The sequence below is a fragment of the Novosphingobium kaempferiae genome, assembly GCF_021227995.1.
Lineage (GTDB): Bacteria > Pseudomonadota > Alphaproteobacteria > Sphingomonadales > Sphingomonadaceae > Novosphingobium > Novosphingobium kaempferiae.
Genome location: NZ_CP089301.1, coordinates 2,110,288 through 2,340,973, shown reverse-complemented (window position 1 = coordinate 2,340,973; position 230,686 = coordinate 2,110,288). Strand labels below are relative to the sequence as shown.

Sequence of the window (230,686 nt, the reverse complement as noted above, 5' to 3'; positions counted from 1 at the left end):
GCACCGGAACCGCCGCAGCCACCTTACGCCGGAGCGCCGACAGGCCGGTGAGGCATGAGATATATGGTAACGATTACATAAATTCATGAGATGATGTCTGCCGTATTCCCTTTTGCGTGGCGTGGCCGCGCGGGAAGGTCAGGAATGCTAGGATTTGTAGGACCACGGAGCGCCGCCAGATGATAGCGGTTCGCATCTTGGTAACCCGGGAATTGCGCCCATGCGGATCATACTCAAGTCGAAAGTGCCGTGCGCAGCGGTATGATGCGGCATTGGGGGGCATCCCGTTCCTGCGTTTTCACCCCTTCGCAGGCCTGGGCTCTCGTGCTCGCCTCGGCCTCTTTGGGCAATTTTGTATACTAGATTGCGAAAAATGAAAACGTTATCTTTCAAATCAAAACATAAAAACATTATAAATCAACGATATGTGAAAAACCGAGAAATCCCCCATTCACGACCCGCTTGCATTCATCCGCGAATCGGTCATTGTAATGAAAACGTCAATCATTCAGAACGGGTCACAGGGAGTTCCAATGTTGCTCAAGCGTCTTTCGCTCACTGCCAGCGCGCTTTCCATCGCGGCGGCATTTGCCCAGCCTGCCTTCGCGCAGGACACGGCTCCGGCCGCCGAAGCGCCCGCCGAGGGCCTCGGTGAGATCGTCGTCACCGCGACCAAGCGTGAAACCAGCGCGCAGAGCACCCCGATCGCGATGACCGTCGCGAGCGGCGAGGAACTTTCCAAGGCGGGCGTCGCCGACGTCAACGCGCTGTCGAACATCGCGCCGACCGTCAACATCGCCCAGAATAACGCCAACACCATGATAACCATTCGCGGCGTCTCCAGCCGCGACTACTCGGAAACGGGTGATCCGGCGGTCGCGGTCTCGGTCGACAACTTCTACCTGCAGCGCGCCTTCGCGCTCAACGCGGCGATGTTCGACGTGGAGCGGATCGAGGTTCTGCGCGGCCCGCAGGGCACGCTCTATGGCCGCAACGCCACCGCGGGCGCGGTCAACATCGCCTCGGTCAAGCCCACCGACGACTGGAAGCTCGATGCCGCCGCCGAAATCGGCAACTACGGCACGCTCAACCTCGATGTCGGCGCGACCGTTCCGGTCAGCGACACGCTGAGCTTCCGCTTCGCTGGCACCCGCAAGACTCACGAAGGCTATCGCGACAACCCGGGCCTCAAGGACGGTGACGACGGCAATGTCACCGGTGGCCGCGTCCATGCGCTTTGGACCCCGAGCAGCCGTCTCTCGATCCTCGTCACCGGCGAGATGACCCGCGTCGACGGCGTCGGCTCGACCATCAAGGCGGTCCCCTACAGCGACGTCAATTCGGACGGCACGCTGGAGATCGGCTCCTCCAAGCGCTACGAGCTGAACAACCAGGGCTACACCCGCATCCGCACCAAGGCGGTGCGCACCGCGATCTCCTACGACATGGACTTCGCGACGCTCAGTTTCTTCGGCGGCTACCAGAAGTCGACGCTCAACCGCGACAACGATCAGGACGGCGGCACGGTCTACAATTACGGCTTCCAGCAGAACGAAGACGTCAAGGACCAGAACTACGAACTGCGCCTCAGCTCGAACAACAAGACCGGCTTCACCTGGCAGATCGGCGGCTACTTCTTCAAGGAAACCGACGCGCTGCTGACCTACTTCCAGGTCCACGGTCTGACGCCCGATCCGTTCAACTTCTACACCTTCGACTATGACGTGGGCAGCAAGTCCAAGGCCGCCTTCGCGCAGGTCGCCTACGACGTGACCGACCAGCTCAAGGTCGAAGCGGGCGTGCGCTACACCAAGGACAACAAGTACCAGATCGGCTACAACGACATTGCCGGCGCCTACTCGGACCTCGACAACCACTATTCGGGCGATCAGGTCACCTGGCACTTCGGCGCGAACTATCAGGTCACGCCGGACAACCTGATCTATGCCAAGGTCGACAAGGGCTACAAGGCGGGCGGTTACACCACCAACTCCTCGTTCGGTCCCGAGCAGATCATCGCCTATGAAGTCGGCACCAAGAACCGCTTCCTGAACAACACGCTTCAGGTCAATCTGAGCGGGTTCTACTACGACTACTCGGACCTGCAGACCCAGCAGGAAGACCCCGCGACGGCGCTCGTCTACACCCTCAACGCGGGCAAGGCGCGCGTCTGGGGTGCGGAGCTGGAAACGCTGTGGCAGGTCACGCCCGATACCCGCATCGACGCCAACGTGGCGTGGCTCGATGCGAAGTATTCGGACTTCTGCACCGTCACCGCGGCCACCTGCCCGGCGGCCAACGACCTCTCGGGCAACCGTCTGACGCAGGCGCCGGAGTGGACGCTTTCGGGCGGCATCCAGCATGACTTCCACCTGCTGGGTGGCACGCTGACCCCGCGCGTCCAGACCCGCTACCAGTCGAAGAGCTACTTCACGTTCTTCAACACCGCCGCCGAGCAGCAGCCGGGCTACTGGAAGAGCGACGCCCAGATCACCTACACGCCGGACGACGGCCCGTTCTCGATCACCGCATATGTCCGCAACATTGAGGACAAGACGATCCTGACGGCCAACAGCAACGCCGGCTACGCCAGCGCCTACCTCGTCCAGTTCGCCGCGCCGCGCACTTACGGCGCGCGTCTCACCTACTCGTTCTGACGAGAAACGGGATGGTCCTTCTCTCCTCCGGACCATCCCGCTCCCCCTCCCGCCCCTCGCGAGCGCAAGCGCGAGGGGCGGAGGCCACCCTTTCCCGCCCCGTTCCCTTCGACGCGACATCCGCGAGCAGGACAGCCATGCCCCACGATCTCGTCGAACTTGCCGAAGCCATCGCCACCGGCGCCCTGAGCGCGGTCGATGCGGTGACCGACGCACTGGAGCGCGCCGAGGACTGGGGCCACCTCAACGCTTTCGTCGCCCTCGAAGCCGAAGCCGCGCTGGACCAGGCCCGCGCCTGCGACACGCAGCGGCGGCAGGGATCGCTGCGCGGCCCGCTCCATGGCGTGCCGCTGGCGCACAAGGACATGTTCTTCCGTGCGGGCGTACCGACCGAAGCGGGATCGAAGATCTGGCGCAGCCACGTTCCCGCCGAGACTTCCCCGCTGATGCAGCGGCTGGCGGCGGCTGGCGCGATCACCATCGGCCGCCTCCACATGGCCGAGTTCGCGATGGGGCCGACCGGGCACAACGCCCACCTCGGTCGCTGCCGCAATCCGTGGAACCCGGACGCGATCTCGGGCGGTTCCTCGTCGGGTTCCGGCGCGGCCGTGGGCGCGCGGATCGTCACCGGGGCGCTGGGTTCCGATACCGGCGGTTCGGTGCGGCTTCCGGCGGCCTTCTGCGGCGTGGCCGGGCTCAAGCCGACCAACGGTCTGCTGTCCGATGCCGCGATGATGCCGCTGTCGAAGACGCTCGACACGGCGGGGCCGCTCTCCACCTCCAGTCGCTCGCTGGCGCGGTTGATGGACGTGCTGACCGGTTCGGCGCATGAAGCCACGCTGATCGCCGACTGCCGGGGCCTGACCATCGGCGTGCCGACCACCTACTTCACCGAGGATCTCCACCCCGAAGTCGCCGCCGCCTTCGCCGAGGCACGGCAGGTGTTCGCCGATCTCGGCGCGAAGGTGGTGGACGTCGCCATCCCGGACCACTCCGGCTACCCGGAGATCGCCGCCGAAATCTGGGCGCCCGAGGCCGCTGCCTTCCACGCAAGGCACCTTGCGGAACGGCCCGACGACTTCGGCGAACAGGTCCGCAACCGCCTGCTGGCCGGCGCGGCGGTAACGCCCGAGGCCTACCTTGCCGCGCTCGGTCGCCGCAAGTCGGCGCAGTCGGACATGCTCTCCGGCCCCCTCGCAAAGGTGGACCTGCTGCTCACGCCCGCCGCCCGTTTTCCGGTGCCGCTGGCCGATGATGTCGGTGCGACCGGCGGCGCGGCGATGCAGGCGATGGTGGCGGAACTGTCCGCACTGACGCGCACGATCTCGATGCTGGGCTTCCCGGCGCTCGTCACGCCGATGGGCTTCGACTCCCGCGGGCTGCCGCTCGCGCTGCAACTCGTCGGTCGCCCGAATGCCGAACAAAATCTGCTACGCGGAGGTTTCGCCTATGAACAGGCGACTTCGTGGCTGGCACGCGTACCTTCCTCTCCTCCTATCCCCTAACCTCTCTTTCGCAGGAGCAATGCCATGGATATCGGTCTGTTCATTCCTATCGGCAACAATGGTTGGCTGATCTCTGAGAACGCTCCGCAGTACAAACCCAGCTTCGAGATGAACAAGAAGCTGGTGCAGACCGCCGAGGGCTACGGCTTCGATTTCGCGCTTTCCATGATCAAGCTACGCGGTTTCGGCGGCAAGACCGAGTTCTGGGACTACAACCTCGAAAGCTTCACGCTGATGAGCGCGCTCGCCGCCGTCACCAGCAAGATCAAGCTGTTCGCCTCGACCGCGATCCTCACCCTGCCGCCCGCGATGGTCGCGCGCATGGCCGTGACGATCGACAGCGTCGCTCCGGGCCGCTTCGGCGTCAACATCGTCACCGGCTGGGCCAAGGGCGAGTACGAGCAGATGGGCGTGTGGCCGGGCGATGCCTACTTCGGCTACCGCTACGACTACGCCGGCGAATACGTGAAGGTCATGAAGGAACTGTGGGCCGACGGGAAGTCCGACCACAAGGGCGCGCACTTCCAGATGGAAGACTGCCACATGCTCCCCAAGCCCGAAGGCAAGATCGAGATCGTCGGCGCGGGCCAGTCGGCCAAGGGTATGGAGTTCGTCTCCAACTACGGCGACTACAACTTCATCACTGCGGGCGGCATCAACCAGCCGACGCAGCACCGCGCGCAAGTGGAAACGCTGGTCGAGGCGGGCAAGAAGACCGGCCGCGACGTGGGCGCCTACATCCTGTGCATGGTCATCGCCGACGAGACCGACGAGGCCGCCAAGGCCAAGTGGGAAAGCTATCGCGCCGGTGCGGACGTCGATGCACTGGCATGGATGAGCGACCAGGGCAGCGCCGACAAGACCGCCGGTGCGGACTCGACCGCGCGCCACATCAACCTGCCGGAAGGCGCGGTGAACCTCAACATCGGCACTTTCGTCGGCTCCTACGAGACGGTCGCGAAGCTGCTCGACGAGGCAGCCGCGATCCCCGGCACCAAGGGCATCATGCTGACCTTCGACGACTTCGAGAAGGGCCTCGTCGCGTTCGGCGAGAAGGTGCAGCCGCTGATGGCCTGCCGCGCCGAGCGCCTCGTCGCCGCCTGACACAGTTACCCTGACGGCCCGGTATCTCTCTCCATCGGGTCGTCCATGACGACCTTGCCGGCCACGCGTCTCGAGCCGCGTGGCCGGTCTTTTCTTTGGTCTGCGCAGCCCCCACACTTCGTCATTGCGAGCGTAGCGAAGCAATCCAGCGTTACGCGCTACTGCTGGATTGCTTCGCTACGCTCGCGATGACGAACGGAGGAAGTTCTACCCCAGCCGAGTCACGCCGGACGTCGCCACCGCGCGGCAGTCGACCTGGCGGACGGCGGTGGCGGGATCGGTGTCGGCGCGCATGTCGTGGATGGCGGCGTTATGGACGCTCTCCAGCACGACTGCCGGGCGCGCATCGGGCTTGTCCGTCTCGAACGTCATGCCCGAGAGCGCGAGGTTGCGGACATGGCGGGCCCAGAAGCCGAAGGCGGGCAATGTCTTGAGGAAGCTGACCTCAAGGCTCGATTCCCGTCGTTCCGGCGGGACCAGCGCGGCATCCGCCGCCGTGCCGCCCCCGGCGCTGGCGACATGGATGTTGCTGAAGGCGATATCCTCCACCCAGCCGTCGACGATCCCGGCGACGCCGCAGGGATAGCGCGGGTCCGCGTCGGAGACCATCACGTCGCTGAACGCGACCCGGCGACAGGCGCCGACGGTGGTGCCCTTCGGCGCGCGCAGCCGCGCCGCCTGTCGCACGAAGAGCGGATGATTGAGCGGCTGGTGGAGCACGATGTTGCTTACCGCCACGTTCTCCAGCACCCCGCCGTCCACCACGCCGACAAGGATGCCCCGGCTGTGCTCGCAGCGGCAGTTGGTGATGAGAATGTTGCGGAAGCCGCCGTTGCTCTCGGTCCCCAGCTTGATGCGGCCGATGATGCGATCCGCCCGGAATTCGGTCCTGCGGGTGCCGTCGAGCAGGGTGCCCATGTCGAAGCCGCTGGTGCGGCAGCCGGTGATCGTCACGTTCTCGCACAGCTGCTTGCGGCCCAGCGCATAGCTGGACTTCACCACGATGGCGTCGTCGAACGGGGCGTTGACCACGCAGTTGGAGACGATCACGTCGCGGCAGCAGTCGATGTCGATGCCGTCGCGGTTGGTGTCGATGGTCAGCCCCTCGACCATGGCATTGCTCACGCCGAGCAGGTGGACGCTGAAGTGGCCGCCCTGCAGTACCGTGAAGTTCGAAAGGCGCACGTTGCGGCAGTTCTTGATGCCGACCGAGCGGATGCCCTGTCCTTCCAGCGCCGCTTCCCTGGGATCGGAAAGCCGCGCCTGTCGGGCCGTCATGCCGCGCTCCTCGGGCGAGCGGTAGCCCTCCAGCCCGTGCCAGCGCGCGCCGGTGTCCGCGCGCAGCAGGCCCTTGCCGTGGATCGTGCCCTGTCCGCCGATGGCGATGTTCTCGGCCCCGTCGGCATAGATCAGGCTGCAATGGAACTGGGTGATGCCGAAGTCCTGGAACTGCTCGGCGAAGTCGCTCTCGGGCAGGTCGTAGCTGCCCTTGTGCGTGGCGGGATCGGCCGCCTCCACCACGCAGCCGCGTGACAGGATCAGCGTCACGTTGCTCAGCAGGCGGATCGAGAACGCAAGGTAGCGGCCCGGCGGCAGCAGCACCGTTCCTCCGCCCGCGCGAGAGGCATCGACGATGGCGGCGTTGATCGCCGGACTGTCCACGCTCGCGCCGTCTCCGCGCGCGCCATAGTCGCGCACGTTGTAGACGCCGTCCGCCGGGCGGGTGCGGGTCGCGGCCCGGACCGGGCCTGCAAGCGCCAGCAGGCTGGTGGCGACGGTTGCGGCGAATTCGCGGCGTTTCCACGACATGTCTCAGGTTCCCCTCGCCGGTTGCCCGGCATATTTGCGTATCTTGTAAAATTGGTAACACGAATGGTGTTTGTGTCAAACCCCGGATAATCGCAGAATTTCAGCGCAATTCAGACGATCCTGCGACCGAAAGCGCGATTTCGGCGGCAAAAATATGATATGATCTATTTACATGTGTTGACGCAAGTTCACATCTGACTTAGCAAATCATAATACAAATCGAGTCACGAACCGATTGGAGAGAGGGATGGCTATGTCTGGACGGGTTCCGTTGTGTGCGGGCGTGGGGATTGCCGCGCTGGCGTTCGGTCTGGCACCGGTGCAGGCATCGGCGCAGGCTGAGTCCGCTCCGCCTCCCGTGCGGCCTCAGGCGCAGAACGAGGCCGAGATCATCGTCAGCGGCATTCGCCAGAGCGTGCTGAACGCCATCGAGCGCAAGCGCGATTCCAACCAGATCATGGACTCGATCGTCGCCGACGACATCGGCAAGCTGCCCGACCTCACCGCCGTCGATGCGCTCCAGCGCGTGCCCGGCGTCTCGATCACCCGTGACCGCGGCGAGGGCAACGGCGCGCGCATCCGCGGCCTCGGTCTCGTCCTCAGCACCATCGACGGGCGCGAGGCGTTCACGGCGGACGGCGGGCGCGGCTACAACCTGCAGGACATGCCCGCCGAACTGCTCGGCGCGATCGACGTCTACAAGACCCCGCAAGCCAACCAGATCGAAGGCGGCGTCACCGGCATCATCGACATGCGCACGCGCCTGCCGTTCGACTTCAAGAGCACCACGTTCAGCGGCAACTTCCGTCTGCGCTACGCGGACCTTGCCGATGCGTTCTCACCCATCGTCTCGGGCCTGTTCAGCACCCGCTGGGACACCGGCATCGGCGAGATGGGCTTCCTGATCGCGGGCGTGGACCAGCGCCGCACCTTCCGCAGCGACGTGCCTGCATGGAACGCGGCAGTCAGCCGCTCCGACCTGGTGCCCGGCAAGGATGTCTACCTGACCTCGGGCGATTACGAGACGTCGATCTACGGCAAGCGCCACCGTCCCGGCATCAACACCGCGTTCCAGTGGCGTCCGGCACCGAACTTCGACTTCTACGCGCAGGCGGGCTTCCAGAGCTTCAGCTCCAAGCAGCAGCAGTACGGCCTCAACGTGCCGCTCAACGCGGCGGTCCCGGCGCGCAACCAGAACACCGTCGTGCCCGGATCGGTCAGCCTGTTCCCCGGCACCAACGACGTGCAGAAGGTCAGCTTCAACAACCTGACAGGCGTCTTCGCCTTCGGCGTGGAGCGCGACACCAAGGACAGCAACCAGCAGTACGCGGTCGGCTTCAAGTGGGAACTGGGCAACCACCACATCGCGCTCGACGCCAGCTACATGAAGTCGTCGAACGACCTGTACTACACCGAGCTGGACCTCGACTTCACCCCCGCCGTGACCACCTTCGACTATGGCCAGGCCTACCCTTCGGTGACGTTCTCCGGCACCGATCTGCTCAATCCGGCCAATTACAGGTACGGCAAGCTGTCGCTGAACGTGAACCACTACAAGGGCGACAGCCCGGCCCTGCGGATCGACGACGACATCCACATCGACAACAGCTTCCTGACCAACATCAAGGTCGGCGGCCGCATCAACAAGCGCACGCTGGAGTTCTTCGACCCGGTGCGCTTCAACAAGTCGACGCAGAACACCTCGCTCGCCGCCAACCCGGATCTGTATCAGCAGATGCCGTTCGACGATTTCATATCGTCCGGCGCGGTGACGACGCACGCCTATCTCGTCGCTAACCCGGCGCTATTGGGCTACAAGGACTTCGACGATCTGCGCGGTATCCTCGGCGTCACGTCCCCGGTCACGACCACACCGCAGTCGGAATTCAAGATCGGCGAGACGGTGAAGGCGGGCTATGTGCAGCTTCTCTTCGCCAACGAGAACGGCCTGGCGTTCGACGGCAACGTCGGCGTGCGCTACGTCAACACCAAGCTCGATACCGACAGCTTCATCCGCGATTCCGCCACGGGGCAGATTTCGCCCTACAACCAGGGCAACAGCTATACCGACTGGCTGCCCTCGGTGAACGTGCGCCTGAAGCCGATGCCGGACCTGTTCATTCGCCTCGCCTACTCGCGCACGCTGACCCGACCGACGACGCAGCAGCTTGCGCCTTCCTACACGCTGGTCCCGGCGACCGGGCGCGGATCGGGCGGCAACCCGAACCTCAAGCCGCTGCGCTCGCGCGCGTTCGACATCTCGATCGAGAAGTACTTCGGGGACAAGGGCTCGGTGTTCTTCGCGGCCTTCGACCGCCACGTCACCAACTTCATCTTCTCCTCGACGATCCCCGGCGTCGTGATCGACGGCGTGACCTATGAGATCACCACGCCCGTCAACGGTCGCTACGGCAAGATCCGCGGCTTCGAAACCGGCGGCCAGACCTTCTTCGACTTCCTGCCGGGCATCTTCTCGGGCCTCGGCGTGCAGGCGAACTACACCTACATTCACAGCGAGACCGATCAGGTCGTGCCGGGTTCCAAGACCGCGCTCACCGGCGTTCCCAAGCACTCGCTGGCAGGGGCGCTGCTCTACGAGAAGGGCGGGCTGGGGATGCGCCTCAGCTACACCTGGCGCTCCACCGTGTTCACCAGCGTCTACAACAACCCCGCCAACGCGATCGGCGTCGGCCGCAGCTTTGCCGAGGGTTACGACTGGCTCGACGGCTCGATCAGCTACGATTTCAACAAGAACTGGACCGCCTCGCTGGAGTTCAGCAACATCACCGGGACCAACATCCGCAGCAATCGCGGCGGCGAGACCCGGCCGGGGGATTATAACCGGGATGACCGGCAGATCCTGCTGGGGGTCCGGTTCAAGTACTGAACCGCCGGCATTAGCCGGAGTTTACAAGTGACAAGTTGCCCCTTTGCAAAGGCTGCGCTGGTGGTTAAACTATGTTCATGCAAACGGACTCCACGGATGTCGAGAGCCCGCGGTTCGATCAGTTGACAGGTGTGAACGGCGGCGGGCAGGGGCGCGGGACATCGCTTTCGGACCTCGTGTACGAGCGGCTTTTCCAGTGCATCTCCAGCGGCCAGTACGCCCGCGAAACCAAGCTTCCGAGCGAGAACGAGCTTGCAAGGTCGTTCGACGTGTCCCGTCCCGTGGTGCGGGATGCGTTGAAGCGGCTGCGCGAGGCGGGGATCATCTATTCGCGGCAGGGCGCGGGCAGCTTCGTGCTCGGACAGGCGGGCGAGAAGGACATCCTCGACACCGACGGCAAGGGCATCGGCGTGTTCCGGCCCGCGGAGACCATCGCCGACATCCAGCGCTGCTTCGAATTCCGCGAGGCGATCGAGACGCAGACCGCGCAGTTCGCGGCACAACGGCGCAACGGCGCCGTGCTCGACGAACTGGAAGCCATCGTCCGGCGGCTGGAGCGCGCCACCGCGAACCACACGCACCGCGACGACATCGACTTCGAATTCCACCTCGCCATCGCGCGGGCGTCGAACAACCAGTACTTCTCGACCGTGCTGGCGGCCTTGCGCGATCAGGTGGCGGTCGGGATGCGCCTGCATGGCATGGCGCTGCTCAGCCCCGAGGGCAAGCTGGAGGAGACGACGGACGAGCACCGCGCGATCCTCAACGCGATCCGTGCGGGCGATGCCGGGGAGGCGGGGCGGCTGATGGGCGCGCATATCCGCAATTCGCGCGATCGCCTGTTCGGCGGCAGCACCATGGATCTGCGGCTCAGGGACGACTGAGCCTGCTTTCCCACAGCGCGGCGCGATAGATCTGGGCGATGTCCTGCGCAGTGATCTCGCGCGGGTTGTTGTCCAGCAGGCGGCGGATCGTGCTGGCCTCTGCCGCCATCGGCGCGATGTCGGGCATGGCGATCCCGTCCGATCCGGCCGCCATGTCGATGCCGAGGTCGCGGCAGAAGCCGTAGGCCGCGTCGAACACGGCCTGCTCGCCCGCATAGTCCAGCCCGAGCAGGTCGATGACGTCGCGCGTGCGCACCGGCGTCGCGGGCGCGTTGAAGGCGAGGACATGCGGGAAGATCAGCGCATTCGCGCGCCCGTGGGCGACCTTGTGCCGGGTGCTCAGCGGATAGGCGACCGCGTGCCCCGCCGTGGTGTTGACCGGGCCGAGGCAGTACCCCCCATAGAGCGAGGCGAGCGCCATCCCGGCGCGCGCCTCCAGGTCGTCGCCCGCCTCAACTGCGCGGCGCAGGTAGCGGCCGACGAGGCGGATGCCCTCGCGCGCATAGATGTCGATTGCCGGGTGTGCGCGGCCGCTGGTATAGGATTCGACGCAGTGCGCCAGCGCATCGATGCCGGTCTCGGCGGTCAGGCGGGGTGGCAGCGTAGCAGTCATCGCGGGGTCGAGCACGGCGGTGTCGGCGAGCATCTGCGGGCTCTCCACCGCGAGCTTGGCCCCGGTTTCGGGCACCGTCACGAGCGCGCGGGTGCCCGCCTCGCTGCCCGTCCCGGCAGTCGTCGGCACCTGAATGAGCGCCACGGCACGCGATGTCGCCCTTGCGGCTTCGGCGAAGGGGAGGTCCGTCCCCGTGAGTACGGCGACCAGCTTGGCGAGGTCCATCGCGCTGCCGCCGCCGAAGCCGACGATGAGGTCGGGTCTGAAGGCATCGGCGGCCAGCCGCGCATTCCCGAGCACCAGCGCGTCGGGCTCGCCACCCGGGATGGCGAAGACTTCGATCCGGCCCGGCAGGCCCAGCAGGTCGATGCGTTCACGGTTGAACGGGTCGGCGATGACGAGCGTGCGCGCCAGCCCCCGCCGTTCCGCGAACCGCCCCGCCTCCAGCGCGACATCGCGGCCGAAGTGAACCGCGCCCGGCCGTTCGAGGACGATGGGGCGCAACATGCGCGGGCCGCTCACTGCCAGGGCTCGACCGGCAGCGAGCCGGGATAGGGCTGGCCGGGCAGCACGCCATCGGTGAAGGTCACATCGCTCAGCAGTTCGCCTTCGAGCGACCACGTCCGCGCGCGGCCGTCCGCGACCTGTTCCTTCCACCCGGACTGGCTGCGCATCCGCCCGTTCGGCCACCAGCGCGTCCAGACGAAGCGGCCGTCCAGCTGGTAGTCCCGCTGCGAGATCAGGCGGCCTTCGACGTCGTATTCCTTCTCCGCGCCGACACGGCGGCCGAGGCGATAGGTCACTTGCCATTGCGGCTTGCCGTCCGGGTAGAACCACGTCTGCGGCCCATCGAAGACCGCCGCGCCGTTGCTGCCGCGCCCTTCCTGCCAGCGTCCGCGCAGCTTGCCGTCGGGATAGCGCTCCTCGCGCGTCCTGACGGCGGTCACGGCGGCGACGTCGTTGGCCTCCAGCGCCGCATTCGCGGGCAGCGCAGCTTCGGGCGCGTCCAGCCAGGCCTCGTTGAATGCCAGCGCGACGGCGGGATGGTTCACCGAGGTGACGACGTGGATCACCCCGTCCGGCCCTTGCGCGGCGGCGACGTAGCCCACCGTCGATCCGCCCATCGCGGCGGAGCGCTCCGCCCGTTCGTGGCGGTTGAGGCCGGGGACGGCCTTGAACTTCCACGTCGCGCCATCGTCGTCCGAGACTGCGGCGTAGGAGCCGAGCTTGTCCAGCGGCTTCACGATCGGCTTGGCGCGCACGTAGTCGCCGATCATCAGCAGCCGCCCGCTCTGGAGCCGCAGGACCATCGGCCGCTGCCCGGAGCCCAGCGCGGGGAAGGGCAGCTTGCTCTTCGTGTAGGTCTTGCCCCCGTCGGTCGAGGTGGAAAGCGGCATGAAACCGTCGATGTCGGTGTTCTTGCCGCCGAAACCGAGGATGCGCCCGTCCTTGCCCTCGACGAACGTGGTGTGCCGCCCGAAGGTGCGCCCGCCGGTGTCGTGCCAGGTCTTGCCGTCGTCGTCGGTGGCCCAGAGGAGGGACTGGTTGTCGCTGCTCTCGGTGATGCTTTCCTGCGTCCCGGCATCGCTCGACAGCAGCAGGCGGCCCTTGCGGTCGCGGAAGGCAGTGTTGATCGGCTGGCGGTTGTGCGGGCCAACCGGGCCGACGATCTTCGGATAGGCGATCTCGGACCAGCTCGCGCCGTTGTCGCCCGTCGTCATCGAGTGGAACGGGAAGTCGCCCGGCCCGAATTCCTGGCTGCCCGAATAGGGCGAACCCCAGAAGAACCAGGTCTTCGCGCCGTCGCGCATCAGCAGCGGGGCGTGGTCGTTGACGCCGACGATGTCGACGAAGGGGGAAGGCGGATCCCACTGGTCCGCGCCGTGGCGCAGGCGCGTGGCGATGATCTGGGTGCCCGCCTCGTACTCACGGTAGCTGGTGTAGATGGTTATCAGCACGTCGCCGTTGGGGAGCACCGCGATGCCGGGGCTGTGGTGGTGGTTGCGGTAGAAGGCGTCCCAGCCGGTCTTGTCGACGGTCTTGCCGCCGGTGTCGTCGGGCGGAGTCGGCAGGTAGACACGGCGGCGGAAGTAGGGCTTCGACTTGTCGGGGCCGACGGCGGCGCTGGCCGCGTCCTGCCGCACACCGACGCGGTTGAGCGGCGGCGTGACCGGCAGCGGCGCGGTGGCGGGGGCAGGCCCCTCGACCAGACGCAGGCCGATGGTGTGATAGCCGCCCGCCGCTTCCGCGCCCGCCCTGGGCCCGAACGAGGGCGGGACGGCGAGCCGCGCCTCCGGCTTCAGGTAATCGATCTCGATCTCCGGATCGGACTTGGCGCGGCGCGGGTTGAAGCCGATACGCCCGCCGCGCGCGACGCGAAGCTGGCCGGTCGCGGCGCCGGTGGGGTCGGTCTGGGTGGTGAAGGGATAAGCCGCGAAGAGGTCCGCCGTCCATTCCTGCGGCCCGCTCGCCAGCCCCGCGATAGCCCCGTAGTGGGCCGGGTCGCGCAGGGCGAGGCGGGCGGCATATTCCCACTCGGCCTCGGTGGGCAGGCGATAGGCGCGTCCGGTCCGCTTCGACAGCCACTGGGCATAGGCCTGCGCATCGTCCCAGCTGATCCCCGCCGCGTAAGGGCCGAGGGTGTCGGTGATCGGCTGGTCGGGCCGGAACTGCCGCCACTCCGGGATCGTCACTTCATGCGCGGCGATGCGGAAGGGGTGCGATATGGTCACCCGATGGCGCGGCCGCTCGTTGAAGGTATCGCGCGAGGCGCTGTCGTCCGCGCCCATCTCGAAGGTTCCGGCGGGGATTTCGACCATGGCGGGCCCCTGCGCGCTTGCCGGAGCCGCCATCGCGAGCGCCGTCAGCGCGCAGGTCCAGCCAAGCCGTTGTGCGGCCTTCATGCATTCATCTCCGTTGCCTGTGGTTGCAGTTCGCTGGCGGCGAGCGCCTGTTTCAGCGCCGCCATGTCGTCGGTGCCGAGCGGCATCATCGGCGGACGCACCCGCGCCCAGCCTGGCTCGCCCGAAAGCAGAGCATGTCCGGCCTTCAGCGCCGGGATCTGCGGCCAGCGCTGGAACAGCGCGCGCAAGTCGGCGATGCGCTGTTCCAGAGCCGCCGTTTCCCCGGCACCCTCGCCCGCGCGGACGCGGCGGTAGAGCTGTGCCAGCAGCGGCGCGATCAGGTTAGCGGTCGCGGTGATGCCGCCCGCTCCCCCGGCGCGCAGCAGCGGCCCGACCAGCGGGTCTGCCCCGGCCAGCACCGAGAAGCCGGGAAACCGCTGGACAAGCGCCGTCATGCGGTCGAAGTCGCCGCTCGAATCCTTGATGCCGACGACGGTGCCGGGGAAGCGCCGGCGCAACTGCTCGATCAGGCCCGGCTCGATGGAGACGCCGGTCATCTGCGGGATGTTGTAGAGCAGCACGCGGAGACGGTCGTCGGCCACTTCGTCGAGCACCCGGCTATAATGCGCCAGCAGCCCGTCCTGTGACGGTGCGGCGTAGTAGAACGGCGGCAGCAGCAGCACCGTGCGCACGCCGCAGCTCAGCGCATGGCGGGTCAGCGCCACCGTCTCGGGCACCGAGCACAGGCCGGTGCCGGGCAGCAGGCGTTCGGGCGGCAGGCCTGCCGCGACCACCGCCTCCAGCAGCGCCATGCGCTCGGCGGTCGAAAGGCTGTTCGCCTCGCCCGTGGTGCCGAGCAAAGCCACGCCGTCGCAGCCTGCTTCGATCAGCGCGGCGGCATGGGCCGCCGAGCGCGCGTGATCGACCGCGCCGTCCGGCCCGAACGCGGTGAACGATGCGCAGAAGATGCCTTCGATGCTCATGCCACGATCTCCTGAGCCTGCATCGCGCCCGGCGGGGGAAGCTGCCGGGCGTAGGCGATGGCGGCCATCATGTTGCGGTGGGACGCGCGCCCGGTCCCGGCGATGTCGAAGGCGGTGCCGTGATCGACCGAGGTGCGGTCGATCGGCAGGCCGAGCGAGATGTTCACCGTGTCGTCGAAGGCGATGAGCTTGGTCGGGATGTGTCCTTGGTCGTGGTACTGCGCGACGACGAGGTCGAACTCGCCCTGCGTCGCGCGGTAGAACACGGTGTCGGGCGAGATCGGCCCCGTCGCGTCGATGCCCTGCGCGCGTGCCTTGGCGACGGCGGGGGCGATGAAGCGGTCGTCCTCCGATCCGAACAACCCGTGCTCGCCGCAATGGGGGTTGAGCCCGGCAACCGCGATGCGCGGACTTTCGATACCCAGTCGCCGGAAGTGCCGCCAGCCCGCCTCGATGGTCGCCTGCACCCGCTCCGGTCGCACCCGGCCGATGGCGTCGCACAGCGAGACGTGGGTCGAGACGTGGATGGTCGAGAGCTTTTCCGAGGCGAGCAGCATGAACGAGGATGCCGACCCGGTGAGGTGCGCCAGCAGGCCGGTGTGTCCGTCGAAGGCGTGTCCGGCGAGGTTCATCGCCTCCTTGTTGATCGGCGCGGTGACGATGCAGCCGCCTTCTTCCAGCGCGAGGTCCACGCCGCGCACGATCGCGCGATAGGCGGCGTCGCCCGCGGCGGGATCGAGCCGACCGTGCGCGACGGGTCGTTCGAGCGGCACGTCGATGAGCCGCACCCGACCCTCGCCCCCCTTGTCCCCGAAGCGGATGACGCTTCCCGTGATTCGCGCGGCCTGTTCCAGCACCGTCACATCGCCGATCACGGCGATGCTCGCCAGCGCCTGCGGGCCCAGTTCCGCGAGCGCGCGGCAGGTGATTTCCGGCCCGACGCCCGCCGGATCGCCCGAGGTGATGATGATCTGCCTGTCCATGTCCCGACCCCTCGCGGGGCTCCCAACGATCGCTTCCCGATCGGTCCCGGCGCATGTCCGTACCGAAAGGTATGATAATAGCCATGTTGACAGGTAGATGCTCACCTGTAAAGAAGTCTGGGCAGGCTGATGCGACGAAGATCGCGAAGTCGGTGGGAGAAGCTGATGGTATCGGTCCTTGTGATGGCGGATGACCTGACGGGCGCGCTAGACAGCGCGGCGGCGTTCTGTGGCCCTGATCGCAGGGTCGCGGTGGCGGTGGACCGGCGTGGCATCGCGGATGCGCGTGCGTGCGATCCGCATGTCCTTGCGGTCAACACCGATACGCGGGCTCTGCGCGCCGACGCGGCGGCAGGGATCGTCGCGGACTTGTGGGGCGAACTCGCCGACCTTGCGCCCCGGATCGTGTTCAAGAAGGTCGATTCACGGCTTCAGGGCCATGCCGGGCATGAAGCGGCGGCGCTGGCGATGGTGAGCGGGCGGGCCGAAATGCTGGTCTGCCCTGCGGTGCCGGACATGGGGCGCGTGGTCGCGGGCGCGCAACTCTGCGGAACCGGGATCGAGCGGCCGATAGAGCTGTCAGGGCATTTTCCGCCCGGTTCGGTGGTCGATGCGGCGGGCGAGGCGGCACTCGACCATCTTGCCGCGCGGATCGTCGCGGCTGGGGACCGCACACTGGCCGTCGGTGCGCGCGGACTGGCGCGGGCGGTGGCGCGGGCGCTCCATCGTGACGCGGGCGATGAGCCTCGACCGCTTCCGCCGCTCCTGCCGATGGCGGTCGCGGTGGGGTCGCGTGACCGGATTACCGATGCGCAGGTGACGCGGCTGATCGCGGATGTCCGGGATGCGGCCTATGTCGCCGCGCCGGGCGGCAAGGTTCCGGCCTGTGCGATCGAAGATGTGGCGGCGCTGCTGGTACAACTGGTGGACGACGGCACCGACCTCCCCGAGCAGGTCGCCGCCGCGCGCTTTGCCAGAGGCATCGCGCGGATCGTCGAGCAGTGGCGGCCACGCAGCCTGTTGCTGTCGGGCGGGGCGACGGCGCTCGCGGTGCTCGATGCGCTGGGCATTCGCGCGGTGCTGGTGCAGGGCGAGGCAGCCCCGGCGATACCGCTCTGCTCCGCGCCGCGCTGGCCGGACATGCAGATCCTCACCAAGTCGGGCGGCTTCGGCGAACCTGCCGCGCTCAGTGCGCTGGTCGCGGGCGCGGCGCAGGCCGGAGTACTGGCAGCATGAACGCGGTCAATCCCGCACTCGAAGCGCCTGCTGCCGAGGCGGCGCAACCTTCCGCGGCGGTGCCGCGCTTCCGCCTGCGCAGCGTCGGCCCGGGGCTGGTGCTGGCGATGACGTTCCTTGGCACCGGGGACATCATCAGTTCGAGCGTTTCCGGCGCGAACTACGGTTACGCCCTCATGTGGACGCTGATCGTGGCGCTGGGCGCGCGGTACTTCACGATCTCCGCCATCGCCAAGTACAAGCTGCAGAACCGCTTCGGCGACCAGTCGCTGATGGCGGGATACCGGCGCATCTGGTCGGGCTTTCCGATGTTCTTCGCGGTGACCATGCTGGTCTACGGCATGATCGTGCAGGCCGCGTTCCTGCGCGCCGGGACCATCGGCCTGTACCACCTGTTCGGCGCGCGCGGGGGCGACTGGGGGCACTTCCTGTGGGGTGTGCCGGTCGTGCTGCTGACGACCGCGATGCTGACGCGCGGCAGCGCCTTCCGCCTGCTGGAATGGAGCGCGCGGATCGCCTCGCTGGTCATCGTCGGCTCCTTCGCCTTCGCGCTGTTCCGGGTGGGCAGCATCGACTGGTCGGCGCTCGCGCGCGGGATGCTGTTCGAGGTGCCGCCCGACAACGGGCCGTTCGATGCCCTGTTCATCGCCGTGGGCACGATCGGCACGATCGGCGGTTCGGCCGCGAACCTGCTCTATCCCTACTTCATGGCGGAACGCGGGTGGGACCGCCCGCAGCACCGGCCGATCCAGCAGTTCGACCTGCTTTCGGGGATGCTGCCGCTGCTCGTCATCAACCTGCTGATCTGGATCGTCGCGGCGGAGACGGTGCGCGGATCGGGCCTGACCATCTCAAGCGAGGCGAGCCTTGCGCAGATGATGACCATGGCGGTCGGCCCGGTCGGCCCGACGTTGCTGTGGCTGGCCTTCGCGCTCAAGGCCTTCACCAGCTTTCCCGCGCAGGCGCACGGCTTTGCGCGGATGATGTTCGACGGGCTGCACCTCGCGACCCGGCGGGGGGAGGGGTTTGCGCGGGCGAGCGACGATCCGTGGTTCAACCGGGCGATGATCGCCTTCTTCATCGTCGTGCCGCTGGCGATCACGCTGCCGGGCGCGCCCGACCTCGTCCACATCAGCGTGTTCGGGACCAGCGTCATCACCGCGCTGACCCTGCCGCCGATCCTGCTCGGCGTGCTGCTGCTGACGTCGAGCCGGCGCTTCATGCTGGACGCCCACGTCAATCGCTGGTGGGAGACGGCGATCCTTGCGGTGATTGCGGCCATCGGCATCTGGTCGCTCTACGCGATCCTCGCCAATCTCGGCCCGGCGCTGGTGCGCATCGGGGCTATCCCCGCATAAAGCAAAGGGGCGTCAAGCCGCCGCCTGACGCCCCCTCCTGCATTCTCCCGAAGGAGAACCGTTGAGCCTTGTTGCTTTACGCGCCCTGCGGCGCGGTGCCGGAGAAGCGGCGGCCCGACTTGGGGATCGCCGAGCCCGAGATCGGACGCGGGGTCGAGGGACCGCGCGGCTCCGAGGGACGGTCGATCGTGCCGCCTTCGAGCAGGCGCTTGATGTCGTCGCCCGAGAGCGTCTCGTATTCCAGCATGGCCTGCGCCAGCGTTTCCAGCGCTTCGGCCTGATCCTTGAGGATCTGCGTCGCGCGGGCGTGGGCGTTTTCGACGAGAGCGCGGATTTCGCTGTCGATCAGCTTGTTGGTCTCGCCCGAACCCATGGTGCGCTGGGTGCCGCCCATGCCGAGGTAGCCTTCCTGGCTGTCCTCGTACTGGATGGGGCCGAGCTTGTCCGACATGCCCCACTTCGTCACCATCGAGCGCGCCAGGCTGGTGGCGTACTGGATGTCCGAGGAGGCGCCCGATGACACCTTGTCGTAGCCGAAGATCAGTTCTTCCGCCACGCGGCCGCCCATCGCGACCGAGAGGTTCGCGAGCATCTTGTCGCGGTGGTACGAGTAGCTGTCCCGCTCCGGCAGGCGCATGACCATGCCCAGCGCACGGCCGCGCGGGATGATGGTGGCCTTGTGGATCGGGTCCGAAGCCGCCTCGTTCAGCGAGACGATGGCGTGGCCAGCCTCGTGGTAGGCGGTCATCTTCTTCTCGTCGTCGGTCATGACCATGGAGCGGCGTTCCGCGCCCATCATGACCTTGTCCTTGGCGTCCTCGAACTCCTGCATGGCGACGAGACGCTTGTTGCGGCGCGCGGCGAGCAGGGCGGCCTCGTTCACGAGGTTGGCGAGGTCGGCGCCCGAGAAGCCCGGGGTGCCGCGTGCGATGACGCGCGGGTTGACGTCGGGGGCCAGCGGCACCTTCTTCATGTGGACGGCGAGGATCTTCTCGCGACCGTCGATGTCGGGCACCGGCACCACGACCTGACGGTCGAAGCGGCCGGGACGCAGCAGCGCGGGGTCCAGCACGTCGGGGCGGTTGGTCGCCGCGATGATGATGATGCCTTCGTTCGCTTCGAAGCCGTCCATTTCGACGAGCAGCTGGTTCAGCGTCTGCTCGCGCTCGTCGTTCGAGTTGCCGAGGCCGTGGCCACGGTGGCGGCCGACGGCGTCGATTTCGTCGATGAAGACGATGCACGGCGCGTTCTTCTTGGCCTGTTCGAACATGTCACGCACGCGGCTGGCGCCGACGCCCACGAACATCTCGACGAAGTCGGAGCCCGAGATCGTGAAGAACGGCACGCCCGCCTCACCCGCAATGGCGCGGGCAAGCAGGGTCTTGCCGGTACCGGGCGAGCCGACCAGCAGAGCGCCCTTGGGGATCTGGCCGCCGAGCTTGGAGAAGCGGCTGGGATCGCGCAGGAACTCGACGATTTCCTCCAGCTCCTCGCGCGCTTCGTCGATGCCCGCCACGTCGTCGAAGGTGACACGGCCGGAGCGTTCGGTCAGCAGCTTGGCCTTGGACTTGCCGAAGCCCATCGCCCCCGAACCGCCGCCCTTCTGGACCTGTCGCAGCGCGAAGAAGGCGATGCCGACGATCAGCAGAAACGGCAGGGTCTGCGCGAGGATGTAGAGCAGCAGGCTGCCCTGTTCGGCTTCCTTGCCCGAATACTTGACGTCGTTGCGCTGGAGCAGGTCGGTCAGCGTGGTGTCGCCGGGGACGGGGACGGTCGTGAAGACGTCTCCGTTCTTGAGCTTTCCGTCGATGCGGTCTTCGGAAATCTCCACCGAGGCGACGCTGCCTTCGGCCACCTTGCCGCGGAAGTCCGAGTAGGGGATCGCCGGGCCGGTCGTGGTGCGCGATCCGAACATCGAGACCACCATCAGGAGCGCGAGGAAGATGCCGCCCCATACGAGCAGGCTCTTGACCCAGGGGTTGCCGTTGGGCTGGTCGTCGTTCATTTTGCGGTAAACCGTCCTTTCGCCCGTCAATGTAGGCGCATGGCGCTGAATCACAAGTTAGCGCGGGCAATCACAATGATCGTTTTGACCCGATATCCGGGGTAACGGGCGCGGGGCCGGGATCACGCCGCGTTCGCCAGCCGTGAAAGCGGCAGGCTGAGCGTCATGCAGGCCCCCGATTCGCGGTTTTCCAGCGCGATTTCGCCCTCAAGCTGCTGGCTGAGCACGCGCGAGATTCGCAGGCCGATGGAATCGGCGCTGGCGGGATCGAAGCCGGGGGCGAGGCCGACGCCGTCGTCCTCCACCTGAAGCACCACCGTCTTGCCGGTCCGTGCGAGTCGGACCGTGATCGCCCCCCGTTCGCGGTCGGCAAAGCCGTGCTCGATGGCGTTGGCGATGGCCTCGGTCACGATCAGCGCGACCGGGACCGCGCTGTCGGGGCGCAGGGTGATGTCGCGCGCCGCCTCGACCGAGCAGGTGATGCCGGGCCGCGCGCTCGACGCCATGATCTTGGTGCAGACGTCGCCCAGGAAGCCGTCGAGCGGGACCAGCCGTCCATCGTGGTGGTAGAGCTGGCGCTGGATATTGCCGATGACCTGGAGCCGCGCGGCGGCGTCCGACAAGGCGCGGCGGGCGACGGGTTCGGTCAGCCCGCGCATCTGGAGCGAGAGAACGGCGCCGACCATCTGCAGGTTGTTGCCGACGCGGTGCTGCATTTCCTGGAACAGCAGTTCGGCGCGCTCGGCCAGCTGGCGGCGGTCCTCGGCGAGTTCGCGCACTTCCTCCCGCGCGCGGCGCAGGCGGGCGTTGGCGGACTGCATGAGGTGGACGAGCGCGATGTCGACGACCACGACGCCGGTGTAGAACAGCATCGCCGTGATCGTGCCGCTGTCGACCGCGAAGCTCATGCGTGGGGGAATGAAGACGTACCACGCGAAGAGCCCGCAGATCAGCGCGGCTAGCGTGCCGGGGCGCGGCCCGAACAGGAACGAGCTGAGGATCACCGCCGGGAAGAAGGTCAGGAACGGGTAGCCGGGCGGAAACGCGGCATCGAGCACCCAGCGCAGCCACAGCGCCAGCAGGCACAGCGCGATGGTCGCCGCGTAATGCACGGCGGGCCGGTCCGGCAGCAGGGGGAGGCGTTCGGTGAAGCGGCTCAGGCTGGACAACGCGTAACCTCGATCACCTTTCGCGATCTCTTGCCCCGCTTGGTATCGCAAGGAGGAGACGCGCGAAAGGGAAGGTAGTTCCGTTGTTGCGGGAATTGGTGGGGATGGGTTGGGTGCTGCGGCTTTCCCGCAAACGCTTCGTCATTGCGAGCGCAGCGAAGCAATCCATGCAGTGCGCTGACGCGCTGGATTGCTTCGCTGCGCTCGCAATGACGAAGTGAGGGTGGGTGGCGATTGGTGGTTTGCGGGAGGCGGAGCTTCGAGCGCGAACCCGAATACACCACCCCCGTCACCCTGAAACAAGTTCAGGGTGACGGGGGGATGGAAGGGGAGAGCAGCTTCTGCCGATCAGGCCCGCACCAGTTGATAATCCCCGGCATCGTCGACCTGCGCTTTCCAGCCGGGGTAGACGACGATGGTGGTGAAGGTTTCCTCGATGATCGCGGGGCTGGGCACTTCCATACCGGGCCTGAGGTCGCGGCCGAGGTGGATCGGCACCGGCCCGAAGCCCGCGCCGAGATTGGCGCGGCGGTGGCGGGCGGGGACGGGGGCGATGCCGCTCGGCGTGAAGCCGCCTGCGGCCTCGGGCGAGGGCGTCTCGACATGGGCAGCCAGGCGGACGCCGGAGATTTCGGGCACTTCATGCTCGCGGACGTGGCCGTATTCCGCCATGTGGCGCGCATTGAACAGGGCGATGGCGCGCTCTGCGAAGTCCGCGCCGATGAAGCCGAGGTCGCCGAGCGGGGCGCCGGCCTCGAAGTCGAACGAGAGCGAGAAGTTCTGGCCCGGATAGCGCATGTTGAGGCGGTAGTTCGCGCGGATCGCCTCGCCCGCGAAGCCGGCTTGCGTGAAATGGCGTGCGGCGCGGTCGGACAGGTCGCTCCACAGCGCGCGGATGCGCTCCGCGTCGAGCGCGGCGGCGGAGGCGATGTAGGAGCGTTCCTCGTCGATCGTCGGATTGGCGACGAGGGTGCCGAGCGCGGAGAACGTCGGCGAGGCACGCGGCACCAGCACGCGGGTGATGCCCAGGTCCTCGGCCTGGATCGCGGCGAACGCGGGGCCGTTGCCGCCATAGGCCAGCATGACGAGATCGCGCGGGTCGATGCCCTTGCCCGCAGTGGTGCGGCGCACGCCCTGGCTCATGCTGGCGTTGACCACGCGCCAGCAGTCGAACGCGGCCTGTTCCGCATCCCCGTGGCCCATGGCGTCGGCGATGCGCTGGAATGCTTCGGTCACGCCCTTGCGCGAGAGGGTGAAGCTGCCGCCCGCGAAGCCTTCCTCGGTAGAGAGGATGCCGAGCATGACCAGCGCATCGGTGACGGTCGGCTCGACGCCGCCGCGCCCGTAGCAGATCGGGCCGGGCTCCGATCCCGCCGAGCGCGGGCCGACTTCCAGCGCCCCGGCGTTGACGTGGCAGATAGAGCCGCCGCCCGCGCCCAGCGTCTCCACCTTCACCATCGGCACGCCGATGAGGTAGCGGTGGTGCATGTTCCAGCCCGCCTCGGCCGGGGCCTCGCCGTCGATCACCAGCGACATGTCGTAGCTGGTTCCGCCCATGTCGACGCACAGCAGGTTCGGGCAGCCCTTGGCCGCGCCGCAGTGGGCCGAGCCGATCACGCCGCCCGCCGGTCCCGAAGCGAGCACGCGGATCGGCGCGCCTTCGATGTACTCGCGCGTCATCACGCCGCCCGACGCCTGCATGACCATGAGCTGCTTCGCATAGCCCGCCTCGGCCAGCCGCTGCACCAGCTTCTCCAGATATCCGGTGACGCGCGGGCCGACGTAGGCGTTGACGATGGTGGTGGAGGTGCGGTCGTACTCCGGCGCGCGGGGCAGGACTTCGTGGCTGGCGCAGACGTAGGCGTTCTGGATCTCCTGCCGGACGATCTCCTTCGCGCGCCGCTCATGCTCCGGGTTCACGAAGGAGAACAGGAAGCTGATCGCCACCGCCTCGACATTCTGGAGCCGCAGCCTGCGGCACGCTTCGCGCAGGGCATCCTCGTCGAGCGCCTTGTGGACCGATCCGTCGTGCAGCACCCGCTCGGGCACGGTCAGGCGGCGGCGGCGCGGGGTGATCTGCTTGGGCGGTTCGAGGCGGACGTCCCAGATGTCCTCCTTGTAGCCGCGCCGGTACTCGATCTCGTCGCGGAAGCCCTCGGTGGTGATCAGGCCGGTGAGCGCGCCGTTCATTTCGATGAGGGTGTTGTCCGCGACGGTGGTCCCGTGGACGATCGCCTCGCACCGACCGAGGAACTCGGTAAGGGAAAGGCCCTCCCGCTCCGCGACCCTGCCAAGCCCCTCCATGACGCCGATGGAGCGGTCCTCGGGAGTGGACAGGTTCTTGTTGAGTATCACCTCGGTGCCTTTCAGTACCGCGAAGTCGGTGAAAGTGCCGCCGATGTCGATGCCGATACGATACGTCATTAAGTGCCTTTTCCTCCGGTGCGATCTGTCGCGCACCTTTCCCCGTCGCCATGCCTGCAAGTGGCCGAAAACGGCGCTATTCCGCCGCTTCCAGTGCCGCGCTCATCTCCGCCCGCAGCGCCTCGGTGGCAGCAAGGTCCACCGCCAGCGAATAGTCGTCGAGGCGCCCCGTCAGCACCACGCCGTACTTCGCCCTCGCTGCGGAAATGCTGACATATTCGTCGAGCACATCCTCCTTCACCGCCTCGGGATCGCGCCGCAGGGCAAGGCCGAAACCGCCGCCGCCGCCGTGCTGGTAGGCGATCACCGCGCCTTCGGGCAGCAGGTCCTGCGCGGTATGCTCGATGCGCCGTTCGTTGGCCGAACCGACCTCGAAACGGTTGGTGTAGGGGATCGCGTCATCACCGCCGCACATGCCGCTGAGCGGATGCGCGGCCGAGACCATCCACGCCATCGCCGACGTGGGCTTGAGCACCTGCTTGACGTTGAGCGAGCCCGGCGCGCCGCGCCACTGCCCCGCGCCGCCGCCGTCGGTGGTCATCTCGCGGCTGATGTTGAGGATCGGGAAGCGGCTCTCGGCGTCCTCCGCTTCGGACAGGATCAGGCTGCCGAGCGCGCTGGGGCACGAACCCCAGCCGTCGAGCCCCTCCACCGCGCCGACATCCATCGAGCGGCAGTCGACCCCCTGGTCCATCCACATCATGCCCGCATCGTCGAAGCCGACCACCATGTTGGGCATGCCGATCTTGTAGAGCTGCGGCTGCGCGCGCTCCGGCGCGACGTTCGACAAGGCGATGCACACCGCCTCGGTGATCTCGCAGGCCGGGTGGAAAGAGCCAAGCGCGGCGGGCTTGTTCGGCGGCGGCTGGGCGATGCAGCCCTCGGGCACGACGATGTCCACCGCGTCGAAATAGCCCTCGTTCTTGACGATCGTCGGGTCCATCGCGGCGACGACCTGGCACATCACGTAGCTGCGGGTGTTGGCGAAGGTGTTCCACACGCCGACGAGTTCGGGCCGGTCGTCGGTGCCGGTGAGGTCTACCGTCAGCTGATCCCCGGCGACGGTGCAGGTGACGTGGACTTTCACGTCCTTCGTGCCCGCCGTGTCGTGGTCGATGAAGACAGTGGCGGGATAGGCGCCGTCGGGCCACTTCGCCACTTCCTCGCGCACGCGCCTTTCGGTGTGCTCGATCGACTGGTTGATCGCCGCCTTGATGACTTCCGCGCCCCATTTGCCGACCAGATCGTCGAGCATCCGCACCGCATGCTGGACCCCGCCGATCATCGCCGCGATGTCTCCGGCGAAAGTCGCGAAGCGGTTGTTGCGCACCACCGTGTCGAACACGTCGCGCCGCAGTTCGCCCCGGTGGACGAGCTTGAGGCAGGGGTAGATCACGCCCTCGGTGAACACATCGGTCGCATCGAGCGAGAAGCCGCCGGGATCCTTGCCCCCGGTGTCGCCCTGATGTGCCTGCAGCGTCTGGATGCAGATCAGTTCGCCGTTCGCGTCGTAGACCGGGCCGTAGACGCAGTAATCGGGCAGGTGGCCGCCCCCGTGGTCGGGATCGTTGGCGAGGAAGACGTCGCCCGGCCCCCAGTCGTAGCGCTCCTGGTTCATCAGCCCCCAGCGCGTCTCCATCTGGTTGACGAAGGTAAGGTGCGGCGTGCCCACCGCGCCCATGGCGAGGCGGCCATGCGCATCGACGATGGCGGCATTGCGCTCGTTCGACTGGTTGATGATCGGGCTGGAGGCGGCGCGGCCGAGGTAGGTGGCGCTTTCGAAGCAGACCGTCTCGAAGGCGCCGCGGATGATGTCGGCGGTGACCTGATCGACGTTCGCCGTGGTCGGCAGCGGGGCGCGGCGGGCCGCCAGCTTGCGGTTCAATTCGTAGGACATGCCTGCATTCCCTCTTCCCGGTGATTTTGGGATAAGCCGGGGCCGGGGTAGGCTTCTCGACAGCGCGCGCCGATGGCCGTGCAGAATGCGAAAGCGGGGTAAGCTCCGGGCGGGTTCCCACCTCCCACAACTTGCTCTAACCCCGCCTTCCACCCGAAGGAGCGACTACCCCGCGATGAAGTCCCTGCCGCGCATCCACCCCGTCTATGCCGAAATGGGCACCACCGTGTTCGAGCGGATGTCGGCGCTGGCGCGGGAGACGGGGGCGATCAATCTCGGGCAGGGCTTCCCGGACGGCCCCGCCCCGCAACCGTTGCTCGATGCGGCAGCGCGGGCGCTGTACGAAAAGTCGAACCAGTACCCGCCGAGCACCGGCCTCATGGAACTGCGCGACGCGGTCTGCGTGCACTACGCGCGCACGCAGGGGCTGGCGCTTTCGCCCGCGGAGGTCATCGTCACCTCCGGCGCGACCGAGGCGATCGCCGCCGCCGTCCTCGCACTGGTGTCGCCGGGTGACGAGGTGATCCTGTTCCAGCCCGCCTACGACGCCTATGCGCCGATGGTGCGCCGTGCGGGCGGCGTGCCGGTTTCGGTGCTGCTGGAGCCGCCGCACTTCCGCTACGATCCGGCGACGATCGAGGCGGCGGTGACGCCGCGCACGCGGGCGATCATGCTCAACGATCCGCTCAACCCGGCCGGGACGGTGGCGAGCGCCGAGGAACTCGACGCCATCGCGCGCATCTGCGTGGTGCACGATCTGGTCGCGATCTGCGACGAGGTGTGGGAGCAGGTGCGCTTCGACGGCGTGGCGCATCGCTCGCTCATGGTATGCGACGGCATGGCGGAACGGACGGTCAAGATCGGCTCGGCGGGCAAGATCTTCGGGCTGACCGGGTGGAAGATCGGCTGGATAGCGGCGCGCGGGAATCTGGCGACGGCGCTGGGGCGGGTCCACCAGTTCCTCACCTTCACCAGCGCCGTGCCGCTGCAGTGGGCGGTGGCAGAGGGGCTGGGCATGGCCGATGTGCTGGCCGACCTGCACGCGGGTTGGGCCGCATCGCGGGCAAGGCTCAAGGCCGGGCTGGAGGGAGCGGGGCTCGTCGTGCTGCCCAATGCGGCGACGTGGTTCCTGTGCGTCGACCTCGCCGCTTCGGGCGTCGCCCTGACCGACCGCGATTTCAGCGAACGTGCGCTGCGCGAGGCTGGCGTGGCGACAGTGCCGGTCAGCGCGCTCTACGAAGGCGAGGGCGCGCCGACGCATATCGTGCGGCTCTGCTTCACCAAGCCGGACGCGGTGCTCGACGAGGCTCTGGCGCGGCTCGGCGCATGGGTGCGCGGGCTGTGAGCGGCTTCGACTGGCGACCGATGCGGGAACAGGACATCGACGGCGTCGTCGCGGTGGCAGCGGCCTGCTTCCCCGAGCATTTCGAGGCGCGCGCCTGTTTCGAGGAGCGGCTGGCTCTGTTCCCGCAAGGCTGCTTTACGCTGGCCTCGGGTGCGGAGGTGAAGGGCTATTGTATCGCCTATCCCTGGCCCGACGGCGCGGTGCCGCCGCTGAATTCGGCGCTCGGTGCGGTGCCTGAGGCGCGGGAAGCGTTCTACCTCCACGACCTTGCGCTCCATCCCGACATGCGCGGGGAGGGCCATGCGCGGCCGATCGTGGAGCGCGTGGAGGCGGATCTCGGCGAGATGGGCGCGCGGCGGATCGCGCTGGTTTCGGTCAACGATACCGCCGCGTTCTGGCAGGGCATGGGTTTCGAGCCCGTCGCCCCGGACGAGGCGCTGACACGCAAGCTGGCGAGTTACGGCCCGGACGCGCGCTACATGGTGCGCGAGGTTTGAGAGAATCGTCTTCCCGGAAGACGAGACTCACGCATTCAGCCCGCCGTTCACGCTGATGACCTGTCCGGTGATCCGCCTTGCACCGTCGCTGCAAAGGAACAGCGCCAGCGGTGCGATGTCCTCCGCGACCGGCAGGCCGAGGCCGGCGCGCTTCGCTGCCTTGGCCATGCGTTCGGAGCCCAGGCGCCGCGCGCTTTCGCTGCCTTCGACGAAGCTGGGCGAGATGACGTGGGCGCGGATGCCGTCGCGGGCGGCTTCGACGGCGAAGTTGCGGATGAAGCCGATGGTCCCCGCCCGCGCCGCGCCGATCAGGGTCTGGCGCGGGGCGGCGTAGATCCCGGCGTCGGAGACGAAGGCGATCAGCGTGCCGCCCTGCTGCGCCAGCATCTCGTAGGCGGCATGGGCGAGCCGCTCGACCCAGCCGACCGAGACGGACAGGAACTCGCCGAAGACTTCGGGCGAGGTGCCGGGGAACAGGCCGGTGATGCCCTGCGGGCCGGTTGCCGTGCAGTCGATCACCGCATCGATGCGGCCGAACTGCTCGGCCACTTCAGCCACCAGCGCCTCGGCGGCGTCATCCTCGCGGATGTCCGCCGCGAAGCTGTCGACCATGCCGAAGTCGGACAGGTCGACCACCACGTCCTGCAATTTCTCGGCGTTGCGCCCGTGCAGCGCGACCTTCCAGCCCTGCTCCAGCGCAAGGCGGGCGATCGCGCCGCCGATCGAGCCGGATCCCCCGGCAATCAGGAGGACGCGGCCGTCGGACAATCAGTCGCTCTCGAACGCGGCGCGCATGTCGTCGGGCGCGAGGTCGGAGAACTTGGTGATGCGCGCCTCGAAGCGCAGGCGGACCTTGCCGGTGGCGCCGTGGCGCTGCTTGGCGATGATGAGTTCGGAAAGGCCGGTGACCTCCTCCATCTTCGCGCGCCAGGTTTCCCACTTGTCCTTGACGTCGATGCCATCGGTGTCGCTCGGGAACTTCGGTTCGGTCGCCTTCACGTAGTAGTCTTCGCGGAATACGAACCAGACCATGTCGGCGTCCTGCTCGATCGAGCCCGATTCGCGAAGGTCGGAGAGCATCGGCCGCTTGTCGTCGCGCGATTCCACCGCACGGGACAGCTGCGAGAGCGCGATCACCGGCACGCTCAGTTCCTTCGCCAGCGTCTTCAACCCGCGCGAGATTTCGGAAATCTCATTCACGCGGTTGTCGGTGGCGCGGCCCGATCCGGTCAGGAGCTGCAGGTAGTCGATGATGACGAGGCCGATGTTGTGGCGGCGCTTGAGGCGCCGTGCGCGCGTGCGCAGGCCCGCGATGGTGAGGCCCGGCGTATCGTCGATGAACAGCGGCAGTTCGGCGAGGCGCTGGCTGGCGAACGACAGCGACTGGAAATCCTCGCGGCTGATCTTGCCCATGCGCAGCGCTTCGGAACTGATGTTCGACTGCTCGGCAAGGATACGCGTCGCCAGCTGGTCGGCGCTCATTTCGAGGCTGAAGAAGGCCACCGGCGCGCCCACCGACTTCTCATGCGGCATGCCGTCGCGCACGGTGTCGTCGACGTAACGCTGTGCCGTGTTGAACGCGATGTTGGTGACGAGCGAGGTCTTGCCCATGCCCGGACGGCCGGCAAGGATGATAAGGTCGGAATCGTGGAGGCCACCGATCTTCTGGTTGACCGAGGTCAGGCCGGTGGTCTTGCCCGAGATGTGGCCGCCCGAATTGAACGCCTTCTCGATCGCCTGGATCGCGACGCGCGTGGCCGAGCCGAAGCTCTGCGCCTCGCTCTGCGTCGCGGCGCCTTCGGCGACCTTGTAGAGCGCAGCCTCGGCCTGCTCGATCTGCTCCATCGGCTCGACCGATTCGGAGGTATCCATCGCGCTCTCGACCAGGTTGCGGCCGACCGAGATCAGTTCGCGCAGCAGGGCGAGGTCGTAGATCTGCTCTGCCAGTTCGCGCGGGGCGAGCAGGCCCTGTCCGTCGGCGGTGAGTCGCGCGAGGTAGGCGACGCCGCCCAGCGCCTTGAGCGATTCGTCCGCCTCGAAATAGGGGCGCAGGGTGACCGGCGTGACCACTGCCTTGCGGTCGAGAAGCTGGAGAATCCGCTCGTAGACGCGGGCGTGGACGGGTTCGAAGAAGTGCTGCGGGGTCAGCGGGGTCTGCAGTTCCTCGATCACGCGGTTGTCGATGAGGACCGCGCCCAGGAACGCGGCTTCCGCCTCGACGTTGGCGGGCAGGGTGCGGACTTCCGCGCCATCGGCGCGGGCAAGGGCTACAGGCTGGACCATAAGCGCGGGACCATGCTCCGCCGGGCCGGATCGGGCAAGCGGGGTGGCAGGGGATATTAATCCACAGCTTGTGGAATGCCCGATAACCAGACTGCCACCGCCCCGAACCAAAGCCCACTTGCCCGTCCATGCCGCAACCGCGTAAAGGCCGATCGATCATGGCGGACCCGCGCATCTCTCACATCGAACTCGACGATGCGACCATCCTGTGGCGCAACGCGGATATCGAACAGGAACGCCGGATCGCCATCTTCGACCTGATAGAAGACAATGTCTTCAATCCCTTACGCTCGATGGAGGCGGGGAACGAAGGGCCTTACCGCCTGCGCCTGTCAGTGCGCGACGGGCGGCTTTCGCTGGAAATCACCGCAGAGGACGGCGCGCCGCTGGAGACGCTGGTGCTTGGCCTGGCGCGATTCCGGCGGCCGATCCGCGAGTATTTCGCGATCTGCGAAAGCTATTACCAGGCGATTCGCAAGGCCACCGCGCAGGAGATCGAGACCATCGACATGGCGCGCCGAGCGATCCACAACGAGGCCTCGGAACTGCTACTGGAGCGGCTCGCGGGCAAGGTCGAGACAGACCACGCCACCGCGCGGCGGCTGTTCACGCTGATCTGCGTCCTGCATATCCGCGGCTGAGGGGGCAAACGTGGCGCGCAAGGGGAAGGCTGCCGGTTTCGGCGGCAGGCGGTTGATGTGGCAGGCGCTGGGGGCGCTGCTGCTGGCGGCGATCGTGGCGGGTGCATGGGGCTGGTGGCACTTGCGCCACTGGACGCCCGACCGCGCGGTCTATCCGCTGCAGGGCGTCGAGATCGGCTCGGACGACGGCGAGGTCAGCTGGAAGTCGCTCAAGGCCATCGGCGCGGACTTCGCCTATATCGACGCGAGCGCCAGCGCTTTCGCGCGCGATCCGAACTTCGTCGACAATTTCGAGGCCGCCAAGGCGGCGGGGATGCAGGTGGGCGCGCTCCACCGCTACGATCCCTGCCAGCCCGCCGGGACGCAGGCGGCGAACTTCGTGACGACGGTGCCGCGCGACGCCAAGCTGCTGCCGCCCGCGGTCGAACTGGACATGGCGGCGGACAACTGCCCGGTGAAGGTCAGCGACGCGCGTGTCGAGAGCGAGCTGATGACCTTCCTCAACCAGGTCGAGACTCACGCGGGCAAGCCGGTGATCCTCAAGGTCACGCCCGCGTTCCAGTCCCGCTACGCCATCGCGCACAAGCTCGACCGCAACCTGTGGCTGGTGCAGGACCGCGTGGAGCCGGGCTATGCCGGGCGGCCGTGGACGATGTGGACGGCCAACCACGCGCTTGCCAACGAGGTTGCGCAAGGGGGGCTGCGCTGGGTAGTCGTGCTGCCATGACCGAGACCCGAGATTCCCTGATGGCCGCTGCCCGCAAGGCCGCCGGCGGCGCCTATGCGCCCTATTCCAACTTCCACGTCGGCGCGGCGCTGCTGCTTTCCGACGGCACCGTCGTGACTGGCGCGAACGTCGAGAACGCCAGCTACGGCCTGTCGCTCTGCGCCGAGACGGTCGCCGTCTCGGGCATTCTGGCGAAGGGCGAGCGGCCGAAGCTGGAGGCCGTCGCCGTCACTGGAGGCGCGCCGGGCGCTCCGGGCGAGGGACCGCAGGTGACGCCCTGCGGGCGCTGCCGTCAGGTGCTCAACGAGATCGCGCAGCTCGGCGGCACCGACCCGGTGGTCTGGTGCGACGGCGCCGAGGGCGTGCTGGAAACGCGCTTGTCCGAATTGCTGCCCCACGCATTCGGTCCCGCCAACCTCGGTTGAAACCCGTCGTCCCGGACTTGATCCGGGACCGCTGGCCGGGACGGCCGCCATAGCCGCACTTACTCAGCATCACCTGAATCCCTGCATCGTCATTCCCGCGAAGGCGGGAACCCATCTCCTGACGGCTCCTGTTGCACCGGCATCAGTTGGGTCCCCGCCTTCGCGGGGATGACGGATTGGTTGAGGCGATCATCTGGAGATAGCCGCCCGCTTCCGGGTCAGGCCCGGAACGACGAACGGATCGCACGGCGCATCGCAAGGCCTATTGTCTATCTTTTGAGTTGAGATATTCTCTCAGGCAGTCGGAACCGGCATGGAGTCGACCGGCGGAAGCTCGAACCTAAGGAGATTCCCATGGCAGTGCTTCGCAATTCCCCCTCGCAGGACGTGACCCCGCTGGTCCTGCTCGTCCCCGGAACGCCGCTGGCGCCGGGTCACTGGATGAACCGCTGGGCGCAGTGGAGCGAGCACTGCCGCGTGGTGGAGCTTGGCCTCTGGGACGAGCCGCACCGCAACACCTGGGTCAACAAGCTGAACCTCGCGATCCTGCGCGCCGACCGGCCGGTGGTGATCGTGACCGACGACATCGCCGCGCTGGCGCTGGCGTGGTGGGTGGAGTTCGAGGCGATCGGGGCGGAAAGCCCGGTGCTCGGCGCGCTGATCGTCAGCCCGCCCAACGTCGACCTTCCCGGCGCGGACGCGCGACTGGCGCGCTTCGGCGCCTGCCCGCGCAACCGGCTGCCGTTCCTGTCCTACCTCGTGAGCGATCCCGAAGTCCCGGCGGCGGAGCGCCGCGCGGCGGTGCGGCTCGCGACCGACTGGGGCAGCACCCCCGTCACCGCAGACCTGCGTGGCGATTGGGCGCAGGGCCGCGAACTGTTGCGCCCGCTGCTGGGGCTGGAGCCGTCCGCCGGCGAAGCGCGTCGGGTCGAATCGGGGGCACCCCGTCATTTCGCGGGGCTCTGAACCGCCTCCCGCTTTTTCCGCTCCGCTTCTCCGGTCCGGGTTCCCGTGATGCTGGGCAGGCGCCGCGAGTGATAGCCTCGCAGCGCCTCCTCCCCATGCCGGAGCCGCCGTGACCCCGACCGCCGCAAGTTCCCTCGTCCTCGTCCCTGCCGATCCGGCAGAGGCGCGGATCAACCACTTCAACGGCATCCGCCTGACGATGGCGCTGGCGGTGATCTGGTCGCACAGCTTCGCGCTCTACCTCGGCAGCGAGGAGCGCGAGCCGGTGTCGCTGCTCTTCGCGGGCTTCCACAACGCGGGCAGCCTTGCGGTGCGGGTGTTCTTCATCGTCAGCGGTTTCCTGATCGCGCAGAGCTGGCACGCGAGCCGCAGCCCGGGGGATTACTTCGCGAAACGGGCGCGGCGTATCTATCCGGGCTTCATCGCCGCGACGGCGCTGTGCAGCCTCGTCGTCGTGCCGCTCTATGCGACGGCGGGGTTCGGGCTGGTGACGCCCCATGCCGTGCTCGACTGGGCATGGCGCGCGATCACGCTCGACGGCAGGATCCCCGGCGCCGACGCCTTCGCGGCCAATCCGAACCCCGCCGTCAACGGCGCGCTGTGGAGCATCAAGTTCGAGGCCTGGTGCTACATCGGGCTGGCGGTGCTGGGGCTGCTCGGACTGCTGCGCCGCCCGTGGATGGTGCTGGCGGCGATGCTCGGCGCGATCGCGGGCAAGGGGCTGCTCGACATCGTCGGCAAGCAACCCGGTGGCGGTCTGGTGGAGGCGGTGTTCGGCTGGCCTTACGCGTGGCTCTCGCTCGCTCCGTGCTTCCTCGGTGGCGTTCTGGTGTGGTTCTGTGGCGCCCTGGTGCCGCGCAGTGCGTGGTTACTGACACTGCTGCTGGGCGCTCTGGTGGCGAGCGCGCAGTTCGGCGAGGGGTCGCGGATCGCCTTCGACATCCTGTTCCCCTTCGCGATCACCTATGCGGTGTTCTACGTCGCCTACAGCCGCATCGAACTGCCCGATGCCGCGCGTTTCGGGGACTTTTCCTACGGCGTCTACCTCTACGGCTTCCCGATCCAGCAGATGCTCAAGGCCAGCGTCCACCTGCCCTTCGCGGCCTATGTCGTGACCTGCCTCGCCCTCTCGCTGCTGGCGGGGGTGGCGAGCTGGAACCTCGTCGAGAAGTGGTTCGTCGGCAAGCCGAAGCCCCGCGCCCTGCGCGAACGGGCTCCGGCTCCCGGGATGCAGCCGGCTTAGGCGCTTTCGCGCTCCACCAGCCACTCCAGCAGCGCGCCCATGCAGTCGCGGCCCAGCTGCGTCGAGCGTTCCGGGCTCCAGCCCTGGCGCTTGTCGGCGGCAGGGTTGTGGTCCTTGAAGGGCATTTCCAGCGTCATCGACACCGCGCCGAAGCGCTCCGCCAGCTGGTTGGTGGACATCGTCAGGTTGCCCTTGCCGGGGCGGGTGAGGGGGTAGCCCAGCTTGGTCTGGAAGTCCGGCGTGCGGCGCTCCAGCAGCGTGGCGTAGCGGGTGTAGCCTGCCTGCTGCTCTTCCTTCAGCGAGGGAATGCCCTCGAACCCGGCAAGGAACACCGCCGGGATCGCCTCGTCGCCGTGGACGTCCATGGCGAAGTCGACGCCGGTCGCGTCCATCGCGTTGCGGATCGCCAGCACTTCAGGGGACTTCTCCGCCGTCGGCTCATGCCATTCGCGGTTGAGGTTCACGCCGACGGCGTTGGTGCGCAGGTGGCCACGGCGCGAGCCGTCCGGGTTGGCATTGGGCACGACATGGATGCGGCAGCGCTTGCGCAGTTCGCGGCCCACCGAATCGGCCGGATCGGCGAGCAGTTCGAGCGCGCCTTCCATCCACCACTCTGCCATCGATTCGCCGGGATGCTGGCGGGCATAGAGCCACACCTGCACCGCGCCGCTGCCCATTTCCAGGCAGTCGACCGCCTGGCCGTCCAGCGTCAGCCCGAGCGAGCGGTGAGTGACGCCCTCGGCCAGCGCGATGCTGGAGACGAGGTCGTGGTGGCGCTCCATCGAATAGGGCGCGAAGTAGGCGAACCACGCCAGTTCGCCTTCGGGCTTGTAGCGGATCGTCAGGGTGCCGCCGTCGCGCCCCTCGTCGAAGGCGCTGGCGGCGCGGCCCCAGTATTCGCGGTCCTCGGACACCACGGCGTCGTAGTTCGGCCAGCCCATCGGGTAGGCGGAACCGTTGAGGCCGGTGATGTGCAGCGTCAGTTCGCGCCCGCCCGCGCCAGAGACGCGGAAGTGGAACCACTGGAAGAAGTCCGATTCGTGGTCCTTGCGGATCGCGAGGTGCGCTTCCGCGCCGTTGACGGAGAGGACTTCGATGTTGCCGGAGTCGAACGAGGCGGTGATCTGGATGTCGGTCATTTCACCTGAATAGTTTCGCCCGACTGCCCCGGGAACCCCTTGAACAGCGCTTCGGCAACTTTCGCCGAGCCGAGCGGGGCCTGTGCGAGCGGCGAATCGCCGCGCACGACGAAGGCGGCGCGCCCTTCCCACAGGGCGGTGGCCGTCGGCGGGGCGGCGCGCTCGCGGATGGAGACGAAGACGCGCGTCTCGACCTGCTCCTTGGGCTTGCCCGAGAGGTCGAAGCCGATGCCGAGGCCCACGCCCGAACCGTAGCCGCCGGTGCCTCCGCCGACGCCGACCGATACCGGGCCGCGCTCGCGCTGCGGCTGGTAGGTGTTGCGCTCCAGCGTCAGCAGGGCGACCTGCGCGCTGCCGCTCTGGCCGGGGAGCGGCTCGGTATAGCCGATGCGGGTCAGTTCGCGCGCAACGGCGGCGGCATAAGTGCGGAATTCGAGGCTGTCGGCCTGACCCTGCGCGGGCTCGACGCGGATCGTGCCGCGACCGATGCGCGTTGTGTCGGGGGCATGGAAGCGCGTCACTTCCACCGGGCCGACCGGCGCGACGCAGGCAGACAGGGCGAGCGCTGCGGTGAGGGGAAGAAGGGCGGTCAGCGTGCGCATGGGTCTTGGTTCCTCTCCGGCCGTCGTGATCCTGAGGTCAGTGCACCGCCGAAGGGGCTTCGACAAGCTCAGCCTGAGGGTAAAACCCGCAAATGCCCGGCGAAGTTCCGGAAGCTGCGTCCATCCCGAGTTTGCCGGAGGGGCGATGCCCCATCCGTCAGCCGGCGCGGCCGACTCCGTCGGGGGCGATCGTGTCGGCCTTGGGGAAGTTGTCGAACAGCGCGCCTGCAAGCTTGGTGGCGATCATGCCGTCGGGCCACTTGTCGTCGCCTTCGCGCGTGGCGATGGTGGCGTAGCCTTCCCACAGCACCTTGCCGCTGGCCCGGTCGACGATCTGCGCGTCGAGGCGGGTGGAGACGAGCGCGGAGCGCGGCTTGGAGAGATCCACGTTAATGCCGAGGCCATAGGCCTGCCCGTAAGTGCCCACTTCCATCGCGGCGGTGCCGCTGACGGGATTGCGCTTTTCTTCGGCAGGGGTGAGCACCTGGCGGGAGATGCGCAGCTTGGTGACTTGCGGCTGCGGCGTGTCGGGGTGGAGCGTATCGTAGCCCGCGCCCACCAGCGCATCGATGATGGCAGCCTCGTAAGTGCGGCGGGCGCTGGCAGCGACCCAAGGGCCGTCGCCCGATTCGGATTCCACCGAGACGGGGCCGTGGCCGAGTTCCGCCGCTTCGGCGTCCTTCGAAACGAATCGGGTGACCTCAACGCGGCCTTCGCGCGAATCCCTGCTGCGGGACGGGCTGGAAGTGCTCGGCGAATCGAGCATCGAGCCTCCCCAGCCGGGGCGTCCGTAGCCGCCGCGCCAGCCCGGACCCCAGCTCGGTCCCCATTGGGCCTGCGCCGTGGAGGCGAGCAGAACGGCTGCCGTAGCGGCGGCAAAAGCAGCGCCTTTGAGGATTTTCATGATGGTTCAGTCCGAAATCGGTGGTGTCGCGCCCGAATGTGACGTTATGGGGGCAGCAAGTTGCCCGGCGATGAACGAAACATAAGTGCTGCGCTGCAGGGCCGCAACGCCCCGTCGTGCTTGACTTTGGCGGGCACTGCCCTTAACGGCGCCACTTCGAATTTCCGGCGGTCGGTAACCGCCAAGACGACACGGACGAGATAGACCATGAAGATTCGCAACAGCCTGAAGTCGCTCAAGGACCGTCACCGGGACAACCGCGTGATCCGTCGTCGCGGCCGCACCTACGTCATCAACAAGACCAACCGTCGCTTCAAGGCCCGCCAGGGCTGATCCTGTACGCCCGCTTTCGTAGCGGGCGATGACAGGCGGACGGTTTCGTCGCGTGCATGAGGCCCCCGCCGACCGCGGGGGTCTTGTCATGTCTGCCGTTCGTGAAAATCCTGGCCGTGAAATTGCGACTCCGGTTTCCGCCGTCGTCTTCGATGTCGGCAAGGTGCTGGTCGAGTGGGACATGCGCCTGCTCTTCGCCAGGCTGATCGACGATCCCGCGCGGCTCGACTGGTTCATGGCCAACGTCGTCACGCAGGACTGGCATTTCGAGCACGACGGCGGGCGCGACCTCGCCGAGATGGTCGCCGCCCGCAAGGCCGAGTTTCCCGGCCACGACGACCTGCTCGACGCCTACGCCACGCGCTTTGGCGAGACCATCCCCGGCAACGTCCCCGGCAGCCACGAGATCGTGCGCGAACTGTCGGCGCGCGGCGTGCCGCTGTTCGCGATCACCAACTTCGCCAGCACCTTCTGGCACGAGTTCCGCGCCGGTGAACCGCTGTTCGACCTGTTCGGCGACATCGTCGTTTCGGGCGACGAGAAGCTGCTCAAGCCCGACGCGCGCATCTTCGACCTCGCCGCGCGCCGCTTCGGCCATGCGCCGGAGGCGATGCTGTTCATCGACGACAACGCCGCCAACATCGCCGCCGCGCGCGACCTTGGCTGGCAGGTGCATCACTTCGCCGATGCCGACGCGCTGCGGGCGGACCTGACGGAGCGTGGGCTGCTGGCGTCGTCCCGGACTTGATCCGGGACCGGTGGTGGTCTTTAGGTGCGCGCCGTCCGCCAGTGCCCTGCCGAAGAGTGGGTTGGTCACTGCCAGCGGTCCCGGATCAAGTCCGGGACGACGCCGCATTGATGACCGAAACGCTCCGGTTTCCCGCATTTCAGCGTTCGGTTAATTTTCTTTCGCAGTTGCAGCGAGACTGCTTGGCAAGTCCCGATTCCTGTTGCATCAATCGGTCAACAGGGAGTCACAATGGCGACTGCGGGCAGCAAGAACTTCGACGAGATGCTCAATGCGGACGGCTCCGTTCGTCCCGCTTACGAAGAATTCCGCCAATGGTTCGACGGTCAGGACACCACTTGGCTGCGCCGTCAGGACGCCGAGGCGGAACGCTTCTTCCGCCGCATCGGCATCACCTTCAACGTCTACGGGGATGACGCGGGCGAGGAACGCCTGATCCCCTTCGACATGATCCCGCGGATCATCACCGCGCGCGAATGGCGCAAGCTGACGCGCGGGATCGAGCAGCGGGTGCGGGCGATCAACGCCTTCCTGCAGGATCTCTACCACCGGCAGGAGATCATCCGCTCCGGCCGCCTGCCGATCGAGGCGCTTCGCAACAACGAGGCGTTCCTGACGCAGATGATCGGCTTCACGCCGCCCGGCGGGGTCTACACCCACATCGTCGGCATCGACCTCGTCCGCACCGGCCCCGACGACTTCATGGTGCTGGAAGACAACGCCCGCACCCCTTCCGGCGTCTCCTACATGTTGGAGAACCGCGAGACGATGATGGCGATGTTCCCGGAACTGTTCACCAAGGTTCCGGTGCGCCCCGTCTCCGACTATCCGCGCCGCCTCGCCCGTAGCTTGCGGGCCTGCGCCCCCGCCGCATACAAGGGTGGCAGCAAGCGGCCGGTCGTCGCGGTGCTGACGCCGGGCATCTACAATTCCGCCTATTTCGAGCACGCCTTCCTCGCCGACCAGATGGGCGCGGAACTGGTCGAGGGCAGCGACCTGCGCGTCATGGACGGGCGCGTGTGCATGCGCACGACCACCGGGTACAAGGCGATCGACGTCATCTACCGCCGCGTGGACGACGATTACCTCGACCCGCTGACCTTCAATCCGAACTCGGTGCTGGGCGTTGCGGGCATCTTCGATGTCTACCGTTCGGGCGGCGTCACCATCGCCAATGCGCCGGGCACCGGCATCGCCGACGACAAGGCGATCTACAGCTACATGCCCGAGATCGTCGAGTTCTACACCGGCGAGAAGCCGATCCTCCAGAACGTGCCGACCTGGCGCTGCTCGGAGGCGGATTCGCTGGGCTACGTGCTCGACAACCTTGCCGACCTCGTCGTCAAGGAAGTCCACGGTTCGGGCGGCTACGGCATGCTGATCGGCCCGACTTCCTCCAAGAAGGAGATCGCCGAGTTCGAGGCCAAGCTGCGCGCCAAGCCGGGCAACTACATCGCCCAGCCCACGCTCTCGCTCTCGACCGTGCCGATCTTCACCAAGGAGGGCCTCGCTCCCCGGCACGTCGACCTTCGCCCCTTCGTGCTCGTCTCACCCGACGGCATCGACATCACGCCCGGCGGGCTGACCCGCGTGGCGCTCAAGAAAGGATCGCTGGTGGTCAATTCCTCGCAAGGGGGCGGCACCAAGGACAGCTGGGTGCTGGACGAATGAGCGGGGTGACCAACTGATGCTCGGACGTGCAGCCAACGGCGTCTACTGGATGAGCCGCTACCTCGAGCGGGCGGAGAACACCGCGCGCCTGATCGACGTGGGCTTCCACCTCGCCCTCACGCGCGGCAGCCGCCAGTCGCAGGACGAGGAATGGAAATCGGTCCTCACCACCACCGGCCAGTTGGAGGACTACCAGCGCACGCATTCGGAATTCACCGGGCCGCAGGTGTTCAACTACCTGCTGCGCGAGAAGGACAACCCCGGCTCCGTCCTCGCGATGGTGGAGAATGCGCGCACCAATGCCCGCGTGGTCCGCACCAGCCTGACCAATGCCGTGTGGGAAACCACCAACGAGGGCTGGATGCACTTGCGCGAACTGCTCGCGCGACCGGTGCGGGAAACCAACCTCGGCGAAGTGCTTATGCAGATCCGCCGAACCGGCACGCTGGTGCGCGGCGCGCTGGAAGGCACGATGCTGCGCAACGAGGTGTTCAACTTCTCGCGCATCGGCACCTTCATCGAGCGGGCGGACAACACCGCGCGCATCCTCGACGTGAAGTACTACGTGCTGTTACCCTCGGCGGCGTGGGTTGGCTCCAGCCTCGACAACGTGCAGTGGGACACGCTGCTGCGCTCGGTCGCGGGCAACCGCGCCTATTCGTGGCTCAACGCAGGGTCCATGGACCCCCGCGGGATCGCCCGGTTCCTCATCCTCGACGGCCAGTTCCCGCGCAGCCTGATGTTCTCCTACGACAAGATCCGCAGCAACATGGCGGGGCTCGCCAAGGAATACGGGCACGAGGTTCCGGCGCACGAACTGCTGCGCAATGCGGGAGCGAAGCTGCACCAGACCACGATCGAGGACATCTTCGAGACCGGGCTGCACGAATTCCTGCAGGACTTCATCGGCAAGACCATCGAGATCAGCAGCGCCATCGCCGCCGATTACCGGTTCAGCGAATAGGATCTGGCTGTGTCACTATCACTTCGTCATTGCGAGCGTAGCGAAGCAATCCACGGGCAACGCGGTGCGGCTCCGGATCGCCGCGGACCTGCGGTCCTCGCGATGACGATCCGTGGGGAACAGCCATGCTCCTGACCGTCAAGCATACCACGCGCTACATCTTCGCCGATCAGGTGACGCACGGCCTCCAGCGCCTGCGCCTCAAGCCCAAGTCCACGCACGGGCAGGAAGTGGTCGAGTGGAACATGACGCTGGCCGGAGCGGCGCCGCAGGCGTCCTACGAAGACCAGCACATGAACCACGTCGACCTCGTCTCCATCGAGCCGGGCGTGCCCGAGGTCGTCGTGACGTGCGAGGGCACGGTGCGCACGGTCGACAACAACGGCGTCGTCGGCCCGAACTTCGGGTTGATGCCGCTGTGGTGCTTCCTGCGGCCGACCAAGCTGACCAGGCCCGGTACGAAGGTCCGTCAGCTTCTGGCCGGGATCGAGGCCGACCGCACCGACATGCTGGGCTACCTCCATACCCTGTGCCGCGTGATCGGCGAGCAGGTGGAGTATGTTCCCGGCACCACCGATGCGCACACCACGGCGGAGCAGGCGCTGGCGGCGGGCAAGGGCGTCTGCCAGGACCACGCGCATATCTTCATCGCGGCGGGGCGGATGCTCGACGTGCCGATGCGCTACGTCGGCGGCTATCTGAGGATGGACGACCGGGTGGAGCAGGAGGCCGGGCACGGCTGGGCCGAAGCGCACGTTCCCGGGCTCGGCTGGGTCGGGTTCGACGTCTCCAACGCGATCTGCCCGGACGAGCGCTACATTCGCGTGGCGACGGGCTGCGACTATTCGGAAGCGGCGCCCGTCACCGGCATCGCGATGGGGGCGGGGGAAACCCGGCTCGACGTTCATTTATCGGTAGACGAGAATCGGGTAGGAATGCAGCAGCAGCAGTCCGGCTCCGGTGGCACACAGGCGCAGGGCGGCTGAACGTTCGTATAGGGCGGTTGCATCGTCGGGTGGGGGCACCTAAGTCGCACCGGGCCGGGGGGCTCGGAACAACGGGTTTGCACGGGGTTAAGTAAGGTACCATGACTTATTGCGTCGGCATGATGCTCGATCGCGGGCTCGTCCTGATGAGCGACACGCGCACCAATTCGGGCGTCGACAACATCTCGACCTTCCGCAAGATGTACCACTGGGAGATCCCCGGTGAGCGCATCATCACGGTCATGACCGCGGGCAACCTCGCCACCACGCAGTCGGTCATCAGCCAGCTTGAGGAGCGTAACAAGGCCCCGTCGGAGCGGCACAACTCGCTGCTCGAAGCGCCGACGATGTTCAAGGTCGCCTCGATCGTGGGCAATCTGCTGCAGGACATCATCGAGGAACGCGCCGCCGACAACGGCCAGAACGCGGCAGCGGGCACCTTCAGCGCCTCGATGATCGTGGCGGGCCAGATCAAGGGCATGGAACCGCGGCTGTTCCTGATCTACCCCGAAGGCAACTTCATCGAGGCGAGCTTCGACACGCCCTTCTTCCAGATCGGCGAGACCAAGTACGGCCGCCCGATCCTGATCCGCGGCTATGAGCGCGACATGAGCTTCGAGAGCGCGGTGAAGCTGCTGACGGTCTCGTTCGACTCGACGCTCAAGGCCAACCTCTCGGTCGGCCTGCCGCTCGACCTGCTGGTGATCGAGCGGGACCAGTTCACCCCGCGGCATGAGCGGCGGATCGACGCTTCGGATGCGTATTTCCGCTCGGTCTCGACAAGCTGGAGCGAGGCGCTGCGCAATGCCCTCGACGGGCTGCCGGACTATCGGATGGACCCGGCGCTGAAGGAAGTTTCGGGGTAATACCGTTACCATTCGTCGTTGCGAGCGTAGCGAAGCAATCCAAGGCAACCTCAGGCCGCGCTGGATTGCTTCGCTACGCTCGCAATGACGAACTTTGAGGGCATCGTCGTCCCGGATCAGGTCCGGGACGACGCGGTATCCCACACCAGCGGCAGGTTGCGGATCGACAGCAGCCCCGGAAACACCGATGTATCCGCGCCCGGCTTCGGCCTGAACTCGGGCACGCGCCTGAACCATTCCTCCAGCAGCAGCCGCAGTTCCCGCCGCGCGAGGTGCGCGCCGAGGCAGATGTGGACGCCGCCAACGAAGGTGAAGTGCCGGTTGGCCTTGCGCTCCGGATCGAAGGTGCGCGGGTCGGTGAACTGCGCGGGGTCGAAGTTGCCCGCCGGGTTGAGGCACTGGAACGAGTCGCCCGCGCGCACCTGAATGCCGTGCCATTCGAAGTCCTTCGTCGCGGTCCGCGCGGAGGAGAGGATCGGCTGGGTGCGCAGGAATTCCTCCACCGCCCCGTTGATGAGTTCCGGCCGCTCGCGGATCGTGCGCTGGATTTCGGGCTGGAGGGCCATGCGGCGGAACATCTGCGCGATCGTCGCCGCCACGGTGTCCAGCCCGCCGAGCCAGAGGAACCAGACCATGCCGATCTTCTCGTCGTCGGTCGGTGCGCGGCCCTCTATCCTGCCGTGGACGATGGCGGAGACGAGGTGCTCGTCGGGCTCGCGCTCCTTCTCGGCGATGAAGCCGCGCAGGAAGTCGAGCACGCCGCGCAGCGCTGCCTGCATCTTCTCCAGCGAGCCGGAGTGCAGGATGTCCCACTCCCAGTCGAGGAACTGCTCGAACATCGGCGCGGGAAAGCCCATCAGGCCCATGAAGATGCGCACCGGGTAGACCCGCGCGAAGTCCCAGGCCATGTCGACCTCGCCCTTGTCGGCGACCGCATCGATCATCTCGACGACGACCTCGCGGATGCGCGGTTCCAGCTCGCGGGTGATCCGCGCGGGGCTGAAGTAGGGCATCAGGTAGAGCCGGTACTTCTGGTGGTCCGGCGGGTCGATGGCCAGCGGGATGGACTTGAACGTCTCCCCGATCAGGCGCTGGAATTCGGCGGTCCCGGCGTTCGAGAAGTGCTCGTTATCGGTATAGACCCGCTCGATGTCGGCATAGTGCGACACCACCCAGTTGCCCTGCTGCCGTCCCGATATCGCGCCGAGCCCGTAACGCGCGGGTGGGTTGAAGAGCAGGCGCGGGATATCCTCGCCATTCAGCCAAGCGAAGGGCTCGTAGGGATCGACGAGGTCGTTGGGCTCGCTGCCGTTGGCGAACGAAAGGTCGACGATGCGGTCCTTCGGCACGTTGTCCGGCGCATCGAAGTCCACGCGGATGTCGTCAAGCGTTCGCGATTGTGGCATGTTCGTCTCCCGGACGAATAGATGCCCGGACGGCCGCTCCCCAACAAGAGGGCCGCAAGCGAGACGAACCACGCAATCCCGCCGTCTCGCGCCCCGCAACGCCAGTCATCGTCCCGGCGTTGCCCTGCGCGATTGTCTCAGCCCGGCCCGATTGCGAAACGAGAGGCAATTGTTTTTCGGGAGATTGAGTGATGGCCGAGTCTGACACCCAGGAGATGGCGGCGAACGCCCGCAAGTACTGGTCGGCGGAAGGATATACCGAGGGCGGCGTAATCCGCGAGGTGGACTACGCCTCGCAGTCGCGCGGGCTCGATCCGATGTTCGAGGGCATCAAGATCGTCGACACCGACACCCACATCACCGAGGCGCCGGACCTGTTCACCAGCCGCGCCCCGGCGGGCTGGAAGGACAAGATGCCGCGCGTGGAGCGGGTCAACGGCACCGACCGCTGGTTCGTGGGCGACCGGGACTTCGGCACGCTGGGCGGCAACGTCATCCGCGCCGACAACAACAAGCTGCTCGGCCGCCTCGCCTTCCCCAAGCTGGAGCAGGCGCACCCCGGCGGCCATGAACTGAAGGCGCGCCTTCAGGCGATGGACGACATGGGCGTCCACGCGCAGATCTGCTTCCAGAACTCGGGCGTGACGCAGGCAGGCTCGCTGATGAGCCTCGGCGATCTCGACCTCGCGCTCAAGGTCATCCAGATCTACAACGACGCCTCGGCCGAGTTCCAGGAGACGTCCGGCCAGCGCATCTTCAACATGGCGCACCTGCCGTTCTGGGACCAGAAGGCGCTGGAAGCCGAGGCGAAGCGCTGCCACGACATCGGTCTCAAGGGCTTCGTCCTGCCCGACACGCCCGAGCGCGTCGGCGTGCCCAGCTTCAACCATGACTACTGGACCCCGTTCCTGGAGATGTGCGACGCCACCGGCATGCCGCTCAACTTCCACCTCAATGCGGCGATCGACCCGAACACGCTGACCTGGGAAGGCTTCAAGTTCGAGCAGACGCTGTCGGTGGTGGCGACGATGTTCTCCATCGGCAACGCGGCGACGCTCGGCAACTGGATGGTCTCGGGCCGCCTCGACCGTCACCCCGGCCTCAAGATCGGCCTCATCGAGAGCGGCGCGGGCTGGGTGCCCTTCGCGGTCGAGGCGCTGGAACACCAGTTCCGCGAGATGCTGCCGATCATGCGCGACGTGCTCCGCAAGCAGCCCTGGGACTACTTCCGCGACCACTTCTTCTGCACCTTCTGGTTCGAGAAGATCGCGCCCAAGTACCTGCTGGAGATCATCGGCGTCGACAACGTGATGTTCGAGACCGACTTCCCGCACCCCACCTCGCTCTATCCGGGCGTGCAGGAGCACCTGAAGGACGTGCTGGGCGGCTACGACCACGCCACGCGCAAGAAGGTGCTGCAGGACAACGCGGTGCGGCTGTACAACCTGCCGTTCTGAGCCGCCCAAATTCCTCCCCGAGCTCGCTCGGGGAGGTGGCAGCCCGTTAGGGCTGACGGAGGGGGAACTGGCTGAGCTCTCCCCCTCCACCACCGCTTCGCGGCGGTCCCCCTCCCCGAGACAAGCTCGGGGAGGAACTATCAATGCCGATAAAACAGCGTGATCGACGCGACGTGGTTCATCCGCGTGCGTCCGCGCGTCTGGTCGATGGTCTGGTTGAGGTAGCCCAGTTCCAGCGTCGATGCACCCGGCAGGCCCACTTCCGCGCCGACGAAGCTGCGCAGCTGGTCGAAGCCCGCACGCGCGCCCCAGTCGGTGTCGTTGAACGCCACGAAGCCCTCGGCGTAGACGAGCGCGTTCACCGCGTCGCTGCCCTGCTTGAGCGGGTGCTCGTAGCGGAGCATCTCGCGCAGGCGCCAGCCCATGTCGCTGCCGTTCGAGCGCCAGCGCTGTTCGAGCCGCGTGCGCGAGGACAGTTCGCCGCCGAAAGGCTTGCCGAGCGCGACGTTGAGCTGCTGGAAGCTGCGCTCCTCGTTGATGTCGCGCCCGCCGTCCACCGGCGTGATGACATGGGCGTAGCCCTGGTACAGCGTGACCTTCGGCGAGAGCTTCACTCCCACCGCGCCGCGCAGCAGCAGGGCGTCGAGGCGCGAGATGCCATCGCCCACGCGCGGCTGGAGCTCGGCGAAATAGACCACGTCGCCCGAGATCGGCCCCATCGCCGTCAGGTTGACCCAGGCCTGCTCGTCGTGCGTCGTCTCGGCGTGCGCGCCGGTTGCGAAGGCGAAGGTTGCAGCGGCGGCGAGGAGGGCAGGGCGAAAGGTCATGCGATCCTTGAGTGTAATGGCAGGCAGGGCGCCGATGCGATATGGCTGGAACGTGTCCGTTCCGTTGCTGCAACGTCAGGTCTTGTGTCGAAAATGATCCACCGCGACCTGTCGAGAACACTCTATCGCACGGCGCGAACGCGTCCTAGTCTCCCCTTCCAATAACAAGCAGGAGAGGTGATCCATGTTCGTGAAGTTCACCGGGGCAGACCGCACCGCAACCGCCGTCAACGCCTCGCAGGTCACGTTCATTTCGCAGGTTTCCGAAGGCACCCGCATCCGTTTCGGCGAGGGCCGCTCGGTGACGGTGGTCGAGCCGCTCGAAGAGGTGATGGAGCGGCTGAACCATACACTCTCGTTTCCGGAGACCTGAGGCTCCGTAACCTGAGGGTCAGCCGGGTTTCCAGCGCCTGAGGCGCGCGCGGACTTCCGCGACGAGTTCGTCGAAGTCCGCCACGCGCTTCACGCCGTAGCGGTCGGCGGTGATGTCGACGTTGCCCTTGCGCCAGAACCCGTCGGGACAGAGCAGGACGACCTTGCCGCTGCGCCCGTGCAAACCGAGTTCGAGCAGGCTGATCGGGCTCTGGGTGCCGGGGGCGAGGTACATCACGATCACGTCGGCGCTGTCGAGCGCGGCCAGTTCCCATTCGACCTGCCGCCGGAATTCCGGCTCCTCGGCCACCGGCTTCCATGCCGGGCTCCAGTCCGGGCGGCGGGGATTGAGCAGGATCGCGGGCTCGTCGGCCAGAGCGGCGATGAGATCCGCCTGCCAGTCCCGCGCCACGCCCATCTCGATGCTGCCGCCGAGGAACACGCGGGCACGGTCATGCGCGGCGGGCAGGGCATCGGGAGACACCACCACCTGCGCGGCCATGGCGGGCGTGGCCAGTCCCAGCAGCGCGGCCGCAGCCAGCGCGATGCGCGATCCCATCAGAACGAGTCCTTCGCGCTCCTGAGCGCGGCGAAGGTCGCCACGGCGTCGCCGGGGTGGCCCCAGCGGCGCTGCATGTCGGGATCGTCGGCGCGCAGGAACGGGTTGGCGCGCAGTTCGCGTTCCAGCTTGGTCGGCACCGTGGGCAGGCCCTTGTCGCGGCGGCGCGTCACGTCCTCGGCATAGGCCTGGAGGTCGGCATTGTCGGGGTCGGCGTGGAGCGCGAAGCGGGCGTTGGCCGCGGTGTATTCGTGCGCGCAGTAGATCATGGTCTCACCGGGCAGCGCCTTCAGCCGCTTGAGCGAGGCCCAGAACTGCGCCGGTTCGCCCTCGAACATGCGGCCGCAGCCGAGCGCGAACAGCGCGTCGCCGACGAAGGCGGTGCATGATCCGGGCAGGTGGTAGGCGATGTGGCCGTTGGTGTGGCCGCCGACGTCGATCACGAAGGCCTGCCGGTGGCCGATGGTGACGATGTCGCCCTGTCCGACGGTGCGGTCGATGCCCTCGATCTTGTCGGCGTCGCCCTTCGGAGCGGTGACGCGGCAGTTCGTGACGGCCTTGATAGCCGCGTTGCCGCCCGCGTGGTCGCGGTGCCAGTGGGTGTTCCAGATCTGCGTGATCTGCCAGCCCTTGCGGCCCGCCTGCCGCAGGTACTCGTCCGCGTCGGGGGTGTCGATGCAGACGGTTTCCTGGCTCTCCGGGTCGTGGAGCAGGTAGCCGTAGTTGTCGGACAGGCAGGGGAACTGGTGGATTTCAAGCATGTGGCCTCTCCTTGCGGGAGGTGATGTAGGCCTTCACGCGCACGGGGGGAAGGGCGGGGTGCAGCGACATACCTCGTCATTGCGAGCATAGCGAAGCGATCCGGCGGCGCGGGCCTGCCGTGGATTGCTTCGCTACGCTCGCAATGACGAAAGTTGGCGTTTCCCCCTCAGTGGTTATGTCGCGGCGTCTTCTCGGCGATGCGGCGATACTTCACCGCCATCTCCATCACCGCGCCCTCGGCCATCTGGCCGGTCTTCTCGCGGAAGAGTTCCTCCCATGGGGTATGGCTCTGCGGCACCGGGGGCGGCGTCTCGGTCTTGCGGCGGGCGATTTCGGCCTCGTCGACCAGCGCGTTGCAGGCGCCCGCGTTGATGTCGATGCGGATCGTGTCGCCGGTGCGCAGCCACGACAGCCCGCCGCCCGCCGCGCTTTCGGGTGAGCAGTTGAGGATCGAGGGGCTGTCCGACGTGCCCGACTGGCGCCCGTCGCCGAGCGTCGGCAGCCACTGCACGCCGCTGCGGATCAGCGCGTCGGGCGGCTGCATGTTGACGACTTCGGCCGAGCCCGGCCAGCCCATCGGCCCGGCCCCGCGCATGACGAGGATGCAGTCGGCGTCGATGTTCAGCGAAGGGTCGTTGATGCGGTGGTGGTAGTCCTCGCCGCCCTCGAACACGATCGCGCGACCCTCGAACACGCCCTCGGAGCCGGGGCGCGAGAGATAGCGGTTCTGGAACTCGGCGCTGATGACCGAGGTCTTCATGATGCCGAAGTCGAACAGGTTGCCCGAGAGGACGAGGAAGCCCGCCTTCTCGCGCAGCGGTTCGGCGAAGGGGCGGATGACCTCGCGGTCGCGCGCCTCGCGGCCTTCGAGGTTGTCGGCCAGCGTCTCGCCGGTGACGGTCAGGCAGTCCTGCGCCAGCACGCCCGCCTGTTGCAGCTCCCACATGACCGCAGGCACGCCGCCGGCGCGGTGGAAGCGTTCGCCAAGGAAGCGCCCGGCGGGCTGCATGTCGACGATCAGCGGCAGATCGTAGCCGTGCTCGGTCCAGTCCGACGCGTGAAGCTCGACACCCGCGTGGCGCGCCATCGCCATGACGTGCGGCTGCGCGTTGCTCGACCCGCCGATGGCGCTGACGACGCGGATGGCGTTGAGGAAGCTGTCGCGCGTGAGGATCTTCGAGGGGCGCAGGTCTTCGTAGGCCATCTCGACGATGCGGCGGCCGGTTTCATAGGCGTACTGTCCGCGCTCGCGGTAAGGCGCCGGGATGGCCGCGCAGCCGGGGAGCGAGAGGCCGAGCGCCTCGGCCACCGCGTTCATGGTGGAGGCGGTGCCCATGGTGTTGCAGTGCCCGGCGGACGGCGCGCTGTCGCAGGCGCGCTGGAGGAACTCCTCCTCGTCGATCTCGCCCGCCGCCAGCTTGCGGCGGCTGCGCCAGATCACCGTGCCCGATCCGACGAGGTCGCCCTCGTGCCAGCCGTCGAGCATCGGCCCGCCGGACAGGACGATGGCGGGAATATCGACGGTGGAAGCGGCCATGACCTGCGAGGGCGTGGTCTTGTCGCAACCGGTGGTCAGCACGACCGCGTCGATGGGGTAGCCGTAGAGGATCTCGACCAGCCCCATGTAGGCAAGGTTGCGGTCGAGCGCGGCAGTCGGGCGGCGGCAGTTCTCGAAGATCGGATGGACCGGAAACTCCATCGCGATCCCCCCCGCATCGCGGATCCCGTCCCGCACCCGCTTGGCGAGGTCGAGGTGGATGCGGTTGCAGGGGGAGAGGTCGCTGCCCGACTGGGCGATGCCGATGATCGGACGCCCCGATCGCAATTCCGCCGGGGTCACGCCGTAGTTCATGAAGCGCTCGAGGTAGAGCGCCACCATGTCCGACCTGGCCGGGTCCGAGAACCAGTCCTGCGAGCGGAAGCGGCGTGTCGACGGGGCGTCGGTCATCTTCAGTACCTTCTAGGTGTCGTTCAGTACGTCGTCAGGACACCGTCGATGCGGCGCGGCGCATTCCACGGATTTGCGTCGCGCAGGCCCTCGGGAAGCAGGGCCGACGGCATGTTCTGGTAGCAGACCGGGCGCAGGAAACGCTCGATCGCCATGGCGCCGACCGAGGTTGTACGCCCATCCGAAGTCGAGGGGAACGGCCCGCCGTGGACCATCGCATGGCACACTTCGACGCCGGTCGGCCAGCCGTTGACGAGGATGCGGCCGACCTTGCGCTCCAGCACCGGCAGCAGCTTCGCTGCCTCCGCTTCGTCCTCGGCGTCGAGGATCAGGGTGGCGGTCAGCTGGCCTTCCAGCGCGGCGATGACGTGGGTCGCCTCGGCCATGTCGGTGACGGTGATGACGAGCGAGGAGGAGCCGAAAACCTCGGCCCCGAGCGCCGGATCGGCAAGGAAATCCGCCGCGCTCGTCTTGAACAGCGCGCCCTGCGCCTGGTGCGGACCGGTGGGCTCGACGCCGCGCGCCAGCGTGGTGACGGCGGCGTGGCCCGCCAGCGCGTCGACGCCCTCGACATAGGCCGAATGGATGCCCGGCGTCAGCATGTCCTGCGCCGCGCTGCCGCCCATCGCGGCGGCGGCGGAGGCGAGGAAGGTGTCGAGATCAGGCCCGTCGATGGCGATGACGAGGCCCGGATTGGTGCAGAACTGGCCCGCGCCCATCGTGAGCGAACCGACGAAGGCTGCGCCCAGCGCCTCCGCGCGCGCCGCGAGGGCGGCGGGGAACAGGACGACGGGGTTGATCGAGCTCATCTCGGCATAGACCGGGATCGGCTCCGCGCGGCTGGCGGCGGTGCGCATCAGCGCCATGCCGCCCGGGCGCGATCCGGTGAAGCCGACCGCCTTGACGCGATGGTCGGCGACGAGCGCCGTGCCTGCCTCACGCGTGGCGGGGAGGTAGGAGAACACGCCTTCGGGCAGGTGGCACAGCGCTACCGCGCGCTGGATGGCGCGCGCGACCAGTTCGCCGGTGCCGGGGTGGGCGGAATGGCCCTTGACGATCACCGGGCAGCCCGCCGCGAAGGCCGAGGCGGTGTCTCCGCCCGCGACCGAGAAGGCGAGCGGGAAGTTGCTCGCGCCGAACACCACGACCGGGCCGAGCGCGACCTTGCGCACGCGCAGGTCCGGGCGCGGAGCGGGCGCGCGGTCGGGCAGGGCGCTGTCGAGCGTCAGGCCGGCCCAGCTACCCTCGCGCAGAACCTGCGCGAACAGGCGAAGCTGGCCGGTGGTGCGGCCGCGCTCGTTCTCGAGGCGGCCACGGGGCAGGCCGGTTTCGGCCATGCCGCGCTCGATCAGGGCGTCGCCGATACCCATGATTTCCTCGGCGATGGTTTCGAGGAAGACAGCGCGGGTTTCCGGCTCGGCTTCGGCGAAGGGGATGGAGGCGGCGTCGGCCAGCGCGCAGGCACGCTCCACTTCGTCGAGCCCGGCGGTGGTGAAGCGCGGCTCCAGCGCCTCTCCGGTGGCGGGGTTGATCGCTGCGTAACCCGCCTGCGTCTGCGCTTCTTCGCGGCCGATGAGGATGGCGCCGGTAATCATGTCGGTGTCCTTCTGGTCGTGGAAATGGTGATCGCCGTCAAAGCGCAAAAGGCAGCGCGGCGTACAATGCGCGCGCAGGATCGGATTTCGCCGAGATCGCAATGATCGCCCAAGAATCCGCTCCCGTTATCGTTGATAGCGCTATCAATTATCATACGTCGCACGTCAAGGGCCCGTCGCTCAATCTCGGGCAAACCGGGCGAAGATGGCGACCACGGCGAAGCAGATCAGCGGCAGGATCAGTGCGAACTGGAGGTCCAGAACCTCGCTCAGCAGCCCCATCGCGGGCGGGAACAGCGCGCCGCCGATGATGGCCATGATGATGAGCGAGGAGCCGAGCGCGGTGCCCTCGCCAAGATCGCGGATGCCGAGCGCGAAGATGGTCGGGAACATGATCGACATGAAGAAGCTGGTCAGCGCCAGCGTCGCCACGGCCGCGCTTCCCGGCAGCACCATGGATAGGGCGACGAGGACGACGTTGGCGATCCCGAACAGGCCCAGCAGGCGCGTCGGACGGATGCGGTGCATCAGCGCCGCGCCGACGAAACGCCCGGTCATGAACAGCAGCAGGCTGCCCGAGAGCAGGTAGGCGGCGGTCTTCTCGGGCGTTTCGGGCATGAGGTGCTTCACGAAATCGACGAAGTAGCTCCACACGCAGACTTGCGCGCCGACATAGAAGAACTGCGCGATCACCGCGCCCGCAAGCTGGCGGTTGCGCAGGATCGCGCCCAGCGAGCCGGTGCTGTCGTCCTGTCCGCGCGGGATGGTCGGCAGGCGCACCCTGGCGATGGCGATGGCGAGAACGACGACGAACAGCGCCAGCGCAAGATAGGGCTCCTGCACCATGGCCGCTTCGGACGCGCGGTAGGTCTGGAGCTGCGCCTCGGACATCACCGCGATGTCCTGCGCGCTGTGTTCGATGCCGGAGAAGATGAACAGACCGCCGATGGTGGGCGCCACAACCGCGCCGAGCCCGTTGAACGCCTGCGCCAGCGTCAGGCGCTGCGAGGCGCGCGACGGGTCGCCGAAACGGGCGATGAAGGGGTTGGCGGCAGTCTCCAGAAACGCTGCGCCCGATGCCAGCACGAACAGGGCGAACAGGAACGCCCAGTAGCGGTGGATTTCCGCCGCCGGATAGAACAGCACTGCCCCCGCCGCGTAGAGTGCCAGGCCCAGCAGCAGCCCGGCGCGATAACCGAAGCGGCGCAGCAGCAGTCCCGCCGGAATCGCCCAGAGGAAATAGGCGAGGTAGAACACGAACTGGATGAACCCGGCCTCCGCGCGGGACAGCGCCAGCGCCTTCTGGAATTGCCGGATCAGGATGTCGTTGAGGTTGTTCGCCAGCGCCCAGGTGAAGAACATGGCGGTGACGAGGACGAACCCGGCGCGAAAGCCCGGTGTGACGAATCGCCCGACGGTGTTACCGGTGTCATCCGTCCCGGTCGCAAGCTCTGTCGCCGCGGCAGGCGGCATGCTGATACCCATTCGCTTCCTCTCCCGTCCCGTGCGCATCCTGTCGTGGTGCGCTGCTCAAGACAACCGCGCCGAGATTTCGTCTTGCGCCGTTTCAGATATGACGCTAACTTTCACATATAGAAAGTGCTGTCAAATACGACAGTGATGCGGGAGCGCAGGGTGATGGAAGGCCGAATCGACGCGCACCAGCATTTCTGGCGCTACGACCCGCCGCAGTATGAATGGATCGAGCCGGGCTCGGTTCTGGCGCGGAACTACCTCCCGGATGATCTGCGCGGAGAGTTGGACGACGCCGGGATTGCGCGCAGCGTTGCGGTTCAGGCTCGCCAGTCCGAGGAGGAGACGCGCTGGCTGCTCGACCTTGCCAGGCGCGATGCCTCGATCGCGGGTGTCGTCGGCTGGACCGATCTGCGGGCGCCGGATGTCGAGGCGCGCATTGCGGCATGGGCGGGCGAGGCGCGGCTGGTCGGGTTCCGGCATGTGGTGCAGGACGAGCCCAATCCGGAATTTCTGCTCGATGCGGCGTTCCAGCGCGGCGTGCGTGCGGTGCTTGCGGCAGGGCTGGCCTACGACCTGCTCATCCGCGCGCCGCAGCTTGAGCATGTGCCTGCTTTTCTGGATGCCATCGGGCCGGGCTCCATCGTCATCGATCACGGTGCCAAGCCCGCCATTGCCGAGGCGGAGTGGGAGCCCTGGGCCGGTCGCATCGCCGCGATAGCCCGCGACTATCCGATCGATTGCAAGCTCTCCGGCCTTGTTACCGAGGCGGACCCGGCGGCGTGGCGAGAGGACGAGGTCATGCGCTACATGGCGCACCTCCTCGACTGCTTCGGGCCGGAGCGCCTGATCTACGGTTCGGACTGGCCGGTGTGCCTGCTCGCGGCGCCTTACGCGCGCGTCCATGCACTGGCCGAGACACTGCTTGCCCCGCTCGCTCCGGCCGAGCGCGAGGCCATCATGGGAGGCAACGCAAGGCGCGCTTACGCGCGGATTGCCGCGCCGGTAGAGGGAGAGAAAATCCAGTGAGCCTTGAAGACTTCGCCGTTTCCCGCCGCGAGCTTGTCGCGGGCGGGTCCACCATCGCGGCGCTCTCGCTGCTCGGCGCGCCCGGTGTCGAGGCGGCGACCGCGCAGGGCGTGCAGGGCGCTCCCGGCGACGACATGCTGTGGTATCGCCAGCCCGCGAAGGAATGGACCGAGGCGCTGCCGGTCGGCAACGGCCGCATCGGCGCGATGGTCTTCGGCGGCGTGGCCGAGGAACGGCTCCAGCTCAACGAGGATACGCTTTGGGGCGGCGGCCCCTACGATCCGGTCAATCCGCAGGCGAAGGCCGCACTGCCGGAAGTGCGCAAGCTGATCTTCGAGGGCCGCTACGACGAGGCGCAGGCGCTCGCCAAGGAAAAGGTCATGGCGAGGCCGCTGCGGCAGATGCCGTATCAGGGGCTGGGCGATCTCAAGCTGACGTTCCCCGGTCTCGGCGAGCCCGAAGCAGGCAGCTATCGCCGCGAACTCGACATCGACGCGGCGCGCCACACCACGCGCTTCCGCGCGGGCGGGGTGGACTATGAACGCACTGTCGTGGCGTCCCCGGCGGATCAGGTGATCGCCGTCCATCTCAAGGCGGGCAAGCGCGGCGCGGTCGCGGTCGATCTCGGGATGACCTCGCCGCAGAAGGCTTGGACGGTGAAGGCGCTCCCGGGCGACGAACTGCTGCTGGCCGGTACCAACAACGAAGGGTTCGGCATTGCGGGCGCTCTGAAGTTCCAGGGGCGCGTCAAGGTCATCGTCGGTGGCGGTAAGGTAGCGCTAGGTGCCGCTCAGGTATCGGTCAGTGGCGCGGATGAGGTGACGATCCTCATCGCCATGGCCACCAGCTACCGCAATTACGAGGACGTCAGCGGCGATCCCGAGGCGATCACGAAGGGCCAGATCGCGGCGGCTTCGCGCAAGCCCTTCCGCACTATTGCGGAGAAAACCGCGACCGATCACCGCGCGATCTACCGCCGGGTCTCCATCGATCTCGGCCGTACCGCCGAGGCGGACAAGCCGACTGACGAACGCATCCGCGGCTCGGAAAGCGCCACTGACCCGGCGCTGGCCTCGCTCTATTTCCGCTACGGGCGCTACCTGCTCATCACGTCGTCGCGGCCCGGTACGCAGCCAGCCAACCTTCAGGGTATCTGGAACGACAGCGTAAGCCCGCCGTGGGGCTCGAAATACACGGTCAATATCAATACCGAAATGAACTACTGGCCCGCCGAGCCGACCGCGATGCCGGAAATGGTCGAGCCGCTGATCGCCATGATCCGCGACATCGCCAAGACCGGCGCCCGCACAGCTAAGTCGATGTACGGCGCGCGCGGCTGGGTCTGCCATCACAACACCGACCTGTGGCGCGCGACGGCGCCGATCGACGGCGCGCAGTTCGGGCTCTGGCCGATGGGCGGCGCGTGGCTGAGCCTGCACTTGTGGGACCGCTACGATTATGGCCGCGATGCGAAGTATCTCGCCAGCGTCTACCCGATCCTCAAGGGCGCCTGCGAGTTCTTCCTCGATACGCTGGTCAAGGATCCCAAGACCGGCTGGATGGTGACGAACCCCTCGCTCTCGCCCGAGAACAACCATGGGCATGGCGATACCTCGCTGTGCGCGGGGCCGACGATGGACATGCAGATCCTGCGCGCGCTCTTCACCGCGACCGCCGCGGCTGCGGGGGTGCTCAAGACCGACGCCGCCTTCGTCACCGAGATCGAGGCGATGAAGGGCAAGCTGATCCCCAACCGCATCGGCGCGCAGGGTCAGCTCATGGAGTGGAAGGACGACTGGGACGCGGATGCCAAGGACATCCACCACCGCCACGTCTCGCATCTCTTCGGCCTGTTCCCCGATGCGCAGATCAACCCGGACGACACGCCCGAACTCGCGGCAGCGGTGAAGAAGTCGCTCGAAATCCGCGGCGACAAGGCGACCGGCTGGGCGACCGCATGGCGCATCAACCTCTGGGCGCGACTGCGTGACGGCGACCATGCGCACAGGATCCTGCGCTTCCTGCTGGGGCCGGAGCGGACGTATCCAAACATGTTCGACGCGCATCCGCCGTTCCAGATCGACGGCAACTTCGGCGGCACTTCGGGCGTGACCGAGATGCTCATGCAGAGCATCGGTACGAAGATTCATCTGCTGCCCGCCTTGCCCTCGGCCTGGCCCGATGGCTCGATCCGTGGCCTGCGTGCGCGAGGAGCCTGCATGGTCGATCTGTCGTGGAAGGGCGGCGCGCTGGCGCAGGCGCGGGTGGTCTCGGCCATCGGCGGCACGCACGAAATCCGCTGCGGCGACATCCGCCGCACCATCACGTTCCAGCCGGGCAAGGCGGTCGTACTGACCGGTCCCGATCTGCGCACGGCATAAAGGAGTATCCATGAGACTTGCCGGAAAAAGGGCGGTGGTGACAGCCGCCGCCGCCGGAATCGGCCGTGCCATCGCCGAGCGCTTCGTTGCTGAGGGCGCGAGCGTGCATGCGGTCGATCGCGATGCGGAAGGCCTCGCCACGCTCGAAGGTGTTGTGTCCCACGTTGCCGAGCTTACCGACCCGACCGCTGTCACAGCGCTGGCCGCCGCAACGGGCGAGTGCGATGTGCTGGTGAACTGTGCCGGCATCGTGTTCCCCGGCACGCTGCTGGATTGCACCGAGGAACAGTGGTCCGCCTCGCTGGACCTCAACGCGACCGCCATGTTCCGGCTTATCAAGGCCTACCTTCCGGCGATGGTGGAGCGGCGCGGAGGCTCCATCGTGAACGTATCCTCGGTCGCGTCGTCGATCATCGGCGTGCGCAACCGTTTCGCCTATGGTGCGAGCAAGGCGGCGGTGATCGGCCTGACCAAGTCGGTCGCCGCGGACTTCGTGCAGGATGGTGTGCGTTGCAACGCTATCTGCCCCGGCACCGTGGAGAGCCCTTCGCTGCGTGCGCGCATGCAGGCGCAGGCGGACGTGACCGGTGAGAGCTTCGAGGCCACGCGGGCTGCGTTCTCGGGCCGCCAGCCGGTCGGTCGGCTCGGCCAACCGGACGAGATCGCGGCGCTCGCGCTCTATCTTGCATCGGACGAAAGCGCCTTCATGACGGGGACCACAGCCGTGATCGACGGGGGATGGACGGTCGAATGACACGCATAACGGCACTGCGAACGGCAGATATCCGCTTCCCCACCAGCCAGGCGCTGGACGGCTCGGATGCGATGAACCCCGACCCCGATTACTCGGCGGCCTACGTCATCCTCGATACGGATGACGGGCTGGAGGGGCATGGCCTCACTTTCACCATCGGGCGCGGGAACGAGATCTGCGTCGCCGCGATCGAGGCGTTGAGGCCGCTCGTAGTAGGTCTCGAGCTCGATTGGGTGCGCGAGAATCCGGGCCGTTTCTGGCGGCACGTCACCGGCGACAGCCAGTTGCGCTGGATCGGCCCGGACAAGGGTGCGATGCACCTCGCGACCGGGGCTGTCGTCAACGCGGTGTGGGACTGGTGGGCCAAGGTCGAGGGCAAGCCGGTGTGGCAACTCGTCGGCGAGATGAGCCCCGAGGAGATCGTGCGCTGCATCGATTTCCGCTACATTACCGACTGCATCACGCCGGAGGAGGCGCTGGACCTGCTGACTGCCCGTGCGGACGGCAAGGCCGGGCGCGTCGAGCGGCTGAAAGCTGCGGGCTACCCCTGCTACACGACGTCTGCGGGGTGGCTCGGCTATTCCGACGAAAAGCTGCGTCGCCTTGCCACCGAGGCGGTCGAGGCGGGGTTCCGCCACGTCAAGCTCAAGGTAGGGCGCGATCTGGAGGACGATATCCGCCGCCTGCGTATTGCGCGCGAAGCGGTCGGGCCGGACTGCAAGCTGATGATCGACGCCAACCAGATCTGGGAGACCGGGCAGGCGATCGAATGGGTCAAGGCACTGGCCTTCGCCGAGCCGTGGTTCATCGAGGAGCCGACCAGCCCCGACGACGTCGAGGCGCATCGCACCATCCGCGAGGCAGTCCACCCGATCCGCGTGGCGACCGGCGAGATGTGCCAGAACCGTGTCCTCTTCAAGCAGTTCATCATGCGCGGCGCCATCGACGTGGTACAGATCGACAGTTGCCGCATCGGCGGCGTGAATGAGATTCTCGCGGTGCTGCTGATGGCCGCCAAGCACGGCCTCCCGGTCTGTCCGCACGCGGGCGGCGTAGGCCTGTGCGAGTACGTGCAGCACTTGTCGATGATCGACTACCTGTGCTTCTCGGGCACGATGGAGGACCGCGTGATCGAATACGTCGATCATCTGCACGAGCACTTCATCGACCCCTGCGTGATCCGTGACGCGGCCTACATGCCGCCGACGCGCCCCGGCTTCTCGATCGAGATGAAGCCGCAATCCATAGCTGACTATCGGGTGGACTGATGGACCTGGAACTTCAAGGCAAGGTCGTCGTCGTGACCGGCGGCGGTGCGGGGATCGGCGGCGCCATTTCGCTCGGGTTGGCGCGAGAGGGGGCCATTCCGGCAATCCTTGGGCGCAGTCCCTTGAAAGCCGATTTCGAGGCTGAAATCCGGACCCTCCAGCCAGCGACGATCTTCGTGAAGGTGGATGTCACCGATGACACCGCCTGCGGAGCCGCGGTGGCGTCGATCGTGGCAGACGCTGGCGGCATCCATGGCCTCGTCAACAATGCGGGCACCAACGATGGCGTCGATCTGGAGGCGGGGACGGAGGCCTTCATGGCCTCGGTCCAGTCCAATCTTGCGCACTACTACGGCATGGCGCACCACTGCCTGCCGCATTTGCGCGCCAGCAGCGGCGCTATCGTCAACATCTCGTCCAAGACTGCGGTGACAGGTCAGGGCAACACCAGCGGTTATGTGGCCTCGAAGGCAGCGCAACTGGGACTGACGCGCGAGTGGGCTGCAGCGCTGCTCAATGACGGCGTGCGCGTCAACGCGGTGCTCCCGGCGGAAGTGATGACGCCGCTGTATGCCCGATGGATCGAGAGTTTCGATGATCCGCAGGCAAGGCTGGAGGAAATCACGCGGCGGATTCCGCTTGGCCGCCGGATGACCACGGATCGCGAGATCGCCGATACCGTGTTGTTCCTGCTCTCGGTGCGGTCGAGCCACACCACCGGGCAATGGGTGTTCCCCGATGGCGGCTATACGCATCTCGATCGGATGCTCGCCTGACGTCAGCATAACGGTTGGATGGTTTCACATGCGAAAATAAGAAGCCTGTCTCGGAAATCCGAGGCAGGCTTTTTGCTGGATATCTTCGAATTCTTGGACCATCGCTATCGAACGAAATTCCATATGCAAAAATAAATTGCACATATGGCATATAGGTCGATATATCGACGAAGACAGCCGGACGGGCGAACGCCTTCGATTCGGTGCGATGTGCGAGGGGTGAAGGCGTGCCGGAAATGGCGAGGATCAGTTGCGTCGAGCCGGGCAGGCTTGTGCTCGATGCCTGCGCGATGCCGGTCCCCGCGCCGGGTGAGGCGTTGGTGCGTATCCGCCGCGTGGGCATCTGCGGCACCGATTATCACATCGTTCGCGGCACGCAGCCCTATCTCTCCTACCCGCGCGTGCCGGGGCATGAACTGGCGGGGGAAATCGTCACCGCGGGTAGCGACGGCGTCTGGAAGGCCGGCGATCGCGTCTGCATCATGCCCTACCATTCCTGCGGCACATGCGTGGCCTGCCGGAAGGGCAGGTCCAACTGCTGCACCCGCATCAGCGTGCTCGGCGTCCACAAGGACGGCGGGCTGACCGAATACCTCGCGGTGGACGAGCGCTACCTGATCGCCGCCGATGGCCTCTCGCTCGACGAGATCGCCATGGTCGAATTTCTCTCGATCGGTCGCCATGCAGTCGGCCGTGCCGATCTGCAGGCGGACGAACGTGTCCTCGTCGTCGGCGCCGGGCCGATCGGCATGGCGGTCGCCTTCTTTGCAGCGCGCGCTGGAGCCGAAGTCACCGTGCTGGATGGCAACGCGGCCCGTGTAGCGCTCTGCGTGGACCGCCTCGGTGCGCGGCATGGGGTGGCGCTGGGGGCAGATACCGCGGGTGAACTGTCGGTCCTGACCGACGGCGAGTTCTACGACTGCGTGTTCGACGCCACCGGCAATGCCAAGGCCATCGAGGCCGGGTTCGCCTACGTGGCTCACGGCGGGCGCTATGTGCTGGTTTCGATCGTCACCGCCGACATCGCGTTCAGCGACCCCGAATTCCACAAGCGCGAAATGACCCTGCTCGGCAGCCGCAACGCCACGCATGAGGACTTCGCGCAAGTCATCGAGGTGCTCCGTGCGGGCGAGTTCCCGCTCGATGCGGTCGTCAGCCACACGCTGCCTTTCGCCGATGTGCCCGAAACAATCGGGCGGCTGATGGAGCCGGGCGCGGGCGTCATCAAGGCGCTGGTGGTTCTGTGAAGGAGAATATCACGTGAAGTTGCTCAGGTTCGGCGAAGCGGGCCACGAACGCCCCGGTATCCTCGATCCCGAGGGCCGCGTGCGTGACCTGTCCGGTATCGTTGACGACATCGCCGGGGACGTACTGACGAGCGAAGGTCTCGCCAGACTGCGCGAGCTCGATCTGTCGGAACTGCCGGTTGTCGAGGAGGGCGTCCGTCTTGGTGCCTGCGTGGGTCGGATCGGCAAGTTCGTGTGCATCGGCCTCAACTACATCGATCATGCGCGCGAGAGTGGCATGGAGCCGCCGGCCGAGCCCGTCGTCTTCAACAAGTGGACCAGCGCCATCGTCGGCCCGAACGACGACATCGTACAGCCGCGCGGTTCGGACCGGCTCGACTGGGAAGTCGAACTCGGCGTCGTGATCGGCAAGGCAGGCGCCTACATCGATGAGGCGGACGCGCTCGATCATGTGGCGGGGTACTGCGTCGTCCACGACGTCAGCGAGCGCAGCTTCCAGTTCGATCGCGGCGGCACCTGGGACAAAGGCAAGGGCTGCGACACCTTCGGGCCCACCGGCCCCTGGCTGGTGACCGCGGACGAGGTCCCCGATATCGGCAGCGCCCGCATCTGGCTGGAAGTGGACGGCGAGCGCCATCAGGACGGCACCACCGCCGACATGATCTTCACGGTGCCGCAGATCATCGCGCACGTGTCGCAGTTCATGAGCCTGCATCCGGGCGACGTGATTTCGACCGGCACACCCGCCGGGGTCGGCCTCGGCCTCAAGCCGCCACGCTACCTCCGGCCGGGCAACGAAGTCCGCCTCGGTATCGAAGGGCTCGGCGAACAGCGTCAGCGCGTGGTGGCGCCGAAGTAAGAATTCAACGTGATGTGATTGGAGAAGGCCGGCCACCGCGAAGACCGGGGGCGGCAACTGGAGAGGAAGAGCACATGAGGTATCTGCACCGGACCGTATCGTTGACCGCACTCCTTGTCGCGGGAACGGGGCTTCCCGCTTTCGCACAGGATGCCGCGCAACCGGAGCGCATTTCCGCGCCTGCGAATGATAGCGCTACCGAACAAGAGATCATCGTTACCGGCATCCGCCGCAGCCTTGAGGACGCGGCCAACATCAAGCGCGCCGCGCCCAATCTGGTCGAGGCGATCTCGGCCGAGGACATCGGCAAGTTTCCGGACCGCAACCTCGCGGAATCTCTGCAGCGCGTGACCGGCGTGCAGATCACCCGCAACAAGGGTGAGGGCAGCGGTGTCAGTGTGCGCGGCCTTTCGGAGAACTTCACGCGCACGCTCTATAACGGCCGTGTCCTGACCTCGCCCAGCGGTACGCGCGGGTTCTCGTTCACCTCGATGCCGACCGACTTCGTCAGCACGGTCGAGGTCAGCAAGACGCCGACCGCCGACATGATCGACGGCGGACTTTCGGCGACGGTAAACGTCAAGATCAACCGCCCGGCCGATGTGGGCAAGAACATCGTCACGGTCGTCGCGGAGGGCCTTTACGAGACCAACCCGAAGAAGGTGACGCCGCACGTTTCGGCCTTCATCAACCGCGTGTTCGGCGACGGCAGCTTCGGCGTGAACCTTGGCGTGAACTACGAGAAGCGCAAGGTCATCCAGGCGGGCTTCACCGGCTACGGCATCGAGCAGCGCCGCGAGAATGCGTCGGGCGGGCAGGATTACAATCAGGACGGCGTGAAGTCCGCGACTGCCTACGGGTTCGACCATGCGACCACGTTCGTGTCGGACGAGGGCGACTTCGAGCGCAAGGCGGTTGTCGGTGGGCTCCAGTGGAAGCCTGCGGACAACGTGAACCTTTACGCTGACGGTCTCGCCACCTGGTTCACCGACGGGTTCAACCGCTTCGAGCACCAGTTGCGCTGGACCAACATCGGCGGCCCGACCGGTGCGGTGCGCGGCAGCACCGTCGGCCAGAACAACCTTCTCACGTTCCTCGATGCGGATGGCGTGGATCACCAATCCAACAACCTCGACTGGGTGACGAAGGATCGCACGCTCAACTTCGCGCTGGGCGGCGATGCGACGTTCGACAAGCTGACTGTCTCGGGCGAGGTCAACTGGGGCCGTTCGGTGCGCAACGTATCGGACCGCAACTCCTTCGCGCCGATCTCCCGCGCTTCCGCGTCCTACGACATCGGCGATGATCTCGGTGCGGTTCCGGACATCAACTACACGCGCGGATACGACCCGCTGGATCCGAGCACGTTCTATTTCCGCAGCTTCTCCGCCATTCGCGGGCAGAAGACGACTGAGACCAACAAGAGCGGTCGCCTCGACCTCAAGTACGATTTCGACGATAGCTTCATCCGCTCGGTCAAGGGCGGCGGCTACTACGGCGAGGACGAGATCGCGTTCGGCGCTCGCCCACGGTATTTCGTGAGCCCGCAGGTGCTGTCCGAGATCTACGGCACGCCGTATCTGGCCGGGGTCGAGGGCGGCGCGATTTCGGCGGCCAATCTGCTGAAGGTGGTCGACTACTCCCGCTTCATCGGTGAGGGGCTCGGCGTCTTCCTCGTGCCCGATTACTCGAAGCTGTTCGAGAACGTCAGCCTCGAGGACGTGCTGGCCAGGGGCACGCTGACGATCGACAGGACCAACCAGTTCACGGTGAGCGAGAAGGTGCTGGCTGGATATGCGCGCGTCGATTTCGCGACGGCGGACGACCGCCTCGCAGGCAACATCGGCCTGCGCTACGTGCGGACGCGGGTGGGTTCGGACGGCTTCGGCGCGGACATCGCCAATGCCGAACTCCAGAACGACAGCATAACGCTGATCGTGCCCGACAGCGGGCCGATCTCCTTCAAGAACCGCTATTCGAACTGGCTGCCCAGCTTCAACATGCGCTTCAATGCGACCGAGAACCTGATCGTGCGTATGGGCCTTGCCCGGGCGATGACGCGGCCGGACCTCAACCGCCTGTCACCGTCGGTCGCCATCAACGCCAACGTGCGCACGATCACCACGCAGAATCCGTTCCTCAAGCCCTACCTTGCGGATCAGGCGGATCTCTCGCTGGAATACTACTTCGGTCGGACCGGGCTCCTTTCGGCGGCCGTGTTCTACAAGGACGTGAAGAACTTCATCGTCGACACCACCTCCGTAGAGACACGGACCATCAGGTCGACGCTGACGGGCACCGTGACCATGGACTTCCGCACCTTCCGCCCGGACAATGGAGCGGGCGGCAAGATCAAGGGGCTGGAACTCAACGCGCAGGTGCCGCTCGACATGCTGCCCTCCCCGTTCGACGGCTTCGGCGTGACCTCCAACCTGACATTGCTCGACGTCAGCAATGTCGAGACCGTGGCGGGTGGACCGAAGGTGCCGATCCCCGGCGTCTCGAAGCGTTCGTACAACCTTGGCGCATACTACGAGAAGGCGGGCTTCGGCATCCGTGCGAACTATTCGTATCGCAGCGCGGCGATCAACAACGTCTCGGGCACTTTCGGCGACGGCGATCGCCAGAAGCCTTACGGCCAGCTCGACATCTCGGCCAACTACGACGTGACGCAGTTCCTGTCGCTGACCTTCAACGCCAGCAACGTGACGGGTGCGACCCTCAAGCGCGAGACGCTGCAGGGCGTGCTGCTCAGCGAATACGACTTCGGCCGCCGCTTCACCGCAGGCGCGCGCGTCAAGTTCTGACCGGCTACTCCCCCTGTCGGCCGCAGCATATCCCCGCTGCGGCCGATCCTTTTACGCTGCACCATGTTGCGCAGGCATCGGCGCTCGATTATCCGGGTTGGAATGGCCAGCACAGAAGAAGACGGTGACGAGGGCACCTCGGGCGGCAAGCGATCCTACTCCGCGCCCGCGCTGGAGAAGGGCATCCAGATACTGGAGCTGTTCGCCGCCGAACCGCGCGGGCTGACGATCAGCGAGATCGCGCAGAAGCTCTCGCGCTCGATCAGCGAGGTGTTCCGCATCATCATCGTGATGGAACGCCTTGGCTGGCTGGCGAAGGATCCCGTCAATGACCGCTACAGTGTGACTTACCGTGTGCTCGACGTGGCGTTCCGCGCCACGCCTGCGCAGACCCTGAGCAATGTCGCGGCGCCGATCATGTATGAGCTATCGAGCGCGACCAACCAGTCCTGTCACCTCGTCGTGGAGACAGGTGGGCGCGCCACAGTGATCCACCGGCAGGAGAACATGGGCGCGGTGGGCTTCAGCATCCGCCTCGGCACCGTAGTCGATCTGGTGACGAGTTGTTCGGGCCATGTCCTGCTCGCCTTCGCGGCGGATGACCGGCGTGCGCGGGTGCTTTCTGCTCTCGCAGTGGGCGACGAGGCGCGGGCACGGCTGGAGCGGCGGCTCGATGCGGTGCGGTTGCAGGGCTACGAGATGCAGCCCAGCGCGCGCACGGCTGGCGTCACCGACATCAGCTTCCCGGTGTTCGGCTTCGATGGCCATGTATGCGCGGCGCTGACGATCCCGTTCCTCGTCACCATCGACGGTTCGCAACGGACCAGCCTTGAGGAAACCCGCGAAATGCTTGGCCGTGCGGCGCAGGACATCTCGCACGGCCTCGGCTGGTCGGTCGCCGGATAGCCCTTACGGGATCAGCAGCGGGCGCATCTCGGGAACCGCCTGGGACAGTTCGTCGGTGACGATCGAGGCGAATACGTTAGCGCCTTCGGTGCCGAGGTGCGTGTAGTCGAACGAGAGCTTGGGGATCGCCATCGGCTGTACCTGAACTTCGGTGCCGGCCGGCGTGGCCGGGGCAGGAACGGCGGCCGCAGTGCCCTTGGGCACTTGGGCGAAGCGATTGGCGTAATCGCTGCCCAGCGCCTCGACCAGTCGCACGCTGTCACGGTTGAGGTCGAGCAGCGGCACCTTCATTTCCGCCGCCACGGCGCGCGTCGCCTCGGCCCAGGGCGCAAGGTCATTGTCCAGCTTGCCGTCCTTGAAGATTCGACGGGTCAGCGGCGTGACGAGCACCGGAATCGCCCCGGCTGCACGGGCCTCCCGAACGTAGCTGCGCAGGTTCTCGGGATAGCCGGTCTTGAGATCGGTGGAGCGGCCGGGCTTGCCCGGCTGGTCGTTATGACCGAACTGGATCAGCACCCAGGTCTTCTGGTAGCCCTTGGCCCGCATTTCCGACAGTGCCACGTCCCAGGAGCCTTCCCAGCGATAGTTCCCGGAACTGCGCCCGCCCCGGGCAAGGTTCAGGCAGGCCGCAAATGAAGTGACGTGATAGGCGCAAAAGCTCGGTCCCCAGCCTCCCACCACCGCAGTCGTCGAATCGCCGACGAGAATGATCTTCGACGGCTTGATCGGCACCACCGCCGGTGATCCCGGGGGAGGCGCCATCTGGGCATGAGCGGGAACGGCAAGCAGCATTGCTGCAGTAGCGAATATAGCGGATTTCATGGACTTTCCCTCCCGAACCGGCCGTCCTACCTGAATGACTGGCAGCCTTTTTCGCGGTCGCAAGATAGCGCTAACTTTTCGCTTGTCCAGTTTTGTCGATTGGGGTACGTCAGACATAGTCCAGACAAATACTGGCTTGAGGAGGGGTAGGGTATGAACAAAGGCAATCGGCCCGGCTGACGCGTGGGCGAAGTACTCCGGAAGACATCTGCGATGGGGATCTCCGGAAATTCAATAAACTCTGTCAATCGTCGGATTTTCGGGGCGCGCTTTTGTGCGAGTGATAAGCGCGTTTTCCGAACTTATACGTCGAATTGACACCGGTATCATAAATTCATTCGTCGAGGCTAAGGCTTCGCCGGGGACCAATTGCGCGCGGATACGTGGCGCATCGAGGACGGCTGCGCGTCGCGGGGTGGCGTTGGCCAACAGGGAGAGAACAACGATGTCGAAGACCTTTACCGCACCGAACATGCGCCTTGCGCTGAACGGCGCAGCTTCATTGATCGCGGTCGCCACGGCGGCTTTCGCGGTGCCAGCGCTGGCGCAGGATGCCGGAGAGGCCGTGCCGCCCGCCGGTGAGCCCAGCGCTCAGGAGATCATCGTCACCGGTTTCAGGGCCAGCCTCGAGAACGCGATCAACACCAAGCGCAACGCCACCGTCATCGTCGATGCCATCAATGCCGAAGACATTGCCGACTTCCCTGACGCCAACCTTGCGGAATCGCTTCAGCGCATGACCGGCGTCTCGATCGACCGTGACAATGGCGAGGGGCGCACGATCACCGTGCGCGGTCTTGGCGGTGACTTCAACATCACCCGCCTCAACGGACTGATGGCGCTTTCCACCTCGGGCTCAAACGATTCCGGCACCAGCCCGAACCGCAGCCGCTCGTTCGACTACAACACCTTCGCGTCGGAGCTGTTCAACTCGCTCAAGGTCCAGAAGACCGCCTCGGCGGCGACGGACGAAGGCGCGCTCGGCGCCAACATCGACCTCCAGACCGCGCGTCCGTTCGACTTCAAGGAAGACCGCTTCGCGATCTCAACCGAGGGCAGTTACCAGAAGAACTCGAAGGCCTGGAGCCCGCGCATCGCGGGCCTCGTCTCCAAGAAGTTCATGGACGGCGACATGGGCTTCCTCGTCTCGTTCGCCTACAACAAGACGCGCAATGAACTGGATTCCTACCAGCGCTCCGCCGGTTCTTCGGACTACCTCTACCGCGGTTCCGACTTCGCGGGGAACGAGAACCCGCAGCGCGGCGGCTTCTCCGCGCCGGTGGGGACGAACCTCGGCAGCGGCGTCACCAATCCCTCGGCGATCGACGTGCTGACCGGGTCCGATCCGGTCGCTTACGCCAAGCTCTATCCCGGCGCACCCTACAACACGCCAGGCCGCTTCGACGATTCCACGGTGCGTATCCCCGCGCTTCCCTCGATCCAGCAGCAGGACGTGAAGAACCAGCGTCTCGGCATCACTGCCGCCTATCAGTGGCAGATCTCGAACCGCACGCGGCTCAACGTGGACGGGCTGTACTCGCGGTTCAAGAACAGCAGCACCAAGTATCAGGTCGGCACCGTCGGCCTCAACCGTAACAACACCAATGCGGCCTACAACACGGCGGGCAACAACCTGACGCCCACCGCAGCGCGCAACCTCTATCCGGGCCTCTGCACGTCGCGCGCCTCGTCCGACATCACCTATGGGCAGGATTGCGGCGAGAGCACTTACGGCACGACGCCTGCATTCGGCACCGCGCTTGACGCCAATGGCAACACCGTGGCGTCGCAACTCGGCACCAACATCTTCAGCGTCAATCCGTACAATCTCGACCCGTATGACTACTACAACAACCCGAACTCGGTCGGGTACATCCCGTCGAACAACCGCCTCGCCTATCGCGGCGAACTGATCGGTCGTCCCGGCGTCGACGTGCTGGACGCCAATGTCGAGAACGGCACCGCCAACTACCTCAAGTTGCGCAATGTGGACTGGCGCTCCGCCGCTGACCGGCAGGACTACACCACCGAGTTCTACCAGTGGTCCGCCAACATCGACCACGAGTTCACCGACACGCTGCGCGCCAACTTCACATACGGCCAGTCGAAGTCGACGAACGATTCACAGGGCCTGCTGGTCGAATTCAACCGCATGAATGCGCCCGAGACGTTCACGTATGACGAACGCGACGGTGGCTCAATGCCGGTGTTCGATGCGGGCTTCGACTTGTCCGACCCCAACAACTGGACTACGGTCAAAGGCTTCTCCGCGATCCGCAACTACAAGCGCACCGTCGAAAACTCCCAGAAGTCGGCGAAGGCAGACTTCCGCTGGGATCTCGATCCGCAGTTCGCGATCTCGTTCGGCGGCACCTGGCGCAAGTTCGGCTTCTACACCACGCAGTACGAGCGCCCGGTAGATACCCTCAACCCGACGCTGCTGGAGGCTGGGACCAACGCCGCCGCAGTCGGCAAGGTCGTGAACTTCGGGCAGGGCCTCGACGTGCCGGAGGGCACCGCGAACCAGTTCTATGTGCCCGACATCGAGAAGTTCAACGACCTGTTCGACTTCACCTGCAACTGCATCAACAAGTGGGGCGACTGGCGCATCTGGAACACGCGCAACAACACCGCGACGTTCGGGGTGAACGAGAAGGAATACGCGTTCTACCTCCAGGGCGACTGGGATGTGACGCTGTTCGACCGCCCGTTCCGGGGCAATGTCGGCACGCGCGTGGCGGTGACGGACCTGATCTCGACCGGACGCACGACGGCAGGCCGCAGCATCTCGGGCACCAACAAGTACACCGACTGGCTGCCTTCGGTTAACCTGATCTACGAGCCGATCGACGACGTGGTGATCCGACTTGCGGCGGCCAAGGTGATGGCGCGCCCGCTGCTGGGCAACCTGTCCCCCACCGTCAGCAGCATCTCGATCCCGAACACCGGCGACACCACCGGCGGCACGCTGACGGTCGGCAACCCGAGGCTGAAGCCGTTCTATTCGACCAACCTCGACTTCAGCGCCGAATGGTACTTCGCCAAGGGCGGCCTGCTGTCGGTGGCGCTGTTCAATAAGAAGATCAAGTCGTTCCCGCAGACGATCCTGTTCTCAGGCCCGTTGTCGCAGTTCCTTGACGCGCAGGCGCTGGCGGAGCTGCGCCAGCAGTTCACCAACGCCAATCAGCTCGCCTATATCGACAACGACTACGAAGTCACGGCGCGCCAGTTCCGCGATGCGCCGGGCGGCTACATCCGTGGCTTCGAGATCAGCTTCCAGCAGAACTTCGACTTCCTGCCCGGCTTCCTCAGCCATTTCGGCGGGATCATCAACTACACCCACATCGACAGCAAGCTGACCTACATCCTCGACCCCGGAACCGCGACCAAGCCGCAGACGCTGGGCAAGGCGCCCTTCCTCGGCGTTTCGCCGGATGCCCTCAACGCCACGCTTTTTTACGAGACCGAGCGGTTCCGTGCCCGCGTATCGATGGCGAAGCGCAAGGGGTACAGCACCACCTATCCGCTCTCGGCGGGTGACTGCGCGCCGGGCCTGACCAACTCGCCGGCCGATCCGTCGGTGGCGGGAACGATCTGCAACAGCCCGCTCATCAACGACTTCGCGTTCAGCAAGGGCACGACCAACATCGACGCATCGATCAGCTACAAACTGACCGACTTCGCGACGGTAACACTGGAAGGCCTGAACCTGACCAACCAGACCGCGAACAACTACGCTTACCAGGATTCCCCGGTCGTCACGAACTACAGCAGCTCCGGCCCAGTCTACCGCGTCGGCCTGCGCGCGCAGTTCTGAGTTAGCAGTCTCCTCCCTGCGTGCCGCCGCACCCCTCGCGGCGGCACGCCCTTCTGCGGGAGACGAAAATGATCAGCCGAGCGACACGAGATGCGGCGTCGAAAGATCGGGAGAAGACAGTAGAGCGTCGAACTGCCGGGCTACTTCGGAGATGGCGCTTACCAGGACGTTCTGGGTATTCGGATCCACGTCAACAACGATGACGAAGGGATGAGATGGCGCGGCGCGGACCTGGCCCGTAGCAGGGGCGGCGACTTCGGCGTCATCCGTGATGAGCAGGTAACCGCGCCCGGAGACCGTCTTTATGCGCCAGCGTTCCGGCCCCAATGCGCGCCGCAGCAGGCTGAGTTGCACTTTGAGATTGCTTTCGATGATGGTCACGGTGGGCCAAACACGGCGCAGCAGTTCCTCCTTCGAGACGATCTGACCGGCGGCTTCGATCAGCACCATCAGGAGATCGAATGCCCGGCCGCCCAGATCTACCCGACCGCCATCGATGGCGACGGTACGCGCGCGTGGATGGACTTCGAGCGCGCCGAGACGGATGGATCCGCTGTTCGATCGGGCATTACCCGTCAGGGTGTTCGCTGGCAGGCCGGCATCGATAGCGGCATCGTTTGCGGCAGTCCTCTGATCTGGAACCGCGGATTGAGCCGGGCTTCGGATGTTACGGAAAGTCAGGCCGGTCGAGAGTTCCAGGGCGGCGCCTGCCGGCTGAGCCTGCACAACCTTCATATCGTTCAAGCTGCCCATGCGTTCTTCCCCATGCGCGTTGCACAAAGGGGAAGACGCGGCCGCTCCGGAAATCTACATGTGTTTCGGAAAATTAATTAGGTGCTGGACTTAATCATGCGGTGCAGCGGGGCATCAGCGCTTGCGTATGATCTCCAGTTCACCGCCTGCCGCCGGGATCACGCGGACCGGATAGATGGCGCCCAGCGTCTGGATGAAGCGGTCCGTGTCTCCGGTCGGAAATGCACCGCTGATCCGCAGGTCGGCCACCCATGGATCCCTTACCAGCAGCTTTTGCGGAGTGTAGCGGTTCAATTCGGCCACGACCTTGCCAAGCGGATCGCCGTCGAACTGGAGGAAACCCTCCCGCCAGCCGAGGCCGGAACCAAGATCGGCATTGTGAATGTGGTCATCATCTCCGAGGTGCGCGATCAGTTCCTGCCCCGGAGACAGATGCTCGAACACGGCATCGGGCTGGGCGGGGTCGCTGCCTTTGCTGACCGCAACCGCACCCTCGACGAGAACGACTCTCGTCTCCTCCGGCGACACGCGCACATTGAAGCTGGTGCCGAGCACGGAAACGATCCGTTCTCCCGCTGCGACCCGGAAGGGGCGGGTGGCGTCGTGCCTGACAGCGAAGAACGCCTGTCCTCGCACAAGGCGTATCAGCCGCTTGTCCGGCAGATAGGCGATGTCGATGGCGGTATCCGTATCCAGCGTCACCCGGCTGCCGTCGCTGAGGCCGATGGTCCTGCGCTGTCCGACAGCCGTGGTGTAGTCCGGCAGCCCGAAACTGTAGAGGTCCGCGCGTTCGGCCCGCGCGACGTAGGGCACCGGCTCGCGACCGTCGAAGGTGCCCATGTGCCACAGCAATGCGGTCGAGGCGATCACGGCCAAGGATGCGGCGGCGTACCTGAACCACGGTGCGGATAATCCGCGGGGGCGGAACGAGAGCGCCTCCCGGCGCATCGCTTCCAGTTCCCCGTCCATATCGGCCTCATCGAAGCTGTCCCAGACATCGAGCGCGTCATCCCAGGCCGCGCGGTTTTCCTCGCTTGCGGTCAGCCATCGGTGAAAGAGGGGGCTGTCTTCATCGTCTTCGACGCGGTCCAGCCTCTCCAGCCAGAACGCCGCCGCCTTGGTCGGGCCGAGCTTTTCCAGGGCTTCGAGCGTGGGAAGGTCGGCGCTCATGCATCGTCCTCCTGCGCCTGAGTCAGCGTGTCGATGGCGCGGAGCATGTGCTTCTGGACGGCGCTCACCGAGATGCCGAAGCGCTTCGCAATCTCGGCGTAGCGCATACCTTCCATGCGGCAGAGGATGAATATGGAGCGGGTCCGCTCGGGCATGGTGCTCAGCACGGTGGTTGCCCTTTCGAGCTTTTCCCGGGCGAGCAGGGTGCGCAGGGCGTCGCTGTCGTCGGGGGCATCGTGTTCGGGAAGCAGGCTGACGTGAGCATCCACATGGCGCACGCTGCGTCGGCGACGGCGGTCGAAAAGCACGCTCCGTGCCGTTCGGTAGAGGTAGCCCTCGAAATGGGCGACCGCTTCCCGATCCTCGCGGTTGGCGATGCGGACGAAGCATTCCTGCGCGAGGTCTTCCGCCTCGCACGGATCGCCGACACGGCGGCGAAACCAGGCGACCAGCGAAGCGCGGGCACGACGGAACTGATGCTCGAGAGCATCCGCCTGTCCCGAATCTGCGCCTGGATCGGCCATGCGGCCAGCGTGATCCACATTTCGAGCGAATTCCAGCGTTTGCTGAAGCCAGGGAGCCGCTGCCATGGCCTTACCGAAGGGGATTACGCACGCGGGCGCAGAATCTGCATCCGGCGGAGGGTAAAATGAGGTGAATCCATAGTTTCTGCGGGATTGGGGGGCTGTGAAGGCAGGTCCGGAGCGGAAATTTGCAGCCGGCAGCAGCCGATTTGCAAGGATTTACGGGCGGGCCCGAGGGGGGGCGGCCTAGCTTTCGTCGGTCGATCGAAGCCCGGTGTTACGGGCTGGTCAACCAGAAGTGAACGCCCGCGAACAGCACCGCCGGCGCAAGGCTTTCGCCTCCTCCCGGGACCATCATCGAAAGGAAAGGATCATGCGGGACTTCAAGGACAAGTTCGTGGTGATTACCGGCGGTGCCACAGGCATCGGCTTCGCGCTGGCGAAGCAGTTCGCGCAGAAGGGCGCGCATCTGCTTATCGCCGGGATCGACAAGGGGAGGCTGGAGCAGGCGCAGACCGAGCTCGCGTCCGGAGGAACCAAGGTCGAGATCTTCGAGTGCGACGTGACCAGGCGCCCACAGGTCGAGGCACTGGCCGACTTCGCGTGGAAGACCTTCGGCACCGTAGACGTCATCGTCAATAACGCCGGCGTCGGCCCTATTCCCGCCAGCGTGATCGACGCGAAGGCGGAGGACGTAGAGAGCGTCTTCGCGGTCAATCTCTATGGCGTTTGGAATGGTACTGCGGTCTTCGGGCGGCGCTTCATCGACCAGGGCACCCCAGCCGCGATCTACAACGTCGGCTCGGAGAACTCGTTCTTCAACGCCATTCCCGAAGGCGCGGGCTATGTCGCCAGCAAGCATTCGGTGCTGGCGATGACCGTGGCCCTGCGGGAGGAAGTGCCCGATCACATCGACGTATCGCTCATCTGTCCCGGGCTGGTGCTCTCGGAACTGGCACGCGAGACGCAGGAGGGCATGAATACCGACGTCTATGCCGCGCTCGTCATGGAGCAGCTTCTCGCGGAGGAGTTCTACATCGTCTCCCACGCCTTCAACTTCGCGCGGATCAGCGCGCGGTGGACGGAGATCGAAGCGGCGTTCAAGAAATATGCGCCGCGCTATGAGGGGGATGACGAGTTCGACGTGCGTACGCTCGGGGCCAAGGGCGGCTGGTATCCCGGCTATCCCGACTTCGGCCCGGACATTCCGGTCTAGGCAACGCGGCCTTCCGCTTCCGTCGCTCGCTGCGGCGGAAGCGGGGAAGATTTCAGTTTGGCAGAAGTGGCATGCGCATCTCGAACATCGTGCCGATCGAACAGTGATGCGCGTTCATCCGGATGCCGGCATTACGGGCGAGTTCCTGCACGATGGCTGTGCCCATGCGGGGCTTGGCGGCGGGCCGATGGCCGCCCATGCCGACGCCGTCGTCGCTGACGAGGCAGACGAGTTCCTCGCCGCAGCGGATGAGATCGACCTTCACGAATCCGCCGGGCCTTTCAAAAGCGTGGCGCGCGGCGTTCGTGAGCAGTTCCGACACGATCATGAGCAGCGCCCATCCCCGTTCGGAATCGAGTTCGATGTTCGCAGCCCGGAGCTGGACGAACACACCCTGCTCGGCGAAACGGGCCTGTGCGTGGTGGTGGCAAAGATCGCCCAGTTCGTTGCCGAGGTCCATGACCTCCAGTTCGGGCGGCTGCAGCAGACGCTGGATGGCAGCGAGCGAGTACAGGCGCTCCACGACGGTATCGAGCCGGTCGCGGGCGCGCTCGAGCGTCGTCTCCTGTCCGGCGACATCGACTTCGGCGCATACGACCGCGAAGTCGTTCGCCGAGCGATGGATGTATTCGGCAAGCAGAAGGTGGTTCGCGAAGACGGCGGCCATCGGTGCGCGAACGGGCTCAGGTTGCGTGAGGTTGAGATGCATCTGGAATACTCCCTGTAGCGGCAGCAGGTCCGGCCGATTGCGTCGAACTGTTGCAGAGTATCAGGTTGTTTCCGGAGCTGGGGTTAAGCGTTGTGAAGACTCGAAAATCCGAAGGTGTCCGGATACTCAAATATTCGTCACGACTACATGGTCAATACATGACGACCGGCGAAAGAGGATCCCAACATCCCCTATCGCCGGTCGATATCATTCGCCGGATATCCGGCGACTATTTGGCGTCGTAGTGCGCCTTGAGTGCGGCAAGGCCATCGTCGTAGATGCCCTGGAACAGTGCCGAGACTTCCACATCGGTGACGCCGACCGGCGTGAACTCACCGAACCATTCCACGCGCGAACTCTTGCCGCCGTCGGTTTCGCGCACGCGCAGCGTGGCAAGATAGTCCTTCTGCGGGAAGGGGGCTTCGAGGATGTGGTAGGTGTAGCTGCGCTCCTTCTCGTCGAAGGCCATCAGCCGCTCGACGATGGAACTGCCATCGGGGTTGGCGAGGTGCCTGATCCGCCCGCCGTCGCTGAGCTCGGAACTGGGGATATAGGGCAGCCAGTCGGGAAGGGAGTCGAACCCGCCGATCAGATCCCAGACCTGCTGCGCGGGAACGTCGAGGTCGATGCTTGAGGATGCCGTTGCCATCGTCGTGCCTCCGCTCACTTGTCGATCGGGAGAGGGGCGGCAGCGGCGACGAGGCCTTCCTTGCGCACCTCGGTCCAGAAATCATCCGGGATCGTCATCTTGTAGGCAGCATGATCCTCGATGACGTTCTCGGGATGGCTGGCGCCGGGAATGACCGACGCGACCGCCGGATTGGCAAGGGCGAAGTGCAGCGCGGCGGCCTTCAGCGACACGTCGTACTTGCCGGCCAGCGCCTTGAACTTCTCCACCTTGGCCGCGATCGCGGGCGGGATCGGGCCGTACTCGAAGTGCGAACCACCTGCGAGAACGCCCGAGCTGTATGGCCCGCCTACCACGATATCGAGCTTCTTCTCGGCCGCCAACGGCATCAGGCGCTGGAGGGCGTGCTCGTGGTCGAGCAGCGAATAGCGGCCCGCAAGCAGCGTGCTGTCCGGCGTGGGCTCGGAGAGTTCCAGCATGATCTCGACCGGCTCGGTGCGGTTCACGCCGAGGCCCCAGCCTTTGATGACGCCCTGATCGCGCAGTTCGCCGAGCGCCCGGAACGCGCCGGTGCGCGCCGTTTCGAGGTGGATCAGCCAGGAATCGCCGTAGAAATCCTGCGCGGTGTCGTGGATCCACACGAAGTCGATGTAGTCGACTCCCATGCGCTTGATGCTGTCCTCGATCGAACGCTTTGCACCATTGGCAGAGTAGTCGATCTCGATCTTGTTGGCGCGACCGTACTTGAAGATGTCGCCCTTTTCGCCGAGGTCGCGCTCGGAAACGTCCTCAAGCTCGTCGAGGATGATGCGGCCGACCTTGGTGCTGAGGATGTATTCGCTGCGAGGCCGCTTCGAGAGCGCCTGTCCCAGCCGGATTTCGGAAAGTCCCGCGCCGTAGAACGGGGCGGTGTCGAAGTAGCGCGTCCCGGCATCCCACGCGGCATCGACGGTCGCCTGCGCTTCCTCCTCGGGAATGTTGCGGAACATGTTGCCGAGCGGGGCCGCGCCGAAGCCGATCGGCCCGGCGAGCAAAGCGTCTCTGATACCCATACCTTCTCCTGCTGACAGAGTACGTGCGTGGACGCAGAGACTATCGGTTCGGTCGAAGCACCGATCGTTAAAGCTGATAAATTCTTGTGAACCCAAGGGGCGATGGTCACGCGGCTGAACGTTCGCTTTCGAATATAGGGAGGACATACTGTGCAAGTTCGTCCAGCACCTCCGAAACCCCGCGTCGCGACTGTCGAACGTTGATCGCGACATGATGAACGCCTGCCCGCGCAAGCGCCGCGAGGTGTTCGATCAGTGCATTGCGACCCAGCCGGGCACCGAACCGGATGGGCCTCGCTTCCTCGTCAGGATCTTCGGCAAGATCGAGGTGGAACGGCGTCAGGAACGCGCCGCCGGGCGGGCCCTCGCGCTGCCAGTCGGCGGCTTCCCGGGCCAGTCGTTCGAGAGGTCCGGGGTAGACGATGCGGCCGTCCATGTGGCTGGCGATCCAGCGCTCCTCCTGCTGCGCGCGGCCCGCCACGATCATCGGGATGCGGGGCTGGAACGGGCGGGGCAGGATGTCCAGCGTGGGCTCGCGATCCCCGTCACCGAGAGGCAAGCCACCCGGTTCCCATGCGCCGCGTATGTATTGAACGGCCTCGCGGAAGATGGCTCCGCGCTGGTCGAAATCGACGCCGAACAGCGGATACTCGATGGGCCTGTCTCCCGAGGCCACGCCGAGCACGAGGCGACCGCCGGACAGCACGTCCACCGTTGCGGCGGCCTTGGCGGTCATCAGCGGGTGGCGGATCGGCAGGATGACCGCTGCGGTGCCGAGCACGATGTCCTGCGTGATCCCGGCAAGAAACCCGAGGTAGCTGAACACGTCGAATACCGACCCGGCATCGCCCATGCGCACGCTGTCGAAGACCGGAACGTCGCGCAGCCAAAGTGCGGCGAAGCCGAGGCGGTCGGCCTTGCGGGCGAAGGCGGCGTGGCGCGTGAGGTCCGGTACACCGCGCGGGCGGCCGTCGGCAAGGCGGCGTTCTTCGCCTTCCGGGGACCATTCGTTGTCGAGCGGAAGCTCCAGCCCGATGGTCATGCCGCCGGGACGCACGAGTTGCGCCAGTGCCGAGAGTTCCCGCATGTCGGCTCTCCGAGGGGTGAACAGGGTGCCAGGGGCAATTCCGCCAGCGTCCGCACTCCGGCAGGCGATGTCACGTAAAACGTCGTAGCGCGCGAATAGCGAGGCATTAGCGTGCGGCTAGCTCCACGTGGAGGATGTTCGCCGCCGTCGCCTCGCACGAGCCGATTCACACGGATTTATCTCGCTTAAAGTTCATGACGGACGCGAAGGCGCTACGCTGTGGTCCCATCCGCTTACCCAGTGGCGAGGCCAGTATGTCCACACCCAGGTTGTTCCAGCCCATCCGGATCGCGAACCTCGAACTGGCGAACCGGATCATCATCGCCCCGATGTGCCAGTACTCGGCGGTCGACGGCTGCATGACCGACTGGCATCTCATCCATCTGGGCGGGCTCGCGATGTCGGGCGCGGCGATGCTCACGATCGAGGCGACGGCGGTCGCGCCGTCCGGGCGGATATCCTATGCCGATGTCGGGTTGTACGATGACCAGACGGCGCTCGCGATGGGCGGCGTGCTCGAAACCATCCGCAATGTCTCGGAGATACCGATCGCGGTCCAGCTCTCGCACGCCGGGCGCAAGGCGTCGCAGGAGAAGCCGTGGCTGGGCGGCAAGCACATCGGCCCTGACGATGACAACGGCTGGCAGACTTACGCCCCTTCCGCGATCCCGTTCAATGAGGGCGACCACCCGCCCGTCGCGATGAGCAAGGACGATCTGGCGCACGTCCGGGAATTCTTCGGGCAGGCTGCGGAGCGCGCGGCGAACATCGGGATCAGTCTGGTGCAGGTCCATTGCGCGCACGGCTACCTGCTGCACCAGTTCCTGTCGCCGCTGTCCAACCAGCGTGACGACGAGTACGGCGGTTCGCTGGAAAACCGCATGCGCTTCCCGCTTGAGGTGTTCGACGCAGTGCGCGCGCACTTTCCCTCCAACCGGCCGGTCACGGTGCGTCTGTCGGCGACGGACTGGGTGGACGGCGGCTGGGATATCGAGCAGTCGATCGTCTTCGCCAAGGCGCTGGAGGAGCGCGGTTGCGACGGGATACATGTATCGAGCGGCGGCCTCCACCCGGCCCAGCAGATCGCCGTGGGGCCAAGCTATCAGGTGCAGTTTTCCGCCGCGATCAAGGCGGCGGTGAAGATGCCCGTCATCGCCGTGGGCCTCATCGTCAGCCCCGAGCAAGCGGAGAGCATTCTCGCCACCGGTCAGGCGGATGCGGTGGCGCTGGCGCGGGTCATGGCCTATGATCCGCGCTGGCCGTGGCATGCCGCCGCGCAACTGGGCGCGACCGTTCCTGCCCCTGGCCAGTACATGCGGTGTGAGCCGCGCTGGGCCAGGAACCTGTTCAGGCTGGCCTGATCGACGGGGAGAGGCAGTGACCGCAGGCTTTCTCGACATCGCGATGACGCCCGGCGTCCGCGCCGCGCAGGCGCAGATGGGCACCGGCTACATGTGGGACGGCGTCGAGGGCAGTGGGCCGGACTGCTTCACCGGTGCCGAAATGCAGTTCATTGCCGCACGCGACAGCTTCTACATGGCCAGCGTCTCGGAGACGGGATGGCCTTACGTCCAGCATCGTGGCGGCGCGCCGGGCTTCCTCAAGGTGCTGGACGAGCGGACGCTGGCCTTCGCGGACTATCGCGGCAACCGGCAGTACATCAGCCTCGGCAACCTTTCGGCGGACGGGCGGGTCTGCCTGTTCCTGATGGATTACCCACATCGCGCCCGGCTCAAGATCTATGCCCGCGCCGAGGTGATCGCGCTCGACGACGACCCGGACTTGCGCGAGCGGGTTCTCGATCCCGGCTACCGCGCAAGGCCGGAGCGCATCTTCCGCCTTACGCTGGCGGCGTTCGACTGGAACTGCCCGCAGCACATCACCCCGCGCTTCACCGAGGCCGAACTGGCCAGCGCCATGCAGCCCTTCCGGGACCGGCTGGCCGAACTGGAGGCGGAGAATGCCGGGCTTCGCGCCAAGCTTAAGGGCAGGGACTGAGCGTCGCCGCCATTTCATCGCATAAATCCGAAAGATAGGAAAAGCTTCACGCGACAGCGCCTTGCGTTCTGCTAGACATGCCTGCGACGGCCCCAAGCGGGCCGCGTCCAGACTGGCATCACCAGCACAGAGAACGAGAGGTTGCGGCCCGTAATGAATGCTCTCCTGATCCGCGGCGTCGCCGTCGGCGCCCTTGCGGGCCTGCTGTTTGGCTTCGACACCGCCGTCATTGCCGGGACCACCGAAGGCATCCGTCAGGCTTATGGCCTCGATGCCGCAGGTGTCGGCATCACTGTTTCGAGCGCGCTGTGGGGCACGCTGGCAGGAGCGCTGTTCTCGGGCGCGCCGGGGGACCGGTTCGGTGCGCGCAATGCGCTGGTGGCGATTGCGGTGCTCTATTTCGTCTCGGCGATCGGCTGCCTGTTCGCGTGGAGTTGGGGTGCGCTGATCGTGTTCCGCGTGCTTGCGGGGCTTGCGGTGGGCGCCTCCTCGGTGCTGGCCCCGGTCTACATTGCCGAGATCGCTCCGGCCGAGCGTCGGGGCATGCTGGTGGGCGCGTTCCAGCTCAACATCGTACTGGGCATCCTCGTGGCCTATCTCAGCAACGCGCTGGTCACCTCGCTCGACCTCGGCGTGCTCGACTGGCACGTCAAGTTCGGCGTCACCGGTATCCCGGCGCTGCTGTTGCTGGCGATGATGTTCACCATCCCCGCAAGCCCGCGCTGGCTGGCGGCGAAGGGGCGGGGCGAGGAAGCGCGCGCAGTCCTGGCCGCGCTCGGCACCACGGACCCGGACGCCGAACTCGCTGCCTATCGCCGGGCGGAGGCCGTCAGCGCGGCCCCGCGCCTCAGCTGGAGGCGCCATCGCAAGCCGATCCTGCTCGCCTTCGCGATCGCCAGCTTCAACCAGCTCTCGGGTATCAACGCGATCCTCTACTACCTCAACGACATCTTCGGCGCGGCCGGGTTCGACACCGTTTCGGCCGACCGGCAGGCGATCGTGATCGGCGCGTGCAACCTGATCTTCACCGCGCTGGCGCTCACGGTGATCGACCGCTTCGGGCGCAAGACCCTGCTGTTGGTCGGCGCGGCGGGCGTCACCGCGTCGCTTGCGGGCGTCGCGGCGGTGTTCCTGACCGGCAGCCACCAGGATCTGCTGCTGTGGCTGCTGATCGGGTTCATCGCCTCCTTCGCGTTCAGCCAGGGCGCGGTGATCTGGGTCTACATCTCGGAAATCTTCCCGACCGACGTGCGCGCACGCGGGCAGAGCCTCGGTTCCTCGACCCACTGGTTCATGGACGCGATCATCGCGACGGCCTTTCCGCTGGTGGCGATGCACATGCGCGGCCTGCCCTTCGTGTTCTTCGCTGCCTGCATGGCGCTGCAGTTCGTGGTAGTGCTGGTCTGGTTCCCCGAAACCAAGCGCAGGTCGCTGGAATCGCTCGAAACCGGCCTGTGACGAGGGGGTGTCGGATGCTGTGCAGTCCGGCACAAGCGTGTCTCAGCTTCTCAGGTTGTTCAAGCCCCTGATCGTGCGGACATCTCCGGTTGCGTGCGCACGTTTTCGTGAGCGTGCGCAGCATAGGAGACTGACGAAATGTCCCGTTGGAAATCTGCAATGCTGGCGGCGTTCTTCGCCGCCCTTCCTATCGCCGCGCAGGCGCAGGCCGAGAAACCGGTTTCGGTCGTTCTCGTCCATGGCGCCTTCGCGGATGCGTCCGGGTGGAAGCCCGTCTATGATATCCTGACCAAGGACGGCTACGAAGTCCTGATGGTCCAGAACTCGACCGCCACGCTGGAGGGCGACGTAGCGGCAACCGAGCGCGTCATCGCCGCGGCCAAGCATCCCGTGGTCCTCGTCGGCCATTCCTATGGTGGCGGCGTCATCACCCAGGCGGGCGACAATCCCAAGGTCGCCAGCGTGGTCTACGTGGCGGCCTTCGCACCCGACGCCGGAGAGAGCATCATCCAGCTTGCCGAGCAGCCCACTCCCGGTGAGCCGCACGCGCCGCTGGTCGGACCTACGGACGGCTTCCTCCTCGTCGATCAGGCGAAATTCCCCGATGCGTTCGCGGCCGGTGCCGACCCGTCGCTGACCCGATTCATGGCTGCCGGCCAGGTGCCGTGGGGCGTCGCGGCGGTGCAGTTCAAGTTCACCAAGGTGGCATGGAAGGTGAAGCCCACCTCGTTCATGGTGACGACCAAGGATTTCATGATCCCGCCAAGCCAGCAGCGTACGATGGCCAAGCGTACCGGCGGCAAGGTGCTGGAAATCGCCAGCTCGCACGCGGTGATGCTCACCCACCCGAAGGAAGTCGCAAGCTTCATCGAGGCCGCGGCGACCGCGAAGAAGTAATGCTCCCGCCCGCGCCGCAACCTGTCGGCGCGGGCGCGGTTCGCGGAGGTCCGCGATGGACGTTCCTGCCCGGCCCCTAGCTACGCGCGGCGCTCGCGGAGATTTCGGCGATGATCTCGCCGATCGTCGTCCTGAGCCAGCGATGCGCGGGGTCGTGGCGATAACGGACGTGCCACGCCATCTCGATCGGGAAGGTTCCGAGGTCTACCGGGGCCGGGAGCACCTTGATGCGCGGGTCGAGGTCGAGCCGGCGGCAGATCAGCTTTGGCAGCGTGGCGCAGTAGTCGGTCACCGCCACCATCTCCGCCACCGCGAAGAAGTTCGTGACCGAGATCGCCACGTCGCGCCGCAGATGCTGCTGGGCAAGGGCCTGGAACAGTCCCGCGCGCAGGCGGCCCGGCGGCATGACGTTGACGTGCCGCAGCCGCTCGAACTGCTCGCGCGTGATCGTGTCGCGGACTTCGGGGTGGTCGGTGCGGACCACGCAGTCGAGTCCCTCGTCCATCAGGTGCTGCACGACGAGGTTGTCCGGCGGATCGGTGATGCGGCCCAGCACCAGCGCGGTCGTGCCCGAGACGACGCCGGTCTCCGCCAGATCGGTTCCATATGGCGTCAGGCGCAGGCGAATGCCCGGCGCGACCTGCTGGAGCCGCGCGACGATGGCGGGCACCAGCACGAACTCGACATAGCCGTTGGGCGCGATCGTCAGCAGCCGCTCTGCCGTGGCGGGATCGAAGTCCTGCTGGCCGAGCACCGCATCGTCGAGCTTCGCCAGTGCGTCGGCGATCACGGGAGCCAGCTCCAGCGCGATCGGCGTCGGCTGGATGCCGTAGCGTTCGCGGATGAACAGCTGGTCCTGCAGCATCGCGCGCAGGCGGGAGAGGGCGTTGGACAGCGCGGGCTGCGTCATGCCCAGCCGCTCCGCCGCACGGGTGACGCTGCGCTCCTCCATCAGGGCGACGAAGATCGGCAGCAGGTTCAGGTCGTAACGCATCACTTATATCATAACACGTATATCTGAAATAATAGAAATAAAGTTCTGGAATATGTGCCGAGAGAGCATGTTGGCGGTGTCCAGAAAGACATCAACCAACGGAGACTGACATGACCAAGGGTAAAGTTCTTGTGATCGGTTCCAACGCAACCCGGATCGAAGTCCAGGGCGGCTGGGGCGCTACCGGCCAGTACCTCAACGAGACCGTCGTTCCGGCGATGGCCGTGATCGAGGCGGGCTACGAAGTCGTCCTCGCCACGCCCAACGGCACCAAGCCGCACATCGACGAGGCTTCGGATGCTGTCGCCCACTTCGAGAACGACGAGGCCGCCTACGCCCGCGCCAAGGACTTCTGGGCGAACGACCCCGCCATGAACGACGTGCGCACGCTGCGTTCGGTGATCGACGGCGGCCTCGACCAGTACGCGGGCGTCTTCGTGCCGGGCGGTCAGGCTCCGGTCGTCGACCTGATGCAGGACGCCGACATGGGCGAGATCCTGCGCCACTTCCATGAGCGCGCCAAGCCCACCGCGCTGCTCTGCCACGGCCCGATCGCAGTCGTCGCGGCGATGCCGAACGCCCCCGAATTCCGCGCCGCGCTGATCGCCGGGGACGCCGTGAAGGCGGCCGAACTCGCGAAGGGCTGGCAGTACGCGGGCTACCGGATGACGGTCTTCTCGGCCACCGAGGAGAAGGTCGTGGAGGATTACATCCTGCACGCGAAGATGCACTTCGACATGCCGACCGCCCTTGGCGCGGCGGGCGGCGAGGTGCTGACCAACCCGGTGGACTTCGAACCCAACGTGATCGTGGACCGCGAACTCATCACCGGGCAGAACCCGCGTTCGGACCACCCGATCTCGGCGCGTTTCGTCGAAGCCCTCGATAGCCAGCTCGTTTCGGCATGAGAACGCGGATGACCGGCGGGGCGCTACGACGGCGGCCCGCCGGCTCCGCAAACCTGAAAGGAAACCCTGCGATGTCCAATAACGTGAAGGTCGTTGCCATCCTCTCCGCCCGCGAAGGCAAGGCGGACGAACTGCGCGCGCTGCTCGAAGACCTCGTCGCCGCGAGCCGCGAGGAGCCCGGCAACCTGCGCTACGATCTGTGGATCGACCAGACCAACCCGACGCGTTTCGTGCTGGACGAGCTCTACGTGGACAGCGCAGCCAATTCCACGCACCGTGCGACCCCGCACTTCCAGAACTATCTCTCCCAGATCAATGACCTGGCCGATCGCACCGCCGCGGCGCTGGATCCGCTGCTGGTCGTCTGAACGAAAGACACTTTCAATGGCACTCAAGGATATCCTGCCGAGCAAGCTCGGCTTCGGCGCCGCGCCGCTCGGCAACATGTTCCGCGACATTCCCGAGGAGGAAGCCCGCGCGACCGTGGAAGCCGCATGGCACGACGGCATCCGCTACTTCGACAACGCGCCGTTCTACGGCGCGGGTCTGGCCGAAATCCGGCTGGGTGACGCGCTCGTCGGCAAGCCGCGCGACGAATACGTCATCAGCACCAAGGTCGGCCGCGTGATCCTCGACGAAGTGGAGGACGTCAGCGCCCGCGACCTCGGCGAGAAGGGCGACGTGTTCAAGCATGGCCGTCCCAACCGCATCGTCAACGACTACTCGGAAGACGCCACGCTGCGTTCGATCGAGGACAGCCTCAAGCGCCTCAAGACCGACCGCATCGAGATCGCCTGGGTCCACGACGTCGCGCAGGACTTCTACGGCGACGAATGGGTCGGCATCTTCGAAAGCGCGCGCAAGGGAGCCTTCAAGGCGCTCGACCGCCTGCGGGACGAAGGCGTCGTCAAGGCCTGGGGCCTCGGCGTGAACCGCGTCGAGCCGATCGAACTGCTGCTCGAACTGGAAGGGCCCAAGCCCGACGGCTTCCTGCTGGCGGGCCGCTACACCCTGCTCGACCACGATCGTGCGTTGCAGCGGGTGATGCCGATGGTCGCCGAACGTGGCCTCGGGATCGTCGTCGGCGGTCCGTACAGCTCGGGCGCGCTGGTCGGCGGGCCGAACTTCGAATATGCCCCGGCGACACCGGAAATCCTCGCCAGGGTCGCTTCGATCAAAGCGCTGGCGGACCGTTACGGCATCAGCATGAAGGCGGCGGGCCTCCAGTTCGCGCTGGCCAACCCGGCCGTTGCGGCAGTGATCCCGGGCGCCAGCCGCCCCGGCCGCATTGCGGAGGACACCGCGGCGCTCAACGAAGCGGTGCCGGTGGACTTCTGGCGCGAACTGCGCGCAGCGGGGGTCGTCAACCCGGCGGCTCCGGTCCCCGGCGGCGCGTGATCGCGCGGCAGTAACCGTAGAGCAGACAGGAGCCGACGATCGCAAGGTCGTCGGCTCCTTTCCTCATGTGGCTACTTTCCGTCGCGCAGGACGACGTTGCCGCCGTCCGATCCGAGAAAGTCCATGACGAGGAGTACGACCGGCTCCTTCCCGTCGTTGCGCGCCTCGTGCCAGCGGCCAACATCCTCCACGATCATGTCGCCCGCATGGAACGTCGTCTCGCGGTGCGTCTCGACGTTGGTGACGACGATGCTGCCCGACAGGACATAGCCGTAGCGCGGGCCGGGATGCTTGTGGACGGGGAGCGAGGCGCCGGGCGCGATGGTGTACTTCGACGTCACCATACGGTCGGTGCCCTCGGGAATCCGGATCGGATCGCCTGATGTCGTCACTGCGGTGCGCGACACCGGCTCGACTCGCACGGTTGAGGGGGCAGCGTGAACGGCGGCGGGCAGGACGGCGGCGGCGAGCAGGATCGGCGTGCTTCGGCAGGCAATCTTCGACATGGGGAAGCCAGGCAAGGAACGGTCACTCCATCAAGGGGCTGAGCTGGAGCCGCAGTGCGAGCGTGGCTGAGGTACAGTCGAGTAAAACGAGGTGAATTCAGGCGGCCCGGCGCGCACGGCTGCACGGGGCAGTTGCTCTCAATCGCGTTGCATCCGGGGCAATTGGGACCGAATTTTCGTGACGTATCAGTGCCGGGTCTCGCGTCCGCGCGCGGCGGCGCAGCGCCGGTACTCCATCTCGAACCGGACCGCTCATGCGGACGTCATCGGGCAGGCGTGGGGCGATGATCGACAGGCAGACCCGGGAGTACAGGTTCGGAGATTTCGTCTTCGTTCCGCATCGCCAGCTCCTCCTGCGCAAGGGGGTGCCGGTCGTCGCGGGGTCCCGGGCGCTGGCCATGCTCGAACTGCTGGTGTCGCGCGCGGGCGAGGTGGTGAGCAAGGAAGCGCTGCGCAGCCACGTCTGGCCCAACACCTACCTCCATGAAAGCAACCTCAAGGTCACGATATCGGCGCTGCGCCGCCTCCTGCCGCACGCTACGGCGGACCTGCCCTACATCGTCACGGTGCCGGGGCGCGGCTATCGCTTCGTGGCTCCGGTGCAGGTGGCGGTGGAGCAGGCGGTCGCTCCGGCCGAGCAGCTTCCCGGCTCGCCCATCGCATCGACACCGCTGGCGGGCCTTCCGATCACGTCAGCTATCGTCGGACGCGACGAGGAGATCGCCGGGCTGGAGGCAAGGCTGGCGGCCGAAGGGTGGGTCACCATCGTCGGACCGGCAGGCGTAGGCAAGACCACCGTGGCCGTTGGCGTCGCGGAGCGGCTGGAGGAGCGGCTGGGCGACGGGGCCTGCTTCGTCGACCTCGCATCGCTGACGGACCCGCAGCTGGTGGGCGCGGCGGTGGCGACGGCGCTGGGCGTGCATAGCGACGCGGCCGACCTGCTGGCGCAGATCGTCGATATCCTGCGCGGGCGATCGATGGTTCTGGTGCTCGACAACTGCGAGCACGTTCGCAATGCCGTAGCAACCCTGGCCGAGCACCTGCGAACCGTGATGCCCTGCGTCCTGATCTTCGCGACGAGCCGTGAGCCGATGGGCTCGAAGTCGGAGTCGGTGTTCCGGCTTGGCCCGCTCCAGACCCCTTATGCCGGGCGCGAGCTGACTGCGCGGGAGGCGATGACTTATCCAGCCGTGGAACTTTTCGTGACGCTGGCGGAGCAGGCCTGGGATTATGTTTTCAGCGACGACGACGCGCCAGTCGTCGCCGCCATCTGCCGACGGCTGGACGGGATCGCGCTCGCCATCGTTCTGGCAGCGGGTCGCCTTTCGACATCGAGCCCCGTCGTCCTGCTGGGCCTGTTGAATGAAAGTTTCGATGCGCTGAGCCTCGAAGCATCCAACGGCAACCCGCGTCACCAGACCCTGCTCGCCACGCTCGACTGGAGCTATCGCCTGTTGTCCAGGGACGAGGCTCAACTGTTGCGCCTGCTGTCGGTATTCACCGGGGCCTTCTCGATGGAGGACATCATCGGCGTCGCCGATGACCGGCACGTGCGGGTTGCCGAAATCGCGGCGGGCACGGAGAGCCTCGTCGCCAAGTCGCTGGTTTCGGTGACCTACCTCGATGGCGCGCTGCGCTATCGCCTGCTCGACGCCACACGCTCGTTCGCGGCGGCGCAACTGGCGACCAGCGGGGAGCACCGCAGTGCCCAGCAACGTCTCGCCGATTACCTGCTCGTGGTGTTCGAGCGGGCGGAAGCGGAATGGGCGTGGCGGGCCCGGAGCGAATGGACCGCCGCTTACGGCCGCCGGGCCAATGATCTGCGCAAGGCGATCGAATGGGCTTTCGGCGACGACGGCGATGCACCGCTTGGCGTACGGCTGACTGCGGCGGCCATCCCGCTGTGGGATGAGCTTTCCACGATCGCCGAAAGCGTGGAGCGGGCCGGGAGAGCGCTGCGGGCCATCGACGGAACCGAGCCGGGCGACCCGGAAGTGAAGATGAAGCTGATGGCCAGCTATGCATCCGGCCTCAATTTCTCCGAGCACCTCGGCAGGGAAGTCGATGCAGCGTGGCAGGAGGGCTACCTTCTTGCCCTCGGTCTCGGCAGCACCGACTACCAGTTGCGGACCTTGTGGGGCCATGCGGTCCTGCAGAGCTTTTCCGGTCGCCACGGGCATGCGCTCGCCACGCTGGAGCGGTTCCGGGTGCTGGCCGAACGCGAGAACGACGTGACGGCCATGCCCGACGGCACGCGGCTGACCCTGATGACGCGGTTCTATCTCGGCGAGGTCGAGGAGGCGGCGACCGGGCTTACCGCACTGGCGCGCAGCCAGGTTCCTGCGCTGGAGCAGGCGCGCGTGGCACGTTTTCAGGTGGACCGGCTGGTCGGCATCCGGGTGGGACTGGCGCTCGCCGTGTGGATGCGCGGCGATCACCGGCAGGCGCAGGGGATCATGCAGTCCGCGCTCGACCGCGCCGCGGAACTCGATCACCGCGTATCCCAGTCGAACGCGCTGGCGCAGATCGGCGTGCCGCTGGCGCTGCTGCTCGGCAACATCGAACAGGCGCGGCGGAACGGCGCCCTGCTGGCGCGCAATCTCAGCCTGCATGAAACCGCGATCTGGTCGCCGGTGAGCCGCTTCCTCGACGGCGCGATCGCCGCTGCGGAGGGCGATCCGCAATCGGTCGACACGATGCGCGCGGCTATCGATGCACTGATCCGCAACAATTTCGTGATCCGCGTACCGATGTACCTTGCCATGCTGGCGGAAGCGGCACTGGCACACGACCGGCTCGATGAGGCAAGGAGCAGCATCGCCGCTGCACATGAACGGTCGGATATCCAGGCGGAGCGCTGGTGCCTTCCCGAAATCCTGCGCGTGAAAGGGCTGGTGCATCGGCACGAGGGCGACATGGAGGGGGCCCGGCAGACTTTGTGGCAGGCCGTGGAGGCCGCCGCGGCGATCGGCGCGCTCACTTTCGAACTGCGCGCGGCCATGGACCTTGCCGAGCTGCTGGACGACGCGGGCGAAAGGACGGAAGCGGCGCGGCTTCTCTCGATGATCCATGCGCGGTTCGATCCGAGTCTGTGCAGCCGGGATGTCGTGCGTTCGGGCGAAATCCTTGAACGCCTGCGCGGCGGATAGCGGTCAGCGGGAAAGCAGGCCCGCCCCCTGCAAGGACGGGCCTGCCCCCTGCGATCAGGCCCTGATCGTCCCGAGGAACTTGAGCAGGGCCTGAAAATACGCGCGCTGGTCGTCCCACATCGACAGGTGACTGCCCTTCTCGCTGATGAAGAGGCTGCCGTGCGGGAGCATTTCGGCCTGCCGCTTCATGCTGGCGGGGTCCATCTCGTCATAGCGAGCGCCCATGACCAGCGTCGGGGTCTGGATGCGGGGAAGGTCGGCCCAGCGGTCCCAGCCTTCGAGATTGCCGGAGAAGACGAACTCGTTCGGCCCGGCCATCTGCCTGTAGATCACCGGATTGACGGCGGTGAATGCCTTCAGGACGGGCTCGGGATGGGGATCGAGGCGCAGGATGTAGCGCGGGTACAGTTCGCGCTCGACGATGGCGGTGTAGGCCTCGCTCTCGGACTGGCCTGCGGCCTCCAGCCGGTCCAGCTCCTTGCGTGCCGCCTCGGGCAGCGAGGAGCGCAGCTTGGCGATGTAGCTCACGTAGTCGGCGATGCTGGCCGACATGTTCGAGATGACGAGGCCCGACAGGCGCTCGGGATGCCGCAGCGCGTATTCGGTGCCGAGGATGCCGCCCCAGCTGTGGCCGTAGAGGACGAACGTCTCTAGGCCGAGAGCGGTGCGAACCTGCTCCAACTCGTCGAGATAACGCGGCAGCGTCCACAGGCTCGTGTCCTCGGGACGGTCCGACAGGCCGCAGCCGAGCTGGTCGTAGAAGTACAGCTCGTAGCCCGCCTGAGGCAGATAGTCGGCGAAGCACTGCAGGTAATCGTGCGAGAAGCCGGGACCGCCATGGAGCAGCAGCACCTTGGTCTTGCCGCTGCCCACGCGCTGCGTCCAGACCTTGTGGCCATTGTCGAGCGTGATCCAGCGCACGCCGTCCTGCGCCGCAGCGCCCGAAGGTGCTGCCGCTGCGCGCGCCGGAGCGGCCGCCAGCAGGGCGGCCAGCGCGCCGACGCTCACGAATTCCCGGCGGTCGAGTCGATGGGGGGATGGGGTCACGATATCCATATCCTTGCCTCCTGAGCGGGTTCGGGCGTCGGCGCGGTGCCGGTCAGTTGGTCGAGTGTGCCTCGCGGCGGCTGTCATGCGCCATGTGCGCGTCGCGGCGGGCGCGGGCCTCGCGCATGCCGTCGCGCAGACAGGCTTCGCGGGCGGAGGGCCGGGCGGGCGCGGTGAAGGTCATGCGGCCGTTGCCCGGCCCCATGATGCGTGGCGCCGAGCGCTTGATAGCGCGGCAGCGGTCCTTCACGGCCAGCTTGGCCTGACGGTATTCGTCATCGGCCCGACGGTCGCGGGCTTCGGCGGTGGTGGCAAGACCGACCATGCCAAAGGCGAGGGCGATGGACAGGCTGCGAGAGAAAAGGGACATTACTGGAAAGTTCCGGGAAACATTCGGGACGTCCGGCGCGCTAGCGGCAGAGGTGGCATGCGTCTTGTCGCCGGGTGCGAGGGCTTGCCGTCAGGTGCATTGATGCGGCGCGAAGCGGCGCATGTCGCTGGGCGTCGCGCCGAATTCCGCCTTGAAGTGGCGGCTGAAACTGGCCCCGTCCGGGAAGCCGTTGGCCAGCGCGATCTCCAGTATCGTCGGTCCGCCCGCTCCGGCAAGATCGCGCCGGGCATTGTGGAGCCGCACTCGCCGGATGAGCCGGGCCGGGGTGGTGTCGTGCCCGGCCAGCCGCTCGTAGAGCGACCGGCGCGACATGCCCATGTCGCGGGCGAGGCGTTCGGGGCCGTAGTCGGGATCGGCGATGTTGCGCAGCACGTTGAGCCGCGCCCTCGCGATCAGCGGCGGCGTTGCGGGATGGGCGGGCGGCGCGAAGCGGACGCCGCGCAGCGAGAGGTCGATCATTGCCTTCAGCGCCAGTTCGGCGGAGGCGTCGGTCGCGCCCTTCGACAGCAGCATTCGCGCGCCTGCCGCCGCCGCTGCGGTGGCCGCATTGCCGGGGGTGACGGCGCAGAGACCCTGCCCGGCAAGGTCGGCCCATTCGGGGTGGGCCTGCGGGTCGAACGTCGCCATCAGCGCTTCGTGCCCCTCGCCCATCTCCAGCCGATAGTCGTTGTCGAGGGCGGAGACGAGCATGTTGCCCGCGCGCAGTTCCAGCCTGCGGTCCTGATCCTCGTAGCGCATCGTGCCGGAGAGCTGCCAGATCAGCTTGAGGCGCGGCTCCAGCCCGTCCCGGCGCGACCGCCGCCCGCGTGCGTCGACATTGCTGGCAGGCACCTGCAACCGGGTGAGCGTGAAGCGGTCGAGCCCGCGGAAGGCGATGGAGCGACCGCTGCGCTCTTCCGCCTCGATATGGAGGTTGGGAAAGATCGCCTTCGCCTGCGCGATCAGGGGCGTGCTGGTTGTCGTCATCGTCGGGCCTGCATCATGTCAGGACGGAGACGATCACTTGCACCCGCAACCATTGCGCGCTTTCTCTCGCCGAACGGTGCCGTGTCCGGGGCGAACAGAGCGCCGTCAGCCGATCGGCGGCAGGGCGTCCATGATCGCGGTCAGGGCGATGGCCGTCTGCGCCTCCATCGCGCTGTGTCCGGCATTCGTCTTCACATACGTCGCGGGCGTCGCTCCGGCGGCGGCGAGGGCGTCCACGAGGCGCGAGGCCTGCGTCAGCGGGCAGATTTGGTCGAACCGGCCATGGACGATGTGCATCGGGATCGCCGCGACCTTGCCGATGTTGCGCACGATGTAGTCGGGTTCGAGGAACAGCGCGTTGGCGAAGTAGTGCGCCTCGAGCTGCGCGAACGACAGGGCGAAGTCGGGCTCGCCGAACTTGCCGGGATCGTCGTCCTTGGGGATCATGTTGGAGATCGTGCCTTCCCACACCGACCACGCGATGGCGGCGCGCAGCTGCAGGTCGCGCTGCTCCTGCGTGGTCGCCTGCATGTCGAAGATCGCCTTGTAGGCCGCCATCATGTCGCCCCGGTCCGATGCCGGGATGACCTCGACGAAGGCTTTCCACTCATCCGGATACGTCACGTAGCTGCCCGGCGCGGCGAGGCCATACGGGCTTTCGGCAAAGCTCGCCGCGTTGCCCTGGTACATGTAGTGGAGGTCTTCGGGCGCGCCGAGGAAGATGCCGCGCAGGATCAGCGAGGCGACGTGGGCGGGGTGCCGGATCGCGTAGACGAGCGCCAGCGTGCTGCCCCAGCTGCCGCCGAAGACGTGCATCGGCCCCTCGATGCCGAGCGCGCCGCGCAGTGCCTCGATGTCGTTCACCAGATGATCGGTCGTGTTGCGCACCAGAGCGACTTCCGGCCCGGCGGCCGCCACGGTGGGCACGCTCTTGCCGCAGCCGCGCTGGTCGAACAGGATCACGCGGTAGCGCGCGGGATCGAAGAAGCGCGCCATCACGGGCGCGCAGGCCCCGCCGGGGCCGCCGTGGAGGAACATCACCGGCTCGCCGTCCGGGTTGCCGTATTCCTCCCAGTAGAGCTTGTGGTCCGGCGCCTCATCGACCTGCAGCAGCCCGCTCCGGTTGGCCTCCGCCTGCGGATAGGACCATTCGTCGGTCACGGTGCTGGCGGACTGGAGGCGGGAGAGATCGGTCATGCGCAGGCCTGTCTGGTCAAGGAAGTGCCGAAACGCCGACACCCAGTGGAACCCGTAAGCATGATCCGCCTAGCGCGCCAGATGGCGCGACAGGAAGGCGCGCATCAGCGGCACGATCTCGTCCGCCTTGTCCTCCAGCGCGAAGTGGCCGCTGTCGAGCAGGTGCAGTTCGGCGTCGGGCAGGTCGCGCAGGAAGGCCTTCGCGCCGTCCACCGGGAAGATCTGGTCGTTCGCGCCCCACAGGATCAGCGCGGGCGGGCGATGCTCGCGGAAATAGGCGTGGAAGGCGGGGTACAGTTCCACGTTGGTGCGGTAGTCGTAGATGATGTCGAGGTGGATGTCCTGCGCGCCCGGCCGGTCGAGGAAGATCTGGTCGTACAGCCACGCCGCCGGGTCCAGCCGCGAGATGTCCTTGACGCCGTCGACATACTGGAACTTCGTGCCTTCGAGCGCCATGAACGGCCGCATCGCGTCGCGGTTGGCCTCGCTGTTGTCGGCCCACAGCCTGCGCGTCGGCTCGAAGAAGGCCTGCAGCCCCTCCTCGTAGGCATTGCCGTTCTGGACGACGAGCGCGGTCACGCGCTCGGGGTACTTGAGCGCCAGCCGCAACCCGGTCGGCGCGCCGTAGTCCATGATGTAGAGCGCATACCGTTCCGCGCCGAGTTGCGTCAGCAGGCCGGAGACGATCTCTGCGAAGCTGTCGAAGCCATAGGCGAATTCCCCGCGCGACGGCATCGCGGAGAGGCCGAAGCCCGGATAGTCCGGCGCGATCACGTGGTAGCGATCGGCCAGTTGCGGGATGAGGTTGCGGTACATGTGCGAGGAACTGGGAAAGCCGTGCAGTAGCACCACGACCGGCGCATCCGCCGGGCCTGCCTCTCGGTAGAAGATCTCCAGCCCCGCGACCTGCGCGGTGCGGTGATGGGTTGTCGGCAGTTTCTGCCCGACCTGTTCGATCACCGATATTCCGACCACGATGCTCTCCGCAGACCGACGCGGCGCAGCGGATGCCCGCCCGTCACGGCACCGATCTTCGGCGCTGGAACGGGCGGGCACATCAGGGATTTTTGCAATTGGCAGTTGGCGGCGGTTGCACCGCCCCCTTGCCCGGAAGTCGCCTCAGCCCTTCTGCGGATGCGCCTTCGCCCACTCGTCGTACAGCTTGAGCGCCTGCGCCGGTCCGGCACCGTACCAGCTGTAGCCGTTGCGCCGTTCGAGGCTGATCTCGTTGGCGTCGTCGTGGATCGACTTGTCGCGGTCGCCGAAGATCGGCTGCTGCGTCTTCATGTCGTAGTACCGCGCCCAGATCGGCCCTGCGCCGGGCTTGCTGGACAGGTGCCGACCGATCAGGCCGCTGTCGTCGGGCGCATTGCTCCACACCTTGTCGCGCACCGCGACCGAGCGCAGCCAGGCCGCGCCGGAATGCACCGCCGCGACAAGCTGCGGCGAGGGCGAGGGCTGCGCCATCAGCACCGCGAGCAGCCGCGCGCTCTCGTTGCTGGACAGCGCGGCGGGCTCGAAATTGCGCGCGCCCACCGGAGCCAGCGTCAGCGCATCGTGCTGCTGCGACCAGCCGGTCAGCGCCCCGTTCCCCGCGCGGACCTGCGTGGAAAGGATCACGGCGATGCCCCGCCCGGCGGCCTTGCGCGCCTTTGCCGCCTCGGCCGGGGTGACGAAGGCGAAGTCGCCCTTGCGCGCCGCCACGTCGTCCAGCAGCGCGAGCACCTGCGCCATGGCGTCGTCGTTGTACGTCACCGCGTCGTGGTAGCCGCCCTGCAACGGGTAGACCTGCGGCCAGCCGCCGTTGGGGAACTGCGCTTCGAGCAGGTAGGCGAGGCCCTTGCGGAACGCGGCGCGCGCGGCGTCGCCCTCCTTGCCGGGGGCCTGCGCCTGCACGCGGGCGAGGAAGCGCATCTCGTCGAGCGTGGCGTTGTTGTCGATGGTGCCGACGTAGCGCCATTCGGGGGTGGCGCTGACGATGTCCTCGCGCGCATTGGCGGGCAGGTTCTCGTGCGGCACCCAGCTTTCGCCGGGGACGCGGGCGGGGCCGGAGCGCTCCATGTTCTTGCCCCAGCCGCCCGCCGGCGTCTGGAAGCTGACGATGGTGGCGGCGACGCGGCGCGCTTCGGCCCCGGCGTACCATGCGGCGGGCCGGTCCAGCGGCATCCCGCCGCCGCCCGAGGGGCCCGCGGGCGGGTTGCTGGCGGGATGGTCCTTGCGCTCGGCGACGAGCGCGGCCTGGTCCGCCGCCATCAGCGCCTTCGACCGGGCGAGATAGCCGTCCCACGCCGCGCGCTGGGCCGCCGGAAGCGCGGCGATGCGGGTGGCGGTCACCGGCTCGGCCGGGGTCATGGTGCCGATGGTGGCGGCTTGCGCCATCCCGGCGAGGGTGGCGCAGGAAAGCGTGGTGGCGAGCAGTATCGTCCTGAAGCGGTTCATGTTTCTCTCTCCCGATCCGCCTTATTTCGGCAGTGGCATGGTCTTGCCGGTTATCTTCGTCCTGATCCAGCCCCCCGGTGCGCCGGTGTCGGGCTGGCCGCCGCCGACCCAGATCTCGACCTCGCCGGGCAGGACGCTGCGCGCGCCCTTGTCGTCGACGCTGCTCAGCGCGCGGGCTTCGAGCGTGAAGCGCACCTCGCGGCTTTCGCCGGGTTCGAGGTGGATGCGCGAGAAGCCCTGCAGCGCGTGGCGCGGCGCCGGAGTGCCGCCGGTGCCAGCGCCAACATGGCGCACGTAGAGTTGCGCCACCTCATCGCTTGCGCGCTTGCCGCTGTTGGTGATCCGGGTTGAGACTTCGAGCGGCTTGCCCGCGACCACGCTCTTCGCCGCCACCGGCGGGGCATAGGCGAAGCTGGTGTAGCTCAGGCCATAGCCGAAGGGGTAGAGCGGCTTGCCCCCGAAGTACCGGTAGGTGCGGCCCTTCATCGCGTAATCGCCGAAGGCCGGAAGCTGGTCGGCGGAGCTGTAGAACGTCACCGGCAGGCGACCGGCGGGGGAGAAGTCGCCCGCGATCATGTCCGCCACCGCGCGCCCGCCGACGCCGCCCGGATACCAGGCCTCGACGATGGCGGGCAGGTTGGCCTGCGCCCAGTTCACGCTCATCGCGCTGCCGTTCATCAGCACCAGCACGACGGGCTTGCCGGTGGCGTGAAGCTGTTCGAGCAGCGTCTCCTGCGGCGCGGGCAGGTCGAGGCTGGTGCGGTCGCCGCCCGCGAAGCCCGGCGCGTTGACGCGCATCTCCTCGCCCTCCAGCCTGGCGTTGAGCCCGGCGGCGAAGACGACGAGGTCGGCGTTCCTGGCGGCGGCAAGCGCGGCGCCCTCCTGCTCGCGCATGTCGGTCCACAGCAGCGACTGGTCGCCGCGATCGCCCTCCTGCCGCGCCTCGACGACGATGCGATGCGCCTTCCCCGCGGTCAGCGTCACCCCGTCGTTGTGGATCGAGGGCGGGTCGCCCGGATCCCACGCATCGGCGATCTCGGTGCCATCGACGAGGATGCGGTAGCCGTCGTCGAGGTTCATGCGGAAGTGGTACTCGCTGGTGGCCTCGGGCACGATCCACCCGCTCCACCGCATCGCGCTGCGACGCTGCGCACGCGCCGGGCGGCCCCAGCCGAAGCCGACGTCGGCGCGGGTGCTCCGGCTCACCGCCTTGCCCGTCGTCTCGGGCCCGGCGAACTCCTCGACGGTCACGCCCTTGGCGTTGCACGCGGCATCGACGCAGAGCACCGCGCCGGGCACGGACTTGAGCGGCGGGCCGACATGGCCGGTGCCCTCAACGTACTCGATGCGCGCTTCGGGGAAGCGCTGGCGCAGGCCCTCCAGAATGGTGACGGGGTGGGAGGGCGTACCGTTGTAGTTGCCGACGAGCGCGTCGACGCTGTCGGCATTCGGGCCGATCACCGCGATGGAGCGCGGCGCCTTCGCCAGAGGCAGCAGTCCGTCGTTCTTGAGCAGCACCAGGGACTCGCGAGCGACCTTTCGGTTCAGCTCTGCGTGCTCCTTGGTGTCGTTCAGTGCAGGGCTTATGGTACTGTAAGGCGTCGTTTCGCCGGGCAGGCCAAGGCGCAGGCGGTCGGTCAGGGTGCGTTCGATGGCGCGGTCCAGCATGGGCTCGGGCAGCAGGTTGCGGCGCACGGCATCGACGATGATCGCCGGGTCGGACGACTTGTCGCGCCCGAATTCCACGCAGATCAGGTCGGTCCCCGCCCGCACCGCACTCGCCACCGCATCCGCCGGATCGCGGCTGTAGGCGTGGGCTTCGGGGTTGAAGAAATCGACCATCGCTGCGCAGTCGGTGACGACATGCCCCGCAAAGCCCCAGTCCCCGCGCAGTTTCTGCGCCAGCAGCGGGCTTCCGCAGGCAGGCACGCCGTCGATCGCATTGTAGGCGCACATGATCCCGGCGGGCCGGGCCTCGGTCACCGTGGCGCGGAAGGCGGGGAGGTACGTGTCCTCGAGATCGTAGGGGGAGGGGTGGACGTCCTCATGATGCCGGTTGCTTTCCGGCCCGCTGTGGACCGCGAAATGCTTGGCGACGGCGGCGGTCTTGTAGAATACCGGATCGTCACCCTGCAGCCCGCGCACGAACGACACGCCCATGCGGGAAGTGAGGTAGGGGTCCTCGCCGAAGGTCTCCTGCCCGCGCCCCCAGCGCGGATCGCGGAAGATGTTGATGTTGGGGGACCAGACGGTGAGCCCGCGATAGCGCTTCGAACTGCCGTCCGTGCCCAGAGTCTCGCGGTACTTGGCGCGAAATTCGGTCGAGATCACATCGCCCGTCTGCCCGATGAGCGGGGCGTCGAAGGTGGCGGCCATGGCCACGGCCTGCGGGAATACCGTCGCTTCCCCGGCGCGGGCGACGCCGTGGAGACCCTCGCTCCACCAGTCGTAGGCGGGAATGCCGAGGCGCGGGATCGCGGGCGCCTCGCCCTTGAGCTGGCCCGCCTTCTCCTCCAGCGACATCGCGGACACCATCTCCGCGGCCCGGCGCTGGAGCGAGGCCGTGCTTGGCTCCTCGGCCCGTGCCACGGCTGGAAGAACGCTGGTCGCCGCGCATAGCAGCAGCCCGATTCGGTGCTTCACGGTACTCTCCCCTGTTATTTGGTGATAGCGCTATCTAGTGCGCTTCGACATTGCAAGAGACTTGCGAACTTGTGTCACTGTTCCGCAATCGACTTCGCAAAAGCGGTTCACGTCGCGATGCCTTCCGATAGGGGCTTGCGTCACAATATGATAGCGCTATCGTAAAGATGACGACCTGGCAGAACAGGCGAAGCAACAGGGAAAGGACGGCATGAAGCGGCAGAAATCCGTGTATCGGTTGTCGAAGGTGTGCGCATGACGGCGCTCGATCGGCGAGGGTTCCTCGGCGTCGCTGGCGCGTCGGGTGCGATCACGATGTTGCCGCTTTCAGCGTCCGCCGCACCGGTCGGCAACCGCCTGTCGCTGCCGGACGAGGGCTGGCGCCTGTGGCTCGACCGCGATGCGCGGTTCGCGGATGATCGCATATTCCTGCCCTCGCAGGTCGATCTGGCGAGCCTTCCCGTCAATCCGCCGACCGGCGGCTGGAGCGTGCTCGATACCGCGGCTTCGGCCACCGTCACGCTGCCCACCACGGTCGAGGAACACGTCTGGGGCAAGCTGGGCGAGCGGCCTTATACCGACGACGAGTATCGCTACGCCAACGACGATCCCGTCCCGCAGAACGGCGCCTATCGCGGCGTTTCCTGGTGGTATCGGGACTTCGACGCGCCTGCATCCTTCGCGGGAAGGCGCACGCTGCTCCATATCCGCGGCGCGCGGCTGAGGGCGGAAGTTTTCCTGAACGGCAGGCTCGTTGGCTATTCGATCATGGCGGAACTGCCGATCGTCTGCGACCTGACCGACGCGCTGAAGCCCGGCAAGGCCAACCGGCTGGCGATCCGCATCACCAACCCCGGCGGTCGTTACGACTGGCGCGATTCCACCACGATGACCTGGGGCGCGGTGAAGCTGTTCCGCTCGCACGGCTTCGGCGGGATCGACCGCGACGTGCATGTCACCAGCCACCCGCTGGAAGCGCATGTCGCCGATGCCTGGGTGCTGAACACGCCCGAGCCGCGCACCGTTACCGCCCACATGGAGGTCGCGTGCCGGGACGCCGCGCTGGCGGCAAAGGCGGGGAAGCTCGCCAAGGCGGTGCTCGTCGACGGCACAGGCGCGCGCGTCCCGGCGAAAGTCACGCTGGAGGAAGCACGGGCGGAGGGTGTCACCGCGCATGTCCGCTTCCGCATCGAGGCGAGTGGCGCGAAGCTGTGGGATCTCGACGATCCGGTGCTCCACACCCTGCGGCTGTCGTTCGGCAAGGATGTGCGCGAGGCGCGCTTCGGCTTCCGCTGGTTCGCGCCGGAAGGGCTGGGCGGCGACGCGCTGCTGCGCCTCAACGGGCGACGCATCAAGCTCTACTCGGCGATCTCGTGGGGGTACTGGGGCTTCAACGGGCTCTGGCCGAGGCCGGAACTGGCGGTGAAGGAAGTCGAGGCGGCCAAGGCGCTGGGTCTCAACTGCCTGCATTTCCATCGCAACGTCGGCAAGCGCGAGGTGCTCGACCGGCAGGACGAGAAGGGTCTGCTGCGCGTGATGGAGCCCGGCGGCGGGCGCTTCGCCATCGCCAGCTACGGCAAGAACGGCGAACTCTCGGAGGCCGACCGCTTCGCGCGGGATTATCAGGTGGAGAAGTGCGTGGCGATGGTCCGCGCATTCCGCTCGCACCCCTCGCTGGTCCAGTACACGCTGCAGAACGAACTGGGCGCGGACCTTGCGAACCCGGACGTGCAGGCGGTGCTGCTGGCGATGCACCGCGCCGACCCGAGCCGCACGGTCATCCTCAACGACGGCTTCGTCCAGCGCGGCGCGTCGCAGGCGATGTACGTGCCCTACAGCGACAAATACTACCGCTCCGACGAGGTCGAGTGGGGTGGCTGGTGGGACAACCACCAGGGCGCGGGCGACCAGTGGTACGACGCCTTCTACAAGAGCCCGGACGACTACATCCATCGCCAGACGGGCAAGCCCTTCATCGTCGAGTTCGGCGAAATGGAAGGCTGTGCCGTCGCCGACGATCACGCCGCGATGGTCGAGACGATCCGCAAGGGGGGCGGTCGGTCCTACGACCTTGCCGACCATGCCGAGATCCTCGCCAATACCGAGGCGTTCCTCGACCGCTGGGGATTCCGCAAGGCCTTCCCCACCGCGCAGGCGCTGTTCCAGTCGATCGGGGCCAAGTGCTACGACGCCTGGGCCAATTACATGGAAAACATCCGCATCGGCGACGAGGTGGACGTGGCGGCGATCAGCGGGTGGGAGACCACCGCGATCGAGAACCACTCCGGCATCGTCGACAACCTGCGCGGCTTCAAAGCCGATCCAGCGCTCGTCCGGGCGAGCCTGCTGCCGGTACGCCCGGTCGCCAAGCAGCGGAGGCTGGCCTACGTTTCAGGGGAGAGCGCGGTGCTCGATCTCTACCTGTTCAACGACACCGGAAAGGCCGTGTCGGGCGAGCTGGTGCTGGAGCTGATCGATCCGCAGGGCACGGCGCGGGAGGTGGCGCGCCACGCGGTTGCGGCGACGGCGCCGGACCGGTTCAGCCAACTCGTCGCGCGTGAAGTGCGCACGCCCGCGCTCTCGGGCGAGGGCGAATGGAAGGTGCATGTCTACTTCTCCGGCGCTCCGGCCGCGACCTTCACGCGCAGCCTGTGGGTGACGGCGCTTCCGGCACAGGCGGCGTCCGGCAGGCGTATCGCTGTATCGGGCATCGCGCGCAGCCTGCGGGCGCAACTTGAGACGCTGCCCGGTCTCAGGCTGGAGGAATTCCGCGCCGGGCAGTCCTACGATCTGGTGATCGCCTCGGGCCTCAAGGCGGACGAGATCGCGCGCCGCCAGATCGGTGAGCAGACCGGCCTCGAAGCGCAGCCCAAGAAGGGCGAGAAGCCCAAGCTGGTCCTGGGCGAACTGCCGCCGCCGGTCCTCGCTGCGGTAGGCAAGGGCGTGCCACTGCTGGCGCTGGTGCCGGAGGACGGCCTGTCCGAGGGTGTCGCGCGGCAACTGGCCGACCTCGGCCTGCTGCGCTTCGACGGGACCGTGGGTGACATCCGCGCGCCGTGGATGGGCAACTGGAACTACCTGCGCGCGCATCCGCTCTTCGCGGGCATCCCGGCGGACAGGGCGGCAGGAATCTTCCACCAGATCGACGGCAGGCTGTCGAACGGGTTGCTGGTCGACGGGCCGGGCGTCGAGATCGTCGCCGGGTACAGCCGCGACCATGACCGGCATAACGGCGCGGCCACGCTGGTCGCGGCAAACAAGGGCATGCGCGCGGTTCTGCACCGCATGCCGGACATGGTGGCGCCGCTGCAGCGCCGCTTCCTCGCCAATGCCGTGGAATGGCTGGCGGGTCAGGGGAGGACTTCGTGACCTATCGACTGATTTGCGCGGCGCTGGCCGCATCCGTGGTGCTGGCCTCTCCGGCTCTGGCGCGAACCGTCCATGTCGATCCGGCGAAGGCGGGTGCGTTCCACACCGTCCAGTCGGCGATCGACGCCATCGCGGGAGAGGGCGGCACCATCCTCATCGCGCCGGGCAGCTACCGGGAGAAGCTGACCGTCGCCGCCGATAACGTGACGCTGGCGGGCACGGGCCGGAAGCCGGATGACGTGGTGCTCGTCTATGGCGATTCCGCCATGAACGCGGGCGGCACCTTCAAGTCGGCGACGCTCAGCGTCACCGGGGCGGGCTTCACGCTGCGCAACCTCACCGTGTCCAACGACTGGTGGCTCGACCCCGCGCACCCGCCTTCGCAGGCCGTGGCGGTCTCGCTGACGGGCGATGCAGCGGTCGTCTCCAACGTGCGGATGTTGGGCCATCAGGACACGCTGTTCGTCAACGACGGGCAGGGCGGGCGCGAGACGCGCGCCTATTTCGAGAACTGCTACATCGCAGGCCACGTCGATTTCGTGTTTGGCAACGCGAAGGCCTTCTTCCGCAAGTGTCAGCTCCACGGCGAGGCGCACGAGTCCGTCATGTACACCGCACAGAGCCGCAATGCGCCGGACGAGGACAGCGCCTTCGTCTTCGAGGACTGCCGCCTGACTGCGGACAAGGATGCCCGCAACGTCTCGCTGGGGCGGCCATGGCGCGATTATGCCTCGGTCGTGTTCCTCAATCCGACGCTAGATACCGCGCTGGCGCCGGGCGCTTTCACGGAATGGACGCCGGGCAAGACCAACAAGCTGCCGACCACGCGCTACGCGCTTTACGCGCCGAGTGGCGTGGGGACGTCCGGGCTCACGCTCGCGAAGGAAGCGACCTGGCTCGATGCCGAAGGTGTGAAGGGCTGGCGGCTGGAGCGCTTCTTCGGCGGCGATACCGGTTGGATCGCACGCGGCCTCAAGCGCTAGGCGAGACAAGACGGCGCGTCCGCGCGGATGACGGCGGCCAGCGGCTGCGGGCGGGCGAAGAGGTAGCCCTGCCCGAGCCGGCAGCCCATCTCCGCCAGCTTGCGGCGCTGGCATTCGGTCTCGACACCCTCGGCGACGACGTGCTTGCCCAGCGCTTCGCCCAGCCCGACGATGGCGCGGATGATCGCCTCGCTCTGGCCGTCGTCGTCGAACAGGCTGAGCGTGAACGAGCGGTCGATCTTGAGCATGTCGAACGGCAGGTGCTTGAGGTGGATCAGCGAGGCGTAGCCGGTGCCGAAGTCGTCCAGCGCCACCGTCACGCCCGCTTCGTGCAACAGGCCGAGCGCCTTGGCGGTCTCGTCCACCGCGCGGCCTAGGACGAAATCCTCCGTGACCTCGATGCAGAGCCGCTCCGGCGCGACGCCGAAGTCATGCATCCGCGCGAGCAGGCGGGCGGCGGCCTGCGGGCTGTCGAGCTGCGCGGCGATGAGGTTGATCGAGAGCCGGGGCACGCGCTCGGGATGGTCGCGCAGCGTGGACAGGCCCATCTCTAGGACATGCTGCTGCACCGCCAGCCCCAGCTTGCGATCGTTCAGCATGCCGCCGAAGACCGCCGGGGTCATCATGCCGTGGACAGGGTGCTGCCAGCGCAGCAGCGCCTCGTAGGAACCGATCGCGCCGGTATCGAGATCGACGATGGGCTGGTAATGGAGCGAGAATTCGTCCCGCTCGATGCCCTGCCGCGCTTCCTGTCCGAACAGCTGGCGGCTGTCGAGTTCCTCGCGCAGACGCGGAGCGAAGTCGTGGAGGCGACGGCGGCCGTCCTGCTTGGCCTGATAGAGCGCGAGATCGGCATTCTTCACCAGCACCTCGGGCTCCGCCGCGTCCTCGGGGCAGCGGGCGACGCCGATGCTGAGCGAGAGCGCCCAGCTCCGGCCCCCATGCGTGAGGGTAGCGCCCTGGAATGCGTCGAGCGCGAGGCGGATGCGCTGTTCGCCAGTCTCGTCCCACGGCAGCAGGATCGCGAACTCGTCTCCGCCGATGCGCGAGACGTGCGCGTTCGGCCCCCCGGCGGCGGCGAGGCCGCGCCCGACCTTGCCGAGCAGCAGGTCGCCGCCGTCGTGGCCGAGGCGGTCGTTGATCTGCTTGAGGTAGTCGACGTCGATCAGCAGCAGCATGAACGGCGCGCTCGCCGCCGCGTCGCACATGGTACGCAGGCAGGACTGGAACGCGGCGCGGTTGCCAAGGCCGGTCAGGTAGTCGGTCTGCGCGGCGCGGCGGAAGGTCTCGCTTTCCACCTCGATCACCTTGCGCGCCTGTTCGGCGGCATCGCGCTCCTTGCCTAGCAGGCGGAAGCGGTCGGCGATGGCGAGCGACAGGGCGACCGATTCGAAGGCGAGCGCTCCGAAGGTCGCCATGTCGATCACGTCGTCCTGCACCATCAGCCCGAAGTTGCGCGCGACGCGCAGGGCGAAGACGCACAGCACCGGGGTCCAGCCCGCGAGGTAGAACCACACCACGCGGCTGCGCGCCCGGAGCGCGACGACGACGCCGGTGCCGAGGCACAGCGCGCTCATGACGAAGACGATGTTGAGCCAGCGGTCGATCGTGACCGGCGCCGCGATCGGGAGGAATGCCGCGATCAGCCCGACGCCGAGGTTGATGCAGGCCAGCACCCGGCCGCACCGGAACAGCCAGCGCGGCAGGATGCCTTCCTCGATCACCGACAGGAAGAACATGTTGCCCGCCGCGATCAGGCCGGAAACGAGCACGTAGTCGGCCCTCACCGCGATCGGCCCGACGTACTCGGGCACGACGAAGGCGAACACGCTGGTCCAGGTCAGCCCGTAGCCCAGCGCCAGCGTGGACCAGACGAGATACCAGCGCTGGAAGACGAGGCGCTGCCCGGTGTAGATCAGCAGGTTGTAGGCGAAGGCCGACAGGATCGCGCCCGCGAAGATGCCCATCAGGCATAGCCACATGCCCTCCAATCGCAGGACTGTGGGCGGATCGGCGGCGACGAGCTTGCGCATCAGCGACAGGTCGTCGAGGCGCTGGTAGCCGACATAGACGTCACGGACCTGAGCACCTGCGCGGTCCACCGGGAAGCGGAGCATGCCGCCGAGCGCCCAGTGATCGCCGACGGCGCCCGGCGCGATGTGCGTCGTGGCGGCAGTCCCGTCGGTGCCGGTCACGATGACCGTCATCCCGACGAAGCGCGCCTGATCGGTCATCAGCTGCCAGCCGGCGGGCAGGTGGGCCAGCCGTGCGGGGTCGCGGACCTTCAGCCAGACCCAGCCGTCGCGGTAGGCTTTATAGGCGGGAGCCTTGGCGCAGTCGAAGCGGAGGCGGGACACCGAAGCGGCGGACGCGGAAAACGCTGCGGGCGCCGTCGCATAGCAGGCATCGGCGCGCAGGCGCGTCACTTGCGCATGCGCGGGACTCGTCCCCAGCTGTGCAGCCAGCACGACGCAGATCAGAAACAGAAACGAGCGAACCGACATGCCCAACCCCAAGGATGCGGCTAGGCATAAACCGAATGTCACTAGGAATGGTTAACGAGGCGCGCATCCTCGGCACCGGTCTTTTGCGTGGATTATGAGCACAAACAATAACCTTCGCCCGGCGTTTCCTGTTAGCGAGCCTCATCCAGCCGAACGGGAACCACGCCTTCATGACCAGTAGCAACGCCGCCCGGGATCTGCCGATCGCGATCGTCGGCGGAGGATTCACAGGGACGCTGCTGGCGATCAACCTCCTGCGCTACGGCGTGAAGGTGGCGCTGATCGAGCGCAGTTCCGCGCAGCTCGCCAAGGGTGTCGCCTTCGGCACCCGGCGGCCGGAGCATCTGTTGAATGTGCGTGCTTCCAACATGAGCGCCTTTCCCGACGATACGGGGCATTTCCTGCGCTGGATGGACTTCTCCGACGCGGACGAGGCGAACCGCTTCGTCCCTCGCCTGACCTACGGCATGTACCTGCGCGAACAGCTGGTGGCGGCGCTCGCCAAGGCGGGGCCGGACGCACGGATCGTCGATGGCGAGGCCTGCTCCATAGAGTTCGGCGATACCGCCGCCGAGGTCAGGCTGGCCGATGGAGACACTGTTGTCGCCCGCGCGGTCGTGCTGGCGCTCGGCAATTTCCCGCCTGCTCCGCATCCCGTGCTGGAGGGGGTGCCGGAGCCCCTGTACTGCCCGGACCCGTGGAACGCCGCCGCGCTGGAGGGGCTGGCCGGCCTCGATCATGTGATGGTCGTCGGCAGTGGCCTTACCGCCGCCGACGTCGTGCTGTCGCTCGACAGCGCGGGCTTCGCGGGCAAGGTCACGGTGCTGTCGCGGCGTGGACTCAAGCCGCTCAGCCATGCCGAGAGCGGGCCGGTGGTGACGCCGGTTCCGGACCCCGATCTGCGCGGCGTCGCGCTCGCCCGCGAGGTGCGGCGGCGCGCGGCCGAGATCGGGTGGCGCGGCGCGGTCGATGCCCTGAGGCCGCATACGCAGAACATCTGGCGCCGCCATTCTTCCATCGCGCAGGCGAGCTTCCTACGGCACCTGCGGCCTTATTGGGACATTCACCGCCACCGGCTGGCTCCATCGGTCGCGAAGCGTCTCGAGGACATGGAGGCGGCGGGGCGGCTGCGCTACGTAGCGGGCAAGCTCTGCGACGCGCATGAAGAGGACGGCCGCGTCGCCGTGTCCTATCGCCCGCGCGGGGAGGATCGGATCGAGACGCTGGACGTCGCGCGCGTCTACAACTGCGCCGGACCGGACGGGAACCTCGCCCGCGTCGAGGCGCCGATCCTGACGCACCTCCTGGAGCAGGGGCGCATCCGCAGCGACGTTCACCGGCTCGGCGTCGACGCCGATCATCTCGGCCGGGTGCGCGATGCCGATGGCAGGGTGCAGGACCGGCTGCTTGCCGCCGGTCCGATCACCAAGGGCGAGGCGTGGGAGATCGTCGCGGTGCCCGATATCCGCCGTCAGGTATGGGGCCTCGCGCGCTTCCTCGCCGACGAGCACTGGGTCGGCGGCGAGGGGCTCTGACGCGCGTCAGGCGGCGCTGCGGACGGACTCCGCCACCGGCAGCGCGGCAAGGATCGTCTCGGTCTCGGTGCGATCCAGCCAGTCGGGGCTCGCCTCGAAGAAGGCGACGGTGCCATCCTGCGCGAGCACCAGCACGGCGGGCTGGTCGATCTCGTAGCTGTTCGTGCCCAGCGTTGCGCCGATCCACGGGGCTCCGGCGGCGACTGCGGGCTGTTCCTCGGGGAAGAACGTGATGCCGAGGCTGCGGGCGAGGGCATAGCCAGGATCGCCCGCCACCGTGAAGCCAAGGTCGTGGCGGGCGATCAGATTGCGGTCCACCGGAACCTGCGCGCTCACCGCCAGCAGCCTGACCCCGCGCTCGCGCAGATGCGGCAGGAGGGTCTCGTTGTACCACGGCAGCGCGATGTTGCAGGCCGGGCAGCCGCCGAAGCGGAAGAACACCAGCACCGCCGGGCCGTCGGCGAGGATATCGTCCCGGGTCAGCGCCTGCCCGTCCTGATCGATCAGGGTGAAGGGTGCGACGCGGTCGCCCTTCTGCGGCAGCGTGGCGGGGTCGTGGCGCTGGACGAGCACGCGGCGCTGCGTGGCGTTGCGTTCAAGCTGCTCGGGCGCCCAACTCCGCTCACGCTCGGCCTGGAGGGCGGCGAAACGGTCTTTCAGGGTATCGGTCATCGTGCTTGCCTCATGGTTGGCCATGCATGCAGGCTAGGAAAGCCGCCGTCGCACGACCAACGAGAAGCGGGCGATCCCCGTTGAGATTATCGAATAAGCGCCGTCATGCAGGCAGTCCGGCGATCACCTCGCGCGCGAGCAGGGCAAGCTGGCTGGTCGGGCCGTCGAGGCCGGGCGCGGTGTGGAGGACGCATGAGACTTGCGGCAGGTCGGGCAGGCCAACCTCGGCAAGCGGCGCATCGCGCAGGAACATCCCGGTGCGGCAGGTCAGGCCGAGCCCGGCATCGACGGCGGCGCGCAGCGTGGTCAGGTTGGGTGTCTCGACCGTGATGCGGAAGGGTCGCCCGGCATCCTCCAGCGACCGGATCGCCGCCTCGCGGAAGCGGCAGGGCGTCTCCAGCACGGCGAGCGGCACCGTGTCGAGTGCGGCGAGTTCCGGCTTGCCGAACCAGGACATCGGCGCGGTGGTCACTGCATGGCTGTCGCTCGGCGCGGCGAAGCCGAGCACGATGTCGAGCTGGCGGCGTTCGAGCAGGTCCAGCAGTTCCGCCGTTCCGGCGACGCGCGAATAGAGTTCGGCCTCCGGGTGCAGTTCCGCGAACTGCGCCAGCAGGCCGGAGAGCAGCAGCTCGGCGAAGTCCTGAACCATGCCGATCCGCGCGGGTCCGGCGAACTGGCCCGAAGTCACCGCCGCGACCGCCTCGTCATGGAGCGCCAGCACCTTGCGGGCATAGTCGAGCATGAGTTCGCCGTGCGCGGTCAGCGTCAGGCGGCGGCCCTCGCGGTGAAACAGCGACTGTTGCAACAGTTCCTCCAGCCGCTTGATCTGGAGGCTGAGCGCGGACTGGCTGACGAAGACCCGCTCCGAGGCATGAAGCATGGAACCGGTATCCACGATCGCGACGAAGCTGCGCAGGAGGTTCGTAGGAAGGTTCACGGTCATTGGCGGCAGGCTCTCATGCGGGACTTGAGTGTTCCTCAAGCCATGGCGGCAGACTAATTGTCAATCAAAATAGTAGAGATTTATCCCGACGTAGGTTTTCTGTCCGGATGTATGGTCATTGTACCAGCCCACGGATTTCGCCCGGTTTTCCGTACATCCCGCCGGTGCATGAGCTTTGCGCTGCGTCGTTATGAGCGGCGCAAATAGGTCTGCGGCACAATCTCAATTGAATTGGTAGACTGCATGATGCCAGCTTCGCCTCAGGCAATGAGAGGCGAAGGAATGTCCCGTTTCAGGCAATTGAGTCGTTCGCTGGGCGCGGCGCGCTGGCTTTCGCCGCTGCTGCTGCTGGCGGTGCTGGAAGCCGGCTCGCGCCTCGGCGTGATCCCCGAGCGCACGTTGGCCGCGCCGTCGCAGGTGATCGCGACGCTGTGGTCGATGACCGTCTCGGGCGAACTGACCGACAACCTGCTGGTCTCGTTCCTGCGCGTCCTCGCCGGGCTCGGCATCGGCGTCACGACCGGCGTGGTGCTTGCGCTCGTCGCGGGTCTCTCACGACAGGGCGAGGTCGCGGTCGATCCGCTCATGCAGATCAAGCGCACGATCCCGACGCTGGCGCTGACGCCGCTGTTCATCGTCTGGTTCGGCATCGGCGAGACGCCCAAGATCGCCCTGATCGCGTTCGCCTCGATCTTCCCCGTCTACCTCAACCTCTACAGCGGCATCCGGGGCGTCGACGTGCGCCTGCTGGAGAGTGCGCGCAGTCTTGGCCTCAGCCGTGCGGCGCAGGTGTGGCATGTGGTGCTTCCAGGCGCCTTGCCGTCGCTTCTGGTCGGCTTGAGGTACTCTCTGTCGGTTTCAGTGCTGGTTCTGGTCGTTGCCGAGCAGATCAACGCGACGGCGGGCCTGGGCTATCTCATCAACAATGCCCGCGACTTCATGCGCACCGACATCATCCTCGTGTGCCTGATGATCTACGCCGGGCTCGGCCTCCTTGCGGACGGCCTTGTCCGCGCGATCGAGAGCCGCGCGCTCGCATGGCGGCCCGCCGTCGTCTCCCAGTAAACCGACCTTTCGAGAAGGACAGACCCATGGACGCTCGATTGACCCAATTCACCGCGCCCGCCCCCGCAAGCTTCGTTTTTCCCGCGGAAACCGTGGTGCGCTTGCGCGATTTCACCCGCCGCTTCGGCGATACGACGATCATTTCGGGCCTCGATCTCGAGATCGCCAAGGGCGAGTTCGTGATCCTGCTGGGCCGCTCTGGCTCGGGCAAGACGACGCTGTTGCGCACGCTGGCCGGGCTCGATCCGGTAGGCGGGCAGGACGTGGAAATCCCGTCCTCGCGCGCCGTGGTGTTCCAGGATGCCCGCTTGCTGCCGTGGAAGAAAGTATGGCGCAACGTCGCGCTCGGCCTCAAGGGCAAGGAAGCGCGGGAGCGCGCCGAAGAGGCATTGCAGGAGGTCGGCCTCGGCCATCGCCTCGAAGCCTGGCCGCTGACGCTTTCGGGCGGTGAGGCGCAGCGGGTGGCCCTTGCCCGCGCGCTGGTCCGTGAACCGCAACTGCTTCTGCTGGACGAGCCTTTCGCCGCGCTCGACGCGCTGACGCGCCTCAGGATGCACGAACTGGTCCTGTCGCTGTGGCGCCGTCATCGCCCCGCCGTGCTGATGGTGACGCATGACGTCGACGAGGCGATCGCGCTGGCCGACCGCGTGGTGCTGCTCGATGGCGGCAGGATCGTTGCGCAGGAGCGCATTGCCGCACCGCGCGGCCCCGAACGCACCGCCATCGCCGCGCCGCTGCGGCAGCGCCTGCTCGAAGCGCTGGGCGGGCTCGTCGAGGAGCGTCCGGCGGGCGAGATCGTCGCGCTCCATGCGGGAGCGCGGCCTTGAACGCCTTCGCGCAGATCGCCGTGACGCCGGACCTGTCGCCGCTGCGTCGCTTCGTGGGCGACTTCGCCGCACTGCTGGACGAGACCGATGATCTCGGTGCCATTCTGGAGCGCGGCGGCACGCTGCTGGCCCGTCTGGTCGAACGTGACGACTGGCTGCCGGACGATTACGCGCAGCCCCACCCGGAACGCTACCAGCAATACCTGCTCCACTGCGACAGCGCCGAGCGTTTCAGCGTCGTGTCATTCGTCTGGGGGCCGGGGCAGGCGACGCCGATCCACGATCACCGCGTCTGGGGTCTCGTCGGCGTCCTGCGTGGCGCGGAGAAGGTTCAGAGTTTCCGCCATCGCGAGCACGACGGCGCGCTCGTCCAGCATGGGGCAACCCGCGACCTGCTCGAAGCCGAAGTCGAGCCGATCGACCCGCGCGAGGGCGACATCCACCGCGTCGAGAACGCCTTTGCCGATCGCACATCGATCTCGATCCACATCTACGGCGGCAACATCGGCGCCGTGGAGCGCGCGACCTACCGTGCCTCGGGCGAGGAACGCCCGTTCATCTCCGGCTACGCCAACACCACGCTTCCCAACCTCTGGGATCTTTCGAGGAAAGCATGACAGTCTTACCCGCTCAGGTCCGCAGCGCCCTCCTGTCCCGCCGCGAGATCGCGATCATCGACGTGCGCGACGAGCATCCCTTCGCGCAGGGGCACCCGCTGTTCGCCGCGCAGATTCCGCTGGCCCGCATCGCTGCCGAGGCCGAGTGGCGGCTTCCCCGCAAGGCCGTTCAGGTCGTCGTCTACGATGACGGCGAGGGCCTCGCTCCGTTCGCCGTCGAGGAACTGCGCGGGCTCGGCTTCACCGATGTCGATCTTCTCGAAGGCGGGCTCCAGGGCTGGCGCGATGCGGGCTACGAACTGTTCGAGGACGTCAATTCCTATTCCAAGGCGTTCGGCGAACTCGTCGAGCACCGGCGCGGCACGCCCTCGCTCCCCGCGGAGGACGTGCAGGCGCTGATCGACGAGAAGGCGGATATCGCCATCCTCGATGCGCGCCGCTTCGATGAATACGCGACGATGAGCATTCCCGGCGGCCGCAGCGTGCCGGGTGCGGAGCTGGTACTGCGCGCGCCGGTCGCCGCGCCGGACCCGGACACCACGATCATCGTAAACTGCGCCGGTCGTACCCGTAGCCTGATCGGCGCGCAGTCGCTCATCAATGCGGGCCTGCCCAACCGCGTCTTCGCCTTGCGCAACGGCACGATCGGGTGGACGCTGGCTGGGCAGGAACTCGAGCACGGACGGCAGGAAAGCGTCGACGTTGGCGGCGATATCGACAAGGCGCGGCTCCGTGCCCGCGAAGTCGCCTATCGCGCGGGTGTACGCCGGATCGACGCCGCGCAACTGGCCGAGATCGAAGGAGAGGCCCACCGCACCCTCTATCGCTTCGACGTGCGCCAGCCGGCTGCCTACGCCGCCGGGCATCTCCCGGGCTTCCGTAATGCCCCCGGCGGCCAGCTGGTGCAGGAGACCGACCACTTCGCCCCCATTCGTGGCGCGCGCATCGTCCTTGCCGACGATCTCGGCCCGCGTGCCGACATGACCGCATCGTGGCTGGCACAGTTGGGCTGGGAAGTGCTTGTTCTGGACGCCGACTTCGGCGGCATGCTGGAAACCGGACCGGACGGCGCGCCTGCGCCGCGCGGTCCCGAGGGCCGCTACAAGCGCCCTTACGAGGGTACCGACAATCCCCGGGCCGCCATGCAGGCTTACCTCGACTGGGAATACGGCCTCGTCGCCCAACTGGCGCGCGACGGCACCCACGGCTTCTTCGTCATCTGATCCAACCGGAGTTTACCGCAATGACCGTCAAGTTCATCGGCTACATCGGCTTCAACGATACGTCCGAGATCCACAACGCCGTGCGCACGCGCGTGCTCGACCGTGACTACGTGGACGCCGCCGCGCGCGAGCAGGAGAAGGGCGGGTTCGACCGCGTGCTCATCCCGTTCGGCTCGGCCTCACCGGAAAGCCAGATCGTCGCGGCGCATGCGGCGGCGATCACCTCGAAGCTCGGCTTCCTCGTCGCGCATCGTCCCGGCTTCACGCAGCCGACGCTGGCGGCGCGGCAATTGGCGACGCTCGACCAGCTTTCGGGCGGGCGCGTCGCGGTCCACATCATCACCGGCGGCGCGGACGAGGAAATGGCGCGCGACGGCGACGTCGGCACCACCAAGGCCGAGCGCTACGCGCGGACCGACGAATACCTCGACATCCTGCGCAGCGAATGGACCGCAGCTCAGCCCTTCGACCATTCCGGCCGCTTCTATCAGGCGCGCGGCGCATTCAGTGCGATCAAGCCGGACAATCTCCCGGTGTTCTTCGGTGGTTCCTCGCCAGAGGCGATCGAGGTCGCGGGCCGTCATGCCGACGTCTACGCACTCTGGGGCGAGACGCTGGAGCAGGTGGGCGAGGCCGTGCGCACCGTCCGTCACGCCGCCGCGCAGCACGGCCGTAACCCCGGTTTCTCGCTTTCACTGCGCCCGGTGATCGCCGACACGGAAGAAGCCGCGTGGAAGAAGGCCGACGCCATCGTCGAACAGGTGCGCGCCAATCGCGAAGCGGCGGGCCTGCCGACCTCCGGCCATCGCCCGCCCAACGCCGGATCGCTGCGCCTCCTGGAGACGGCGACATCGACCCGCCGTGACACCCGCCTGTGGACCGGCGTGGCGGCCCTCACCGGTGCGCAGGGCAATTCGACCGGTCTCGTCGGCACGCCCGAGCAGGTCGCCGCCGCGCTGCTCGAATACTACGACATCGGCATCGATCACTTCCTGATCCGCGGCTTCGAACCGCTGGCGGATGCCATCGACTACGGCCGCGAGCTGATCCCGCTGGTGCGGGCGAAAGTGGCCGAGCGCGATGCGGGCAAGGAAGCCGCGAAGGTGGCTCTGGCCGGCTGATTTCCGCCGTTTCGCATTGGCAGAACTCAGCTTCACATCAGCCATTCGCGTTGGTTCGCAACCGCCCGGAAGCCTAGCCTCGAACTACGGAAAATCAGGAGGAATTGATGACCCGACGTCAGCTCAAGCTAGGCTTCATCCTGCACGGTGTCGGTCCCGGTTGGGACGACTGGCGCCATCCCGATGCGCAGGTCGATGCCAGCACTAGTCTGCCCTTCTACATCCGCCAGGCACAGGCGGCGGAGCGTGGGAAGTTCGACTACCTGTTCGTGGCGGACAGCGTCTCGATCAACGCGCGCTCCTCGCCGCACTACCTCAACCGCTTCGAGCCGCTGACGATCCTTTCGGCAGTGGCGGCGGTGACCGAGCGTATCGGCCTCGTCGCTACAGCGACCGTCAGCTACACCGAGCCGTTCAACCTCGCGCGCCAGCTTGCCTCGCTCGATCACCTGAGCGGCGGGCGTGCGGGCTGGAACGTGGTGACGTCGTGGCTTGCGGGGAGCGCCGCCAACTTCGGCAAGGCGGAGCACCTCGGCCATGCCGAGCGGTATCGCCTCGCCGACGAATACCTCGATGTCATCAAAGGCCTGTGGGACAGCTGGGAAGACGACGCGCTGGTGCGTGACAAGGCCAGCGGCCAGTTCCTCGATGCCGACAAGCTGCATGAGCTGAACCACAAGGGCGAGTTCCTTTCGGTGAAGGGGCCGCTCAACATCTCGCGCTCGCCACAGGGGCAGCCGGTGATCTTCCAGGCGGGCTCGTCCGAGGACGGGCGCACGTTCGCGGCGCGCCATGCCGAGGCTATCTTCACGCACCAGGAAGACCTTGCCGAAGGGCAGGCGTTCTACGCCGATCTCAAGGCGCGGGCGCGCGGCTTCGGCCGTGATCCGGAGCAGCTTTTCATCCTTCCCGGCGCGCGTCCGGTGGTCGGATCGACGGAGGAGGAGGCCGAGCGGCTCTACGACGAACTGGCAGGCCTCGTCAGTCTGGAGAACGCGCTGCGGGCGCTGGGACGTTCGTTCAACGACCACAACTTCAGCGTCTACGATCCCGATGGACCGTTCCCGGCGCAGGTCGCCGAAGAGGGGCTCAAGAGCAACCAGAGCGCATCCGAGAGGGTACTGAAGGCCGCCGGGCAAGGGCTGACGCTCGCCCAGATCGCACTGCGCTTCGCCACGCCGAAGGGTGGCTTCGTCGGCACGCCCGAGCAGCTCGCCGACCGCTTCCAGCTCTGGCTGGAGAACCGGGGATCGGACGGTTTCAACCTGTTCGAATCCCTGCCCGGCCAGCTTGAGGTCTTCGTCGATGAGGTCGTGCCGATCCTCCAGCGGCGCGGGATCTACAAGCAGGACTACGCGGGCACGACCTTCCGCGAGAGCTTTGGGCTCGACGTGCCCGTCAACCGCAACACCGCCGCGCGGCTCGCCCGCTCGGCTGCCTGACACGACAAGAGAGGAGAACGATCATGGCGACTTCCGCTTCCACTTTCGACGTCTCGAATTCCGGCCTCGTCATCCGCCCGGTCCAGCCGACCATCGGCGCGGAGATCGAGGGCGTAGACCTTTCCAAGCCGCTGACCGACGAACTGCGCGAGGAAATCCGTGCCGCTGTGCTCAAGTGGAAGGTCGTGTTCTTCCGCGACCAGTCGCTCGACGATGCCAGCCAGGCGGCGTTCGCGGCGAACTTCGGGCCGCTCTACACGCACCCGACCACGCGGCACGATGCGGCGAACAAGGAGGTCCACGCCATCGCCGCGAAGTACGACCGCGAGTACGAGAAGAAGCTCGGCTACAAGGTCAAGCCCGGCGAGGCGTATCATTCCGACACCAGCTGGCGGCTCGTCCCGACGTGGGGCGCGGTGCTGCGCGACGTGAACCTGCCTGAAGTCGGCGGAGACACGATCTGGGTGGACGCCAACCTCGCCTACGAGACGCTGCCGGAGGAACTGAAGCAGCGGCTCGAGGGCAAGTACGTCACCCATAACTTCGTGCCCGCGCTGGAGCTGTCGGGCCATGAATATCCCATCGTCGCGCACAAGATCGTGCGGACCCATCGCGAGACGGGGAAGAAGATCCTCTGGGTCAACTTCTCGCAGCAGCCGCAGATCCTCGGCATCGAGCTGGCGGAGAGCCGCGAGCTGCTGGAGGAGGTGCTGCGCCAGTACAAGCGGCCGGACCTGCAGGCGCGGTTCTCGTGGCGGCCGGGCACGGTGGCGTTCTGGGACAACCGGGCGACGGTGCATTTCGCGGTGCGCAACTACGGCGACTTCCCGCGCGAGCTGCACCGCATCCTGATCGCTGACGAGCCGCTGTGGACGGACCTCTGACCGATGCTCGACAGACGTAACCTGCTTGCCGGACTTTCGACGACTTTCGCCCTGGCTGCCTGCGGCCGGGGCGGGAGTTCCGCGGGCGTGCTGCGCGTGGGCAGCCAGAAGGGCGGCACCAAGGCGCTGATGCTGGCGTCCGGCGCGCTCGACGGGGCGGCCTACACGGTCGAGTGGGCCGAGTTCCCCGCCGCGCAGAACCTGCTCGAAGCGCTCGGCAGCGGGGCCATCGACCTTGGCCTTGCGGGCGATGCGCCGTTCCAGTTCGCCTATCAGGCGGGCAGCCCGATCAAGGCGATCGGCGCGCAGACCACGCAGCAGCGGGCCGAGGGCGCCATCGCCGTCATCGTGCCCGGCGCGTCACCGATCCGCGACGCCGGGGGCCTCAAGGGCAAGCGCATCGCCACCACGCGGGGCAGCGTCGGCCATTACCTGCTGCTGCGCGCGATGCTGTCTGCGGGCCTCGGCGCGAAGGACGTGAAGACGGTGTTCCTCTCCCCCAGCGATGCCCGCGCCGCGCTCCAGACCGGGGCGGTGGACGGGTGGTCGACCTGGCAGCCCTATGTCGCCAGCGCGCTGGCCGAGGGGGACCGCATCGCCATCGACGGGCGCGGCTTCACGCAGGGGTACGGCTTCGACATCGCCCACGAAAGCGCCATCGCCGACAAGCGCCCGCTGCTCGACGACTTCCTGAAGCGCGAGGACAAGGCGCTGCAATGGGCGAGCACGCACGTCGATGATTTCGCCAAGGTGCTCGCTTCCGAGACCGGGCTGCCGCTGCCGATCGCGAAGGAATTCGCCGGTCGCGGTGCGCGGCTGCCGGTGCCGATCGACCGGGCGCTGATCGACCGGCAGAAGGTGGTGCTCGATACCTTCCGCCAGTTCGGCGAAGTGAAGTCCGAACGGCCGCTGAAGGATGCCTTCGTGCTCACGGGGTAGCCCGTTGAACCAAAACGGCCCTGAAGTGTCGTCCGGTATGCCCGGGAACCGGCGGAAATCCGGGGTTTCATGCGCAATCCCGTGTGACCTTCCGCGAGCGGCGAAACGGCGCACGACGGGCAGGCTTCGGGACGGGAGTGCGGGGCGGCCATGGGCGCACCCTACATGGCGCCAGCGTTGTAGGAAAATGGTCGCCCGGCCAGTTCTGATTGCCCGTCATTCCCGCGCAGGCGGGAACCCATCTCCTGACGGTGCCTGTTGAGCCGGCATCAGATGGGTCCCCGCCTGCGCGGGGATGACGATGGTTTTTGATTTTCGAGGAACGCTCCACCCCATCATCCGCCGTTGCCCCTGTGCAGCGGCGGATTTTCGCGCATCCCGGCGCCGTTCCCAGCATCAAGAAAAACTTGAGAACGGATAAGAGATCGCAATTTCTACCAAATCAGTAGACATGCCATGAAGGCCGGGACACGAACCAGTTCAGGGGCCAGTTTTCCGTGAAAATCCTCAAGTCCGCCGCACTTGCCGCCAGCGTATCGTTCCTTCCCTTCGCAGCGGCCCATGCCGACGAGGCCCCTTCCGTCGCGGTGCCGCTGGTTGCCGCCGACGGGGCGGCTGATGCCGCTGCCGATGCCGAAGGCAGCGCCATCATCGTCACCGGTGCGCGCGGGCAGACGCAGCGCTCGGTCGCCGACAGTCCGGTCCCGGTCGACGTGATCGGCCCGGCGGAGCTGAAATCGACCGGCCGCACCGGCCTCAAGGAGATCCTCGGCAACATCATCCCCTCGCTCTCGATGCCCGCGCTCGGCGGCGGCGGCACTTCGGCGAGCGTGCGCCCCATCGCCATCCGCGGCCTCTCGGGCGACTACGTGCTGGTGCTCGTCAACGGCAAGCGGCGGCACACGACCTCGCTCATCAACAACCTCTCGCGCATTTCGGGCGGTTCCACCCCGGTCGACATCGACCTGATCCCGACCAGCGGCGTCGGCCACATCGAAGTGCTGCGCGATGGCGCGGCGGCGCAGTACGGGTCGGACGCGATCTCGGGCGTCATCAACGTGATCCTCGACAGTTCGGCGCATGGCGGCGACCTGTCGATCACCGGCGGGCAGCTCTACGAGAAGGGCGGCCAGCTGGCGCAGGTGTCCGGCTCGTTCGGCACCGGGATCGGCGACGGCGGCTTCGTGCGCTTCTCGCTGGAGGCCAAGTACCACGATCGCGCCGAGTCCTCGGCGGAGGCGATCCCCTACCTCTACCCGCTGGTGAACGGCCAGCCCGACCCGCGCGAGGCCGGGGCCGACCACGTCATCGCCGGGGGCTATGGCCGGTCGAACCGGGACAAGATCGTCAACACCAGCTACAACGCCGAACTGCCGCTGGGCGAGGACACGACGCTCTATTCGTTCTCGACGCTCAGCTACCGCAACATCAAGGACGCGCGCGGAGCCTACGTGGCGTCGCCCACCGGCTACGGCGGGCAGGCGAACAGCCAGGGCGTCTCGGTGCTGCCGCAGCTCTATCCCGCAGGCTTCCAGGCCTATCGCCGCATCTGGGAATGGGACTGGCAGGCTGCCGTCGGCATCCGCTCGCAAGTGGCGGGCTGGGCGGTGGACATCTCCACCAGCTACGGGCGCGACAACGTGAAGCTGGGCGCGGAGAACACGCTCAACCCCTCGCTCGGGCCGGACAGCAAGGCGGACTTCTTCATGGGTCGCCAGAAGCAGGACCTGTGGGTCAACAACCTCGACGTCAGCCGCGAATTCGAGGCGGGCTTCGCCAAGCCGCTCAACGTCGCGCTCGGCGTCGAGCACCGCTGGGAGCGCTTCCGCAATATCGCGGGCGAGCCCGACAGCTACCGCGACGGCGGCTACGTGATCCCGCGCGACGGCACCCCCTTCGGCAACCTCTACGGCGGGCGTTCGCCCTCGCCGGGGCTGGTCTCGTTCACCGGCACCTCGCCCGATGACGCGACGAGCATCTCGCGCAACAACCTGGCCGGTTATCTCGACATCTCGACCGACGTCCTGAAGGGCTGGTTCGTCGGCCTCGCGGGCCGGTTCGAGCACTATTCGGACAGCGCCGGGAACACCTTCAGCGCCAAGGCGACGACGCGCATCGAACTGGCGCCGGGGCTAGCCGTGCGCGGCGGCGTCAATACCGGTTTCCGCGCACCGTCGCTGGCGCAGACCGCGTTCTCGACCACGCAGAACACCGTCACGGTGATCGGCAACGAGCGCGTCTCGACCACCTCCAAGTTCCTGCCGGTCAACTCGGTGGCGGCGCTGGCGCTCGGCGCGAAGCCGCTGAAGCCGGAGAAGTCGCTGAACTTCACGGCAGGTGTTACCTATGAGAACGGCCCGTTGCGCCTGACCGTGGACGCCTACCAGATCCGCATCGACGACCGTATCGTGAAGACCGAGTTCCTCGGCACCGCGTCGAATGGCGGCGCGGCGGTCGCGGCGATCCTGCAGGCCAACGGCGTCGACGACGTGGACAGCGCGCAGTTCTTCACCAACGCCATCGACACGCGCACGCGCGGCGTCGACGTGGTGGGCGAATACACGCTCGACACCGCCGCCGTCGGCACCTTCCGCCTGAGCGCGGCCTACAGCTACAACCGCACGAAGATCCTCAGCGTCATCGACAATCCGCCTGAGCTGAGCACGCTCAACGTCACGCTGTTCGGCCGACAGGCGCAGCGCGACCTGGTGGTGGCGCTGCCGCGCAGCAAGGTCGTGCTGACGAGCAACTGGTCGTCCGGCCCGGTCAGGGCGCTGCTGCGCGCGACGCGCTACGGCGGCTACACCGAATCCAGCAACGTCGCTGCGTCCGACCGCAGCTTCGGCGCCAAGTGGGTGACGGATGCGGAGATCGGCTACCAGTTCACCGATGCGCTGGACTTCGCGGTGGGCGCGAACAACCTGTTCGACGTCTACCCGGACCGGAACGGCGCGGTCGCCTACGACGGCTCCGGCCTGTACGGCGGCTTCGCGCCCTTCGGCCTCAGCGGCGGGTTCTACTACGCTCGGGTCGGCCTGAAGTTCTGATTACCCCAGCGCCTGTCTGGACCGGTTCGTGCCCACGGCGGCGCGGGCCGGTTCGGGGCGTTGGGCAAGCAGCGCCTCGGCGGCGGCGTGGGTCGCCGCATCGTCCACGTCGAGCGCCTGCGATCCGTCGTGCAGCACCACCGGCGCAAGGCGCTGGCCGATCCGGCGCGAGACGCGGGCGGCGGCGTCGAACAGGCTGGCGGCGCGCAGGCTCAGCAGCGCGAGGTTGACGAAGCCGAACGCACGCAGCACGCCCCAGGCATTGCCTGCGAAGCGCCCGCCGCCGCGAAACACCTCGACCGCGCGCAGTGCCTCGGGGTCGGCGGCGGCGTAGAGGTTGCAGCTTGCGTAGGCCCCGTCGGCGAACTCCAGGAACGGGTGCAGGTGCTGCGGGTGCGCGGCCAGCACGGCGTCGCGCGGGGCCATCGCGAAGGCGGCGTCGGCATTGGCCATCGCGGCGATCATCGTGTCGATCGAGGCGGGCGTCAGCAGCGCATGGTCGGCGGTGGTGACGAGCACCGGGCCGTCCCATCCCTCCGCCGCCGCGAGCACGCTGTCGACGAGGTTCTCGCGCGCCTCCACCAGCTTGGCGATGCCGCGCCCCGGAAGCTGCGAGAGCACGTCGAACAGCCCCTCGAACGCCTCGCGCTCGACCGAGATGGCAAGGCTCTCGATCGCGGGGTGGACGGCGGCGGTCTGGAGGACGTGGGCGACGAGCGGTCGCCCGGCCAGCGGGACGAGGCACTTGTGCGTCTTGCCGAAGCTGCGCGCCAGCGCGTCCGTCCCGCGCGGGTCTCGCCCGGCGAGCACGATCATGCGCACCGGTGCTCCGGTGTACTTCGGCTCCGCCACCCGTGCGGCGGACACGGCGGGGGAGGGCGTATCCATTGGCCGACCGTTATTGCCGCGCCATGTGACGCTGCGGTGAAAACCTGCGGCGGATACGAATTTTTACCGTGAGTTTTGCGCTGTCCTCCGCCAGCCCGCCGTGCCAAGACGGTTCCACGAACGGGACGGACAGGGACACCGATGACGAACGAAGCTGCACCGAGGACGGCGTCGGCGAAGGAACTGACGCTGCGCGGCATCCTGCTGGGCGGGGCGATCACGCTGCTGTTCACGGCGGCCAACGTCTACCTCGGCCTCAAGGTCGGCCTGACCTTCGCGACCTCGATCCCGGCGGCGGTGATCTCGATGGCGATCCTGCGCGGGTTCCGGGATTCGACGATCTGGGAGAACAACATAGTCCAGACCGTGGCGAGCGCGGCGGGGACGCTGGCGGCGATCATCTTCGTGCTGCCGGGCCTCGTCATGATCGGCTGGTGGCAGGGCTTCCCCTACTGGACGACCGCCGCGATCACCGGGACCGGCGGCATCCTCGGCGTGCTGTTCTCCGTGCCGCTGCGCCGCGCGCTGGTGGTGGACACCCCGCTGCCCTATCCCGAAGGCCACGCCGCCGCCGAAGTGCTGCGCGTCGGCTCCGGCTCGCGCGAGGGGGCGGAGGAAAGCGCGAAGGGCCTGTCGGTGCTCGTGTGGAACGCGCTCGCCTCGGCGGGCTTCGCGGTGCTGACGCAGACGCGGCTGATCGTGGGCGAGGCCGCCGTGTGGTTCCGCGCCGGATCGGGGGCGACCGGGATCTCGGGCGGCCTGTCCTTTGCGCTGCTGGGGGTCGGGCATCTGGTCGGGCTGTCGGTCGGCATGGCGATGTTCCTCGGTCTTGCGGTGGGCTGGTGGGGGCTCCTGCCGATCCTGACCGCGCAGAGCCCAATGCCCGGCGACGTCGGCGCATGGGCAGGCACAGTGTTCTCCCGCGACGTGCGCTTCTTCGGCGCGGGCGTGATCGGCGTCGCGGCGGTGTGGACGCTGCTGCGGATCGCCGGGCCGGTGATCGGCGGCGTGCGCTCGGCCATCGCCGCAAGCCGCGCGCGCCACGCCGGGGAGGCGCTGGCGATCGAGGAGCAGGATCTGCCCATCACCGCCGTCGCCCTCGGCGCGCTGGCGATGCTGGTGCCCATCGCGGTGCTGCTGTGGAGCGTAATCGCCGGTGGGCCGCTGGCGGGGAGCGAGGTCGTGCTGATCGCGGGCGCGGTGGTCTTCGTGGTCGTCTTCGGCCTGCTGATCGCGGCGGTCTGCGGCTACATGGCGGGCCTGATCGGCGCGTCGAACTCGCCCGTCTCCGGCATCGGCATCCTGTCCGTGGTCGCCGCGTCGCTCATGCTGGTCGGCCTGTTCGGTCGCGATTCCGGGGCGGACACGGCCTCGGCGCTGGTTGCCTACGCGCTCATCGTGACCGGCGTGGTCTTCGGCGTCGCGACGATCTCCAACGACAACCTGCAGGACCTGAAGACCGGCCAGCTCGTCGGCGCGACGCCGTGGAAGCAGCAGGTCGCGCTGGTGATCGGCGTGGTGTTCGGATCGCTGGTGATCCCGCCGGTGCTCGACCTGCTCAACACCGCCTTCGGGTTCGCCGGAGCGCCGGGCGCAGGCCCGAACGCGCTGCCCGCGCCGCAGGCTGCGCTGATCTCGGCGCTGGCCAAGGGCGTGCTCGGCGGCGACCTCAACTGGGCGATGATCGGCTGGGGCGCGGTCGCGGGCGTGATCTTCGTCGCGCTCGACGAAGTGCTCGGCAAGGCGGGACGCCTGCGCCTGCCGCCGCTCGCGGTGGGCATCGGCATCTACCTGCCGATGAGCGCGATCCTGCCGGTGGTGATCGGATCGGTCATCGGCCGCTGGTACGACCGCTGGGCCGAGACGCGCCGCGATCCCGAATTCGCGCTGCGCATGGGCGTGCTCACCGCCACCGGCATGATCGTGGGCGAGAGCCTGTGGGGCGTCGCCTTCGCGGGCATCGTCGCCGCATCGGGCAGCGACGCCCCGCTCGCGCTGGTGGGCGACGGCTTCGAGGTTCCCGCGCTGATCGGCGGCACGGCGCTGTTCTTCGCACTCCTCGCGCTGCTCTACGCACGCACGCGCAAGCTGGTGGGGTGAAGCCGCAGTAAAGCGCTTCGTCGTCCCGGACTTGATCCGGGACCGCTGGCGGTCTTTAGGTGAGACCTGATGTCGGGGCGCCCGGCGCGATAGCGAGGCCGGTCACGGCCAGCGGTCCCGGATCAAGTCCGGGACGACGACGAATTGGAGAGTACCTTGAAGCATATCCCCTGGATCATCCTCGCCATCGTCGGGGCGGTCTGCCTTGCGGTGCTGGCGGTGTCGCGCGGCGAGGCGGTCAATGCGCTGTGGATCGTGGTGGCGGCGGTGAGCTGCTTCCTCGTCGCCTATCGCTACTATGCGCTCTACATCGCCCGCCACGTCATGCAGCTCGATCCGCGCCGCGCGACGCCCGCGCTCTACCGCGCCGACGGGCTCGACTACGTCGCCACCGACAAGCGCGTGCTGTTCGGCCACCACTTCGCGGCGATCGCGGGGGCGGGGCCGCTGGTCGGGCCGGTGCTGGCGGCGCAGATGGGCTACCTGCCCGGAACGCTGTGGATCATCTTCGGCGTCGTGCTGGCGGGCGCGGTGCAGGACTTCATGGTCCTGTTCATCTCGATGCGGCGCGACGGCAAGTCGTTGGGCGAACTCGTGCGCATGGAGATGGGCGCGGTCGCGGGGACCATCGCGCTGGCGGGGGCTTTCCTCATCATGGTCATCATCCTCGCGGTGCTGGCCCTGATCGTCGTGCGCGCTCTGGCGGAGAGCCCCTGGGGCATGTTCACCGTCGCCGCGACGATCCCGCTGGCGCTGGCGATGGGCGTCTACACCCGCTGGATCCGTCCGGGCCGCATCGGCGAAGTCTCGGTGCTGGGCTTCATCGGCCTGATCGCCGCCATCGTGTTCGGGCAGAACGTCGCCGCGTCCGAGGTATGGGGGCCGATCTTCACCTTCACGCCGCAGACGCTGTGCTGGATCCTGATCGGCTACGGCGCGATGGCTTCGCTGCTGCCGGTGTGGCTGCTGCTGGCCCCGCGCGACTACCTGTCGACCTTCCTCAAGATCGGCGCGATCACCGCGCTCGCCATCGGCATCGTCGTCATGGCGCCGCCGCTGCGGATGCCCGCGCTGACGCAGTTCACGGGCGGCGGTGGTCCGGCCTGGTCGGGCGCGCTGTTCCCGTTCCTGTTCATCACCATCGCCTGCGGCGCGGTGTCCGGCTTCCACGCGCTGATCGCCAGCGGCACCACGCCCAAGCTGATCGGCAGCGAGACCGACGCGCCGTTCATCGGCTACGGTGCGATGCTGATGGAGGCCTTCGTGGCGATCATGGCCCTCGTAGGCGCCTCGATCCTCGATCCGGGCATCTACTTCGCGATGAACAGCCCCGCCGCCGTGCTCGGCACCGATCCCGCCAGCGCGGCGCAGGCGGTGACCGCGATGGGTTTCCCGGTCTCGGCCGACCTCCTCGTCCAGACCGCGCGCGACGTGGGCGAGCACACCATCGTCTCGCGCACCGGCGGCGCACCGACACTGGCGGTGGCGATGGCGGAGATCTTCAGCCATGTCGCGGGCGGCACGGCGATGAAGGCGTTCTGGTATCACTTCGCGATCCTGTTCGAAGCGCTGTTCATCCTCACCGCCGCCGATGCGGGCACGCGCGCCGGGCGCTTCATGCTGCAGGATCTGATCGGCCTTGCGGTGCCCTCGTTCCGCGCGGGAACATCGTGGCTGCCCGGCGTGGTGGCGACGGCGCTGTGCGTGCTGAGCTGGGGCTTCTTCCTCTATCAGGGCGTCACCGATCCGCTGGGCGGGGTGAATACGCTGTGGCCGGTGTTCGGCATCTCCAACCAGATGCTCGCCGCCGTCGCGCTGATGCTGGCGACCACGGTGCTGTTCCGCATGAAGCAGCAGCGCTACGCCTGGGTGACGGTGATCCCGACCGTGTGGCTGCTCATATGCACGTTGAGCGCGGGTTCGCTCAAGCTGCTGTCGAGCGATCCGGCGGTGGGCTTCCTCGCCCACGCGACGAAGTTCGGCGCGGCGATCGAGGCGGGCACGGTGCTCGCCCCGGCCAAGTCGATGGCGCAGATGCAGGCCATCGTCTTCAACGACCGCGTCGATGCGGGGCTGTGCCTGGTCTTCCTCGCGGTGGTCGTCTCGCTGCTGTTCTTCACCGTGCGCACCTGCCTTGCGGCGCTGCGCGAAGACAGGCCGACGGTGAACGAAAGCGCCGTGCACATGGTCCCGGCGGAATGAGGATGTTGCGCCAGATGTTGCGCCTCATGGTGGGGCAGCCGCCTTACGAGGCGTACCTCGCCCACATGGCGCAGCATCATCCCGAGAAGACGCCGATGACCCGCGTGGAGTTCTTCCGCAACCGGGAACAGGCGCGCTTCGGCGGCGCGGGCGGGGGGAAGTGCTGTTGAGCCGGTCGTCGTCCTGGATCGGGTCCGGGACGACGTTTGAACTAGGGCCGCAGCACCCAGCCCCCATCGACATGGATCGTCTGCCCGGTGATCCACCGCCCCGCTTCCGAACACAGCAGCAGCGCCGTGCCGACAAGCTCGTCCGGCTCGCCCCGCGATCGCAGCGCGCAGGTCATGTCGAGGAACCTGATGAACGGGGAATCGTCCGGCACCAGCAGCTTGCCCGCGTCCGACTTGACGTTGCCTGGGGCGATGGCGTTGCAGGTGATGTTGTCCTTGCCGAGCTGCTTGGCGAGCGTCGTCGTCAGGCCCACCAGCGCCAGCTTGGAAATCCCGTAGAGCCCCGTTGCCGGGAACGCGCCGCCGCTGGTCTGGTTGAGGATGCGTCCGCCGCCCCGCTCGCGCATCGACGGGATCACCGCCCGCGCGCAGAGCAGCGCGCCGTTGAGGTTCACCGCGAAGGCTCGGTTCCATGCGTCGAGGCTCACCGTCTCGCAGTTGTCGTAGCTGATGTCGACCATCAGCGCGGCGTTGTTGACGAGCACGTCGACCCCGCCGAACGCCTCCACCGCCGCCGCGCCCATCGCCAGCGTCGAGGCTTCGTCGGCCACGTCCATCTGCACGCCCACGGCCCTGCCGCCGCTGCCGACGATCTCCTCCGCGACGGCGGCGGCGCCGTCACCGTTGAGGTCGGCGACGACCACTGCCGCGCCCGCCTGCGCCAGCCCGAGCGCATAGGCGCGCCCGATGGAATTGCCGCGCCCGCCCGCGCCGGTGACGACCGCCACCTTGCCGTCGAGGCGGAACTGATCGAGGGAAAATGTCATCGTTCGTGGTCCTTCCAATAACACTCCGTCATTCCCGCGAAGGCGGGAACCCATCTCCCGCGCTCGCCCATGGAGCCGGGCGATGGACCGCGAGATGGATCCCCGCCTGCGCGGGGATGACGGGAAAAGGGATCATCCCGCCGTGATGCCCGCGTCGAGCGAGAGGCATGCCCCGTGGAAGCCGCGCCCGGCATCGGAGGCGAGGAGGACGATCATGTCGGCGACGTCCGCCACCTCCACTACGCCGCGCATGCCGGAAAAGCGCTTGAGCAGTTCGAAGTCGCACCCTTCGGGGGGCACGTAGTTCGCCGCGATGTTGGTCATCATGCCGCCCGGCGCGACGGCGTTGATGCGGATGGGCTTCTTCTGGAATTCCATCGCCAGCGCCTTGGTCATGCCGACGAGGCCCCACTTGCTCGCGCAGTAGGCGGCGGCGTAGGCCTCGCCGATGTAGGACGCGCAGGAGGCGACGTTGACGATCGCGCCGTTCGTTTCCAGCAGGTGCGGGATCGCCGCCTGGGAAAGGAAGAACGGCGCGTTGAGGTTGACGTCGATGGTCCGCTCGTACCGCTCGCGCGGCATCTCGGGCGTGTTGGCGAGGTAGATCAGCCCCGCGACGTTGCACAGCGCGTCGAGCCGCCCGAATGCCGCGACCGCCTTCGTCACCGTGGCATGGCAGGCGGCGGGGTCGGAGAGGTCGGCGACTTCGCTTCGCGCATCGGTTCCGGCCATCGCGACCGTTTCGGCAAGGCCCGCGGCGTCGACGTCCACCAGCCACAGCTTCGCGCCTTCCGCGCCCAGCTTCAGCGCCACCGCCCGGCCAAGGCCGGACGCCGCGCCCGTGACCAGCGCGACCTTGCCGGTGAGGTTGAGGTTCTCGAAGATCATGGCTTCTCCTGTGTCACGCCGGTCGCGTCGAGGAACGGCATCGCCGCGACGGCTAGCGGGTTGTCGGGATGCGAAATCGCGCCGAGCAGGCCGACGTCCTTGAACAGCAGCGCCGCGCCATGCGCGAAGGCGGGCGGGGCGGGCAGGCGGGCGACGACCTCGAACCCGAAGCTGCGCCCGCTCGAATGCTGGATGAGGTCGGCCAGCGCGGCGCGGTCCACGCCGATGCCCTCCGCGATGCCGAGCGCGCTGTGGGCTAGGCCCATGTTGGCGGCGAGCAGCGCGTTGTTGACGATCTTGGCCCGCTGCCCCGCCCCGGCCGGGCCGAGCAGGACGATCTTCGCGCCGAAGGTCCGCAACACCGGCAGCGCCTGCGCGAACGCCACGTCCGAGCCGCCGCACATCACCGTCAGCGTGCCCGCCTCCGCCGCGGGACTGCCGCCGCTGACGGGCGCATCGAGCAGCAGCACGCCGCGCTCCGCCGCCCGTTCGGCCAGCGCCTCGCAGGTCTCGGGCAGGATCGTCGAGTGGATCGCGAGCACGCTGCCGGGGCGCATCGCCGGGATCAGCCGGTCGCAGACCTCCACCACGTCCGCGTCGTTGACCACGCAGACGCCGACATGATCGCAAGCGACGCCCAGTTCCTCGACCGTGGTCGCCGCCTGTGCGCCCTTGTCCACGAACGGGGCGAGCGCCTCGGGCCGCCGCGCCCACACGGTCAGCCGATTGCCCGCCATCATCCGCACCGCGATCGGCGCGCCCTGCGAGCCGAGGCCGATGAAACCCACATCAGCCATGCCAGGGAAGTCCTTTCTCCACCTTGCCGATCATCTCGATCACCACGCCGTTGATGCGCGATGCCTTGGGCCAGCCCGCGTGGGTGCCGTACTGGAGGACGAATTCCAGCATCTCCTCCGGCGCGCAGTTGCCGCTCGCCATGGCGGCGTGGATGTGGCTGCGGATCGGGATGTCGGCGCCGGACTCGCACACGCCGACCAGCGTGATCCAGCGGCGTGAGGGCTCGTCGAGACCCCGGCGGCACCACATCTCGCCGAACACGAAGTTGTTGATGCCGACGAGGTAGGGCGAACTGGGCGGCCCGGGCGGGAAGGTCATGACCTTGGCGAATTCGGCATGGCCGCTGTCGTTGCGCTCCTGCGCGTCCCACGGCGCGGCGCGGATCGGCGGGACTTCGGCGGGCGGCAGGCCGAGTTCGTCGGCGACGCGCGTCACCGCGCGGTCCAGCCTGCCGCCGTTGCCCCAACCCGAGTAGACCGCAAGGTGCAGCGCCGCTTCGCGCAGTTCCGCCAGCGTCAGCGCCCCGGTGGTCAGCGCACCGCGCACGAAGTCGTCGATCTGCGTATCGCTCAGGCCGCAGGTCGCGGCGGAAGCGATGGCGACGAGGAAGCGCGGACGGCGCGGCAGGCCGGGGCGCGTCCAGACTTCGGCGAAGACGAAGTCGCGCCACGATTCCTCCAGCAGCGTCGTCGGCGCGGCGGCTTGGCGGCCCGTCACTTCCGCCTGCGTGGCGAGGCCGGTGGCGCTGCGCTCCTGCGGGTCGAGCAGGCTCATTGCAGGTTGATCCACACGTTGCGCACCTGCTGGAATTCGCGCAGCCCCTCGATCCCGCCGAGGCGACCGTGGCCGGAATGCTTCATGCCGCCGAAGGGGACGCAGGGCGTCATCGCCTCACCCGATCCGTTGACCTGCACCTGCCCCGCCATCATCTGCCCGGCGACGCGGTGGGCGCGGGTCAGGCTGGTGGTGTGGACATAGGCGCCGAGCCCGTAGTCGGTCCCGTTGGCGAGCGCGACGGCCTCCTCCTCGCTGTCGAACGGGGTGACGACGAGGACCGGGCCGAACACCTCGTTGCGGGCGATCTCGGCGTCCTGCGCCACGTCGGCGAGGATGGTGATGGGGTAGAACGTGCCCCCGGCGTGGTCTCCGCCGATCCGCTCGCCCCCGCAGACGACGCGCCCGCCGTCCGCCGCGCCGCGTGCGACCATGCCGTGAATGCGATCGAGCGCGGCCTCGGAGATGACCGGCCCCATGATCGTGTCCATCGCGAAGGGGTCGCCCACCTTCACATGCGCCGCCATGGCCTTCAGCATCTCGACGTAGGGCTCGTAGATCGCGCGCTCGACCAGCAGGCGGGTGCCGTTGACGCAGCCCTGTCCGTTGGCGCTGACCGCGCCCGAAAGCCCGCGCTTCGCCGCCGCCTGAAGGTCCGCGTCGGCGAAGACCAGCACCGCCGACTTGCCGCCGAGTTCGAGGCCGACGGGCTTGAGCGACTGCGCCGCGCTGGCGAGGATCTTCTTCGCGGTCGCGCCGCTGCCGATGAATTCGATCTTGTCGATGCCGGGATGCTCGACCATCGCCGCGCCCACGTCCGCGCCACCGGTGACGAGGTTGACCACGCCGGGCGGAAAGCCCGCCTGGCGGATCAGGTCTACCAGCTTCATGATCGACCACGGTGCCGTCTCGGGCGCTTTCAGCACCACGCAGTTGCCTGCCGCCAGCGCCGGAGCCATGACCATCGTCGCGGCGAACAGCGGGCCGTTCCACGGCACGATGATGCCCACGGTGCCGTAGGGTTCGTAAGTCACGTAGTCGTGCGCAGGCCCGCCCCAGGTCGGCACCGTGCGGCCTTCCAGCTTGTCCGCCCAGCCCGCGAAGTAGCGGAACTTCTGCGCCGCATCCGCGCTCATGTGCGGGCCCGCCAGCAGGATCGAGCCGTTCTCCGCGCTGAGCAGCGGGGACATTTCGGCGGCGCGTTCCTCTATCACGGTTGCGAGGCGCAGCATCAGGTCGCGGCGCTTGTCGCCGGGCATCGCGCGCCATGCGGGTTGCGCGGCGCGGGCGGCGGCGACCGCGCGATCGACGTCGGCGGCATTCGCCAGCCCGATCTCGCGCGTCACTTCGCCGCTGCCGGGATAGACGTGCGCGAAGACCTCGCCGGACCCTGACGCCTCGGCGCTCTCGCCGATCAGGTGCGCGAATTCGGGCAGGGATACGTCGGGCAGACGGAAGCCCATGGGACTGCTCTCCTCTCCAGCGGCGACTGGCGCGCCGTTCGATGGAGGGAAGGCTATCGCGGCGATATACAGGCGGTCAATTGACTTGAATTGACCGAAAATGCGTCGATAATCGACGCTGAAATCAAATAATATGCCTATAATTGAGATCACCTATGACCGGGAAGAAGGCCAGCCTGATCGTCCGCACCACCGAGGCCCTGCGCGAGCGGATCTTCGCGGTGCCGGAGGGGGAGCGGATCGGTTCGCTGCACGAACTGGCGCGCTCGCTGGAGGTGGGGATCGTCACGCTCCAGCAGGTCGCGCGGGTGCTGGAGCATGAAGGACTGCTGGAAGTGCGGCGCGGTCCGGGCGGCGGCTACTACGGCGCGCGGCCCGATGCGGCGGCGCTGGAACGCGGCCTGCACGCCTACATGCGCATGAACCCCACGTCCTACGAGGAGGCGCTGGACATGACGTCGCTGCTGTTCAACGAACTGGCGACCGCCGCCGCGCGCTGCACCGACGCGGGGCTGCGGGCGCGGCTCGCAACGCTGGCGGAGCGGCTGCCGGGCTGCGTCACGATGATGGACTGTGGCCGCTTCGAGATGGAGTTCCAGGAACTGCTGTTCCGCATGGTCCGCCGCCCGCTGTTCGAGATGCTGACGCGGGTGACGCTCCACTACTCGACCGCGCACACCGCGCCACGCCTCAAGGTGTTCGACGACGACGGGGCCGCCTGGCGCGATGGGCGCGCGCGGATCATCGCGGCGATCCTCGCGAACGATGCGGAACTGACGCGGTTCGAGGCGAATCGGCAGAACCGCGCTGTGATCCTGTCCTACCTCGACACGCGCGGCTGACTTAAAAGCGGAAGCTGAGCCAGCCGGCGAGGAAGTCGGAGTTCTTGTATCCCGCGTCGGTCAGGCCCGGTCCGGCCTGCAGGTGCTCGTAGCGTCCGGTCAGCGTCAGGCGCGGGGCGATCGACCAGATGGCCTGAAGGCGCGCGACTTCGGCGGTCTTGCGGGCACGGCCGTTCTGGGTGCCCGCGAAGGGCTGGCCGTTGGCGCGGTAGATCGCGTCATGCACGTTGTCGCGCCAGACGAACTCGTACTCTGCGGTGACGCGCACCTTGCTGACCGGCGTGAAGCTGACGTTCGGCGTCACCGCGCGCAGGTTGGAGGGCGTCAGGTAGAGCTGGTAGCTGAAATAGATGTTGTTGCCGAAGGGCGAATAGGCATTGCGCAGCTTGCCGTCGCCATACCCGCCGCCGCCGCTGGCGTAGTCGAAGTGGACGCCGACGCGCGGGGCGTCCTTGCCCTTGCCGATGCGGTAGGTCTGCGCGATGAACGCCTGCCACGCGGAGATGTCCTGGTCCATGTAGTAGCCCCACTGGCGGTTGACCGACCAGTCGAGGTTCACCGGGCCCACGTCCCCGCGCAGCCATCCGCCCAGATACCAGCGCGTCGCCGGGCCGATCCGCCCGCCCCACGCGCCCACATCGTTGTGGCGGCGCCACAGGAAAGTGTCGAAGGCGAGGCTGGAATTGCCGAGGAACGTCTTGGGCAGCATCACGCCCACCGTGGCGCCGGAGAAGCGGCGCGCGGGATCGTTCACGTCGTCGCCGGTGCCAAGGTCGCCGTAGGCGGTCGGGCGGAAGTCGAAGGCGCCGAAACGCAGCTTCGATCCGCGTGCGTAGAAGCGCCAGCCGTTCATGGTGTAGCGGATCGTGTTGTTGTCCCGCTGCGACGTCAGCAGGTTGGGGCCGTCGGTGAATTCCTGCCGCCCGTAGCGCACGCCCACGTCGAATTCGCCGATGTCGGTGCGGGCCTCGACGAAGGACTGCTGGATGACCACGTCGTTGCGCAGCGTCGCGGCGGGTACGCCGAGGTTGCGTCCGCCGATGCCGCCGTGCGCGATCTCCCCGTAGAAGCGCAAGTGCTCGCCGATGTGCAGGTCCGCGCCGCCGACGATGCGGTTGATGTCCTGCCGCTGCGCCTCGGCTTCGCGCAGGTTGGGGTTGGTGGTCTGGTTGACGCGCAGGCGCAACTCGCCCGAGAGGGTCAGGTAGATGTCGCCGTCGTCATCGAGCGGGATGTACTTCAGCCGGTCGATCGGGTCGTCGCGCTTGGCCGGGTCGGCCTTGGCGGTCCAGTCCTCGGCCCAGCGGGACAGCGAGTAGCCGCCCGTCACGGCGCCGTCGCCGTTGTGGGCCTGCGGGTAGGGCGCGTCCTCGGCATGCGCCACCGCAGGCAGCGTCGTCAGGGCGAGCGAAAGGGTCGCAGCGCGGAGCCGCGAAGCTACGGTGATCATCAGGCAACCCTCTGTCGTATTTATTGTTCTGGTATGCGGCCGGCCTCAGCCGGCCGATATCATTCCGCCGGGAGCAGCGCGGGCTCCGGCAGGGTTTCCCCCGCCAGCGCGGCGTCGAGGCGGGCGTGGTCCAGCTTGCCCTCCCAGCGCGAGACGACGATCGTCGCCACCGCGTTGCCGACGAAGTTCGTCAGGCTGCGGCACTCCGACATGAAGCGGTCGACGCCGAGGATCAGCGCCATGCCCGCGACCGGCACCGAGGGCACGATCGAGAGCGTGGCGGCCAGCGTGATGAAGCCCGCGCCGGTGACGCCTGCCGCGCCCTTGGACGAGAGCATCGCCACGCCGAGCAGCAGCAGCTGCTGGCCGAGCGTCAGGTCGACGTTGCAGGCCTGCGCGATGAACAGCGCCGCCAGCGTCATGTAGATGTTGGTGCCGTCGAGGTTGAACGAGTAACCGGTGGGGACGACGAGGCCGACCACGGCCTTGGGGCAGCCGGCGCGCTCCATCTTCTCGATGAGGGCGGGCAGGGCGCTTTCCGAGGACGAGGTGCCGAGCACCAGCAGCAGTTCGCCCTTGAGGTAGGCGATCAGCTTGAAGATCGAGAAGCCGCACAGACGGGCGACCGCGCCCAGCACGACCACCACGAACAGGATCGAGGTCACGTAGAACGTCGCGACGAGCTGCGCGAGGTTGGCGAGGCTGCCGACGCCGTACTTGCCGATGGTGAAGGCCATCGCGCCGAACGCGCCGATCGGGGCCAGCTTCATCACCATCGAGACGAGCTTGAACACGACGATCGAGATATCGTCGAGGATCGCGAGCACGCGCTCGCCCCGCTCGCCGATGGAGGCCAGCGAGATGCCGAACAGGATCGCGACGACCAGCACCTGCAGGATGTTGTCCTGCGCCAGCGAAGACACCAGCGTGTCCGGGATCATCGCGTTGAGGAAGCCGACGAGCGAGGTCTCGTGCGCCTTCTCGGAATACTGGGCGACCTTGCTGGCGTCGAGCGTGGCGGGGTCGATGTTGAAGCCGGAGCCCGGCTGCACGACGTTCGCCACGATCAGGCCGACGATCAGCGCCAGCGTCGAGAAGAACAGGAAGTAGGCGAAGGCCTTCGCCGCCACGCGCCCGACCGAGCCGAGGTCACGCATACCCGCGATGCCGGTCACGATGGTGAGGAAGATGACCGGTGCGATCACCATCTTCACCAGCTTGATGAACATGTCGCCGATAGGCTTCAGCGATTCGCCGGTGGCCGGGTAGAAGTGGCCTACCAGTACGCCCGCGGTGATCGCGGCGAGAACCTGGACGTAGAGGTGCGTGTACCAGCGCTTCGGAGCGGCCGGAACGGCGGGCTGAATGTGCGACGGTTCGTAGTGCATGCGGGTGTAGCCTTCGTCATCCTCGGGACGCAGACGACGCCCTTGGGACGCCGCTCGTGCCTGAGAGGAAATTGCGCTCAATGCCGCTGCGCGCAAAGGGGAATTGCGGAAACGCGCGAAGCGCAGTTTTGCAAGGGTTTGTGAGAAGTGGTGAGGGGCCGATGTCCCGATTCCTGCCTCGCCATCGAAACGAAAGTGCAGAAATTTGCACATGGGCCGAGGCTGGTCTATCCGTGAGTCCGGCCCCGATCCGGGGCGTTGCATGGACATCGCGTGATCCGTTCGAGGTACATTCCCTGGCTTCTCGCCGCGCTCGCCTTCGCGGCGCTGACGGCGTTCGGGGTGGGCGCGGTCGTGCGGGCGGGTGCGACGCAGCGCTTTGTGGCGGAGGCGATGGCGGATGCGCGGTTGCGACAGGCGCTGCTCGCCAACGAAGTCGCGCGGTTCCGCCTGCTCCCGCTGGCGCTGGCGGACGACCGCGACCTGGTGGCGCTGGTGTCGGGCAGGCCGGGCGCGCAGGACGTGATGAACGCCAAGCTGGAGCGGCTCTCCGGCACGCTCGGCTCGCCGATCATCTACGTCATCCGCGCCGATGGCCTGACGCTGGCGGCGAGCAACTGGCGCGATCCGCGCAGCTTTCTGGGCAAGGACTACAGCTTCCGCCCCTACTTCCGCGCCGCCGCGCAGTCGGGCACCGGCCAGCAGTTCGCGCTCGGCACGGTGAGCCACCGCCCCGGCCTGTTCTTCGCCCGCCGCGCCTACGGGGGCAGCGTGGTGGTCATGAAGATGGAGTTCGACAGCCTCGAGGCGCAGTGGCGCGAGGCGAGCGGCACGACTTTCGTGACCGACCGCAACGGCGTGATCCTCGTCACCAGCAATCCCGGCTGGCGCTACGCGGCGACGCGCCCGATGGCGCCCGAGCAGGACCGCCGTGCGCGTGAGAGGGTGGGCGTCGGCGCGTTCCGTCCCTCGCCGTTCGTCCGCATGGACGGCGCGACGGTGCGCCTGCCCGGAGAACGTGGCGATTCCCTGCTGGTGACGACCGCCCCCGATGCGGCGGGCTGGCGCGTCAACCTCGCGCTGCCGATGCGCGGCACGGTGGATGCGGCGGTGCGCACCGCGCAGATCGGCGCTGCGCTGGCGACGCTGGCGCTGTTCGCGCTCGCGGCCTTCCTTGCCGAGCGGGGCCGCCGCCGCCGCGAGCGCACCGCGCAACTCGAAGCCGTCGTCGCCGAACGCACCGCCGACCTGCGCCGCGAGATCGAGGAGCGCGTCGCCACCGAGACTCACGCCGCGCAACTGCGCGAGGGGCTGCGGCAGGCGAACCGGCTGGCGACGCTCGGGCAGGTGACGGCCAGCGTCGCGCACGAGACCGCGCAGCCCGTCGCCGCGATCCGCAACTACGCCGCGACCTCGCGCCAGCTTCTGGAGATGGGCTCGCAGGACATGGTCCACGACAACCTGCGTGCCATCGACCGCCTTGCCGAGCGGATCGGCGCGGTGACGTCCGAACTGCGCGGGTTCGCCCGCAAGGGCAGCCGCGCGGGCGGGCCGATCCCGCTGGCCGAAGTGATCGAGGGCGCGGGCCTGCTCCTCAAGGAACGCTTGTCGCGCGTGGACTTCGAGGCGCCGGTGGTGTCGTCGGACGTGATCGTGTTCGGCGGGCATGTCCGGCTGGAGCAGGTGCTCGTCAACATCCTCCAGAATGCGCTGGAGGCGCTGGAAGGTCAGGCCGATGCGCGGGTCGCGATGACGGTCGAGCCGGGGCCGGAAAGCGTCTGCATCGTCATACAGGACAATGGCCCCGGCATCGCGCCCGAGGTGGCAGACCGGCTGTTCACCCCCTTCGCCACCAGCCGTCCGACCGGGCTGGGCCTCGGCCTCGTCATTTCGAAGGACATCGTCGAGGACTTCGGCGGCACGCTGCTGCTGGCGCCGTCCGAACGCGGCGCCTGCTTCGTCATCACCCTGAGGCGCAGCGCATGAGCACGACTGCCGAGACCCGCCGCGTCGCGCTGGTGGAGGACGACGACGACCTGCGTGCCTCGACCGCGCAGGTGCTGACGCTTGCGGGCTTCGCGGTGGAGGGCTTTGCCGCCGCCGCGCCCGCGCTTGCCGCCATCGACGCGGAGTGGCCGGGCATCGTCGTCAGCGACGTGCGGATGCCGCACATGTCGGGCACCGAACTGTTCCGCACCCTGCACGAGTGTGACCCGGAGCTTCCGGTGATCCTCGTCACCGGGCACGGCGACGTGACGATGGCGGTCGATGCGCTGAAGGCGGGTGCGTGGGACTTCCTGACCAAGCCGTTCGACCCGCAGGCCCTCGTCGCGGCGGCGGACCGGGCGGCGACGGCGCGCGCGCTCGCGCTCGACAACCGGCGGCTGCGGGCAGCCGCGCAGGAGGACGAAGCCTCGGGCCTCGTCGGCCAGTCCCCGGCGATCCGGCGGCTGCGCGAGATGATCCCGACGCTCGCCAACACCGACATCGACCTCTTCATCGAGGGCGAGACGGGGACCGGCAAGGAACTGCTCGCAAGGCTGATCCACCGCGCGGGCAAGCGTTCGCGCCATCGCTTCGTCACCGTATCCTGCGCGGCGCTGCCCGAGGCGCTGGAGGACGAGCTCTTCGCCATGGCGGGAGAGGCCAGCATCGCCTCGGCCACGCGCGGCACGCTGTTCCTCGACGACATCGACCAGGCATCGCGCCGCCTGCAGGCCCGGCTGACGCCGCTGGTCGAGGACCGCGTGCTACGCAGCCCCGGCGCGCGCGAGCCGCTGCCGCTGGACCTGCGCGTGATCGCCACGGGCGGCGTCGGCGACGGCGAGCTTGCGGAGAAGGTCGCGCCGGGCCTGTTCTATCGCCTTGCCGCGCTGCGCCTGCGGATGCCGCCGCTGCGTGAGCGGCGCGAGGACGTGCCCGCGCTCTTCGCTCACCTCGCCGGAAGCGCCGCCTCGCGCCTGCGGATGCCGCTGCCGGTGATGACGGCGGCAGTGCGCGAGCATCTGTCGAGCCACGACTGGCCCGGCAACGTGCGCGAACTGGCGCATTTCGCCGAGCGATTCGTCCTCGGCCTGATCGAGCCCGCCTATGCCGTGCAGCCCGCGGCGGAGGGCGATACGCTCCCCCAGCGCCTCGACGCCTTCGAGCGCGAGACGATCATCGCCGCCGTCGTCGCCGCGAACGGAGAGATTGGCGCGGCGATCCGGCGGCTCGGCATCCCGCGCAAGACCTTCTACTACAAGGTCCACAAGCACGGCATCGACCTGCCCGGACTGCGCAAGGGCAGTGCCGGGCGCGGATGACGCGCGAACAGGGTTACGAAAACCTTGATCTCGTGGCGAATCCCCCCCAAGCGATGCTGTCCCGGAAAGCAAGGTTGGCGCGTCTAGATGCAGAGCAGTTCCCGTCGCGCAGGTTCGCAGCGCAAACCCGGCCTCGACCCGCGCACGGCTTTCGGCCTCGCCATCGCCATCCTGTTCTTCCTCACCAGCGGCACCGTGGCGTTCATGAACGTCCGCTCGCTGCGCGAAGGCGCGGACCGGATCGTCCATTCGCATGAAGTGATCGTCTCCATCACCGCGCTGCTTTCCGCCGTGAAGGACGCCGAGACGGGCCAGCGCGGCTTCCTGCTGACCGGGCGCCAGCAGTACCTCGATCCCTACAACGCCGCCGTGTCCGACGTCGGCGCGCGGATGGACAAGGTCGCGACGCTCACCCGCGACAACCCCGAGCAGCAGGCCCGCATCGCGCCGCTGCGCCGCCATGTCGACGCCAAGCTGGTCGAACTGGCGGAGAGCATCGCCGCGCGCCGGACGACCGGCGAGGCCGCCGCGCTGGAAATCGTCAACAGCGATCGCGGCAAGGTCGAGATGGACGAGATCCGCGCCCGCATCGCCGAGATGCGCCAGACCGAGGAGCAGTTGCGCGTCGAGCGGCTGGCCGAGATGGAACTGGCCTATCGTTCGGCGTGGGTCAGCGGCGTCATGTCCTGCGCGCTCGGCATCGTGCTGACGCTGGTGATCGGCCTGCTGATCCGCCGCGCCACCATGGCCGCCGACCGCCAGCAGTGGATGCAGGCCGGGCAGGTCGAACTGTCCTCCGCCGTACTGGGCGACCAGACCATCGAGCCGCTGGGCGAAAGCATCCTCGGGTTCCTCACGCGCTTCGTGGGCGCGCAGGCGGGCGCGATCTTCGCGGCCGAGAACGGGCACTTCCGCCGCATCGCATCCTACGGCGTCGCGCCGGACGCGCAGATCGTCGAGCGGTTCAACCGCAAGCAGGGCCTGCTCGGGCAGGTCGCGGCGGACGGGCAGCCGGTGGTGCTCTCCGACATTCCCGACGGCTACCTGACCATCGGCTCCGGCCTCGGCAGCGACCGTCCGCGCCACCTCGTCATCGCGCCGGGCGCGGCGGACGGGTCGGTCGAGGGCGTGATCGAACTCGGCTTCCTGCAGCCGGTGGACGAGCAGGTTCTGGCCTTCCTTGCGGAGATTTCCGCCGCGATGGGCGTGGCGCTGCGCTCCGCCCGCTACCGCTCGCAGCTTCAGCACCATGCCGAGGAATTGCAGGTCCAGAGCGAGGAACTGCGCGTCTCCAACGAGGAACTGGAGGAGCAGGGCCGCGCGCTCAAGGAATCGCAGGCGAATCTCGAACAACAGCAGGTCGAGCTGGAGCAGACCAACTCGCAGCTGGAGGAACAGGCGCAGCTGCTGGAAAACCAGCGCGACGATCTCGCCCGCTCGAACGAGGCGGTCGAGGCCAAGGCGGCCGAACTGGAGCAGGCGAGCCGCTACAAGAGCGACTTCCTGGCGAACATGAGCCACGAACTGCGCACGCCGCTGAACTCGCTGCTGATCCTGTCCAAGCTGCTCGGCGACAACCGCGGCGAGAACCTGACCGGCGAGCAGGTGCAGTTCGCGCGCACCATCGAGTCGGCGGGCAACGACCTGCTGGCGCTCATCAACGACATCCTCGACCTGTCGAAGATCGAGGCGGGGCACCTCCAGATCCGGCCGGAATCGGTGCTGGTGGAGCGCTTCGCGAACGATCTGCGGCAGGTCTTCCAGCCCATCGCCGCCAACCGCGCGCTCGCATTCGAGATCGCCGTCGCGCCGGGCACGCCGCTGGAGATCGAGACGGACCGCCAGCGGCTCGAACAGATCATCAAGAACCTGCTGTCGAACGCCTTCAAGTTCACCGAGCGCGGCAGCGTCCGCCTCGAAATCGCGCCCGAGGCGGATGGACGGCTCGCGATCGCGGTCAGCGACACCGGCATCGGCATTCCCCCGGAACAGCAGAAGGCGATCTTCGAGGCGTTCCGGCAGGCGGACGGCACGATCAGCCGCAAGTTCGGCGGCACCGGCCTCGGCCTCTCGATCTCGCGCGAACTGGCGCGCCTGCTGGGCGGCTCGATCGCGCTCACCAGCGTGCCGGGCGAGGGCAGCCGCTTCACGCTGACGATCCCGGCGGTCTACGACGCCGCCGAGGTTCAGGCCCCGACCGTCCCGGTCAGCGCCCCCGCCCCGCAGGCGCCCGCCGCACCGACGGCACCCGCCCGCGCCGTGCCGATCCAGCGCCAGGTCGAGGATGACCGCGACACCCTCGCCCCCACCCAGCGCGTGCTGCTGGTGGTGGAGGACGACGCCAGCTTCGCGGGCATCGTGCGCGACATCTCGCGCGAGATGGGCTTCCAGTGCCTCGTCACCGGCACCGCCGAGGAGGCGCTCAACCTTGCGCGCACGTTCAAGCCGCATGCGGTGGTGCTCGACGTCGGCCTGCCCGACCAGTCGGGCCTCGCCCTGCTCGACCGCCTCAAGCGCGATGTCGAGACGCGGCACATCCCGGTCCACGTCGTCTCGGGCAGCGACCATACCCAGACCGCGCTGGCGCTGGGCGCGATCGGCTACCTCATCAAGCCGGTGAAGCGCGAGGAACTGGCGGGCGTGCTGGAAGCGCTGGCCGCCAAACTGTCATCCGAAGTGCGCCGCGTGCTGATCGTCGAGGACGACGCCGTGCAGCGCGACGCGGTCAGCCGCCTGCTTGCCACCGGCGATGTCGAGACGGTGGGCGTCGCCAGCGCCGCCGAGTGCCTCGAGGCGCTGCGCGAGGGCACCTTCGACTGCATGGTGCTCGACCTCAACCTGCCGGACGCCAGCGGTTTCACCCTGCTGGAGACGCTGAGCCGGGAGGGCGCCTATGCCTTCCCGCCGGTCATCGTCTACACCGGGCACGAACTGTCGCCCGCCGACGAGCAGCGCCTGCGCCGCTATTCGGACTCGATCATCATCAAGGGCGCGCGCTCACCCGAGCGCCTGCTGGACGAGGTCTCGCTGTTCCTGCACCAGGTCGTCACCGACCTTCCGGCGGAGCAGCAGACGATGATCCGCGCCGCGCGCAACCGCGACGCCATCCTCGAAGGCCGCCGCATCCTCGTGGTGGAGGACGACGTGCGCAACGTCTTCTCGCTCACCAACATCCTCGAACCGCAGGGCGCGGTGGTGGAGATCGCGCGCAACGGACAGGAGGCGCTCGACGCGCTGGAAGCGGCCTCGGGCGACGATGCGAAGCGGATCGACCTCGTGCTGATGGACGTGATGATGCCGGTGATGGACGGCCTCACCGCCACCCGCGCCATCCGCAAGGATCCGCGCTGGGCGCGGCTGCCGGTCATCACGCTGACCGCCAAGGCCATGCCCGACGATCAGGAGCGTTGCATCGAGGCGGGCGCGAACGACTACATGGCCAAGCCGCTCGACGTCGACAAGCTGCTCAGCCTCGTGCGCGTGTGGATGCCGCGATAGGATGCGGAGCGCCTGACGATGGACAGCGAGAAGATCGAGGACATCGAGATCCGCCTGCTGCTGGAGGCGATCTATCGGCGGTATCACTACGACTTCCGCAACTATGCGCAGGCATCGATCAAGCGGCGGCTGCGGCAGGCGCGCGACCGGATGGGGCTGAAGACGTTCTCGGCCCTGCAGGACAAGCTGCTCCACGATCCCGCCGCCGCCTCGCGCGTGCTGCGCTTCATGACCGTGCAGGTCAGCGACTTCTTCCGCGACCCGTCGTACTTCCGCGCCATCCGCGAGAAGGTGGTGCCGCACCTGCGCACCTACCCTTCGCTCAAGGTGTGGATCGCGGGATGCAGCGCGGGCGAGGAACTGCATTCGCTCGCCATCCTTTTCCGCGAGGAAGGGCTGGAGGACCGCACGCTGTTCTACGCGACCGACATCAACCAGGAGGCGCTGGAGATCGCCGCGCGCGGCATCTACCCGGTGGAGCGGCTGAAGACCTTCACCGAGAACCATCGCCTCTCGGGCGGCAAGTCCTCGCTCTCGGACTACTACACCACCGGCTACGGCGGCGCGGTCTTCGACAAGTCGCTGCGCGAGCGGGTGGTGTTCTCCGACCACAGCCTCGTCACCGACGCGGTGTTCTCGGAGATGCACCTGATCTCCTGCCGCAACGTGATGATCTACTTCGACCGCGACCTGCAGGACCGCGCCATCGGTCTGTTCCGGGACTCGCTGATCCGCAACGGGTTCCTCGGCCTCGGCTCCAAGGAGACGCTGCGGTTCTCGGCGCATTCGGAGGATTTCGCGGACTTCGTGCGCGAGGAGAAGATCTACCAGAGGCGCAAGGCATGAGGGCGGTCGCCATCGGCGCGTCGGCGGGGGCGATCCATGCGCTGCTGCGCATCCTGCCCGCGCTGCCCTCCGGCTACGCGCTGCCGGTGCTGGCAGTGGTTCACGTCCCGCCGGGCCGCAAGAGCGAGCTGGCGGGCCTCTTCGCGGGCAAGTGCCGCCTGCCCGTGCGCGAGGCCGAGGACAAGGAGCCGATCGAGCCCGGCACCGTCTACTTCGCCCCGCCGGACTATCACATGCTGGTCGAGGCGGGTGGCACCATCTCGCTGTCCACCGAGGAGCCGGTGTTCTTCTCCCGCCCCTCGATCGACGTGCTGTTCGAAAGCGCCGCCGATGCTTACGGCCCGGACCTGATGGGCGTGGTGCTGACGGGCGCGAACGAGGACGGCGCTCGGGGCCTCAAGGCCGTGGGCGAGGCGGGCGGCCGCGTCTTCGTGCAGGATCCGGCGACGGCCTACGCCCGCGCCATGCCCGACGCCGCGCTGGCGGTCTGCGGGCAGGCGCGGATGCTCTCGCTCGACGGGATCGTCGAATGCCTGATCGAAGCGGGGCATGCGGCATGAGCGATCCGGTCAACGTCCTCCTCGTCGACGATCTGCCCGCCAACCTCCTCGCGCTGGAGGCGCTGCTGGCGGGCGAGGGCGTGGCGGTGCTCAAGGCGCATTCGGGCGAGGAGGCGCTGGAACTGCTGCTGTCGCACGACGTCGCACTCGCCCTGCTCGACGTGCAGATGCCCGACATGGACGGCTTCGAACTGGCCGAGATCATGCGCGGCAGCGAGCGCACGCGCCATGTGCCGATCATCTTCGTGACGGCGGGCGGCGCCGACAGCCGTCGCCGGTTCCGGGGCTACGAGGCGGGCGCGGTGGACTTCATCCACAAGCCGATCGAACCCGACATCCTGCGCAGCAAGGCGGAGGTCTTCTTCGATCTCCACCGCCAGCGCCGCCAGATCGCCGCCCAGCGCGACGAACTGGCCGCTGCCGCCGAGGCGCTTCGGCTCGCCGATGCGCACAAGGACCGGTTCCTCGCCGTCCTCGCCCACGAACTGCGCAACCCGGTGGCGGCGCTGATGAGCGGGCTCGACCTGCTCGGCCGCCCGCGCGCCGCGGGTCAGGCGGAGGAAATCCGCGAGCGGATGGGGCGCACGCTGTTCCACCTCTCGCGCATGGTCGAAGACCTGCTCGACGTCTCGCGCGTCAGCGAGGGCAAGGTGTCGCTGCGGATCGAGCGTATCGAACTGGACGCGATCCTCTCCTCCGCGCTGGAGGGCAGCCGCCACAACATCGAGGGCGCGGGCCACCGCCTGACCATCGACGTGCCGCCGGAGCCCGTCGTGCTCGACGGGGACTATACCCGGCTTGCGCAGGTCGTCGCCAACCTGCTCAACAATGCGGCGAAGTATACGCCGGAGGGCGGGGAGATCGGCCTTTCCGCGATCGTCTTCGGCAGGATGGTGGAGATCCGCGTCTCCGACAACGGCGTCGGCATCCCGGCCGAGATGCAGCCGCATATCTTCGGGATGTTCACGCAGGTCGACGATCACCGCGGCTATGCCAAGGGCGGGCTCGGCATCGGGCTCGCGCTGGTGCGCCAGCTCGTCGAGCTGCATCGCGGGTCGATCCGGGTGGAGAGCGCGGGCGCAGGGCAGGGGAGCACGTTCATCGTGAGTCTGCCATTGGGCGGGCAGTAGGAACAACTCGCCGCCTTGCGGGCTTTCAACCGGCAGCCGCGCGCTCTAACGCGCGTAGCCCATCCGGTTAAGCTCAGCGCCGGGGGCGTTCTGGACTGACAACGACAGGATTTCAGGTTCTTGCCGAAGAGATCGCCGAATCGCCGTTTTCCTGCCCGGGCTGCGTCCCTTTCGCTGGCGCTCGCCTGCGGCGCGTCGGCGGCATGGGCCGATCCCGCGCCGTTCGAGCTTTCCGGCCCGGACTTGCGCATCGAGGTGACACGCGACGGGCAGACCCTGCCGATCGCGCGGGTGCCGAGCCTCGCCGCCGGGGACAAGGTGGTCGTCCACGGCGCGCTGCCCGAGACGCAAAGCGCCAACTTCGTGCTGATGTCCGCCTTCCTGCGCGGGGCGACGAACCCGCCGCCGAAGGACTGGATCGCGCTCGCCCGCACCTGGAAGGCCAAGGAGAAGGACAACACGCTGACCCTGACCGTGCCCAAGGAGGCGCGGCAGATGGTGCTGCTGATGGTGCCCGAGACCGGCGGCGCGGAAGGCGTGCTGATGGATGCGGTGCGCGGCAAGCCGGGCGAATTCGTGCGCGCCAGCCAGGATCTCAACCAGGCCTCGCTCGACCATTCGCGGCTGGAGGCTTTCCTCTCCGCGATCCGCGCGCAGGATGACAACGGGCCGGAATACCTGCGCACCGTCGCCCCGGTTCTGGCGCGCAGCCTGTCGATCAAGCTGCAGGAGGATTGCCTCAACAAGGTGATCGAATCGCAGGCGTCGTGCCTCGTCCAGAACCGGGAATCGCTCGTCCTCAACGACGTCCACACCAGTTCGCTGGCGGAGACGATCACCGGCACGCCGACCGACCTTGCGCTCCAGCTAGCCAACACGCGCGAGGGCGGGGCGGGCTATTACAGCGCCTACATCGCGGTCGCGCGCGACGTGGCGAAGATCTTCGGCGCGTTCAACAATCCCGAGTTCAACTACCTGCCGACGCTGACGACGCGGCAGGGCGACCGGATGTCGCTGCTGCTGAACGCCGCGCCCTCGTTCAAGAAGCCCAAGTCCGTGATGCTGACCGCGATGCCTGCGGTCGAGGCGGACATCCCGCCGCAGCTGCGCAGCACCGCCAAGGGGCCGATCTGCATGGCCGCAGGCGCGGTGCTGCCGGTGGAGGGCGCGCCGCTGGTGTTCTCCACCGAGTTCGCGCACAACATGAAGGTCAGGCTGACCTCCGCCTCCGGCCAGACGCTGGAAGTGCCGGTCCGCCCGCGCGTCGACAAGGGCGGCTACGTGATGGATGCCGAGACGCTGCCCGCCGCCTTCGTCGGTGACGTGAAGGCGCACCTGCACGGTGTCTGGGGCTTCGTGCCGTTCGAGGGGCCGGACTTCGTGCTCCAGCGCCCCGGCGGCGATCCGTGGAAGGTTTCGGGCGATGCCGACGGCCTGATCGTGGGGCGCAACAACGAGGTCGTGCTGGAAGGCGCGGCGCCCGGCTGCGTCGAGGAAGTGACGTTGCGGCAGCCCAATGGCGCGGCGCGTCCGCTGACGTGGAAGGCGCTCGAAGGGCGGCGGCTGGGCGTCACCGTGCCGCTCACCGACGTGCCTGCGGGCGAGATGAAGATCGAGCTGCGCCAGCGCGGCGCGGGCAAGACCGAGGCTGCGGCGCAGACGGTGACGCTGCGCGCGCGGGTGCAGGCGAGCCGGCTCGATGCGCTTGAGATGCCTGCCGGGGATACGCAGGGCTTCCTGACCGGGCAGCGGCTCGATCAGGTGCGCGCGGTCATGGTGGGCGACGTGGAGTTCCGGCCCGACGGGCTCACGCGCGAGGGCGGGACCGACCGGCTGCGCCTGGTCGCGCAGGGCACCGGCAAGGCTCCGGCACAGGCAGGCTCCGACAAGGCCGCCGTCAAGCTGGAGGACGGCCGCACGCTGAACCTGCCGGTGCGCATCGGCCCGCCGCGCCCTCAGGTGCAGGTGCTGGGCCGCACCGTCTATCCCGGCCCGACCGAGCAGGGCGCGAAGGCGCTCGACCTCGGTTCGGGCGACCTGCTGCCAGACAACGGCGAGATGGTGTTCTCGCTCAAGGCGGCGCCGGGGATGAAGTTCGGTCCCGCCGACGTGGTGGAGGTCGCCGCCGCGCAGGGCGACGCCATCGCGCGGCTGGAAGCGGGCAAGGGCCTCAGCCTGGAGAGCCCGGAAGTGCTGGTGGCGACGCTCAGGGCCGCCGACCTGCCGCCCGCGACCTTCGGTGCGCTGCGCTTCCGAGTGGTGCGCAAGGGGCCGGGCGGGCAGGGCGACTGGACGCCGCTGACGACGGTGGTCCGCCTGCCGCGCATCGAGGCCGTCACCTGCACGGCGGACAAGTGCGCGATCACCGGGCGCAGCCTGTTCCTGATCGACGCGGTCGCGGCGGAGGCCGGGTTCGCGCAGCCGGTCGCGGTGCCGCAGGGCTATACCGGGCGCTCGCTGGAGGTTCCCAGGCCTGCCGACGGCACGCTCCACCTGCGCCTGCGGGATGCCCCGCAAAACGCGGTGAAGCTGGTGACGGGCTAGCCTCTAACCGTCATCCCCGCGAAGGCGGGGACCCAACTGATGACGGCGCAACACGAACCGTCACGAGATGGGTTCCCGCCTTCGCGGGAATGACGAGCAGGGGCTTACGCGTCACATCGCGGTGACACCGCCGTCCACCACGAACTCGCAGCCGGTGATGTAGTTCGCCTCGTCGCTGGCGAGGAACAGGTTCATGTGGGCGATGTCGAGCGGGGTGCCCATGCGCTTCATCGGGATGCCGGAGACGATCTCCTTGAAGCCTTCCGGATTGTCGCGGCGGGCGACGTCTTGCATCGCGGTCTCGATCATGCCGGGGTGGACGGAGTTGCACCGGATGTTTTCCGCCGCGCATTCCATCGCCACCACTTTGGAGAAGATCCGCACGCCGCCCTTGGCCGCGCCGTAGGCCCCGCACATCTGCACGCCGACGAGCCCGCCGATGGACGAGAGGTTCACGATCGAGCCGCCCTGTCCGATCTTGCGCATCAACGCCACCGCGCGCTGGGTGCCGTAGAATACGCTGTCGAGGTTGACCTTGTTCTGCCTTTCCCAGTCGGCGGCGGTCAGTTCCGACAGGGGCTTGAGGACGGCGATGCCCGCGTTGTTGACCAGCACGTCGAGGCGGCCGTGGCCCTTCTCGATGGCGGCGAACAGTTCGTCCCACGAGGCTTCGCTGGTGACGTCCTGCGCATGGGCCTCGGCCTGGCCGCCCGCCTCGCGGATCGAGGCCGCGACGCCTTCCGCATCGGCGAGGGCGAGATCGGTGACGTAGACGAAGGCGCCTTCCTCCGCGAAGCGCTGCGCGGTGGCGGCGCCGAGGCCGCGCGGGTTGCCCGCGCCGGTTACCAGAGTGATCTTGCCTTCGAGACGGCCCATCAGATGTATTCCTTCTTCATGTTCGAAAATTTCGTCATTGCGAGCGTAGCGAAGCAATCCGGGGCAAGCGGTCCGGTTCCGGATTGCTTCGCTACGCTCGCAATGACGAAGCGGGATCAAAAGTGAGGGGTGCCCGGCAGAGGGGACTGCCGGACACCCCCTGTTACCCCCCGCGGGGTATCAGTTCAGAACTTCACGCCCACCGTCGCGCCATAGGTGCGCGGCTCCAGCGCCATGCCGAACGAGAACAGCCCCGCCACCGTGAAGGCGTGCGTCGAGGTCTTCTCGTTGGCGAGGTTGCGCCCGAACACGCGCACGTAGGCTTCCTTGTCGCCGAGGTCGAAATTCACCGTCAGGCTGGCGTCGAGGAGATCCTGCGTGGTGGTGCGCACGCGCGGGTCGTTGCCGTTGACGGTCACGCCGGTCACGTTGCCTGAACCGTCCACCGTCGGGGTGAGCGAGGCCTGCGAGATCTGCTCGTCGTAGCGGCTGATGTGGCGCCAGCCACCGGTGGCCACGATCTTGCCGAAGCTGGTCGGGATCTCGTAGTCCGCGTTGATCGAGCCGGTGAACTTCGGCGCGTAGATCAGGCGGTTGGCAGAGTAGTCGAACGGCACCAGACCCGCGCCGCAACTGTTGGCGGCGGCGGTTCCGGCGGCATAGGCGCCGCAGGTGATGAAGTCGCGGAAGTGGGACTTCATGTAGGCGGTCGACGCAGTGATGCGGAACTGCGGGGTGATGCGCAGCGTGGCGTCGGCCTCGATGCCCTTGATGATCGCGCCGCCCGGCACGTTGCCGGTGATCGTCTGGTTGCCCAGCGGGCCGCCCGGCACGGTCAGGTTCTGCTGCATGTCCTTGTAGTCGGACACGTAGCCCGCAAGGTTGATGTCCAGCATCCGGTCGAACAGCGAGAACTTCGCGCCGACTTCGTAGGCATCGACGGTCTCGGGCTGGAACGGCGTGCTCGCGGTGAGCGCGGTGGCGGCGCGGGGGCTGAAGCCGCCCGAACGATAGCCGCGTGACCAGCTTGCATAGAGCATGATGTCGCTGTTGGGGCGATAGTCGATGCCGACCTTGGGCGTGAACTTGGTGAAGTTCGCATCGCCCGATCCGATCAGGCCCTGTGTCGCGAAGCTGTTGGTCAGCTTCTTGTTGTCATGCGACCAGCGACCGCCGAACGAGAGGCGCCACTTGTCGGCGAAGGCCCAGTTGAAGTCTCCGAAGAAGGCGTAGCTGGTGGTCTTGCCGATGTTGGTCTGCGCGTTCTGGTCGAACTCCATCGGCGTGACCGAGGGGTCGAAACCGAAGAAGCGCGTCCACTGCGTCAGGCTGTACTTGGAGTGGAAGAAGAACCCGCCGACGACGTAGTCGAACCCGGTGAACAGGTTGCCCGCGGCGCGCAGTTCCTGGCTCCATTGCGTATACTTCTGGCGGCGGTCGACGTAGTAGAGGTCGCTCGAAGACCCGTCGAAGTCCTGCGTCTGGGCTTCCTTGGAATGGCGCCAGCCGGTGATCGAGCTGAGCTTGATGTCGCCGAGGTCGTAGTTCATCTGCAGGGTGGCGTTGGGTGCGCGGTACTTGCTCTTCGCGGGCAGGGTGAACACGGTGTAGAGGTCGGTCGTGTTGTTGCGGCCGCACTCGTTCGCCGGGATCAGGCCGCAGAACAGTTCGGTGCTGTTGGTCAGGTTGCTGACGACCGGCTCGAAGCTCTGCACCACGTTCTCGACCGTCAACTGCGCGTCGAAGCCCGATCCGGTCGGCTCGAACAGCAGGCTGGCGCCGTAGCTGTCGCCCTTGCTGCCGCCCGCGCGTTCGTTGCGGATGGCGTTGTAGTAGAAGCCGTCGGTCTCGTTGTGGAAGTACCAGGCCTTGACGCCCCAGGTCTCGCCGTCGCCGTAGTTGACGATGGCCTTGCCCGCCCAGGTGTTCCAGCGGCCATACGTGAACTCGGCCTTCACGCCGGGTTCCATCGTCGGCTTGGTGCGGGTGATGTTGATGACGCCGCCGATGGTGTTCGCGCCGAACAGCGTGCCCTGCGGACCGCGCAGCACTTCGATCTGGGCGATGTCGAAGGCGTCCTGCAACTGGCCGGTGTTGGTGCCGATGGTCACGCCATCGACCACGACGCCCACGGTCGGGGTCTGCGACTTCTCGATGTCGGCATACGTCAGGCCGCGGATCGAGATGTTGGCGGCCTGCGCGCCGGAATTCTGCTGGGTGATGAGCAGGCCGGGGGCCGCGCCCTGAAGGTCGCCGATGTTGGCCGAGGCCTTGTTCTCCAGCATCGCCGCGCTGACGGCGGTAATGGCGACCGGGGTCTCCTGAAGCGTTTCCGAACGACGGCGGGCCGAGACGATGATCTCGTTGGGGTCGACCACTGCGGTCTCCGCCGACTGCGGCGCGGCGTCCTGCGCAAAGGCCGATGTGGAGATGCCGGTCAAGGCGGTGGATGCAAGGGCGAGCTTGAAGAGCGCGTTGCTTCGCGCTCCGCGAACATGTGCGGATGCCATCAGTCTATCCTCCCGGTGCGGCCACGATTCTGTGTGGCCGTCTTCCGGTGTTCACTATGCATCGGATTGTTTCGGGCCCTACCTGTCGATTTGCACAGGTGCGGGAAAGCGTCCGAAATCGGACCAGTCTGCGCAAACGAAGGAGATCGATGCCATGGCCGAGAACCGGCGCTTCCTGCTGATGCGCAGGCCCGAGGGTTCACCCGTTCCGGAGGACTTCACGCTGGTGACGGAGCCGGTGCCCGCGCCGCCGCCGGGCGGGATCGTGGTGCGCAACCACTACGCCTCGCTCGACCCGGCGCAGCGCGGGTGGATGGACGACGCGGAAAGCTACATGCCGCCGATCCCGCTGGGCGATCCGGTGCGCGCGACGACGGTGGGCGTGGTGCATGCATCCGACAATCCGGACTTCGCGGTCGGCCAGTGGGTCATGGGGCTGAACGCGCTGGAAGACTATTCCGTCGCCATGCCCGGCGGCTTCACCATGCCGATCGACGTGGACGCGGTGGCATCGCCCTCCAACTTCCTCTCGGCGCTGGGCGCGGTGGGGCTGACGGCCTACTTCGGGCTGACCGAGGTGGCGAAGCCGCTACCCGGAGAGACGCTGCTGGTGTCGGGTGCGGCGGGGGCGGTGGGCTCTGCCGTGGGCCAGATCGGACACATCATGGGCTGCCGCGTCGTTGGTATCGCGGGCGGCGCGGAGAAATGCCGCCGGCTGGTCGAGGACTACGGCTTCGACGCCGCCATCGACTATAAGGGCAAGGACCATGCATCGCTGGTCGCGGAGATCGCCGCCGCCACGCCGGACGGCGTGAACGTGGTGTTCGAGAACGTCGGCGGGCCGGTGCTGGAGGCGGAAGTCTTCACCCTCGCGCACCACGCCCGGATTGTGCTGTGCGGCCTCATCGCCGAGTACAACACGCCCGAGAAGCTGGGCCTCAGGAACCTGTGGCAGATCCTGGCGCGGCGCGCGACGATCCATGGCTTCCTGATCGCCGACTACGCCCATCGCTTCGCCGAAGGTGGCGCGCAGATGGCGCTGTGGCTGGCCGAGGGCAAACTGCGCGCCGACGAGGACGTGCAAAAGGGGCTGGAAAATGCCTATCCCGCGTTCATGCGCCTGTTCTCCGGTGCGAACACCGGCAAGCTCGTGTTGAAGATCGCATGAGCGGGCGTCTGCAGGGCCGCAGGGCCATCGTCACCGGCGCGGCTTCGGGCATCGGCGCGGCGGTCGCGGCGCGGCTGGCGGCGGACGGGGCGCAGGTCTTCACCGCCGATATCCAGGGCGAGGTCGATTTCGTCGCCGACCTGACCGGACCGGACGCCAACGCGCGCCTCGTCGCGGCGGCGGTGGAGCGGATGGGCGGGCTCGACATTGTGGTCCCCTGTGCCGGGATCAGCACCTTCCACCCCCTCGAAGGGCACGACGATGCCTACTTCCAGCGCGTGCTCGACGTGAACCTGATCGCGGTGTTCCGGCTGGTGCGCGAGGCGACGCCGCATCTCAAGGCGCATGGCGCGGGACGGATCGTCACCATCGGCTCGACCACTTCGACGTATGGCGACGAAGGGCTCTGCGCCTATTCCGCCTCCAAGCATGCGGTGCTGGGCTTCACCAAGTCGGTCGCGGCGGAACTGGGGCCTTTCGGCGTCACCGCCACTTGCGTCCAGCCCGGCGCCATCGACACCCCGATGACCGCGCCCGCCTTCGACCAGATGCCGGAATACCGCACGTTCTGGGAAGGCAAGGCCCCGCTGCGCCGCCTCGGCCGCCCGCAGGACATCGCCGACGTGGTGGCCTTCCTGTGCAGCGACGACGCGCGTTTCGTGTCGGGGCACGGCCTGTGGGTCGATGGCGGCGCGATGGTGCGGCATTAGGACAAAGTCCTCCCCGTGCCGGGGAGGAGCTTGCCGCAAAAAAAAGCGGCGGACCGGTCAGGCCCGCCGCACTGTCCTCTGGAGGGAGGTTGAACCTTAGAACTGCGTGCGCTTGGTGTAGCCGTTGTCGATCACGATGTTGGCGCCGGTCATCGCCTTGCACGCGGGCGAGACGACGAAGGCGACCGCCTTGGCCAGTTCCTCGCCGGTGGTGAACCGGCCCGAGGGCATGTTGGCGAGGGTGGCGTTGTAGAAATCGGGCGCGATTTCCTTGAGCTTGGGCCAGGGGCCGTCCTCGGTCATCACCGGGCCGGGGGTAATGCAGTTCACGCGGATGCCTTCCGTTGCGAGGGCCTGCGACAGCGCGGAGGCATAGTTCATCACCGCGGCCTTCAGGGCGTTGTAGGGCTGCACGCCCATGAATTCCTCCACCGCGCCGGTCGAGCTGAAGCACGCGATGGCGGCGTTGTCCGACTTGGCAAGATACGGGCGGGCGGCGGCGATGCCGCGGCGCATCGGCAGGATATCCGCCTGCAGCACCGCGTCCCACGCGGCGTCGGTATCTTCGCCGAGGTTGGTGGAGGTGAAGCTGATGAAGATGTCGCAGCCGCCAAGCGCCGCCGCCGCCTTGTCGACGAAGGCAGGGACCGTATCGGCCTGCGTGACGTCGAGCGCCTCGCCGTAGCTCTTCACCCCGGAGCCGGAGATTTCGGACAGCACGTTGTCCACTTTGCCCTGCGAGCGGCCGCAGATGGCGATGTCGCAGCCTTCGCCCGCAAGGACATGCGCGACCACGCGGCCGATGCCGCCGTTGGCGCCCACGAGGATGGCCTTGAGGCCCTTCAGTCCGAGATCCATGTCTTGCGCTCCTCTTCCACGCGCGTGCGTTTCTGTCTGGAGCCGTTGTGTCCACGCTCGGGCGCGGCATTGCCACTATTTCTTTGGTCAGGAATGGCCGCGCGCCCGCCGTGCTAGCGCAGCCGCGCAGAACGAGAGGAGAGGCAGCCGTGGGACGTCTTGAAGGAAAGCGCGCCGTGATCCTGGGCGCGAGCAGCCCGGACAACATGGGCCAGCACATCGCGAAGCGCCTGATGGACGAGGGGGCAACCGTGCTTGTCTCCGGACGCAAGGAGGACGTCCTGTCCGACTTCGCCGCGCAGCACGGCTGCGAGTGGGCGTCCTGCGATCTCACCGACAAGGCCAGCGTCGATACCCTTGCGGACATCGCGGCGGACCTGCTCGGCGGCATCGACATCGCCGTCAACGCGACGGGCTGGGGGCTGCTCAAGGGGTTCCTGGAGACCACGCACGACGAACTGATGGCGATGACGATGCTGCAATACGTCGGGCCGTTCCATTTCTATCAGGCGATGGTCGGCAAGATGGCGCGCAGCCGGGGCGGGCGCGGCGGGTCGCTGATCCAGATCAGCTCGGCCACCGCCACGATCATGCTGAACGACCACGCCGCCTACATGGGCACCAAGGCGGGCGCGGACCACGTCATCCGCTGCGTCGCGCATGAATTCGGGGCGGAGGGCGTGCGCGCCAACTCGATCTCCCCCGGCCTCACCGAGACGCCGATGACGTCGGACGCGAAGCAGGTGCCGGGGCTGTTCGACGCCTTCCTCGCGGGCTATCCGCTCGGCCGCATCGGCACCAGCGACGACATCGCCGCTGCCGTCGTCTGGCTGTCCAGTGACGAGTGCTTCATGACCGGCGAGAACCTGCAGGTGAACGGCGGCTTGACCCTGCGTCGCAACCCGATGAAGAGCGAGATCGACGCCGCCGTCGCGGCTGCTATGAACGCCGCCTGAGAAGTTTCCTGGGGAGGAAGGGCCGGCGGCGGTATCCTTTGCGGATGCCGTCGCCGCTTCTCCCGCAATTCACGCAGCCAGCACCTGCCTGATCGCCAGCGATGCGATCCGCGCGGTCGCCCGCAGCCGCTCCACGTCCTGCCCGTCACGCGCGGCGGCGGAGAGCCCCGCCATCGTCGTGCAGACGAAATCGGTCATGTCCCCGGCCTCGTCCGGGTGGCGCACGGCGATGTAGTCGCGGATGAACTTCTGCGCGGCGACGTGGAAGGCCCGCGTCGCCTCGCGCGCGCCGGGATCGTCGCAGCGCGATCCCTCGATCACCATGCAGCCCGCCGTCACCGGATCGGCAGCGTAGTGATGCGCCGCCGCGTCCAGCATTTCGGCCAGCGCCTCGGCGACGGGGCGGTCGGCCCGCAGGATCTCGGGCAGCGGGATTGCCATGGTCCGCGCGTAGCGCTCCAGCACGCGGTCGTAGAGCCCGGCCTTGCTGCCGAAAGCCGCGTAGAAGCTGGGCGGGTTGATGCCGAGCGCCTGCGTCACGTCGGCGACGCCCACGGCATCGTAGCCCCTTGCGTGGAACAGGCGCTGCGCGGTGGCGACGGCCTCCTCGGGATCGAAGCGGCGGGGACGGCCGCGAGGTTTATTTGTAGTCATGATTACAAAATGCCTTGACGGGGTGTTGCGCTCACTTATGTAGCGGTCACTAAGTTAATTCTCAAGGAGTGACCTTCATGACCGATTTCAAGGGCAAGACCGTGCTCATCCTCGGCGGCAGCCGGGGCATCGGCGCCGCCATCGTGCGCCGCTTCGCGGCTGACGGCGCCGACGTGACCTTCACGTATGCAGGTTCGCCGGAAGCGGCGCAGCAGCTTGCGGAAGAGACCGGCAGCAAGACCCTGCGCACCGACAGCGCAGACCGTGACGCGGTGATCGCCACCGTGCGCGACAGCGGCCCGCTCGACGTGCTGGTGGTGAACGCGGGCTTCGCGATCTTCGGCGATGCGCTGGATGTCGATCCGGACGAAGTGGACCGTCTGTTCCGCGTCAACGTCCACGCGCCCTACCACGCCTCGGTCGAGGCGGCGCGGCAGATGCCCGAGGGCGGGCGCATCATCGTCATCGGATCGGTCAACGGAGACCGCATGCCGGTGCCGGGCATGGCTTCCTACGCGCTCAGCAAGTCGGCGCTGCAGGGCATGGCGCGCGGTCTGGCGCGCGACTTCGGCCCGCGCGGGATCACCATCAACGTGGTCCAGCCCGGCCCCGTCGACACCGAGGCCAACCCGGCGGACGGCCCGATGAAGGATCTGATGCACAGCTTCATGGCGATCAAGCGCCACGGCCGCGCGGACGAAGTGGCGGGCATGGTCGCATGGCTCGCAGGCCCGGAGGCGAGCTTCGTCACCGGCGCGATGCACACCATCGACGGCGCGTTCGGCGCCTGACGGACGGGTATCCTTCCCGGCCAGCATCGTCGCTGGTCGGGCCATACTGGATCGAGATGGACGTCAGGCCGTCTCGACCAGCGCCTTCACATCGGCGCGCAGCAAGTCCTTGCGGACCTTGCCCGATGCGGTGCGGGGGAAATCCTCGCGGAATTCGAAGCGTTCGGGGATCTTCTGCCTAGCCAGCCCGCTGTCCGCGACATGCGCGGCGAGCGCCTGCGGGCTGGGCGCCTCGCCGCTCGCGATGACGTAGGCGCAGACCCCTTCGCCGAGGCGTGCGTGCGGCATGGCGACGACCGCCGCCTCGCGCACGGCGGGGTGGGCGTGGAGCACGTCCTCGATCTCCTTGGCGGAGATGTTCTCGCCGCCCCGGATGATGAGATCCTTCTTGCGCCCGGTGATGGTGATCGCGCCATCGACGGTGCGCACGCCGAGGTCGCCGGTGCGGAAGAAGCCGTCCATGGTGATCGCCTCGCGCGTCTGCCCCTCGTCGGCATAGCCCAGCATCATGCCGGGGCCTCGCGCGAGGATTTCGCCCTCCTGCCCGTCCGGCACGTCGCGGTCCTCGTGATCGACCACGCGCACCTCGTAATCGACGATGGCGCCGTCGGTCGTCGCCGCAAGCGACTCGACGTTGGGCCAGCCGAAGGTGACGAGCGGCACTTCGGACGCGCCGAAGACGCGGAAGGCGCGGCAGTGGTCGAAGGCTGCATTGGCGGCGGGGATCAGGTCCGCCGGAACCGCCGCGCCGCCGCAGGCGAAGAAGCGGAAACTCGGCAGGCGATTGCCGCTTTCGCGCGCCGCCGCCGCCAGTTCGACCAGGAACGGCGTCGCCGCCACGGTGCCGACGCAACTGTGCCGGTCGATCAGCGCCAGCGCCTCGGCGGCGTTCCAGCTTTCCATCAACACGGTGCGGGTGCCGCAGATGAACGGCGCCTCCAGCCCGTTGGCATAGCCCGATACGTGGGTGACGGGCGAGGGCATCAGAGTCGCCTCGCCTTCGGCCAGCCCCCAGTAGGCCCCGCTCTCGCGCAGGATGCGGGCGATCGAGACGTGGCTGTGCAGCACGCCCTTGGGCCGCCCGGTCGTGCCCGATGTGTAGAGCACCATCTTGACGCCCAGCGGATCGACCGTGGGCTGCGCGAAGGAAGCCCCGCGCCCCTCGGCCAGCAGCGCCGCGTAGTCGTCCGGCCCTTCGCCGCGGACGGTGAAGACGTGGGCAAGGTCTGGCAGCATATCCGCCAGCCGCCGCGCCATCGCCGCATAGTCGAACTTGCGGAAGGTGGAGGCGACGAAGACCGCCTTCGCGCCGCAGTCGGCCAGCATCAGCGAGACTTCGTGGTCGCGGTAGATCGGCACGATCGGGTTGACCACCAGCCCGGACATCGCGGCGGCCAGGTTGATGACCATCGCCTCGCGCCAGTTGGGTACCTGGAAGGCGATGACGTCTCCGGGCCGCAATCCGCGCGCATGCATCGCTGCGCTCAGCGCCTCGGCATCGGCCACGACCTGCGCGCGGGTGACGGTAATGTCGCCCTCGACCAGCGTGACGAAATCGGGCGCGGCATCGGCCAGCGCGCTCGCCTGCTGGGCGATCGTGCGTTCGTCCCACAGCCCGGTCCCCGCATAGGCGGCCAGGTGCGCGGGGGGTGTCTCAAGCCATGCCCACGGGGGGCTCATCCTCTCCATCATGGCTCCATGACTGCATCCGCGACCGCATCCCGGCCAACTGGCGAAAGTGCCAAGAAGCTCCCCCTTTCGTCATTGCGAGGACCGAAGGTCCGCGGCAATCCGGGCGCACGCTTCGCGGTGGATTGCTTCGGCCGGCTTCGCCGTCCTCGCAATGACGAAGAAGGGAACACGGCTCTGTCGCCTATCACCTTGCGCAGCTTGTGGCGATGGGGGCGCTCGCGCAGGATCGGGGCATAAGTTAAGTGGGAGACGACCGTGGAACGGGTGAAGCGCATTGGCGACGTGGCCGAGATCATGCTCGATTACGTGGCGAACAAGAAGACCTTCCAGACCGAGAAGCCGCTGCGCGTGCCCACCAGCAGCTATACCGACAAGGACCAGTTCAAGGCCGAGATGGAGCTGGTGTTCAAGCGCACGCCCCTGATGCTCGCCTTCACCGCCGAGATGCCCAACCCCGGCGACTACAAGGCGATGGACGCGGTAGGCTCTCCGGTGCTCATCAACCGGGACAAGGCCGGCAAGGTCCGCGCCTTCCTCAACGTCTGCTCGCACCGCGGCGCGCCGGTCGCGCCCGAGGGCACGGGCAACTGCTCGCGCTTCACCTGCAAGTACCATTCGTGGACTTACGGCGCCGACGGCAAGCTGATCGGCATCTCGGAGCCGGGCACCTTCGGCAATGTCGACAAGAGCGAGATGGGCCTGCGCGAACTGCCGTGCGAGGAGCGCGGCGGCATGATCTTCGTGTGCCTGACGCCCAACGCGCCGATGGATCTCGACCATTATTTCAAGGACTTCCTCGAAGACTTCGACGCGCTCGACTTCGCGAACTGGACCTACCTCGGCAATCGCACGATCGTCGGCGCGAACTGGAAGATCGCCTTCGACGGATACCTTGAGGGCTATCACTTCAAGTCGCTCCACCCCGAGACGATCTTCCCGCGCACCCCGTCGAACTGCACGCATTACGAAGGGTTCGGCCCCAACATCCGCATCGGCTTCCCGCAGCATTCGATCGCCGAGCAGCTCAAGGACGTGCCGCGCGAGGAGTGGGGCAGCCGCGAGAACTACGGCTACGACTTCGTGCGGATCTTCTTTCCCAACGTGTCGATCTTCATCGCGCCCGAGATCACGCAGGTCGCGCAGCTGTTCCCCGGACCGACGCCCGACCGCAACCGCACCGTCCTCAATTACCTGCGCCGCAACCCGGTGAAGGACGAGGCCGACCGCGAGGCGGCGGAAGCAGCGATGAACTTCTTCCGCGACGTGACGTATGAGGAAGACTACGTGATCGGGCTGGAGATCCAGAAGGGCCTCGAATCCGGCGCGCACGACGACCTCACCTTCGGCAAGAACGAGCGCGGCAACCAGTACTTCCACGAGTGGCTGAACTGGTATCTGGCGGACGACGCATCGCTGCCCGAACCGGTGATGTAATCACCGTCATCCCGGCGCATGCCGGGACCGTGGGCGGTCTTTAGCCGCGCCCTCGTGTCTGGGCCTCGCCGAAAGCGATTGCCTCAAGACTTGCCCACGGTCCCGGCATGCGCCGGGATGACGGTCAGCTACCCTGGGAGAGAACATGACGCACAAGCTATCGCTCGCCTCGGGCGTGCTCCCCGAGTTCGGGGCCGTGGACGTGATCGAGGCGGGCGCGGCGGCGGGGTTCGATGCGGTGGGGCTCTGGGTCGATCCGCTGGAATGGACCGCGCAGCATACCCGCGATGCGCGTGCAGCATTGGCGCGGACCGGGTTGCCCGTGCTCGACGTGGAAGTGGTGTGGATCAGGCCCGACACCACGCTCGACGATCATCGCAAGGTGCTGGACGTCGGGGCCGAACTCGGCGCGGCGAACGTGCTTTGCGTGTCCTCCCATGACGAGGGCGAGACGGTGGAGCGCCTGACCGCGCTGTGCCGCCACGCCGAAGGGTCCGGGATGCGCGTGGCGCTGGAATTCGGGATCTTCACCGAGGTGAAGAACCTGCGTCAGGCGCTCGGCGTGCTCGACCGGGTGGGCCATCCCCTGCGCGCGGTGCTGGTCGATCCGATCCACGTCGACCGTTCGGGCACCACCGTGGCCGAGATCGCCGCCATCGATCCGGCGCTGCTGCCTTACGCGCAGTTCTGCGATGCGCGGGCCGAGCGACCCGATCCGGCTGACTTCGACGCGGTCATCACCGATGCCATCGACTTGCGCGAACAGGCGGGTGATGGCGTGCTGCCGCTCGCAGCAATGTTGCAGGCCCTGCCGCAGCAAATCCCGCTTTCGATAGAGTTGCGCTCCGCAGCATTGCGCGCAGCATTCGCGCATCCGGCCCTGCGTGCGAAGGCGGTGCTCGATGTGACGCGGACGTGGATGGAGGGGCTGGCGTGACCGTCACGGTCGTCACCCTGCTCAAGCGCCGCGAGGGCATGAGCGTTACCGACTTCCGCGCCTATTACGAGAGCACGCACCGCGTCATCGGCGAGAAGGTGCTGGCGGGTTACGCCACGCGCTACGTGCGCCGGTTCCTGACGCCGATGGACGGCACGGACCAGCCCTTCGACTACGACGTGGTGATGGAGATCGACTTTCCCGACGAGGCCACCCGCGACGCCTGCTTCACCGCGCTCGGCGCGCCGGACGTCGCTGCGATGATCGCGGAGGACGAGGAGAAGCTGTTCGACCGAAGCCGGGTCCGTGCGTTCACGGTGACGGAGAGTGTTTCCAATCTTTGACCTCATCCGTCATTGCGAGCGCAGCGAAGCAATCTAGCGACACAGCCTGACGCTGGATTGCTTCGCTGCGCTCGCAATGACGAATCCGAGAGTTTACCCCTGACGGCTCGGCCTGAAGCCGATCTCCGCCAGCAGGTCCATCAGACGCTGGCCGTCCGCGCGCACGCGGTCGCGCCATTCCTTGTGGTCGAGGTGGCCGAGGACCGAGCGCTGGAACAGCCCCGCTTCGCGGACCGCATCCCGCAACAGGGTGGGCGAAAGTTCCGCTGCCTCGACGGGTTTCACCGCCGGCGGCGCCCGGCGCGAGACGGCGGCGATGGGGCCTGCGGCAAGGCTGCGGTTGATGGTTTCGATATCCACGTCCCAAAGGCTCCCGAGAGGGCGGCTGCGACATGCCGCCGGTCTGATCTCTCTGGTGAACACATCCGCGCGGATTAAGTTGCCGTTCAGGTTCGCGGACGTCCTCGGTTCGTCGGATTTTTCCCTTTGCGTTCAAATGTGAACGGTCAGATCGGAAGAATTTCCGGCGTCTCGTGGATTTCCAGGATCTCGAAGACATTGCCGAAGAAGTCGCGGCAGTACGTCCCGGCATAGCCGTGCTTCACGCCGTTCCCGTCGACGGTGATCGCCTCCAGCGCCGGGGGCGTGTGGACCGGCAGGCCCGCCGCAACGATGCGTTCGTGGACGGCGGCGACGTCCTCCACCTGCAGCGCCATATGGGTGTAGCCGTATTCGTTGACGCCCCGGCGCGGATCCTGCGGCGCCTGCTTCGGCGCGTCGTACTGAAACACCTCGATCTGCACGTTGCCGAGGCGGCAGAAGAACTGGCTGGCGGCGCTGCCCTCCAGCCCGACGACCTGATCGATGAACGGATTGTCCGCCCAGCTCAGCGGCGCGACTTCCTCCACCGCGCCCAGCACGTCGAGATAGAATTCGCGCGCCTTGCCCAGATCGGGAACGGAAACGCCGATGTGATGGACGCCGATGACGCCCGGCAACCTGGGGGACATGGGTGCTCTCTCCTCCCTTACTGCGGCTTCAGACCTGCGAGAAACCTCCGTCCATCACCAGCTCGTCGCAGGTCATGAAGCTGGACGCGGCGGAGGCGAGGAACACCACGCCGCCCGCCATCTCCTCCGGCTTGCCGAGGCGACCGATGGGATGCGCGACGTTCATCGCCGCGATCGACGCCTCACGCGAAGGCGCTGCGCCCAGTTCGATGTAGCGGTCCATGATCGAGTTCAGCATCGGCGTGTCGATCCCGCCGGGATGCACCGAATTGACGCGGATGTTGTAGCCGAGCGCGGCGAACTCCGCGCCGAGGCACTTGCTCAGCATCTTGATCGCCGCCTTGCTGACGCAATAGGCTGCGTTGAACGCCGCGCCCCTGAGGCCCCCGACGCTCGAGAAGTTGATGACCGAGGCCCCGGTCGGCCGCGCCTTGCCGCCCGCCTTCAGCATGTCGAGCATGATCTGCGTGCCGATGATCGCCGAATCGACGTTGATCGCGTTGACCTTGTGGAACTCGGCCAGCGGCGTGTCCTCGAACTTCGTCACGATGGAGAAGCCCGCGTTGTTCACCAGCACGTCGAGGCGGCCGTACTTTTCCCGGACGAGTGCCTCCACCGCGCGCCAGTCGGCCTCGCTGGTGACGTCGTGCTTCAGGTAATGGTCGGCGCCTTCGATCTCGGTCCCGTTCTTGAGATCGGTGGCGATCACGGTGGCGCCGGCGGCCTTCATGGCCTTGACGATCTCGCGGCCGATGCCGCCTGCCGCGCCGGTGACGACCGCGATGGCGTCGGGAAGGGCGATGGTCATGGTCTGTACTCTCCCGGTGGCCTCTGGTGGGCCTGTGGTGTCGCTAGGTGCCGTTCAGTGCGCGGTCATTGGGCGGTCCAGCCGCCGTCCACCACCAGCTCCGAACCGGTCATGTAGGAGCTGTCCGACGAGGCGAGGAAGTACACCGCGCTCGCCAGTTCGGACGGGTCGGCAAGGCGGCCGATGGGGGTCTTGCTGGACATCAGATCGACCAGATCCTGCGCCTTTTCGGCGACGCCCTTGTCCACCCAGCGCTGGAATCCGTCCTTCAGCAGCGGCGTCAGGACAAAGCCGGGATGGAGCGAATTGGCCCGGATCGGCATCTTCTTCTCGGCGAATTCCAGCGCGATCGACTTGGTGAACAGCCGCACCGCGCCCTTGCTGGCGTTGTAGCCCGAAACCTCGCTCATGCCGACGAGGCCCATGATCGAACTGACGTTGACGATCGAGGCTCCGCCCCGGAAATCCGCGCCGCTTGCCGCCATCAGCGGCACGAACGTCCGCACGCCGAGGAATACGCCATCGACGTTGATGCTCATGATCCGGCGCCAGCCCTCAAGCGAGGTCTCCGCCACCGGGCCGGTCAGGTCGATGCCCGCATTGTTCACCAGAATGTGCAGTTTTCCGTGCCTTTCGGTCACGGCGGCAAGCACCTTCGCCCAGTCGTCCTCGCTCGCGACATTGGCGCTGACGTAGCTCGCTGCCTGTCCCAGACGAGCGAGCGTTGCGGTGGCATACTCGGTGTCGGGCGCTTCCAGATCGGTCAGGACGACTTCGGCACCTTCGGCCAGAAACCGCTCCACGCAGGCGAGGCCGATGCCCCGCAGACCGCCGGAAACCAGCGCGACGCGGCCCTTCAGCCGCTGCGAACCCAGTTCCTCGCTCATACGCCGTTCATCCCTGCGGTGGAGGCCCCGTCCATGGTGAATTCGCTGCCCGAACAGAACCGCGTCTCGTCGCTGGCGAGCCATGCGACCAGCCCCGCGACCTCGTCGACCGAGGCCATGCGGCCCATCGGTGAAAGCCCCTCGTAAGCGGCGCGGGTGGCGACCGGATCGCCTGATTTCTCGATCAGGTTGACGATCATCGCGGTCTCCACGACGCCCGGCAGGACGGCGTTGACGCGGATCTTGTACTTCTTGTTGCCGGAGTGGACGGCGGAGGACTTCACCAGCGCCAGAACCGCGGTCTTCGACACCGAATAGGCGAGGAAATTGCCCATCGCCCGGTGCGCATTCATCGAGGAATTGACGATGATCGAGCCGACCGGACCCTCGGGATTGCGCGCCATCGCCCGCATCGCGTGCTGCACGGTGAGCATCACGCCGGTCAGGTTCACGCCGATGATGTTGTTCCAGCCCTCGATCCCGATGGACTCGATGCTGCCGTCGCCGTTCTCGGTCCCGGCATTGGCGAAAGCCACGTCGAGGCGGCCGTGCTTTTCGAGGATATGCGCCATCAGGCCGTCCCACGCGGCGGCGTCGGTGACGTCGTGCCTGACGAACTCGGCCCCCGTGGCAGCACAAACGGCATCCGCAGCCGTCTGATTGGAGCCGGTGAAAATGACCCTGGCACCCTCGGCGCACAGGCGCTCCACGGTGCCTGCGCCGATGCCGGAGGTTCCTCCGGTGACCAGCGCCACCTTGCCTTCAAGCCGCTTCACGGCATTCTCCCAATTGCGATCTGGCACTTACCATTTCCCTGAACATGGCCGATCCGCGCCGCTCCACAACCTATGATTTTAGGCAAGGTGACTTGGGGTGCAGCGGAGTGCAGAAATGCTCCCAAACAGGGAAATGCGTTCTTGGGAGATTGAACGACCATGGCCGACCGAGACCCGGAAATCGCCACCAGATTGGGCGAAGACCGCAGCGAAGGCATCAGCTGGGCCGAACTCATGGCGCTGGATTCGCGCAAGGCACCGGCGATCCTGACGCAGGAGAGCTACACCTACCGCGGATCCGAGCCGATCCCGGCGGAGCGCTACACCAGCGAGGAATTTGCCAAGCTCGAGCGTGAGCGGATGTGGCCCTACGTCTGGCAGTTCGTCGCGCGCGAGGAAGACCTGCCGGAAGCGGGCGACTTCATCGTCTACGAGAACGCGGGCCGCTCCTACCTCGTCAGCCGTCAGGACGACGGCTCGATCCGGGCGATGCACAACGTCTGCCTCCATCGCGGCCGCAAGCTGCGGACCGAGGAAGGCACCGCCGACAAGTTCGTCTGCCCGTTCCACGGCTTTGCGTGGAAGAAGGACGGCAGCTTCGATTCCATGCCCTGCCAGTGGGACTTCCCGCACCTGATCGAGCAGAACCTCGACCTGCCCGAAGCCGAGATCGGCCGCTGGGCGGGCTACGTGTTCCTGCGCGAGGAAAAGGGCGGCCCCAGCCTGGAGGAATTTCTCGCCCCCTTGCCCGAGCACTTCAAGCGCTGGCGGCACGAGGAATGCGCCAGCGTGATGCGCGTGGCGAAGGAAGTTCCCGCCAACTGGAAGGTGGTGATGGAAGCCTTCATGGAGGCCTGGCACACCATCGTCACCCACCCGCAGCTGCTGCCCTTCACCGGCGATTCCAATGCCGCCTACTGGACCTGGGGCGATAACGTGAACGTCAACCTCGTCCCCTTCGGCGTCATGAGCCCGCACATCCAGGAGGGTCAGGGCGAGCAGTGGATCGTCGACGAGTTCATCAAGTACAACGGTCGATCCGGCGACAACTACGAGGGTGAGGCCGCCGCCAACCCGATGGCGATCCAGGTGCCCGAGGGCATCACCGCCCGCGCCGCGCTGGGCGCCGCCATGCGGCAGGCCTATACCGAAAGCACCGGCTACGACCACGCCGAGGCCACCGACGCCGAACTGCTGGACGCGCTGGTCTACAACGTGTTCCCCAACTTCGCGCCGTGGGGCGGCTACATGCCGAACATTGTCTACAACTGGCTGCCCGGAAAGACTCCGGATACCTGCATCATGGAAGTGCGCATCCTCGCGCGCATTCCCAAGGGCCAGCCGATCCCGCGCGGCGCGCCGCTCAAGATGCTGCGGCTCGACCAGAAGTGGACCGAGGCGCCCGAACTCGGCATCCTGGGCGACGTGTTCGAGCAGGACATGGACAACCTGCCCTATGTGCAGGAGGGCCTGCACGTCTCCAAGAACGGCAAGGTCAACCTCGGCAACTACCAGGAGATCCGCATCCGCCAGTTCCAGGACACGCTGATGAAGTACATCGACGGCGAACTCGGCGGAGCCCCGAAGGCATGAGCGAGGCAGAGGCGGCGCATCCACCGCGCATAAACTGCGTCCTCGTCTGCGGCGGGGTGTGGCACGACATGGACTTTGCCCGGCTGGAGCTGCTCAAGCTCCTCGCCGAAGACCCCAGCGTGCGCACCCGCGTGTTCGAGGATTACGAGAACCTCGACGCGCTGCGGCAGGCGGACATCCTCATCACCTACACCTGCGACGTCACGCCCTCGCTGGCGGCGCAGGAGGTGCTGCGCGACTGGCTGACGGCGGGCGGGCGCTGGTATGCGCTCCACGGCACCAATTCGGTGCTGCGCCTGCTGTCGGAAGGGCCGGACAAGGGCCTGTGGAACGCACCGCGCTGGGCGCCGCTGTTCATGGACATGCTGGGCTCGCAGTTCATTTCCCACCCGCCCATCGCGCCCTACACGGTGACGGTGGCCGACCCCGACCACCCGCTGGTCGAGGGGATCGAGCCGTTCGAGACCACGGACGAACTCTATCACCTCGAAATCCACGGCCACCTGCACGTCCTGCTGGAGACCGACTGCGCCGAGGAGGGGACCGGCTTCGTCGAGGCCGCCGCAGCGCCCGGCAAGCATCCGGTCATGTACCTCAAGGACCACGGCAAGGGCGGGGTGCTCTATAACACGCTGGGGCATTGCCGGGGGCACTACGACCTCCAGCCGATGCTCGACTGGTGGCCCACGGTGGACCGCTGCGCGTGGGATCTGCCGGTGTTCTACGAGTTGCTGCGCCGGGGTATCGGCTGGTTGAAGGCAAGGGAGAAGTAGGCGCTTTGTCGTCATTGCGAGCGTAGCGAAGCAATCCAGCATCACGCGCCGACATGGATTGCTTCGCTACGCTCGCAATGACGAAGGCGAAAAAAGAGGGGCGGCGCTGTTGCCAGTGCCGCCCCTTTCGTCAGGTTGTGGTACTCGTCAGTTCAGCAGCCCGGCATAGCGGTCCAGCGCCGCCAGCGGCCCCTCCGGCCAGCGCGAGAGCACCAGCAGGCGCTTGTGCCCACCGCCGATGGCGAGTTCGTCGGTGACGCCCATGCCGCCGTGGAACTGGATCATCTCATGCCCCAGCGTCACCGAGGCTTCGGCGATGTAGGCCCGCGCGCCGTGGACGGCGTTGGCGAAGTCGTCGCTGCCCCATGACACCAGCGCGAGGTTCAGCAGCGCGCGGCACTGCTCGATCGCGGCGTACTGCGCGACCATGCGGTGCTGGATCGCCTGAAACGAACCGAGCGCCGCGCCGAACTGGTCGCGGGTGCGCAGGTAGTCGATGGTCTCGGCGAAGATCCGCTCCATGATGCCCAGCGCTTCGGCGCTGCGGGCGAGCGCGGCAAGGTCTCCGGTGGCGGCGATTGCTCCGAAGGCGTCTTCGGTCAGCTTGTGGTCGCCGGGGACGGTCACGCCGTCGAGTTCCAGCGAGGTGGCGACGCTGCCGTCGGCCATGTGCCAGTCGCGCGCCGAGGCTCCGGGCGTTCCGGCGCGCACGAGGAACAGCGCCACGCCGTCCACATCACCCGGCGCGCCGGAGAGCCGCGCGGAGACGATGAACCCGTCCGCCCCGCCGCCCGCCGCGCAGTAGGGCTTGGAGCCGGTCAGCTTCCAGCCCTCGCCGTCCACAGCGGCCACGGTTTCCACCCATGCCAGCCCGTCGCGCGCCTTCGCCTCGGCATGGGCGAGGGCAAGGCGCTTGCCGCCGGTCAGGAGGTCGTCCAGCCATTCGCCCTGCAGCGATTCCGGTGCAGTCGCGGCGAACAGGCGGCCCGCCATCACCACCGCCTCGGCCAGCGGCTCCACCACGAGCCCGCGGCCCAGCGCCTCGAACACCGTGGCGATGCCGGTGGCGTCGAGGCCGAGCCCGCCCAGTTCCTCGGGGAAAGGTGCCGCGATCAGGCCGAGTTCGCCCAGAAGCTCCCAGTTCGCGCTGGAAAAGCCTGCCGGTTCCGCCAGAAAGGCGCGGCGGCTGTCGTGATCGTAATGGTCGGTGACGAAGCGCTCGGTCAGAGCCTTGAGCATTTCCTCGTCTTCGCTGAGGTCGAAGTTCACTGTCCGCTCCCGCCGGGGCGCACCCGCCCCGCCACTCTTGGTTGTGATCCTCGGTCTATCACCAAGGGCACGAGCGTTACCGCTGGGCAAAAGGCTAGTCATGAAAACGATATATTTCCCGGCTTCAAGCTATTGTGCCCCCCCGATTCCGGCGTCTAAGAAGGTGGCGAGAGGACTTCAATGCAACTGCTGTCACAGGAAAAGATCGACGCCGTGCGGGTGGTATCGCCCGAAGGCATCCGCGCCGCTGCACAGGCGCTGCATTCCATCGCGATGGAGTGCGGCATGCGCGTGGCCCCTGCGCACGACATTGCGGACAAGCGCACGCCGGTCGATGCCGAGGGCAACCTGCTTGCCACCACGGTGTTCGGCTGGGGCGACGAGGAGCGGGTGTGGTGGCGCAATTCGCGCATCGCGCTCGACAGCCCGCTGACCACCGCCTGCCGCTTCGAAAGCCAGCCGTTCTGGGCCAATGCCGAGGGTTTCCGCACGCGCGAGCCCAACGCCTACCTGTCCTCCATCGACATCGCCAACTTCGAGCATCGCGCCCTGACGCGGGCCGCCATCGGCGTGCCGGTCCACCTGCCGTTCGGTCAGATCGGCGCGGTCAGCTTCAACTCGCTCGACCGTGAGAAGACCGACCTTTCGGAAGAGTTCGACCGCTATTCCGACGCTTTCGGCCTCTATGCGCGCACCTTCATTGCGACGTATGTGCAGGTCATGGGCTCCACCCAGGCGCTGCCGCCGGAATCGCGCCTGTCCAAGCGCGAGGTGGAGTGCCTGCGCTGGGCCGCGATCGGCAAGACCGACCTCGAGATCAGCATGATCATGTCGCGCAGCCGCGCCACGGTGCGCTTCCACATCCACAACGCGGCGACCAAGCTCAATGCCGTGAACCGCAGCCAGACCGTCTTCAAGGCGGCGCAGCTGGGCTACATCTCGCTCCAGAACTGAGCCGGCGGCGCAGCGCTCAGGGCTGCGCGCCGATGGGCGCGAAGCCGCCGCCGGGCACGGCCGCGGCGATCGGGCTTGCGCTGCCGTCCGCCGCGATGGAGCGGACGCCGAGAATCCAGTCGTCGCCGCGCAACCCGTCGAGCTTGACGCTGGTTCCTGTCGTCTTCGCCACCACCGGCTCGGCTTCCCATTCCGGCGCGTCGGTGCGGCGGCGCCATACCGAATAGGCCGCTGCGCCCGGAACCGCCTGCCACGTCACGTCGGTCCATGTCTTCACCGCCGCGTCGGCCTTGGGGGAGGGCGGCAGCGGCGCGCTGGCGAGCGCAGCCAGCGCGGCGATGTTCAGGCGCGTGACCTTGGCGAGATAGGGGAAGTCCATCTCGTCCACGGTGTCGCCGTAGCGGATGCCGTTCTCCACCCGCAGATCCTGGTGCTGGTGCTCGTAGTCCTCGATCGCGACCGAGAAGCGCACGGCGGGATAGCCCTGCTCAAGGAACGGCGTCTGGTCGCCGCCCCGGCCAAGACGGTCGGCGCGCCAGACCTGCCGCACGGCAAGGTCGTCCTGTACGCCGCCCGCCAGCGCGGCGATGTAGCGCGAGATGTTGCGGCCCGGGCTGTCGTTCTCGCCCCCGAAACGGCGGGCATCGGCGCGGGTCTTGTCGGTCGCGTCTGCGCGTGGGCCTTCGGAGAAGACGCGGACGTGGGCGTCGTCCACCAGCCCGTCGGAGCCGCGCGTGCCGCCGACGATGTCGTTGTTGAGCACCGCCTTCACCGTCCAGCCCTGCTGCTTCGCATAGTCGGCCAGCAGCTTGCCGCCGTAGAGCCCCTGCTCCTCGCCCGAGAGCGCGGCGTAGACGATGGTCGTCGGGAACGAGCGCTTCGACAGGACACGCGCGGCTTCCAGCACCAGCGCGGTGCCCGATCCATCGTCGTTGGCGCCGGGCGCATCGCTGGTGGTGTCCATGACGTCGGTGACGCGGCTGTCGATGTGCGCCTCGACGATCACCACCTCGTTCGGCCGCTCGGTGCCGCGCTGGATGGCGACGACGTCGACCATCTTCACCGGCGTGGGGATGCGCGTGCCGCTGACCATGGCCTCGGGCATGACCACTTCAAGGCAGTTGCGGCAGGCTTTCGAGGTCTTGCGGAACTCGCTCGCGGCCCAGCGGCGGGCCGCGCCGATGCCGCGCCTGGGATCGGTGTCGGAGGACAGCGTGTGACGCGTGCCGAACGAGACGAGCTTTTCGACATCGGCCCGCATCCGGGCTTCGGAGACCGCCGGCTCGTCGGCGGCGACCGCGACGGCGGGGATGAACAGGGCGGGGACGAGCAGTGCGGGCAGTGCGGCGACGAAGAGCTTGTTCATGCGCGCCTTTTCCCGCGTCGGGACGGTTATGGCAAGACGGCGCGGGCGATCAGCCGCGATCCTCCAGCATCAGCTTCGCGCCGCGCAGGCCGACCGCCATGGCGGGGGCATTGGTGTTGCCGGTGACGTGCCAGGGCATGATCGAGCAGTCCGCCACGCGCACGCCCTGCACGCCGTTGACGCGCAGGCGCGGGTCCACCACGGCCTGCGGGTCGGCGCCCATGCGGCAGGAGCGGATGGCGTGGAGGCCGCAGCTCGACAGGCGGCGGAACATGGCGAGGACGTCCTCGTCGCTTTCGACGTGCGCGCCCGGCACCAGTTCCTCGCCCACCATCGTTGCGAGCGGCCCGGCGCGCACGTAGTCGCGCATGGCGCGGACCAGTGCGACGGCGGAGCGCCGGTCGTGCTCGGTGGAGAGGAAGTTGTGCAGGATCTCGGGCGCGTCGGTGGCGGCGGGGCCGGTGGCGCGCACGCTCGATTCGCTGGTGAGGCGCAGCAGCTGACCATAGATCGTGACGCCGGGCTTGGGGTCGATCTTGTCGAGCGGGACCGGATCCTTGTCGTCGCCGACCTTGAAGGTGTAGCCGCCGAGGTAGAACTGCGCGTCGGTGCGCCCGTCAGGATGGGCGACGTTGCAGAAGGCACCGACCTCGAACGGGCCGGTGGCCAGCACGCCGTCGCCGCGCAGCAGATAGCGCAGCATGGCCAGCGCCGCGCCGATCCCGAAGAAGCTCCTGTTCGTGCCCTTGCCCCTGTCCAGCCGGAACGGGATGGAGAGCGAGAGATGCTCGATCATCCGCTCGCCTACGTCGGGCGAATGGGCGACGAGGGGGATGCCCGCCGCAGCAAGCCGCGCAGCATCGCCGATGCCGGAACGCTGGAGCAGCAGCGGGCTTTCCATCGCGCCTGCGCTCACCACGATCTCTCCCGAGCAGTCGAAGCGCTGCGGGCTGCCGTTCACGGTGACGTCGATGCCCACGGCGCGCGTGCCCTCGAACACGATGCGCTGCGCCATCACGCCGGTCATCACCGTGACGTTGGGCCGCTTGCGCGCGGCGGCGAGATAGGTGCGCGCCGACGAGTCGCGCTTACCCTTGCGGATGTTGTGGCTGTAATAGCCGACGCGCGGGCCCGCACGGCCATTGAGGTCGTCCACCCGGCGCAGGCCCTGCGCTTCGCCAGCCTCGATCATGCGTTCGGCAAGGGGGTAGGTGTAGCAGGCTGGGTCCACCCGCACGAGGCCGCCGCTGCCGCGCATCGGCCCGCGACCGGCGGCGTGATCCTCCAGTTCGAGGAAGGCCTGGGTCATGCTCTCGCCGTTCCAGCCGGTGGCTCCGGCTTCGCGCTCCCACGCATCGTAGTCGGCGGGCTCGCCCCGGCTCCAGATCATGCCGTTGATCGAGGACGATCCCCCAAGGCCCTTGCCGCGAATCCAGATCTCGCCGGCTCCGGCCTCGTTCGCGCCCGGATCGCGCGGTTGTGCAACGTGGTAGGCCCACATGTGCTCGGGCTTCTTGACCAGCTTGGCGACGCCCTTGGGCAGCGTGACCCAGAAGCTGTCGTTCTCGCCGCCCGCTTCCAGCACCAGCACCTGCGAGCGTCCGTCCGCGCTCAGGCGCTCGGCCATGACGCAACCGGCGCTGCCTGCACCGACGATGATGTAGTCCCACTGCTTCGCCATCGCTCGTCTCTCCCGCGCGGGGGGTGACCCCGTCGCCCATCTGAAGTCGCACGAACTAGCGCAATGGCTACCCTAGCGTTTTGATGAGTCACAAACGCTGCGCAGGCGGGCTTAAATCGCATTCATGACCGGACCCTACAACCGGCCCGAATTGAGGATTGGGAGCGAGATGCGAGCGATTGCAGAAGGCCTGTTCACCGACGAGACGCCCCCGCGTCTGATCGGCGGAAAGGACCGGGAAACCGGCCGCATCGTATTTCCCTGCCCGGCCTCCGAAGGCTACGACGCCGTGCCCCTTTCGCGGGACGGGACGCTGTGGTCCTACACCGTCCAGCGCTTCCGCCCCAAGACGCCGCCTTATGCGGGGCCGGAGGCGTTCTCGCCGTGGGTCGTCGCCTATGTCGAACTGCCCGGCGAAGTGATCGTCGAGGCGCGGCTGGACGACGTGGCGTTCGAGGATGTTAAGGTCGGCATGGCGGTGCGTTTCGCGCCTTCGCCGCTGGACCTGAGCGATCCCGAAAGCCCGCTCATTCCCGCCTTTTCGCCCGCAGCAGGAGGTGCAGCATGAGCGGTGACGTGTGCATCGTCGGCATCGGCATCCACCGCTTCGGGCGGACCGACGGCCTGTCCGGCGTGGACCAGGGCGTCTTCGCCGTGCGGCAGGCGCTGGCGGATGCCGGGATCGAATGGCCGCAGGTCCAGTTCGCCTATGGCAGCTCGGATGCTGCGGGCAATCCGGACACGATGGTCGACCGCCTCGGCCTGACCGGGGTGCAGTTCATCAACGTGCGTAACGGCTGCGCGGCGGGCGGATCGGCGCTGTTCTCGGCGCAGATGGCGATCAAGTCGGGCGAGTTCGACATCGGCGTCGCGGTCGGCTTCGACAAGCATCCGCGCGGCGCGTTCAACGCGATGCCCGCCGAATACAACCTGCCGGACTGGTACGGCGAAGTCGGCCAGATGGTCACGACGCAGTTCTTTGCCGCCAAGATCATGCGCTACATGAGCCTGTTCGGCATCTCGCAGAAGACGCTGGGGCTGGTCGCGGAGAAGGCGTTCCGCAACGCCGTCCACGCACCGCACGCATGGCGCCGCCAGCCGGTCTCGCTGGACGAGATCCTCGACGCGCCGCTGGTGAGCGATCCTTACACCAAGTACATGTTCTGCTCCCCGGCGGAGGGCGGTGTCGCGCTGGTCCTCGCCAGCGAGAAGAAGGCGCGCGAGCTGGGCAAGCCGCTGATCCGGCTCAAGGCCGCGACCATGCGCACCCGCCCGCCGCACAGCTTCGAGGTCTTCGCGCCCTCGGTCGACGTGGTGGAGGACGATACCGGGCCGCGCGGCACGGCCTCGCGCATCGCCTCGGCCGATGCCTTCCGCCTTGCCGGAATCGGCCCGGGGGACATCGACGTCGCCCAGCTCCAGGATACCGAGGCGGGCGCGGAGATCATGCACATGGCCGAGAACGGCTTCTGCGCCGACGGCGAGCAGGAGCAGTGGCTGGCCGAGGGGCGCACCGAGATCAACGGTGCGCTGCCGGTCAACACGGACGGCGGATGCCTCGCCTGTGGCGAGCCGATCGGCGCATCGGGCCTGCGCCAGGTCTACGAAAACGTCGTGCAACTGCGGGGAGACGGCGGTGGCCGTCAGGTGCCTGATGCGCCGAAGACGGCATACAGCCATGTCTACGGCGCTCCGGGCGTCTCCGCAGTCACCATTCTGGAACGCTGAAGCGAATGGATATCGAACTTTCCCCCGAAGATGCCGCTTTCCGCGAAGAGGTCCGCACTTTCCTGCGCGACCACCTTCCGGCGGAGGTCAAGGCGGGCGCCGCGGCGACCCCCTCGGTCTTCGTCGAGCCGGAGATCGGGCAGGCGTGGAACGCCGTGCTGCACGAAAAGGGCTGGCTCGGCTACCAGTGGCCCGCCGAACACGGCGGCACCGGCTGGACGCCGCTGCAGCGCTACCTATTCGAGAAGGAATGCGCGGCTGCCGGTGCGCCGAACCTGACCGTGCTCGGCCTCAAGCTGCTGGCCCCGGTGATCTACAACTTCGGCACCGACGCGCAGAAGGCTGAGGTTCTTCCGCGCATCCTCTCGGGCGAGGATTACTGGTGCCAGGGCTTCTCCGAGCCGGGCGCGGGGTCCGACCTTGCCAGCCTCAAGACCCGCGCGGTCAGGGAGGGCGATCACTACCGCGTCAACGGATCGAAGATCTGGACCACCCACGCGCACCACGCCAACCGCATGTTCACGCTGGTCCGCACCAATACCGAGGTGAAGAAGCAGGCGGGCATCTCCTTCCTGCTGATCGACCTTGCCACGCCCGGCGTCTCGGTCCGCCCGATCCTGACCAATGCGGGCGACCATGAGGTCAACCAGGTCTTCCTCGAGGACGTCATGGTCCCGGCGGAGAACCTCGTCGGCGGGGAGGGCGACGGCTGGACCATCGCCAAGTTCCTGCTGGAGAACGAGCGCGGCGGTTCTTGCCACGCCCCCAAGCTCGGCTACGATCTCGACCAGATCGAGGCGGCCGCGAAGGAGGAGAGCGATGGGAAGGGGGGTATCCTTGCCGACCAGACCGACTGGCGCCGCCGCGTGGCCAAGGCCCGGCTTTCGGTCAACGCACTGGAGATGATCGAGCTGAAGATCATCTCGGAGATCGCCAAGGGCCGCAAGGCGGGGCCTCAGACCTCGCTCACCAAGCTGCTCGCGTCCAACCTGCGGCAGGAGATCGACCTGCTGGCGGTGGACCTCTACGGCCCGGCCGGGCTCCAGCTGGAGACGGCGCGCCCGCTCTATGGCGACAACGCGCCGCCCGCCGTCCATTCAAAGGCCGCGCAGGTCGCCTCCGCCCGCTATCTCAACAGCCGCGCGTGGACGATCTTCGGCGGCACCAACGAAGTTCAGAGCACCATCATCGCCAAGTCTGTGCTGGGCCTGTGACCATCCTGCCTCACCCTTCCTCGTCATTGCGAGGCCCGCAGGGCCGCGGCAATCCAAAGCGGCGCGGCTCCGCACTGGATTGCTTCGCTGCGCTCGCAATGACGAAAGGGTGTTGTCTCGAAATCAACACCATCAACGAGAGGAACCCCTGATGCAGCTCAACCGCGAGGCGCTGACCCGCGCCTATCGGCAGATGAAGCTGATCCGCGAATTCGAGGAACGGCTCCACGAGGAGATCCAGACCGGCGAGATCGCGGGCTTCACGCACCTCTATTCCGGGCAGGAAGCCGTCGCCGTGGGCGTGTGCGAGCACCTGACCGAGCGCGACAAGATCGTCTCCACCCACCGCGGCCACGGCCACTGCCTTGCCAAGGGCTGCGACCTTGGCGGCATGATGAAGGAGATCTGGGGCAGCCAGGAGGGCCTTTGCAACGGCAAGGGCGGGTCGATGCACATCGCCGACATCGACAAGGGCATGCTGGGCGCCAACGGCATCGTCGGCGCGGGCGCGCCGATCGCGGTGGGCGCGGCGATCTCCAGCAAGATCGACGGTCCGGATGCCGACGGCAAGCTGGCCGTCTCCATCGCGTTCTCGGGCGATGGCGCCTGCAACCAGGGCACCACGTTCGAGGCGATGAACCTTGCGGTCGTCACCAAGGCCCCGGCGATCTTCGTCTTCGAGAACAACCACTATTCCGAGCACACCGGCGTCGATTACGCGGTGGGCACGAACAAGGACATCGCCAGCCGCGCCGAGGCGTTCGGCATGAAAGTCTGGCGCGCGGACGGCACCGACTTCTTCGCCGTCCACGACACTTTCCGCGAGGTGCTGGAATATGTCCGCGTCCCCGGCAATGGCCCGGCGGCGGTGGAGTTCGACACCGAGCGCTTCTTCGGCCACTTCGAGGGCGATCCGCAGCGCTATCGCGGCGACGGCGAGCTTGATCGCCTGCGCGCCGAGCGGGACTGCCTCAAGATCTTCCGCGCCAGTGTGACCGGCGCGAAGCTGCTGGAGGACGTGGATCTCGACGCCATCGACACCGAATCCCTCAAGGCCATCGAGGATGCCGTCGCGGCATCTCGGGCAGCGGCGCGCCCGCAGCCCGAGAACGTCCTCGAAAACGTCTACATCAGCTACTGACGGCAGGAGCGAGACCCATGGCAAGAATGATGTATCGCGATGCCATCCGTAACACGATCTTCCAGGAAATGCAGCGCGACGAGCGTGTCGTCGTGCTGGGCGAGGACGTTGCAGGGGGCATGGGCACCGCAGGCGGCCCGGAAGCCATCGGCGGCATCTGGTCCACCTCGACCGGGTTCTACGAGGCGTTCGGCCCCGACCGGGTGATCGACACCCCGATCAGCGAAAGCGCCATCATGGGCGCGGCAGGCGGCCTTGCGCTGGCCGGCAAGCGCCCGGTGGCGGAGATCATGTTCGCCGACTTCATCGGCGTGTGCATGGACCAGCTGTGGAACCAGATCGCCAAGTTCCGCTACATGTTCGGCGGCAAGTCGATCTGCCCGGCGGTGATCCGCATGCCGGTGGGCGCGGGCTACAACGCCGCCGCGCAGCACAGCCAGATGATTTCCCAGTTCGTCACCAACATGCCCGGCATCAAGGTGGCGATGCCCGCCACCCCCGCCGACGCCTGCGGCCTGCTGCGCCAGGCCATCCGCGACGACGACCCGGTGGTCTTCCTGGAGCACAAGTTCCTCTACGGCATGAAGGGTGAAGTGCCCGACGATCCGGACTTCACGATCCCCTTCGGCCACGCCCGCCTTGCCCGTGCGGGTCAGGACGTGACGATCGTCGCCACCGGCATGATGGTCGGCTATGCCGAGACGGCGGCGGACGATCTGGCGCAGGACGGCATCGGCTGCGACGTGATCGACCTGCGCACCACGTCGCCGCTGGACGAGGAGGCGATCCTCGATTCCGTCGAAGTGACCGGCCGCGCGGTGATCGTCGACGAAGCGCCGCCGCGCTGCTCGCTGGCGACGGACATCTCCTCGCTCATCGCCCAGAAGGCTTTCGCCAGCCTCAGGGCGCCGGTCGAGATGGTGACGCCGCCGCACACCCCGGTGCCCTTCGCGCGCGAGCTGGAAAGCGCCTACCTGCCCAGCCCCGCGAAGATCGCCGCCGCCGTGCGCAAGTCGCTCGAATACCGGTGAGGGAGATGCCCAGATGAGCCGCATCCGCGCCTTCACGATGCCGAAGTGGGGCATCGAAATGACCGAGGGCACTATCGCCGAATGGACCGTGAAGGAGGGTGACACCTTCAAGCGCGGCCAGACGCTGTGCCTGATCGAAACCGACAAGATCACCAACGAGGTCGAGGCCGAATACGACGCCACCGTGCGCCGCATCGTGGTCCCCGGCGGCAGCGGCGAGCCCGACCCCGTCGGCGCGCTGCTGGCGGTATTCGACGAGGGGTCGCACTCCGACGCCGAGATCGACGCCTTCGTGGCCGACTTCAAGCCTGCCGAGGGCGGCATCGCCAAAGGCGCGGAAAAGACCAAGACCGAACCCGAGCCGGTCGCCGCCGTGGCCACCGCCGAGCCGGTCAAGGCCCGCGTGAAGATCGAGACCAACCGCCCGATCAGCCCCGAGGCCCTGCGCCTCGCCGAAGAAGAGGGCGTCGACGTCGCCGTTATCGAAGGTTCGGGCCGGGGCGGGCGCATCACCCATCAGGACGTGGTCAAGGCCCTGCGCGGCCCTGCCACGACGGCCCCGAAGGGCACGCTGCCGGTGGAGATCGAGGATCTCAAGATCTTCGCTTCCCCGCTCGCCCGCCGCATTGCCGCGCTGCACGGGCTTTCGTTGCAGGGCCTCACCGGCACCGGACCGCGCGGGCGCATCTCCAAGGCGGACGTGCTGGCGCTGGTGCCTGCGCCGAAGGCTGCAAGCGGGGCCATCGGCACGCCGGAGTTCGTGGCAGGTGAGAACCGCCCCGAAGTCGTCCCCTTCGACCGCATCCGCAAGGTCGTCGCCCAGCGGCTGACGCAGGCCAAGCAGGAGATCCCGCACTTCTACCTGCGCATGTCCGCCAGCGCCGACAAGCTGCTGGAAATGCGCAAGACCGCCAACGTCGTGCTCGGCAGCAAGGCTTCGGTGAACGACTGGATCGTCAAGGCCAGCGCCACGGCTCTCGCCCGCCATCCGGACGTCAACGTGCAGGTCCACGGGCAGGAGATCCACCGCTACCCCCACGCCGACGTCGCCATTGCGGTCGCCAGCCCCAAGGGCCTCGTCACCCCGGTGGTGCGCCAGGCCAATCTCATGCGCATCGACCAGATCGCGGCGGAAACCCGGCGGCTGATCGACAAGGCGCAGGGTAAGGGCCTCAGCATGGAGGACATGGAAGGGGGCACGTTCTCCGTCTCCAACCTCGGCATGTTCGGGATCGAGAACTTCGACGCGATCATCAACCCGCCGCAGGGCGCGATCCTCGCCGTCGGCGCCGCAGCGCGTGTGCCGGTGGAGACGGCGGGCGGAGTCGCGTTCGAGACGCGGATCTCCTTCACCCTCTCGGTCGATCACCGCGCCATCGACGGGGCGGCGGGGGCGCAGTTCCTCCAGACCCTGAAGTCGCTGATCGAGGAGCCCGAGGGGCTGTTCGCCTGAAAGGATAAAAGATGACCGGAGAGGCAACTTCAACGATCGCGAAGCCCGGACCGCTCAAGCGGCTGGGCGACGTGATCCAGCTCGCCTATTTCCCGACCGACTTCGACGCCACGATGAAATACTGGATCGAGACGGTCGGCGTCGGCCCGTTCTTCGTGCTGAACGACGTGCGCCTGCGCGACATGAAGTACAAGGGCGAGCCTACCGACGCCGTGTTCTCGATGGCGATCGGCTACTGGGGCGACATCCAGATCGAGCTGATCAAGACCGACTCCGACGCGCCCTCGCTCTATTCGGGCGAGTATGCGGTGCGCGACCGGCTGCACCACGTCTGCGTCTTCGTCGAATCCATCGAGGACGCCCGCCGCGCCTGCGCCGAGGCAGGGGCCGAGGTGATCGTCGAGGGCAAGGTGGGCGCGGACGGCGAGGTGATCTACGTCGATCCCGGTCAGGGCCCCGGGCATGTGATAGAATACCTCCAGCCGCTCACCGGCACGGAAGGTCTGTTCCAGATGATGAAGGATGCCGCCCGCGACTGGGACGGCTCCGATCCGATCAGGGTGCTGCAGTGATGGCCGAGATTTCCCAGTACGCGCTCGATATGGCGGCGAAGGTCGAGGCCTTCGTGCGCGAGAAGATCGTCCCCTACGAGCAGGATCCTCGCCGCGACCACCACGGCGCGCCGACCGACGAGCTGGTGATGGAGATGCGCGCGCTTGCCCGTGAGGCGGGCGTGCTCACCCCGCACATCCGCGCGGACGGATCGCACCTGACCCAGCGTGAGACGGCGGTGGTGCTCATCAGGTCGGGCCTCTCGCCGCTGGGTCCGCTGGCCTGCAACACCATGGCGCCGGACGAGGGCAACATGTACCTCATCGGCCACGTCGGCTCGCCGGAACTGAAGGAACGGTTCCTCAAGCCGCTGGTCGAGGGCAAGGGCCGCTCCGCCTTCTTCATGACCGAGCCCGCCGATTGGGGCGGCGCGGGTTCCGACCCCTCGATGATGAAGACCACCTGCCGCAAGGACGGCAACCACTGGGTCGTCAACGGCCGCAAGACCTTCATCACCGGCGCCAAGGGCGCGATGGTCGGCATCGTCATGGCCGCGTCCGAGGAAGAGGACACCAGGGGCGGCGCCTGCATGTTCCTGGTGGACCTGCCGGACGAGGCGATCCGCATCGACGAGGTGCCCAACACCATCGACACCTCGATGCCCGGCGGCCACTCCACCCTGACCATCGACAACCTGCGCGTCCCCGCCGAGCACATGCTGGGCGCGCCCGGCGAGGGCTTCAAGTACGCGCAGGTCCGCCTTTCGCCCGCCCGCCTCTCGCACTGCATGCGCTGGCTCGGCTGCTGCATCCGCGCGCAGGAGATCGCCAGCGACTACGCCTGCCGCCGCATGGCCTTCGGCAAGCAGCTGATCGAGCACGAGGGCGTCGGCTTCATGCTGGCGGAGAACCAGATCCTCATCAAGCAGTGCGAACTGATGATCGACTGGTGCGCCTCGGTGCTGGATTCGGGATCGCTCGGCACCGTCGAAAGCTCGATGGCCAAGGTCTCGGTCAGCGAAGCGTTGATGAAGATCGCCGACAACTGCGTGCAGGTCATGGGCGGCATCGGCGTGACCGACCGGACCATCGTCGAGCAGGTCTTCCGCGAAATCCGCGCCTTCCGCATCTACGACGGCCCCACCGAAGTCCACAAGTGGAGCCTCGCCAAGAAGATCCGCCGCGACTGGCGCAAGGCACAGGAAGCGGCGGCGCAGAAGGAAGCCGAACCGGCATGACGGATGTCGCTGAAGCCAACTCGGGCACCACCGCCGTGCGCGAGGGCTATGCCTTCGACGAGGCGGCGCTGTCCGCGTGGCTGGAAGCCCATGTCGAAGGCTTCGCCGGCCCGCTGACGGTCGAGCAGTTCAGGGGCGGGCAGTCCAACCCGACCTACAAGCTGGTCACGCCCGCGCGCAGCTACGTCCTCAGGCGCAAGCCGCCGGGCCAGCTGCTCAAGGGCGCCCACGCGGTCGAGCGCGAGGCGAAAGTGCTCACCGCGCTGCACGGCGCGGGCTTCCCGGTCGCGCGTGTCTACGGGCTGTGCGAGGACGACAGCGTCATCGGGACGTGGTTCTATGTCATGGAGATGGTCGAGGGCCGCATCTTCTGGGACGCCACCGTCCCCGGCGTCTCCAACGCGGAACGCGCCGCGATCTTCGACGCGATGAACGCCACGATCGCGCAACTCCATTCGTTCGACCCGGCCGCCATCGGCCTCGGCGACTACGGCAAGCCGGGCAACTACTTCGCCCGGCAGGTTGGCCGCTGGTCGAAGCAGTATTTCGAGGACGAGGCGGCGGGCCGCAACGCCGACATGGACGCGGTGATCGCCTGGCTGGAGGCGGAGATGCCGCAGGACGACGGCGCCTCCAGCGTGATCCACGGCGATTTCCGTATCGACAACATGATCTTCCACCCCACCGAGCCGCGCGTGCTGGCGGTGCTCGACTGGGAACTGTCGACGCTGGGCCATCCGCTGGCGGACTTCGCCTATCACGCGATGATGTACCACATGCCCCCGCATATCGTGGCGGGCCTTGGCGGCGCGGACATCGCCGCGCTCGGCATCCCGACCGAAGAGGACTACGTCGCCGCCTATTGCCGCCGCACCGGGCGCGAGGGGCTGGCGGACTATCGCTACTACATGGCGTTCAACTTCTTCCGCCTCGCCGCGATCTTCCACGGCATCAAGGGCCGCGTGATCCGCGGCACCGCTTCCAACGCGCAGGCGCGAGAGCGGGCCGAGGCGTTTCCCGAACTGGCAAGGCTGGCGCTGGGGTTTGCGCGGGGGTGATCGGCAACCTCCGTTCGTCATTGCGAGCGTAGCGAAGCAATCCCACGCTGCGTTGGTTGCTGGATTGCTTCGCTACGCTCGGAATGACGAAGGTTGGTTTCGTCGTCCCGGACTTGATCCGGGACCGCTGGCCGTGAAGAGCCCGGCTCTCGAAGCCCCGTCGGCAGGGCGCGCCTAAAGACAGCCAACGGTCCCGGATCAAGTCCGGGACGACGAATGTGCCATTTCCTTGACTTTCGCGCTAATGGAACCTAATTGCCGCCCTTTCCGAACCCACAGATTCTTTACCGGGAGTGCCCATGGCGCGCGTTACTGTCGAAGATTGCGTCGACAAGATCCCCAACCGCTTCGACCTCGTTCTCCTCGCCGCGCAGCGCGCGCGTGAGATTTCGGGCGGTGCGGAACTGACCATCGACCGCGATCGTGACAAGAACCCCGTCGTCGCCCTGCGCGAGATTGCGGAGCAGACCGTCACCCCGTCGAACCTCAAGGAAACGCTCGTCACCTCGATGCAGCGCGTCCTTCCCGACGACGACGACGAGATGGACGACATCGGTTCGCTCAGCCAGTCGGCCGAGGCCCTGCGCATCACCGCGTCGGCCCCGACCCGCAACACCTCGCTGGGTGGCGATTACGACGGTTGATTGTTGGGGCTAATCACAGGCGTTGACTGCCGGGTTCCGGCAGGCAACGATGCGATGTGGCCGCGAAATCGAAACTACCGCGTATCATCGGATTGACCGGGGGACCGCCCAGAAGGGCCGGTCCCCTTGGCGTGTCTGAAGAAGACGCAGACGAAGCTCCGGCGCCCCGCACGGGCGCGACCATCGCCATCTACAGCGTCAAGGGCGGCGTCGGGAAGACGACCTTCTCCGCCAATCTCGCCTGGTGCTCCGCCGCGCAGAGCGGGCATCGCACGCTGCTGTGGGATCTGGACGCGGCGGGCGGATCGGCGTTCCTCTATGGCCTGGAGCCGCAGGAAACGCGGCTGGCCGAGGAAGTCTTCGCCCGCGAACGCCCCGCGACGCGGCTGATCCAGCACACCGCCTTCGCCGGGCTCGACGTGCTGCCCGCCGACGAATCCATCCGCACGCTCGACGCGCAGCTGGTGAAGATCGGCAAGCGCAAGCGGCTGGCGAAGCTGACCGAGGAACTCTCGGCGGACTATGCGCGGATCATCCTCGACTGTCCGCCGGTGATGAACGAACTGTCTGCGCAGATCGTGCGCGCGGCGGACCTCGTCATCGTGCCGCTGCCGCCTTCGCCGCTCTCGACCCGGGCCTTCGACCTTGTGGTGAAAGAGATCGCGGGCAACACCAAGCGGCACCCGCCGATCCTGCCGGTGCTCTCCATGCTCGACATGCGCCGCGCGCTGCACAAGCAGGCGCACGAGGCGAACCCGAGCTGGCCGTCGATCCCCTACGCCAGCGCGGTGGAGCAATGCGCCGTCCACCGCCAGCCGGTCGGCGCGCTCGCTCCGCAGAGCCCGGCGGCGCAGGCGTTCTCGCGGCTGTGGGGTGCGATAGACCGGAAGCTTGCCCAGAAGGGATGATCGGCGCGGGTGACGTGGGCGGGTGATGCGGGCGCCATGCTGCATTGCACCAGCAACAATCCCGCTCTAGTTTCGCACGAAGCATGACCGCCCCACTCCGGGGGCGTCATTGCGAGCGGAGCGAAGCAATCCAGCGGCGCGTGTCGACAATGGATTGCTTCGCTCCGCTCGCAATGACGGGGGAGTGGCAGGGCGGTCGTGCGGCAAACGGGGGCAAGCATGAGCGGTATTGGCGAAGGACTGGCGGAACTGGGGCAGGGCGCGGCGATGGCCGCCGCCGTCGAGCCGGGCCACGGTGGCGTCGATGATGGCCACACGCATGAGAGCAACTGCCTCAACTGCAACACGCGGCTGGTCGGGTCGCACTGCCATGCCTGCGGGCAGGCAGCGCACGTCCACCGCACGCTGGGCGCGTTCTTCCATGACCTGTTGCACGGCGTCTTCCACTTCGAGGGCAAGATCTGGCGCACCCTGCCGATGCTGGTCCTGCGGCCCGGCAGGCTGACGCGCGAATATATCGACGGTCGCCGCGCCAGCTACGTCTCGCCGATCGCGCTGTTCCTGTTCTCGGTGTTCCTGATGTTCGCGGTGTTCCACGCCACCGAGGGCAAGGAAGATCCCGGCAAGCACATGGTCGAAGGGCAGGGCATGGCGGGGAACATCGCCCGCCTCGAAGGCGAGATCGCCGGGATCGAGGCCAAGCGCAAGGCGGCCGAGGCGAAGGGCCGGCCGACCGGCAGCCTGGAGACGCAGATCGAAGCGCGGCAGACGGCCATCGATACGCTGCGTGAACTCGGCACCGATGGGGACAAGACGAAATTCGATCAGACCCGCAGGATCAGCGACATCCCGCAGCTCGACAAGGCGATCAAGAAGTTCCAGTCGAACCCGGACCTCGCCAGCTACAAGCTCCAGACATATTCGTACAAATACAGCTGGGCGCTGATCCCGATCTCGGTGCCGTTCCTGTGGCTGCTGTTCCCGTTCAGCCGCCGCTTTCACCTCTACGATCACACGGTATTCGTCACCTACTCGCTGTGCTTCATGACGCTGCTGGCGATCGTGGGCATGATAGCAGGCGCGGTCGGCATGAGCGGCGTGGTCGCGCTGCTGCTGCTCGCGCCGCCGATACATATGTACCGGCAGCTGCGCGGCGCCTATGCGCTGGGGCGGTTCTCGGCGCTGTGGCGGGCGTGGTTCCTGCTGTTCTTCGCCGGAATGGCGCTGGGGCTGTTCTTCACCGCGATCATGGCGCAGACAAGCCTCTGACTGTGCCGCTTGGTAGGGTTCGGCACCGCCTAGGTTCAGTTCAGTGCCGGGTGAAGATATACTCGCCGGAGCCGACTTCGACGGTCAGATTTCCGTTTCGTTCGAGTAGGTTGCCGTTCTCGAGCCAGTCCCCGGCGGGCAGTTCCACCAGCGCCGTCGTGTTCGCAGGCACCGTCAGCGAGAGGCTCGACAGACCCCGCTCGTCACCATCCACAACGGTGGCGATCCGGCCCACCGGAGCCTCGTAAACGGCGGAAACCCGGCCCACTTCGGGCAGCCACACCGGCCGCACGGCAATGCGCCGGAATCCCGGCTCTGCAGCGGCGATTCCGGCCAGTCGGCGATAGAAAAACCCCACGACCGCGCCGAAAGCATAGTGGTTGTAGCTGTTCATCGACAGGTCGCCGACGTCCCCGTTCCACCGCTCCCAGATCGTCGTGGCGCCCGCACTCGGCATATAACCCCATGAAGGATAAGCAGTTTGTAGAAGAAGCCCGGCGACTTCCTCCCACGCCCCGCCGTCCGCCAGCACGTCGAGCAGGTAGGGCGTGCCGAGGAACCCGGTCGAAAGCTTCATCCCCCGCGCCCGGATATCGGCGGTCAGCACCCTGAGCGCCCCCTCCCGCCGATCCTCCGGCACCAGCCCCATGTAAAGCGCCAGAACCTGGCTCGCCTGACTGCCGTTCCCCGCCTTGCCATCGGCATCGACAAGCTCGGCTGCGAAAGCCCTACCGATCGCCTCACGCAGGGCCGAATACCCCGCAAAAGCGTCGTTTCTGCCAGTCGCCAGCGCCATTTCGGCCATCAGTTGCGCGCTATATGCCCAGTAGGCGGTGGCGCAAAGCACGCGCGGCGTCGTCTCGTCATCGGGCAGGATCGCGTCGACCGAGAGCCAGTCGCCAAGGTCGAGGCCGCGGTCGTTGCGCCAGATATTGTCCGGATTTCCGCGCGCGACGTAGTCCATCCAGCGCTCCATCGCGGCCCAGTTCTCGTCGATCACGGCGGTGTCGCCGTAGCGCCGCCACAGGCCATGGGGCAGGATCACGCCCGCCTCGCTCCAGCCCGCCGTCACCACGTCGGGGAAGGAGAGCGGCTGCGGGACGACGATGGGATAGGCCCCATCGGGCCGCTGCGCCGCTCGCGCTTCCAGCAGGAAACGGCGGATGAAGGGATCGACGTCCATGTTGAACGCGGCGGCGTCGAGGAAGACCTGGATGTCGCCCATCCAGCCCATCCGCTCGTCGCGCTGCGGGCAGTCGGTGGGGACGGCGAAGAAGTTGGAGCGCTGGCTCCACACGGTATTGTCCCAGATCCGCTGGAGCAGCGGCGCGGCAAAGGTCATCGTGCCGGTCTCGCGGCAGTCGCTGTGGACTGCGACGGCCTCGATGTCTTCCATAGTGGGCACGCCGGGCCAGCCTTCCACTTCGACATAGCGGAAGCCGTGGTAGGTGAAGCGCGGCGCGAAATTCTCGCCCTCGGGATCGCCGCGCAGGATGTAGCGATCGGTCGCCTCGGCGCGGCGCAGGTTGGACTGATCGACGGTGCCGTCGGTGTTCAGCAGCTCGGCGAAGCGCAGCACGATCTCGGTTCCGACCGGGCCGGTCACGCCAAGGCGCGCCCAGCCGGGAAGGTTCTGGCCGAAATCGAGGACGAAGCGCCCCGGCACCGGCTCGGTTACGGAGCGGGCGCGCAGCACCTGCGTCGGGCGCAGGGCGGGCGAAGTCTGGGCGATCAGCGCGGCGGCCGGCGCTTCCCCGAGGCGTACGGTGGGCCATGCGCTGTCGTCGAAGCCGGGGCGATCCCAGCCTGCTTGCTCCAATCGCGCGTCGTGGGTTTCGCCGCCGTAGATGTCTGCTTCGGTGACGGGGCTCGGGCCGATGCGCCAGTCGGGGCCGGTGGCGATCCACTTGGACGATCCATCGGCATGGTCGATCCGCAACTGCGCCAGCAGGCGGCGCGGCGCGGGGCCGAAGCCGTAGCGCTCCATCCGCCAGCCGAAGGCGCCTGCGTAGAACCCGTCCGCGACGGTGACGGCGAGGGTATTTGCGCCCTCCCGCACCAGATCGGTGACATCGTATGTCTGGTAGAGGACGTGGCTTTTCGCGACGCTGATCTCGGGCGCAAGCGCCGCATCGCTTACCGGCGCGCCGTTGATCCGCGCCTCGTAGGCGCCAAGTGCGGTCACGTAGAGGCGCGCGCTTATGACGGGGGCCCCGGCCTCGAACTCGGTACGCAGGCACACCGCCGGTTCCTTCGGACGCGGATCGCCTTGCGCGCGAGAGGCGGAGGGCACCGCGGCGATGGCAGCGGAGGCGTCGAAACCTGGCGCGATCCAGTCTTCGGCGGGATCCGTGAGCACCTTCCATTCCGGCCCGCTGACCAGCCGCTCGACGTCCCCGTTGGCGCGCCGCAGGCGGATCAGCGCGGCCATGGCGCCGCCGTCGACCGGGAAGAAGCCGGTGGTGTCGGCGCTTGCCAGCACGCAGATCGAGTTGCGGCCCGGCACTATGCGGCTCGTCGCGGGCAACAGCGTGCCCCAGTAGACGAGGTCTGGCAGCCTCGCCGCCTCGCCGTTTATCCAGACGCCGAGGAGGTTGTCCTTGGCGGCGATGAGCACTTCCGCATCGGTCAGGTCGGCAGGCACGTCGAAGTCCAGCCGGAAGCCGTGGATGCGCGGGTCGAGCGGGTCGGCGCTCCATATCCATTGCAGACCGGCGGCGCGGTCGGCGGCGGCGTCCTCGTCCTCCGTCTCTATCCAGTCGGCGCGCCAGTCTTCGGGGGAGAGAAGGCCGGTTTCGAACCACGTCGGCGCGGACCTTGCGCTGGCCCCGAGGTTGTCGGCGACTTCCACGTCCCACCACACGCGCTGCATCGAGGACAACGCCGGGCCGTCCCACGCGAGGTCGAAGCAGGCATCTGCCGCGACCTCGCCGCTGTCCCACAGCCACGGCCCGCCCGCCAGCGCATCCGCGCTCGTCGCGGCGCGGATGCGGTAGCTGCGCTGCATGACGCCGCGCCCGTTGCTTTCCAGCCGCCACGACAGGCGCGGGCGCTCGACATGGGTGCCGAGCAGCTCGGTCGTGTACTCGGTGCGCAGGTCGGTGACCCGGAGCGCGTGTCCGGCAGGCGTGGTCGTCATCGGGGGCTTCTCAGTACGAGGAGAACAGTGCTGCGCGCGCGAGGTTGAGCGCGGCGACGGCGTCCTGCCGGTCCTGCGCCGCCTGCATCGCCTCGAAGTCCAGCTTGTCGAGTGCGCGCTCGACCGCCTTGAGGAAGCCGATGGCGGAGTTGGCGGCGGCCACACTGTCCTCGCGGAAGGGGAACTGGTCCAGCTGCCACACGCCTTCCCAGTTGTTCTTGCGCAGGGTGTAGAAGAACTCGAACAGCTCGATCGGGTGGACCGATCCGGCGATCATGTCGTCGTCCCAACCACGCAGGTTGTCGTTCACGTCCATGCCGAACAGGCGACCATGGTCGATCGCGAGCTGTGCCGCGTCCGCCGGGGATTCGCCGCCGTAGAGCGAGTGGCCGAAGTCTAGCAGGATGCCGACGTTGGGCAGGCCGATCTTCTCGATCCCCAGCAGCGTCCGCGCGACGCTGTCGTAGCTCATGTGGTTGCGCGGCTCGCGCGGCTTGTATTCGATGACGAACTTGAGGTCGGGGTTCTGCTCGGCGAGTTCGGCGACGCCGTCCATGCTCATCTGCCACAGCTTGCGGTGGTCGACCTGGAACGGATAGTCCCAGCCGTCCTGCCCCGGCCAGAGCTTCACGTAGTCAGCGCCGAACCGGCGCACGACGTTGGCCGCGTCGTTTATCATCTCGTTGGCGAGGCGGCGGATGCCAGCGTCGGGGTTGGTGAAGGCGCCCTTCGCGAACTGGCGGGTGTAGATCTCGGGCGTGATGCCGATGACGGACAGGCCGTTGCGCTTGAGCGCCTCGTCCACCGCGTCGAGCGAGAGGCTGGGGTCGACGAAGGGGTAGTTGATGTCGACGACCGAAAGGTCTTCGACCTGCCCGGCAAGGTCGATCATCTCCAGTAGTCCGCGCGCCGGGCCGTAGCCGTCGGTCGCATAGCGGTCCACGTAAGTCGCGAAGTGCCAGATGCCGGCGCCGAATTTCTGCTTGGCCATTGGGTAGGATCCTCTTCCTGACAGAATTTTGGGATGCACGCGCGAGGGCGTGCCGGGCCTGCCGCCGTTGCGGTCAGGCGATGATGATCTGGACGCCCGCTCCTTCGATCGTCTTGCGGTCGGCGTCGGTGATGCCGTCGTCGGTGATGAGCACATGCACGAGGTCGAGCCCGCCCAGCGCCGAGAACGAGCGCTGGCCGATCTTGCTGGAGTCCGCGACGAGGCAGACCTGCTCCGCCGCACCGATCATCGCGCGTTTCACCGCGATGTCCGAAAGCGCGGGGTAGGTGAGGCCGCTCTCCACGTCGATCGCCGCCGTCGCGAGGAACAGGCGGCGCACGTAGAGCCCCTTGAAGTAGTCCGCCGAACGCTCGCCGCTGAGTGAGAGCGTGGGCGCCTTGAAGTGCCCGCCGGTCATGTGGACTTCGAACCCCGGATCGGCGCCCAGCATCAGCGCGATGTTGAGGGCATTGGTGATGACTGTCAGGTCGCGCTTGCCCGCAAGGTGCGTGGCGACCGCCGTGGTGGTGGAGCCCGAATCGAGGATGATCGTCTCGCCGTTCTCGACCAGCGCGGCGGCGGCGCGGCCGATGCGTTCCTTGGCGTCGAGGTGGCTCTGGTGCTGGAGCGCCATCGAGCGCACCTGCTGCGGCACCGATTTCAGGAACGCGCCGCCGTGTTCGCGTTCGATATGGCCGTCCGCCTCCAGCTTTTCGAGATCCTGCCGCACCGTCACCTCGGATACGCCGAAGGCCTCGGCCAGCGTGCGCACACGCGCGCTGCCTTCCTCCTGCAGCCATTCGAGGATCTTGTGGCGACGGGCTTCGCCCAGCAGCCGGTTCGGCGGGCTTTCCTTCACCGGACGATATTCCCGGCGATCCGGGCGGATGGGACAGGCACGGCGCTCTCCATAGAGGCCCCGGTCGCGGCGGCCTTCGTTCGTCCCTCTATCGGAAGGTTTCGAAGCTCTGTCAATTTCTGTCTATTTTCGATTAAACGAAAAAAATCGAAAGCGACTCGCTTGCGTATCTTTTCGTTGCGCTTTATTGCTCGTGTCAGGGAGAGTTTGCGGAAATGACGACGAAGTTTGTTCCTGTGTCCGGTGAACAGAGCCGCGAAGGCCTGTCTGCGCGGGCGGATCATGTCCGTGAACGGGCGAACTGGATGCGTCGGCGCCTCCTTGGCATGATCGTCTCTGCGGGGCAGGGGCATCCGGGCGGCGACCTTTCGGCCACCGACATCATCGCTTCGCTCTATTTCGATATTCTTCGTTTCGATCCTGCTGAACCGGCTGCTCCGGGGCGCGACCGCTTCGTGATGAGCAAGGGGCACTGCACCGGCGCGCTCTATACGGCGCTGGCGGGTGCCGGGTACTTCCCGGAAAGTGAGCTGGACACCTACCTCAAGCCCGAATCGCTGCTCAACGGGCATCCCAACCGCACGTACCTGCCGGGCGTGGAGACCAACACCGGGCCGCTTGGGCACGGGCTGCCGGTCGCCGTGGGGATCGCGGTTGCGGCGCAGATCGACAAGGCCGACTATCGCGTCTTCGCGCTGACGGGGGATGGCGAATTGCAGGAAGGCTCGATGTGGGAAGCGGCGATGTTCGCGGGGCATCGCGGGCTCGGCCAGCTTACCGTCATCGTCGACCGCAACGGCTTGCAGCAGGGCGCGCGGACCGAGGACACCAATTCGCTGGAGCCGCTCGCCGACAAGTGGCGCGCCTTCGGCTGGGACGTCGTCGGCGTCGACGGGCATGACCATGCGGCGCTGCTGGAGACGTTCGACGCCGCCTGCGCACCGCGCTCGAAGCCGCTGTGCATCATTGCCGCCACCCGCAAGGGCAAGGGCGTCAGCTTCATGGAGGATCAGGCGGGCTGGCACCACGGCGTGCCCAATGCGGAGCAGTACGCGCAGGCGCTCGCCGAACTCGAAGCGGAGATGGCGGCATGAGCGCGGCGGCTGCACCCAAGGGCCTGTTCGACTGCCGCGACGCCTATGTCCGCACGGTCGAGGAACTGGCGGTCGCGGACGAGCGCATCGTCGCGGTGGTCAACGATTCGGTCGGCTCGTCCAAGCTTGGCGCGTTCCGTTCGCGTTTCCCGGAGCGGCTGGTGAATGTCGGCATCGCCGAGCAGAACATGGTCGGCGTCGGCGCGGGGCTGGCGAACGGCGGCAAGATCCCCTTCGTGAGCGGCGCATCCTGCTTCCTTAGCGCCCGCGCGCTCGAGCAGATCAAGGCGGACTGCGCCTATAGCCACGCCAACGTGAAGCTCTGCGGCATCTCCAGCGGCGTCGCCTACGGTGAACTGGGCGCGACGCACCACAGCATCGAGGATGTCGCCTGGCTGCGCGCCATCGACAAGCTGACCGTCATCGTCCCTGCCGACCCGTGGGAGACGGCGGAGGCGATCCGGGCGGCGGCGGCGCACGATGGGCCGGTCTACGTCCGCATCAGCCGCATGCCGGTGCCCGAACTTGCGCGCGAAAAGGCCGAGTTCCGTATCGGCAAGGCCGAGGAACTGCGCGGCGGCACCGACCTTGCGATCATCGCCAACGGCACACTGGTCCACCGCGCGCTGGCTGCGGCGGAGGCGCTGGCGGCAGAAGGCGTCTCGGCGCGGGTGGTCAACATGGCGACGGTATCGCCCATCGACGGTGAGGCCATTGCCGCCGCCGCTGCAACGGGCGCCATCGTCACCGCCGAGGAAGGACTCGCGCACGGCGGGCTCGGCGGTGCGATCGCGGAATACTGCGCCACCCATGCGCCGGTGCGGATGCGGATGCTGGGCTTCCCGGGCTTCCTGCCGACCGGATCGGCGGCGTGGCTGATGGACCGCTTCGGCCTCAATGCCGAGGGTATCGCGCAGGCTGCGCGTGAGCTGCTGGCGGCGAAGGCACGCTGATGGCCGGGCCGGTCATCCTCGCCATCGATCAGGGGACGACCAACACCAAGGCGTTGCTCGTGTCGCCTGCGGGGGAGATCGTGCTGTCCCGCTCGCGCGCGATGGACGTCGCGCACCCGCAGCCGGGCTGGGCCGAGCAGTCTGCCACGGCCATCTGGGATGCCGTCTCCGGACTCATCGCCGAAATCACCGAAGCCGCGCCGGAGGCGGAGATCGCCGCGCTGGCGCTGTCCAATCAGCGCGAGACGGTGGTGCTCTGGGATGCCGCGACCGGTGAACCGCTGGCGCCCGCCGTGCTCTGGCAATGCCGTCGCTCCGAAGGCCGTTGTGCGCAACTGCGCGAGGCCGGGCACGAGGTGGAAATCTTCGCGCGCAGCGGTCTGGCCATCGATCCGCTGTTCCCCGCCGCCAAGATCGCGTGGCTGCTCGACAGCCTGCCCGGCGCGCGCGAGCGGGCAGCGCGGGGCGAACTGCGCTGCGGGACCATCGACAGTTGGCTCCTGTGGAAGCTGACCGGCGGCGCGGTCCACGCGACCGACCATAGCAATGCCTCGCGCACGCAGTTGTTCAATCTGGAGACGCTGGGCTGGGATCCGGTGCTGGCCGACCTGTTCGACGTGCCGCTGTCCCTGCTGCCCGAGATACGCGGCTCCGACAGCCGGTTCGCCGTGGTCGCGCCGGGAGCGGTGCCAAGCGTCGAGGGTGTGCCGGTCCACGCGGTCATGGGTGACAGCCACGCCGCGCTCTATTTCCACGCCGGGCCGCGCATCGGTGCGACCAAGGTGACGATCGGCACCGGCAGCTCGGTGATGACGGCGACGCCCGCGCGCGTCCGTTCGTCGCACGGATTGTCGAGCACGATAGCCTGGCATCGGCAGGGCACGGCGCAGCATGCGCTGGAGGGCAACATCTCTGTCTCCGGCCACGCCGCCGCCTTCGCGGGCGGGCTGCTGGGCCTGCCGGACGGCGAAGCGCTGCGCGCGCTTGCGGAGACCGTGCCCGACAATGGCGGGGTCGTATTTGTGCCAGCGCTGGCGGGGCTAGGCGCGCCGTACTGGTGCAGCGAGGCGCGGGGCGCGATCTCGGGGCTCTCGCTGGGCACCACGCGCGGGCACATCGCGCGCGCCACCCTTGAGGCGATCGCGCTCCAGATCGGCGACGTGGTGGCGGCAATGGAGGCCGACCTCGGCATCGCCGCCTCGCAGATCGCGGTGGATGGCGGGGCGACGCGCAACGACCTGCTGATGCAGATCCTCGCCGACCTGACCGACCGCCGTGTTTCGCGGCCGCCGGTGGCCGAGGCGAGCGCGCTCGGCGTCGCCCGGCTTGCGGCCGAGGCGCTCGGCATCGCGGAAGAGGGGGATGGGGCAGGGGCCGACGTCGTCGAGCCCGCGATGGCCGCCGCGCAGCGCGCGCGGATATGGGGGGCGTGGAAGGCTGCCGTCGCAACCGCGATGGCGCTCTCCCCGCTTGGCAGAGAACAGGGGCGGTCGGGTCAGGCAGAGACCCGGAACCCGCGTGAATTACGGGAAGCCAAAGCGGAAACAGGCTGAATCGCCGCAGCCGGGAAGCCGCAAGACATAAAAATCGGCGGACTTAGGCATTTTCAGGAGAGGATAGCATGAACACCCAAGACGCGCGCCCACAGCGCGCCCATGTCGCACGCCTTGCATTGATGGTCGGATCGAGCCTTGCCGCGCTGGCGGGCCTGCCCGCATATGCGCAGGAGGCTCAAAGCAGCGGCGACGCCGCGAGCGCCGAGGACATCATCGTCACCGGCAGCCGCCTCGCCTCGCCCGAGCAGAGTTCTCCCAGCCCATTGCAGGTGCTGACGGCGGAGACGCTGGAGAACCAGGGCATCATCAACGTGCAGGACGCCCTGCAGCAGAACCCGGCGGTCGGCATTCCCGGCCTGTCGCGCACGACGACGGGCAACACGACGAACCCCGGCCTCGCGACGGTGAACCTGCGCAACCTCGGCGCCGACCGCACGCTGGTGCTGATCGACGGGCGCCGCTCGGTCGCGGGCGTGCCCGGCACCGCGCAGGTCGACCTCTCGATGATCCCGACGCCCTTCGTCGAGCGCGTGGACGTGCTGACCGGCGGTGCTTCGGCCGTGTACGGCTCGGACGCGGTCGCGGGCGTGGTGAACTTCATCTACAAGAAGAAGTTCGAGGGCATTCGCCTCAATGCGCAGGCGGGTATTTCCGAGCGAGGCGACGACCGGCAGATCGCGGTCAACGGCACCTTCGGGTCCAACTTCGCCGACGGTCGCGGCAACTTCATGGTCTATGCGGGCTACGTCAACGAAGGTTCGGTCAACAACAGCGGGCGCGATTTCTCCCGCTACGACTACACCAGCCTCGGCACCACGCAGCGGGTCGCGGGCAACAGCGCCAACAACCTGACGGCGGCGCAGAACCTGTTCACGCCGTTCTACAACCCGTCGAACGTCGGGCCGGGCGGCATCTTCGTGATCGGTTCGCAGACCAACCGCGTGATCCAGCCCGACGGCACCTTCCGCGCCTACAACGCCGCGACGGACGGCTTCAACCGCGCCGAATACGGCCTGCTGGCATCGCCTTCGGAGCGCATCACCTTCGCGGGCCGCGTCAACTTCGACGTGACCGACAAGATCAATCTCTTCGGCGAGGTGACTTACGCCAACGTCGTCACCGAGGGCCGCATGGAAGCGTCTCCCATGCGCACCGACGGCGCGCTGGGCGCGTTCACCGGGACCAACGGCTTCTACCCGATCCAGTCGCGCGTGCTCGTCCCCGGCGGCAATGGCGCGACGACGATCGTCAACAACCCCTTCGTACCCGCCGCCGTGCTTGCCGCCGCGACCGACCGCACCGGGGACGGGCTCAAGGATCTAAGCTTCCTCATCCGTACCACCGCCTTCCCGCCGGGCACCCGCTCCATCCCGACCGAGCGCGACAACTTCCGCGCAGTCTTCGGCGGCACGGCGGACCTTGGCGGAAGCTGGAAGCTGGATGCCTACTACCAGTACGGCATGACCAAGCAGAACCAGTCGATGTCGGGCCTCGCGAACCTCTACAACCTCGCGGACGGCCTTCAGGTCATCACCGACATCTACGACTTCGACCGCGACGGCAGCACGACCGACGCGATCTGCGCCGACGCCACCGCGCGGGCGCGGGGCTGCGTGCCGATCAACGTCTATGGCGAGGGCAAGCTGACGCCGGAGATGGTGCAGTACCTGCAGGTCAATCTCCAGCGCAATTCCAAGCAGGAGATGCACGTCGCGGCGGCCAACATCACCGGCACGCTGTTCTCCCTGCCCGCGGGCGCGGTGCAGGTCGCGGTCGGCGCGGAGTACCGCAAGGAGAAGAGCCGCGACATCTTCGACCCGCTGACCAACGCCGCGCGCAACGGCTATGTCCAGCTTACCGACACGGCGGGCAGCTTCGACGTCAAGGAGGCCTACGGCGAAGTCGTCGTGCCGATCCTGGCCGACATTCCGTTCTTCAAGACCCTGACCGCGCGCGGCGCGGTGCGCATGTCGGACTATTCCACGGTCGGCACCTTCTACGCCTGGAACGCCGGGCTCGAATGGGCGCCGGTCGAGGATATCCGCTTCCGCGCGGTCTATGCCCATGCAGTGCGCGCGCCCAACATCGGCGAACTGTTCGCGGCACCGGCAGCGGGCATCGTGACGATCACCGATCCGTGCCAGGGCGTGACGCTGACGACGACAGGCGCGACGGCGGCGAATTGCCGCGCGGTTCCGGGCGTGCTCGCCAACATCCAGCAGAACGGATCGTTCACGCTGACGCAGGCCGACCTTTCGGGCGTCGGCGGCGTGACCGCGTCGAACCCCGGCATCCGCGAGGAGACGGGCAAGACGCTGACGCTGGGTGTCGTCATCAATCCGAAGTCGATCTTCGCGCTGCGCAACCTGACGTTCACCGCGGACTACTTCGACATCAAGCTGGAGGACGCGATCAGCCGTGTGCCGACGGCGACGGTGCTCAACAAGTGCTACACGTCCGGCCAGCCGGAGTTCTGCCAGTTCGTCACCCGCCGCACGGTCGCATCGGGCGCGTACAGTATCGGCTCGGTCGAGCAGGTGGTGCGCGGTCTCATCAACAGCGGCGGCTCGTTCTCGCGCGGGCTCGACTTCACGCTGGGCTATCGTCACGAGGTACTGGGCGGCACCGCCAGCTTCTCGGCGGCGTGGACGCACCTGCTGCGCAACGGCTTCCGCGCGCTGACCGGCGACCCCTACGACAACACCATGGGTGAACTCGGCACGCCGCGCGATGCCGCCTCGTTCACGGTGGGCTGGGACAACGACGACTTCGGCTTCACCGTAAACAACGAGTACATGGGGCCGCAGGTTCTCGACTACGAGAATTTCCAGACGCTCTACCGCCTCGCCGACGGTTCGGTGCCGGACGAGAAGTACTTCCGCATCAAGTCCAAGATCTACACCGACGTGCAGATCCGCTTCAACGGGCTGGAGAACTTCGAGTTCTACATCGGCGCCAAGAACGTCTTCGACGTCAAGCGCCCGCCGGTATGGGGTGGCCTTCCGGGCAACGCCAACGGCGTCTACGACGTTCTGGGCCGCCGCTTCTATACGGGTGCGCGCGTCAAGTTCTGACGCCGCTTCCCGAAGCGGACAAACGAAAAGGGCGGCGCCATCGCGCCGCCCTTTCTTTATGTGTGCCGCAGGAGGCGTGGGTTACATCTGCGCCTCCAGTTCCTCCAGCGACTTGCCTTCGTTCCGGGGTGCGCCCCAGAAGCCGATGAGGCCGCTGACGACGAGGAACCCGGTGAGGATCCACGCCAGCGTGGTGAACCCGGTGGCCGTCAGCGCGGGGACGAAGAAGCTCCAAACGCCCAGCAGCACGCGGACCACGGCGAACATCACGCCCTGCGCGGTGCTGCGCAGCAGGGTCGGGAACATCTCAGAACTCCAGAGCTGGAAGAACGACTGCGCGCCGAAGCCCTGTCCGAACGCCATCAGGAAGACGTGGATCAGCGCCAGCGGCAGCGTCATCGGGAACAGCGCCAGCAAGGACATGCCGAAGACCTGGATCACGGCGGAGACGAGGAACAGCATCCGCTGGTTCACCCGGTCCGACCAGCGCATGAAGATCAGCCAGATCGACAGCATGCCGATCAGGAAGCTGCCCGCCTGGATCGCCACCGACATGGCCTGGCTCTGGTCGCCCACGGTGCGCAGGATGTAAGGGAAGAAGAACCCGTTGGTGCCCGCCCACAGGTTCCAGAACACGTACATGCCCGCCAGGAACGCCATCGAGCGGATGTGCTGGCGGGTGAACAGGTCACGCAGCCGGGCCTTCTGGACGGGCTGCACGCCGTCGCCCGCCTGCGCATCGAGCCAGCGCTGCGATTCCTTCATGCGTGAGCGCAGGAACGTGAGGCCGATGGCAAGGATGGCCAGGTGCGCGAAGACGATGCGGGCGCCGAGCAGCCCCAGCGGAGTGAGCGCAAGGAACAGCAACAGCACCACGACCGGGCCGAGATACCAGAGCACCTGCGCGACGCCGCTGTGCTTTCCGCGCGCGCCCTTGGGGGCCATCTCGGCGATCAGCGACCACGACGCCGGGATGTCCGCGCCGACCGCGAGGCCGACGAGGAAGAAGCCCACCACGATCATCCACGCGTTCATCGCGAAGACCAGCCACAGCATGCCGAAGGCGTAGAACAGCATGTCGTACTGGTAGATCTTTTTGCGGCCGAACAGGTCGCACAGCCGCCCGCCGATGAACGCGCCGACGCCCGCCGAGATCGCGTTCGGCCCGAACGCGCCGATCATGCCGACAAGGTCGTTGCTCAGCCGGTAGGCCTCGACCCAGAGCGCCAGCGCGGCGGATCCCGCGACGATGGAGCCCGCGTCGATATAGTTCGCGAGTCCCGCGAGAATCGTATTCTTCCAGTGCTCGTCGTCCTGCGGCTCTTCCGTGGCCGCGACAATCTCGGTGACGGCTGTCATGACAGCTTCTCTCTCCCTCGCAAACGCAGATGCGTTCAATACTTGTATGACATATGCTGTCCATATAATAGCATGATTTGTGCGGCCAGCACTGTTTGGCCGCGCCGCGAAAGATGGGCCTTCGAAGGCATCGGGAAGAGGGAGACGACAGTGGAGGTTTCACGGCGCAGCATGTTGACGGGGGCCGCCACGCTGGGCGCGGTGGCCGTCGCCGGACCGCTCTCGGCGCAGACCCCGCCGCCTTCGCAGGTCGAGCGCTGGGGCCTGTTCGAGCTGGCGCTCAACGGCCCGTCCACTGGCAATCCCTTCGACGACGTGCGCTTCTCCGCCGCGTTCACGGATGGGCGTCGCACCGTCCGGGTTCCGGGCTTCTACGATGGCGAGGGGGTCTATCGCGTGCGCTTCAGTCCGCCCGAGACCGGGCGCTGGCAGTGGACCACGCAGAGCAGCGCGGCGGCGCTCAGCGACAAGTCGGGCAGCTTCGAGTGCGTCGCGCCCTCGGCGGGCAACCACGGTCCGGTGGGCGTCGTCGAGAAGTACCACTTCGCCTATGCCGACGGCACGCCGTTCCGCCAGATGGGCACGACCTGCTATTCCTGGGCGCTCCAGTCCGAGGCGAAGTGCGCCGAGACGCTGGCGACGCTCAAGGCCGCGCCGTTCAACAAGATGCGCATGCTGGTGTTCCCGAATGTCGAATCGGTGGCGACCAATCCCTTCGTGCGCACCGGCAAGGGGCTGGCCGACTGGGATTCAACGCGCTTCGATCCCGAGTATTTCCGCCGGTTCGAGGACCGCATCGTCAGGCTCGGCCAGCTCGGCATCGAAGCGGACGTCATCCTGTTCCACCCTTACGACGAGAAGCGCGGCTATTCCGACATGAAGCGCGCCGACGACGAGCGATACCTGCGCTACGTCGTCGCCCGCTTCGGCGCGTACCGCAACGTGTGGTGGTCGATGGCCAACGAGTACGACGCGGTGAAGACCAAGACCATGGAGGACTGGGATCACCTGCTTGAGACCCTGCAGGCGATCGACCCGCACGACCGGCTGCGCTCGATCCACCAGATCGACGTCTACTACGACAACCGCAAGCCGTGGATCACGCATAGCAGCATCCAGAACGGCGCGGCGGTGCTGGACGACGTGCGGGCGGAGTTGCACCGCAACTTCGGCCTCAAGCCGGTGATCTTCGACGAGGTCTGCTACGAGGGCAATTCGAAGCTGCGCTGGGGCAACCTTACCGGCGAGCAGCTGGTGGAGCGGTTCTGGTGGGGCCTCATGGGCGGCACTTACGTCGGCCACAGCGAGACGTTCGACCAGAAGCAGAACGCCGACTATTCGTGGCTGGGGCAGGGCGGCAAGCTGGTGGGCACCAGCCCGCCGCGCCTCGCCTTCCTGCGCCGGATCATGGAGGAAGGCCCGGTTCCGGGCATCGAGCCGATCCAGACCTGGTGGAACTACCACATCGCCGGCAAGCCCTTCGAATACTACCTCCACTACTTCGGCGCGGAGACGCCGACGCAGTGGCCGGTGGTGCTGCCCGGCCGCAAGGGCCAGCCGATGAACAGCTACAAGCTGGATGTGATCGACACCTGGAACATGACCGTGACCCCGGCCGAGGGCGTGTTCACGATGCAGCGGCACAGCGACTACGACTTCCACGACCCCGCGCGCCCGACCGTCGAACTGCCCGGCAAGCCGTGGATCGCGGTGCGGCTGACTAAGGTCTGAGGGGTTCCTGGTCGCCCGGCCGCGACAGGCTGCGGGCGACCTTGGCGGCGCCGAAGTCGATGATCTCGCTCATCAGTCGGCCCGCCTCCGCCGCCGCGCCCGCCGCGATCGCGTCGACCACGCGTTCGTGGCGCAGCACGGTTTCCTCGTGCATGTCGTCTTCCTCCAGCGGCAGCATGAGGAACGAGGCGACCAGCGCCACTTCGGTGACGGTGGAGAAGGCGTTGAGCAGGAAGTTGCCCGAGGCGGCCCCCACCGCCTTGTGGAACGCGAGGTCGGCCTCTGCGAACTGCTGGCGCGAGCCGACCGCCGCGCGCATGTCGGCCACGGCACCGCGCAGCGCGGCGATGTCCGCTTCGCTGGCGTGCAGCGCGGCGAGTTCGGCGGCGCGGGCCTCCACCGCGATGCGCGCTTCGGCGATGCCGCGCCGGAATTCGTCGTCCATGCCAAGGCTCACCCGCCAGGCCAGTACGTCCGCGTCGAAGTAGTTCCAGTGCTGCTGGTCGCGCACCATGGTGCCGACGCGCGTGCGCGAGACGATCAGGCCCTTGGCGGTCAGCGTCTTGAACACCTCGCGCAGCACCGTTCGGGAAATGCCGTAGCGCTCGATGATCTCCTGCTCGGAGGGCAGCTTGCCGCCGGGGGGATAGACACCCGCGAGGATGTCCGCGCCGATCACTTTCGCAAGCTGGTCGTGCGTGGAGGAGGCCGGTCTCAGGTAGGCGGCGAAGCCGGATCGCTGCGGGATTGCCATGGGGCTGATCTTTCAGTCGGGGTGCGTCATTTCAGGTCGTACTCGCGTGCGAACAGAAGTCTTACGGGGCCGAGCAGGCCGGAATCGGGCAGGGCCTCGTCCCTGTCGAAGAAGGTCCAGGGCGTGAAGGTGACGCGGCCGGACTGGTCCGGGGTGGGCGGCTTGGCCTTGCCCGCCCTGTACCAGTCCGGCAGTTCGGCGATGCGGCGGGCCATGACCGGGCGCACCTTGCCAGCGGTATCGACGCGCTCGCCCACGGCCCAGTCGGCATCGTCGGTGAAGCGGCCTTCCTCGGGCAAAGCGGCATCGCCGATCATGCGGTTGGCCCAGAGGTTCGTCACCGCCAGCGACACGCTGTTCGTGCCCGCATGAAGCACGTCGGTGACGTCGATGCGGTAGGGCTCCTTCCAGACGACGCCGAGGTCGCGCCCGTTCACCTTCACGCCGGAGAGCACTTCCACCCGTCCGAGATCGAGGTAGGCGCGCAGGCCCTTGCGCAGCAGCCCGGTGGGCACCTGAATGGAAGCCTCGTAAGTGGCGGTGCCGGAGAAGTGCCGCACGGCGGGATCGGGATGGCGGCTGAGCGAGGCGGGCTCGGCCAGCGTGATCGCATCGGGCGCGCCGCGTCCGGGCTGGAAGGTGACGCGCCACGGCCCCGCCACCGCGCGCGGCGCGGGCACGTTCGCATCGAGCCGGTGGCCCGCATCGGTGGTGTAGCGTCCGCTTTCGCGAGCCAGCAGGTACAGCTTGCCGTCCGCCGTGCGGGTCACGTCCGCCGGGCTCGCGTCGAAGGCGGGGGCGGGCGGGCCTGCCGCCGCCTCGCGCGCGATGTCCTCGGCGGAGAGCGCGTGGGTGTCGGTGCGCAGGGGCCCCGCATTGCCTTCGAAGAAGTAGGTGACGCCGCTGGGGGAGGGGCGGTCCGACCCTCCGGCGAAGACGCGGCGGGTGCTGCGCGGGCCGGTGCGCGCCAGCTTGCCGTCGATGTAGAGGCTGGGCACGCCCTTGTCGTAGACGAGCGCGAAGTGGCTCCAGCCCGCGATGGGCCGCCGCGCGACGAGGACGGCGGGCACGTCGTCGGGCGATCCGCGCTCGATCACGAAGGCGCCGTTGCGGCCCACCGCCAGCCCTGCGACTGCCGTGCCCTCGCCATGCATATCCCGGCCGGAGCGGGCGTTGACGAGGTAGTTCTTGCCGGTCTCGTCGATGCGGCCCTTGGCGGATTCCTTCGGCATGACGCGCAGGTCGATGTCGGGCTTGGCCCAGATCGAGAGCGTGAAGCTGTCCGAGGGCGCTTCGGGCACCGGCGTGGCGAGGGCGGTATCGGCGAAGCGCTGCCCGTCAAGCGCTGCCCACGTTACCGGCTTCGCGCCACCCGCAGGTTCGAGGAAGCTGACGAAGATCGACCCGGCGGGCGAGAGGTCGAGCGCTAGGCGCGTGCCCGATCCGTCCGCGTCGTAGATCGCAGGGCGCGTCACCGCGCCGGTTTCCGCATCCCACAGCACCGGGGCCTTGCCGGAGACGCGGAAGGTACATGTCGCCCGCTCGGCGCGGCGCTGGCGATTGGCGAGGAAGTAGACCTCGCCCTGCGGCACCTGCCGATGGAGCCAGACGACCTGCCCGTCGGGAGAGGCCGTCTGACACCTCACGTCCGGCCCGACACCGGAGGCCGCGAGCGCATCGGCGATCGGACCAGAGGGATAGACCTTCCCCTTGCCCACTTTGCGCGGCGCGGTGCCGCCCGCGCCCCAGAGCGCCTCGACGTCCGCCGCGAACCGGGCGGCGTCCCCCCTTAGCGTGGGCGAGCGAGTGGGGCGGGGTGCGCGCAGGACCATGCCCTGCTCCACCAGCAGGCGCAGCCGCGCGACGAGTTCGGGCGTCAGCGCCGTCATGTCGTCGGCGAAGGCGAGCAGGGCGTAGCTCGCGCCGTCGGGCAGCACCACGCGCCCGTCCTTCACCGCCGCGCGGGTCAGCAGGACTTCGGCGTTGACGAGGTCGTAGGTGTGGCCCTCCGGGATGCCCGGCGTGAAGTGCCGCCCGATGCGCGGGTTGGCGTCGGGCGAGACGTCGGGCCGCACGTATTCGGACTGGTTGGGGCTGTCCTCCCCCACGAAGAACAGGATGTCGGCGACGTTATGTCCCTGCCGCAGCATGTACTGGCTGCGCGCGAGGTAGGTCATCCATGGGCGGCTCTGGGCGAACCACGTATTCGTCCGGTCGAGGTTGATGCCCCATGGCCCCATCACCATGCCCGGCTCGGCCAGCGGGTCCGGCTGGTGGGCGTAGCGGTGGAAGAAGACCTGGTTGAACCCCTGCGCGAACATCTGGTCGCCCAGCGTCTTCATCGCATAGGGATAGTCGAGCCAGCGGCTCGTCTGCGCCTCCCCGGTGAAGGCCTCCGCCGCCACCACGTTGCGACCGTAGACGTGCGCGGCGGAGGAAACCATGCGCACGGTGCGGTTGTCCGTCCAGGGCGTGCGGGTCCAGAACTCGGTCATCGGCACCTGCGCGCGGCCGCTGACCTGCAGCGCGTCGAACGGACCGGGGCCGTAGCCCTCGACATGGAAGCGCAGGCCTGCCGCATTGGCGCGGGTTTGCATCCGGCCGTAGTAGTTGTCCGCCATCATGTCCGCCAACGTGCGGCGGAAGTCGAACAGCACCTTGTCCGAAGTCGCCGCATCGCCGACCACGCGCCCGGTCAGGACCGGCAGGTAGGGCAGCAGGGCATAGCCGTTGCGGCGGGCGAAATCGGCGGGGAGGCCGGGCGTCCAGTTCTGGAGGCCTGCCTCGTAGCTGTCGATCTCAAGGTTGGCGAAGGCCCTGCCCGCCATCGGTCCGGCGGCGGCGAGCACGTGCGCGACGCTGCTTTCGAACTGGTGGTCGACCGCCTGCGTGCTCAGCTTGTCCACTTCCAGCCCGCGCCCGGCGTCGGATGCGGCGACGTTGAGCTTGCCGGTCGGCGTATGGCCGAGGCGCAGGATGGTCCAGCGGCCCGGCGGCGCGGCCCAGTCGAGCATTCCGGCGGCGTCCACCCTGCCGGAGAGGTCGATCACCTTGGCCGGGTCGATGGCGAAGCGGGCGAGGTCGTCGGCGCCGGGTTCCGCGGTCGCGCCCATGCGGAAGCCGTGCTCGGCCTTCACGTCCCAGTCGGCGATGCGGGGGGCGGCGTGGAGCAGCGCCTCGGCCAGCAGGACCGGCGCGGAGGGCGTGATGCGGAAGCGGCGGGCGGTGACGGCGGGGAAGTTGATCGAGCCGGGCGCCTCGATCCCGCGCTCGGCGGCTACCGAGACCTTGCCCACCCGCGTCCAGCGCTGGCCGTCGTCGGAGCTTTCGAGTGTGGCGGAAAAGGCCGGTACGGACTTCGCGGCGTAGAGCGTAAGCGCCTGCGCGGTGAAGGGTGCGCGCATGGTGACGACCAGCGGCCGGTCGGGGGCGATGCGGGTGGTGGTCGCAAGGTCGCGGTCGGTCAGGGTGGCTGGATCGCCCGCGCTCGTCGCGGCGATGGCCTCGCGGTAATGGGCGTCGTCGGCGTCGGAGGCGGGGAAGGCGATCACCGCGGCGTCGCGGTAGTAGCCGAGCTTGGTGTAGGGCCGGGGCAGGGCGCGGCGGACGCGCGCGCCGCCTGCGACGGTGGTCTCGGTCCAGACGATCTGCTGCATCGCCTGCGCGGGCGCGATCCACGGCCCGCCGCTCGACGACCAGCCGGGCGCGTTGTGCATCCCGACCTGAAGGCCGAGGTCGCCCGCCTTGCGCATCATGTGCGTCATCAGGCCGAGCCATTCGGGGCTGAGGTAGTCGACCGGTCCCTTGGGCACGTCGTCGCTGCCGTCGAACACCAGCACGCCGCCGAGGCCCGCCTTCGCCATCGCCTCGAGGTCGGCGTCGATCCCCTCGCGCGTGACGTTGCCGTTCATCCAGAAGTAGAGCGTCTGCGGCCGGGTGTCCGGGGGAGGGTCGCGGAAGGTGGCCGGATCGGGCGCCTGCTGGGCGCAGACCGGCGTCAGGCCCGACGTAGCCAGCGCGGCCCCCGCCGCCAGCCATCCCAGCATCGCGCGCTTCATGACGCCCCCTCTCCTGTTCTCCCGACCATCAACCGATTGTCTTCAAACGACAATCGGTCCGGTCATGGCTCCGCCCGATCAAAGCGGTTGACACTCCTTAGTCACGGCAATAGCCATCATACAAGAAATATCATACAATAATACGAATTTGCGGAGTGGCGGGCATGACGGGCGGCAAGGGGCGGCTTGATCGGGTGCGGACAGCGCGGCTGAGGGCCGTTCTGGGCGCTGTTCTGCTGTCGCTGTCGCCGGGTTCCCAGGCCCTTGCCGCACCTGCCGAGGGGGCTTCCGCCGCCAACGGGCAGGCGCAGTTCGACAGCTTGTGGCTGGGCTCGGCCTGGTATCCGGAGCAGTGGCCGGAGGAGCGCTGGGACGAAGACCTGCGCCTCATGCGCGCGCACGGCGCCAATGTGGTGCGCATCGGCGAGTTCGCGTGGGCGCGGATGGAGCCGTCCGAGGGCGCCTACGACATGGACTGGCTGGTCCGTGCGGTGCGGCTGGCCGGCAAGCACGGCATCCGCGTCGTCGTCGGCACGCCCACCGACACGCCGCCCGCGTGGATGACGCAGAAGTATCCCGAGGTGCTGCGCGTCGACGGGGAGGGCAGGCGGCTCGGCCACGGCGGTCGGCGGCAGTTCTCGATCTCCGACCCGCACTACCGCCGCCTCAGCCGCGATGTCGTCACCCGCATGGCGCAGGCGCTGGGGCGCGAGCCCAACGTCATCGGCTGGCAGATCGGCAACGAGTACACCGACGAGAGCTACGATCCCGCCGCGAAGGCCGCGTGGGTGGGGTGGCTCAAGGCCCGCTACGGTACGCTCGACCGGCTCAACGACGCCTGGACCACGCAGTACTGGTCGCAGACCTACTCGGACTGGGCGCAGGTTCCCTTCAACACCGAGAAGGGCAACCCCGGCCTGATGCTGGAGCAGAAGCGCTTCATCACCGACCAGTGGGTGTCGTTCCAGAAGAACCAGCTCGACGCCATCCGCAGCGCCGCGCTGCCTTCGCAGTTCATCACCACCAACCTCGGCGGGCTCGGCTGGGCGAACCGGTTCGACCGCTACGCCATCAACCGCGACCTCGATTTCGCGTCGTGGGATAACTACGTCGGCACCGGCCACGTCCTGCCCTACCGCAACGGGGCCAGCCACGACCTCGTGCGCGGGTGGAAGCGGCGCAACTTCTGGGTGATGGAGATCCAGCCCGGCTTCGTGAACTGGGCGCCGGTCAGCAACATGCTCCACCCCGGCGAGACGCGAGCGATGGCGTGGCAGGCGATCGGCCACGGCGCCGACGGCATCCTCTACTGGCAGTGGCGCAACGCGCTGAACGGGCAGGAGACGATGCACGGATCGATCCTCGGCCCGGACGGCGCGCCGCTGCCGATCTATGCCGAAGTGAGCCGCATCGGACGCGAGATGGCGAAGGCCGCGCCGGTGCTGGCGGGGACCACCCCGGTCTCGCCCGTCGCGATCCTGCAGGATTACCCGAGCCGCTGGTCGATCGACTTCCAGCTCCACCACAAGGACTACGACCAGATCGCCGTCCTGCTCGACTACTACGCCCCGCTCAAGGACGCGCTGGGCAGCGTCAACATCGTAGAGGCGGCCGGGCCGCTGGAGAGTTACCGCCTCGTCGTCGCGCCCAGCCTGGCGGTGATCGACGAGGCGACGGCGGCGCGCCTCACCGCGTTCGTGCAGGGCGGCGGGCACCTCATCCTCGGCCCCCGTTCCGGCCAGCGCGATGCGTTCGACCGACTCCAGCCGCGCCGCCAGCCGGGCCCGCTGGCGGACCTGCTCGGCGGGCAGGTGGAGCAGTTCTACGCCCTCGACGAGCCGGTCGCGGTCGGCGCGGGCAAGGCGACGATCTGGGCCGAAGACCTGACGCCCAAGGCCCCGGACGCGCAGGTGCTGCTGCGCTACGGCAAGGCCAACGGCTGGCTCGACGGCCATGCCGCGGCGATCACCCGCAAGGTCGGCAAGGGTCGCATCACCTACGTCGGCGCGCTGATCGACAAGGGGCTGATGAAGACACTGATCGACGATGCGCTGACCGGCGCGGGCGTCGCCCGCGACTTCGCCGTGCCCGAGGGCGTGGAACTGATGACGCGCGAGGGCGACGGGCGCTCGGTCGTGGTGCTGGTCAACCACGGGCAGGAACCGCGCACGGTCACGCTGCCTGAACCGATGACCGACGTACTCGAAGGCGGCCGCAGGCAGGCGGTCACGCTTGGCGCCGAAGGGGTCGCTGTGCTGCAACGGAGTGCGAAACGATGAAGGCCCGCCTGCTCGCCGCCGCGCTCGCCCTTTCGGCAGCGACGACTGCCCCGGCGCAGACGCCCGACCTGCGCGCGCCGCTGCCGATGGATACGGACGCGGCGGCAGTGGCGAAGCGCGTCGCCATGGTGCGCAAGGGCGCGGCGCAGGGGCCGTTCCGCCCGGACTGGGACTCGCTGCGCGCCTACCGCACGCCCGAATGGTTCCGCGACGCCAAGTTCGGCATCTTCATCCACTGGGGCGTCTACTCGGTCCCGGCCTTCGGGAACGAGTGGTACTCGCGCAACATGTACGTGCCGGGCAATGCCGCCTACCGGCATCACGTCGAGACTTACGGGCCGCCGGACAAGTTCGGCTACAAGGACTTCATCCCGATGTTCCGCGCGGAGAAGTTCGATCCCGCCGCGTGGGTCGCGCTCTTTGCCGATGCGGGTGCGCGCTACGTCGTGCCGGTGGCCGAGCATTGCGACGGCTTCGCCATGTACGCATCCGACCTCACCCGCTGGGACGCCGCCGACATGGGGCCGCGCCGCGACGTGACCGGGGAGATCGCCCGCGCCGCGCGGGCGCGCGGTCTGCACTTCGGCCTGTCCTCGCACCGGGCCGAACACTGGTGGTGGTATCACAAGGGCCGCACCTTCGCCTCCGACGTCGGCGATCCGGCCAATGCCGGGCTCTACGGCCCCGCCGCGCCCACGGGCCTGCCTGCGGACAAGGCGGACGGCTGGCCCGACAGCGACCTGCTCCAGAACTGGAGCCCGCCCGACCGCGCCTTCCTCGACGACTGGACGGCGCGCACCTCCGAACTGATCGACAAGTACCGGCCCGAGCTGATCTACCTCGACTGGTGGACCTCCGCGCCCGGCTTCGAGCCGCTGATGCGCGATGCGGCGGCCTATTACTACAACCGCTCCGCCGCGTGGAAGGCGCCGGGGATCATCGCCTACAAGGGATCGCAGTTCGCGGAAGGGAGCGCGCTGTTCGACATCGAGCGCGGCAAGACCGACGCGCTGAAGCTGACCCCGTGGCAATCCGACACCTCGGTTTCGATCAAGAGCTGGGGCTACACGCAGGGGGACAGCTACCGCACGCCGGAATCGCTGGTCGCCGACCTGATCGACATCGTGTCGAAGAACGGCAACCTGCTGCTCAACGTCGGGCCGAAGGCCGACGGGACGATCCCGGACGAGATCGCGGCTGTGCTGCGCGGCATGGGCGGCTGGCTGAAGGTCAATGGAGAGGCGATCTACGGCACCCGCCCGTTCCTCTACTTCGGCGAGGGGCCCACCAAGTCGGGCCATGTGCGGCAGGCGGGGCAGTTCTCCGAAGGCAAGCTGACCGCCTTCACGCCCGCCGACATCCGCTTCACCACCAGGGACGGGCGGCTCTATGCCATGGGCCTTGCCCGGCCCGCCGACGGCGCGGTGCTGGTGAAGACGCTGTTCACCGGCACGCCCTACCTCACCCGTCCGATCGCGCGGATCGAGCTGCTGGGCCATGGCGAGGTGCCGTGGCGCCAGACGCCCGAGGGCCTGCGCGTGACGCTGCCGCCGGCCGGTGCGGACGCCATGCCCTACGCCCTGCGCATCAGCTTCGGGGCGGACTGAGCCTTACGCAATTCACGCATTCGGGAGAGACATGATGCAGACCCTGGCCCTACTCCACACTTCCCCCTCGCTCAGTCCGCTGTTCAACGAACTGACCGCGCGGATCATCCCCGGCGTGCGCGTGCTGCATTTCGTGGACGAGAGCCTCATCAAGAACACCATCGCGGTGGGCCATCTGGAAAAGCCGACGATGCGGCGGCTGATCGATCTCGTGACCGCCACCTTCGATGCCGGGGCCGATGCCACGCTCGTCACCTGCTCCTCGATCGGCTCGGCGGTGGACATCGCGGCCCAGCTGCACGACCGCCCGGTGCTGCGCGTCGACCGGCCCATGGCGGAGAAGGCGGTGGCGGCGGGAACGCGCGTCGGCGTGCTCGCCACGCTCTCGACCACGCTAGGCCCGACGGCGGCGCTGGTCGAGCGGGTCGCGAAGGAGGCCGGGCGCGAGATCGAGATCGTGCCCCACGTCTGCGAAGGCGCGTTCGACGCGGTGATGGCGGGCGACGGCGAGACGCACGACCGCATCGTCGGCGAGGCGCTGACCGGGGCCATGGCGGGGATGGACGCGATCCTCTTCGCGCAGGCGTCGATGGCGCGCGCCCTGGCGGCCTTGCCCGAGGGCGCGGTGGCCGCGCCGGTCTTCACCAGCCCCGAACTCGGTGTCGAGCGGGCGCGCGACGTGCTGGCAGGGCTGGCCCGGTGAAGAAGCGCCATGCCGTCGTCGGGCTGCTCGGCGTCCTGTCGGTCATCACCTTCCTCGACCGCATGGCGATCGCGGTCACCGGCCCTGCGGTGCAGAAGGAACTGGCGATCACCCCCGAGCAGTGGGGCTGGGTGCTGGGCGCCTACGTCATCGCCTATGCCGTGTTCGAAGTGCCCTCCGGCGCGCTGGGGGACAGGCACGGCTACCGCAAGGAGCTGACGCGGATCACGCTGTGGTGGTCGGTCTTTACGGCGGCGACTGCGCTGTGCCGCAATTTCTGGCAGCTGACGGGGGCGCGGTTCCTGTTCGGCCTCGGCGCGGCGGGGGCCTACCCCAACATGTCGGGCGTGCTCTACCGCTGGCTTCCGGCGCGCGAGCGGGCGCGCGGGCAGGGCGTGATCTGGGCGGCCAGCCGCTTCGGCGGTGCGCTCGCCCCGCTGCTGCTGGTGCCGTTGCAGGCGCAGTTCGGCTGGCGCGCGGTCTTCGTGGTGCTGGGCGTGATCGGCTTCGGCTGGGCGCTGGCGTGGCGCGCTTTCTACCATGACCGACCTGCCGAGCAGCCGGGGATCAGCGCCGCCGAAGTCGCCGAGATCGGCGGCGATTCAGGCGGCGGCCACAGCGGCACGCCATGGCGCGCGCTGCTCTCGCTGCCGCAGCTCTGGCTGATCGCGGTGGCCTACTGCTTCTACGCCTTCGGAAGCTGGTTCTTCTTCAACTGGTTCCCGACCTGGATGGTCAACGGCGCGCACTTCACCGTGGCGGAGATGGGGCTCTACGGCTCGATCCCGTTCCTGCTCGGCATCGTCGCCAACCTTGCGGGCGGCGTGCTGTGTGACCGGCTCGCCGAACGCATCGGCATCCGCCGCGCCTACAGCCGCATCGCCAGCCTCTGCCTCGCGACGACGGCGCTGCTGCTGGTGCTGATGAGCCTGGTGGAAAGCAAGCTGCTCGTCGTGGTGCTGGCGGGCGCGGCGTTCGGGGTGATGGACCTGATGCTGCCCTCGGCCTGGGCGATGTGCATGTCGATCGGCGGGCGTTACGGCGGCACCGCCAGCGGTGTGATGAACACCGCCGGCAACCTCGGCGGGTTCGTCTGCACGGTGGTGATCGGCTACACGATCGGCGCGACCGGGAACTACGACCTGCCGGTGCAGGGGGTGGCGGCGATGGTGCTGGTGGCGGCGGTATTGTTCGCCCGGATCGACTGCACGAAGGGGTTCGACCAGAAGGCTCCGGCCGAACCGCTATCCGCCGCGCATCACGACCTCGAAGAAGCCCGCTGAGCCCATCTGTCCCCCCTTCAGTACAAGCTCTGTGCCGTTCAGTGCAGGCTCCTGCGCATGGGCGCGGACCAGCGGCGCGCCGCGTTCCAGCGGCGCTGCCCAGCTCAGCGCGTCGATCCCCATCTGCGCGACGCCGTGGCTGGAGGTGTCCCCACCCGCGAAAATCAGCCGTTTCAGGCCAGTCCGCAGCACCGCCTGACACGCCACGCGCCCCAGCGCCGCACCCACCGTAGCCCCGGCGGCAGGCACATCCTCGCCCAGCGGCCCCTCGGCCGAATGAACCACCACGCGACCGCCGTTCAGCGCCTCCACAGCGGCCTCGGCGAGGCGTTCCTCCTCGACCAGGCTGCCCGCTGAAAGGGCGGCGACATCGGCCTGGATCGTCGCGAATCCGCCATTCCTGGCCACCGCGATCTGCGTCGCCGTGACCGGCGAACAGCTTCCGCTCAGCACCAGCAGCCGCTCCACCGGCAAGGCCCGAGGCAGCTCCGGCGGCAGCGGCACGATCCCCGCCGCCCGCCACCCCAGCATCAGAGCCCGGGTCACACCGGAACTCCCCACGGCAAAGCCACGATGCCCCAGCAGAACCTGCCCCACGGCGGCTAGGTCGGCCTCCTCCATCCCGTCGAAAAGCACCGCATCCGCGCCGTTTTCCGCCGCTTTTACGAAGTCTGCATCCGCCTCGCCCGCCCGAATCCGGTCGATGGGGACAAGGGCGATCCGCGCCCCGGTCTGCCGCGCAAGGTGCAGCCGCATGTCCGCCTCGTCCATCGGCGTCACGGGATGGCGCGCCATCGTCGGGTGCCGGTCGATGCGGTGGACCACGCCCCCGGCCGTCGCGAAAAGGTTGCCGAACAGGAGGTAGCGGCCAAGGTGCGGCGCGCCGATCAGGATCGGCACCACGCCGCCCAGCGCCGCCTGCCCGATCTCCAGCGCGCGGCCAATGGAGCCGACCTGCGGGCTGCTGTCGAAGGTGGAGCAGGTCTTGTAATGCACCACCGGAGCGCCACTGGTGCCCAGCGCCGCGAAGGCGGGCGGCAGGTTCGCGTCCATCCACTCCGGCGAGCGGCTGCGCGCGTCCCCCGCCATGCCGATGGCGCGGACATCGGGAAAACGCGCCAGCAGCGCCGCGTCGGGCTGGCGCAGGAACAGGATCGCCGGGACGCCGCCCTCGGCAAGCTGCTCCAGAACGTCGGTCGATCCGGTGAAATCGTCGCCGTAGAAGGCGTAGAGCAGGCGCTCCATCAGGCCGCGAAAGCGGACAGCGCGTCGCGCAGTTCGGGGGCCTGGCTCGCCGCGTCGGCAAGGTCCACGCCCGCCACCGCCGCGTCCCACGCCTGCCGCAGCGCCCGCACGCCCGCCGCCGGGCCGCCCGGATGCGCCATGATGCCGCCGCCTGCCGCGAAGATCAGGTCGGTCGATCCCAGCGCCGCATAAGTAGCCGGAACCTGCCGCGCGGACTGGCCGGAGGAGAACACCGGCATGACCTCGCAGCCCGGATGCGGCGGGTCGAACATCGGGGTAAGGCATTCACGGGCGGAGGCGATGACGCTCTCGTTCTCCTCGCAGAACTTGTTGTCGATGCCGTTGACGTGGGTGTGGTCGATCCCGGCGAGGCGCCACAGCTTCTGGTACGCGACGAAGCTCATGCCGATGGCTGGCGAGCGGCCCAGCATCCCCCAGCCGTTGCGGTGGCCGTGGATCGGCAGTTGCGAATGGGCGCGCAACACCTTCATCGCGGGCAGGCCGATGCTGTTCATGCTCGCCATCACGCAAGTGCCGCCTTCGCGCAGGACATGGTCGTGGCGGGCCAGCATCTCGTCGATGTCGCCGGTCAGGTTCGCGGCGAACATGACCTTCTTGCCGGTCCGCTCCGCATGTTCGTTGATGACGCGCATGACCGCGCTGATCCGCGCGTCGAAGGGGCAGGCGGGGCCGTCGGCCTGAAGCTCGTCGTCCTTCACGAAGTCCACGCCCGCATCCAGCAGCGTGCGCACCTGCTCTGCGGTGGCTTCGGGCGAGAGGCCGACGCTCGGCTTGACGATCGTGCCGATCATCGGTCGGTCGTCGACGCCCGCCAGTTCGCGCGTGCCCGCAACGCCGAACTGCGGCCCCTGATAGCGATCGAGAAACACCGGCGGCAGCGTCAGGTCGACCAGCTTGAGGCCCGAGAAAGCCTTGAGTTCCGACAGGTTGCCGGCCACCGTCGCCAGCAGGTTCGGCAGCGACGGCCCGAAGTTGTGGACCGGCCACGACAGCGTCACCCGCGCCGTCCGCCGCCTGCCGTCGCCGGTTTTGGGAAGCCCCGATCCGGGCAGCGAGGGTCGCTCGGCATCGCCGAGTTCCTCGATCGACACCACCCGCGCCGCATGGGCTTCACGCAGCGCGTCGGTCTCTCCGGGCACGCGCACGAAAGTGCCGGTGGACTGCTCCCCCGCCATCGTCGCGGCGGCCTGTTCCAGCGGGAAGGCGGTCTCGATCCAGTAGGTCGCCTCGACAGTGCCGCTCATGCGCGTGCGACCTTGAAGTAGGTGTTGTAGCGCTCCAGCCCGACCGTGAAGTAGGGCACGAAGACGAGGTTGCGCCCGCCCGTCTGCATCGCATAGCCGGTGTCCGAACCGGGCACCGGGGCCAGCGCGGAGGGCAGCGCCAGCGGCTGCTGCTCGATCCCCTCCCACGGGTTGAGGCCGACGTACATCACCGGCCCGCGCATCACGGCGGCAAGGTCGGGGTTGGCATCGTCGATGGGGAGCGTGCGCAGCGACTGCGGCAGCGTGAGTTCAACCACGTCGCCCGCCTTCCATGTGCGCGATACGCTGGCGAGGGAGCCGGGCTCCACCGCCTGCGCCGTGCCGTTGACGCTGAGCTGCGCGCCCTTCGCCCATGCCGGAATGCGCAGCTTCATGGCGAAGCGGCCGCTGCCTGCCTCGGTCACGGTGAGGCGCGTCGTATCCTGTGCCGGGTACGCGGTTTCCTGCTCAACCTTCACCGCGCCGCCGGGACGGGCCCAGGTGACGGTGGAGGGCGCGAACATGTTCACCACCAGCGCGTCGTCGTCATGGAAATAGAGGTTCAGCACGTAGTCCGCGACGCCCTGCACCAGCGTGCCCGAGCAGCACGGCCATTTCTGGTGGTAGTAGAGCTTCTCCGCAGCGGGTCCGTAGTTCGAATAGTACGGATAGCCGCCGTCGCTGTCGGGCAGGCGGGTGGCGAGCATGGTGTTGTAGAGCGTGCGCTCCAGCCCGTCGCCATAGATCGGCTGGCCGGTCAGGCGCACCAGATAGCGCGCCAGCTTCATGTCGGCGAAGCTGCCGCAGGGCGTCTCGAAATGCGCCTTGGACGACTTGAGGCTGGCGCCCAGCTTGCCCTGATGCAGCGGCACGAACTGCTCCTCCGGTCCCCACCCGCCCGAGGCGAAACGCTGCGGTTCCATGTAGGTCCACGCGTTGACGAGCGCCTTGCGGTACTTCTCGTCGCCGAGGTGCAGATAGGCCTGCGCGCCGGAACTCAGCGCGATCGTGTGGCTGTAGGCGTGCTTGCCCGGCAGGATGTCCTGTCCGGCGGCGAGGGGATCGAACCACTCCTTGTTGAGCAGGTAGTGGATCGCCATGGCGCGGTACTTCTCGTCCCCGGTGATCTCGGCGACGTGGAACAGGTTTTCCGAGAGGACGTAGGTCTCGTCATAGGGCGGATCGACCTTGCCGATGCGGTCGCGCGAGACGGGAGAGATGTTGGGGCGGCACTTCTCGATGGTGATCGGCAGCAGTGCCTTTGCCTGCTCCACGCCGGACAGGCGGTAAGCATCGATCAGGCCGACGACGTACTTGTCCATGGTGTAGGCGGCCCACTGCTCCTGCGCCTTCGGGCCGGCATATGGGTTCTTCGTCGTAGTGATGAACTCGCCGAAGCCCTGCACCAGCGCGGCGACCTTGGCGTGGGCGGCCTTGTCCCCGGTGGTCGCGGCGATGCGGGCGAGGCCGGAGATGTACTGGCCGAAGGTGAGGCCGGGCACGAAGCCGTCCTTGTCGTACCAGCCGCCCATGTCCGGGCCGGGCGCGGGGAGACCCGCCTGCTGGCGGAAGACCTTGAGCACGCGGTCGTTGTCGAGCGCGAGGTAGTGCGCCTGGATATGGTCGTAGTGACGCTTGATCTCGCCGCCGGTCAGCCGGACCGCGCCATAGGGGAATTCGTGAAGCACTTCCTTGCCGCGCGCGCCTGCCGCCGCGCCGCGCGTCGCCGCGGCGAAGGCCATGGCGGGCGCGCCTACCGCAGAGGCGGCGGTCGCCGCGCAGGCGGCGCAATGGATGAAGCTACGCCGCGAAAGTCCGTGCTCGTGATGATCCTGAAGTCGCATCCTGTCCCCGATTCCCGTTGTCGCACTCTTGCGCTCAGTCATCATTTAACAATATCATATTACAAATTTCAAGGAGCGGGTGATGGGTGTCAGGCGGTTGTGGGCGGCGGTGCCCATCGGGGCGATGCTGGCTGCCGCGTCGCTCCCGGCAATGGCGCAGAATGTCGCCTGTCCGGCCCGCGCCACGCGCTTTGCGGACAAGCCCGCAGTGGCCGTCGGCGTATCGTGGTATCCCGAGCAGTGGCCGGAGGAGCGCTGGGAAACCGACCTCGCGCTGATGAAGGAGACGGGGTTCAACACCGTGCGAATCGGGGAGTTCGCATGGAGCCGCATGGAGCCCGCCGAGGGCCGCTTCGACTTCGCATGGATGGACCGCGCGGTCGCGGCGGCGAAGCGGCACGGCATGATGATCGTCATCGGCACGCCCACCGCCGCGCCGCCCGCGTGGCTGACGCAGAAGTACCCGGACACCCTGCGCGTGGACGAGGACGGCGCCCGCGCCGGGCACGGCGGGCGGCGGCATTTCTCGTTCGCGAGCACCCGCTACCGCACGTTCGCCCGCCGCATCGCGCAGGAGTTGGCCAAGCGCTATGGCCGCGATCCGGCGGTGGTCGGCTGGCAGATCGACAACGAGGTCGGCCCGCCCTCGTTCGATGCCGAGGCAGTCGCCGCCTGGCACGGCTTCCTGCAACAGCGCTACGGCTCGATCGACGTGCTCAACCGGCGCTGGGCGACGCAGTACTGGAGCCAGCACTACGACAGTTTCGATCAGGTGCCGCTCCACGCGACCGGGCAGCAGAACCCCGGCCTGCTGCTCGACTTCCGGCACTTCACCACGGCCACATGGATCGACTACGTCCAGAACCAGGCCACGGCGATCCGCCCGCTGATCGACCGGCGCGCCTTCGTCACCACCAATACGATGTTCTGGAACGCGGGGTTCGACCATTTCGCGATGCACCGCGGGCTCGATGTGGCGGCGTGGGACAACTACATCCAGAACGGCCGCGCGGACTGGGTGGCGAACGGGGCCAACCACGATCTCGTGCGCGGGTACAGGCACTGCAACTTCTGGCTGATGGAGACGCAGCCCGGCCGCGTCGACTGGGCCCCGGTCAACCGCGCGCTCGATCCCGGGCAGGTGCGCGAGATGGCGTGGCAGGCGGTGCTGCACGGGGCCGACGCGGTGCTCTACTGGCAGTGGCGCAGCGCCGCCAACGGGCAGGAGACCTACCACGGCGCGATCCTCGGGCAGGACGGCGCGCCCAATCCGATCCGTGCCGAGATCGCGAAGACGGCGCGCGAGCTGACGACAGCCGCGCCGCTGCTCGCCGATACGCGGCCGGTCGCCAAGGTCGCGATGATCTACTCGTTCGACAGTCGCTGGGCGATCGACCTTCAGCGGCACAGCCGCGATTTCGAGCCGATCAAAGCCTTCACCGATTTCTACCGTCCCTTCCGCACGGCGTCGCAGGGCGTGGAGATCGTCTCGCCCGACGATGACCTTTCCGCCTATCGGCTGGTCGTCGCGCCGAGCCTCAACGTCCTCACCGCCGCGCAGGCGCGGCGGCTGGAGGCCTATGTGCGGGATGGCGGGCACCTCCTGCTCGGCCCGCGCTCGGGGATGAAGGACGATGCCAACGCGCTCTGGCCGCAGCGCCAGCCCGGTCCGCTCGCCGATGTTCTGGGCGCGCGGGTGGAGCAGTTCTACGCCCTCGACGCCAAGGTCGGGATCAAGGGCGCGGTTGCGGGCACCGCGCAGGTCTGGGCGGAGGAACTCACCCCCACCGCGCCCGATACGCAGGTTCTGGCGACATACGACGATCCCGGCGGCTGGCTCGATGGCAAGGCGGCGCTGGTGTCACGCAAGCTCGGCAAGGGGCGCATCGGCTACCTCGGCGCATGGATCGAGCCGGCGGCGATGGAGCAACTCGCAGCCGCGTGGCTTGAAGGCGCAAAGGTCCGCGCGCCGGTGCCGTCGGCGCATCCCGACATCGAGATCGGCCTGCGCGAAGGCAGAGGCCGCCGTGTGCTCATCGCGATCAACCACGGCGCGGGCGAGCATCCGCTCACGCTGCCTGCCGGGGCGAGGCCGGTTGCGGACGGGGACTGGAAGGATGGCCGGATCGCCGGGCATGGCGTGGCGCTGTTCGAGCTGGCGGAATAGGCGAGGGCGGGTCCGGAGACGCCCCATGGCGGACGTTGCAATCTGTCGTTCCATCTGCCTACCTAACTCTATGAATATCGTCTCAATTGAACATCTATGGTCGAGTCTGTGGGCGACGCACTTTGTCGCCGGGGAGGCTCGCCTGCGGTTCGAGTTGGGCGGCGAAGAGTTCGATAATACCGTCCAGCAAATTCCTCGTTTTCTTCAAGCCCATCGTCGAGCATCTATCATAACTGACGCGCTGTTCACCGAGAACTGCGTGGCAGTGGTTGCTTGGAATGGGCAGGCGCCATTTCCAGCAGGACTCCCTGACGAAGTGACGGACGGATTTGCTGCCTTGCAGTCTGCGGGGTTTGACAGACCACTGATAAGCGAATGGCAGGCCACGCTTTATCCTGATCCAGATGACGAAGCGTATTTATGGACACTGCGCAGCTATGATCTGGGTCGAGACAAGTTGTCTCGTGACACTATTCTTTGGCACGCCGTTTCCTGCGAGATGCCCATCTATCCGAGCGCTCCGGTCGTAACCTTCCTACTTGACCCTTTCCAATCCGTGATGCTGCATGTCTACGACGACCGAGGAATGGACGTGATTGCATTGGAGCCAGCCAAGCTTCATGGAATCCACACCGACTTCGCCGATTGGCTTCTCGACCATGACCGTGAACGGATGGAGAAGCTGTTCTAGAACTTATGGCAGCAAACCACTCATCCCCGTCGCCCCTGCGCAGGCAGGGGCCTATCCCGCCCGCGCCTATTGCCGTTAGCAAGGTGCCGTGGCGATGGACCTGATGGGCCCCTGCCTGCGCAGGGGCGACGGGGTTTTGTTTGAGCAACTCTCGTCCAAAAGCTGGCCCGGCTTCATCCGTCGTCCCGGACTTGATCCGGGACCGCTGGGTGCTTGAAGCGATAGTTAGCGATGCGCCATCACGCCCCTCACCGAATGACGCAACGAGCCACTCACTCACCACGGCGTCGCGCGCGCCACGGTGATGCCGCGCACTTCCTCCGGCCACTTTCCGCTGACGGCGCAGTAGAAGTGGTGCAGCACGCCGCGGTGGCTCACGATCGAGGGCTTGTGCGCGTACTTCTCGTCCACCGAGCCCGGCGGCCCGGCATCGACGAGCACTTCGGGAACCTTGCGGAAATCGGTCAGGTCATCGCCCAGCGCGAGCAGGTCGCGCGCCTTGCCGTCGGTGGAGAGGCCGAAATAGAACATCGCCCACTGCCCGCGATGGCGCAGCACTACCGGGTCGCTGGCGAAGCGGTCGTCCGGCGCGCCTTTCGGGCCGTTGCGCAGCAGCGGGCTCGCCGGGTGCCGCCGCCATGTCTTCAGGTCGTTCGAGGTGGCGAGGCCGGTCTGCTCGCGCCACGGCTCGCCTTTGGTCTTGGCGTTGTAGAACAGGTGGTAGGTGCCGCCCTCGCGCATCAGGAAGGGTTTGTAGAGTCCGCCTTCCTCCCACGCTGCGCCGTCCTGCGGGAAGAGGATCGGCGGGGTCTTTTCCCAGCGCATCAGATCCTTGCTGAAGGCAAGGCCGATCACCGCCGGGCCCGCCTCGTATCCCGCGCCGGGATAGGCGTGCCATGCGCAGACGTAGTGCCCGTCCACCTTGATGAGTCGTCCGGGGGAGAGCATGTCGTTCTCCCGCAGGATCGAGGCGGAGGCGATGTTGTAGCGCGTGATCGGATCCTGCGGATCGCGCGCGAGGATCACCCCCTTGCGCCGCCAGTGGATCAGGTCGTCCGACTGCGCGATGCCGGTCTGGTAGCCCGCGCCGTCCCAGCCGACATAGGTCATGAAGAAGCGGCCTTCGTGCGAGAACACGAAGGGGCAGTCCACCAGCTTCTCGTCGAACGTGCCCTTCTCGCCGGACCCGGCCAGCACCAGCTTCCTGTACTTGTAGGGCGTGCGGTAGGGTGCCAGCGGATCATCCGCCGCCAGTGCTGGAAAGCGCGCCGATGCCATGCCGCCGAAGCCCGCAGCTGCGGCGCCAATGAAGTGTCGCCGATCCATGACTATCGTTCCTCTCACCCGATCCGCGCCGAGAGGCGTTCGAGACGGCGAGACCGGGCGATGCGCTCGCCGTCCGCCAGCACCGTGAGCCCCGCTCCCCGGCGGTAGCGCGATCCGTCGCGGTCCCACAGCACCGTCAGCAGCTTGCCCTGGAACGGCACGCCGTCGAGGCAGAACCAGTCCCACGACCCCTGCGGCACCTGCGGTTGCACCACCAGCCTGCCGCCGGGCTCGGGACGCAGCCCTACGAGGCCGTTGATGACGAGATCGCAGTAGGTCGAGTGGTTGTAGTACCGCCCGCGCTCCAGATCCTTGTGCAGCCAGAGCCCGGTCTCGCCGTCCAGATACTCGCCGATGTAGGGCTTGCCGTCGCGGTACTGCGAGCGGGCGTACGTGCGCAGCGCATGGAAGTAATCGCGCGCCGAGACCGGGGCCGGACGGCCCGAGCACAGCACATTGGCGAGCGCGGTGAGCGTCTGCGAGGTCGCGAAAGGCCAGACCGGCCCGTTCCATTCGCAGGCGGCGGCGAAGCTGTAGCGGAAGCGCGGGTGCCGCCGTTCGGCGGTGAGGATGCCGTGGGGCGCCCCGAATCCCTGCGGGTCGGCCAGTTGCGCCCATGCCGCTTCGTAGCCGCGCCCGGCGTCGGGCAGGTCGAAGTACCACGGGATGAAGCCGATCTCCTCGCGCGCGTCGCACAGGGTATCGTCGTCCGCCGCGCCGGGGTGGACGTAGCGGACCTTGAAGAACTGGGCCTGCTCGTCCCACAGCCGGTCCTGCACGATGTCGCGCAGGGTCTTCGCCTTGCCTTCGTACATTGGTGCGAGCGCCGCGCGGCCGGTCAGCCGCGCGATCTTCGCCATGGCGACGGCGTTGCCGTACATGTAGCTGTTGAGTGGCGGGCGCAGGTTGCGGTCCCGGCGCGAGCCGCTGATCGATTCCTCCATCGCGTCGCGCACGTCGAACTGCCAGAACGAGCCGTCCGCGTTCATCCGCAACCGTTCCCAGCCCTCGTAGTAGCGGGCGAAGTCGTCGAACATCGCGGCGAGCCCGGCAGTGTCGCCGGTGACGAGCCAGCGCTGGTAGGCCGCCCAGATGGTCCATCCGCTGTACTTGAACTCGTCCTTCGGAGGTGAGCCATCGGTGCCGCCGCGCAGCCAGTAGAGCAGGATGTCCTGCGCCACGGCGCGATCGCGCAGCCAGCGGCTTTCCATCAGGTGATGCCCGACGGCGCTGCTGACCGGCGCGCGGCCATAGAATTCCATGGCGGCCACGCGCCCTTCCGGCGTGCGGACGAGCGCCTTGCGGAACGTCCACCAGCGATACCAGTAGATTTCCTCTACCTGCGCATCGGGGCATTCGAACGCGGGCGCGTGTTCGGCAATCCAGTCCCATGCCTGCGCGTTGGGCACGAGGTTCAGCGGCCGCTCGGGCTCCATCGCGTTGAAGCGTTCGACGTGGTGGGCGAAACGGGCGTAGTCGAGCACGGCCAGCGGGCCCGGGCGCGAGGCGCCCGCGCGCAACGGTGTCCCTGCAGTCAGCGCGGCGAGGCACCCGGCCTTGAGGCCCGCATTCATGAATGTGCGGCGGTCGAGTGCCACGGACGGTTCTCGCTGATCGTTCTCCCGCTCGCAGGCTTAAGAGCGCGTCAGGTTGTTGTAAACTGGTAAACTCGAAGATTGCGCCATAATGGTGGTCGAGCAGTTGACGAATCGCGACTTGAATTTACAAATCGGGTGCGAGGCGGCCAGGACCGCCGGGAGAGGAGCAGGCATGATCCGATACGCGATGATGGTGCTGGCGTTCCTCGCGCTGACGTTCGGTGGCATGGGCCCGGTCGCCGCGAAGACCGTGCGCGTCTCGCCCGATGCACCCGGCGCCTTCCGCAGCGTCGGCGCGGCTGTCGCGGCTTTGCCTGCACAGGGCGGCGAAGTGCGCATCGACCCCGGCGAGTACCGGGAGAAGCTCTGGATATCGAAGGATGACGTCCATCTCGTCGGCATCGGCAGCGGGCCGGACAAGGTGTCGATCGTCTACGGCGACAGCTCGATCACGGTAGGCAATACCTACCGCACCCCCAGCGTCCACATCGCCGCCGACGGGTTCCGGGCGGAGAACCTGACGATCGCCAACGACTGGTCGCGCGATCCCGCGCATCCCAATGCGCAGGCGGTGGCGCTCTCCGTCTCGGGCGACCGCGCGGTGTTCACGCGCGTCCGCATCCTGAGCACGCAGGACACCCTCTACCTCGCCCGGCCGGAGGGTGCGCGCAGCCGTCAGGTCTTCCGCGACTGTTATGTAGAGGGGCACGTCGATTTCGTGTTCGGCAACGCCAAGGCCTGGTTCGAGCGCTGCCAGCTTCACGGCCTCAGGCGCGACAACGTGTTCTACACCGCGCAGAGCCGCAACGCGCCGGACGAGGACAGCGCCTTCGTGCTCAGCGACTGCGTGCTGACGGCGGACCCGCAGGCGCGCAACATCTTCCTCGGCAGGGCGTGGCGGCCCTATGCCCGCGTGATCTGGCTCGGTACGCGGATGGAGGCCCCGATCGAACCGGCTGGTTGGCGGGAGTGGTATCCGGACCGTTCGCGCACGCTCGACACCGCCTATTACGCGGAATACCGCTCGACCGGCCCCGGCGCGTCACCCGCAACGCGCGATCCGCGCTCGCACCAGCTGACCGACGCGGAGGCCAAGCGCTGGACGCTGGAAAGCTTCTTCGCGGGCGACATCGCGTGGATCGATCAGCCGCGCAGCGCGGCACGTGCTGAAAGCAGCGCGCCCAGCGCCGCAACCCAGCTCACCAGCAGGAAACTGGTGCCGTAGTCACCGCAGACGCCGTAGATGGTCGCCATCGCAGCAGGGCCGATCATCACACCGATGAATGTGTAGACGAGCGCGCCGCCGATCACCCGGCCCGCGTCCTCCGGCGCGCAGTGGTGGGTGCATTCGGCCATGACCACACCGTTCCACCCGCTCATGCAGAAGCCGAACAGGCACAGCACCATGACCTGCACCGCAACGGGCAGCGCGTCGAGCTGCCACAGCGCGATCATGCACGCGGTCGAGATCGCGCCGATCACCGCGAGCACGGCAAAGCCGCCGAAGCGGTCGCCGAGCCCTCCCCACGACACGCGCCCAAGCGCGCCGCAGCCCTGGATCGCGCCCGCGACAAGGCCCGCCTCGACCAGCGACCAGCCATGCTCCACCAGCATGATGACCGCGAAGGCGGACAGCGAGAGCTGGAGCGAGGAATAGAGCAGCCCCAGCAGCGCCAGCGCCCGCAGCGGCGCCTTGCCCCAGACGAGGCGCTGCTCGAAGACGAAGTTGCGCCACAGCGAGATCGTCGCCGGGCGGGCGGGGCGCTCGGGCCCGCCCTTGATCGCCAGGACACCGATCATCGCGAAGCACGCAATCGCGCTGGCGACGAAAGTGGTGCGCCAGCCCATCGCGGAGGTAAGCGCCGGGATCATCAGGCTGGCCAGTACCCCGCCAATCGGAACGCCCGCCTGCTTGATCGAGAAGATGAGCGAGCGGCGATGCGGCGGCGTCACCGCGCCGAGGATCTGTGCAGAGGCAGGGTTCTGCACGCCGTAGCCGATACCGATCACGATGGAGGCGAGCAGCGCCAGCCCCGCGCTCGCGCTCGTCAGCAGCAGCAGCGCGGTGCCGAAGCACGCGAGCGCCAGCTGCTCCACCTGCACCGGCCCGCGATGCTGGATCAGCGTGCCCGCCACCGCCGAGGCGAAGATGCCCGCCGCGTAGATCACGCTGATCTGGTAGCCGACGTAGTGCGGCGCGAGGCCGAACTGGCCCGCGACGAGCGGCGCGATCCCGGTGAGCGCGAGCGCGGTCATCGTCGAGAGGATCTGTATCGTCGTCGTCGTCGCGAGGGCCGAGACGATCGAGGGCGCCGCCGGGACTCGCGCGTCAGGGGTGGTTGCTGCGGAGGTCATTGCTGCACTGCATAATGTAATGCTTTACACGAGCCAAGCGGGAAGTCACAGTCATGCGATACCGCGCCACCGTGGCGCCCGCTCAGGAGCCGTCTTTCCATGGTCCAGCCGCCCTACGCCTCCGCGACCGCGAATGTCCATGCTGCATTGCAACGCATCGGCGCGCGCGATGCGCTCGTCCGGGCGTGGCTGCATGTCGACGATGCGGATGCGCTGGCGGCGGCCAACGCGCTGGATGCGGCGGAGGCGAAAGGCGCGCTGCACGGGGTCTGTGTCGGCGTGAAGGACGTGATCGCGGTCAGGGGCATGCCGCTGACGCACAATTCGCCGCTGTTCTCCGGGCATATGCCGGGCGACGACGCGCCCTGCGTCGCCACCCTGCGTGCGGCGGGGGCGGTGATCCTCGGCAAGACCGACACCACCGAGTTCGCGGCGGCGGGGCGCAATGCCGCCAGCGCCAACCCGCATGACCTGACGCGCACCCCCGGCGGCTCCTCGGCCGGGTCGGCGGCGGCGGTCGCGGACGGCCATGTGCCGCTGGCGCTCGCCACGCAGACCGGCGGCTCGACCATCCGCCCGGCAAGCTTCTGCGGCATCCACGGCTTCAAGCCGAGTTGGGGCCTCGTCAGCCGCGAGGGGGTGAAGACTTACGCCAACAGCCTCGATACCGTGGGCTGGTACGCGCGCGACCTCGCCATGATCGACCGGGTCTGCGCGGTCTACGGCCTTGCTGCGCCGACGCCGGTGGGGCCGGGCCGCCTGCGTATCGGCATGTTTCGCACGCCATGGTGGGACGAGATCGCGCCCGACGGCAAGGCTGCCTTCGACGGTGTGGCCGCCGCCATGGCGCGGGCCGGGATCGACGTGGTCGAAATCCCCGCGCTGCCGGAGTTCGAGCACCTCAACGACGATCACCGCGCGATCCTGTTCCGCGAAGGCGCGGCGGCGTTCCTCAACCTCGCACGCACGCGGCCGGACCTGCTGCACGCCGATTTCCACCTGCGGGTCGAAGCGCTCTCGCAGTTCTCCGACCGGCGGCTGCGCGAGGCGCATGACCGTGCCGCCGTGGCGCGCGTGAGCTTCGAACGCGCCATCGACGGCCTCGACGCCGTGCTTGCCCCGAGCGCTCCCGGCATCGCGCCACTGGGCCGGTCGCCGGGTGAGCCGAAGTTCAACCAGCCCTGGACCCTGCTCCATGCGCCCGTCGTCAACCTGCCGCTGGCGCGCGGGGAGGGCGGCATGCCCATCGGCGTCTCACTGGTCGCGCCTCGCTACGCGGATCGGAGGCTGATTGCGGTGGCGCGGGAGGTCGAGGCGCTGCTGGGGGTTACGGGCGGGGCTGGATGATTCCACCTCCCGTCGCCCCTGCGCAGGCAGGGGCCCATCCCAGACTCGCCTCCTTGCGGCGAGCAAGGTGTCGTGGCGAGAGACCTGATGGGCCCCTGCCTGCGCACGGGCGATGGGGTTGGCTTGACAAATATCGCCAAATAGGTTATATGGCCCAGCATCCGCCGAGCCTGACGTACAAGGGTTCGGCGGTGTATCGGGTCGGCGTCGTGGGCCGGGATGCGGTATCAAGCCGTAGCTACGCACCACGGTGTCCAATCGAAGACCCGGACCGTCCTCTAGGCTCTGGCCCGGCCGTTCCCCCAACCGAGTATCTCGGCCTGGGAGCGGCTCTCCCGGAAGTCCCATGACCGGCACCGACGCGAACCCCAACGTCGGTCATACCGGACAGGTCCGATGGAATACAGGTCGAGCCGGGCTGCTCTCCGCACCTACCCGGCCACTCGCAACGCGCTGTGGAAACAAAACCCCCGCGTCCCAGTCGGACGCTCACGACGCCGACCCGATGTTATCCTCGGTCCGCCTGTCGATCTTCCCCCGGCGTAAAGCCCGCACTCGCCAGCGGGCGTTTTCGTGTGTCTGCTGCGTTCGTCGTCGTCCCGGGCTCGCCCCGGGACCGCTGGCCGTGACCAGCCCACCGCGCTGCGCGCGCGCTGCCGCGAGCACTTCCCTAAAGACAGCCGCCGGTCCCGGATCAAGTCCGGGACGACGACAGTTCCTCCCCGAGCTTGTCTCGTGGAGGGGGACCGCCGCCGCAGGCGGTGGTGGAGGGGGAGAGATCGCGCAATTCCCCCTCCGTCAGCGCTTCGCGCTGCCACCTCCCCGAGCAAGCTCGGGGAGGGATTAGGGAAGGTCTGCCACTTCCGCCCTTGTCGGCATCGACGGCGCTGCTCCGTGGCGCGTGACCGAGATCGAGGCCGCGGCATTCGCCAGCTTCAGCGCCTCGTCCAGCCCGATCCCCTGGTCCACGCAGGCGGCGAGGACGCCGCAGAAGCAGTCGCCCGCGCCGCTGGTGTCGATCACCTTGGCGGCCGGGACGCCGGGCGCGAAGACCGTGCGGTCGGCAAGCACCGCCGCCGAGCCGATCGCGCCGAGCGTCACCACCACGACCTGATCGGGCCGCGTCAGCAGGCGGCGGGCGACGAGGAGGTCGTCGAGCGTTTCCGGCTCGCGGTCGAGGCCGAGGTAGTCGGCGAATTCGGTCTGGTTGAAGATCAGCATGTCGCACAGTTCGAACAGCTTCGCCCCAGCCGGGATTGCGGGCGCTGCGTTGAGGATGCGGCGCGTGCGCCTTGCTGCCTCGCTGGAAAAGAGCGCGGCGATCTCGTCGATGTCGGTTTCGAGCTGGGCGAGCAGGACGCGGGTCTCGCCGTCGAGCACGCCCATGGCCCGCTCGGCCCGCGCAGCCATGTTGGCGCCGGATTCGACGGCGATCATGTTGTCGCCACCGGGCTCGATGAGGATCGTTGCGCGCCCGCTGCCTTGCCCTGCCAGCACTTCGACGTGCGCGGTATCCACTCCGTCAGCCGCCAGCGCGCCGAGCAGCAGCGCGCCCGCCGCGTCGTCGCCCACCGCGCCCGTCATGCGGGTGGCGGAGCCGAAGCGCGCGGCGGCGACCGCCTGGTTGAGCCCCTTGCCGCCGACCGCCTGCTCGCTGTGGTCGACCAGCAGGGTCTGGCCCCATGCCGCCTTCACGGGCAGCCGCAGCGCGATGTCGAGATTGAGGGAACCGAAGACCGCGACGCTCATGCAAACTCCCTGCCGGTGAAGATTCTCGCTAGGTTGCCGACCCCGCCCGGTCTTGCCTGAGCGCGCACCGGTTCCTGCGCAAGCATTTCCGCGCAGGCGGCAAAGACCGGTCGGCGTGCGTATCCCATGCAGCGGATCGACCCAGATGGAGCCGCCGACCGATGAAGACCCGCCGCCCGACCCGCATCGCCCTCGCCACGCTGGCGCTGCTGGCGACCAGTTCCCCCGTGCTCGCCGGAAACGCCGGGCCGGTGGTGCGCACCGCGTCGGGCGAGATCGAGGGGCGCCGTGACGACGCGGTGGAAAGCTTTCGCGGCGTGCCGTTCGCCGCGCCGCCGGTGGGCGCGCTGCGCTGGCGCGCGCCGCAGCCGCTCGCCCGCTGGCAGGGCGTGCGCAAGGCGCAGGAGTACGGGCCGGACTGCATGCAGTGGGGCCTCGACGAGCCGCCGAGCGCCGCCTACGTCCGCCCGGTCAGCGAGGATTGCCTGACGCTCAACCTGTGGCGACCGGCGGGAGCCAAGCCCTCGGCGAAGCTGCCGGTGATGGTGTGGATCTACGGCGGGGCGTTCTCGATGGGATCGGCGAGCTGGCCGGTCTACGAGGGCGCGAACCTTGCGCGAGAGGGGGTGATCGTCGTCGGCGTGAACTATCGCCTCGCGCGGTTCGGCTGGTTCTCGCACCCTGCGCTGAGCGCGGAGGATGCCGACGGGATGCTCGGCAACTATGGCCTCATGGACCAGATGGCGGGGCTGCGCTGGGTGCAGGCGAACATCGCGGCGTTCGGCGGCGATCCGGGCAACGTCACCGTCTTCGGGGAATCGGCGGGGGCGTTCTCGGTCAACGCGCTGATGGCCTCGCCGCTGGCGCGGGGGCTGTTCGCGAAGGCGATCTCGCAGTCGGGCGGCGGGCAGAAGGGCTTCGGCCGGCGGCTCGACACCTACATGCCCGAGGCCGAGCAGACGGGGCTGGAGTGGACGCGCTCGCTGGGTATCGGCGACGGCGACCTTGCCGCGATGCGCGCGCTGCCCGCCGCGACGGTGCTGGGGCCGAAGAACCCGCTGGTGCTGGGCGGCATCGTCATCGACGGGCGCATCGTGCCGCAGCCGGTGGACGAGGCGTTCCTCAAGGGCGAGGTCGCGCATGTGCCCTACATGGTCGGCGCGAATTCGTGGGAGGACAGCCTGCTCAAGTACATTCCGGGCGCCGAGAAGGCGGTGATCCCGGCGATGGGAGAGCGGGCCGGGAAGCTGATGGAGATCTACCGCAAGGGTGGCACCGTGCCTGAAGCGGAGGCGATGCAGCACTTGTGGGGCGATGCCTTCATGACCGCCCCGGCGCGCTACCTCGCCCGGCGTTCCGCGGCGGGCGGTGCGCCGACCTACCTCTACCACGTCAGCTACGTGCCGGTGGCGGCGCGCGGCAGGATCTACGGCACGCGGCATTCGGCCGAGATCAGCCTCGCCATGCACAACGAGGTTTCCGGCGCGCAGTTCGAGGAAGGCGCGGCGGACACCCCGATGGCGCAGGCTATGAGCGGCTACTGGCTGCGCTTTGCCAAGGCGTCCGACCCCAACGGCGGCGGCGCGCCGGTCTGGCCGCGCTATGATGTGGCGGGCGATGCGCTGATGGAGTTCGCCAACCAAGGTCCGGTCGTGCGCGCCGGGTTCGGCAGGAAAGCCTTCGACATGATCGACGCCGCCTACTTCGAGCGGGCGAAGCTGGCGGCGCCCAAACCCTGACGGGCCATCCCGGAACGCCAAAGGCCGCCGCCCTTTCGGACGGCGGCCTTTTCGTTGCGACCCGCCTGGCTCAGAACTTGTAGCCGACCGAGAAGATCGCCTGGCGCGGAGCGATGTAGGTGTCGGAGATCTGCCCGCTGCCGTAAGGATCGGTGAAGCGCGAGTTGATGCCGTTCTTGTCGAATAGGTTGGTCACCGTCGCCGAGACGCTGATGCCGCTGTCGGCGAAGGCGTAGCTGGCGAAGAGGTTCACCTGCGAATAGTCGGGCGTGTCGTCCTGCACCGGGGTGTTGAAGACGCGCGATTCGAACTTGCCGCGATAGATGTACTGCGCGCGGGCGGTGAGCTGGCCGGGGCCGATCTCTCCGGTCCACGAGACCGCCGCCGATCCCTGAACCGAGGGCATCTTGGGGATCTTGTTGCCGTTGATGTTCTCGCGCGCCGCCTCGCGGACCAGCGAGGCCGGGTAGAAGTTGGCGAAGAACCCGCCGACGCCACCGTAGCCAGCCGCGACTTGCGCCGCGTCCGCCGAAGTGGCGTTGAGCGCGAGGTAGTCGCCCTTGAACTCGCCATGGAGCAGCGAGAGCGAGCCTTCGAAGCGCAGGTGCTCGGTGGCGTGCCAGTCCATCTCCAGCTCGGCGCCGTAGACTTCGGCCTTCGGCCCGTTGCTGATGCCCTCGCCGAACAGGATCGCGTCTTCTTCGAGGAACTGGAGATCCTTGTAGAAGTAGTAGAACGCCGAGGCGTTGATCTGCAGCGTGTTGCCGAAGAAGCGGTTCTTCGAGCCGATCTCGATCGAGTCCAGCGTCTCGGGCTTGTAGGTCGGCTTGACGCCGGTATCCCAGCCGAGCGCGAGGAACGAGCTGTTGCCGCCCGAGGCCGCGCTGTTGATGCCGCCCGGCTTGAAGCCGCGGGTGTAGCTTGCATAGACCATGTTGCTGGGCGTGAGCTGGTAGTCGAGCGCGAACTTGCCGGTCAGGCGCGCGGTGCTGGTGCCGACGCCGGGTTCGGGCTGGAGGTACGCGCCCGACGTGTTGCCGCTGGTGCCGCCCGACATGCTGTCGGTGACGCCGGTGTACTTGTCATGGTTGTAGCGCAGGCCCGCCGTGACGGTGAGCGCCTTGTTCACTTCCAGGCTGGCCTGCGCGTACCCGGCATAGGCCTCGCGCGTGACCGCCGAGAGTTCGGCGTAGGTGATCGCGGAAACCAGCGGGTCGTTGTACGGCGTGTTGGTCGCGAGCGGCGGGTTGAGCCCGTCTCCGACGTTCGAGCGGTACTCGTTGATGTAGTTCTTGTTCTTCGAGCGCAGGTAGACGCCGCCGACGATCCAGCGGAACGGGCCGTCGGTGTCGGACGCGATGTTGTATTCCTGCGTCCACGACGTCGTGTTCTGCTCCCACGTCGCGATGTGGTCGTAGCTGGCGAAGCCGCCGCTGACGTCGAAGAACAGTTCGCGGTTCAGGCCGTCGCCGTCCCACGACAGGTCGCTGTGCAGCTTCTGGTAGCTGGTGATCGAGCTGAACGTCGCGCCGCCGAGGTCGAACTTGATGACGCCGTAGTAGAGCTGGGTGCGGATGTAGGTCTTGCCGGGGAAGTCCTGCGTCAGTTCGCGCGGGTCGGGATTGGGGTCGAGGACGTTCTTCTGCGCGGTGGCGTTCTGGTCGCCCTTGTACTGGATGGTTGAGAGCAGGACCGAGACGCGGTCGTTCGGGGTCCACTTGACCGCGAACTTGCCGCCCCATTCGTCGGCGTCGTCCAGTTCGTAGTCGGGATCGCCGGCGACGTCGGTGGCCTTGGCGTAGCCGTCATGGCGGTAGTGCTGGCCGGCGGCGCGGATCGCCAGCGTGTCGGTGATCGGCACGTTGATGGCGGCGTCGGCCTTCAGCAGATTGTAGTTGCCGTAGCCGATGTTCGCGGAGCCCGACATCTCGGTGGGGTCGGGCTGCTTGGAGACGACGTTGATCGTGCCGCCGGTCGAGCCTTGCCCGTACATGGTGCCCTGCGGGCCACGCAGGACTTCGACCTGCGCGACGTCGATGAAGGCGGCGTTCGCGGCGATCGAGTTGAAGATGTAGACGCCGTCGACGTGGAACGAGACGCCGGGTTGGGTGGAGGGGTTCTCCGGCGTTTCCGATCCGATGCCGCGGATCGAGATCATGCGCTCGCCGCCGCCGCTCTTGGCGACGACAAGGCCGGGCACGCTGCCGTTGAGGCCGGTGATCTCGGTGATGTTGGCCTGGTTGAGCGTCTCGTCGGTGACCACGGCGACGGACAGCGCCGCCTTCTGAAGCGTGACGTTGGTGCGTTCGGCCGAGACGACGATCTCGCCTATCGGTCCGCCCGATGCCGCAGCGTCGGCAGCGGCGTCAGGGGCGGCATCCGCCGCAGCCGCCTCTTCGGCATGCGCCGCGACCGGGCAGGTCGCCGCCAGCAGGGCCAGTGCGGAGACGCCGGCGGCGCCCATGTATCGAGCTCTCTTGATCACAATAATCCCCCATCAGAAGAGGGCGCACCGCAACGATACGCCTGTTGGCACCGCCTTTCCGCTGCCGCTGATCCCCGTCCCGAAATTCTTCGGTCGGCGTCCGGTTGATCCGGTTCGCCCCTGCGGGTGCCTTCGAGGGCGGTCATGGTCGCCTCGAAACCCGCTCGCTTTTCCCTGAACTCTTGGTCTTTTCCCGTCTGGCGATACGCCATCGGACATGCATTCGACATCGTAAACTGGTCTTGCAGGAAATGGCCGAAAACCGTGGGCCGTTTCTCTGCGCCCCTCGAAACTTCGGCGAATCGCCCCCGGACGCAAGCGTCAACTGGCCCCGTGCGCTCGCGATCAAACGGCGGGGCATCATGCGCAAAGAAAGCGTCATGAACCCGCCGGGCGGTCTCCCGCCAGGGCAAAGCGCCTGCAACCCTGGCCCGCCTCGCCCGTTGCCCACTACAGGCGACAAGGGGAGTTTCGGCAGTGGAGACGGCATCGTGAAGGGCAGGCTGCGACCGTTGCGCCGCATCGCCGCGGGCATCTGCGCCCCGCTGCTCGTGATCGCGCTGGCGGCCAACGACGCACCATCGCCCGCCGACCAGTTCGGCGACCTGTTCACTGCCGTGCAGGAAGGCCGCGTGTTCGAGGACGGCAAGACCTTCGTCGATGCCGTGCCCAAACGGGCGCCCGACGCGATTATGGCAGACTACGCGCGCACGCCGCCGAAGTCTCCCGTCGAACTGCGCGCCTTCGTGCTCGACAACTTCACGGTGCCCGGCGTCAACGATCAGCCCCGTCCGCCGCTGCGCGAACATATCCGGACGCTCTGGCCGCAACTGGCGCGGCAGGAAGCGACGCCGCCACCCGGAAGCTCGGCGATCGCGCTGCCGGAGCCTTACGTGGTGCCGGGTGGGCGCTTCCGCGAAATCTACTACTGGGATTCCTATTTCACGATGCTCGGCCTCGTCGCCGACAGGCGCGACGATCTCGTCGAGGGCATGATCGATGACTTCGCCAGCTTGATCGAGCGCTTCGACCATATCCCCAACGGCACGCGCACCTATTATCTCAGCCGCTCGCAACCGCCGTTCTTCGCGCTGATGCTCGACCTGTCGAAGCAGACCGACGGCACCGTGCGTGCCCGCCGCCTTGCCGCGCTGCGCAAGGAGCATGCGTGGTGGATGGCCGGGGAGGACTGCGCGAAGCCCGCTACGCCCTGCCGCCGCGTGGTCCGCATGCCTGACGGCAGCGTGCTCAACCGCTACTGGGACGACCGCGATACCCCGCGCGACGAATCCTTCGCCGAGGACCGCGCCACCGCCGCCAAGGCCACGGGGCGCCCCGCGCCCGAAGTCTATCGCGACCTGCGCGCTGCGGCGGAGAGCGGCTGGGACTTCAGCTCGCGCTGGCTGGCCGATCCGCAGAACCTTGCCACCATCCGCACCGGCGAGGTCGTCCCGGTCGATCTCAACGCGCTGATGTGGGCGATGGAGAAGCGCATCGAGAAGGGCTGCCGTCAGGCGGGCGACCAGCCCTGCGTGCGCGACTTCTCCCGCCGCGCCGCCGCGCGCAAGGCCGCCGTCGACCACTATATGTGGCGCGCGCGGGAACAGCGCTACGCCGACTGGCTGCTTGCCGATGGCAAGCCGAGCTCGGTGGAATCGAGCGCGACGCTGTTCCCGCTGTTCGTCGGCATGGCCTCTTCCCAGCAGGCGGGGCTTGTCGCGGGAGAGACCCGGCGCACGCTGATCGCCGGGGGCGGGCTCAGGACCACCACGCAGCGGACCGGGCAACAGTGGGACGCCCCGAACGGCTGGGCGCCGCTGCAGTGGGTCGCGATCGAGGGGCTGCGCCGCTACGGGCAGGACACTGCGGCGAAGGACATCGCCGCGCGATGGCTCGGCACGGTCAACTGCACCTACCTCGAAACCGGCAAGATGCTGGAGAAATACGACATCGAGGAGCGCCGTGCCGGTGGCGGGGGTGAGTATCCTTTGCAGGACGGCTTCGGCTGGACAAACGGTGTCACTGCCGCGATTCTCGATCGCTATCCTGCGCTCGCGCCGGGCAGACGCTGCGAAGCTGCTCTCCCTCCGCCGCAACCGAATGATAAGGCTGGCGAATGCGGCGAGGCCCGAAATGGCACAGGCTGACCTTTCGTACAGCTTGATGATGATATCGTTTACACGTATAGGCTGCACATGCGTTGGTCCCTGAGGGGACATTCTACGGCCAAGCGGGTGATCTCCTCCCTCCGCCCCTTGCAGCCGATGGCGCAGAGCCTTCTCGGGTCGCACCGCAGACGGTAAAGAGAAGCCCCGGGAGGATCCGCACTCCCGGGGCTTCCATTTTCCAGAACCACGTGATCGGGTTCGCGCCAAAATTCGTCATTGCGAGCGCAGCGAAGCAATCCAGCGGCAGACGCCACTCTGGATTGCTTCGCTGCGCTCGCAATGACGACCGAAGGTGGGGTCTAGACCATGCCCATCCGGCTGAAGTCCGGGATGCTGCCGTCGCCGCCGGCGAAATCGTCGAAGGCGTGCTCGGTGACGCGGATGATATGCTTTTCGATGAAGGGCGCGCCTTCCGCCGCGCCGACTTCGGGATGCTTGAGCGCGCATTCCCATTCGAGCACGGCCCAGCCGTCGAAATCGTACTGCGCCATCTTGGAGAAGATCGCGCCGAAATCGACCTGCCCGTCACCCAGCGAACGGAATCGGCCCGGCCGGTCGACCCAGCCGAGATAGCCGCCATAGACGCCCGCCTTGGGGGAGGGGCGGAATTCCGCGTCCTTGACGTGGAAGCACTTCACGCGCTCGTGATAGACGTCGAGGAATCCCAGATAATCGAGCTGCTGCAGGACCATGTGGCTGGGATCGTAAAGAATGTTGGCGCGCGGGTGGTTGCCGGTCGCCTCAAGGAAGCGTTCGAAAGTGACGCCGTCGTGCAGGTCTTCGCCGGGGTGCAGTTCGAAGCCGATGTCGACGCCGCATTCGTCGAAGCGGTCGAGGATCGGCTGCCAGCGGTGGGCCAGTTCGGCGAAGGCCTCGTCCACCAGCTGCGCCGGGCGCTGCGGCCAGGCGTAGAAGTACGGCCACGCCAGCGCGCCGGAGAAGCTGGCCTGCGTCGTCAGCCCGAGCCGCTCGCTCGCCTTGGCCGCCAGCATCATCTGCTCCACCGCCCACTGCTGCCGCGCGCCGGGATTGCCGCGCACCGCCTCGGGGGCGAAGGCGTCGAACGCGGCGTCATAGGCCGGATGCACGGCGACCAGCTGGCCCTGGATGTGGGTCGACAGTTCGGTCAGCGACAGGCCGTGCTTCGCCAGAGTGCCGAGCACTTCGTCGCAGTAGTCCTGGCTCTCCGCCGCCTTCTCCAGATCGAACAGGCGCGCGTCGTTGCTGGGCACCTGCACGCCCTTGTAGCCGAGCCCTGCCGCCCACTGCGCGATCGAATCGAGCGAGTTGAACGGGGCGTCGTTGCCCGCGAACTGGGCAAGGAAGATGCCTGGCCCCTTGATGGTCTTCATGCTGACGTCTTTCCTCGATTTTCAGACCGTAAAGTCGATCCAGCCGCGTTCCTCGCGGCTTGCGGCGACGGCGGTTGCGACCAGCGCCATGCCGCGCAATCCGTCCTCGACACCGGGGACGAGCGATCCAGACTCGCCGCGCAGCTGCATGGCGAAATCGCGATAGAGGTTGGCGAGCGATTCGAGCAGGCCCTCGGGATGCCCGCCGGGCAGGCGCGTGCCGCGCATGGCGACCGCGGAAAGCCCGGAATCCGCGGCCCGGATCACCTCGAACCCGCCATCGCCGCGCAGCCATTCGAGGCGGTTGGGGTTTTCCTGGCTCCAGCGGTAGCCACCGTTCTCGCCGTAGATGCGGATGGCAAGATCGTTGCCCTCGCCGGTCATGACCTGCGAGGCCATGAGCAGGCCGCGTGCGCCGTTGTCGAAGCGCAGGAACATCTGGCAGTCGTCGTCCAGCAGGCGGCCCGGGACCACGGTGCCAAGGTCGGCATTGATGCGGTTGACGCGCAGCCCAGTAACGAATTCGGCGAGGTGGAAGGCGTGGACGCCGATGTCGGCGATGCAGCCGCCTTCGCCCGAGCGCGTCGGATCGAGCCGCCATTCGGCCTGCTTGCCCTCACCCGCGCCGGCGAGCCAGCCCTGATTGTACTCGACGATCACCTTGCGGATCGGGCCGACGGCGCCTGCCGCGATGCGTTCGCGCATTTCGCGGACGAGGGGGTAGCCGGAATAGGTATAGGTCAGGCCGTAGGGCACCGCATCGGCGGCGAGCAGGTCGGCCAGTTCGCGCGCTTCGGCCAGCGTCGCGGTCATCGGCTTGTCGCTCATCACCGCGATGCCTGCCGCGATGGCGGCGCGGGCGGCGGGCAGGTGGTGGGAGTTGGGCGAGGCGATGGTGACGAACTGGATGCCGTCCTCGCGCGCCGCTTCCGCCTCCAGCATGGCTTCGACCGATGCGTAGGCGCGCGAAGGGTCGATGCCGTAACCGCGTCCAGCTTCCGCGCTGCGCTGCGGATCGCGGCTGAAGGCCCCGGCGACGAGCACGATTTCCCGATCGAGCTCCGCCGCGATTCGGTGAACCGGCCCGATGAACGAGCCCGGACCGCCGCCGATAAGGCCCATGCGAATGCGCTCAGACATGCAGTTTCTCTCTCCCTTGCGCGTCGTCGGACGACATAAATGAAAACGATACCAATGAAACTTTACGCGGAAAACCGCCATTCGTGCAAGCCCACTGAAGCCATCGCTTGACAAGCTGCGGCGATTGGGGCTTTTTCAGAAAAGAAAAGGTTTACATTGAGGGTGTCCCGCGATTGCAGAGGCACCGTCGCAGCTAAGGTAGTTCGTCGCAATGCTCTCGTTCGGGGTCGATCTCATCACCTTCTTCCATCCCGGTTTCTGGGGGATGACGGATGAAGAGGCGGTCGTCACCTTCGGTCGCGAGCAGCCGCGCGCGTTCTGGGGCCGGATGCTCGACACCCTGCAGGAAAGTGGCGTCACCGGCATCGAACTGACCTTCGACCCCTTCGGCCCCGAAAGCCTCATCGCCGCCTATGGCTCGATCGAGTCCGCGAAGGCGGAACTCGATCGTCGCGGCCTTGCCATCGCCAGCGGTTTCTTCGCCGATGTCGCCATCGAAGGCGGCGTGGGCGATGCGGAAGTCGAGGCGCGCTGGTTGGAACGGGCGGAGAGTGCGGCCAAGGCGCTGGCAGCCTGGGGTTCCGATATCATGGTGATGGGCCTGCCGATGCGGACCAGTTGGGACGCCGAGCCGCCGGTCTTCGTCGACGCCGATTTCGCCCGCAAGTCGGCGAGCTTCTGCAACCGCCTTGGCGCGCTGACGCTGCGTCATGGCGTGCGGCTGGCGCTGCATACCGAAGCGCACTCCACGTTCTGC

The 230,686-nt window shown here is 67.5% G+C and carries 180 protein-coding genes (1 of these 180 cut by a window edge); 102 read left to right on the top strand and 78 right to left on the bottom strand.

Going from position 1 to position 230,686, the window contains the following annotated elements:
- The first annotated feature begins 533 nt into the window (after positions 1-533).
- The 3 genes from LO787_RS10585 to rutA all read left to right on the top strand — a co-directional run bounded on the left by LO787_RS10585 (position 534) and on the right by rutA (position 5,266).
- A complete protein-coding gene (locus LO787_RS10585; RefSeq protein ID WP_232495795.1) occupies positions 534-2,657 on the top strand; it encodes a TonB-dependent receptor in 2,124 nt (707 codons plus the stop codon).
- Positions 2,658-2,794: 137 nt separating this feature from the next.
- Positions 2,795-4,162, top strand: a complete 1,368-nt coding sequence (locus tag LO787_RS10580; protein WP_232495794.1) for an amidase — start codon at positions 2,795-2,797, stop codon at positions 4,160-4,162.
- Between the two features lie 24 nt (positions 4,163-4,186).
- Positions 4,187-5,266 carry a pyrimidine utilization protein A gene (gene rutA, locus LO787_RS10575; RefSeq protein ID WP_232495793.1) on the top strand — a complete coding sequence of 360 codons (1,080 nt, stop codon included), beginning with the start codon at positions 4,187-4,189 and terminating at the stop codon, positions 5,264-5,266.
- Positions 5,267-5,473: 207 nt separating this feature from the next.
- On the opposite strand, the gene LO787_RS10570 is transcribed toward rutA, so the two are convergent.
- Positions 5,474-7,075 carry a rhamnogalacturonidase gene (locus tag LO787_RS10570; protein WP_232495792.1) on the bottom strand — a complete coding sequence of 534 codons (1,602 nt, stop codon included), beginning with the start codon at positions 7,073-7,075 and terminating at the stop codon, positions 5,474-5,476.
- Positions 7,076-7,328: 253 nt separating this feature from the next.
- Here LO787_RS10570 and LO787_RS10565 point away from each other — a divergent pair, with 253 nt between their 5' ends.
- Both LO787_RS10565 and LO787_RS10560 read left to right on the top strand, forming a co-directional pair.
- Positions 7,329-9,962 (top strand): TonB-dependent receptor, encoded by a 2,634-nt coding sequence (locus tag LO787_RS10565; protein ID WP_232495791.1) that lies wholly within the window; start codon positions 7,329-7,331, stop codon positions 9,960-9,962.
- 77 nt (positions 9,963-10,039) lie between these two features.
- Positions 10,040-10,846, top strand: coding sequence for a FadR/GntR family transcriptional regulator (locus LO787_RS10560; RefSeq protein WP_232495790.1), 807 nt, complete (start codon positions 10,040-10,042; stop codon positions 10,844-10,846).
- On the opposite strand, the gene LO787_RS10555 is transcribed toward LO787_RS10560, so the two are convergent.
- From LO787_RS10555 to pdxA, 4 genes are read right to left on the bottom strand one after another with little or no spacing between them, the layout of a single operon-like run.
- The gene (locus LO787_RS10555) at positions 10,833-11,966 is read right to left on the bottom strand and encodes an iron-containing alcohol dehydrogenase (protein ID WP_232495789.1); all 1,134 of its coding nucleotides are present in this window, start codon (positions 11,964-11,966) and stop codon (positions 10,833-10,835) included. The two genes, LO787_RS10560 and LO787_RS10555, sit on opposite strands and share 14 nt — an antisense overlap.
- Before the next feature lie 11 nt (positions 11,967-11,977).
- Entirely contained in the window at positions 11,978-14,362 is a 2,385-nt protein-coding gene (locus LO787_RS10550) for an SUMF1/EgtB/PvdO family nonheme iron enzyme (protein WP_232495788.1), read from the bottom strand.
- On the bottom strand, positions 14,359-15,285 hold the full coding sequence (locus tag LO787_RS10545) for a dihydrodipicolinate synthase family protein (RefSeq protein WP_232495787.1): 927 nt from the start codon (positions 15,283-15,285) through the stop codon (positions 14,359-14,361). Before LO787_RS10545 ends, LO787_RS10550 begins: the two co-directional genes overlap by 4 nt.
- On the bottom strand, positions 15,282-16,268 hold the full coding sequence (gene pdxA / locus LO787_RS10540) for a 4-hydroxythreonine-4-phosphate dehydrogenase PdxA (RefSeq protein WP_232495786.1): 987 nt from the start codon (positions 16,266-16,268) through the stop codon (positions 15,282-15,284). Before pdxA ends, LO787_RS10545 begins: the two co-directional genes overlap by 4 nt.
- A 165-nt stretch (positions 16,269-16,433) precedes the next feature.
- On the opposite strand from pdxA, the gene LO787_RS10535 reads away from it, so the two are divergent.
- The gene (locus tag LO787_RS10535) at positions 16,434-17,504 is read left to right on the top strand and encodes a four-carbon acid sugar kinase family protein (RefSeq protein WP_232495785.1); all 1,071 of its coding nucleotides are present in this window, start codon (positions 16,434-16,436) and stop codon (positions 17,502-17,504) included.
- Entirely contained in the window at positions 17,501-18,862 is a 1,362-nt protein-coding gene (locus LO787_RS10530) for an Nramp family divalent metal transporter (protein WP_232495784.1), read from the top strand. The genes LO787_RS10535 and LO787_RS10530 overlap by 4 nt, the downstream gene beginning before the upstream one ends.
- Before the next feature lie 76 nt (positions 18,863-18,938).
- On the opposite strand, the gene ftsH is transcribed toward LO787_RS10530, so the two are convergent.
- The 4 genes from ftsH to LO787_RS10510 all read right to left on the bottom strand — a co-directional run bounded on the left by ftsH (position 18,939) and on the right by LO787_RS10510 (position 26,357).
- Positions 18,939-20,867, bottom strand: a complete 1,929-nt coding sequence (gene ftsH, locus LO787_RS10525) for an ATP-dependent zinc metalloprotease FtsH (protein ID WP_232495783.1) — start codon at positions 20,865-20,867, stop codon at positions 18,939-18,941.
- 122 nt (positions 20,868-20,989) lie between these two features.
- Positions 20,990-22,036 (bottom strand): sensor histidine kinase, encoded by a 1,047-nt coding sequence (locus tag LO787_RS10520; RefSeq protein ID WP_232495782.1) that lies wholly within the window; start codon positions 22,034-22,036, stop codon positions 20,990-20,992.
- Positions 22,037-22,384: 348 nt separating this feature from the next.
- Complete coding sequence (locus LO787_RS10515; RefSeq protein ID WP_232495781.1) at positions 22,385-24,460, bottom strand: hydantoinase/oxoprolinase family protein; 2,076 nt, start codon at positions 24,458-24,460, stop codon at positions 22,385-22,387.
- A 76-nt stretch (positions 24,461-24,536) separates the two neighbouring features.
- On the bottom strand, positions 24,537-26,357 hold the full coding sequence (locus LO787_RS10510; RefSeq protein ID WP_232495780.1) for a hydantoinase B/oxoprolinase family protein: 1,821 nt from the start codon (positions 26,355-26,357) through the stop codon (positions 24,537-24,539).
- Between the two features lie 175 nt (positions 26,358-26,532).
- On the opposite strand from LO787_RS10510, the gene LO787_RS10505 reads away from it, so the two are divergent.
- Positions 26,533-27,702: an aminotransferase gene (locus tag LO787_RS10505; protein ID WP_232495779.1), complete on the top strand. Its 1,170-nt coding sequence runs from the start codon at positions 26,533-26,535 to the stop codon at positions 27,700-27,702.
- Complete coding sequence (locus tag LO787_RS10500; protein ID WP_232495778.1) at positions 27,684-28,199, top strand: GNAT family N-acetyltransferase; 516 nt, start codon at positions 27,684-27,686, stop codon at positions 28,197-28,199. Before LO787_RS10505 ends, LO787_RS10500 begins: the two co-directional genes overlap by 19 nt.
- A gap of 27 nt (positions 28,200-28,226) precedes the next feature.
- On the opposite strand, the gene LO787_RS10495 is transcribed toward LO787_RS10500, so the two are convergent.
- Positions 28,227-28,967 (bottom strand): SDR family NAD(P)-dependent oxidoreductase, encoded by a 741-nt coding sequence (locus tag LO787_RS10495; RefSeq protein WP_232495777.1) that lies wholly within the window; start codon positions 28,965-28,967, stop codon positions 28,227-28,229.
- The gene (locus LO787_RS10490; protein ID WP_232495776.1) at positions 28,968-30,482 is read right to left on the bottom strand and encodes a replicative DNA helicase; all 1,515 of its coding nucleotides are present in this window, start codon (positions 30,480-30,482) and stop codon (positions 28,968-28,970) included. It abuts the gene before it with no gap.
- A gap of 158 nt (positions 30,483-30,640) precedes the next feature.
- On the opposite strand from LO787_RS10490, the gene LO787_RS10485 reads away from it, so the two are divergent.
- The 5 genes from LO787_RS10485 to LO787_RS10465 all read left to right on the top strand — a co-directional run bounded on the left by LO787_RS10485 (position 30,641) and on the right by LO787_RS10465 (position 34,484).
- Positions 30,641-31,123, top strand: a complete 483-nt coding sequence (locus LO787_RS10485; protein ID WP_232495775.1) for a UPF0262 family protein — start codon at positions 30,641-30,643, stop codon at positions 31,121-31,123.
- 55 nt (positions 31,124-31,178) lie between these two features.
- A complete protein-coding gene (locus LO787_RS10480; RefSeq protein WP_232496293.1) occupies positions 31,179-31,850 on the top strand; it encodes a glycoside hydrolase family 25 protein in 672 nt (223 codons plus the stop codon).
- Positions 31,847-32,275, top strand: a complete 429-nt coding sequence (locus LO787_RS10475; protein WP_232495774.1) for a cytidine deaminase — start codon at positions 31,847-31,849, stop codon at positions 32,273-32,275. The genes LO787_RS10480 and LO787_RS10475 overlap by 4 nt, the downstream gene beginning before the upstream one ends.
- Positions 32,276-32,629: 354 nt before the next feature.
- Entirely contained in the window at positions 32,630-33,241 is a 612-nt protein-coding gene (locus tag LO787_RS10470; RefSeq protein ID WP_232495773.1) for an RBBP9/YdeN family alpha/beta hydrolase, read from the top strand.
- 109 nt (positions 33,242-33,350) lie between these two features.
- On the top strand, positions 33,351-34,484 hold the full coding sequence (locus tag LO787_RS10465) for an acyltransferase family protein (protein WP_232495772.1): 1,134 nt from the start codon (positions 33,351-33,353) through the stop codon (positions 34,482-34,484).
- Here LO787_RS10465 and LO787_RS10460 read toward each other — a convergent pair.
- The 3 genes from LO787_RS10460 to LO787_RS10450 all read right to left on the bottom strand — a co-directional run bounded on the left by LO787_RS10460 (position 34,481) and on the right by LO787_RS10450 (position 37,129).
- Positions 34,481-35,623, bottom strand: a complete 1,143-nt coding sequence (locus LO787_RS10460) for a M14 family metallopeptidase (protein WP_232495771.1) — start codon at positions 35,621-35,623, stop codon at positions 34,481-34,483. The two genes, LO787_RS10465 and LO787_RS10460, sit on opposite strands and share 4 nt — an antisense overlap.
- Positions 35,620-36,225, bottom strand: a complete 606-nt coding sequence (locus tag LO787_RS10455; protein WP_232495770.1) for a DUF4136 domain-containing protein — start codon at positions 36,223-36,225, stop codon at positions 35,620-35,622. The genes LO787_RS10460 and LO787_RS10455 overlap by 4 nt, the downstream gene beginning before the upstream one ends.
- A 157-nt stretch (positions 36,226-36,382) precedes the next feature.
- On the bottom strand, positions 36,383-37,129 hold the full coding sequence (locus LO787_RS10450) for a DUF4136 domain-containing protein (protein ID WP_232495769.1): 747 nt from the start codon (positions 37,127-37,129) through the stop codon (positions 36,383-36,385).
- Between the two features lie 207 nt (positions 37,130-37,336).
- Here LO787_RS10450 and ykgO point away from each other — a divergent pair, with 207 nt between their 5' ends.
- The 6 genes from ykgO (at position 37,337) to LO787_RS10420 (ending at position 42,697) form a co-directional block, all read left to right on the top strand.
- The gene (gene ykgO, locus LO787_RS10445; RefSeq protein ID WP_003046794.1) at positions 37,337-37,462 is read left to right on the top strand and encodes a type B 50S ribosomal protein L36; all 126 of its coding nucleotides are present in this window, start codon (positions 37,337-37,339) and stop codon (positions 37,460-37,462) included.
- A gap of 88 nt (positions 37,463-37,550) precedes the next feature.
- The gene (locus LO787_RS10440; RefSeq protein ID WP_232495768.1) at positions 37,551-38,210 is read left to right on the top strand and encodes an HAD-IA family hydrolase; all 660 of its coding nucleotides are present in this window, start codon (positions 37,551-37,553) and stop codon (positions 38,208-38,210) included.
- Between the two features lie 231 nt (positions 38,211-38,441).
- Positions 38,442-39,881, top strand: a complete 1,440-nt coding sequence (locus LO787_RS10435; protein WP_232495767.1) for a circularly permuted type 2 ATP-grasp protein — start codon at positions 38,442-38,444, stop codon at positions 39,879-39,881.
- Between the two features lie 16 nt (positions 39,882-39,897).
- Positions 39,898-40,845 (top strand): alpha-E domain-containing protein, encoded by a 948-nt coding sequence (locus LO787_RS10430; protein ID WP_232495766.1) that lies wholly within the window; start codon positions 39,898-39,900, stop codon positions 40,843-40,845.
- A gap of 125 nt (positions 40,846-40,970) precedes the next feature.
- The gene (locus tag LO787_RS10425; protein ID WP_232495765.1) at positions 40,971-41,831 is read left to right on the top strand and encodes a transglutaminase family protein; all 861 of its coding nucleotides are present in this window, start codon (positions 40,971-40,973) and stop codon (positions 41,829-41,831) included.
- A gap of 101 nt (positions 41,832-41,932) precedes the next feature.
- Positions 41,933-42,697, top strand: coding sequence for a proteasome-type protease (locus tag LO787_RS10420; protein WP_232495764.1), 765 nt, complete (start codon positions 41,933-41,935; stop codon positions 42,695-42,697).
- 116 nt (positions 42,698-42,813) lie between these two features.
- Here the strand turns inward: LO787_RS10420 and LO787_RS10415 are convergent, their stop codons facing one another.
- Positions 42,814-44,103 (bottom strand): cytochrome P450, encoded by a 1,290-nt coding sequence (locus LO787_RS10415; protein WP_232495763.1) that lies wholly within the window; start codon positions 44,101-44,103, stop codon positions 42,814-42,816.
- 191 nt (positions 44,104-44,294) lie between these two features.
- Between LO787_RS10415 and LO787_RS10410 the strand changes: the two genes are divergently transcribed.
- On the top strand, positions 44,295-45,560 hold the full coding sequence (locus LO787_RS10410; protein WP_232495762.1) for an amidohydrolase family protein: 1,266 nt from the start codon (positions 44,295-44,297) through the stop codon (positions 45,558-45,560).
- Positions 45,561-45,700: 140 nt separating this feature from the next.
- On the opposite strand, the gene LO787_RS10405 is transcribed toward LO787_RS10410, so the two are convergent.
- Complete coding sequence (locus LO787_RS10405; RefSeq protein WP_232495761.1) at positions 45,701-46,387, bottom strand: DUF2490 domain-containing protein; 687 nt, start codon at positions 46,385-46,387, stop codon at positions 45,701-45,703.
- A gap of 184 nt (positions 46,388-46,571) precedes the next feature.
- On the opposite strand from LO787_RS10405, the gene LO787_RS10400 reads away from it, so the two are divergent.
- The gene (locus tag LO787_RS10400; protein ID WP_232495760.1) at positions 46,572-46,760 is read left to right on the top strand and encodes a hypothetical protein; all 189 of its coding nucleotides are present in this window, start codon (positions 46,572-46,574) and stop codon (positions 46,758-46,760) included.
- Between the two features lie 18 nt (positions 46,761-46,778).
- On the opposite strand, the gene LO787_RS10395 is transcribed toward LO787_RS10400, so the two are convergent.
- From LO787_RS10395 to fucP, 5 genes are all read right to left on the bottom strand, one after another.
- Complete coding sequence (locus LO787_RS10395) at positions 46,779-47,318, bottom strand: nucleoside 2-deoxyribosyltransferase domain-containing protein (protein WP_232495759.1); 540 nt, start codon at positions 47,316-47,318, stop codon at positions 46,779-46,781.
- Positions 47,318-48,079, bottom strand: a complete 762-nt coding sequence (gene gloB, locus LO787_RS10390; protein WP_232495758.1) for a hydroxyacylglutathione hydrolase — start codon at positions 48,077-48,079, stop codon at positions 47,318-47,320. Before gloB ends, LO787_RS10395 begins: the two co-directional genes overlap by 1 nt.
- Positions 48,080-48,246: 167 nt before the next feature.
- Positions 48,247-50,028 carry an IlvD/Edd family dehydratase gene (locus tag LO787_RS10385; RefSeq protein ID WP_232495757.1) on the bottom strand — a complete coding sequence of 594 codons (1,782 nt, stop codon included), beginning with the start codon at positions 50,026-50,028 and terminating at the stop codon, positions 48,247-48,249.
- 23 nt (positions 50,029-50,051) lie between these two features.
- Entirely contained in the window at positions 50,052-51,623 is a 1,572-nt protein-coding gene (locus LO787_RS10380) for an aldehyde dehydrogenase (NADP(+)) (RefSeq protein WP_232495756.1), read from the bottom strand.
- A 180-nt stretch (positions 51,624-51,803) separates the two neighbouring features.
- Positions 51,804-53,108, bottom strand: a complete 1,305-nt coding sequence (gene fucP, locus LO787_RS10375) for an L-fucose:H+ symporter permease (protein WP_232495755.1) — start codon at positions 53,106-53,108, stop codon at positions 51,804-51,806.
- Positions 53,109-53,261: 153 nt separating this feature from the next.
- Here fucP and LO787_RS10370 point away from each other — a divergent pair, with 153 nt between their 5' ends.
- The 9 genes from LO787_RS10370 (at position 53,262) to LO787_RS10330 (ending at position 65,123) form a co-directional block, all read left to right on the top strand.
- Entirely contained in the window at positions 53,262-54,125 is an 864-nt protein-coding gene (locus tag LO787_RS10370; protein ID WP_232496292.1) for an amidohydrolase family protein, read from the top strand.
- On the top strand, positions 54,122-56,506 hold the full coding sequence (locus LO787_RS10365; protein ID WP_232495754.1) for a glycoside hydrolase family 95 protein: 2,385 nt from the start codon (positions 54,122-54,124) through the stop codon (positions 56,504-56,506). The genes LO787_RS10370 and LO787_RS10365 overlap by 4 nt, the downstream gene beginning before the upstream one ends.
- Before the next feature lie 10 nt (positions 56,507-56,516).
- Positions 56,517-57,260 carry an SDR family oxidoreductase gene (locus tag LO787_RS10360; protein WP_232495753.1) on the top strand — a complete coding sequence of 248 codons (744 nt, stop codon included), beginning with the start codon at positions 56,517-56,519 and terminating at the stop codon, positions 57,258-57,260.
- Entirely contained in the window at positions 57,257-58,528 is a 1,272-nt protein-coding gene (locus tag LO787_RS10355) for an L-fuconate dehydratase (RefSeq protein WP_232495752.1), read from the top strand. The genes LO787_RS10360 and LO787_RS10355 overlap by 4 nt, the downstream gene beginning before the upstream one ends.
- Positions 58,528-59,304: an L-fucose dehydrogenase gene (locus LO787_RS10350; protein WP_232495751.1), complete on the top strand. Its 777-nt coding sequence runs from the start codon at positions 58,528-58,530 to the stop codon at positions 59,302-59,304. The genes LO787_RS10355 and LO787_RS10350 overlap by 1 nt, the downstream gene beginning before the upstream one ends.
- A 236-nt stretch (positions 59,305-59,540) precedes the next feature.
- On the top strand, positions 59,541-60,551 hold the full coding sequence (locus LO787_RS10345) for a zinc-binding alcohol dehydrogenase family protein (RefSeq protein ID WP_232495750.1): 1,011 nt from the start codon (positions 59,541-59,543) through the stop codon (positions 60,549-60,551).
- 13 nt (positions 60,552-60,564) lie between these two features.
- Positions 60,565-61,410, top strand: a complete 846-nt coding sequence (locus LO787_RS10340) for a fumarylacetoacetate hydrolase family protein (protein ID WP_232495749.1) — start codon at positions 60,565-60,567, stop codon at positions 61,408-61,410.
- Between the two features lie 101 nt (positions 61,411-61,511).
- On the top strand, positions 61,512-64,217 hold the full coding sequence (locus LO787_RS10335; protein ID WP_232495748.1) for a TonB-dependent receptor: 2,706 nt from the start codon (positions 61,512-61,514) through the stop codon (positions 64,215-64,217).
- A 102-nt stretch (positions 64,218-64,319) separates the two neighbouring features.
- Positions 64,320-65,123, top strand: a complete 804-nt coding sequence (locus tag LO787_RS10330) for an IclR family transcriptional regulator (protein ID WP_232495747.1) — start codon at positions 64,320-64,322, stop codon at positions 65,121-65,123.
- 3 nt (positions 65,124-65,126) lie between these two features.
- On the opposite strand, the gene LO787_RS10325 is transcribed toward LO787_RS10330, so the two are convergent.
- Positions 65,127-65,885 (bottom strand): rhamnogalacturonan acetylesterase, encoded by a 759-nt coding sequence (locus LO787_RS10325; RefSeq protein WP_232495746.1) that lies wholly within the window; start codon positions 65,883-65,885, stop codon positions 65,127-65,129.
- Between the two features lie 505 nt (positions 65,886-66,390).
- Between LO787_RS10325 and LO787_RS10320 the strand changes: the two genes are divergently transcribed.
- Positions 66,391-69,762, top strand: coding sequence for a TonB-dependent receptor (locus LO787_RS10320; RefSeq protein WP_232495745.1), 3,372 nt, complete (start codon positions 66,391-66,393; stop codon positions 69,760-69,762).
- A gap of 72 nt (positions 69,763-69,834) precedes the next feature.
- Here the strand turns inward: LO787_RS10320 and LO787_RS10315 are convergent, their stop codons facing one another.
- The 3 genes from LO787_RS10315 to LO787_RS10305 form a co-directional block, all read right to left on the bottom strand.
- Positions 69,835-70,515: a winged helix-turn-helix domain-containing protein gene (locus LO787_RS10315; RefSeq protein WP_232495744.1), complete on the bottom strand. Its 681-nt coding sequence runs from the start codon at positions 70,513-70,515 to the stop codon at positions 69,835-69,837.
- 114 nt (positions 70,516-70,629) lie between these two features.
- Positions 70,630-71,685, bottom strand: a complete 1,056-nt coding sequence (locus tag LO787_RS10310; RefSeq protein WP_232495743.1) for a FecR family protein — start codon at positions 71,683-71,685, stop codon at positions 70,630-70,632.
- Entirely contained in the window at positions 71,682-72,209 is a 528-nt protein-coding gene (locus LO787_RS10305) for an RNA polymerase sigma factor (RefSeq protein WP_232495742.1), read from the bottom strand. Before LO787_RS10305 ends, LO787_RS10310 begins: the two co-directional genes overlap by 4 nt.
- A 373-nt stretch (positions 72,210-72,582) precedes the next feature.
- Between LO787_RS10305 and LO787_RS10300 the strand changes: the two genes are divergently transcribed.
- Positions 72,583-73,425 carry an SDR family NAD(P)-dependent oxidoreductase gene (locus tag LO787_RS10300; protein ID WP_232495741.1) on the top strand — a complete coding sequence of 281 codons (843 nt, stop codon included), beginning with the start codon at positions 72,583-72,585 and terminating at the stop codon, positions 73,423-73,425.
- A 52-nt stretch (positions 73,426-73,477) separates the two neighbouring features.
- Here the strand turns inward: LO787_RS10300 and LO787_RS10295 are convergent, their stop codons facing one another.
- The 4 genes from LO787_RS10295 to LO787_RS10280 all read right to left on the bottom strand — a co-directional run bounded on the left by LO787_RS10295 (position 73,478) and on the right by LO787_RS10280 (position 76,901).
- Positions 73,478-74,134 carry an ATP-binding protein gene (locus tag LO787_RS10295; RefSeq protein ID WP_232495740.1) on the bottom strand — a complete coding sequence of 219 codons (657 nt, stop codon included), beginning with the start codon at positions 74,132-74,134 and terminating at the stop codon, positions 73,478-73,480.
- Between the two features lie 229 nt (positions 74,135-74,363).
- The gene (locus LO787_RS10290) at positions 74,364-74,783 is read right to left on the bottom strand and encodes an SRPBCC family protein (RefSeq protein ID WP_232495739.1); all 420 of its coding nucleotides are present in this window, start codon (positions 74,781-74,783) and stop codon (positions 74,364-74,366) included.
- 14 nt (positions 74,784-74,797) lie between these two features.
- A complete protein-coding gene (locus LO787_RS10285; RefSeq protein WP_232495738.1) occupies positions 74,798-75,814 on the bottom strand; it encodes an aldo/keto reductase in 1,017 nt (338 codons plus the stop codon).
- A gap of 106 nt (positions 75,815-75,920) precedes the next feature.
- Positions 75,921-76,901 carry an LLM class oxidoreductase gene (locus LO787_RS10280; protein ID WP_232495737.1) on the bottom strand — a complete coding sequence of 327 codons (981 nt, stop codon included), beginning with the start codon at positions 76,899-76,901 and terminating at the stop codon, positions 75,921-75,923.
- A 254-nt stretch (positions 76,902-77,155) separates the two neighbouring features.
- Here LO787_RS10280 and LO787_RS10275 point away from each other — a divergent pair, with 254 nt between their 5' ends.
- The 4 genes from LO787_RS10275 (at position 77,156) to LO787_RS10260 (ending at position 81,254) form a co-directional block, all read left to right on the top strand.
- On the top strand, positions 77,156-78,262 hold the full coding sequence (locus tag LO787_RS10275; protein WP_232495736.1) for an NADH:flavin oxidoreductase/NADH oxidase: 1,107 nt from the start codon (positions 77,156-77,158) through the stop codon (positions 78,260-78,262).
- Between the two features lie 16 nt (positions 78,263-78,278).
- Entirely contained in the window at positions 78,279-78,899 is a 621-nt protein-coding gene (locus tag LO787_RS10270; RefSeq protein WP_232495735.1) for a pyridoxamine 5'-phosphate oxidase family protein, read from the top strand.
- 153 nt (positions 78,900-79,052) lie between these two features.
- The gene (locus LO787_RS10265; RefSeq protein WP_232495734.1) at positions 79,053-80,357 is read left to right on the top strand and encodes a sugar porter family MFS transporter; all 1,305 of its coding nucleotides are present in this window, start codon (positions 79,053-79,055) and stop codon (positions 80,355-80,357) included.
- Between the two features lie 138 nt (positions 80,358-80,495).
- On the top strand, positions 80,496-81,254 hold the full coding sequence (locus LO787_RS10260) for an alpha/beta fold hydrolase (RefSeq protein ID WP_232495733.1): 759 nt from the start codon (positions 80,496-80,498) through the stop codon (positions 81,252-81,254).
- A gap of 76 nt (positions 81,255-81,330) precedes the next feature.
- Here the strand turns inward: LO787_RS10260 and LO787_RS10255 are convergent, their stop codons facing one another.
- Positions 81,331-82,248, bottom strand: coding sequence for a LysR family transcriptional regulator (locus LO787_RS10255; RefSeq protein ID WP_232495732.1), 918 nt, complete (start codon positions 82,246-82,248; stop codon positions 81,331-81,333).
- Positions 82,249-82,358: 110 nt separating this feature from the next.
- Here LO787_RS10255 and LO787_RS10250 point away from each other — a divergent pair, with 110 nt between their 5' ends.
- The 3 genes from LO787_RS10250 (at position 82,359) to LO787_RS10240 (ending at position 84,554) form a co-directional block, all read left to right on the top strand.
- The gene (locus LO787_RS10250) at positions 82,359-83,156 is read left to right on the top strand and encodes a DJ-1/PfpI family protein (RefSeq protein ID WP_232495731.1); all 798 of its coding nucleotides are present in this window, start codon (positions 82,359-82,361) and stop codon (positions 83,154-83,156) included.
- 71 nt (positions 83,157-83,227) lie between these two features.
- Entirely contained in the window at positions 83,228-83,524 is a 297-nt protein-coding gene (locus LO787_RS10245; protein WP_232495730.1) for a putative quinol monooxygenase, read from the top strand.
- A gap of 16 nt (positions 83,525-83,540) precedes the next feature.
- Positions 83,541-84,554 (top strand): aldo/keto reductase, encoded by a 1,014-nt coding sequence (locus tag LO787_RS10240; RefSeq protein ID WP_232495729.1) that lies wholly within the window; start codon positions 83,541-83,543, stop codon positions 84,552-84,554.
- Between the two features lie 71 nt (positions 84,555-84,625).
- On the opposite strand, the gene LO787_RS10235 is transcribed toward LO787_RS10240, so the two are convergent.
- On the bottom strand, positions 84,626-85,060 hold the full coding sequence (locus LO787_RS10235) for a cupin domain-containing protein (protein WP_232495728.1): 435 nt from the start codon (positions 85,058-85,060) through the stop codon (positions 84,626-84,628).
- A gap of 284 nt (positions 85,061-85,344) precedes the next feature.
- Between LO787_RS10235 and LO787_RS10230 the strand changes: the two genes are divergently transcribed.
- The gene (locus LO787_RS10230; protein WP_232495727.1) at positions 85,345-88,209 is read left to right on the top strand and encodes an ATP-binding protein; all 2,865 of its coding nucleotides are present in this window, start codon (positions 85,345-85,347) and stop codon (positions 88,207-88,209) included.
- 54 nt (positions 88,210-88,263) lie between these two features.
- Here the strand turns inward: LO787_RS10230 and LO787_RS10225 are convergent, their stop codons facing one another.
- The 7 genes from LO787_RS10225 to LO787_RS10195 all read right to left on the bottom strand — a co-directional run bounded on the left by LO787_RS10225 (position 88,264) and on the right by LO787_RS10195 (position 96,892).
- Positions 88,264-89,265: a proline iminopeptidase-family hydrolase gene (locus tag LO787_RS10225; protein WP_232495726.1), complete on the bottom strand. Its 1,002-nt coding sequence runs from the start codon at positions 89,263-89,265 to the stop codon at positions 88,264-88,266.
- Between the two features lie 43 nt (positions 89,266-89,308).
- Positions 89,309-89,626 carry a hypothetical protein gene (locus tag LO787_RS10220; protein WP_232495725.1) on the bottom strand — a complete coding sequence of 106 codons (318 nt, stop codon included), beginning with the start codon at positions 89,624-89,626 and terminating at the stop codon, positions 89,309-89,311.
- Positions 89,627-89,716: 90 nt separating this feature from the next.
- Entirely contained in the window at positions 89,717-90,613 is an 897-nt protein-coding gene (locus tag LO787_RS10215) for an AraC family transcriptional regulator (RefSeq protein ID WP_232495724.1), read from the bottom strand.
- Positions 90,614-90,718: 105 nt separating this feature from the next.
- The gene (gene pip / locus LO787_RS10210) at positions 90,719-91,810 is read right to left on the bottom strand and encodes a prolyl aminopeptidase (protein ID WP_232495723.1); all 1,092 of its coding nucleotides are present in this window, start codon (positions 91,808-91,810) and stop codon (positions 90,719-90,721) included.
- Between the two features lie 69 nt (positions 91,811-91,879).
- The gene (locus tag LO787_RS10205) at positions 91,880-92,746 is read right to left on the bottom strand and encodes an alpha/beta fold hydrolase (RefSeq protein WP_420847815.1); all 867 of its coding nucleotides are present in this window, start codon (positions 92,744-92,746) and stop codon (positions 91,880-91,882) included.
- A 183-nt stretch (positions 92,747-92,929) separates the two neighbouring features.
- A complete protein-coding gene (pelA, locus tag LO787_RS10200; RefSeq protein WP_232495721.1) occupies positions 92,930-94,249 on the bottom strand; it encodes a pectate lyase in 1,320 nt (439 codons plus the stop codon).
- 21 nt (positions 94,250-94,270) lie between these two features.
- On the bottom strand, positions 94,271-96,892 hold the full coding sequence (locus LO787_RS10195; protein ID WP_232495720.1) for a glycoside hydrolase family 3 C-terminal domain-containing protein: 2,622 nt from the start codon (positions 96,890-96,892) through the stop codon (positions 94,271-94,273).
- A gap of 255 nt (positions 96,893-97,147) precedes the next feature.
- On the opposite strand from LO787_RS10195, the gene LO787_RS10190 reads away from it, so the two are divergent.
- Positions 97,148-100,261, top strand: a complete 3,114-nt coding sequence (locus tag LO787_RS10190) for a sugar-binding domain-containing protein (protein ID WP_232495719.1) — start codon at positions 97,148-97,150, stop codon at positions 100,259-100,261.
- Complete coding sequence (locus LO787_RS10185) at positions 100,258-101,244, top strand: pectinesterase family protein (protein ID WP_232495718.1); 987 nt, start codon at positions 100,258-100,260, stop codon at positions 101,242-101,244. The genes LO787_RS10190 and LO787_RS10185 overlap by 4 nt, the downstream gene beginning before the upstream one ends.
- Here LO787_RS10185 and LO787_RS10180 read toward each other — a convergent pair.
- Positions 101,241-103,748, bottom strand: coding sequence for a putative bifunctional diguanylate cyclase/phosphodiesterase (locus tag LO787_RS10180; RefSeq protein ID WP_232495717.1), 2,508 nt, complete (start codon positions 103,746-103,748; stop codon positions 101,241-101,243). The two genes, LO787_RS10185 and LO787_RS10180, sit on opposite strands and share 4 nt — an antisense overlap.
- Before the next feature lie 170 nt (positions 103,749-103,918).
- Here LO787_RS10180 and LO787_RS10175 point away from each other — a divergent pair, with 170 nt between their 5' ends.
- The gene (locus LO787_RS10175; RefSeq protein ID WP_232495716.1) at positions 103,919-105,283 is read left to right on the top strand and encodes an FAD/NAD(P)-binding protein; all 1,365 of its coding nucleotides are present in this window, start codon (positions 103,919-103,921) and stop codon (positions 105,281-105,283) included.
- 6 nt (positions 105,284-105,289) lie between these two features.
- On the opposite strand, the gene LO787_RS10170 is transcribed toward LO787_RS10175, so the two are convergent.
- Positions 105,290-105,955, bottom strand: coding sequence for a peroxiredoxin-like family protein (locus LO787_RS10170; RefSeq protein ID WP_232495715.1), 666 nt, complete (start codon positions 105,953-105,955; stop codon positions 105,290-105,292).
- A gap of 103 nt (positions 105,956-106,058) precedes the next feature.
- Positions 106,059-106,898 carry a LysR substrate-binding domain-containing protein gene (locus tag LO787_RS10165; protein ID WP_232495714.1) on the bottom strand — a complete coding sequence of 280 codons (840 nt, stop codon included), beginning with the start codon at positions 106,896-106,898 and terminating at the stop codon, positions 106,059-106,061.
- A gap of 282 nt (positions 106,899-107,180) precedes the next feature.
- Between LO787_RS10165 and LO787_RS10160 the strand changes: the two genes are divergently transcribed.
- The 9 genes from LO787_RS10160 (at position 107,181) to LO787_RS10120 (ending at position 118,063) form a co-directional block, all read left to right on the top strand.
- A complete protein-coding gene (locus LO787_RS10160) occupies positions 107,181-107,963 on the top strand; it encodes an ABC transporter permease (protein ID WP_232495713.1) in 783 nt (260 codons plus the stop codon).
- Positions 107,964-107,989: 26 nt separating this feature from the next.
- Positions 107,990-108,790, top strand: a complete 801-nt coding sequence (locus tag LO787_RS10155; protein WP_232495712.1) for an ABC transporter ATP-binding protein — start codon at positions 107,990-107,992, stop codon at positions 108,788-108,790.
- Entirely contained in the window at positions 108,787-109,407 is a 621-nt protein-coding gene (locus LO787_RS10150) for a cysteine dioxygenase family protein (RefSeq protein WP_276574177.1), read from the top strand. The genes LO787_RS10155 and LO787_RS10150 overlap by 4 nt, the downstream gene beginning before the upstream one ends.
- Positions 109,404-110,630: a rhodanese-like domain-containing protein gene (locus LO787_RS10145; RefSeq protein ID WP_232495711.1), complete on the top strand. Its 1,227-nt coding sequence runs from the start codon at positions 109,404-109,406 to the stop codon at positions 110,628-110,630. The genes LO787_RS10150 and LO787_RS10145 overlap by 4 nt, the downstream gene beginning before the upstream one ends.
- 20 nt (positions 110,631-110,650) lie before the next feature.
- A complete protein-coding gene (locus tag LO787_RS10140; RefSeq protein ID WP_232495710.1) occupies positions 110,651-111,751 on the top strand; it encodes an LLM class flavin-dependent oxidoreductase in 1,101 nt (366 codons plus the stop codon).
- Between the two features lie 107 nt (positions 111,752-111,858).
- Positions 111,859-113,193, top strand: coding sequence for an LLM class flavin-dependent oxidoreductase (locus LO787_RS10135; RefSeq protein ID WP_232495709.1), 1,335 nt, complete (start codon positions 111,859-111,861; stop codon positions 113,191-113,193).
- A gap of 23 nt (positions 113,194-113,216) precedes the next feature.
- A complete protein-coding gene (locus tag LO787_RS10130) occupies positions 113,217-114,077 on the top strand; it encodes a TauD/TfdA dioxygenase family protein (RefSeq protein WP_232495708.1) in 861 nt (286 codons plus the stop codon).
- Between the two features lie 3 nt (positions 114,078-114,080).
- The gene (locus tag LO787_RS10125) at positions 114,081-115,016 is read left to right on the top strand and encodes an ABC transporter substrate-binding protein (protein WP_232495707.1); all 936 of its coding nucleotides are present in this window, start codon (positions 114,081-114,083) and stop codon (positions 115,014-115,016) included.
- Positions 115,017-115,513: 497 nt separating this feature from the next.
- Positions 115,514-118,063: a TonB-dependent receptor plug domain-containing protein gene (locus LO787_RS10120; protein WP_232495706.1), complete on the top strand. Its 2,550-nt coding sequence runs from the start codon at positions 115,514-115,516 to the stop codon at positions 118,061-118,063.
- On the opposite strand, the gene LO787_RS10115 is transcribed toward LO787_RS10120, so the two are convergent.
- Complete coding sequence (locus LO787_RS10115) at positions 118,064-118,951, bottom strand: NTP transferase domain-containing protein (RefSeq protein WP_232495705.1); 888 nt, start codon at positions 118,949-118,951, stop codon at positions 118,064-118,066. It abuts the gene before it with no gap.
- A gap of 141 nt (positions 118,952-119,092) precedes the next feature.
- On the opposite strand from LO787_RS10115, the gene LO787_RS10110 reads away from it, so the two are divergent.
- From LO787_RS10110 to LO787_RS10100, 3 genes are all read left to right on the top strand, one after another.
- The gene (locus LO787_RS10110; RefSeq protein WP_232495704.1) at positions 119,093-121,051 is read left to right on the top strand and encodes an OPT family oligopeptide transporter; all 1,959 of its coding nucleotides are present in this window, start codon (positions 119,093-119,095) and stop codon (positions 121,049-121,051) included.
- Positions 121,052-121,207: 156 nt separating this feature from the next.
- A complete protein-coding gene (locus LO787_RS10105) occupies positions 121,208-123,253 on the top strand; it encodes a carbon starvation CstA family protein (RefSeq protein WP_276574176.1) in 2,046 nt (681 codons plus the stop codon).
- Between the two features lie 14 nt (positions 123,254-123,267).
- Positions 123,268-123,423: a YbdD/YjiX family protein gene (locus LO787_RS10100; RefSeq protein ID WP_232495702.1), complete on the top strand. Its 156-nt coding sequence runs from the start codon at positions 123,268-123,270 to the stop codon at positions 123,421-123,423.
- Between the two features lie 41 nt (positions 123,424-123,464).
- On the opposite strand, the gene LO787_RS10095 is transcribed toward LO787_RS10100, so the two are convergent.
- The 5 genes from LO787_RS10095 to LO787_RS10075 form a co-directional block, all read right to left on the bottom strand.
- Positions 123,465-124,250: an SDR family oxidoreductase gene (locus LO787_RS10095; RefSeq protein WP_232495701.1), complete on the bottom strand. Its 786-nt coding sequence runs from the start codon at positions 124,248-124,250 to the stop codon at positions 123,465-123,467.
- 132 nt (positions 124,251-124,382) lie between these two features.
- The gene (locus LO787_RS10090; RefSeq protein ID WP_232495700.1) at positions 124,383-125,138 is read right to left on the bottom strand and encodes an SDR family NAD(P)-dependent oxidoreductase; all 756 of its coding nucleotides are present in this window, start codon (positions 125,136-125,138) and stop codon (positions 124,383-124,385) included.
- Positions 125,135-125,935: an NAD(P)-dependent oxidoreductase gene (locus tag LO787_RS10085; RefSeq protein ID WP_232495699.1), complete on the bottom strand. Its 801-nt coding sequence runs from the start codon at positions 125,933-125,935 to the stop codon at positions 125,135-125,137. Before LO787_RS10085 ends, LO787_RS10090 begins: the two co-directional genes overlap by 4 nt.
- A complete protein-coding gene (locus tag LO787_RS10080; protein WP_232495698.1) occupies positions 125,928-126,710 on the bottom strand; it encodes a carboxymuconolactone decarboxylase family protein in 783 nt (260 codons plus the stop codon). The genes LO787_RS10085 and LO787_RS10080 overlap by 8 nt, the downstream gene beginning before the upstream one ends.
- Entirely contained in the window at positions 126,707-128,173 is a 1,467-nt protein-coding gene (locus LO787_RS10075; RefSeq protein WP_232495697.1) for an aldehyde dehydrogenase family protein, read from the bottom strand. The genes LO787_RS10080 and LO787_RS10075 overlap by 4 nt, the downstream gene beginning before the upstream one ends.
- 155 nt (positions 128,174-128,328) lie before the next feature.
- Between LO787_RS10075 and LO787_RS10070 the strand changes: the two genes are divergently transcribed.
- On the top strand, positions 128,329-129,015 hold the full coding sequence (locus tag LO787_RS10070) for a GntR family transcriptional regulator (protein WP_232495696.1): 687 nt from the start codon (positions 128,329-128,331) through the stop codon (positions 129,013-129,015).
- A gap of 1 nt (position 129,016) precedes the next feature.
- On the opposite strand, the gene LO787_RS10065 is transcribed toward LO787_RS10070, so the two are convergent.
- Entirely contained in the window at positions 129,017-130,465 is a 1,449-nt protein-coding gene (locus LO787_RS10065; protein WP_232495695.1) for an alginate export family protein, read from the bottom strand.
- A gap of 59 nt (positions 130,466-130,524) precedes the next feature.
- Complete coding sequence (locus LO787_RS10060) at positions 130,525-131,853, bottom strand: dicarboxylate/amino acid:cation symporter (protein ID WP_232495694.1); 1,329 nt, start codon at positions 131,851-131,853, stop codon at positions 130,525-130,527.
- Between the two features lie 273 nt (positions 131,854-132,126).
- Here LO787_RS10060 and LO787_RS10055 point away from each other — a divergent pair, with 273 nt between their 5' ends.
- From LO787_RS10055 to LO787_RS10025, 7 genes are all read left to right on the top strand, one after another.
- A complete protein-coding gene (locus LO787_RS10055) occupies positions 132,127-133,839 on the top strand; it encodes a sensor histidine kinase (RefSeq protein WP_232495693.1) in 1,713 nt (570 codons plus the stop codon).
- The gene (locus LO787_RS10050; RefSeq protein WP_232495692.1) at positions 133,836-135,158 is read left to right on the top strand and encodes a sigma-54-dependent transcriptional regulator; all 1,323 of its coding nucleotides are present in this window, start codon (positions 133,836-133,838) and stop codon (positions 135,156-135,158) included. The genes LO787_RS10055 and LO787_RS10050 overlap by 4 nt, the downstream gene beginning before the upstream one ends.
- Positions 135,159-135,245: 87 nt before the next feature.
- A complete protein-coding gene (locus LO787_RS10045) occupies positions 135,246-138,656 on the top strand; it encodes a response regulator (RefSeq protein WP_232495691.1) in 3,411 nt (1,136 codons plus the stop codon).
- 18 nt (positions 138,657-138,674) lie between these two features.
- Positions 138,675-139,502 carry a CheR family methyltransferase gene (locus tag LO787_RS10040; protein WP_232495690.1) on the top strand — a complete coding sequence of 276 codons (828 nt, stop codon included), beginning with the start codon at positions 138,675-138,677 and terminating at the stop codon, positions 139,500-139,502.
- Positions 139,499-140,062 carry a chemotaxis protein CheB gene (locus LO787_RS10035; RefSeq protein WP_232495689.1) on the top strand — a complete coding sequence of 188 codons (564 nt, stop codon included), beginning with the start codon at positions 139,499-139,501 and terminating at the stop codon, positions 140,060-140,062. Before LO787_RS10040 ends, LO787_RS10035 begins: the two co-directional genes overlap by 4 nt.
- Entirely contained in the window at positions 140,059-141,192 is a 1,134-nt protein-coding gene (locus LO787_RS10030) for a hybrid sensor histidine kinase/response regulator (protein WP_232495688.1), read from the top strand. The genes LO787_RS10035 and LO787_RS10030 overlap by 4 nt, the downstream gene beginning before the upstream one ends.
- A gap of 120 nt (positions 141,193-141,312) precedes the next feature.
- Positions 141,313-143,736, top strand: coding sequence for a hypothetical protein (locus LO787_RS10025; protein ID WP_232495687.1), 2,424 nt, complete (start codon positions 141,313-141,315; stop codon positions 143,734-143,736).
- A 111-nt stretch (positions 143,737-143,847) separates the two neighbouring features.
- On the opposite strand, the gene LO787_RS10020 is transcribed toward LO787_RS10025, so the two are convergent.
- Both LO787_RS10020 and LO787_RS10015 read right to left on the bottom strand, forming a co-directional pair.
- The gene (locus LO787_RS10020) at positions 143,848-144,612 is read right to left on the bottom strand and encodes an SDR family NAD(P)-dependent oxidoreductase (RefSeq protein WP_232495686.1); all 765 of its coding nucleotides are present in this window, start codon (positions 144,610-144,612) and stop codon (positions 143,848-143,850) included.
- A 185-nt stretch (positions 144,613-144,797) separates the two neighbouring features.
- The gene (locus LO787_RS10015) at positions 144,798-147,122 is read right to left on the bottom strand and encodes a TonB-dependent receptor (protein ID WP_232495685.1); all 2,325 of its coding nucleotides are present in this window, start codon (positions 147,120-147,122) and stop codon (positions 144,798-144,800) included.
- A 154-nt stretch (positions 147,123-147,276) separates the two neighbouring features.
- Here LO787_RS10015 and LO787_RS10010 point away from each other — a divergent pair, with 154 nt between their 5' ends.
- Together LO787_RS10010 and LO787_RS10005 are read left to right on the top strand one after the other, a co-directional pair.
- A complete protein-coding gene (locus LO787_RS10010; protein WP_232495684.1) occupies positions 147,277-148,290 on the top strand; it encodes an NADP-dependent oxidoreductase in 1,014 nt (337 codons plus the stop codon).
- A complete protein-coding gene (locus LO787_RS10005; protein WP_232495683.1) occupies positions 148,287-149,000 on the top strand; it encodes an SDR family NAD(P)-dependent oxidoreductase in 714 nt (237 codons plus the stop codon). The genes LO787_RS10010 and LO787_RS10005 overlap by 4 nt, the downstream gene beginning before the upstream one ends.
- A 96-nt stretch (positions 149,001-149,096) precedes the next feature.
- On the opposite strand, the gene LO787_RS10000 is transcribed toward LO787_RS10005, so the two are convergent.
- Positions 149,097-149,858 (bottom strand): SDR family NAD(P)-dependent oxidoreductase, encoded by a 762-nt coding sequence (locus tag LO787_RS10000; RefSeq protein ID WP_232495682.1) that lies wholly within the window; start codon positions 149,856-149,858, stop codon positions 149,097-149,099.
- A gap of 149 nt (positions 149,859-150,007) precedes the next feature.
- Between LO787_RS10000 and LO787_RS09995 the strand changes: the two genes are divergently transcribed.
- Positions 150,008-150,814, top strand: a complete 807-nt coding sequence (locus LO787_RS09995) for an SDR family NAD(P)-dependent oxidoreductase (protein ID WP_232495681.1) — start codon at positions 150,008-150,010, stop codon at positions 150,812-150,814.
- A 69-nt stretch (positions 150,815-150,883) separates the two neighbouring features.
- Here the strand turns inward: LO787_RS09995 and LO787_RS09990 are convergent, their stop codons facing one another.
- Positions 150,884-151,468 carry a TetR/AcrR family transcriptional regulator gene (locus tag LO787_RS09990; protein ID WP_232495680.1) on the bottom strand — a complete coding sequence of 195 codons (585 nt, stop codon included), beginning with the start codon at positions 151,466-151,468 and terminating at the stop codon, positions 150,884-150,886.
- Positions 151,469-151,545: 77 nt separating this feature from the next.
- Here LO787_RS09990 and bdcA point away from each other — a divergent pair, with 77 nt between their 5' ends.
- Positions 151,546-152,259 (top strand): SDR family oxidoreductase, encoded by a 714-nt coding sequence (bdcA, locus tag LO787_RS09985; RefSeq protein WP_232495679.1) that lies wholly within the window; start codon positions 151,546-151,548, stop codon positions 152,257-152,259.
- A gap of 63 nt (positions 152,260-152,322) precedes the next feature.
- On the opposite strand, the gene LO787_RS09980 is transcribed toward bdcA, so the two are convergent.
- Entirely contained in the window at positions 152,323-153,951 is a 1,629-nt protein-coding gene (locus tag LO787_RS09980) for an AMP-binding protein (RefSeq protein WP_420847798.1), read from the bottom strand.
- Between the two features lie 255 nt (positions 153,952-154,206).
- Between LO787_RS09980 and LO787_RS09975 the strand changes: the two genes are divergently transcribed.
- The 3 genes from LO787_RS09975 (at position 154,207) to LO787_RS09965 (ending at position 156,666) form a co-directional block, all read left to right on the top strand.
- Complete coding sequence (locus tag LO787_RS09975; protein ID WP_232495677.1) at positions 154,207-155,385, top strand: aromatic ring-hydroxylating oxygenase subunit alpha; 1,179 nt, start codon at positions 154,207-154,209, stop codon at positions 155,383-155,385.
- Positions 155,386-155,530: 145 nt separating this feature from the next.
- A complete protein-coding gene (locus tag LO787_RS09970) occupies positions 155,531-156,322 on the top strand; it encodes a sugar phosphate isomerase/epimerase family protein (RefSeq protein WP_232495676.1) in 792 nt (263 codons plus the stop codon).
- Positions 156,319-156,666 carry an EthD domain-containing protein gene (locus tag LO787_RS09965; protein ID WP_232495675.1) on the top strand — a complete coding sequence of 116 codons (348 nt, stop codon included), beginning with the start codon at positions 156,319-156,321 and terminating at the stop codon, positions 156,664-156,666. Before LO787_RS09970 ends, LO787_RS09965 begins: the two co-directional genes overlap by 4 nt.
- Before the next feature lie 93 nt (positions 156,667-156,759).
- Here the strand turns inward: LO787_RS09965 and LO787_RS09960 are convergent, their stop codons facing one another.
- The 5 genes from LO787_RS09960 to LO787_RS09940 form a co-directional block, all read right to left on the bottom strand.
- Positions 156,760-157,026 (bottom strand): hypothetical protein, encoded by a 267-nt coding sequence (locus LO787_RS09960; protein WP_232495674.1) that lies wholly within the window; start codon positions 157,024-157,026, stop codon positions 156,760-156,762.
- Between the two features lie 146 nt (positions 157,027-157,172).
- The gene (locus LO787_RS09955; RefSeq protein ID WP_232495673.1) at positions 157,173-157,676 is read right to left on the bottom strand and encodes a VOC family protein; all 504 of its coding nucleotides are present in this window, start codon (positions 157,674-157,676) and stop codon (positions 157,173-157,175) included.
- Between the two features lie 28 nt (positions 157,677-157,704).
- Complete coding sequence (locus tag LO787_RS09950) at positions 157,705-158,484, bottom strand: SDR family oxidoreductase (protein ID WP_232495672.1); 780 nt, start codon at positions 158,482-158,484, stop codon at positions 157,705-157,707.
- A 65-nt stretch (positions 158,485-158,549) separates the two neighbouring features.
- Entirely contained in the window at positions 158,550-159,371 is an 822-nt protein-coding gene (locus tag LO787_RS09945; RefSeq protein WP_232495671.1) for an SDR family NAD(P)-dependent oxidoreductase, read from the bottom strand.
- A complete protein-coding gene (locus tag LO787_RS09940) occupies positions 159,368-160,147 on the bottom strand; it encodes an SDR family NAD(P)-dependent oxidoreductase (RefSeq protein WP_232496290.1) in 780 nt (259 codons plus the stop codon). The genes LO787_RS09945 and LO787_RS09940 overlap by 4 nt, the downstream gene beginning before the upstream one ends.
- A gap of 159 nt (positions 160,148-160,306) precedes the next feature.
- Between LO787_RS09940 and LO787_RS09935 the strand changes: the two genes are divergently transcribed.
- Positions 160,307-161,740 (top strand): aromatic ring-hydroxylating oxygenase subunit alpha, encoded by a 1,434-nt coding sequence (locus tag LO787_RS09935; RefSeq protein ID WP_232495670.1) that lies wholly within the window; start codon positions 160,307-160,309, stop codon positions 161,738-161,740.
- Positions 161,737-162,513: a ThuA domain-containing protein gene (locus tag LO787_RS09930; protein WP_232495669.1), complete on the top strand. Its 777-nt coding sequence runs from the start codon at positions 161,737-161,739 to the stop codon at positions 162,511-162,513. Before LO787_RS09935 ends, LO787_RS09930 begins: the two co-directional genes overlap by 4 nt.
- A 147-nt stretch (positions 162,514-162,660) precedes the next feature.
- Here LO787_RS09930 and LO787_RS09925 read toward each other — a convergent pair whose 3' ends face one another.
- Positions 162,661-163,782, bottom strand: a complete 1,122-nt coding sequence (locus LO787_RS09925) for an acyl-CoA dehydrogenase family protein (protein WP_232495668.1) — start codon at positions 163,780-163,782, stop codon at positions 162,661-162,663.
- Between the two features lie 180 nt (positions 163,783-163,962).
- On the opposite strand from LO787_RS09925, the gene LO787_RS09920 reads away from it, so the two are divergent.
- A complete protein-coding gene (locus LO787_RS09920) occupies positions 163,963-164,736 on the top strand; it encodes a helix-turn-helix transcriptional regulator (RefSeq protein WP_232495667.1) in 774 nt (257 codons plus the stop codon).
- Between the two features lie 16 nt (positions 164,737-164,752).
- Here LO787_RS09920 and LO787_RS09915 read toward each other — a convergent pair whose 3' ends face one another.
- Entirely contained in the window at positions 164,753-166,102 is a 1,350-nt protein-coding gene (locus LO787_RS09915) for a M28 family peptidase (RefSeq protein ID WP_232495666.1), read from the bottom strand.
- 49 nt (positions 166,103-166,151) lie between these two features.
- The gene (locus LO787_RS09910) at positions 166,152-167,783 is read right to left on the bottom strand and encodes a GMC family oxidoreductase (RefSeq protein WP_232495665.1); all 1,632 of its coding nucleotides are present in this window, start codon (positions 167,781-167,783) and stop codon (positions 166,152-166,154) included.
- A gap of 169 nt (positions 167,784-167,952) precedes the next feature.
- On the opposite strand from LO787_RS09910, the gene LO787_RS09905 reads away from it, so the two are divergent.
- The 12 genes from LO787_RS09905 (at position 167,953) to LO787_RS09850 (ending at position 180,018) form a co-directional block, all read left to right on the top strand.
- On the top strand, positions 167,953-168,351 hold the full coding sequence (locus LO787_RS09905; RefSeq protein WP_232495664.1) for a Zn-ribbon domain-containing OB-fold protein: 399 nt from the start codon (positions 167,953-167,955) through the stop codon (positions 168,349-168,351).
- Complete coding sequence (locus LO787_RS09900; RefSeq protein ID WP_232495663.1) at positions 168,348-169,511, top strand: thiolase family protein; 1,164 nt, start codon at positions 168,348-168,350, stop codon at positions 169,509-169,511. Before LO787_RS09905 ends, LO787_RS09900 begins: the two co-directional genes overlap by 4 nt.
- Before the next feature lie 5 nt (positions 169,512-169,516).
- Positions 169,517-170,725 (top strand): acyl-CoA dehydrogenase family protein, encoded by a 1,209-nt coding sequence (locus LO787_RS09895; RefSeq protein WP_232495662.1) that lies wholly within the window; start codon positions 169,517-169,519, stop codon positions 170,723-170,725.
- 151 nt (positions 170,726-170,876) lie between these two features.
- Entirely contained in the window at positions 170,877-171,866 is a 990-nt protein-coding gene (locus LO787_RS09890; protein ID WP_232495661.1) for a thiamine pyrophosphate-dependent dehydrogenase E1 component subunit alpha, read from the top strand.
- A gap of 17 nt (positions 171,867-171,883) precedes the next feature.
- Positions 171,884-172,897 carry an alpha-ketoacid dehydrogenase subunit beta gene (locus LO787_RS09885; RefSeq protein WP_232495660.1) on the top strand — a complete coding sequence of 338 codons (1,014 nt, stop codon included), beginning with the start codon at positions 171,884-171,886 and terminating at the stop codon, positions 172,895-172,897.
- 13 nt (positions 172,898-172,910) lie between these two features.
- Positions 172,911-174,350 (top strand): 2-oxo acid dehydrogenase subunit E2, encoded by a 1,440-nt coding sequence (locus tag LO787_RS09880; protein WP_232495659.1) that lies wholly within the window; start codon positions 172,911-172,913, stop codon positions 174,348-174,350.
- Between the two features lie 11 nt (positions 174,351-174,361).
- Entirely contained in the window at positions 174,362-174,922 is a 561-nt protein-coding gene (locus LO787_RS09875; protein ID WP_232495658.1) for a VOC family protein, read from the top strand.
- Positions 174,922-176,139 (top strand): acyl-CoA dehydrogenase family protein, encoded by a 1,218-nt coding sequence (locus LO787_RS09870; RefSeq protein WP_232495657.1) that lies wholly within the window; start codon positions 174,922-174,924, stop codon positions 176,137-176,139. The genes LO787_RS09875 and LO787_RS09870 overlap by 1 nt, the downstream gene beginning before the upstream one ends.
- On the top strand, positions 176,136-177,197 hold the full coding sequence (locus LO787_RS09865; RefSeq protein WP_232495656.1) for a phosphotransferase: 1,062 nt from the start codon (positions 176,136-176,138) through the stop codon (positions 177,195-177,197). Before LO787_RS09870 ends, LO787_RS09865 begins: the two co-directional genes overlap by 4 nt.
- A 299-nt stretch (positions 177,198-177,496) precedes the next feature.
- Positions 177,497-177,841, top strand: a complete 345-nt coding sequence (gene rpoZ / locus LO787_RS09860) for a DNA-directed RNA polymerase subunit omega (protein ID WP_103094320.1) — start codon at positions 177,497-177,499, stop codon at positions 177,839-177,841.
- A 131-nt stretch (positions 177,842-177,972) separates the two neighbouring features.
- A complete protein-coding gene (locus tag LO787_RS09855) occupies positions 177,973-178,749 on the top strand; it encodes a ParA family protein (protein WP_232495655.1) in 777 nt (258 codons plus the stop codon).
- Between the two features lie 219 nt (positions 178,750-178,968).
- Positions 178,969-180,018, top strand: coding sequence for a DUF3667 domain-containing protein (locus LO787_RS09850; protein ID WP_232495654.1), 1,050 nt, complete (start codon positions 178,969-178,971; stop codon positions 180,016-180,018).
- A 40-nt stretch (positions 180,019-180,058) separates the two neighbouring features.
- On the opposite strand, the gene LO787_RS09845 is transcribed toward LO787_RS09850, so the two are convergent.
- The 3 genes from LO787_RS09845 to LO787_RS09835 all read right to left on the bottom strand — a co-directional run bounded on the left by LO787_RS09845 (position 180,059) and on the right by LO787_RS09835 (position 185,007).
- Positions 180,059-183,157, bottom strand: coding sequence for an alpha-L-rhamnosidase (locus tag LO787_RS09845; RefSeq protein ID WP_232495653.1), 3,099 nt, complete (start codon positions 183,155-183,157; stop codon positions 180,059-180,061).
- 10 nt (positions 183,158-183,167) lie between these two features.
- Positions 183,168-184,148: a sugar phosphate isomerase/epimerase family protein gene (locus LO787_RS09840; protein WP_232495652.1), complete on the bottom strand. Its 981-nt coding sequence runs from the start codon at positions 184,146-184,148 to the stop codon at positions 183,168-183,170.
- A gap of 73 nt (positions 184,149-184,221) precedes the next feature.
- Positions 184,222-185,007, bottom strand: a complete 786-nt coding sequence (locus LO787_RS09835) for a DeoR/GlpR family DNA-binding transcription regulator (RefSeq protein WP_232495651.1) — start codon at positions 185,005-185,007, stop codon at positions 184,222-184,224.
- 215 nt (positions 185,008-185,222) lie between these two features.
- Here LO787_RS09835 and LO787_RS09830 point away from each other — a divergent pair, with 215 nt between their 5' ends.
- The 4 genes from LO787_RS09830 (at position 185,223) to LO787_RS09815 (ending at position 191,684) form a co-directional block, all read left to right on the top strand.
- Positions 185,223-186,101, top strand: coding sequence for a transketolase (locus tag LO787_RS09830; protein WP_232495650.1), 879 nt, complete (start codon positions 185,223-185,225; stop codon positions 186,099-186,101).
- Complete coding sequence (locus LO787_RS09825) at positions 186,098-187,054, top strand: transketolase family protein (protein WP_232495649.1); 957 nt, start codon at positions 186,098-186,100, stop codon at positions 187,052-187,054. Before LO787_RS09830 ends, LO787_RS09825 begins: the two co-directional genes overlap by 4 nt.
- A complete protein-coding gene (locus LO787_RS09820; RefSeq protein ID WP_232495648.1) occupies positions 187,054-188,607 on the top strand; it encodes an FGGY family carbohydrate kinase in 1,554 nt (517 codons plus the stop codon). Before LO787_RS09825 ends, LO787_RS09820 begins: the two co-directional genes overlap by 1 nt.
- Positions 188,608-188,675: 68 nt before the next feature.
- On the top strand, positions 188,676-191,684 hold the full coding sequence (locus tag LO787_RS09815) for a TonB-dependent receptor plug domain-containing protein (protein ID WP_232495647.1): 3,009 nt from the start codon (positions 188,676-188,678) through the stop codon (positions 191,682-191,684).
- Positions 191,685-191,765: 81 nt separating this feature from the next.
- Here the strand turns inward: LO787_RS09815 and LO787_RS09810 are convergent, their stop codons facing one another.
- Entirely contained in the window at positions 191,766-193,043 is a 1,278-nt protein-coding gene (locus LO787_RS09810) for an MFS transporter (protein ID WP_232495646.1), read from the bottom strand.
- 171 nt (positions 193,044-193,214) lie between these two features.
- On the opposite strand from LO787_RS09810, the gene LO787_RS09805 reads away from it, so the two are divergent.
- Positions 193,215-194,774, top strand: coding sequence for a DUF5060 domain-containing protein (locus LO787_RS09805; protein ID WP_232495645.1), 1,560 nt, complete (start codon positions 193,215-193,217; stop codon positions 194,772-194,774).
- Here LO787_RS09805 and LO787_RS09800 read toward each other — a convergent pair.
- Entirely contained in the window at positions 194,764-195,528 is a 765-nt protein-coding gene (locus LO787_RS09800; protein ID WP_232495644.1) for a FadR/GntR family transcriptional regulator, read from the bottom strand. The genes LO787_RS09805 and LO787_RS09800 overlap by 11 nt on opposite strands.
- Before the next feature lie 26 nt (positions 195,529-195,554).
- Complete coding sequence (locus tag LO787_RS09795) at positions 195,555-199,586, bottom strand: glycosyl hydrolase (protein ID WP_232495643.1); 4,032 nt, start codon at positions 199,584-199,586, stop codon at positions 195,555-195,557.
- Positions 199,587-199,750: 164 nt separating this feature from the next.
- Between LO787_RS09795 and LO787_RS09790 the strand changes: the two genes are divergently transcribed.
- Genes LO787_RS09790 through LO787_RS09775 form a run of 4 tightly spaced genes read left to right on the top strand, consistent with a single transcriptional unit; the run spans position 199,751 to position 205,458 of the window.
- On the top strand, positions 199,751-201,865 hold the full coding sequence (locus tag LO787_RS09790) for a beta-galactosidase (protein WP_232495642.1): 2,115 nt from the start codon (positions 199,751-199,753) through the stop codon (positions 201,863-201,865).
- Positions 201,862-203,472 carry an alpha-L-fucosidase gene (locus LO787_RS09785; protein ID WP_232495641.1) on the top strand — a complete coding sequence of 537 codons (1,611 nt, stop codon included), beginning with the start codon at positions 201,862-201,864 and terminating at the stop codon, positions 203,470-203,472. The genes LO787_RS09790 and LO787_RS09785 overlap by 4 nt, the downstream gene beginning before the upstream one ends.
- Before the next feature lie 31 nt (positions 203,473-203,503).
- A complete protein-coding gene (locus LO787_RS09780; RefSeq protein ID WP_232495640.1) occupies positions 203,504-204,175 on the top strand; it encodes an aspartate/glutamate racemase family protein in 672 nt (223 codons plus the stop codon).
- Positions 204,172-205,458, top strand: coding sequence for an MFS transporter (locus LO787_RS09775; protein WP_232495639.1), 1,287 nt, complete (start codon positions 204,172-204,174; stop codon positions 205,456-205,458). The genes LO787_RS09780 and LO787_RS09775 overlap by 4 nt, the downstream gene beginning before the upstream one ends.
- Here LO787_RS09775 and LO787_RS09770 read toward each other — a convergent pair.
- Genes LO787_RS09770 through LO787_RS09760 form a run of 3 tightly spaced genes read right to left on the bottom strand, consistent with a single transcriptional unit; the run spans position 205,420 to position 209,812 of the window.
- Positions 205,420-206,703: a four-carbon acid sugar kinase family protein gene (locus tag LO787_RS09770; protein WP_232495638.1), complete on the bottom strand. Its 1,284-nt coding sequence runs from the start codon at positions 206,701-206,703 to the stop codon at positions 205,420-205,422. The two genes, LO787_RS09775 and LO787_RS09770, sit on opposite strands and share 39 nt — an antisense overlap.
- Complete coding sequence (locus tag LO787_RS09765; RefSeq protein WP_232495637.1) at positions 206,703-207,968, bottom strand: ribulose-bisphosphate carboxylase large subunit family protein; 1,266 nt, start codon at positions 207,966-207,968, stop codon at positions 206,703-206,705. Before LO787_RS09765 ends, LO787_RS09770 begins: the two co-directional genes overlap by 1 nt.
- Positions 207,965-209,812 (bottom strand): beta-L-arabinofuranosidase domain-containing protein, encoded by a 1,848-nt coding sequence (locus tag LO787_RS09760; RefSeq protein ID WP_232495636.1) that lies wholly within the window; start codon positions 209,810-209,812, stop codon positions 207,965-207,967. The genes LO787_RS09765 and LO787_RS09760 overlap by 4 nt, the downstream gene beginning before the upstream one ends.
- Before the next feature lie 82 nt (positions 209,813-209,894).
- On the opposite strand from LO787_RS09760, the gene LO787_RS09755 reads away from it, so the two are divergent.
- Positions 209,895-211,979, top strand: coding sequence for a beta-galactosidase (locus LO787_RS09755; RefSeq protein ID WP_232495635.1), 2,085 nt, complete (start codon positions 209,895-209,897; stop codon positions 211,977-211,979).
- 70 nt (positions 211,980-212,049) lie between these two features.
- The gene (locus tag LO787_RS09750) at positions 212,050-212,670 is read left to right on the top strand and encodes a DUF3885 domain-containing protein (protein WP_232495634.1); all 621 of its coding nucleotides are present in this window, start codon (positions 212,050-212,052) and stop codon (positions 212,668-212,670) included.
- Between the two features lie 276 nt (positions 212,671-212,946).
- Here the strand turns inward: LO787_RS09750 and LO787_RS09745 are convergent, their stop codons facing one another.
- Both LO787_RS09745 and LO787_RS09740 read right to left on the bottom strand, forming a co-directional pair.
- Positions 212,947-213,996, bottom strand: coding sequence for a glycoside hydrolase family protein (locus tag LO787_RS09745; RefSeq protein ID WP_232495633.1), 1,050 nt, complete (start codon positions 213,994-213,996; stop codon positions 212,947-212,949).
- A gap of 14 nt (positions 213,997-214,010) precedes the next feature.
- The gene (locus tag LO787_RS09740; RefSeq protein ID WP_232495632.1) at positions 214,011-215,594 is read right to left on the bottom strand and encodes an MGH1-like glycoside hydrolase domain-containing protein; all 1,584 of its coding nucleotides are present in this window, start codon (positions 215,592-215,594) and stop codon (positions 214,011-214,013) included.
- 172 nt (positions 215,595-215,766) lie between these two features.
- On the opposite strand from LO787_RS09740, the gene LO787_RS09735 reads away from it, so the two are divergent.
- Positions 215,767-216,819, top strand: a complete 1,053-nt coding sequence (locus LO787_RS09735) for a pectinesterase family protein (protein WP_232495631.1) — start codon at positions 215,767-215,769, stop codon at positions 216,817-216,819.
- On the opposite strand, the gene LO787_RS09730 is transcribed toward LO787_RS09735, so the two are convergent.
- Positions 216,738-217,949 (bottom strand): MFS transporter, encoded by a 1,212-nt coding sequence (locus tag LO787_RS09730; protein ID WP_232495630.1) that lies wholly within the window; start codon positions 217,947-217,949, stop codon positions 216,738-216,740. The genes LO787_RS09735 and LO787_RS09730 overlap by 82 nt on opposite strands.
- A 99-nt stretch (positions 217,950-218,048) precedes the next feature.
- Here LO787_RS09730 and LO787_RS09725 point away from each other — a divergent pair, with 99 nt between their 5' ends.
- A complete protein-coding gene (locus LO787_RS09725; protein ID WP_232495629.1) occupies positions 218,049-219,296 on the top strand; it encodes an amidase in 1,248 nt (415 codons plus the stop codon).
- A gap of 843 nt (positions 219,297-220,139) precedes the next feature.
- On the opposite strand, the gene LO787_RS09720 is transcribed toward LO787_RS09725, so the two are convergent.
- The gene (locus tag LO787_RS09720; RefSeq protein ID WP_232495628.1) at positions 220,140-221,045 is read right to left on the bottom strand and encodes a ribokinase; all 906 of its coding nucleotides are present in this window, start codon (positions 221,043-221,045) and stop codon (positions 220,140-220,142) included.
- Positions 221,046-221,206: 161 nt separating this feature from the next.
- Between LO787_RS09720 and LO787_RS09715 the strand changes: the two genes are divergently transcribed.
- The gene (locus tag LO787_RS09715; RefSeq protein WP_232495627.1) at positions 221,207-222,784 is read left to right on the top strand and encodes a carboxylesterase/lipase family protein; all 1,578 of its coding nucleotides are present in this window, start codon (positions 221,207-221,209) and stop codon (positions 222,782-222,784) included.
- A 70-nt stretch (positions 222,785-222,854) separates the two neighbouring features.
- Here the strand turns inward: LO787_RS09715 and LO787_RS09710 are convergent, their stop codons facing one another.
- On the bottom strand, positions 222,855-225,248 hold the full coding sequence (locus tag LO787_RS09710; protein WP_232495626.1) for a TonB-dependent receptor: 2,394 nt from the start codon (positions 225,246-225,248) through the stop codon (positions 222,855-222,857).
- A gap of 512 nt (positions 225,249-225,760) precedes the next feature.
- Between LO787_RS09710 and treF the strand changes: the two genes are divergently transcribed.
- The gene (gene treF / locus LO787_RS09705; protein ID WP_232495625.1) at positions 225,761-227,416 is read left to right on the top strand and encodes an alpha,alpha-trehalase TreF; all 1,656 of its coding nucleotides are present in this window, start codon (positions 225,761-225,763) and stop codon (positions 227,414-227,416) included.
- 320 nt (positions 227,417-227,736) lie between these two features.
- Here treF and LO787_RS09700 read toward each other — a convergent pair whose 3' ends face one another.
- Together LO787_RS09700 and LO787_RS09695 are read right to left on the bottom strand one after the other, a co-directional pair.
- A complete protein-coding gene (locus tag LO787_RS09700) occupies positions 227,737-228,789 on the bottom strand; it encodes a sugar phosphate isomerase/epimerase family protein (protein ID WP_232495624.1) in 1,053 nt (350 codons plus the stop codon).
- 21 nt (positions 228,790-228,810) lie between these two features.
- Positions 228,811-229,929 (bottom strand): Gfo/Idh/MocA family protein, encoded by a 1,119-nt coding sequence (locus LO787_RS09695; RefSeq protein ID WP_232495623.1) that lies wholly within the window; start codon positions 229,927-229,929, stop codon positions 228,811-228,813.
- Positions 229,930-230,140: 211 nt separating this feature from the next.
- Between LO787_RS09695 and LO787_RS09690 the strand changes: the two genes are divergently transcribed.
- A protein-coding gene (locus LO787_RS09690) for a sugar phosphate isomerase/epimerase family protein (RefSeq protein WP_232495622.1) crosses the window boundary here: on the top strand, positions 230,141-230,686 show its 5' portion. 405 nt of this gene lie beyond the right edge of the window; the window shows 546 of its 951 coding nt (coding positions 1-546); it begins with the start codon at positions 230,141-230,143; its stop codon lies off the right edge, out of view.

Bases quoted from the DNA above. Each gene is read 5' to 3' on its own strand.
- bdcA (WP_232495679.1), top strand. From the start codon at position 151,546: ATGACCGATTTCAAGGGCAAGACCGTGCTCATCCTCGGCGGCAGCCGG.
- LO787_RS10535 (WP_232495785.1), top strand. From the start codon at position 16,434: ATGGTATCGGTCCTTGTGATGGCGGATGACCTGACGGGCGCGCTAGAC.
- ftsH (WP_232495783.1), bottom strand. From the start codon at position 20,867: ATGAACGACGACCAGCCCAACGGCAACCCCTGGGTCAAGAGCCTGCTC.
- LO787_RS10180 (WP_232495717.1), bottom strand. From the start codon at position 103,748: ATGTCGGTTCGCTCGTTTCTGTTTCTGATCTGCGTCGTGCTGGCTGCA.
- LO787_RS09725 (WP_232495629.1), top strand. From the start codon at position 218,049: ATGGTCCAGCCGCCCTACGCCTCCGCGACCGCGAATGTCCATGCTGCA.
- LO787_RS09720 (WP_232495628.1), bottom strand. From the start codon at position 221,045: ATGAGCGTCGCGGTCTTCGGTTCCCTCAATCTCGACATCGCGCTGCGG.
- LO787_RS09755 (WP_232495635.1), top strand. From the start codon at position 209,895: ATGGGTGTCAGGCGGTTGTGGGCGGCGGTGCCCATCGGGGCGATGCTG.
- LO787_RS10225 (WP_232495726.1), bottom strand. From the start codon at position 89,265: ATGGATATCGTGACCCCATCCCCCCATCGACTCGACCGCCGGGAATTC.
- rutA (WP_232495793.1), top strand. From the start codon at position 4,187: ATGGATATCGGTCTGTTCATTCCTATCGGCAACAATGGTTGGCTGATC.
- LO787_RS10250 (WP_232495731.1), top strand. From the start codon at position 82,359: ATGACCAAGGGTAAAGTTCTTGTGATCGGTTCCAACGCAACCCGGATC.
- LO787_RS10165 (WP_232495714.1), bottom strand. From the start codon at position 106,898: ATGACCGTGAACCTTCCTACGAACCTCCTGCGCAGCTTCGTCGCGATC.
- LO787_RS10585 (WP_232495795.1), top strand. From the start codon at position 534: ATGTTGCTCAAGCGTCTTTCGCTCACTGCCAGCGCGCTTTCCATCGCG.
- LO787_RS10450 (WP_232495769.1), bottom strand. From the start codon at position 37,129: ATGAAAATCCTCAAAGGCGCTGCTTTTGCCGCCGCTACGGCAGCCGTT.
- LO787_RS09695 (WP_232495623.1), bottom strand. From the start codon at position 229,929: ATGTCTGAGCGCATTCGCATGGGCCTTATCGGCGGCGGTCCGGGCTCG.
- LO787_RS10300 (WP_232495741.1), top strand. From the start codon at position 72,583: ATGCGGGACTTCAAGGACAAGTTCGTGGTGATTACCGGCGGTGCCACA.
- LO787_RS10190 (WP_232495719.1), top strand. From the start codon at position 97,148: ATGACGGCGCTCGATCGGCGAGGGTTCCTCGGCGTCGCTGGCGCGTCG.
- LO787_RS10550 (WP_232495788.1), bottom strand. From the start codon at position 14,362: ATGAAGGCCGCACAACGGCTTGGCTGGACCTGCGCGCTGACGGCGCTC.
- LO787_RS10125 (WP_232495707.1), top strand. From the start codon at position 114,081: ATGCTCGACAGACGTAACCTGCTTGCCGGACTTTCGACGACTTTCGCC.
- LO787_RS10570 (WP_232495792.1), bottom strand. From the start codon at position 7,075: ATGTCGTGGAAACGCCGCGAATTCGCCGCAACCGTCGCCACCAGCCTG.
- LO787_RS10415 (WP_232495763.1), bottom strand. From the start codon at position 44,103: ATGCCACAATCGCGAACGCTTGACGACATCCGCGTGGACTTCGATGCG.
- LO787_RS10295 (WP_232495740.1), bottom strand. From the start codon at position 74,134: ATGCATCTCAACCTCACGCAACCTGAGCCCGTTCGCGCACCGATGGCC.
- LO787_RS10220 (WP_232495725.1), bottom strand. From the start codon at position 89,626: ATGTCCCTTTTCTCTCGCAGCCTGTCCATCGCCCTCGCCTTTGGCATG.
- LO787_RS09990 (WP_232495680.1), bottom strand. From the start codon at position 151,468: ATGACTACAAATAAACCTCGCGGCCGTCCCCGCCGCTTCGATCCCGAG.
- LO787_RS09900 (WP_232495663.1), top strand. From the start codon at position 168,348: ATGAGCGGTGACGTGTGCATCGTCGGCATCGGCATCCACCGCTTCGGG.
- LO787_RS10345 (WP_232495750.1), top strand. From the start codon at position 59,541: ATGGCGAGGATCAGTTGCGTCGAGCCGGGCAGGCTTGTGCTCGATGCC.
- LO787_RS09810 (WP_232495646.1), bottom strand. From the start codon at position 193,043: ATGACAGCCGTCACCGAGATTGTCGCGGCCACGGAAGAGCCGCAGGAC.
- LO787_RS10005 (WP_232495683.1), top strand. From the start codon at position 148,287: ATGAGCGGGCGTCTGCAGGGCCGCAGGGCCATCGTCACCGGCGCGGCT.
- LO787_RS10430 (WP_232495766.1), top strand. From the start codon at position 39,898: ATGCTCGGACGTGCAGCCAACGGCGTCTACTGGATGAGCCGCTACCTC.
- LO787_RS10080 (WP_232495698.1), bottom strand. From the start codon at position 126,710: ATGAGCCTGCTCGACCCGCAGGAGCGCAGCGCCACCGGCCTCGCCACG.
- LO787_RS10545 (WP_232495787.1), bottom strand. From the start codon at position 15,285: ATGAGCATCGAAGGCATCTTCTGCGCATCGTTCACCGCGTTCGGGCCG.
- LO787_RS10435 (WP_232495767.1), top strand. From the start codon at position 38,442: ATGGCGACTGCGGGCAGCAAGAACTTCGACGAGATGCTCAATGCGGAC.
- LO787_RS09800 (WP_232495644.1), bottom strand. From the start codon at position 195,528: ATGGCAATCCCGCAGCGATCCGGCTTCGCCGCCTACCTGAGACCGGCC.
- LO787_RS10285 (WP_232495738.1), bottom strand. From the start codon at position 75,814: ATGGGTATCAGAGACGCTTTGCTCGCCGGGCCGATCGGCTTCGGCGCG.
- LO787_RS10475 (WP_232495774.1), top strand. From the start codon at position 31,847: ATGACCGAGACCCGAGATTCCCTGATGGCCGCTGCCCGCAAGGCCGCC.
- LO787_RS10325 (WP_232495746.1), bottom strand. From the start codon at position 65,885: ATGGCGCCTCCCCCGGGATCACCGGCGGTGGTGCCGATCAAGCCGTCG.
- LO787_RS09905 (WP_232495664.1), top strand. From the start codon at position 167,953: ATGCGAGCGATTGCAGAAGGCCTGTTCACCGACGAGACGCCCCCGCGT.
- LO787_RS10455 (WP_232495770.1), bottom strand. From the start codon at position 36,225: ATGCGCACGCTGACCGCCCTTCTTCCCCTCACCGCAGCGCTCGCCCTG.
- LO787_RS10060 (WP_232495694.1), bottom strand. From the start codon at position 131,853: ATGCACTACGAACCGTCGCACATTCAGCCCGCCGTTCCGGCCGCTCCG.
- LO787_RS10505 (WP_232495779.1), top strand. From the start codon at position 26,533: ATGAAGTCCCTGCCGCGCATCCACCCCGTCTATGCCGAAATGGGCACC.
- LO787_RS09920 (WP_232495667.1), top strand. From the start codon at position 163,963: ATGCAACTGCTGTCACAGGAAAAGATCGACGCCGTGCGGGTGGTATCG.
- LO787_RS10290 (WP_232495739.1), bottom strand. From the start codon at position 74,783: ATGGCAACGGCATCCTCAAGCATCGACCTCGACGTTCCCGCGCAGCAG.
- pdxA (WP_232495786.1), bottom strand. From the start codon at position 16,268: ATGGACAGGCAGATCATCATCACCTCGGGCGATCCGGCGGGCGTCGGG.
- LO787_RS10130 (WP_232495708.1), top strand. From the start codon at position 113,217: ATGGCGACTTCCGCTTCCACTTTCGACGTCTCGAATTCCGGCCTCGTC.
- LO787_RS10020 (WP_232495686.1), bottom strand. From the start codon at position 144,612: ATGGGCCGTCTCGAAGGCAAGATCACTCTGGTAACCGGCGCGGGCAAC.
- LO787_RS10240 (WP_232495729.1), top strand. From the start codon at position 83,541: ATGGCACTCAAGGATATCCTGCCGAGCAAGCTCGGCTTCGGCGCCGCG.
- LO787_RS10090 (WP_232495700.1), bottom strand. From the start codon at position 125,138: ATGATCTTCGAGAACCTCAACCTCACCGGCAAGGTCGCGCTGGTCACG.
- LO787_RS10070 (WP_232495696.1), top strand. From the start codon at position 128,329: ATGACCGGGAAGAAGGCCAGCCTGATCGTCCGCACCACCGAGGCCCTG.
- LO787_RS10050 (WP_232495692.1), top strand. From the start codon at position 133,836: ATGAGCACGACTGCCGAGACCCGCCGCGTCGCGCTGGTGGAGGACGAC.
- LO787_RS09710 (WP_232495626.1), bottom strand. From the start codon at position 225,248: ATGGGCGCCGCCGGCGTCTCCGCACTGGCCCTGCTGGCGGCGACCTGC.
- LO787_RS10245 (WP_232495730.1), top strand. From the start codon at position 83,228: ATGTCCAATAACGTGAAGGTCGTTGCCATCCTCTCCGCCCGCGAAGGC.
- LO787_RS10360 (WP_232495753.1), top strand. From the start codon at position 56,517: ATGAGACTTGCCGGAAAAAGGGCGGTGGTGACAGCCGCCGCCGCCGGA.
- LO787_RS09735 (WP_232495631.1), top strand. From the start codon at position 215,767: ATGATCCGATACGCGATGATGGTGCTGGCGTTCCTCGCGCTGACGTTC.
- LO787_RS09750 (WP_232495634.1), top strand. From the start codon at position 212,050: ATGAATATCGTCTCAATTGAACATCTATGGTCGAGTCTGTGGGCGACG.
- LO787_RS10100 (WP_232495702.1), top strand. From the start codon at position 123,268: ATGTTGCGCCTCATGGTGGGGCAGCCGCCTTACGAGGCGTACCTCGCC.
- LO787_RS10420 (WP_232495764.1), top strand. From the start codon at position 41,933: ATGACTTATTGCGTCGGCATGATGCTCGATCGCGGGCTCGTCCTGATG.
- LO787_RS09970 (WP_232495676.1), top strand. From the start codon at position 155,531: ATGACGCACAAGCTATCGCTCGCCTCGGGCGTGCTCCCCGAGTTCGGG.
- LO787_RS10580 (WP_232495794.1), top strand. From the start codon at position 2,795: ATGCCCCACGATCTCGTCGAACTTGCCGAAGCCATCGCCACCGGCGCC.
- LO787_RS10320 (WP_232495745.1), top strand. From the start codon at position 66,391: ATGTCGAAGACCTTTACCGCACCGAACATGCGCCTTGCGCTGAACGGC.
- LO787_RS10395 (WP_232495759.1), bottom strand. From the start codon at position 47,318: ATGGGATCGCGCATCGCGCTGGCTGCGGCCGCGCTGCTGGGACTGGCC.
- LO787_RS10145 (WP_232495711.1), top strand. From the start codon at position 109,404: ATGACAGTCTTACCCGCTCAGGTCCGCAGCGCCCTCCTGTCCCGCCGC.
- LO787_RS10380 (WP_232495756.1), bottom strand. From the start codon at position 51,623: ATGATTACCGGCGCCATCCTCATCGGCCGCGAAGAAGCGCAGACGCAG.
- LO787_RS09785 (WP_232495641.1), top strand. From the start codon at position 201,862: ATGAAGGCCCGCCTGCTCGCCGCCGCGCTCGCCCTTTCGGCAGCGACG.
- LO787_RS10405 (WP_232495761.1), bottom strand. From the start codon at position 46,387: ATGACCTTTCGCCCTGCCCTCCTCGCCGCCGCTGCAACCTTCGCCTTC.
- LO787_RS10460 (WP_232495771.1), bottom strand. From the start codon at position 35,623: ATGACCGACATCCAGATCACCGCCTCGTTCGACTCCGGCAACATCGAA.
- LO787_RS09760 (WP_232495636.1), bottom strand. From the start codon at position 209,812: ATGCGACTTCAGGATCATCACGAGCACGGACTTTCGCGGCGTAGCTTC.
- LO787_RS10045 (WP_232495691.1), top strand. From the start codon at position 135,246: ATGCAGAGCAGTTCCCGTCGCGCAGGTTCGCAGCGCAAACCCGGCCTC.
- LO787_RS09910 (WP_232495665.1), bottom strand. From the start codon at position 167,783: ATGGCGAAGCAGTGGGACTACATCATCGTCGGTGCAGGCAGCGCCGGT.
- LO787_RS09950 (WP_232495672.1), bottom strand. From the start codon at position 158,484: ATGACCATCGCCCTTCCCGACGCCATCGCGGTCGTCACCGGCGCGGCA.
- gloB (WP_232495758.1), bottom strand. From the start codon at position 48,079: ATGCTTGAAATCCACCAGTTCCCCTGCCTGTCCGACAACTACGGCTAC.
- LO787_RS10215 (WP_232495724.1), bottom strand. From the start codon at position 90,613: ATGACGACAACCAGCACGCCCCTGATCGCGCAGGCGAAGGCGATCTTT.
- LO787_RS10310 (WP_232495743.1), bottom strand. From the start codon at position 71,685: ATGAGCGCCGACCTTCCCACGCTCGAAGCCCTGGAAAAGCTCGGCCCG.
- LO787_RS09730 (WP_232495630.1), bottom strand. From the start codon at position 217,949: ATGACCTCCGCAGCAACCACCCCTGACGCGCGAGTCCCGGCGGCGCCC.
- LO787_RS10470 (WP_232495773.1), top strand. From the start codon at position 32,630: ATGGCAGTGCTTCGCAATTCCCCCTCGCAGGACGTGACCCCGCTGGTC.
- LO787_RS10040 (WP_232495690.1), top strand. From the start codon at position 138,675: ATGGACAGCGAGAAGATCGAGGACATCGAGATCCGCCTGCTGCTGGAG.
- LO787_RS10510 (WP_232495780.1), bottom strand. From the start codon at position 26,357: ATGTCCTACGAATTGAACCGCAAGCTGGCGGCCCGCCGCGCCCCGCTG.
- LO787_RS09825 (WP_232495649.1), top strand. From the start codon at position 186,098: ATGAGCGCGGCGGCTGCACCCAAGGGCCTGTTCGACTGCCGCGACGCC.
- LO787_RS10085 (WP_232495699.1), bottom strand. From the start codon at position 125,935: ATGGCTGATGTGGGTTTCATCGGCCTCGGCTCGCAGGGCGCGCCGATC.
- LO787_RS09980 (WP_420847798.1), bottom strand. From the start codon at position 153,951: ATGATGGAGAGGATGAGCCCCCCGTGGGCATGGCTTGAGACACCCCCC.
- pip (WP_232495723.1), bottom strand. From the start codon at position 91,810: ATGACCGATCTCTCCCGCCTCCAGTCCGCCAGCACCGTGACCGACGAA.
- LO787_RS09845 (WP_232495653.1), bottom strand. From the start codon at position 183,157: ATGACGACCACGCCTGCCGGACACGCGCTCCGGGTCACCGACCTGCGC.
- LO787_RS09820 (WP_232495648.1), top strand. From the start codon at position 187,054: ATGGCCGGGCCGGTCATCCTCGCCATCGATCAGGGGACGACCAACACC.
- LO787_RS09880 (WP_232495659.1), top strand. From the start codon at position 172,911: ATGAGCCGCATCCGCGCCTTCACGATGCCGAAGTGGGGCATCGAAATG.
- LO787_RS10065 (WP_232495695.1), bottom strand. From the start codon at position 130,465: ATGATCACCGTAGCTTCGCGGCTCCGCGCTGCGACCCTTTCGCTCGCC.
- LO787_RS09815 (WP_232495647.1), top strand. From the start codon at position 188,676: ATGAACACCCAAGACGCGCGCCCACAGCGCGCCCATGTCGCACGCCTT.
- LO787_RS09885 (WP_232495660.1), top strand. From the start codon at position 171,884: ATGGCAAGAATGATGTATCGCGATGCCATCCGTAACACGATCTTCCAG.
- LO787_RS10255 (WP_232495732.1), bottom strand. From the start codon at position 82,248: ATGCGTTACGACCTGAACCTGCTGCCGATCTTCGTCGCCCTGATGGAG.
- LO787_RS10010 (WP_232495684.1), top strand. From the start codon at position 147,277: ATGGCCGAGAACCGGCGCTTCCTGCTGATGCGCAGGCCCGAGGGTTCA.
- LO787_RS09715 (WP_232495627.1), top strand. From the start codon at position 221,207: ATGAAGACCCGCCGCCCGACCCGCATCGCCCTCGCCACGCTGGCGCTG.
- LO787_RS10095 (WP_232495701.1), bottom strand. From the start codon at position 124,250: ATGACATTTTCCCTCGATCAGTTCCGCCTCGACGGCAAGGTGGCGGTC.
- LO787_RS09770 (WP_232495638.1), bottom strand. From the start codon at position 206,703: ATGGAGCGCCTGCTCTACGCCTTCTACGGCGACGATTTCACCGGATCG.
- LO787_RS09745 (WP_232495633.1), bottom strand. From the start codon at position 213,996: ATGGATCGGCGACACTTCATTGGCGCCGCAGCTGCGGGCTTCGGCGGC.
- LO787_RS10480 (WP_232496293.1), top strand. From the start codon at position 31,179: ATGTGGCAGGCGCTGGGGGCGCTGCTGCTGGCGGCGATCGTGGCGGGT.
- fucP (WP_232495755.1), bottom strand. From the start codon at position 53,108: ATGGGTATCAGCATGCCGCCTGCCGCGGCGACAGAGCTTGCGACCGGG.
- LO787_RS09870 (WP_232495657.1), top strand. From the start codon at position 174,922: ATGGCCGAGATTTCCCAGTACGCGCTCGATATGGCGGCGAAGGTCGAG.
- LO787_RS10135 (WP_232495709.1), top strand. From the start codon at position 111,859: ATGACCCGACGTCAGCTCAAGCTAGGCTTCATCCTGCACGGTGTCGGT.
- LO787_RS10385 (WP_232495757.1), bottom strand. From the start codon at position 50,028: ATGACCGACGCCCCGTCGACACGCCGCTTCCGCTCGCAGGACTGGTTC.
- LO787_RS10485 (WP_232495775.1), top strand. From the start codon at position 30,641: ATGGCGGACCCGCGCATCTCTCACATCGAACTCGACGATGCGACCATC.
- LO787_RS10115 (WP_232495705.1), bottom strand. From the start codon at position 118,951: ATGGATACGCCCTCCCCCGCCGTGTCCGCCGCACGGGTGGCGGAGCCG.
- LO787_RS10530 (WP_232495784.1), top strand. From the start codon at position 17,501: ATGAACGCGGTCAATCCCGCACTCGAAGCGCCTGCTGCCGAGGCGGCG.
- LO787_RS10515 (WP_232495781.1), bottom strand. From the start codon at position 24,460: ATGACGTATCGTATCGGCATCGACATCGGCGGCACTTTCACCGACTTC.
- LO787_RS10305 (WP_232495742.1), bottom strand. From the start codon at position 72,209: ATGGCCGATCCAGGCGCAGATTCGGGACAGGCGGATGCTCTCGAGCAT.
- pelA (WP_232495721.1), bottom strand. From the start codon at position 94,249: ATGAACCGCTTCAGGACGATACTGCTCGCCACCACGCTTTCCTGCGCC.
- LO787_RS10170 (WP_232495715.1), bottom strand. From the start codon at position 105,955: ATGACCGATACCCTGAAAGACCGTTTCGCCGCCCTCCAGGCCGAGCGT.
- LO787_RS10410 (WP_232495762.1), top strand. From the start codon at position 44,295: ATGGCCGAGTCTGACACCCAGGAGATGGCGGCGAACGCCCGCAAGTAC.
- LO787_RS09795 (WP_232495643.1), bottom strand. From the start codon at position 199,586: ATGAAGCGCGCGATGCTGGGATGGCTGGCGGCGGGGGCCGCGCTGGCT.
- LO787_RS10000 (WP_232495682.1), bottom strand. From the start codon at position 149,858: ATGGATCTCGGACTGAAGGGCCTCAAGGCCATCCTCGTGGGCGCCAAC.
- LO787_RS10230 (WP_232495727.1), top strand. From the start codon at position 85,345: ATGATCGACAGGCAGACCCGGGAGTACAGGTTCGGAGATTTCGTCTTC.
- LO787_RS10175 (WP_232495716.1), top strand. From the start codon at position 103,919: ATGACCAGTAGCAACGCCGCCCGGGATCTGCCGATCGCGATCGTCGGC.
- LO787_RS09955 (WP_232495673.1), bottom strand. From the start codon at position 157,676: ATGTCCCCCAGGTTGCCGGGCGTCATCGGCGTCCATCACATCGGCGTT.
- rpoZ (WP_103094320.1), top strand. From the start codon at position 177,497: ATGGCGCGCGTTACTGTCGAAGATTGCGTCGACAAGATCCCCAACCGC.
- LO787_RS09865 (WP_232495656.1), top strand. From the start codon at position 176,136: ATGACGGATGTCGCTGAAGCCAACTCGGGCACCACCGCCGTGCGCGAG.
- LO787_RS10400 (WP_232495760.1), top strand. From the start codon at position 46,572: ATGTTCGTGAAGTTCACCGGGGCAGACCGCACCGCAACCGCCGTCAAC.
- LO787_RS10160 (WP_232495713.1), top strand. From the start codon at position 107,181: ATGTCCCGTTTCAGGCAATTGAGTCGTTCGCTGGGCGCGGCGCGCTGG.
- LO787_RS09765 (WP_232495637.1), bottom strand. From the start codon at position 207,968: ATGAGCGGCACTGTCGAGGCGACCTACTGGATCGAGACCGCCTTCCCG.
- LO787_RS09830 (WP_232495650.1), top strand. From the start codon at position 185,223: ATGACGACGAAGTTTGTTCCTGTGTCCGGTGAACAGAGCCGCGAAGGC.
- LO787_RS10015 (WP_232495685.1), bottom strand. From the start codon at position 147,122: ATGGCATCCGCACATGTTCGCGGAGCGCGAAGCAACGCGCTCTTCAAG.
- LO787_RS10500 (WP_232495778.1), top strand. From the start codon at position 27,684: ATGGGTGCGCGGGCTGTGAGCGGCTTCGACTGGCGACCGATGCGGGAA.
- LO787_RS10425 (WP_232495765.1), top strand. From the start codon at position 40,971: ATGCTCCTGACCGTCAAGCATACCACGCGCTACATCTTCGCCGATCAG.
- LO787_RS10280 (WP_232495737.1), bottom strand. From the start codon at position 76,901: ATGCGGGAACTCTCGGCACTGGCGCAACTCGTGCGTCCCGGCGGCATG.
- LO787_RS10035 (WP_232495689.1), top strand. From the start codon at position 139,499: ATGAGGGCGGTCGCCATCGGCGCGTCGGCGGGGGCGATCCATGCGCTG.
- LO787_RS09930 (WP_232495669.1), top strand. From the start codon at position 161,737: ATGAGCGAGGCAGAGGCGGCGCATCCACCGCGCATAAACTGCGTCCTC.
- LO787_RS09875 (WP_232495658.1), top strand. From the start codon at position 174,362: ATGACCGGAGAGGCAACTTCAACGATCGCGAAGCCCGGACCGCTCAAG.
- LO787_RS10490 (WP_232495776.1), bottom strand. From the start codon at position 30,482: ATGGTCCAGCCTGTAGCCCTTGCCCGCGCCGATGGCGCGGAAGTCCGC.
- LO787_RS09935 (WP_232495670.1), top strand. From the start codon at position 160,307: ATGGCCGACCGAGACCCGGAAATCGCCACCAGATTGGGCGAAGACCGC.
- LO787_RS09895 (WP_232495662.1), top strand. From the start codon at position 169,517: ATGGATATCGAACTTTCCCCCGAAGATGCCGCTTTCCGCGAAGAGGTC.
- LO787_RS10155 (WP_232495712.1), top strand. From the start codon at position 107,990: ATGGACGCTCGATTGACCCAATTCACCGCGCCCGCCCCCGCAAGCTTC.
- LO787_RS10565 (WP_232495791.1), top strand. From the start codon at position 7,329: ATGTCTGGACGGGTTCCGTTGTGTGCGGGCGTGGGGATTGCCGCGCTG.
- LO787_RS09890 (WP_232495661.1), top strand. From the start codon at position 170,877: ATGCAGCTCAACCGCGAGGCGCTGACCCGCGCCTATCGGCAGATGAAG.
- LO787_RS10265 (WP_232495734.1), top strand. From the start codon at position 79,053: ATGAATGCTCTCCTGATCCGCGGCGTCGCCGTCGGCGCCCTTGCGGGC.
- LO787_RS10560 (WP_232495790.1), top strand. From the start codon at position 10,040: ATGCAAACGGACTCCACGGATGTCGAGAGCCCGCGGTTCGATCAGTTG.
- LO787_RS10330 (WP_232495747.1), top strand. From the start codon at position 64,320: ATGGCCAGCACAGAAGAAGACGGTGACGAGGGCACCTCGGGCGGCAAG.
- LO787_RS10555 (WP_232495789.1), bottom strand. From the start codon at position 11,966: ATGTTGCGCCCCATCGTCCTCGAACGGCCGGGCGCGGTTCACTTCGGC.
- LO787_RS10075 (WP_232495697.1), bottom strand. From the start codon at position 128,173: ATGGGCTTCCGTCTGCCCGACGTATCCCTGCCCGAATTCGCGCACCTG.
- LO787_RS09700 (WP_232495624.1), bottom strand. From the start codon at position 228,789: ATGAAGACCATCAAGGGGCCAGGCATCTTCCTTGCCCAGTTCGCGGGC.
- LO787_RS10110 (WP_232495704.1), top strand. From the start codon at position 119,093: ATGACGAACGAAGCTGCACCGAGGACGGCGTCGGCGAAGGAACTGACG.
- LO787_RS10275 (WP_232495736.1), top strand. From the start codon at position 77,156: ATGTCCACACCCAGGTTGTTCCAGCCCATCCGGATCGCGAACCTCGAA.
- ykgO (WP_003046794.1), top strand. From the start codon at position 37,337: ATGAAGATTCGCAACAGCCTGAAGTCGCTCAAGGACCGTCACCGGGAC.
- LO787_RS10355 (WP_232495752.1), top strand. From the start codon at position 57,257: ATGACACGCATAACGGCACTGCGAACGGCAGATATCCGCTTCCCCACC.
- LO787_RS09945 (WP_232495671.1), bottom strand. From the start codon at position 159,371: ATGAGCGAGGAACTGGGTTCGCAGCGGCTGAAGGGCCGCGTCGCGCTG.
- LO787_RS09805 (WP_232495645.1), top strand. From the start codon at position 193,215: ATGTTGACGGGGGCCGCCACGCTGGGCGCGGTGGCCGTCGCCGGACCG.
- LO787_RS10370 (WP_232496292.1), top strand. From the start codon at position 53,262: ATGGAAGGCCGAATCGACGCGCACCAGCATTTCTGGCGCTACGACCCG.
- LO787_RS09850 (WP_232495654.1), top strand. From the start codon at position 178,969: ATGAGCGGTATTGGCGAAGGACTGGCGGAACTGGGGCAGGGCGCGGCG.
- LO787_RS09840 (WP_232495652.1), bottom strand. From the start codon at position 184,148: ATGGCCAAGCAGAAATTCGGCGCCGGCATCTGGCACTTCGCGACTTAC.
- LO787_RS10440 (WP_232495768.1), top strand. From the start codon at position 37,551: ATGTCTGCCGTTCGTGAAAATCCTGGCCGTGAAATTGCGACTCCGGTT.
- LO787_RS09915 (WP_232495666.1), bottom strand. From the start codon at position 166,102: ATGAACAAGCTCTTCGTCGCCGCACTGCCCGCACTGCTCGTCCCCGCC.
- LO787_RS09790 (WP_232495642.1), top strand. From the start codon at position 199,751: ATGACGGGCGGCAAGGGGCGGCTTGATCGGGTGCGGACAGCGCGGCTG.
- LO787_RS09780 (WP_232495640.1), top strand. From the start codon at position 203,504: ATGATGCAGACCCTGGCCCTACTCCACACTTCCCCCTCGCTCAGTCCG.
- LO787_RS10260 (WP_232495733.1), top strand. From the start codon at position 80,496: ATGTCCCGTTGGAAATCTGCAATGCTGGCGGCGTTCTTCGCCGCCCTT.
- LO787_RS10350 (WP_232495751.1), top strand. From the start codon at position 58,528: ATGGACCTGGAACTTCAAGGCAAGGTCGTCGTCGTGACCGGCGGCGGT.
- LO787_RS10315 (WP_232495744.1), bottom strand. From the start codon at position 70,515: ATGGGCAGCTTGAACGATATGAAGGTTGTGCAGGCTCAGCCGGCAGGC.
- LO787_RS10140 (WP_232495710.1), top strand. From the start codon at position 110,651: ATGACCGTCAAGTTCATCGGCTACATCGGCTTCAACGATACGTCCGAG.
- LO787_RS10030 (WP_232495688.1), top strand. From the start codon at position 140,059: ATGAGCGATCCGGTCAACGTCCTCCTCGTCGACGATCTGCCCGCCAAC.
- LO787_RS10235 (WP_232495728.1), bottom strand. From the start codon at position 85,060: ATGTCGAAGATTGCCTGCCGAAGCACGCCGATCCTGCTCGCCGCCGCC.